This window comes from Georgfuchsia toluolica, assembly GCF_907163265.1.
Taxonomy (GTDB): Bacteria; Pseudomonadota; Gammaproteobacteria; order Burkholderiales; family Rhodocyclaceae; genus Georgfuchsia; species Georgfuchsia toluolica.
This window is the reverse complement of the sequence record NZ_CAJQUM010000001.1, coordinates 3,036,701-3,267,386: the sequence shown is the minus strand read 5'-3', so window position 1 is coordinate 3,267,386 and position 230,686 is coordinate 3,036,701. Positions and strand designations below refer to the sequence as shown.

Here is a 230,686-nt window from a genome sequence, read left to right as displayed (position 1 = left end):
GACGTGCCGGAAACCAGCGCGCTCGATTATGTCGAACCGTTCGAGGCTTTTCTGGCTGAAACGAATGGCGGCGTGTTCGACGCGCAGATCGCCTCGGGTGGCGGCCGCATGACCATCACCATGGACCGCTACGAAGCCAACTGGAACATGGTCGCCAGGGGATGGCGCACGCACGTTCTGGGCGAGGGCGACCAGTTCGCCAGCGCAGTGGCTGCAGTCAAGGAATTGCGCGTCAAATTCCCCGGCACCATCGACCAGGATCTGCCGCCCTTCGTGATTGTCAGGGACGGCAAGCCGGTCGGGACGATCGAGGATGGCGATTCCGTCGTCTTCTACAACTTCCGCGGCGACCGCGCCATTGAAATCACGCGCGCATTCGAAGAAGCGAACTTCGACAAATTCGACCGCGTTCGGGTGCCGCAAGTGATCTACGCCGGCATGTTGCAATACGACGGCGACCTCAAGCTGCCGCGGCGCTTTCTGGTCGCGCCGCCGGCGATCCAGGATACCTCGGGCGAGTGGTTTTCCAGAGCCGGCATCACGCAGTTTGCCTGCTCCGAAACACAGAAATTCGGTCACGTGACCTACTTCTGGAACGGCAACCGTTCCGGCAAGCTGGCAGGTGAAACCTATCAGGAAGTGCCGAGCGACGTCGTTCCGTTCGAACAGCGCCCCTGGATGAAGGCCGCCGAAATTGCCGATGCCATGATCGAGGCATTAAAGAGCGGCAAGTACAGGACGCTGCGCTGCAACTTCGCCAACGGCGACATGGTCGGCCACACCGGCAACTTCCGCGCTGCCACGATGGCCATCGAAGCGGTTGATCTGTCGCTGGCGCGAATCCTGCCGGTGATCGACGCATTGGGCGGCGTGGCGCTGATCACGGCCGACCACGGCAACGCCGACGAGATGTATGAACTGGACAAGAAAACCAAACTGCCGGCACAGAACCAGGATGGTTCGTTCAAGGCCAAGACGGCGCATACGCTGAACCCGGTGCCGCTGATCCTTTACGACAATGCCACGGGCGGCAAGCTCGGCCTGAAGCAAACCGACAAGGCCGGTTTGTCCAACATCGCGGCGACAACGGCAAATCTTCTCGGCCTTGAGAAACATGCCAAATGGGATGAAAGCCTGCTCGTGATCAAGTAAGCCCGGCGTGCTGGCGGAGCGCTGTTGTAATAAACCTGGGAAAAGCAGTTAGCCACAGAGCACACAGAGATCACAGAGGAAAGTCAATGCCTTGCATAAGCGGGTGACCTCACCCGGAGGGTGAGCGCGGCGATCGTCTAAAACCCTCAGGTTCTCTGTGTCCTCTGTGACATCTGTGGCTTGAATTGAGGTTTTTAGGATAAACGCTAAACGCCAGAGGGCAGCTTGGAGGCCATCATTTTCCTGCGGTCGATCTTGCGTCCATCGACGATGAACGTTCCGTCGCCGACGGCGTGAACCGTGCGCTGCTCCTTGCGCGCGCTATCGATGTATGCGGCAACCGCTTGCAACACAACGATGTTGTGCTTTGTGACGATGTCGATGACCTTGCACTCGATATTGGCGAGACATTCCTTGATCAAGGACGGCCTCACCAGCCTGGCCGGCAGCGGCGTGAGCTTGAATCTGGCAAACTTGTCCGTGTCGGCCCCCGAGCACGTCCCGATGCCCACCACCTTGTCCAGCAGGTCGACGGTGGGAATGGCAATGACGCACTCCCGATGCTTTCGCAACGCCGCGAAGGAGTAATTCCATTCCCCCGTGGTGATGGCAAATACCGGAGTGAAATCCATCACCATGGTCCAGGAGATGGTCATGATGTTGCCTCTTTTCCCATCATGGGTTGTGACGAGGACCACAGGCCCTGATTCCATCAGGGTAAAAGCCTTGCCCAGTTTCAATCGACGCATGAGAGCACCTCCGCTAGTCGTGCCAAGCTTGCACATTCGACGTTAAGGCGAGCAACGCTCAGGGTGAGCGCTCCTGTGCAGTTTTATGCACAAAACCGGCAGAATGAGTGGTTAGCGCTCTGCGTAACTGCTCAATGGAAAGTGCGGGACTGACCCTATGAATCATGGCATGGCAATTCGCGCAAACCGGGCGAAGATCATTGATTGGGTCGACGACGTAGGATTCCCCAACTTTAGAAAGCGGCAATACGTGATGAACGTGGATAAACGCTTTGCCAATTTCACCGTAGGTTTTTTCAAAATCAAAATTGCAGACAGTGCATTTCGAATCGTAATGGTCTATGCACTTCTTTCTCGCCTTTTGATTCCGCTCGTAGTAGTTAACAGCAATTTTCTTCGTAGCACCCTCGACGTACTTTTCGGGTTCCGATACTTCCTCAATTGCTGGGAACTCAAGTTCCAAGTAGCCGGTTGCAATTCTGTATATGCCGTAGCCAATTCGAAGAAATTTCCCTTCCTTCTTTGATGGATCGTAGCCCTCGGCTTGAGGACAATAGTCTTCAATCTTTCTCTGAATCGTCTGCCGGAAAGACCTTTCGTTTTGGTAGTTGTCCGGGATAACTCCAGAACAATGTGTAACCAATATGTAGTCCTGAATATCTTTCGCCTTGGCCTCGCCATCTAGGCTTAGTAAGGCCTTCTCGATATCAACAACATTTATTGTGTAGATCATTTAATGAGTACTAGCAGTCATTCAAACACAGAAACGTCCGAGTTATTACCAATAATACGGACACGGTAGAAATGCCCCTAGGGTATTGAATGACGATAAGATTATCCCATTTCAGTCTTCTGATCAATCAACAACCATACGGACCGGACCAGCCGGGTTAGCCTTCTGATCTTTAGCTTGCGCTGAAAACGCCCATTAATCCAGCCGCGGCTTGATGCCGCGGATATCCCGGAGAGAAACCACCGCCAGCAGTTTTTCCTGTTCATCCACGATGGGAATGGCGCGGAAGTCGTAGCGGGCGAACATGTCGACGGCATCGCGCAGAGTGCTTTCCGGATTCAGGCTGATGACATGGTCGGTCATGATTTCCCCCAGGGTCTGGTCAGGCTCGGCGGCGATCAGTTCGCGCAGGTCGACAACGCCTTTCAGGGTTTCATGCTCATCGGTGACGTAGGCGTACATGATGACCTCCATGTCCCGGGCCACTTCCCGAAAGTTCGTCATGACTTCCTTGACCTGGGTGCGCTCCAGCATTTTCATGAATTGCTGCGTCGAGAACAGCAAAATATTCTCGTCATGATGGTCGATGATGCGCTGAATCTTGGCGGCAACGTCCTTGTCCAGCATCTGCAGCAACTCGTCAGCTTCTACTGTTGGCAAGGCCGCCAGAACATCCGCGGCTTGCACCGGCCCCATGGCGCTGATCAACTGCGCCGCATCGCGTTTTTCTATGGCGCGAATAAGTTCCCGCTGTACCCTTGGCTCGACTTCCTCCAGGGTATCCGCTGCATGCTCCGGTTCGAGTTCCTTGAATACGGCCAGCCGCTGATCGCCCTCCAATTCCTCCAGAATATCCGCCAGATCGACCGGATGGATATCGCTGATATTTTCCTTGAGTACGCTGAGCTTGACGTGCCCCTTGAAGGTGCCGATATGCTCTGGCAACGGTTGAACATACAGCCAGGAAACGGTTTTGCCTTCCCGCTGTTCGGAAATCCAGTTGGATAGCTTCCTCAGGCCCATTCGGCGCAGTAATCGCTGCCGGCTGAAATCGACTTCACTGACATAGAGCTTGCCGCTTTGAAAGACGAGACTGATGTCGTAGACGACCTCGACTTCGTGATCGTCCATGTCGAGGATCTTCTTGTCCAGGATATGCGAGCGCAGCAGGATGGATCCCTCGGCCGGGGCGCGCTCATATTCGATCGCGTCGGTCACGTCGAATACGATTTCGGTATTTGAAATCAGGGTCAGCTTGTCCCACGGCAGCAGCAGGGCTGGATAGCCGTAGGGGCGATCGACGACGAAATGGCTGACCTCGGGCAGCTTTCCCGTTTCGACGATCAGCATGTCATCCAGCCGGCCCACCCGCTCGGATTTCAGGTAGACCTTGCGGCCGATGATTTCGCTGAGGAAGAATTTGTGCTCCAGTACGACGGCCATGGCGCTATTCCTCAGCTCAGGATCAGGACGAATTTGTACACGATCAGGCTCACCAGAAGCAGCAGGTAAATCCGCAGCGCCATCAGCGAAATCCGGACGCCGCGCGACATCTCGATATGCGGCTTGCTGTAGCGATGGTTGATTTCCCGGATCTTTCTGACCAGGCGGTAAATGCTCGATGTCATTTTCTATCCTCGGCTCACTGGAACATGGTGGGGAACATGACGCTGACACCATACAGCGTAGACAAAATCACGATGGCGATGACGATAAAGCCGCCGATCAGGTTTTCGGTCAGGCTGTTGCAATACTCGCCCATGTGCTTCTTGTCGTTCAGCAACAGGATCAGGAACACCAATGCGGCGGGCAGCAAGGTAACGGCCACCACTTGAACGAACAGCGTGATCAGCACCAGCGGCGCCTTCGGAATCAGCACCACCAGTCCCGCGGTAATCAGGGTGAAGAAATAGCTGGCATAGAACCACGGCGCCTGCTTGATCTTCTGGTTCAAGGAATGCGCCCAGCCAAAAATCTCGCCGAAGGCCCAGGAACTCGCCAGCGAAATGCAGATGGCGCCGAGCAGGCCGGCATCGAACAGGCCGATGGCCATGAATTCGCCGACATAATGATTGGTCAGTTTCAATTGTTCGGCCGCTTGGGAGGCGCTGTCGATGTCAATGCCCTTCAAGACAGTGCCGGTAACGACAATAATGAAAATGGCGACTACCACGGTCAATACTGAACCTAACAAGGTATCGAACCTGCCCCAGGGGATATCCTTCTCCAGCATGCCTTTATCGACGACGGCGCTTTGCTGGAAGAAAAGCATCCAGGGTGCGATGGTGGTACCGATATTGGCCATCAGGAAGAAAAACAACTCGCCGTTGAAGCCGCCCGGGAAATTCGGGATCAGGCCATCCTTGAGGATGTCCGAAACCGAGGGGTGAACCATGAAGGCACCCGGGATGTAGATGAGGTTCAGGGCGCAGAACAGCAGCGCAATCTTTTCCCAGGTCCAGTAGCGGCCGTTCAGGACGATCATGCCCATCAAGCCGACGACACCCGCCACCGTCAGCCAGGGCGGCACGCCAAAGATGTTCAAGGCCGAGGTCATGCCGATAAATTCGGTGACCAGCGTCAGCCAGTCGACGATCATCAGGTCGATCAGGGAAAACCAGCCCCAGAAGGCGCCAAAGCCGTCGAAAATCGCCTCGGCGTGGCCGCGCTTGGTGACTGCGCCGAGGCGCACCGTCATTTCCTGGACGTAATAGGCGACGGGGATCAGGATCAGCAGGAACCAGATCAGGTTGTAGCCGTACTTTGCGCCAGTAGCGGCGTAGGTGGTAATCCCGCCGGCATCGTTGTCGGCGACCATCACGACCAATCCCGGACCGGCAATGACCAGATAAAGCTGAATGGCTTTCCATGACTTGCGGAACCGGTAATAGAGCTTGGAAAATAAGTTCATCGAGATACCAATGCCAGAGGGGTGTTATGAATATTTTGCATAATCAATATTCCAGATGCAGGCGTCTGCCGATGATGCGAACCGGGCCACGGTCGGCATTGTAGGCCGGGTTGGCGATGAAAAAGCCGGGGCCGCCGTTGTTGCGTGATGCTCTGCCCGGCGTTGAGGCCAAACCCCACCCTGGACCGATCCTTGCGCACCTTGCCGACAGCGGGCCTGCGCTCCGCAACAGGTTTATCGACTTCATGTCGGATGAGGGTTGGTTTTTTTCAAGCTTGAGGATTTCCATTCTGAGTCTCTTTCGTTACGGAAATGCGACTTCCGTAACGTGCAGTTCACAGCGAACCGGCAATACGTTGATTGAAATGCCGTACCGATGCCGGAGCGGACTCAGGCATCAAGCCGAACATCGGGCCGCAGCAATGCGGCGGCGAGTCGGTAAAGCACGACGGGCTACCAACAACCGTGAGGAGGTGCTCAGAGCAACCCGCATCGATGCGGGTCAAGAAGATTTGCTGCTGGCGCACCGTCCCGCTGAATCAGCGAGACGGCGGCGGGAGTCAAGGACAATGCCGGCGAGTTTCGCTGATTTAGCTGACGCGGTTCAAGCTACTAGGGCAACTGTCCAAGATGCTTCCCTGGGAAAATAAGACGGGCGGATTCTCAGACTTTTCTTTTTCAGAGTCAAGCGCGGCGCGGCCCAAGGGGCGAGGGGAATGCGGCGCCTAGTCGCGGGAAACCGAAAGTCCGGCAAAGGACTGGGCGACAGGCATCAGTTCGATCACATTGATGTTGATATGTTGCGGTCGGGTCGCTATCCAATAAATGGTCTCGGCGATGTCTTCCTCAGTTAACGGCTGCACACCCTCGTATACCCTGGCGGCCTTTTCGCGGTTGCCGTGGAAGCGCACATCGGAGAATTCGGTGCCGCCGCAAAGTCCGGGCTCGACGTCAGTCACACGGATGGCGGTGCCAGCCAGGTCCGCGCGCAGATTCAAACTGAACTGACGGACAAAAGCCTTGGTCGCGCCATATACATTGGAACCGGGGTAAGGCCAGCGGCCCGCCGTCGAACCGAGATTGAATATATGCCCGCGATTGCGTTCGACAAAGCCCGGCAACAACGCTCGCGTGACCTGCGCCAGCCCGAGACAGTTGGTCTCGATCATGGTCTGCCAGTCATCCAGTTGCGCGCAGTGCGCGGGTTCCTGCCCCAGCGCGAGACCCGCATTATTGATGAGCACATCAACGGCGGCGAACTCGGCCGGCAGCAGATCCGCTATTGCCGCCACGGCCGCGCGGTCGCGTACGTCAAGTTCGAGCGGCAAAAGTGCATCGCCGAGTTCACTGCCAAGCGCCATCAGGCGATCTTTGCGGCGCGCGGTGGCGACGACCCGATGTCCGCCTTTGACGAAGCTGCGGGCAATCGCGGTGCCGAACCCGGCCGATGCCCCAGTGAGAAATACGATCATCCCGGTTTCCTTCCCGCTAGAAGCATTCGTCATCATCGATGGCAGCGCAAAAAGACAGAATCCATTGTGATCCGGCTTTATTCGGCTTTCGGGCGCATTGCCGACTTGGGCCGGAAGGCCTTGACCACCGTTTCATCGGTTTCGATGTATGGTCCGCCGATGAGGTCGATGCAATAGGGTACGGCGGCGAAGATGCCGGGTACGAGCTGCTTGCCGCCGGCATCCTTGACGCCTTCCAGCGTTTCCTTGATCGATTTGGGTTGCCCCGGCAGATTGAGGATCAGCGCCTTGCCGCGAATCACCGCCGTCTGTCGTGAGAGGATGGCAGTCGGAACGAAGTGCAGCGAGATTTGCCGCATCTGTTCGCCGAAGCCCGGCATCACCTTGTGCCCTACCGCCAGCGTCGCTTCGGGCGTCACGTCGCGCAATGCGGGGCCGGTGCCGCCGGTGGTGAGCACCAGATGGCAACCGACGCTATCGCAGAGCTCGATCAGCGTTTTTTCAATCACCGCCTGCTCGTCGGGGATCAGCCGCGTTTCGATGCGCCACGGCGAGAGCAGCGCGGCAACCAGCCATTCCTCCAGGGCCGGAATGCCCTTGTCCTCATAGACGCCGCCCGAGGCGCGATCGGAGATGGAGACCAGGCCGATTATCAGTTCATCGTTCATAAAAATCCTTTAGCCATGACCAGAGGAAATCCCTGTGGGACAGAGTTCACGCAGCACACAGAGAAAATCTGTCACGGGTTTTCCTCTGTGAACTCTGTGTCCTCTGTGGCTTGACTTTGAAGTTCCCTAAGTAACCTGAAAAGCTCGCGATAGGCACGCGGCGGCTTGCCGAGTTGCTGTTCCTTCAACGCATTGCGGCGCAACTGGCGCAGATGCTGGAGATCGGCGCCCGGATGCTGGCGCGCGATGTCGCCGAGCACTTCTTCGCTTTCCATCAACTGCGCGCGCAGGCGTTCGAGTCTGTGCTGTTCGGCCTTGGCGGCGGCGGAAATCCCTTTGACCTCATCGAGCGCGGCCTTGATGGGCCCAACGTCGACATCGCGCATCAGCTTGCCGATGTATTGCCGTTGCCGTTTCTTGGCGCCGTTCTGGGTGATGCGCTGCGCATCGCGCAAGGCAGCGCGCAGAGCGTCCGGCATCTCGATCCGGTTCAGCCGCTCCGGGGACAGCGCCGCCAGTTCAACGCCCATGTCCTGCAGGGCGTCCATGTCGCGCTTCTTTTGCGATTTGCTCGGGCGATCGAACTCGGGGTCGTCTTCTTCGGGAATCGGTTGGGTGTCCACGAGTAGAATTATATCTTTGTGCTTACGCGTACCCTTAAATGGCCGGCAACGATTTCAGCTATACCCCCGAAAGCTTGCGCGAACTGGCGCGCGACGTATTGCAGTATGCCGCGAATTCCGGCGCGACCGGCTGCGAAGTCGATGTGTCGGAAGGCTTCGGCCAGTCCGTCACGGTACGCAGGCAAGCCGTCGACACCATCGAGTACAACCGCGACAAGGGCGTTGGGGTCACGGTCTATGTCGGCCAGCGGCTCGGCCATGCCAGCACCTCTGATTTTTCCGCTGCCGCCTTGCGTGCCGCCGTCGATGCGGCGCTTTCCATCGCCCGCTTTACCGCGGCAGACCCGTGCGCGGGTTTGCCGGATGAAGCCTTGCTGGCAAAGAAGATTCCCGACCTCGATCTGTATCACCCCTGGCAATTGCCGGTGGAAGAGGCCATCGACATCGCGCGCCGCTGCGAGCAGGCCGCCTTCGATGTCAGCCCGCTGGTGAAGAATTCCGAAGGAGCGACAGTCTCGGTGCAGCACTCGCACTTCATTTCCGCCAACAGCCTCGGCTTCATGGGCGGTTATCCCTCTTCGCGGCACTACATCGCCTGCGCCGTCATCGCCGGCAAGGGCAACGACATGCAGCGCGACGACTGGTATTCCACACAGCGGCGCGCCGCCGATCTGGCGGCGCCGGAAGCGATCGGCGACTATGCCGCGCGCCGCGCGCTGGCGCGGCTCAAGGCGCGCAAAATCAAGACGCGCCAGGTGCCGGTGTTGTTCGAGGCGCCGCTGGCGCCGACCCTGATCGGCAATTTTGTCTATGCGGTGAGCGGGGGCTCACTGTATCGCAAGTCTTCATTCCTGCTGGACAGCCTGGGCCGGCAGATATTTCCCGATTTCATGCAGATCGACGAACGGCCACTGTTAAAAGGTGCGCTGGGCTCCACCCCTTTCGATGACGATGGCGTGGCAACGCACGACCGCAGCGTGGTAAAAGACGGTGTGCTGCAAGGCTATTTTCTCTCGACCTACACGGCGCGCAAGCTGGGCATGGCCACCACCGGCAACGCCGGCGGCAGCCACAACCTGATCGTCAAATCGGGGCCGCACGATTTCAGGGGCTTGCTCAAACAGATGGGCACGGGGCTGCTGGTCACCGAACTGCTCGGCCAGGGCGTGAATTACGTGACCGGCGACTACTCGCGCGGTGCCGCCGGCTACTGGGTGGAAAACGGCGAGATCGCCTACCCGGTGCATGAGATCACCATCGCCGGCAACTTGAAAGACATGCTGCGCGGCATCACAGCGGTCGGCAACGACGTACTGGCGCGCGGCGCGAAGCAGGTCGGCTCGATATTGATCGAGCGCATGACGGTAGCGGGAAGTTAGTATGGTGCTTTGTAAATTCTTATACCAACTGTCAAATATTCGTCATCCCCGCGAAGGCGGGGATCCATGGGTTTTGCGCGTTAATACCTCTGGATTCCCGCCTTCGCGGGAATGACGGGTTCTTTCCATGTGGTGGTTCTATCAATTCGCAAGCAGCAAACTAGGCATATGAAGAATCCTAACCCCGTCAACCGCATCCTGTTCGCCAGCATGATTGGCAGCGCGATCGAGTTCTTCGATTTCTATACCTATGCCAATGCCGCGGTGCTGGTTTTCCCGATGCTGTTTTTTCCCGCGTCGGATCCGGCCGCGGCGATGATGCAATCCCTGGCGACCTTCGCCATTGCCTTCTTCGCACGTCCCGTCGGTTCGGCCCTGTTCGGTCATTTCGGCGATCGCATCGGCCGCAAGGCAACGCTGGTCGCGGCATTGCTGACCATGGGCATCTCCACCGTCGTCATCGGCCTGTTGCCGACTTATGCCGCCATTGGCACCGCCGCTCCGCTGTTATTGGCATTGTGCCGCTTTGGCCAGGGCCTCGGCCTGGGCGGCGAATGGGGCGGCGCGGTGCTGCTCGCGGTCGAAAATGCGCCGCCGGGAAAGCGGGCCTGGTTCGGCATGTTTCCGCAACTGGGCGCCCCGATCGGCTTCCTGCTTTCGGGCGGCATTTTCCTGCTGTTGAGCGAGTTCCTTTCCAACGATCAGTTCCTGAGTTTTGGCTGGCGCATTCCCTTTCTGGCCAGCGCAGTACTGGTGATCGTGGGACTTTATGTGCGCCTGAAACTCACCGAAACTCCGGCGTTCCAGAAAACGCTGGAAAACAACCAGCGCGTCAAGGTGCCGATCCTGTCGGTATTTCGCCATCATTTCGGGATACTGGTCATGGGAACGCTGATGGCGACATCCACTTTCGTCGTGTTCTACCTGATGACGGTTTTCTCGCAGAGCTGGGCGACCACGGCGCTGAAGATTCCGCGAACGGACTTTTTGTTGATGCAATTGTTTTCCGTGCTGTTCTTCGGCCTGACGATTCCGCTCTCGGCCAAATTGGCGGACAAGTACGGCGGCCGGCCCCTGCTGATCGTGGTTTCCGCTGCGATTGCCCTGTTCGGCTTTCTGCTCGCCCCCATGTTCGGTTCCGGGAACATGGGGCTCGTCACCGTGTTCCTGTCGCTTGGCATGGGCCTGATGGGAATGACCTATGGTCCGCTCGGCACCGTTCTTTCCGAACTGTTTCCCACCGAGCTGCGCTATACGGGGACATCGCTGACATTCAATTTCGCCGGCATATTGGGGGCATCGCTCGCACCCTATATCGCCATGTGGCTGGCCCGGAATTATGACCTTGGCTTTGTCGGCTACTACCTGTCCGCTGCCGCGCTACTGTCCCTCATGGCGTTGTTGCTGGTTGGCAAGGAAAGGAACGGCCAACTGGCCCTGGCGAATAGCTAGAACCTGGGGCAGAGCGGCAGAGAAGCTTGAGGCCGCATGGTAAACTTGTCGTTTCCTTTCCCCAACCGCTTCCCGCCATGTTTTGGTTTCGGCATAACCCGCTGCGCGGGCAAGCCTTCACCGAAACATTCTTTCCGGAGAAACAATGTTCGCCAAGAAAACTTCCCTTGTCATTACCGATGCGGAAATCTGGTCCGCGATCCAGGCCGAGAACCGTCGCCAGGAAGATCACATCGAGTTGATCGCCTCGGAGAACTACGTGTCCTGTGCCGTGCTTGAGGCCCAGGGTTCGCAGCTCACCAACAAATATGCCGAGGGCTACCCGGGCAAGCGCTACTACGGCGGTTGTGAACATGTCGATGTGGTCGAACAACTGGCCATCGACCGGTTGAAGAAACTGTTCGGCGCCGATTGCGCGAACGTGCAGGCGAATTCCGGCTCGCAGGCCAACCAGGCCGTGCTGATGGCCTTCGCCAAGCCGGGCGACACCATCATGGGCATGAGCCTCGCCGAAGGCGGCCACCTCACCCACGGCATGGCGCTCAACATGTCGGGCAAATGGTTCAACGTGGTTGCCTACGGCCTCAACGCCAAGGAAGAAATCGACTACGACAAAATGGAAGCGCTGGCGCGCGAGCACAAGCCGAAGATCATCATCGCCGGCGCCTCGGCCTATGCGTTGCGCATCGATTTCCCGCGCTTCGCCAAAATTGCCAAGGAAGTCGGCGCGATTTTCTGGGTGGACATGGCCCACTACGCCGGTTTGATCGCGGCGGGCTTCTACCCCAACCCGGTGCCGCACGCCGACGTGGTCACATCGACGACGCACAAGACGCTGCGCGGTCCGCGCGGCGGCATCATCCTGATGAAGGCCGCGCACGAGAAGGCCATCAATTCGGCCATCTTCCCCGGCCTGCAGGGCGGCCCGCTGATGCACGTGATCGCGGCCAAGGCGGTCGCCTTCAAGGAAGCATTGGCGCCGGAATTCAAGGCCTATCAGGAACAGGTGGTCGAGAATGCCATCGTGATGGCCAAGGCACTGATCAATCGTGGTTTGCGTATAGTTTCGGGCCGTACCGAGTCGCATGTGTTTCTGGTCGACCTGCGCGCCAAGAAGATCACCGGCAAGGAAGCCGAAGCCGCACTGGGCAAGGCGCACATCACGGTCAACAAGAACGCGATCCCGAACGATCCGGAAAAACCCTTCGTCACTTCCGGTATCCGCATCGGCTCACCGGCCATGACTACGCGCGGCTTCACCGAGATCGAGGCGGAACAGGTGGCCAACCTGATTGCCGACGTGCTCGATGCGCCAAACGACGAGCACGTGCTTGCCTCGGTGCGGGAAAAGGTCGCTGTGCTCTGCAAGAAGTTCCCGGTGTATGGCTAACGCCATACCCCGTCCGGTCCATGAGGGCACCCCCTCCCAACCTCCCCCGCCACGCGGGGGAGGGGACTAGTCAGTCTCTTCGAGGCATTGAAGGAAGCGCGCTGTGAAATGCCCCTATTGCGCTGACCCGAACACCCAGGTCGTCGATACGCGCGAAAACGACGATGGCGATACCGTGCGCCGCCGCCGCCGTTGCCCTGCCTGCGACAAGCGCTTTACTACCTATGAGCGCGTTGAGTTGCAACTGCCGCATCTGGTCAAGAAGAATGGCAGCCGCACCGAATACGATCGTGAGAAACTGCACGCCAGCATGATGCTGGCCCTGCGCAAGCGTCCCGTGACAACCGAGAGCGTCGAAGCCGCCATCGATCATATTGAGGAAAAACTGGTGACGCTGGGCGAACGCGAGGTCGCCACAGATCGGGTCGGCGAACTGGTGATGCGCGAGCTGAAGAGACTCGACAAGATCGCCTATATCCGCTTTGCCTCGGTGTATCGCAACTTCGAGGACGTGAATGAATTCTCCGACGCGATCCGCGAAGTGAAGAAGCCGCGCACCGCAAAACCCAAAACCTGACCTGCCACAGAGTTCACAGAGGACACAGAAACGATATGCTGTCAGTGGTTTTCCTCTGTGATCTCTGTGTCCTCTGTGGCTGATATGTTTTTAACTGCCGATCACGAACACATGGCCCTTGCGCTGCGATTGGCGCAACGCGGCCTCTACACCGCCACGCCGAATCCGCGCGTCGGCTGCGTCATCGTGCGCGACGGCAAGGTGGTCGGCGAAGGCTGGCATGAGCGTGCCGGCGAAGCGCATGCCGAAGTGAATGCCTTGCGCATGGCAGGCAATCTGGCGCAGGGAGCCACCGCCTATGTCACGCTCGAACCCTGCAGCCACCACGGCCGCACGCCACCCTGCGCCGATGCCCTGATCGCTGCGGGCATTGTTCGCGTCGTGGCCGCCATGCAGGATCCAAATCCGCTGGTGGCCGGACAGGGTATCGAGAAATTGCGCGCGGCCGGCATCGCCACCGCTGCCGGTCTCATGGAGGCCGAGGCGCGCGAACTCAACATCGGTTTTGTTTCGCGCATGACGCGCGGCCGGCCCTGGGTCCGGGTCAAGATCGCGGCCAGCATCGACGGCAAGACCGCCCTCAACAATGGCATATCGCAATGGATCACCGGCCCCGATGCGCGGTGCGATGCGCATGTCTGGCGCGCCCGGTCCTGCGCCATGCTCACCGGCATCGGTACGGTACGTGAAGACAATCCACGTCTCACCGTACGCGACATCGAAACGACGAGACAGCCCTTGCGTATCGTCGTCGATAGCAGGCTGGAAACCCCATTGAGTGCCCGGATTCTTGAGGGTGGCAATGCTTTGATCGCCACGGCAAGCGAAGACAAGGCCAGGATTGCAGCACTGGGAAAACTCGGCGTTCAGGTCGTGGTGCTACCGAATGCGCAGGGCAAGGTCGACCTGTCTGCCCTGTTGACCGAACTCGGCAGGCGCGACATCAATGAAGTCATGGTCGAAGCCGGTCCCAGGCTCAATGGCTCTCTGCTGCGCGAGGGTTGCGTCGACGAACTGTTGATCTATCAGGCGCCGGTGCTGCTCGGCGACAACGCGCGCGGCATGGTCAACCTGCCGGAACTCACCGATTTGTCGGGAAAGTGCGAACTGACAATCATCGAACGGCGCGCGATCGGCCCGGACCTGCGCCTGATCGCGCGTCTCAAGCAAGCGTAGCGTTTCTAAAGCAGCGACGCCATGTCGATAATGAAGCGATAGCGCACATCGCTCTTGAGGATGCGCTCGTAGGCCGCGTTGACCTGGTCGATCGGGATGGTTTCGATGTCGGATACGATGCCGTGCTCGGCGCAGAAGTACAGCATCTCCTGCGTTTCGCGGATGCCGCCAATGAGCGAAGCGGCCACGTTCCTGCGCTTGCGCAGCAGGCCGAGGGCGTTGAATGACACCGGGCCATCGGGAAGGCCGAGCAATACCAGCGTGCCGTCGCGCTTGAGCAGGCTGATGTAGGCATCGTAACCGACCCTGGCCGAGACGGTGTTGAGGATCAGGTCGAAGTGTCCGGACAGGCGCGCCAGGCTTGCCCCATCCTCGGTATTGGCAAAGTCGCTGGCGCCAAGGCGTTTGGTGTCCGCCTTCTTGCTGTCCGAGGTGCTGAGTATCGTGACTTCCGCGCCCATGGCCGCCGCCAGCTTGACCGCCATGTGGCCGAGCCCGCCCAGGCCGATGACGCCCACCTTGCTGCCCCTGCCGGCTTTCCAGTGCCGCAGCGGCGAGTAGGTGGTGATGCCGGCGCAGAGCAGGGGCGCGGCCGCGGCCGGATCGAGTTGAGATGGAATCTTCAGCACGTAATTCTCATCGACTGTTATGCGCGTCGAGTAGCCGCCATAGGTCTGCATGTTGCCGCCTTTCTCGACACCGCCGTAGGTACCGATCATGTCGTTGCAGAACTGCTCCTGATTGGAGCGGCACTCGGGACAGGTGCGGCAGGAATCGACCAGGCAACCGACGCCGACCATATCGCCCACCTTGTGCCGGGTGACGGCGCCGCCAACCCGCGCCACCTTGCCGACGATCTCGTGGCCCGGAACCACTGGGTATTTCGGGCCGAAAAACTGCCCGCGTGCATAGTGGATGTCGGAATGGCAGATGCCGCAGTAAAGAATGTCGAACAGGACGTCATGCGGGCCCGGTTCGCGCCGATTGATCTCGAATGGGGCGAGAGGCGATGTGGCGCCATAGGCGGCGTAGGCTTTGGCAGGCAACATGATGCGTCTCCTCCGAAAGGACAGGACAAGGGTCAGCGGCGGCGATCAATCTCCGGGACTTGCCTCCGCAGGCGCCATCATTGTTTACTGGGTACGCCTCAGGGACGCTGTTTGCACACCGTACAGTCCGGATCGCGCGGCACCTTGATCGAGCGCCATTCCATTGCCAGGCCGTCGAGCAACAACAGCCGTCCCGCCAGCGATTTGCCGCAGCCGGCAACCAGCTTCAGCGCTTCGGCCGCCTGCATCGCGCCGACGATACCCGTAATCGGGGCGAAGACGCCGGTGACGGCGCAGCGTTCCAGATTGACATTGTCGCCTTCGGGGAACAGGCAGTGATAGCAAGGCGCATCGGGCAGGCGCGGGTCGAAGACGGCGACCTGTCCATCGAAGCGAATGGCGGCGCCGGAGACCAGCGGCTTGTTCGCGGCAACACAGGCGCGGTTCACCGCATGGCGGGTGGCGAAGTTGTCGCTGCAATCGAGTACGACGTCAGCCAGTGCGACTTCGGCAAAAAGGCGGTCGCCTTCCAGCCGTTCCTGCAGCGCAATCACACGACATTCCGGATTGATGGCGTTGAGCGTACGTTGCCCCGATGCAGCCTTGGCCATGCCGATCGCCTCGGTGCGATGCAGAATCTGGCGTTGCAGGTTGGTGAGATCGACCGTGTCGCCGTCCGCCAGCACCAGCGTACCGATGCCGGCCGGGGCGAGGTAGAGGGCAGCCGGGGAACCGAGCCCGCCGGCGCCGATAATCAGCGCGCGTGCCGCGAGCAGCTTCTCCTGGCCTTCAATGCCGATCTGCGGCAGCAGGATATGGCGGCTGTAGCGCAGGAGCTGGTCATCAATCATGGGAATACAACGCCGTCTGTCGCGTCACTTCTTCTGCATGATCTGCCAGGCTTTCAGCAGGTTCAACGCCTGGCTCATCTGGTAGTCATCCTTCGACGCAAACTCGATCGGCTTGTACGCATTTTCTTCATCGAGATTGCCCTTCGCCGGTTTGGCCTTCTTCGTCTGGTGCCTGCCGTCTTCCTTGTCGCTGGATTGATCCTTGTCATTGACCAGATGGCGCTCAAGATCCGCTTCACGCAACCATTCGTGCGCTCCGCCGTTGGGCGTCGCCTCGACGATCACGTCCGGCGTAATGCCCTTGGCCTGGATCGAACGGCCGCTCGGCGTGAAATAGCGCGCCGTGGTGAGTTTGATGGCGGTGTTGGCGGAGAGCGGCAGCACCGTCTGCACCGAACCCTTGCCGAAGCTCTGGGTCCCGAGTATCAGCGCGCGCTTGTGATCCTGCAGCGCACCGGCAACAATTTCCGAGGCCGAGGCCGAACCGCCATTGATCAGCACGATGATAGGCACATCGCGCACGCCACCCGGCAGTTGCTTGAGGGGATCGCCCCTGCGGCCGCGCAGGTAGTCATCCGCGCTCGCCGTGTATTTGCGTTTGGCGTCATCGGTGCGGCCGTCGGTTGAGACCACCAGGCTGTCAGCCGGCAGAAAGGCGGCGGATACGCCGATGGCGGAATTCAGCAGGCCGCCCGGATCGTTGCGCAGATCCAGCATCAGGCCGCGTAGCGGCTCACCCTTGTTTTCCTTGTCCTTGTACAGCTTGTCAAGCGCCTTGACCAGATCACTTGTGGTTTCTTCCTGGAACTGGGTGATGCGCACATAGCCGAAGCCTGGTTCGATCAGCTTCGACTTGATGCTTTGCACCTTGATGACCTCGCGCGTCAGTGTCGCAACGATGGGCTTGTTTTCGCCCTTGCGGAGGATGGTGAGCGTGATGTCGGTCTTGGGTTTGCCGCGCATTTTTTTCACGGCCTCGGAAAGCGTCATGCCTTTCACCGGGGCCTCGTCGAGCTTGACGATCAGATCGCCGGCCTTGATTCCGGCGCGCCAGGCCGGGGTATCCTCGATTGGCGAGACCACCTTGACGAAACCGTCCTCCATGCCGACTTCGAGACCAAGACCGCCGAACTCGCCCTGCGTCGAAACCTGCAACTCCTTGAACGAATCGGCATCAAGGTAGGCCGAGTGCGGGTCGAGGTTGGACAGCATGCCGCTGATGGCATGGTTGATCAGCGTCTTGTCGTCAACCGGCTCGACATAGCCCTGTTTGATGGCATTGAAGACATCGGCGAAGCTGCGCAGCTCTTCAACCGGTAGCGCGGCGGACGCGCTTTCCTTGCCGGCGTTGGCCGAGAAATTCAGGCTGATGAGAATGCCGGCGATGATGCCGATGCCGATAAATCCGATTTTTTGCAGCTTGCCGCGCATGGAGAGCCTCTGAAACGGGAGTGGGGAGAGTAAATTACTTCAGGCTTATCCAGCGTAAAGGGTCGAAGGGTTGGCCCTGATGCCTGAGTTCGAAGTATAAACCCGATTCCTCGCCGCCACCGCTGGCGCCGACCGTTGCGATGGCCTCTCCGGCCTTGACGTCCTGACCGGCTTCACGCAGCAGCGACTGGTTGTTGCCATAAACGGAAAGAAAGTCGTCGCCATGGTCGACGATCATCAGGTTACCGAAACCACGCAACCAATCGGCATAAACAACGGTACCGTCGGCAACGGCATGGACATCGCTGCCTTCGCTGGCGCGGATGAAAATTCCCTTCCAGGTGGTGGCACGGTCGCCGCGCTGCGAACCGAAGCGGTCGGCAATGGCGCCACGCACCGGCAGATGCAATCTGCCGCGCAACGCGGCGAAAGCGCCGCTGACATTGGACAAATCGGGGCCGCGTTCGATCTTGCCGCGCCGGGGTGCCGGCCCCGGCACGGCTCGTTTTGCCTTGGGACGGATGGCGAGCCGCGCCAAGCCGTCGATCAGCCTGGTCAGGCGCTTCTCGTTGCCCTTGAGGGTGTCGATCTGTTTCTTCTGGGCCTTGATGCGATTGGCAATTTTCGCCAACAGGATCTGGCGCTCCTTTTGCTGGCCCAGCAGCGCGGTGCGTTCCGTCTGCTGTTGTTTTTCAATGGCGGCGAGTTCCTCATTCTTTTCTTGCGCAGCAGCGGCAAGGCGGTTTTTTTCCTTCAGGGCAGCGCGCATTTCATCCAGCAGATTCGCCTTTTCACGTGACAGCAAGGTGAGGAAATAGCGCTCACGGGCCGACTGGTTGGGGTCGCCACCCGCCAACAGCACATGCAGCGCATCGTCATTGCCATGCACAAACTGCTGGTAGAGCAAACGGGAGAGGTGTTGCTGCTGGCGCTCGATCTGTACCGCCAGTTGTTGCGACTGCCGCTCCAGATCGCTTAACTGGGCCAGAACCGCGGCGCGGTTGTCGCCCAATCCGCGCAGTCTGCGATTGGCGACCGAAATCGAGGATTCGATGTCGCGCAGTTTGTCGGCGGCGTCGGCCTTCGACGCCTCGTTCCTGGTGAGATCGCTTTGCAAGGCGCCGAGACGCGATTGCAGGGTTTTGAGTTCCTTGCGCTTGGCATCGATCGGCGCTGCCATGGCAGCAGCCAGCAGGCTCAGTACAAAAACAAGGCAAAATCTTTTCGCCACAGAGGTCACAGAGGACACAGAGGAGACAGGCTGGCATTCTATAATACCGGCCCAATCTGCTCGGGATCCGGCTAAGGCCTCCGGGCGAAACATGAAAGACCGAATTGAAATGATCGAATTTATCCGGCATCAATGGTACTGGGTTGTTGCGGCCCTGGTCAGCGGCGGCATGCTGCTGTGGCCGCTGCTGCGCGGCAACAAGATGAGCCTGACACCCGCCGCGGCCACGCTGTTGATGAACCGCGAGGATGCTCTGGTGCTCGATGTGCGTGAAACATCCGAATGGAATAACGGCCATATCGCCAATGCGCGCCATCTCGCGCTTACCCAGTTCGACAAGCGTCTGGTCGAGATCGAGAAGTTCAAGCAGACGCCGGTGATCGTTTGCTGTGCCATGGGCAGCCGCGGACAGACCGCGGCAGCAAAGCTCGAAAAGGCCGGCTTTGAAAAGGTATTCAACCTGGCGGGCGGCATCGCGGCATGGTCCGAAGCCGGCCTGCCCTTGACCAGAAAGTCGTAATCATCGTGGCGAAAATCCTGATGTATGCCACCGCCGTGTGTCCGTTCTGCATCCGTGCCGAACAACTGCTACGGCACAAGGGCGCGACCGATATCGAAAAGGTCCGCGTCGATCTCGATCCCGCGCGGCGCCAGGAAATGATGGAAAAAACCGGCCAGCGCACGGTGCCACAGATTTTCATCGGCGCCACCCATGTCGGCGGTTGCGACGAACTGTACGCGCTCGACCACGCCGGCAAGCTCGATTCTCTGTTGTCACAAATGTCGTAATATTCTTCTCCATTTACCCAAACGGTCTTTTCCCATGAGCGATCAAGAACAACAGCCCGCCTTCAGCATCGAAAAGCTTTACGTCAAGGATTTGTCACTGGAGGTGCCCAACGCACCCGCCGTGTTCCTCGAACAGGCCGGGCCGAACATCAGCATTGAACTGCACAGTGCGGCAAATACCGTCAGCGAGGGACTCTACAACGTGGTGCTGACCGTCACCGTGACGGCCAAGCACGAGGACAAGACTTACTTCCTCGTTGAAGCCGGCCAGGGCGGCATTTTCGGGATCCGCAACGTGCCGCAGGAAAGCATCGATCCGATTCTTGGTGTGACCTGCCCGACGATCCTGTTCCCCTACCTGCGCGAAGTCGTTTCCGAGACCATCAACCGCGCCGGTTTCCCTCCCGTGCTGCTGGCCCCGGTCAATTTCGAGGCGCTGTACCAGCAACACGCCGCGCAAGCGGCGCAGCCAGCGCCGGCCCAAGTCCAGTAAAACATGCGAACGCTGGCCGTCCTTTCGCTGGGGTTTGCGCTTTCGGTACCGGCCTTTGCCTTGGACTACCGCTCCGTCAGCGACAATGCGGTGCTCTACGACGCGCCGTCAAGCAAGGGCGTCAAGCATTTCATCATTGCCCGCGGCAGCCCGGTTGAAGTCGTACTGGCTCAGGAAAACTGGATCAAGGTGCGCGACAACGGCGGCAACATGGCCTGGATCGAAGCGCAGCTGCTGTCATCTGCACGTACCCTGCTGGTGCGGGTCGACAAGGCCGACATCCGCGCCGAGGCCAATGACAAAAGCACTATCGTGTTTTCCGCCGAGAAGAATGTCGTGCTCGACCTGGTCGAGGCCGGTCCGCCGGGCTGGGCCAAGGTGAAACATCGCGACGGCCAGAGCGGCTTCGTCAAAGCATCCCAAGTCTGGGGGTTGTGAATTGAAAACAAAGATTCAAGGTCCAAGATTCAAGGGGCAAGGTGGTAACTTGCATCTTGAATCTTGCATCTTGCATCATGAACATTGGACCTTGAACCTCGGGTGGTTTTCGGTTTGAAGATCACGGTGATCGGTGCCGGAGCGTGGGGCACGGCACTGGCGATCAACTTCGCCCAGCGCCATGCGATGACGCTGATCGCGGATGATGCCGCGCACGCCGCTGCAATCAATCAGACACACGAAAACGCACGTTATCTGCCCGGCCACCAGTTGCCGCAAGCAATCGTCGCCGTGGCGGCCATCGCCGATGCGGCAGACGCCGATCTGTTCCTGATCGCCACTCCGGTGGCTGGCCTGCGTTCCTCCCTGCTTTCTCTCCAACGGTTGGCGCCACGGGTGCCGCTACTCTGGGTCTGCAAGGGACTGGAAGCCGGCACTGCCCTGTTGCCGCATCAGGTGGCAGCGGAAGTACATCCCGGCGCTGCCAGCGGCGTGTTGACCGGGCCCAGTTTCGCCGAGGAAGTGGCGCGTGGCCTGCCCACTGCCGTAGTTCTCGCATCGCATGACGCTGCGTTTGCCATGAACATGGCAAACGCGCTGCATGGCAGCAGCATGCGCATTTACGCCAACGACGATCTGATCGGCGCGGAGGTGGGCGGCGCGGTGAAAAATGTGCTCGCCATCGCCACCGGCATCAGCGACGGCCTCGGCCTCGGCTTGAACGCCCGCGCCGCGCTGGTGACCCGCGGTCTGGCCGAAATCACCCGCTTCGGCGTCGCGCTCGGCGCGCGCAGCGAAACCTTCATGGGCCTGACCGGCGTCGGCGATCTCATCCTGACCTGCACCGGTGACCTGTCGCGCAACCGCCGCGTCGGATTCGCACTGGCATCCGGCACGCCGCTGGAGCAGGTCACGCGCGAACTCGGTCATGTCGCGGAAGGCGTGCCGGCGGCGCGCGAGGTGGCGCTGCGCGCCGAGCAGCTCGGCATCGACATGCCCATCACCAGAACCGTGATTGCCGTGCTCGATGGCAGACTCGCGCCAAGCGACGCGGTTGGGCAGTTGATGGCGCGCGAAGCAAAAATTGAATAATTCACCACGGTGACACGGCGAGCATGACCAAAGGAAATCCCCGTGGGCCGGCGAAAACCAAGAAAACCCGAATAAAAGAAAGGCAAAAAGCAGCTAGTTAGCCCTCCGTAATTAATGCTTTTGTCTTTCGCCGTGCTCGCCGTGTCGCCACGGTTAAACGCCTTTTTCAAATCCCACCTGCCGCCATGCCTCATACACCGTCACCGCGACGGCGTTGGAAAGGTTCAGGCTGCGGCAGTTCGGCATCATCGGCAGGCGCAGGTTGTTTCCGGCGCCGATGTCTTCCAGCGTTTGTGCTGGCAGGCCGCGAGATTCGGGGCCGAACACGAACACATCGCCCGCTGAAAATTTTGTCGCAAAGACATTTGCATGGCCCTTGGTGGTCAAGGCAAACATGCGCCGGCCTTGCAGCGCTTTACGGCAACTCGACCAATCGCGGTGAACCCGCACTTGTGTGAACTCCGCGTAATCGAGGCCGGCGCGGCGTACCGCCCTGTCGCTGATGTCGAACCCGAGCGGCTCAACAAGATGCAAAATGCATCCTGCGTTGGCAGCCAGACGGACGACATTGCCTGTATTGGGGGGGATTTCAGGCTGATATAGAACGATATGGAACATATACTTAGTTGCTAGAATGGGTTTTCGTGCAGGAATTGGATGGTTGGCCCGGCGCCGCAGCACCAAATTGGAGATTGTAGATGGCAAGTCCCCCGGAGCGAATCCGTCTTGGCGATTTACTGCTTCAGCAGGGCCTGTTGACTGAGGAACAAATCAAGCTGGCGCTGGCGGAACAAAAACGCAATGGCCGCAAGCTGGGCCGCATTTTTGTCGACAGCGGTTATGTGACGGAGGAAATGATCGGCAAGGCTCTGGCACGCCAGTTGAAGTGCGACTACGTCAATCTGCGCACATTCAACCCGGATGTCAATCTGATCAAGCTGCTGCCCGAGGTTCCGGCGCGACGTTTCCGTGCACTGGTGCTCGGCGAAAGAAACGGCATATTGCGGATTGGTTTTGCCGATCCAACCGACATCGTCGCCTACGATGAGGTTTCCCGTATCGTCAGACGCGAGATCGAACAGGCCGTGATCGTCGAAAGCCAGTTGATGCCGCTGCTGGACCGCATTTACCGGCGCACCGAAGAGATTTCCGGATTGGCCAAGGAGTTAACCCAGGAGATGGGCAACGTCCCGGTCGAGTTCGGCACCGTGGTGGGGCTTGCGCCGGGGGCCGAAGATGCACCGGTGGTCAAACTGCTGCAGACAATATTCGAAGAAGCGCAGAAAACCCGGGCTTCCGACATCCATGTCGAACCGCAGGAAAAATCTCTGCTGATCCGCTTTCGCATCGACGGCGTGCTGCATATCCAGACCGAGGCCGACAGCAAGATCGCCACCGCCCTGGTGCTGCGCCTGAAACTGATGTCCAACCTCGATATTTCGGAGAAGCGCCTGCCGCAGGACGGGCGCTTCAACATCAAGCTGCGCGGGCAGGCGGTCGACGTTCGTATCTCGACCATGCCGAACCAGTATGGCGAGTCGGTAGTCATGCGCTTGCTGGCGCAAAATACCGGACTGCTGGAACTGGATCGGCTGAGCATGCCGCCCCATGTGCTGGAGCGCTTTCGCCGTGCCATCAGCCGGCCGTCGGGCATCGTGCTGGTCACCGGTCCGACCGGCTCCGGCAAGACCACCACGCTGTATGCGGCGTTGAACGAACTCAACTCGCCGGAAATGAAAATCATCACCGTCGAAGATCCGGTCGAATATCGCCTGCCGGGCATCAATCAGGTGCAGGTGCATGAGAAGATTGACCTGAGTTTCTCGCGCGTGTTGCGTTCCGCGCTGCGCCAGGATCCGGACATCATCCTCGTCGGCGAAATGCGGGATGAGGACACTGCCGAAATCGGCATGCGCGCCGCCATGACCGGCCATATGGTTCTATCCACACTGCATACCAACGATGCCTTGTCGACGCCGATCCGGCTGCTCGACATGGGGGTTCCATCTTACATGGTGGCACTGTCCATCCACATGGTATTGGCGCAGCGCCTGGTGCGCGTGATCTGTCAGAACTGCTCGGCGCCGCATGAGCTGGAGCCGCATGAACGCGAATGGCTGCGCTACGAAGTCGGCGACCAGGTTGACAGTAAAGACTATAAACATGGCACAGGTTGCGCCCATTGTTCCAACACCGGCTATCAGGGCCGTCAGGCCGTCTATGAATTTCTGGAAATGACCAACGCCCTGGTCGCGGCTGCCAACCAGGGCGATCCGCATGAGTTCATCCGCCTCGGTCGCGAACAGATGGCCGGCAATACCTTGCGCCGCGATGCCGTGCGTCTGGTGCTGGAAGGCAGGACCACGGTCAGCGAAGCCATGCGCATCAGCAACCAGCTTGAAGAATAAACGTGCCGGCATTCTCGTATAGCGGCCGCAATAGCGCCGGCGAACTGGTTAACGGTTCGCTGGAGGGCGCCACGTCGAGCGCCGTGGCCGATCTGCTGTTTTCCAGCGGCATTACGCCGCTGGAGATCAAGCCTGCACTGGCGGGCGCAAAGGAAACGGCGGAAGCGGGCGCCAGCGGCGGCTTCGATTTGTTCGGCGACCGTATCCGGCACGTCGATGTGCTGCTGTTTACGCGCCAGATCCATACCCTGCTGAAGGCTGGCATTCCCATCATGCGGGCCTTGGCCGGTCTGCAGGAGTCCGCCGTCAATCAGGCGATGAAAAAAGTGCTGGGCCAGATCCGCACCAGCCTCGACAGCGGCCGCGAACTCTCCCTCTCGATGGCGCGCCACCCCACGGTATTTTCCGGGTTCTATCTTTCCATGGTGCGCGTCGGCGAAATGACGGGGCGGCTGGAGGAAGTATTCCTGCGCCTGTTCGACCACCTGGAGTTCGAGCGCCTCATGCGCGAGCAGGTCAAGTCGGCGTTGCGCTACCCGAGCTTCGTCGTGGCGGCGATGGCGGTCGCCCTGTTCGTCGTGAATATATTTGTCATACCAGCCTTCGCCAAGGTGTTCGCCGGCTTCGGCGCCGAGTTGCCGTTGCTGACGCGCATCCTCATCGGCTTCTCGAATTTCACGGTGCATTGGTGGTACATCCTCATTGGCGCCATTGCCGTGGCGGGCGCCGCATTCCGCGGCTGGGTAGCGACGACCGCCGGCCACTACGAGTGGGACAGGATAAAACTCCGCATTCCGATCGCCGGAAAGATCATCCACAAGGCCACGCTTGCCCGCTTTGCCCGCAGCTTCGCGCTTGCCTCGCGTTCCGGCGTGCCGATCATCCAGGCCATGACCACCGTCGCCAACACCATGGACAACGCCTACATCGCGGACAAGGTGGAGCGCATGCGCGACAGCATCGAGCGCGGCGAATCCCTGCTGCGGGCGTCGATCGGCGCCGGCGTGTTTACGCCCGTGGTATTGCAGATGATCGCGGTCGGCGAGGAATCCGGGGCACTGGACGAGATGATGGAAGAGATCGGCGGCATGTACCAGAACGAGGTCGAATATGAGCTCAAGACTCTCGCTCAGCAGATCGAGCCGATCCTGATCGTCATGCTTGGAGTCATGGTGCTGATCCTGGCGCTGGGCATCTTCCTGCCGATCTGGGATCTCGGCAGAGTCGCGATGCATAAATGACGTGGCCGACCGCCGCCTTGCCATCACCTCGCGCTTCGAGCTGGCCGTCATCGCAGTCGTGGCGGGAATATTCCTGCTTGCCATGCTCGTTACGGAAGCGCAGTCGGAGCGCCTGGCGATGACGCTCGCCATTCGCAACATGCGTACCGGCTTGCAACTGGCCATGGCGGAAAAATTGATGCGCGGCGAGGACAAGTCGATGGGGACGCTGGCGGAAACCAATCCGCTGGAATTGATTGGCCGACCGAACGGCGGCAGCGGCGCAAAGGGCGACTGGCAATTCGATGCCCGGCGCCATGAACTGGTCTATCGGCCGCTAATCCCCATGGCATTTGAAGGCAGAAGCGAGCTGCGCTGGCATATCGTCGGCATTTCCGGTCCCGGCGGCGGGGTGACGGGGCTCAGGCTGGCCGAGGTCGCGCCCGCCGTGGCAGGGCAGACAAAGTAAAGCGGGTTCGGGAAAATATGCTATTTTCGATAACAGGCAAGAGAGGAAGGGGATCATGAATTCCATGCGTAACGAATCTCAACGGGGTTTTACCCTGATCGAGTTGATCATTGTCATCACCATCATCGGCATCCTCGCTGCCGTGGCCTTGCCACGCATGATCGACGCCCAGCACGATGCACGCACGGCGAAGGTCATGGCGATATATGGTTCCCTGCGTTCGGCCGCGATGCTGGCCCGCTCCCGCTGCGAGCTGGATCTGGCCAACCCCGGCGCCGCCACCACCGCGAACAACTGTTCCGCCAATCCGCCGTTCGTGAATATGGACGGACACGCGGTCCGGATTTCCAATCGTTACCCCACGGCAACCTTCGACGGCATCGATATCGCCGCGGACATGAACCTCAATTCCGACGGACTGACTGCCAGCAATACCACCGGCAACAACAATGGGGCGGTGGTCAATGGTCGCACCTACGACATCGCCGGCGGCACGGCCCCGAACTGCCGCGTCACCTATCTGGAGGCAGCGCTGGCGGGTACCGCAATTTTGTCGCCTTCCATCAAATCCGATACCAGTGGGTGCTGAGTGGAGTTAGTGACATGCGGTACATGCAATAAGTGTTAAATTGTGTCAATTGACTCTATCCTAAACGCTGATGGTTATTGTCAATTAGTAATATAATATTCAAGAGGTATTTTTTAATTAAAGTAAATTAAATCGGAAGAGGGAGACAATATGCGCAACAACCAACAAGGCTTTACCCTGATCGAACTGGTCGTGGTGATTGTGATTCTGGGAATTCTTGCGGCGGTGGCAATACCGAAGTTTATCGATCTGAGCAGTGAAGCTCAAACTGCGGCAACAGCGGGTGTCGCGGGATCAATTGGCTCTGCTATGGCGATCAATTACGCTGCGCGCAAGGCAGCTAGCACGAAGGGCCAAGCGGTAACGAACTGCACTGATGGGAGTGCCCTGCTGCAAGGGGGCTTGCCAACTGGCTATACAATTACCGCCGCTGCCATTGCGGCTGATGCCACGGTCAGTTGCACACTGACTGACGCGAAATCCGGTACTGCGACCTTTACCGGTATTGGAATTCTGTAGCCCTTTTGTCTTACTTCTTTACAAAACGGTTCAGGTTCGAATAGTTCTTTTCTCTGACCCCTCGACGTTAGCAATAAACGTAGCCTGTGTAGCGCGCAATAACCAAAGGGCATTACGCCGTATCGAGGTAGTAAACAAGGGAGGCTTCGGTCTCCCTTGTTTCATCAGCCGCTTGTGCTTTTTGATACAAAGCGTCGACATGCTCGAAAGAAACCGGGTAGCTTGTTCGCATACCCTCGTATCGCCGCAATAACTGTAACGTGAAGTCCTGTCTGTCGAAAGCGTCATAAGGGAACAATTGGCAGCGATAGCCTCGGGTTTTTGGGGGATTGTTCCCTCTGTTTTTAACGACAATAAGCCATTGATAATGGGGTAAATCGGCTGATGTGGGCTCGACACCGCGAAAATAAAAATGATGATTGGACTTCGATCATCTTCCCTCGGGGACGGATCGAGGTGGCCCGGGTTCGCCGTTCCGCCGGAGGCAAGCCGCGCTTACTGGATTGGGATGCCTTTGTCGTGGAGGCAGGCGAGCTTGAAGCGCTGAAGCGACTGCGCAGCGCCAAACGCCTGGGCGATGGGCGCAGCACGACATTGTTGCGGCATGGCCAGTACCAGTTCCTGCAAGTCGAATCGCCCGGTGTTGCCCGGGAAGAACTGCGCGGAGCGGTACGCTGGCGCATCAAGGAGCAGGTTGATGTTCCCATAGAGACGGCGGTCGTCGATGTGCTCGAAATACCGGCCCCCGCCGCCGTCGGCGCAGGACGGGCGCAGCAGATTTTCGTCGTCGTCGCCGGCAATGCGCAATTGGCGCCGCGGATCCATCTGTTCCAGGATGCGAAGCTTCCCCTCTCCACCATCGACATTCCGGAACTAGCGCAACGCAACGTGGCGGCGCTGTTCGAAGAAGAGAATCGTGGCCTCGCCCTGTTGGCCTTCAATGACGACGGGGGATTGCTCACCTTCACTTACCGGGGCGAGTTGTTGTCGTCGCGATTCATCGACATCAAGCGCGGCGAACTGGCCGAGGCACGGAAAAGCGAGGACGGACTTTTCGACAGGGTATTGCTGGAAGTGCAGCGTTCACTCGACAACTTTGAACGCGCCCACAGCTATACCACCCTGAGCCGTGTGCTGATTGCGCCGCTGCCGGGCAGCAATGGTTTCGTCGACTACCTGAAGGAAAATCTGTATCAGAAACTGGATGTGCTGGATTTGACGCAGGCGGTCGATCTCAGCGCAATACCCGTATTGGCCGATCCTGTGCGTCAGGCTGAGGCCCTGCTGGCAATCGGCGCCGCGCTGCGCAACGAGGCGCCGGTCCAATGACGCAGCAGATCAATCTTTACGATCCGCAGTTGCGCCGGCAGCGCGAGTTGCTGACCGCAACCAATCTTGCACTGACATCGATGATACTGCTGCTGATTGTGATGGTCGCAGGCGCGTGGGTGCGAACCGGGGCGGGAAAGCTGGAAGCCGAAGCCGCACTGCTCGCGCCTCAGGCTAAAGCCCTGCAGAATCAGATACCCGTCCTGGGCCGGCAGTTGTCCACGCGCAAGCCGGATGCAAGACTCGAACAGCAACTCGCCGGGATGAAAGCACAGGAATCGATCCGTGTTGCGATCCTTGCCCTGCTGCAGAAGGGGCTGGGGCCGGGCGCGGTCAGCTTTGCCGAATACCTGCGCGGGTTTGCGCGACAAACACCAAGCGGGCTGTGGCTCACCGGCTTTGCCGTGGCGGGTGACGGCACGGGAATGGAAATTCGGGGCAGGACGACCAATCCCGCATTGATACCGGAATACATCCGGCGGCTCAATGCAGAAAAAGCTTTTCAGGGCCGGGCCTTCGCTGCCTTGCAGCTCAGCGTACCGGCACCGGCGACAGGCAACAATGCGGCGGCGGTCGCCGGAACCGTCCCTGCCACCAATCTGCCGCTGGCACCTTCGTATCATGAGTTCACCTTGACTCCCGTGCTCGGGGACGGTGCAGCCGAAACTTCCGACGCAAACCGCTCCCCAATGACCGCTGGAGCGCAGCCATGATGGAACAGTGGAAAACCCTGTCCGCTCGCTTCGCGGCACTGCAATTGCGCGAAAAATATCTGATAGGCGCGGCGGCCCTGGTGGTGATTTTGCTCGGCGGATATAACGTCTGGATTGATCCGGCCCTGATACGCAAGGCGGCTGCCGAAAAGCAGATCGCCCAATACCGGGCAGATATGACGACTCTCGGTGCGCAGGTGGCTGCAATGCAGGCGCAATTGAAGGATCCCGATGCGGCCAGCCGCGCCGCCATTGCCGAAAGCCGGCAGCATCTCGCCGAGCTTGACCGCCAATTGAGCGGTCTTGGCAAGGAGCTTGTCCCCTCCGAGAAGATGGCGCTCCTGCTGCAGGCACTGCTGAGCCGCCATCGTGGACTGGAACTGGTGAGCTTGCACACCTTGCCGCCGCTGCCGATCATTCCGGCTCAAGCCGACAAGGCAAGCGTAAAGCCGGGCGACCCCGCCAAGGCCGCGGCTTCGGAACCCGGCAATATCTATAAGCATGGCATCGAGATCAAGCTCGCCGGCGGCTATCAGGATCTGCTGAATTATCTGGGCGAGATGGAGAGTTCGCCGCAGCGCCTGCTGCTGGGCCGGATGAATCTTGAAGTCACAAGATATCCACGCGTCGAGCTGACCGTTACCGTCTATACCCTGAGTCTGGATCGTACATGGCTGGTTATCTGAAATACTTGCGGGGTATATTTTTGGGACTGCTGCTCGGGGCAATGGTTGCGCCAGCGCTGGCGCAAATGTCCGACCCGACCCGGCCGGCTTTGAATGAGGGTGCGCCTGGAACAGCGAGTGCAAATGCGTTCGCGCCAGCTGCCGGTTTGCAAACCATCATCCGGCGCAAGGGCGGCGAGCCGGCGGCGATCATCAATGGCGAATATGTCGAACTGGGAGGGCGCGTAGGCGAGTCCAGATTGACCGCGATAGGAGAAGCCTCCGTGGTGCTGAGCGGGCCGGGCGGAAAAGAGACCTTGGCACTGACCCCGGGCATAGAAAAGAAGCAGATCAAACCGACGATGGTTAAACATTCCGGTAAAGCGATCAAAAAATCGCGAGCCGCGACGAGGAAAGAATAATGGACCAACGGCATGGCTACTTGTGGATAGCTTCGCTCCTGTTGTCGCTGGCGGCCTGCACGCCACCGGCGGTCAAGACCGATGTACACGACCGCATTGCCGATGAAATGCGCAGGGCAGGCAAGGAGCGCAAGTCCACCGCAACCGCCGAGTCCGCCGAACAGTCGCTGATGCCGCCGCTGGCGGTGGAAATGCCCAGGAGCGGCGCGGAGGCCGAAGCGCGTTTCGATCTGTCGCTGGTCAATGCGCCGGCGACGCAGGTATTCATGGCGCTGGTGACGGGCACCCGTTACAACATGTTGATAACGCCCGAGGTCAGCGGCCAGATCACGGTAAACCTGAAAGATGTGACGGTGAAGGAAGCGCTCGATGCCATCCGCGAGCTGTACGGCTATGAATACCGCATGCAGGGCAATCGCATCACGATACTGCCCAACACCATCCAGACGCGCATCTTCCAGGTCAATTATCTCGACTCGCGCCGCCAGGGCGCAAGCGACCTGCATGTCACCTCCAGTTCGATTTCGACCGGGGGGACAGGGACGGGAAGTACCACCACGACGGGCGCATCGACTGTAATACCGTCCGGCACCGGCAACAATCAATATAACCAGGCGACGCTGACCAGCCAGGTGCGAACCAGCACCGATAACGATTTCTGGAAGGATTTGACGACGGCACTGAACGCCATTGTCGGCTCGGCCGATGGGCGCAGCATCGTGATCAATCCGAACTCCGGCATGATCGTGTTGAGAGCCATGCCGAGGGAAATCCGCGCCGTCGAGAATTACCTGAAGGCAACCCAGATAGTGGTCGAGCGGCAGGTCATGATCGAAGCGAAGATCCTCGATGTGCAGTTGAATGACGATTATCAGTCCGGCGTGAACTGGGCGGCTTTCCGGTCCAATAAAATCGTTGGGATCGGATCGCCCGGAGTTCGGCTGGGGACAAGTGGTGCGCTTATAGGTCCCGACGTTACTGCAACTATAGGAAGTGGCGGTTCTCTGAGTACTACAGCCACGGGAAGTCAGGGTTTCTTCGGCCTGGCCTTTCAGACCGGCAACTTTTCGGCCCTGCTGAATTTTCTCGAGACCCAGGGCAGCGTGTCGGTGTTGTCGAGCCCACGCATCGCGACGCTGAACAACCAGAAAGCGGTGCTGAAAGTGGGCACCGACGAGCTGTTCGTTACCAATGTGACGTCGACCACGACCACGACCACGACCGGTACCACCAACGCGCCGAGCCTGACCTTGACACCCTACTTTTCCGGCATATCGCTCGATGTGACGCCGCAGATCGACGAAAACGACAACATCATTCTTCATGTGCATCCGGCCGTCAGTACGGTGGCGGACAACACCAAAGTCGTCGATCTGGGTTCGCTCGGCTCATTCAAGCTGCCTCTGGCCAAGAGCAGCGTGAATGAAACGGACAGCATCGTCCGCGTCCAGGATGGGCAGATTGTCGCGATTGGCGGCCTGATGACGCAGGACCAGACCAATGACCGCTCGCAGATTCCGGGGCTGGGCAGCGCGCCGGTGATTGGTGCGGCATTCGGTCAGCGCTCCAACGCCCTGCACAAACGCGAGCTGATCATCTTGTTGAAGCCGACGCTGGTCCGCGACGATCGCGTTTGGGCGCGCGACATCGAACAGAGCGCGGAACGGATGCGGAGCCTCAGTCCGAGCCAGCTGCACATGGACGAGTAAGCGAGCGAATGTACCTGGCGCATTTCGGTCTTCGCGAACTTCCCTTCGGCATCACTCCGGATACCCAGTACATCTATTCCGCGACCGCGCATCAGGAAGCGCTCAACACCCTGATGCTTGCAGTCGAGGGCGGCGAGGGCTTCGTCAAGATCACGGGCGAGGTCGGCACCGGCAAGACGCTGCTCTGCCGCAAGTTCCTCTCCATGCTGGTGGAGCCCTATTTCGCCTCCTATATTCCCAATCCGCAGTTCGACCCGCGCGCGCTGCTGGGTTCCGTGGCCGAGGAGTTGGGCGCTCCGGCGGAAGGAGAGGCGAGCCACATCATCAAGAGCATCAACCGACGGCTGCTGGCGCTGGCGGATGAGGGCAGGACGGTGGTGTTGTGCATCGATGAAGCGCAGACCATGCCCCAGTTGACGCTGGAAACCATCCGCCTGCTCTCCAATCTCGAAACCGAAAAGCGCAAGCTGATTCAAATCGTATTGTTTGGCCAGCCCGAACTGGATATGAAGCTGGCTGAGCCGTCGGTGCGGCAGTTGCGCCAGCGCATTGCCTTCCACTATCGGATGCCGCCGCTCCAGCGGCGCGAACTCAACGAATATGTTTCGCACCGGTTGCGGATTGCCGGCTACCACGGCGATCCCCTGTTTTCCCCGCTGGCGCGCAGTTCGCTCTACCGCTTTTCCGGCGGCACGCCGCGGCTGGTCAACATTCTCGCCCACAAATCCATGCTGTCGGCATTTGGCGAAGGCCGGCCCTCGGTCGGCTTGCGTCAGGTATTAGCGGCTGCCCGCGATACCGAGGGCGCCCGTTTCATGCCGTGGATTCGCCCATGAGCCTGGTCAACAAAATGTTGCAGGATCTGGACCAGCGCCACGCTTCGGAACTGGAGAAGCAAGGCATCTCGCGTCATGTCCGAACGCTACCCGCGGCGCCGCCAGCGGTTTCCTGGAAAGGGATCGTGCTGGCCTGCCTCGGCGCGCTTGCCGGTGCATTCATCGTCTGGCTGCTGCTGACATGGAAGCAAGAGAGCAAGCCCATCGTTCCTTCACCGCAGGCGACAGCGCCAGCCGTAGCGCTCGCGCCGTCCCCGGTGTCCGTACCGTTACCGAGCTTTCCGCCGGATGAATCTGCTCCGCCGGCAGCCAAGGTCGCGCCGGCGCCGCACAAGGAAGTTCGGTCGCCCGCTGCGCGCAGTGACAGGCAGGAGCCCGCGCTAAAGCTCGACCGCTCGCTCGATGCGAACGCGGCCGAAAGACACCGTGCCTCATCCGCAACAACGGCGGTTGATCGTGGTAATGCGAGTGAAGTTCCCTTCGGCAATTCGATCATCGAAAAACAACCGCGCACAGCGGCTATCTCCGATGCATCCGATGCGGAATATCGCAAAGGCATGAACTTGCTCAGGCGCGGCACGCTGGCCGACGCGGCCGTTGCGCTGCGTGCCGCGCTGCGCATCGACGCACATCATGTCGCGGCACGTCAGGCGCTGCTGAGCCTGCTGGTCGATCAAAAACAGTGGAATGAAGCTGAAACGATTGGACTCGACGGCCTGGCGCTCGATCAGAAACAAATCGGCTGGGCCATGCTGGCAGCGCGCCTGCAAGTGGAGCGCGGGGACAATCCCGCCGCGCTTAAAACGCTGGATCAATATGCTCCGTACGCCGAGCGTAATGCCGATTACATGGGCTTCCATGCCCTGCTGCTGCAGAAAGCGAAACGCCTGCCCGAAGCGGTGGAACGCTACCGCGCCGCGCTGGCGCTCAAACCCGGCGAAGGCCGCTGGTGGTACGGTCTGGGCCTGGCGCTCGAAGCCGGCCAGCATCCGACCGAGGCGAAAGACGCCTATACGCAGGCCCGCAACGCCGGCAACCTGCCCGCCGATCTGGCGGCGCAGGTGGAATGGAAACTGAAGGGCCAATGAACCTGGGTCGTATATAAGAAGGCACACCGCAACTGTGGCATATTCGGTTACGCTGACACTGTCGCAAGGTTATCGCTATCGGAATCCAAGACTAGTAGCAGTACCGGGAGTTGCCGACCTGAAATTAAAAGCACCCATGAATCTCAACTTGTCAAATGCAAGCAGAAAAAGCCGTGCTCCGTCCCTGATTTTCTTTGGCTTGGCACTGCTCGCCGTTTTCGGAGTAATCAACCCGGCCGAGGCCACTTCCGTCACCGCGGTTAACGGGCTGTCCTGCGCCGGTGATCGCAATACCACGAATTGCACAGCCGGCGAATTTACCGTCGGCATTTCTATAACGAACCAGCCCGGCTCCCCCACCAGTTGCGTTGCCGGAGACTACGTCACCCTGATCGGTGCAGTCAGTTTGGCCGGCACCAATGCCGATCGCTACAACGTGGGATTTTTTACCGGCGAGAATGGCAACGATCCCAAGCTTGCCGGCACCGGCCAGACTTGTTCTGTGGCGACCTTTCCGACCAGCCCCTTGCCCTGGTTCGCGAAAAATGTGGATGCCTGCGGCGATTACACGGCGGCTGGCGTTGATAATCCCGTCATCAACAATATCAAGGTGTTGTGCGCCGGCGATGCGACTGGCCACTTGAAGGTTCCCTACGTGCTGGTGTATTCCCAGAGTGCATATACTTGCACCGGACCTGCCGACGTCACAAATTCCTCGCCTTCAAAGTGCAACGCCGGTACGGCAGTGGTCGACACTGCCACGTTCGTCAAAGGCTCGGTCACGGTCACCAAGCAGACGATTCCCGCCGGCGACGCCCAGAGCTTCGCGTTTACGGCCAGCGGCACTAGCGCCGTGATGACTGGAGATAACAGTTTCAGTCTCATGCACAACGGTAGCAAACAAGTGCGGATGGGTATCACGGACACTAACGCAACCCTGACCATTACCGAAGCGGCCACCACCTTCTGGGAGCCTACCGCCACCATCGCCTGCACCAAACCCGACGGCTCCTCCGCGGCCAGTTTTGTAACTGCCAATGGGGCTACCCGCACCATCACCGCCACGCTGAGCAACACCAATCCCAATGCAAAATGCACCATCACCAACACCAAACGCAGCAAAATCACGATGGTCAGCAACATCGGCGGCCGGGTCAATCCCACCGACCAATTCACCGTTACGGCCACGGGGGGCGGCACCCTGACCGATTCGGCAGGAGACTCGATTTCAGCACCAGTCGCCGTGGCCACTGCCGGCGCGAGCACCAGCGCATCGATGACCCTCTGGAGCCAACCAGCTCAAACCCTTACCCTCACCGAGACCGCCGCCAGCGGATCGCTCGCCAACTACAGTGTCATTTATTCCTGCATCAACGCCACGTCGGGGTCGGCAACGACGATGCCGAGCGGTAGCGGCAGCAGCTTCACGCTGACCCCCGTCGCGGGTGACAACATCACCTGCACCTATCAAAACAATGCGCAGACCGCGTCAAGCTTCAACGCTTTCGAAACCGGCACCACAGCGGGAGCCGTTACGGGCCATATCTACACCAAGCTGGCGGGTACTGCCTTCATCCTTGATTTGGTGGCGATCAACAGCGGTGCGCAAGCAACCAGCTTCAGCAATAACGTCAAGGTCGAATTACTGGCAAACACGGGCACTGCCGGAAGCGGCTATGGCGCGGACAATTGCCCCACCGCCAATTCGATTATCCAAACCATCAATTCAACCGCCATTTCAGGCGGGCGATCCAGCGTCAGTCTGTCGGCGGTTGCCAATGCCTATCGCGATGTACGGGTACGGATCAGTTACCCCACTTCGTCACCGTCCGTTGTGGTGTGCTCCACCGATAGTTTCGCCATTCGTCCGTCGGCAGTTACCCTGGTTACCAGTGCCAGCGCGGCTGCGCCCTCCGCCACGGCAGCGCCGGTCATTAAGGCTGGCAATCCGTTTACCCTGTATGCAATCACGAGTACCGGCACGAATTACGCTGGTATCTTGTCGCTCGACAATACAAAGCTCACCGCAAGCGGCAGCGTAGTAGGGGCGCTCTTGCCGGCCTCGCTGACGGCCAACCCTGCGCCAACGCCCAGCAACAATGCCAGTTATACCGAGGTGGGCTACCTCTATCTTGCAGCCAGCGCGTATCGGGACAGCTCCTACACTTCTGTCGATCAATCCGGCGATTGCATTTCGAGCAGTACCGACGATTCGCTCGCCAGTGGCCAGTATGGATGCGTCATCGGTAACAATGCCGCGGTTTCTCTCGGCCGCTTTATCCCGGATCACTTTACCATTACCTTGCCGTCTATTACGGCAGCATGTTCGACAGGCGCAGCCTTTTCCTACTTCGGTCAGGATGGGTTCAAGACAACTTTCACACTTACGGCACAAAATGCAGGCAACGCCACGACGGCCAATTACGCGGGCGATGGCAGCAGCACCAGTTGGGCCAAGTTGCCGCTGACGACGTGGGGGCGGCGCCGGCATCAGCGTCCAGCCCAGGTTTCGGCTTTGCGGCGAGCACCTGGGTTCCTGCGCAACCCGCGGGGTCCAGCCTTGCGGCAAGCGCGACCGCGCCGACGGCGAGCAATTCCAATACCTGGAGCGCGGGCGCCACAACGGTGACAGCGATGCATCAAATTGTGCGCCCCACGGCACCCGCAGCGCCAACGACGGTGACCGTGACGACCTTGCCGGTCGATTCGGATGGCGTGACGGCCGCCTCGGCTGCCGTGCTCAGTTCTCCATTGTTGCGCTACGGCCGCCTGTGGCTGGGTAATGCCTATGGCTCGGACCAATTCGATCTGGTGATTCCGTTTGAAGTCCAGTACTGGAATGGGAGTACGTTCGTCAAGAATACTTTTGATAATGGTTGCACCACGATCGCCAGCAGCAACATCGCCTCGGGCAACAAACAAGGCGGACTTGGCGCCTATACCGGCCCCATTACTGGCGGCTCTACAAGCAGCGGGGCAGGCAGCATTACCCTGACCAAACCTGCCAGCGCAGCCGCGGGCAGCGTTGATCTGGTGGTCAATCTGGGATCGAGCGGCAGTCCCAGCAACTGTGCCGGGTTGTCCGGCGGGACTTCCGCCGCCCTAAGCTATTTGAGCGGCAAATGGTGTGGGGCGAACTATGATCGCGATCCAACCGCTCGCGCAACCTTCGGCATCTACGGCAGCAGCCTCAAGAAAGGCCCGATCTATATTCGCGAAAGTTATTGATCGTGAATTCGTTGCCTATCAATTCGCATTATATGAAAAACAGATTGCCACGCGGCTTCACGCTGATTGAACTGATCGTCACAATGATCATTGTCGGCATTCTTGCCGTGACAATCCTGCCGAAATTTGCCGACAGATCGATATTTCAGGATCGCGGATTTCAGGACGAAACCAGATCCTTGCTGCGCTACGCGCAAAAGTCGGCGGTGGCGCAGCGGCACAATGTTTGCGTTACCTTGGCGGCTGGCGGCGTGACGCTGAAAATCGACAGTGCGGGAAGTTGCGATGGAACCCTGGACTTGCCAGCGAACCCAAATGGTGGAAGCGGACTTACGGCATCCGTCGGCAGCTTCAAATTTCAGCCGCTGGGCGATACCGACCAATCAGCCGACATCACAGTCACCATTGCCGGTACGGCCATCGCCGTGGACCACAAGACCGGCTATGTGTACTAAGACGTCCCGCATCCGGCAGCGCCAATCCGGTCTTACGCTGATCGAATTGATCATGTTCATCGTCATCGTTGGCGTCGGCGTGGCGGGGATTCTCACCATAATGGACGTCGCCGTGAAATCCAGTGCCGATCCGATGGTGCGCAAGCAGGCATTGGCCATGGCTGACGCCATCATGGATGAAGTGCTGGCCAAGGATTTTTCCAATCCGACCGGAGGCTTTACCGAAACGAGCGCGACCTGCGACAACCGCAGCCAATATGACGACGTGAGCGATTACGATTACTTCAAGACTTCCTCATCAAACAGGATTAGCGGCACGAGCACCTTGGGCTCTACCCCCATACCGGGTCTGGCTGCCTATTCTGCGAGCGTCGATATTGACGCGGCAACTTCAAGACTGGGGCTGGTCGGCGGCACGCAAGTCAAGACGATCACCGTCACGGTCACTGGAAACGGGCAGACCATTCAATTGATCGGTTATCGGACCAACTACTGACCATGGTTTCGCGCATCCATACTTCTCGCGGTTTTACCCTGATCGAAGCGATCATGGTCATCGCAATAACCGGCATTCTTGCCGGAATGGTGGCCGTCTTTATCAAGGCGCCGGTGGATAGCTATATGGACATGTCGCGTCGCGCTGAGTTGACCGATGTTGCCGATACCGCAGTACGGCGCATGGCCCGCGACATTCGTCTGGCACTGCCCAACAGCGTGCGCAACCCCAGTGCGGCGGGTGCGGATCAGTGTGTCGAGTTTATGCCGACCAGGACCGGAGGGCGCTACCGGGCAGCCCAGACCGCGGCGCTCACGGGAGATATTCTGGATTTTTCGACGACGGACGCCAGCTTCGACATGCTGAGCGTAAACAACAGTCTTCCCGTTTCGGAGCAAATCACGGCGAACGATATCATCGTGGTCTATAACGACGGTAGCAGCGGCGGCAATGCCTACGCCGGGGGCAATGCCATACGGGTTTCCTCCGTGGCGGCGGGCGATACTACTGGCACGACAAAAATCAACTTTGTAGCAACCGGTACCACCCTCTTTGCCCGCAAGACCTTGCCCAGCGCATCGCCGGCCAACCGCTTTCAGGTAGTACCTTCGAATGAACAAGTGGTGTCTTACGCCTGCAGCGGCAATTCCCTCTTGCGCTATTCGAGAGACATCAGCACGCGAACTACGGCGTGGGCTCAACCCGCCACCTGTGCCGACATGACCGGCGGCGCCACGGCTGCCACTCTTGCCACGAATGTCACTTCCTGCAGCATCAGGTATGAACCGCCAGGAACCGGCACCGGAGCGGGGCGCTATGGCATCGTGTCAATATCTCTTGGCATGACCCAAGCGGGAGAATCGGTGAATCTTTATCATCAGGCCAAAGTGGATAACACGCCATGAGAAGCCTCCGTGGTTTCGCCCTCCCGTCAGCGATTTTCCTTCTGGTCATTCTTGCCCTCCTTGGCGCCTTCATGGTGTCGTTATCGACCAGCCAGAGCATGACGTCCGCGCAGGATGTTCAGGGCGCGAAAGCGTACCGCGCGGCACGGGCGGGGATCGAAAGGGCATTGTTCAGCCTGCAGCCCCCCGCCACCACCTGTGGGGCGGTGCCAGCTTCGTTAACGATCGATGGTTTCAGCGTTGTGATCGGTTGTACTGCCGCGACCCACGATGAGGATGGAGTCTCTAAGTATATTTTCAGGGTTACCGCAACGGCTACAGCCGGTGGCAGCATCGGCAATATCGCGTACGTCGAGAGATCGGTGAATACGCTCGTCGAATTTTGAATCTAACCTCATCATAGGGATGTTTCTGCGAAATTTCCCCTATGGGATAGTGATGTATAGGTTCGCTATCAGGGCTACAGGCGGGCAGTGCGTCTTGCAAAATCAGGGCTCATGTTTCAGCGTCCGCGCCAATACCCAGTTGGTGACGCGCGTCGCGCCATGCAGTTTCAGTATCCTGGCGAATTCGTCGAGTGTGGCGCCCGAGGTCATCACGTCATCGACGACCACCACCGATTTGTCGCTCAGATCCATCCTGCATTCGAAGGCGTGACGGATGTTGGCGCGCCGCTCCTTCCACGGCAGGCCCGCCTGCGCCGCCGTATCGGCAACGCGCGCCGTTGCCTGCAAGTCGAGCGCAATGCCGTTTGCGCGCGCCAGCGGCCGGGCGATTTCCACGGCCTGGTTGAAGCCGCGCTCGCGCAGGCGTTGCTGCGACAGCGGCAGGGGAATCATGACATCGGCGTCAATGGCCGGTTCATTCCGCATCAGTCTAGCGAAAAGCCCGGCCAGCGCGAGCTGGTGGCCATACTTGAAAGCCTGCACGAGTTGGTCGACGGGGAATGCATAGACCAGGCTGGCATGCGTGGCATCGAAATGCGGCGGGTGGCGCAGGCAACCCCCGCAGACGGCGCCGGCCGGCGCCGGCAGGGCGCAGAGCGGACAATGTCCGGCGGGCAGGCGCGGCAGGTCGGCCAGGCACGCAGTGCAGAGCAGATCGCCCGCGTCGGGCTTTCCACACAACTGGCAGTCCTGCGGCAACAGCCGATTCAGTAAACGCTGCCACATCTGCCGTTGTTGACCCTCAATGGACAATCGCTCCACCATCCCCGATAATTGCGCTCCCGCTGGATTTTAGCCCGCATTAACCCCATGACCGTGACCCCTATTACCTCCGCACAGCCTCGTCCCGCCACACCGGCACAGTGGACCACCGAAGCCATCGAGGCGCTGTTCGCCCTGCCCTTCGCCGACCTGATGTTCCGCGCCCAGGAAGTGCATCGCGCCCATCACGACGCCAATGCCGTGCAGCTCTCGACCCTGCTCTCGGTCAAGACCGGCGGCTGTTCCGAGGATTGCGGCTACTGCTCGCAGTCGGCGCGGCGCGAAAAGGAAACCGGCCAGGAACGCGGCAAGCTGCTGGAACTGGAAGAAGTCAGGATTGCAGCACGCGCGGCCAAGGAAAAAGGCGCCAGCCGCTTCTGCATGGGCGCCGCCTGGCGCGGGCCGAAGGAAGGCGACCTCGACCGCGTCATCGAGATGGTGCGCGTGGTCAAGGATCTCGGCATGGAAGCCTGCCTGACGCTCGGCCTGCTCGGCCCCGGTCAGGCGGAGAAGCTCGCCGCCGCCGGGCTCGATTATTACAACCACAACATCGATACCGGCGCCGAGTTCTATGACCGGATCATCACCACCCACTCGCAGCAATCGCGTGTCGACACGCTCACCAGCGTGCGCCAGGCCGGCATGAAGATCTGCTGCGGCGGCATCATCGGCATGGGCGAGACGCGGCGCATCCGCGCTTCGCTGATTGCCCAGCTCGCCAACATGAACCCGCCGCCCGAGTCGGTGCCGATCAACAATCTGGTACCGATCCCCGGCACGCCTCTGCAAGACGTGCAGCCGCTCGACCCCTTCGAGTTCGTGCGCACCATCGCCGCCGCGCGCATCACCATGCCGGCCAGCCTGGTGCGGCTCTCGGCCGGACGCGAACAGATGAGCGACGAGTTGCAGGCGCTGTGTTTTCTCGCCGGCGCCAACTCGATTTTTTACGGCGACCGGCTGCTCACCACCGACAACCCGGACGCCGATCACGACACAGCACTGTTTCAGCGCCTGGGCATCCAGCCCCTGTAATCGATTCAAGATCAAAAATCTTGAGCCACAGAGATCACAGAGGGGACAGAGAAAAACGTCAGACTGTTGTTGCCTTTCCCTGTGTCCTCTGTGGCTAATTGCTTTTCATAAATGCGCAGCGACTTCTCGAAAGCCGCCGCTTCCTATGACGAAGCGGCGGTACTGGCCGCTGAAGTCGGGCGCCGCATGGCGGAACGCCTCGATTATGTAAAGATTGCGCCGCTATGCATGGCCGACATCGGCTGTGCCACCGGCGACGGCATTCGCGAACTGCAGCGCCGCTATCCGAAAGCCCTGCCGCTCGCCATCGACTTTGCGCGGCCGATGCTGCAACAGGTGCAGGCCCGCAATTCCCTGCTGCAACGCCTGCGCGGGGCGGTTCCGCGCTTGCTCAATGCCGACGTGCAGGCACTGCCGCTCAGAAACGAGAGCCTGAGCCTGGTCTGGTCCAACCTCATGCTGCACTGGCTCGACGATCCGCAGCCCGCCTTGCGCGAGTTGCAGCGCAGCCTCGAAACCGGCGGCCTGCTCATGTTCTCGATGCTCGGACTGGATACGCTCAAGGAAATCCGCGCCGCATGTATCGCCTGCGGCATCGAGCCGCCGCTGCGCCGTTTTTATGACATGCACGACATTGGCGACATGCTGGTCGCGGCGGGGTTTGCCGATCCCGTGATGGACATGGAAATGATCACCCTCGCCTATCGCAGCCCGCGCGTCCTGCTGCGCGACCAGCGTCATCTTGGCGTTCGCGATGCCCTGTTCGGCTCATTGGGCAAACCCGTTGGCTGGCGCGACTGGCGGCGCGTGCTCGCGGCATGGCAGGAACATAAGATCGAAACCGGCTTGCCCGCGACTTTCGAGATCATCTATGGCCATGCATGGAAGCCCGAATCGCGCAGCAAGCCACGCACGCTTTCCGACGGCAGGACCGTTATCAGCTTCGTCAAGAAGCCATCAGCATAACGGCGGCGAATAATCCTGATAAAAAGCATTCGCCGTTCTCAGGTTCATTTGTAAGCGCTTGCAAGTTGCAAGAACATTGTGCATTACTATTGGACATAATCCCACTCGGACTTTATGGGGCGAATAATGCAGGCAGCAACGGCGATAGTTGTGCGAGACGAACATCGCAGGCGCCGATCCAGATCATGCTCTATACGTATTCAATGAACCTTTGTTATCCGTATCGAATGGCGGTACTGGCGGCGACAATGCTGATGTTGGCAGCTTGCGCGGCCGGGCCCGACTACGAGCGCCCGGCCTTTCCGCTGCCTGCGGCTTACAAGGAGGACGGATTGTGGAAATCGGCGCAGCCGCGGGATGCCGATGCCGGACAGCCGTGGTGGACGCGCTACGGCGATACCGATCTCGACGCGCTGGTCGAGCGGGCCAATGCCGCCAGCCAGGACATCCGCATCGCCGAGGCGCAGTACCGCCAGGCGCGAGCGGCGGTGCAATTGGCGCGGGCCGGCTACACGCCGACGCTCGGCGCCGCCGTCTCGGCGAGCCACACGCGGGCACCGACCGCGACAGGCAGTGTGACGACGGGCAGCGAATCCCTGCTGCTGGACGCGAGCTGGGAACCCGACATCTGGGGCCGCGTACGGCGCTCGGTCGAAGCCGGCGCAGCCGCGGCACAGGCCGGCGCGGCCGACATGGCGGCGGTGCGCCTCTCCATCCAGTCCGAGCTGGTGCAGGACTACCTGCAGTTGCGCATCACCGACGCGCAAAAGGATCTGCTCCTGCAGACGACCGAGGAATACCGCAAGGCACTGGCCCTGACGCGCAGTCAGTATGCCGCCGGCGTGGTCACGCGCACTGATGTTGCGCTGGCCGAGACGCTGCTGCAGTCGACCAGCGCGCAGGCGATCGACCTCGGCGTGCAGCGCAGCCAGCTTGAACATGCCATTGCCATTCTGAGCGGACGTGCGCCGGCCGAACTGGCCATCGCGGCGCGGCCCGCCGGCGCCCTGGGCCTGACGCTGCCTGAGGTGCCGGCCGGCCTGCCGGCGCAGTTGCTGGAGCGGCGGCCCGACATTGCCGCGGCCGAGCGCCGCGCCGCCGCCGCCAACGCCGGTATCGGCGTGGCGCGCTCCGCCTATTTCCCGAGCCTGACGCTGAACGGCAGCACCGGCGCCGGCGCCACCAGCTATTCGCAATGGATAAACGCGCCCAGCCGCGTCTGGTCGCTGGGCGCCGTGCTGGCGGAAACGATTTTCGACGGCGGCGCCCGTAGCGCGCAGAACGATGTCGCCGTCGCCGCCTACGATGCCGCTGCGGCGCAGTACAAGCGTACGGTGCTGGCCGGCTTGCAGGAAGTCGAAGACAACCTGGCCGCGCTGCGCGTGCTCGGCGAAGAGCGCGCCGTGCAGGACGCAGCGGTGGCTTCCGCCAGCCAGGCCGCACGTACCAGCTTGGCCCAGTATCGCGCCGGCACGACCAGCTACCTGGCGGTGGTCACCGCGCAGACCCTGCTGCTTGCCAACCAGCGTAGCTCTCTGCAGTTGCTGGGACGCCAACTCACCGCCAGCGCGGTTCTGGTGAAGGCGCTCGGCGGCGGCTGGAGCGCAGCCCAACTCGATGGCGCCGCCACCGCCAATGCCCTTCCCGCAAACACCGCACTATCGCCCGTCAATTCGGCGGCGGGCAACTGAAGAAGATAGTCAATATGGATAACAGATCCTCCCCGCTTTCCAAACAACACTGGCTGCGCCGCGGCGCATTTTTGCTGGCAATCGCGGTAGTCGCCTGGTTCGCATGGCGCAATTACATCGAGGCAGTGCCGGCCGCGCCCAAAGTGGCGCCCGCCGTTTCCGCCACGCTGGTCCGGGTGGCGCGCGAGGACGTGCCGAATTTCCTGATCGGCGTCGGTACCGTGCAAGCGCTGGCCACGGTCACGGTAAGGACGCGGGTGGACGGCCAGCTTGATCGCGTCGACTATGTCGAAGGCCAGGACGTGAAGGTCGGCCAGATGCTGGCCCAACTCGATACGCGCTCGCTGCGCGCCCAGTTGGAGCAGGTGCAGGCGCAGAAGGCGAAGGAGGAGGCGCAACTGGCCAACGCGCGGCTGGACCTTGGCCGTTACCAGCAGTTGATCAAGGAAGATGCGACCTCGCAGCAGACGCTGGATACCCAGCGTGCGCTGGTCGCCCAGTTGCAGGCCGCCGTGCAGACCGACGAGGCGCAGATCCATTACGCCCAGGTCAAGCTTGGCTATGCAACCATCACAGCGCCGCTCGCCGGCCGCGTCGGCGCGCGTCTGGTCGACCCCGGCAACATCGTGCACGCCAGCGATGCCAACGGCCTGGTCGTGATCAACCAGATCGATCCGATTAGCGTGGTCTTCACGCTGCCCGGCGATACGGTGCAGGCGATCAACGGCGCCCGTCAGGGCGCGCACAAGCTCCCGGTGCTGGCCTACGCCCGCGAGGGCGATACGCTGCTGGCGCGCGGCGAACTGGTGCTGGTGAACAACCAGATCGATGTCGCCAGCGGCACTGTGCTGCTCAAGGCGCGCTTTGCCAACCCGAAGCACATGCTGTGGCCGGGCCAGTACGTCAATGTGCGGCTGCAACTGGGCGAGCACAAGCAGGCACTGACCGTGCCGGCGCCGGTGGTGCAGCGGAGCCAGGCCGGCATCTATGCCTACGTCATTCACGGTGACGGCAAGGCCGAGATGCGGCCCATCGAAGTGCTGCAAATCCAGGACGACAAGGCCGTCGTCGCCAAGGGACTGCAGGCGGGTGAGACCGTGGTGCTGGAAGGTCAATACAAGATCAAGCCCGGCGGCAGCGTCGTCGCCGGCCCCGGCGCCGCAGCGGCAGCGACTGGTGCGCGTCGATGAACATCTCCGCTGTTTTCATCAAGCGCCCTATCGGCACTTCGCTGCTGTCATTGGCCATCCTGCTGGTCGGCATCGCCGTGTGGCCTTTGCTGCCGGTATCGGCTCTGCCGCAGGTCGACTTCCCCACCATCCAGGTCTCGGCCCGCCTGCCCGGGGCCAATCCGGAGACCATGGCCGCCAACGTGGCCCAGCCCCTGGAACGGCAGTTCTCGCTCATCTCCGGTCTGTCGCAGATGACTTCGACCAGCGCGCTGGGCTCGACGTCGATCACGCTACAGTTCGACCTCAACCGCAATATCGATGCCGCCGCACTCGATGTGCAGTCGGCCATCAATGCCGCCAGTGGCCAACTGCCCGTCAACCTGCCGAGTCCGCCGACTTTTCGCAAGACCAATCCGGCCGATCAGGCCATCCTGGTGCTGGCGGTACAGTCTGACACCCTGCCGCTGACGCAGGTAAATGAATATGCCGATACCATCCTGGCGCAGCAGATTTCGCAAATCACCGGCGTCAGCGATGTCGGCATCGGCGGCGCGCAAAAGCCCTCGGTGCGCATACAGGTGGATCCAGCCAGGCTTTCCGCCATGGGCATGAGCCTGGAGGAAGTGCGCGGGGTGATCGCGACCACCACGGTCAGCCAGCCCACCGGCAGCATCAACGGCAAACAGCAGAGCTTCGCCGTCTACACCAACGACCAGGTGCTGAAGGCCGAGCCCTGGAACGACATGGTGCTGGCCTACCGCAACGGTGCGCCGGTGAGGGTGCGCGATATAGGCGTCGCCGTCGAAGGGCCGGAGAACATCCTCACCGCCGGCTGGGCCTATGCCGGCGCCGCGGCAGCGCCGGACAGCAGCGTCCACAACGGCCGCGGCATGATCCTGTTCGTGCGCAAGCAGCCGGGCGCCAACGTGATCGAAACCGTCGACCGCATCAAGGCCGCGCTGCCACGGCTGCGCGCGGCAATTCCGCCGACCGTCACGGTTAACATCCTGGTGGACCGGACACAGAACATCCGCGCCTCGGTGCATGACGTCGAGATGACGCTGATCATCACCATCATTGCCGTGATCCTGGTCATCTTCGTCTTCCTGCTCAGTGTGCCGGCTACCGTGATTCCCGGCCTGACAGTGCCGCTGGCGCTGATGGGCACAGCGGCGGCGATGTACCTGCTGAACTACAGCCTGGACAACCTGTCGCTGATGGCGCTGACCATCGCCGTGGGTTTCGTCGTCGACGACGCCATCGTCATGCTGGAGAACATCTATCGCCACGTCGAGGCCGGCATGAAGCCGCTCGAAGCCGCCTACAAGGGCGCGGCAGAAATCGGCTTCACCATCATCTCGATCTCGGTCTCGCTGGTGGCCGTCTTTATTCCTCTGCTGCTGATGGGCGGCATCGTCGGCCGCCTGTTTCGCGAGTTCGCCGTCACCGTGACCATGACCATCGTCGTCTCGGTGGCGGTGTCGTTGACGCTGACGCCGATGCTGTGCTCGCGCTATCTCACCGACGCCCACAGCAAACCGCACGGACGCCTGTACCGGCTGTTCGAGCAGGGCTTCGCGGCAATGGCGGCCAGCTACAAGCACGGGCTGGATTTTGTCCTCAAGCACGAGTTCGCCACCCTCTGCGTCTTCCTCGCCACCTTGGTCCTGAGCGTGGCGATGTTCGCCTTCAGCCCCAAGGGCTTCTTCCCGCAGCAGGACACCGGCACCATCTACGGCTTCGCCGAGACCTCCCAGGACGCCTCCTTCCTCGCCATGCGCGAGCGCATGAAGCGGCTGGCCGAGGTCGTGCGCCAGGACCCGGATGTCACTGGCTTCGGCATGTTCGCCGGCAGCAACACCGCCAACACCGGCGTCTTCTTCATCGCCTTGAAGCCCAAGAACGAGGGCCGCACTGCCACCGCCGACGAGGTGATCGCGCGCCTGCGCCCGCAATTGTCAGGCGTGCAGGGCATCAACCTGTTCATGCAGGCGCCGCAGGACATCAACGTCGGCGGCCGCTTGTCCCGTACCCAATACCAATACACGGTGACCGACACCGACCTCGACGAACTCAACATCTGGGCGCCGCGCCTGCTCGACCGTCTGCGCCGCGTGCCGCAGTTGACCGATGTGGCCTCCGACCAGCAGAACGCAGCCGCCGCGGCGACGCTGACCATCGACCGCGCCCGTGCATCGAGCTTCGGCATTTCGCCGGCACTGATCGACGCGACGCTGTACGACGCCATCGGCCAGCGCCAGGTAGCGCAGTACTACACACAGACCAACAGCTATCGCGTAATTCTGGAAGTGTCGCCAAAGCTGCAGGAAGACCCGGCGCTGTTCGACAAGCTCTACGTCACCTCGCCGCTGACCGGCCAGCAGGTGCCGCTGTCGGCCTTCGTCAAGGTCGACACCAGCAAGACCGCCTACCTGCTCATCAGCCACCAGGGCCAGTTCCCGGCGGTGACCATCTCGTTCAATGTCGCGCCTGGCGTGGCGCTCGGTGACGCGGTGAAGGCGATCGAGAAGGCAAAGGCCGAGATGGGCGTGCCGGCGACGTTGTCGGGAAGCTTCCAGGGCACGGCCAAGGCTTTCGGTGATTCCCTGGCGACCCAGCCCTACCTGATCGCCGCCGCCCTGGTAGCGGTCTATATCGTGCTCGGCCTGCTCTACGAGAGCTATATCCATCCCCTGACGATTCTCTCGACCCTGCCCTCGGCCGGGGTCGGGGCCCTGCTGGTGCTGCGCCTGGGCGGCTACGACCTGAGCGTAATCGCGCTGATCGGTATCATCCTGTTGATCGGCATCGTCAAGAAAAACGGCATCATGATGATCGACTTTGCTCTCAGCGCCGAGCGGGAGCATGGCCTGGAGGCCCACCAAGCTATTTACCAGGCCTGTCTGTTGCGCTTCCGGCCGATCATGATGACCACCATGTGCGCACTTCTGGCCGGCCTGCCGCTGATGCTGGGCCACGGCGCCGGCTCCGAACTGCGCCGGCCGCTGGGCTATGCGATGGTGGGCGGACTCCTGGTATCCCAGGCGATGACCCTGTTCACCACGCCCGTCGTCTATCTCTACCTCGACCGCGCCCACAACTGGTATGTCCGCCGCAAGCAGGCACGCCGCACATCCAGCCCGGTCGTACCGACGGGCGGGGAATGAGGCCAATGCGGCAGTGCGGCTGATCATATTCACACCCTGTCATTATTGTTTTGGCATGGCAGAGAGGGCGGGATTGTGTCGTTCTCGCCCTGGGGCGATGCGCCATCGCGCAACAAGCTCCGTCTCCAACCGATCACACCTATACTTGTCGACGAATTGCTGGTTGATGGCAAAGCAGTTACATGCGGAGATCTAAACCCATCGGATAGAGTTAAACAATGTTTTCCTCCAGAAACAGAGACGAGCTCACTAAATATTTCGCTGGTTTGGCTGATGACTACCTGCTGGAGACCTTTGAGTCCGGGACTCTGACGCCTCTTGCTTTTGAAATTGCCGAAGCAGAACTTTCACGGCGAGGAATACCTCATCCATCTTCATTGCCGGTGGAAGAGGAAATCAAGTCTGATGACGGAGACCCCGTCCATTTAGAAACCATCGCCCGCTCATTCAAAAGCCAGCGCTTGGAAATATTACGCGCCCGGCTGGAAGCGGAAGGAATACCTGCCTTCGTGATGGACGGAAATATGAACCAAGCTTTTTCGGTGGCATCCCCAGCTTTGGGCGGAGCCAGGCTTCAGGTTCCCAGACAATACGTAACTCAAGCCAAGGAAATTATTGCAGCGATAGATTCTGGTGCTCTTGCAGCCAATGCACGCGATGCCGATGATTGAAGGTCGGCTTTTACGATGATGCCAATCTTTCCAAGTTGGACGACTCACGGCCAATAAGCAGAAGAATGGGATCCCCATTCCATATGGTAATTGTCACAATGCCGATAGTGGCAAGGGCTGATCGACTTATTCAAATTACAATATTTCAAGATTCGCTACTGAGGATGTTCTACAATTTATGTCAGTAGCGTATGCTTTTAACCAATCGGGGGTGCCAAGTGGATAGCTACGCAATTATCGTGCAGTACACGGCGGAGTATCGATGTGATCTGATCAAAAACCCGTCTAACCGACTTGCAGTTGTAAACCCGCTCGTTGAGGAGTTGGGGGGCAAAGTTAAGAGCGCCTGGTTATCCCATGGCCCGTGGGACGTACTGCTGATTATCGAGTTTCCCAGCTATACCGCAGCATCGGCCATTACTTCGGCATTCCAGGCCGGCGGAGTTACAAGCCAGGTAGACCTGGTTTGACGGCGCGAATTTAAAAGTACCCAGCAGTGCGAACTTAATTTTACTCAGGTGCGTTAACTGTCCGTCATTGGACGGCATGTGGATAAGTGTATCGTAGTTTTGTGTTGGGCACCTCCATGCAGTTGCGCGGGGGAAGCCGCGCAGGGCGTAGCCCGAAGCGGATTTCCCCGCGTGGCCAACCGTCAGAAGGGATCATGCTTGCCCTCTGTTTTGGCACGTTTGCTCTGCTCACGTTCCTTGATTCTTGACTTGGCGGTAGCGGCACTGTGGCGAAATCGATAAGACTCGTTACCGGTTTCCACGATATGGCAGTGATGCGTCAGCCGATCCAGCAGCGCAGTGGTCATCTTGGCGTCGCCAAAGACATTGCCCCATTCACCGAAGGTCAGGTTGGTCGTGATCATCACGCTGGTGTGCTCATAGAGCTTCGACAGCAAATGAAACAACAACGCACCTCCCGCTTGACTGAAAGGCAGGTAGCCCAACTCATCCAGAATCACCAGGTCAACGCGCATCAGCGAGAACGCCAGTTTTCCTGACTTTCCAGCCGCCTTCTCCTGCTCCAGCATATTCACCAAATCGACCGTCGAGTAGAAGCGCACGCGCTTGCCGTGCTGCGTAATGCCGGAGATCCCCAACGCCGTCGACAGATGTGTCTTGCCGGTGCCGGTGCCGCCGATGAACACCACATTGTGCGCAGCCTCAGTAAAGGACAGGCTGGCCAACTTCTTGATCAGTACCTCATCGACCTTCGAGTGCGCGAAGTCGAAACCGGCCAGGTCTCGATGCACCGGAAACTTGGCCGCGTGCATTTGGTGGCTGATCGAGCGCATCACCCGGTTGGTATGTTCCGCTTCCAGCAGATGCTCGACCAGCCACTGCGCGGATTGAAAGCTGGCGCCGTTACCCTGCGAAACCAGATCTTCCCAAGCGCCCACCATACTGTATAGGCGCAACCCCTTGAGTTCGGCGGTGATGTCACGCGTCATGGACCACCTCCTCACGCAGGCTGTCGTAGCGTTCCGTGTCCACAATCGGCACCTCGCACACCGCCAGCATCGTCTCCACGGGTGTCGGCACGGGCGTGTTCTTGAGTCGGTTCAACACATTCTCGACATGCTCTGAACTCGGGTTGGCCGATTCCAGCACCAACTCCACGGCAACCAAGACCGCTTCCAGCCCGGATTGGGGTACGGCAGCGAGCACCTTCGCCATGACACGATCACCGCCGTCACGCTTGAGCAGGAGTCGGCGCAGCTGTTGCAGTGGCGCAGGCATGTCCGCGAACGGCGCGCCATTTCTCAGGGCACCGGGCTTTCTCTCGATTAGCGGGATGTAATGCTGCCAGTCGTAGCAGGTCTGGTTCCGATCGAAACAGCGCAAGTGGCTTGCCACGACAGCATCGTGCGCAACGAAATCGATTCGATCGGGATAGATCCGGATGCTCACGATTTGCCCGACGAGTTCGCAAGGTGCCGAATAACGGTTGCGGTCGTAGCTGACGAGACAAACGCTGGAAACCTTGCCCAGGGTTTCGACGTAACCATCGAACGGCGTGACCATCGGCATCAGGCTGGGTTGCTCATGTTCCAGCATTTCGGCCAGCGTGAGATCGCCGTACTCGGTGTGACGCAGTTCCTGCCAAAGTGCACGGCATTTCGCCAGCAACCACAGGTTGAGTTCGGCAAACGATCCGAACCGCTCCTTGGCCGCATCCTGCCAAATGCGCTGCCGACTGTCCTGCACGTTCTTCTCGACGATGCCCTTCTCCCAGCCACTGGCAACGTTGCAGAAATCCGGATCGAACAGATAGTGCGAGGCCATCGCCGCGAAGCGCGTGTTAACCGTCCTGAGCTTTCGTTGCTTGACCTTGTCCACCGCGGTCTTCATGTTGTCGTAAATGCCACGCCTTGGAATACCGCCCAGCGCGGCAAATGATCGCGTATGCGCATCGAACAGCATTTCGTGGTTTTGCGTCGGGTACGCCTGGAGAACGAAGGCCCGGCTGGCGCAGAGCTTGAGATGGGCCGCCAGAATCTTGCGCCAGACGCCGCCAATGACCAGGCGCTCTTCGCTCCAGTCAAACTGGAAGGCTTCACCCAACTCGAAATGCAGCGGCACGTAGGCCTTGGCCAGTGCCTGTCCGCCGTCCTCGCGCCAGTGTCGGACAAACGCGGTGACCAGGCTATAGTCGCCACTAAATCCGGCAGCTTGCAATTCCCCGAACAGTTTCAGTGCCGTGCGCCGGTCTCGCTTGGGGCGGCGTGCATCCGTTTCCAGCGCCTTGGTCAACCATTCCACATGCGGTGCAATCTTGGTGTCCTCGGCGGGCCGACGATGGTATTGCGGCTCCGTCCCTTCCGCCGTATCCAGCCAGCGCCTCACCGTCTTACGCGTCAGACCGGTGCGCCTCTCTATTTCCGATAACGATAGTCCATCCCGGTAATACAAACGTCGAATTATTCCCAGTTGCTTCATGGTGATCATCTCCTTTTTCCCTGCTCAAAATTTGAGCAGGTGAGGTTAATCACCTGGGTAATTTTCAGTTCCCGCTAGGCCTCATTTCTGGGTACTGTTCGTTTCGCGTAGACAATCATTTCCTAGAACCAGATGTACCTAACCGAATAAAATGTGGTGGCTGCCGCTGACCGTTTTGGACAATGATTTTTCCTTCATGCGGAATCTGAGAACGGCAGCCCACCGGAAATTTCGGACGGACTGAGGCGGAAAAATTGTTCAACCTCAAAATTATCCAGCCACGACGGAATCGTCTCGATTCCCAGATACCCCAGTCGCCAACCTAGCATGGCACTCTCACCCGATCAGTCGAGGGAAATTATGGCGTCAAAAATTCACCGTAAATCAGAAAAGATGGATTTTCAATAGTTTCCAATGGTTAGAACCATTACGAGTAGGTTCTCAATAAATCGTGGCAGGGCTTGCTGGCTTTGAAGTGCACCTTGAGATCACCCTTCGACAAAACATTTATCAAAATGGGCATGACAGTTGAGTCCTCATAGAAGCTGCCGTTCCTGATTTCCATTCCATGTCAGTAGTGACACAATACGCCCATGAATTTCCCAACGCTGGCCAGCGCTATTACTCAGGCCACTGATCACGCCCGCACTACCGGCGCCCTGCTGCCGCTTGCCACTGAACAGATCTCTTTGACAGAGGGTGGCATCGAATTCTGCGTGCATTGGTTGTCGTCGCTGGCGCTCAAGGATGCCGCCAAACTGTTCAATACGGTAGACAAGCCAGCGAACTCCAATCCCTTCCTGCCCTATGAACAGGATTTGTATGTCGCCGATCTGTCCCCGACTCATGTCGCACTGTTGAACAAGTTTCCCCTGTTCGAGAAACATATCCTGATGGTGACCCGAATCTTCGAGGAACAGCTATCAATGCTGACCGTCGCCGACTTCGACGCGGTGGCACGCACCCTGGCTAGGCTGGACGGACTTGTGTTCTACAACGGCGGTGTAACCGGGGGTGCCAGCCAACCGCATAAACATCTGCAGTGGGTGCCCCCCGGTACTTTTGCGCTGGAGGCAATATTGCCTGATGCGGGGAACTACGGCAGGCCAAAGCGGCTGCCTAACTTTGATTTCCGCCACGCATTTGTCGCACTTGACCAGAAGCAGGGAACTAATTCGGCGCAGGCTGCAACTTATATGCATGATGTTTTCTACCGAGCTTGCACCGAATGCGGAATCGCAGCGGTGGAAGGAAAACTGCCACCCTACAATCTGCTCACCGGGCGCCACTGGATGCTGGTGGTGCCGCGCAGCCGCGAACATTGGGAAGAAGGCGCAGAAAAAATTTCAATGAACGCGATGAGTTTTGCTGGTTCTATCTTGGTTCGCCGCACCGAGCAAATCGAGCTGGTTCGCAAGGCGGGGCCTATGGCATTGCTTAAGGCGGTGACTTATCCCGCTTGATTCCAACGCAATTGGTAGAAAGAGCCTTGAACATCTGTTTCAGGGCAAATCTGATCCCCAATTTAACATCATGCAGCAATCGGCTGCCATTAGCAGACTTTCAGAGTCGCTATACAATTCGGGTCACGGCACGATGCGGGATAGGAACACTGCAATGAGCGCAGGTACAAGACTTCCAGGAACGCCCGAGCCGATTCATTTTTGGAATGGATTTGGCGGGCTAAGAATAGCGGGTGACTCTTGGGGCAATCCAGGCGGGCCTCTGGTACTGCTTCTTCACGGTGGCGGCAGACCCGTCATGCGTGGAGAGTACCCGGCAAGCTGCTTGGCGCCGCAGGATATTTCGTCGTTGCCTTGATGCGCGGGGTCACGGCGATTCGGACTGGGCGCCCGACGGAAATTATGGTCAGGATGCCATGGTTCAGGATCTCAAGTGCGTTGTTGCCGCACTTGGCAACCGCCGCCCGGTCCTGGTCGGCGCTTCCCTCGGAGGCGGAACTAGCTTGGTTGCCATTGGTGAGGATCATGTCGACGCCACCGCGCTGGTTCTGGTCGATGTCGCCCCCCACATCGAGAAAGAAGGGGTCGATAATATTGTGGGGTTCATGAGGCAGAAGCCAGAGGGTTTTATTTCACTGGAAGAGGTGGCGGATGCTATCGCTAGATATCAGCCTCACCGCAAACGCACGAGGAATCTGGACGGTCTGTCCAAGAACGTTCGTCTCGGCACAGATGGCAGGTATAGATGGCACTGGGATCCATTTATTTTGGCCGATGGGGTTGAACTTGAGCAACGTCAGATGCGGCTGGAGGCCTATTCGGCAAGGTTAACATTGCCTACCTTGTTGGTTCGTGGCGCCCTTTCCGATTTGCTCAGTGAAAGTGGCGCACAGGCTTTCCTGAAGCTGTATCCTGACAGCGAGTATGTGAACGTTGCTGACGCAGCGCACATGGTGGCCGTAGACCGAAATGATATCTTTGGCAGTGCAGTCATTGAATTCCTGTCCCGGGTAGTGCCCGTAGGCAGCAAGCCGGTTCAAAAACCCCATGAACGCCGTCCTCACCATGTAGGGCCCGCGGGAGATATCAGCGATATTCCATGATCCAGCATCTCTGGAAATTGATGGTCATCAACGAACTTCTTGAATAGCTCCGAGGTTTGTAGACATTTCCGAATATCCGTTTCGGGGGATACCGCTAGGTCTGTTTTGGTTAAGGTTTGTTCGATGTTTGCCCTGCACGTACTGGCAGTGGATGAAGCACCTACCATTACGAATGTGCCAGCAACCCCAATTCAGGCGGGAAAACCATCACGATTGATGATCGTGCTCAAATGGTTCGCTCTCGCGCTTCGCCGGTGACCAGACGAGTGGCAGCTAAATCAGGCATTCCTATATCACCAACAGATCGAGTTGCCTGCGGCTGTTGCCGATAACCTGATCGAGTACGTGGGCACGCTTGAGATACCAATGCGCGGCGAGTTCGGCGGTCATGCCAATACCGCCATGTACCTGGATGTTGGCGGCCGCGTTCTCGATCCCCGCGCGCGCCGCGAGAAACGCAGTGGCGGCGATTTCACGGCGCGCTTCGACAATTCCACGGTCACGCAGGCACAGGCTCGAATAGAAGAGCTGGGTGCAGGCTTCCTCGCAACGCACGGCCATGTCAGCACAGATGTGCTTTATCGCCTGGAATGAACCGATCAATTGACCGAATTGCTGTCGTTCTTTTGCGTAGGCCACTGACATGTCGCGGGTTGCTTCGGCGCCGCCCACCTGCATCGCCGAGGCCAGTATCGTCAGGCGGACGGCAACAGGGTCCAATGCGCCCTCGACATACGCGATCGCAGTATGTTGTTTGAGCGTAGCAGTAGCCAGCGACAGATGACGTTCAAGGCACGGTACTTTGGAGAGTAACAGCGAATCTGTCTCGAACAGCACCGCGCCGTTTTGATCGACGAGCACCGCATAGCATGCTGAATCCGTGCCAAACAATTGAATCGCACCATCTAGCCGTGATGCCGCCGACATCGATACTTCAGCGGGAATAGCAATAGCGACGCGCTCCTTGCCGCTGAGGATGCTGTCCCTCAGTTCGGACTGGCCTGCCAGCGCGGCAACACGCGCGCCGATCACGCTGCCGAGAAGTGCAAGCGGCCCGACTTGACGACCAACTTCGCGGAACATCAGAATCTCTTCAACCACCGAACATCCAAGGCCGCCATGCTGTTCTTCAAGGCCGAGCCCGATCCATCCGAGGTCGACGACCTTCTGCCATTCCTCGGGAGTTAACTGTGCAGCACCTTCGGTCAGATCGCGGTAACGCGATACCGGCAATTGTTCAGCCATGAAACTGGCGACGGCATCGATAATTTGAACTTCGTCAGAATTCGGTTGCAGGTTCATATCGGATTCCTAAACTTTCATTACTTGGGCAAACCAAGGATTCTCTCGCCAATGATGTTGCGTTGTACTTGCGCAGTACCGCCGGCAATCGAGGACGCATAACTGCGCAGATAGGGCTGGCTCCATCCCTGCCCAAGTTCCGACATGATGGTCTGCGCTGGTCCCAGTATGTCCATCGCCAACTTAAACACACGCTGTTGCACTTGGGAGAAGTGCAGACGGACGATCGAGCTCTCGGGTCCCGGCTTGCCCGTGCTTTCGTTACGCGAGATGGCGGCTAGTATGATAGATCGCAAAGCTGAGCTTTCGGCGCGTACCTGTCCGAGACGGCGCCGGATCTCGTCGTCGTCGATGGCCTTCCCGCTTCCAAGCGGGGATGAATGCATACGTGCGTGCTCAGTCAGCTCGACAATCTTTTTTTCGAGTTCTATGCAATCCGCCATGAACGCGGTGCCGCGCTCGAAGGACAGGGTTGCCATGGTGACGCGCCAACCATCGTTGATCTTGCCAACCACATTGGACAAAGGAATGCGGACATCGTCATAGAATATCTCGCAAAAGTGATGCCCGCCTGACATGATTTCAATCGGACGAACGGTTATCCCGGGAGTCGACATGTCGCAAATAACCCAACTGATGCCCTTGTGCTTGGGTACATCCGGGTTAGTACGCACCAGCAGCATCTGGTACTGAGCATGGCTGCCAAAACTCGTCCAGATTTTTTGCCCGTTAACAACAAGGTGGTCACCATCAATGACGGCACGAGTACGCAAACTCGCCAAGTCTGAGCCGGCAGATGGTTCGGAAAACCCCTGACACCACGTTACTTCGCCACGCAAAATCTTCGGCAAATGAAACGCCTTTTGATCTTCATTGGCTTCCAGAATTAAAGTTGGCCCGGCGAGGTTGATACCGACAAAAACATTGCCAGCCCAAGGCGCGCCGGCCTTTGCATATTCTTCATACCAGATCAGTTGCTGCATGGTCGCAAGGCCGCGACCACCAAACTCGCTGGGCCACGCGATACCTGCCCAACCGGCATCGTACATCTTGCGTTGCCATGCGACATCAAAAGCACGCGACACATCCCCTTCGTAGGGACGAGGTTCTTTGGGAACATTTTCATGAAGCCAGGCAGCGACTTGCTCACGGAATAGTTTCTCCGTTTGAGTGAAATCCAAATCCATACAAAGTGTCCTTATTCGTGAACAAACCCCGGCTTGCGCTTTTCAACAAAGGCTTTCATGCCTTCCTTCTGGTCCATGGTGGCAAATGCCGAATGAAACGTCCTGCGTTCAAACAAAATGCCCTCGGACAAACTGCTCTCAAAGGCACGATTGACGCATTCCTTCACCATCATGGCCACTGGCAGTGAGAAAGACGCTATTTTATTGGCCGTAGCAAGCGCATCCTCCATGAGTTTTTCCACATGAACTACCCGCACCACCAAACCGGCTGCTTCCGCTTCCTTTGCATCCATGCGCCTACCCGTCAGACAAAGTTCCATCGCCTTGGCCTTCCCTATTGCACGCGGCAGTCGTTGCGTCCCACCTGCGCCAGGAAGAATGCCGAGGGTAATCTCCGGCTGGGAGAAAATGGCATTGTCAGCAGCAATGATGAAGTCGCACATCATGGCCAGTTCGCAGCCGCCGCCGAATGCGAAACCGGCTACAGCCGCTATTACAGGCTTTCGAAACGTTCTCAAGCGCTCCCAATTCCTTGTAATGAAATTGGTTTTATAAGCTTCCATGAAGCTCAAATTCTGCATATCCGGAATGTCGGCTCCCGCCGCAAAGGCACGCTCGGATCCCGCGATAATGACGCATCCGATGCCGTCATCGACATCAAAGGAATCAAGTACGGCAGTTAATTCATCCATTAACCCGCCGCAAAGCGCATTGAACTTGGTCGGCCGGTTCAAAGTGATAAGTCCAACCCGCCCTCTGGTCTCGACGTTTAAATGCTCGTATGCCATATAGATCGACTCCTAAAAAAATTGCCGCGCCTTGGTGTGAGTCAAGGCAACGTGAAACAGGTTGGGAGCTCCAGCTATCCTTCGAAGCCTTTGCGCAGACAGCACCATAAAACCTTATCTGAATTGCAGACGGATCTGAATGTTTGGATCAACCACTACAACGCCGAGCGAACTCATCAAGGTAAGATGTGCTGCGGACGGACTCCTTTGCAAACCTTGATCGAGGGGAAGGAGGTCTGGAAGCAAAAAGTTCAACACTTGAATTGATCTGACAACCGCCGCACCTCAAAACGGGTAACTATCAGATCAAGTCGAAACTTTTACATTTTATGTACTCGCGGGCTAATTACGTTTTGAAATAGTTGATGCGCAAGAAGCCTAACCATAAGACATACTTACGCCGTTAACGCGGCAGAACCCATTCGTGCGGGCTTCTTCGCTCCCGCTTTCGCCTTGAAACGCGTCTCTTTGCGGGACACAAGGCCTTGCAGCATGATCTTGCTGAAAGCATCCACGATTTCTTCCGGCGAGTTTCGTCCGCCGGGGACGTACCACCGATGAGTCCAGTTAACGGCGCCGAATATGGCATAAGCGGTGAGCTTGACCGGTACGTCATCGCGAAACACGCCGCTCTTCATTCCCTCCCGAATTATCGATTCCACAGCTATCTCGATCCGGTGGGTCTGTTTAGCCATTTCCTTAGCCCAAGACGAAGTCGCATCCGCCACCCTCTGCATCTTCTGTTGGATATAGACGTAAGCGTGTGGATAGTTCTTGTCGTAGCTCAATATCAGCAGACGGATGATGCTTTCGAGCTTTTCCTGCGGGCTAACATCTGCACGAACAAGTTTCTCGACCTCTGAAACGTTCTGGCCCATTAGGTTCTGAACTGCCTCACGGAGCAGTTCTTCCTTGCTGCCGACGTAGTAATAGACAGTCGCTCGATCCATTCCGGCAGCTTGCGCGATGTCGTTCAGTGTAGTCGCCCGGTAGCCGTGGTCCTTGAATAAGGTTGCGGCAACCCGTATGAGTTCGTTGCGTTTTGCGGCGTAACCAACGCCACCTTCCGCGAGGGCCACTGCGCGGCGTTGAGAAATATCGCTTTTTTTGACCATATTTTTTCTCGCCCCTAATGGGAGAGGAGAACATTCCATTAGGCTCTAAGTTTAGTAACTAAAAAAAGTAGTTTAACAGGAATTTATCTTCGAGAAGAAAATTTTCAACACGTTAGTTGAACGCGTTTGCCTTGCGTGGCCTTGACGTGCGCTGCCTTCAACCGACACTTGTCTTGTGTATTGACATCAATGTCAGACACAACCGTACGAGTACCCCGCTGCGACATTTCCTCGGCGCTAGCCTGAGCCAATTCACTGCTGGCGCCCCTGCTTAAAACATATCCGTAAATAACGCAAAATGTCGCTTTCATTGAAACGGAAGACGACATAGCGAGAGTGCAATCATGAGAAGTGACCGATGACTTTTAGCAACGCGTGGAGCCACTGGTTCCCGTGTCATCGGAGCGGGCGTCCGACAAAGAATACGTGCGCAAGCCCGGAGGCGGCCGGAAACCCAAGCCGGCACGAACGGTGTTCGAGGCGATTCTGTATGTGCTGCGCACGGGCTGTCAGTGGAAAGCGTTGCCACGGGAGCGGTTCGGCAGCGCGAGTGCGATTCACACTCGCTTTTTGCAATGGGAGAAGGCGGGTTTCTTCGCCGCGGTGTGGCAAGCCGGGTTGGCCGAATGCGACGCGATGGAAGGGATTGCCTGGCGGTGGCAAAGCATAGATGGAGCAATGATGAAGGCCCCTTTGGCACAAGAGCAGGTTGGCGCAAATCCCACGGATCGAGGGAAAAAATGGAAGCAAGCGACATTTGCTGGTCGACGGGCGTGGGGTCTCGTTGTCGCTCGTCGTGACTGGAGCGAACCGGCATGGCGTATCCCAACTCGAATCGGTGCTGGAGGCCATCATGGTGAAACGCGCGCACCCGTCCCAGCGTCGGTCGAAGTACCTGTGTGCCGATGCAGGGTATCGGGGCAAGCCAGCAAAAGTGTGATCGTGGAACACGGCTACATCCCGCATGTGAAGGGCCGCAAGCAAGAGGCTGGGGAACTTGCGCGCCATCCAAACAAGCGAGCACGACGATGCATCGTTGAGGTGGCGCACAGTTGGTTCAATCGTTTCCGCAAACTCCTGGTCCGATATGAGAAGCTGGAGCGCAGCTTCATGGCACTCAAGCAAACTCTCTTCTCCGCTTGGGGGTGCTCTATTTCGGCCGCCACCGACAATCAACTCATTCGTTAAAAAAATCAACCAATGTGTTGAAATATGTGTTCTAATGCTGGCGCTCGCATTACCGACAGAGTCGAGGAATACAGATTGTCAATAACTGAAGCCGTAAAACGGAGGTCGTGAAATGGAATACCTAAAAAAGTTTAGCTCTCTGCAGGAAAGGATCGAGGCGAGGAACCGGATTACCAAGGAGACTGGTCATTACTGGGGTCTCCGGGAACTGGCGCTTAATAAAAAGGATCCCATAAAATTCAACCGTTTCAATTCGCGGATAGTCGCTGCCGTGACCACCGCGCGCGAAACGGCGAAGTACGTATCAGCCTCGCCATCTGCCGTGTCGATGGGCGAGTTGGTCTTTGGCCTGATGACTACCGAGGGAGATTGCATGTCTGCCTCTTTGGGACTGGTCGGCCATTCCGCCGGCTTCCCAATCATCATCGAGAAGTTTGCGAAGCTGAAGTATGACGAGAAGGTGGGCATCAATGACGGCGACGTCTGGGACGTCAACGACCCCCTCTATGGTGCCGTTCATGCGGCTGACTGCGTTACCTTCCTGCCAATCGTCTATAAGGGAGAGCATATCGGCTGGGCCGCCGGCGTCAATCATATTGGCGAAGTGGGCGCCATGATCCCGGGGTCCGTACCGACCATCGCCCCTAACATCTTTGTCGAGGGACATGAATACTCCATTACCAAGAGCGGGGAGAATCTGACGTACTACCCGTGGTGGGAAGAAGAATGGCGCCGTCGCACCCGCTCTGGTGACATGGCGGTGTTCGACGCCAAGATGCGCCTGGCGGGTGTCGTCATGCTCCGCAATCGAATTCTCGAGATTTGTGAAGAGTTTGGTGCCGATTACGTGAAAGAGGCCTTCTACGAAATCATGGAACGTGAAAGAGCGACGATGCAGAAGATCCTCACGGAGAGGACCATGCCCGGACGCTACAGTTTCCCGTTCCTGCAACCGATCAGGTACAAAGGAAAACTGGGCGACCTTATGCCGGAGGCGAACAAGGATTGGCTGACGCATTGGCCGCTTGAGTTCACGCTCTCCGAAGGGCGGATCAAGTACGATCTGAGCGGATCGAGCGCTGAAGACTGGCACCATTACAACATGTATGAGGGCGCGCTGAAGTTCGGATTGAACCTGGGCTGGTTCTTCCTATTTCTGGTTGGCGAAAACGTACACACCGCCAACATGTATCTCTTCGACATCATTCGCCCGGAAGGAAGCGTTACCAATCCGGCCAACCCGTTCGTCGGCACGCCTTGCGGGGCAGTCTCGGGCTGTCGAGTGGGCGAGGGTAGCATGTTCCGCATCATCGCCAAGTCGATGTGGGCGAAGGGCTTCCTCGAAGAGACGATGGTTTTCGAAGCGAGCGATTACAACATCTACGGTATGTCGGGGGTCTTCGAAAACGGCAAGCCTTGGGCAATGAGCAACTTCAGCCTGGCCGGTGGTCAGGCGACCGGTGCACGCGCCTACATGGACGGCGGTGTCTGCGACGCGGCCGGAAACAATCCGGAAAGTGACTTTGGCGAAGCCGAGATGTGGGAAACGCTTGAACCTCCGCTGCTGATGATCATGAGGGGCATGACCAAGGATTATGTCGCGCACGGAAGGTATAGGGGCAGCATTGGCTATACCCTGGGATTCGTAGTCAACCAGCCGGGGAAGAGCTTCCAGTTCAACGATTCCTGCGCTATGGCGGAGGTTAGCCAGCACTGTCTTGGCGCCAACGGAGGCTACCCTGGTCTGGCCCACGCGTCGCTCTATTTCAAGAAGACCAACATGGTCGAATTGATGAAGAAGGGCCAATATCCTGCGTCGCTCGAAGAGCTTAATCAGTGGTTCGATGAAGGCAAGCTAACAGCGGAGACGGTGATCAAGTATCAGGGTGAGACGCCGCCGATCATGCTGGAGCATGGCGACATCGTTGTCATCATCGCCCACGGCGTCGAAGGTTGGGGCGAGCCCTTGGATCGAGACACTCACCGCATTGTGGCCGACCTGAACAACAACTTCATCAGTTCCACAACCGCCGAGAAGATCTACGGTACGGTTGTCAAGCGCGAAGCGGGGGGAGCGTGGAAAGCCGATGCCAAGGCAACGGCTGAGATTCGCGGCGCAATGCGCACCGAGAGGGAACAGTTCGCAATTCCGGTCAGCGAATGGTGGCAGGAAGAAAGACGGCATGTTGTGAATAAGAAGTTTGACCCGCTGGTGGCGGAAATGTACGACGACTGCATTACCAATCCACAATGGGGAAAGATGTTCAGAGATTTCTGGGGGGTCGACGAGGCCTATTCGGCTCTGCCCAACAAATAAGACGGGTGCAGGTTTTTGAACATGGCCGCAGGCCTGTGTATTCGGTTGTGGCCCAATTTAAGGAGAGTTTTGTGGCTAATGAGATAGAAGATAAATCGGCTGGCAGCAAGGAAAACATCAAGGCACTGGTCGAAGGCACGATCGACTGGGAAGACGCCAAGAAAATGATGCGCATGTCGCCAAAGGACGAAGACAGGTTCGTCAAGTACCTCGAGGTGCTTCAGGAGAGGGTTTCGTGGAAAGAGAAAATCCTCTGCCGTATGTCCGAACACCTCTATGTGGTGCGTAAGGATGATGGTAGCAGGGTGGTGAAGTGCGATTGCGGACATGAACTTGGCGACTACCGGGTCAATTGGAAGCTCAGTACCAAGATTCGTGTCAGGAGAGGCCTAGAGGAGATTTCCCAAGCCTACAGCCTGAAGGAGGTGGTGCCGAATCCGGATCTGATCGATGCCAGGGAATACTATTGTCCGGGCTGCTATGCGCGGCTTGCAGTCGAAGTCGTGCCGACCGGCTACCCGATAATCTTTGAGATGCTGCCTGATATCGATCAAGCCCACGCTAAAGCGGGGAAGCCGCTTGCTGATCAGTCGCCTGACTGGTTTCAGGACAAGACGAATGAACTCATCTCTCAATGGACAAAGAAGGTAAAGGTGTAATGATGACGAAAGAATATTTAGTCGCTCTCGACGCCGGAGGCACGATGACGGACACCTTCCTGGTGGACGACAAAGGCGAGTTCATCATCGGAAAGTTCCTTACCAATACCGGGGACGAGGCTTCAAGTTACTATGGCTCCGTAGGAGATGCCGCTTCGTACTGGAATCTGACATCAAACGAAGTACATAAGAACGCGGAATCGGTCATCTATGCCGGGACCAGCATGCTGAACATTGTCGTCTCTCGGATCGGTCAGCGAGTGGGAATGCTCATGACAAAGGGGTTCGAGGACATGGCGATCATGGAGCGAAGCCTGACCTACTTGCATTTGGACTTCCAGGAACGCATGAAGCCCGGTCTGCACGAGCACCCGCCTGCCTTGATCGACAGGAAGGATGTCCGGGGGGTGTGCGAGCGAATCACGGGAGGCACTGCCTTTGCGGGTTGTCACCTTGAACCAGGCACCGTCGTCATTCCGCTGAATGAAGACGAGGTACGGGAAGCGGTTGATGATCTTCTGGACCGGGGAGTTGCGGTAATAGGAATCCTGTTCCAGTGCTCGTACGCAAACCCCGTTCATGAGCGCAGAGCAGCCGAAATCGCCCGGGAAAGGGTGAAACTCAAGAACAAGAACGTCAACGTCGTGACTTCGTATGAAGTCTGCCCGCGGCAAGGGGAGAACAACCGGTTCAAGAGCCTCCTGATCCACTGTTTTGCAGCAGATGAAGTGAAGGAGCGGTTGCTGCGGGTGGAGGCGCGGGCAAAGGGAGGCGCGTATCGCTATCCGCTTCAAACCCTGCTCGCGTATGGCGCTACAGCCAACGTGCAGTATCAGCGACTGTACGAGGCAATGATGTCCGGACCTATCGGCGGGATGATAGGTTGTCAGTACCTCATGTCTAAAACCCTCGGTGTGGATAATGTTTGTGCCGCTGACCTCGGTGGTACCAGCTTTGACGTCGGGCTGGTGGTGAAAGGCTATCTGAGTACTGAGCGGCAAGCCGATTTCTCGGGTCACCGCGTGGGGATGCCGGTGGTAAGTCTGGATTCCATTTCGGGCGGAACCGGTCTGGAAATTGTGGTCGACGAGTTTCAGCGAATCGCCTTGGGGCCGAAGAGTGCTGGCAGCCGAGTCGGCACCTGCTACAACTATCCCACGATAACAGTTGGTGACGTGGACCTGGTGTTGGGTTATCTCAACCCGGAGTATTTCCTTGGCGGTCAAGTGAAACTCGATAAGGATGCCGCTCTGCGAGAGCTGGAGAAGCATCTGGCCAAGCCGCTTGGTATGAATGTATATGATGCATGCGACAAGGTTCTCGACCTGCTCCATAGCCGAATGGCTGATAAAGCGAGAGACACGATCGTATCAAAAGGCTACTTCCCGCCGGACTACACTCTTCTTGTCTACGGAGGCAGCGGTCCCATGCACATGTGGGGCGTCGTTGATAGGGTCAACATAGGCGCAGCGGCCACAGTTCCCTTTGCGGGTGCTTTCTCTGCCTTTGGCGTTGCGTGTGCCGACTATTTCCATCGCTATGGCCATAGCGTCAACGTCAGCTTGGCCGCGGGCATGTCTGATCAACAGAAACTCGCTCAGGCCAGGACAATGAACGATCGTTGGAAGGCACTTGCGGAACAAGCCTATAAAGAGCTGGGGGACGAAGGCTACCCGAGAGACAAGATACGCCTGGAGTATGCAGTTGGCGCAAGATATATCGGACAACTCGACAGCTGGGAGACGGCAGTTCCCGTTGGCAAGATCGACTCTATCGCCGACCTGAACAAGGTGATCGATTCCTTTGAAACCGTGTATACCGCGATCTATCCTGTGGGTGCGCGTTTCCCCGAAGCGGGCTATGGCATCACCGAGGTCATCATCAACGCGTTTGTCGATAAGGTGAAACCCAAGATTGTCCGCCATGAGCTTAGTCCAGAAAAGCCGACGATAGATGCTCACAAAGGGGTGCGAGAGGTCTATCACAAGGGTCAGTGGATGAAGTTCGAGATATGGGAGATGAACCTGCTGAAGGCAGGGAACCGGATCGATGGTCCGGCCATTCTGGAGCACCCGATGACAACTCTAGTGCTTCCGCCCACACACTATGTGGCTATTGATGAGCATTTGGTATATTGGTACCGGAAGAAGTAGTAGTACAGAGGGACACCCGCAGCATCTCGGTAACGGAGATCCAAGGCCACTTGGCCGAGGTTTGGCACTGAGGTGTCGCGGGAATTCATCAGCGCGGTCATCAACGATTTTATGGCCGAACTTGGCCTCTGGGTCAACTGTACTGGTGGGGGCCAGATTCGAGGGGGGTATATGGCTAATTGCTCTGGGAAACGCCCCTGGCCGCGCGAGGCCCTGGGAACATGGCTACACAAGCTTTCAAACGCATTCGTCGAATAAATGATCCGGCATACTTTCTCAGCAAACGCAAGGAACGAGCTTGTCGAGTCCCACTTGCGTCGCCAGACTGAGCAATAGCAGGGTTTTTATTCATTAGCTGCACACCGCTTTCGAGCACGGCTCGGTAAAGTGATAGGAGTACCGAATGTTACAAGGGTTCCGAGTATTGGATCTTGGAGATGAAAAGGGGGTCTATTGCACCCAATTGCTAGCTCTTCTTGGTGCAGATGTCATCAAGATTGAGCCGGTAGGTGGAGAAAAAGGAAGGTATCGAGGTCCTTTCTACAAAGACGAGCTCGATGTTGAAGGGAGCTTGTATTTTCAATGGTTTAACACCAACAAGCGCTCGATCACTTTGAATCTCGAGACAAAGGATGGTCAATCCATATTCAAGGAGCTGGTAAAGACTGCAGATGTCGTGCTTGAGACGTTCCCGGTAGGGTACCTGAAGAGTCTGGGTCTGGGCTCAGAAGAACTTCGCAAGATTAATGAAGGTCTGATCGTTGCATCCATCACACCGTTTGGGCAAACCGGCCCAAATAAAAATTATAAATCATCAGATATTATTACAATGGCAACCTGCGGCATGATGCAGGTGACCGGCTCACCGAACGGCCCACCAGTTAGGCTGGGTAATGAATATTCGCATTATGCGCCCTCGCAATTCGCCTCCGTGGCAATCACGGCGGCGCTCTACTATCGCGATGCGGTCTCCGGCAAAGGGCAGGACATCGATATCTCGATGCAGGAGGCGATGATCGTCTATGCCCTTGAGCAACATCCTCTGATGACCTACCAGTTTACCGGCGAAAATCCCCGCAGAACCGGCTTTGAGTCCACCTTTGTTACGCCTACGGGGCTCTATCCTGCCAAGGACGGGTGGGTCATGTTGACCATGTCCTCGGCTGCGGAATGGGACACTTTTGCCAAATGGATCTACGAGGAGACCGGCAACGAGCGAATTCTCGACGAGAAGTACCGAGGTGCTCCACAAAGTCGTATCCCTTACGTAGATGAAATTGCAGCCATGGTCAAAGTTTTCACCGGTAAGCAGTCCCGGGACGACCTGTTCCGCATCAGCCAGGAGCGTAATGTCGTCATCGATCCGGTGCGCACGGTCGCCGACGTAGTCAATGATCCACATCTGGTGCAAGGCGGGTTCTGGAACGACATCGATCACCCGGTGGTGGGTACGCTGAAGTATGCCCGCAGTCCCTATGATTCACCGGATATAGAACTGCGGTCAAATCCTGCGCCACTTCTGGGACAGGATAACGAGCATATCTATTGCGAAGAACTCGGCATACCGAAGGAAAAACTGGGCTTCTTGCGAAGTAACGGTATTATTTAAAACGTCGATGGAGGCAAAGAACATGACACCAGGCGCTTTACAGGGAGTACGAGTTCTCGAATTGGGACCCTATGTAGCCCTCCCTTTGACTGGACGCATACTCTCAGCCCTCGGGGCCGAGGTAATCAAGGTAGAAACAAACAGCTTTATGGATGTTATGAACTACATACCACATTATGAAGCGGGGGTGGGACGTCCGGAATATGAAATTTTAAAGCGTAGAGTTAGCCTTAATGTTAACCACCCAGAAGCCAAGGCCGTTATGGAAAAGCTTGTGCGAGCAAGCGATGTTTTCATAACAAACTTCAGGCAGGGCGTCCTCAAGCGTTGGGGTATAGACTTCCCCGCCCTGAAAGAAATCAACCCCGATCTAAATATCGTCTGGCAAACTGGGGCAGGGGAAGGTAAGCCGTATAACGGGTTCAAGTTCTATGGCATGCCCTCACAGCACGTGGGCGTGTCATCGATGACCGGGTTTGAGGACGAGGTACTCTCTGCGACCAATACGTCTTACTCCGATTACCATTGCGGACTCTATAATGTATTGGTGGTGATCAGTTCGCTGTTGGCACAACGCCGGACGAAAAAACCGACTTTTGCTGAAACGTCGATCTTCAAATCTGCCGCCTGCACACTAGGACCTGCGGTACTGGATTACCAGGCAAATCACCATATCCCGGTTCGTCGGGGCAATCGTGACCGGTTTTTCGCGCCGCATAACGCTTATCAGTGTAGTGGCGAGGATAGCTATTGCACCATTGCCGTGCGTAACGATGAAGAGTGGCAGAGCCTTTGTGCCGCCATCGGTCAGCCGGCATTGGCGGACGATCCCCGATTTGCCACGACGGCTGCACGCTTCGACAACGCCGACCCGCTGGACGAACTGATTTCAGCCTGGACTAGCCAGCGTACCCGGCAAGAAGCCATGGATACGCTGCAAAAGGTTGGAGTACCTGCCGGCATCGTGGCGAAAGGTGAGGATTTCGCGAGGGATGCGCACCTGAAGGAGCGCAATCTATTTCGTGAGGCCATATATTTCCGCCCGGACCAGACCAAGCCTGGAAAAGAATGGCAGCCCGGCTCGCGAAAGAGTATTGCACTTTCCGTACCGATAGGATTGTCGGAAACGCCATGTAGGTATGACGAACGTATGAGCCGGCTCGGTGAAGATAACGATTACGTCTATGGGCAGATTCTAGGAATAACTCCGCAGGAAATTAAGAGGCTGGCCGATGCTGGAGTGCTAAGTTAGTGCGTGGCGACGTGTCTGCCGACGACGTTGAACTTAATCGGTTTTACTCTTGTTTGGGGTACGTCGAACAAGGGGTACGCCGTTGTTCGGCAACAGACGACTACTCCTTGCCAGTAGTGCCGGCGCTATGGGCGTTTGTCTCGGTTTGCCGGCTGGGTTAACTGAAGCCGTGATCGGATGCCATTTCGGCATCAGACCAGCTTATTTTTTGGAGAAATACGATGACAAGAGATGTGGTGGTACTGAGTGCGGCGCGTTCCGCCGTAGGTTCGTTTGGTGGTTCGCTCTCCGGCATTGAGCCGTGCGAACTGGGCGGCATGGTAATGAAGGATGTCATTGCCCGTTCCGGTGTCGACCCCAAGCAGATCAGCTATGTGACGGTCGGCAACTGCATTCCGACCGAATCGCGTTTTGCCTATGTGCCGCGGGTTGCCTCGCTGCAGGCCGGTTTGTCGACCGACTCGATCGCGATGCAGGTGAATCGCCTGTGTTCCTCCGGTTTGCAGGCCATCGTGTGCACCGCGCAATCGATCATGCTCGGCGATGACGATTTCGGTATCGGCGGTGGCGTCGAAGTCATGTCACGCGGCGCTTATCTGAGCACCGCCATGCGCAGCGGCGCGCGTATGGGCGATACAACCCTAATCGACGCCATGGTCGCTGTGCTGACCGATCCGTTCGAAAAATATCACATGGGCATCACAGCCGAGATGCTGGCGCAAAAGTGGGACCTCTCGCGCGAAGCGCAGGATGCGTTCGCGGTCGAATCGCATCGCCGCGCTGCCGCTGCGCAGGCTGATGGACGTTTCAAGAGCCAGATCGTCCCCATCACGCTGAAAAGCCGCAAGGGCGACACCATTTTCGACACGGATGAAAACATCCGCGCGGCGACCACGATGGAGTCGCTGGCGAAGATGAAGCCGGCTTTCAAGAAAGATGGCGTCGTGACCGCCGGCAATGCGTCGAGCATCAACGATGCTGCTTCCTTCTTCGTGTTGGCGGGCGCCGACGCCGCTGCCAAATCCGGCTACAAGCCGATTGCGCGCATCGTCTCCTATGCCGTCGCCGGTGTCCCGCCTGATGTCATGGGCGAAGGCCCGATACCAGCCACCAAGCTGGCCCTGAAGCGCGCCGGCATGACGCTGGATCAGATGGACGTAATCGAGTCCAACGAAGCCTTTGCGTCGCAAGCGCTCTCCGTCGCGAAGGGGCTCGGGCTTGATCCGATCAAGACCAACCCGAACGGCGGTGCGATTGCCATTGGCCACCCCGTCGGCGCCAGCGGTGCGGTGATTTCCACCAAGGCACTGTATGAACTGCAACGAACCAATGGCCGTTATGCGTTGGTGACCATGTGCATCGGTGGCGGGCAGGGGATCGCGGTCATCTTTGAACGCATCTAAAGCCAGTATTCGTCACTTAAGCAGCCGAATTGCCTGATGGATGACTACTAGTAGTGTAAGTAGTGTAGTGCTGCATTCTTGATGGAACATATAGAAAAACACTCGTCATCTCCGCGAAAGCAGGAATCCAGCGGCGTCCCGCGAAAAAGACACTGGGTCCCCGCTTTCGCGGGGACGACAAAACCTTGGTCCATAAGTCTCTCTTTGCGTGTAACACCACACTAGTGCAGTGCCGAGGAAAATATTGCCAGATGCACTGGTCGAAGATCGGCTATGCCGAGAACAGTAGTCCCGTGATGAAGGATTTCTTGCCAGCAGCGGAATAATGTCAAAAAAGAGGGAGTGTTTGTGTCTTTCAAATCTTCCGCAATGATTTCTTATCAGCAGGAAGCGGGCTGATCGGCCTACGATGCTATGGGGATTTGAAGATAGAACTTCGCTGACAACAAGTTTCATTGCCGTGTTCGTTGCCGATAAGATCGGGGGCCTTCCCCAGTCCATGTACTGAAGGCCCGATAGAAGGCTGCGGCGTCTGAAAACCCCAGACCTGTGGCAATTTGCTGCAAAGGTATATCGCTCTTGGTCAGCCATTCGATGGCCAGTTCTCGCCGCAGGCCGTCCCGGATGGTACGGAAACTGGTCCCTTCCTCTTCTAGGTGGCGGTGTAGTGTCCGCGGCGAGACGAACATGGCCCGCGCCAGATCTGGCAAGGTTCTGTTCTTGGGCAGGGCTGCCCTAAGCGCCCCCCTCACTTGCAGTGTCAAAGACCGATCGCCTTGGTAGATCGTGGTAATACTGGCCGGAGCTTCCTTCAGATAGGCTGTCAGCGCGGCTTCATCTCGGCGCAGGGGCAGAGCTAGGTACTCCCGGGCGAAACGGGCTACCAACTGCTGGGCATCAAAATCACAATATGGCGAAAAGATTCGCGCGTAGTCGTCGGCATGGGCTGGGCGCGGATAGGGAAACGCAACGGAATCAATGGCCAGTGGCCTGGCAATGAGCCAGGCACAGAGGCCATGCAAGAGTCGTAGCAGCCATTCAAAGGCAAAGACCCGGCCGCCTTCGCTCACGGGTAGCGGCCGGGTCTGCCGTATTACCAGCAGGGCACTGTTGTCTTCGGTACGGATTTCGATTTGCAAATCATCGAGGAGCACGCCAAGGAAGCGGGCTGCCCGTTGCAGGGCTTCGTTCAGGTCGGTAGCGGATATCACTGCGCGGCACAGAAACTCGAAACTGCCGGGGCGCAGGCTATGGGAAAACAGGGCGAAGCCTTCGTCCTGCAGGCTTTCACTAATGCGCCGGTAGAGGGCTGCGTAACGGGGCAGCGCAATGCGGACTGTCGGGTCTCTCAATAGAGACTTGGCAATTCCTACATCCTGCAATATCTTGTCCGGGCTCCGCCTGGTTCGTGCAAGGCCTGACAGCATGCCTGTTACAAAGCCGATACCGACCGTAGCGCGGGACCGGAGACGAGGAGGCGTATTCATGGGAAATTGGCAATTTTGGCAATTATTGCATAGTAATCGTCAGCTTGCGCTATGGCACTTGATCTGCTGTCTCTCTAATATGTCAAAACATATATTCCACAGAACCAACCCATGACCGATCAGTCCGTCGCCGCCAAGCAATCCCCCTGCAAGCCGCTACACAAGGTTCGTTTCGTGACGGCTGCATCGCTTTTCGATGGCCACGATGCCTCCATTAATATCATGCGCCGGATCCTCCAGGGCACTGGAGTCGAGGTGATCCATCTGGGTCATAACCGCTCCGTGGAAGAGATCGTGAACGCGGCTTTGCAGGAGGATGTACAAGGTATTGCCATATCCTCTTATCAGGGCGGCCACGTCGAGTACTTCAAGTACATGATTGATCTGTTGCGGCAGCGTGGCGGGGAAAATATTCAGGTCTTTGGCGGGGGCGGCGGAGTGATCGTGCCGGCCGAGATTCGGGAACTGCATGACTATGGTGTGGCCCACATCTACTCGGTCGAGGATGGCCAGAAGATGGGCCTGCAGGGCATGATCAACAACATGGTTGAGCACTGCGACCTGGACCTCGTTTCCTTAGCGCCCCTGGACTTCGACGGCATGATTGCGGGCGACCGCCGAGCCCTGGCTCGGGTCATTACCGCACTGGAAGACGGAGCCTGGCCCCAGGCGCGGCGAGAGGAACTGCTTCAAAGAGCTCATGGACTAAAGGTTGCCACCCTCGGCATCACAGGCACCGGTGGTGCGGGCAAGTCCAGCCTCACCGACGAATTAATCCGACACTTCCGTCTCGATCAGGAGGACAGTCTGAAGATCGCGGTGATTTCTATCGATCCCTCTCGGAAGCGCACTGGTGGCGCCCTTCTGGGAGATCGCATTCGCATGAATGCCATCGAACATCCAAATATTTTCATGCGTTCCCTGGCCACTCGGGACACAGGAAAAGAGGTATCCCGCGCCTTGCCCGAGGTTATTGCGGCCTGCAAATTGGCAGGCTTCGATCTGGTGCTGGTGGAGACTTCCGGCATCGGCCAAGGGGATGCGACCATCGTGCCCCTTGTGGGCAGTTCGCTTTATGTAATGACCCCGGAATTTGGTGCGGCAAGTCAGCTGGAAAAAATCGATATGCTGGACTTTGCCGATTTTGTCGCCATCAACAAGTTCGACCGGCGCGGCGCGGCGGATGCCCTGCGGGACGTATGCAAACAGGTGCAGCGCAACAGGGAATTGTTCGATCGTTCGCCGGAGGAAATGCCTGTCTTCGGCACTCAGGCCAGCCGGTTCAATGACGATGGCGTTACGGCTTTGTATCAGGCCATTGTCCCTGCGCTGGTGGCGCAGGGCCTCAAGCTTGCACCGGGCAAGCTGCCTGCCGTGGCGGTGCGCCACTCTTCCCAGAGCAGGGCCATTGTGCCGGCGGAACGTAGCCGCTATCTGGCGGAGATTGCCGATACCCTGCGCGGCTACCACCGGCAAGTGAGTGAACAGTCCCGCATTGCTCGCGAGCGCCAGTCCTTGCGTATTGCCAAGGGACTTTTTGAACATTGCGACAAGCCGACGACGTACTTTGACGAACTAATTCGTCAGAAGGATGGGGAACTGAACGCCCACAGCCGCAAGCTGCTGGAGCTATGGCCAGCGTTGTTGCAGTCCTATGCCGGCGATGAATATGTGGTGAGAATCCGCGACCAGGAAATCCGTACCGGCCTGGTTTATGAGTCCCTCTCTGGTACCAGGATTCGCAAGGTGGTGTTGCCCCGTTACGAGGACGAGGGGGAGACCCTCAAGTTCCTGATGCGGGAGAACGTACCCGGCTCTTTTCCTTACACCGCCGGCGTGTTTGCTTTCAAGCGTGAAGGCGAAGATCCCACCCGCATGTTTGCCGGCGAGGGCGATGCCTTCCGCACCAACCGTCGCTTCAAGAAGGTCTCCGAGGGCATGCCGGCCCATCGTCTGTCCACGGCCTTTGATTCCGTCACGCTCTACGGCTGCGATCCGGACCGGCGCCCGGATATCTACGGCAAGATCGGCAACTCCGGGGTTTCGATCGCCACCCTGGACGACATGAAGGTGCTCTACTCGGGCTTCGACCTCTGCGCCCCCAGTACCTCCGTGTCCATGACCATCAACGGCCCGGCCCCCATGGTCCTGGCCATGTTCTTCAACACGGCCTTGGATCAGCAGATCGAGAAGTTTTATGCCGACAATGGCCGTGAGCCCTCTGAGGATGAAGCCGAGAAAATCATGGCCTGGGTACTGTCCAACGTGCGCGGCACAGTACAAGCGGATATCCTCAAGGAGGATCAAGGACAGAACACCTGTATCTTCTCCACCGAATTTGCCCTTAAGATGATGGGCGACATTCAGGAGTTCTTTGTGCACCATCAGGTGCGCAACTTCTATTCGGTCTCTATCTCCGGCTACCACATCGCCGAGGCGGGGGCGAATCCCATTTCACAACTGGCTTTCACCCTCGCCAATGGCTTTACCTATGTGGAAAGCTACCTGGCCCGGGGCCTGCATATCGACGACTTTGCCCCTAATCTCAGTTTCTTTTTCAGCAATGGCATGGATCCAGAATATTCGGTCATCGGCCGTGTTGCCCGTCGCATCTGGGCCGTGGCCATGAAGCACAAATACGGCGCAAACGAGCGCAGCCAGAAATTGAAATATCACATTCAGACTTCGGGGCGTTCACTCCATGCCCAAGAGATGGACTTCAACGATATCCGCACCACGCTACAGGCTCTGATTGCCATTTACGACAACTGCAACAGCCTGCACACCAATGCCTATGACGAGGCAGTTACCACGCCAACGGAGGAGTCGGTGCGGCGGGCCATAGCGATCCAGTTAATCATCAATCGTGAGTGGGGCGCCTCAAAAAACGAGAATCCCAACCAAGGCGCCTTCATCATCGAGGAGTTAACCGATCTGGTGGAAGAGGCCGTGCTCAAGGAGTTCGAGGCCATCGCTGCTCGGGGCGGGGTACTGGGGGCCATGGAGACCGGTTACCAGCGCGGCAAGATCCAGGAGGAATCCATGCGCTACGAGCACATGAAGCACGATGGTAGCTACCCCATCATTGGCGTGAACACTTTCCTAGACCCTCATGGCAAGGTGGTCCCCGACCAGATCGAACTAGCCCGCTCTACCGAAGAGGAAAAGCTGTCCCAGCTTTCCCGTCTGGCGGAGTTTCAGGCCCGCAATGCCGAAGTATCGCCAAGCTGGCTGGAAAAACTCAAAGTTGCCGTGATCGCTAACGGCAATGTTTTTGCCGTGCTGATGAATGCTGTTCGCTATTGCTCCTTGGGGCAGATTTCCACCACGCTCTATGAGGTGGGAGGCCAGTACCGGCGCAACGCTTGAGGGCAGACCCTGGTAGGAATGCTCGAAGCTGATCTGTACTTATCGATATTATTACAACTGGGAGTTCTGTTTTCGTGAGCACCTATATTGCGCCATTGAAAGATATCCGCTTTGTTATTAAGGAACTGGCTGACTTGGAGGGCTTGACACGTATGCCCGGCGGCGAGGAAATCACACCAGAAGTGGTTGACGCCATTTTGGAACAGGCTGCCCGCTTCGCCAGTTGCGTGCTGGCACCCCTGAATCGCAGCGGCGATCTCGAAGGTGCCCACTGGCATGATCGTCAGGTGACGTCGCCCCGGGGTTTCAAGGAAGCCTATCGCTGGTTCGTTGACAACGGCTGGTCCGCATTGTCCTGCCGTCCCGAACATGGCGGCCAAGGCCTGCCGAGGCTCGTGGCGGCGGCGGTATCGGAGATGTGGAAATCTGCGAACCACGCCTTTTCCCTCTGTCCCATGCTCACCATGGGTGCCATCGAGGCTCTTGAGCTCTGCGGCAACCCGGAGCAGAAGGCACTGTATCTACCGAAGATGGTCAGTGGTGAATGGACCGGTACCATGAACATCACCGAGCCCCAGGCTGGCTCCGACCTAGCTGCCATCCGTACTCGGGCCGAACCCCAAGGTGACGGCAGCTACCGCATCTTCGGCCAGAAGATTTTTATCACCTGGGGCGACCACGATATGACGGACAACATTGTCCATCTGGTTCTGGCCCGCACGTCTAATGCGCCAGAGGGTGTCAAGGGCATCTCCCTCTTCGTCGTCCCCAAATTTCTGGTCAATGCTGACGGCAGCCTGGGAGAGCGGAACGATGCATGGTGCGTCTCGGTGGAAAAAAAACTGGGCATCCATGCCAGTCCCACATGTGTGATGGCCTTCGGTGACAACGGCGGCGCCATTGGCACTCTGGTAGGTCAGGAAAATGAGGGCCTGAAGTACATGTTCATCATGATGAACGCCGCCCGCTTCGCAGTGGGGCTGGAAGGCTTGGCGGTGGCCGAGGCTGCCTACCAGAAGGCTCTGAGCTATGCCCGGGAGCGGATACAAAGTCGCGCCATTGAAGGCTCCACCGAGCCGATAGCAATCGTCCATCATCCGGATGTGCGACGCATGCTGATGACCATGAAGTCCAAGGTGGAGGCTATGCGGGCCCTAGCCTACCGTGTGGCCGGTATCCAAGACCTGGCCCAGCGCCATGCTGATCAGGAAGAGAGGTTCCGGAACCAGGCCTTGGTGGATCTACTGACACCCGTGGTTAAGGGCTGGCTGACGGAGACCGGCAACGAAGTGGCCTCCTTGGGAGTACAGATCCATGGCGGTATGGGCTTCATTGAGGAAGCAGGAGCCGCCCAGTATTTCCGAGATGCCCGCATCACTACGATTTACGAGGGCACGACCGGCATCCAGGCCAATGATCTGATCGGCCGCAAGATTGCTCGGGATGACGGTGTCACAATGAAGGTACTGCTGGAACAGATGAAGCAGACCTGGTCGGAAACGGCACGCCAAACCGACCCAGAATTTGCGGTTATCGCTGACGCATTGGCCGAGGGCATTGTGGCTGTCGAAGAGGCAGTGAATTACATCGTCGCTGGCTACCTTGATGACCTCCGTTCCGTTGCGGCGGGGGCAGTGCCTTTCCTGAATTTGATGGGCATTGTTTGCGGCGGGTGGTCCATGGCATTGGCAGCGCTGGCAGCAAAGGCCCACATTGATGGTGGTAACAGGGATGATTTCTATCCTGCCAAGATTACCACTGCCTGTTTCTTCGCCACGCACATACTGCCGCAAGCCCCGGCTCTGGCCAGGGTAGTTCTCCAAGGGGGGAGTAGTACACTGGCATTGCCGGAATCCATGTTTTGAAGATAGTCATAGTCGCTGCCGGCATTGGCGAGCGCATTCTTGACCGCTACGACGGCAAGTTCGGGTGCGGTATCACTGCTGTCCAACATAGCAAAAACCGGTTGGGGGGTGCTCTGAATTGATGGGGGTTCTGAGGGGGAATGGCGAATTTTCGAGTTGGTGCCTCCATGTGCTGCCCGAGATCAAGCAAAGGCCAGATCGGCCTGAGAGTTGCCTTGGGGATCGGGTGGTGTGGCGAACGGTTCGTTGAGCCAAGCCATCAGATCGTGGTGGGTAAAGAGATTCATGCGCAGGAGGGCAACTAGGTTAGCCAAGCTCCAGCCGAATCGGGAGGACATTTGCAAGTAGCGCAGCAGCAACATCGAGATCAAAGTATTGCGGTCGACGGTGGAGGACAACTATAGTTTATAAGGTCTATATTGTCGCTACGTTAATAGTGGCCCGCTCAGGGCATTTGGATTTGGACTCCCAAGTAATGAAGCGAGACAGTCTTGAAGGCGGTCAGCAGAATGCAAGCTGAAGTCCCGGCCAAGGACTCGAGAACAATAATTCACCAGGGAAGAGACATGCATATCACCCACTTTCTGAAATCGCCGGGATGCCGACGCCTGGCAAATTTCCTGTTGCTCGCGATGGTCTGGAGCCTGGCGCCGATGGTGCTCGCCCAAGACAATCCGGCTCCCGCCGCCACGTTGGGCGTTGGCGAGATGTTCATGCAGGCGCACATCGTCGTCAAGGCGGTGATGATTTTCCTCGCCCTGCTCTCGCTGCTGACCTGGACCGCGTTAGTCGAAAAGCTGCTGATGTTCGGTCGTGCCAGAAACGCCAACGCGAGGTTTCTTGAAGAATTCCGGCGTGGCGCGCAAGGGCACGACCTGCCCGGCGGCAACGATGCAAGCGCAATGGGCCGCATGTGGCTGGCCGCGCGCGACGAGATCGACCAATTCCGCAAGACGCACAACACGATGCCGTCGCCGCACCAGGCCGACCGTCTGCTGCAGCGCCTGGCGCTTTCGGCCGGCATCGTGCAGGAACGCGAGTTGTCGCGCCTCAGTTCGATGATGGGCGTGCTGGCGACGATCGGTTCCACCTCACCCTTTATCGGCCTGTTCGGCACGGTGTGGGGCATCTTGAATAGCTTCGCCCACATCGCGGTCAGCAAGTCGACCAACCTCGCCGTCGTCGCGCCGGGCATCGCCGAAGCCTTGCTCGCCACCGCCATCGGCCTCTTTGCCGCGATCCCGGCGGTGATGATCTACAACAAGTTCGTGCGCGACATCAACGGCTTCGTCGGCGCGCTCGACAACTTCTCGGCGGAAATGATCGCCGTTGTTTCGCGCAAGTTCGACGCCGCGGGCTGATTATGGCGATCCAGTTGGGTTCCGGCGCGCAGGTCAAGCGCCACAGCTATCAACAGAACGCGGAGATGAACGTCACACCATTCGTGGACGTGATGCTGGTGCTGCTGATCATTTTCATGGTGGCCGCGCCGCTGGCGACGGTGGATGTGCCGGTCGACCTGCCGCCCAATGCCGCCGCGCCGAAGCCGCCGCCCACCGAGCCCGTGTACATCAGCGTGCAGAAGGACGGCACGGTATTCATCCAGAATGACCATACCACGATTGCCGGCCTGCCGGCGTTAATCAAGTCCTACACCAAGGGTGATACCGAAACGCGCCTGTTCCTGCGTGGCGATATGCATGCCGAGTATGGCCGTCTGATGGCCGTGATGAATGTGTTGCAGAGAGGCGGCTACACCAAGATCGGTCTGGTTGCCGAGGAAGAAAGCGCGCAGTGAAGTGGCTGGAACGCTCCGGCTCCTTTGTCGTTTCGCTGCTGGTTCATACGGCGCTGCTGCTGTGGCTGCTCTCCGCCAACCTCGCCGGCGAACCGCCGCAACCGCAGCCCTCTGTGCCAATTGCCGTCGAACTGGTCAAGCTGCCGCCACGGCCACTACCACCCAAGGAAGAGCCCAGGGAGCCGGTCAAGGCGAAGGCACGGAAGCAGGAGCAACAGCCAGAGCGCGCACCGAAACTACCGCCGGTCGAAGCCGGACCGCCGGCGCACGAGATTTCCAGTAACGATGACGAATGGGTTTCGCCGCGGGTCAACAGCAACAAGAGCTTCAGCAATGTTAGCCGCCGTGTTCCTCCCGACTATGCCGAAAAGGTGAAGTCGCAGGTCATCGCCAACACCGAGTATCCCGAGGATGCAGTTTACAAGAAGCAACGCGGCGACAAGGGACCTCCGGTTCGTCAGCAGTGCCGCGTGGCCTACGAGATCATTATCGATCGCAACGGCAACAAGCTGTCGTACAAATTCGATCCCTGCGGCAGCGACAAGCTCGATGCTGCCGCCAACGCGGCATTGAGCAAGTCCGGCCCCTTCCCACCGCCGCCCGACACGGGCGCGGAAAGCTACGTGATTTACGGGGTGCAGATATTTCGTTTGAAATAAGTCGTCGGAGGCAGCAATGAAACAGTCGCAGCGCAGGATTAAGGTTGGCTTCGTGTTGCTTTCGCTATTGCTCGCTGCCTGCGCTTCGAAGCCGCCGCGGCTAATGTTGCCGGTCGAGAGCGAGATGCCGGAACCGATCCGCTTCAAGGCCAGCTTCGATTGCACGCAATCCGCCTCCACCCTGCAGGATGTCGTCTGCGCCGACAACGCGCTCGCCACGCTCGACCGCGACATGGCAGATGCCTACCGCACCAATCTGCGCTCGCTCGATCTGGTTGGCCGCATGCAGCTCATTGCCAACCAGCGCCACTGGCTGCTCGGACGCGCGCCGCAGTGCAAACTCTCCGCCACGCGCCTCGGCACCGCCAAGCCGGATCCTAAACAAGTGGCCTGCCTCTCCAGCTACTACCGCAACCGCATCGCCGAACTCAAGACCTGGCCGCAACCGCAGGCGTGCGAAGTGGCCAGCCGCATCGGCGCCGACAAGTTTCATCCGCTTTCCGCCTATGTCGAGTTCCGCCTCGTCGATGGCCGCGATGCCACGTTGTGCGCCGGTTTTTCCAAGCAATTCAATGATGCCATCGGCGCCCACGGTGACGTCAACTTCGCGCGTATGAACGGCTTTGCCGAGATAGCAGGTACTCACGGCACGGCCAGTGCCACTAGCGATGGTCGCAGCTACAGCGTCGGCCTCTACGATGCCGGCCCCTATGCGAGCTATCAGCGGCGCGCCATCGGCTTCGACATCGACGGCCAAACCGCGATCCATGATCGCTCCATCGGCGAGTGGGTCGCCCAGTTGCCCAACGCGGGAGGACGCTTTGGCGATACCTCATCGCAAACCCGCGACTACGCCGCCATCGATGTGTTCCGCTTTCAGCAGCGCAGCTTTGCCCTCGTCACCGAAGCCTGGGGCTATTATTCCGCCGCCGCGCTGGGCGAATCCGATTACGCCGGGGTCTATGACCTCTCCAGTGGCAGCGCGCAGCCGCTGTGCCTGTATTCGACCTATCTCGTACCGCCCATCGCGCGTGCCTTCGACACGCTGCCTGCTTACAAGGCGCTCAACCAGACGCTGCTGCAGATGAGCGGCGAACCGCCGATGCTGGAAATGGACGAGCGCAGCGACGAGAGCCTGCTGCAACGCGAGACGGAATGGAATCTGCTCAACATGCCATTGGTCGCGGTCGGTGAAATCGAGCGCTTCGGCCGTGAGGCCGCGTTGCGTCAGCGCCATGATGCCGCGCTCGACGCGATCTGGTCGTGGTCCGAACGTAACGTGCCGAGCAAGTTGCTCTACCGCCGCCTGCTGCCGATGGTGCAGCCCGCCTATGACGAACTCGTCGCCAGCTTCCAGCACACGCAGGGGCTCAAGCCTGAAGAAGCGCAGATCGCTGCCAACCTGATGATCATGGATCTGATCGATCGCGCGGCGGAGAACCTGTCCGATTTCAACAGTGCGAAAGCAGCGCCGCTGCTACCTTTCGCCCAGTACAACCCGCGCTATGCCCCTGCCCCGGTGCCGGGCGATCTGGAGCGCGGCCGCAAACTCGCCACGCTGCACAGCGCCGCGCTCAATCGCGCCCCGGCCGCGACCATCGCCGACTTCATCAAATACGAAGCGGCCATGCCGACGCGCGGCATCGGCCCTGCCGGCGATACGGCACTCATGGCGGCGGTGCGCGTGCCGGAAACAGTGAAGCAATTGCTCGACGCCGGCTTCGACGTCAACGCCGGCAACGACTGGAAAAAAACTGCGTTGATGGCCGCCGCGCAAGCCAACCAGCTCGCCAGCACGCTGCTGCTGCTTGATGCCGGGGCCAACGTAAATGCCGCCACCATCGCCTGGCATGCAGATGATGCCGGCGCCGTGGACAACGACGAAGGGGCTGTCGCGGGCCGTACAGCGCTGATGTACGCCGCTGCCAACGGCAGCGCGGAACTCGTGCAATTGTTGGTGTCGCGTGGCGCGAATGTCAATGCGCGCGATGCGAGAAACGATACGGCGTGCAGTTACTTGAAGCAAAACACCATTGTGTCAGAGACTGAGCAAAGGGCGCTCAAGACATCGCTTTGTCGCTAACCCGGATATTTCATGAGATGAGGTCGGCGGTTCCACCGACCTCATCTCATGAAATATCCACGCTAAACACCACCGCATTCTGCGGCGGATTGAGGTACAACCCAATGACGTCTGCAGCCTTGGCTTCAAAATCGGAGTCGTTGGAGGCCAGATAGCCTTCGAGTCGATGCGGCTTGATACCGTGCTTGGCTCAAATGCGCACCATTGTCATGTGAGAGATATTCCCACCCAGTTCAGCTGCCAGCTTGCGAAACGAACAGTGTGTCGATCTATCCGCCGGCTTGTGCTTAGTGGTATCTACCTGCACAACAGGCCGGATATAAAAACTGCAGCCTATCTGTTCCAACACACAAAAATCGTCCTTGGCAAGCGGGTGACATCCATATAAAGCTTCATTTTGGTCGTCCCTTTCTATCAAGCGCTTGTTACAGCACTTCCACTTTGGCACATTGATGCTGTCTCAGAAGGGGGCGACCATCCCATTACATTCACCGACGGTAATTTTCTTCATTTCTTGCTTTTGATTTTCACTGTGTCTCTGTGGTGAATGGGTTTTGTTTCAAAACAAGTCTTGATATTCCGTCGCTCGCGTAGCGATGTTCATAGTGTCGAACAGATCGGTGATCACGGCCAGCATGTCGGCACCGGCCTCGATCACGCTGCCCGCGGTACCGAGTGTAATGCCGCCAATGGCGGCAAGGGGAAGACCGAAACGCTTTGCCTCCGTCAACAGCGAGAGTGGCGCATTCACCGCATCGGGCCGCGTGTGCGAAGCGAACACCGCACCAAAGGCGAGATAATCCGCGCCTGCCGCTGCCGCCGCTTCGGCACGGGAAAGCTCGTTGTAACAGGAAACGCCGAGAATCTTGTCCGGCCCCAATGAACTGCGCGTCGCGACAGGATCGCCATCATCGCGGCCGAGATGGACGCCGTCGGCACCGATCTCCAGCGCCAGGGCGAGATCATCGTTGACGATCAGCCTGGCGCCGGCGGCGCGGCAAATGCGCAGCAGTTCGGCGGCTTGCGCCCGGCGTAGCGGCGGTGCAGCGGTCTTGTTGCGATATTGCACCAGCTTGACGCCGCCCTGCAGCGCCGCGCCCACCATGGCGGAAAGCCGCGGCAACAAATAGTCGTCGGGCGTTACGGCATACAAGCCGCGCAATTGATCGCGTACCTCAGCCGACATAAAAATTCCATGAGCGAAGCGGCCAAACCGACCAAGGCGCGTTCTCAACCTTGGGCCTTGAACATTGAGCCTTGAACCTGCTATTCATCGTCTTCTCTTGCCCAGAAAAAACGGTCGGGGATGTGCTGCCCCATGCCGGGACCCCCTATGCAAACTCAATTAACAGGTCCTGTGCGCCGACCGCGTCGCCTGGGACGACGTGGACTGCGAGTACCACGGCATCACATTCCGCCTTGAGCATGGTTTCCATCTTCATGGCCTCGATTGAAATAAGTGGATCACCCTTGGATACCTTGTGGCCAGGCTGAACCGCTAGTGTTACTACCGTGCCGGGCATCGGTGTACCTATCTGGCGTGGATTCCCTGCCTCGGCCCGCGCACGTGACTTGATCGGGGCGATGCCAGCTTTCGATACGCGCACTAGGCGCGGTTGGCCGTTGACCTCAAAAAATACCTTGACCTGTCCCTCCTCGTCAGGCCCAGCTGTGCCTTGGAGCGAGATGATCAACGTTTTGCCGCGGTCGATAGAGACATTGATCTCTTCGCGATCCTCGAGTCCATAGAAGAAGGCTGGTGTCGGCAACAGAGAGACATCGCTGAAATGGCTGCGATATTTCGCATAATCCTTAAAGACCTTCGGATACATCAAGTAGGATGCAAGGTCGGTATCCTTGATTTGGCGCCCGATTGCAGCTTCGGCCTCGGCGCGCTTAGCTTCCAGATCTACCGCCGGCAAATAATCCCCGGCTCGCCCCGGTAGCGCCTTGCCACCCTTGAGGACTTTGCGTTCAAGATCCTTCGGAAATCCGTCAAGCGGAAAACCGAGTTCGCCTTTGAAAAGTGAGACGACCGAATCCGGAAACGCGATGTCGCGCTGTGGGTCGAGTACGTCATCAGAAGTAAGATTGTTGGCCACCATGAACAGCGCCATATCACCTACAACCTTTGAAGTTGGCGTCACCTTGACGATGTCGCCGAATAGCAAATTCACTTTGGCGTAGGCCTGCGATATCTCCGCCCAGCGCTGCGCCAGGCCCATCGCCCGCGCCTGCTCACGCAGGTTAGTGTATTGACCTCCAGGCATCTCGTGACGATAAACGTCGGCAGTACCAGAACGAATATCGGCCTCAAATGGCTCATAGAAACGGCGCACACCTTCCCAGTATTGGGATAGAGCTTGCAGCGCGCCGGCATCCAGTCTTGAGTCCCGTACGGATCCCGTTAGTGCCGCCACGATGGCACCCAGATTTGGCTGGGACGTAAGACCGCTCATGGAATCCATCGCCGCGTCTACTGCGTCAACGCCGGCTTCGATTGCCGCCAGCACGCTCGCCGCCGCAGCGCCGCTGGTGTCGTGGGTGTGAAAGTGGATGGGTAAGCCGACCTCCTCCCTGAGCGCTTTCACCAGCGCTGCTACTGCCTGCGGCCGGCAGACACCTGCCATGTCCTTGATGCCGAGGATATGCGCCCCTGCCTTCTCAAGTTGCTTCGCTATGTCGACGTAATATTTTAGGTTGTATTTCGGCCGCTTTGCGTCGAAAAGGTCGCCGGTGTAGCAGATTGCTGCTTCACATAGAGCACCACTGTCGATCACTGCGTCCATGGCCACCTGCATGTTCTTCACCCAGTTCAGCGAGTCGAAGACGCGGAAGACGTCTATACCTTCCTTAGCCGCTTGGGCGACAAAGTGGCGTACCACGTTGTCGGCGTAGTTGGTGTAGCCGACTGCATTCGAGGCGCGCAGCAGCATTTGGAACAGGATATTCGGTACCGCCTGGCGCAGGCGGGCGAGGCGCTCCCATGGATCCTCCTTGAGAAATCGCATGGCGACGTCGAAGGTAGCACCGCCCCAGCACTCGAGCGAGAACAACTCTGGCAGAGCCCGCGCATAGTATGGGGCAATCGCGACCATGTCAGCGCTACGCATCCTGGTAGCAAATAGTGACTGGTGGGCATCGCGCATTGTGGTGTCTGTGAATAGCACCCGCGACTGATCCTTCATCCAGGCCGCAAATCGCTGCGGACCGAGTTCCCGCAATCGATCACGCGTTCCCGGCGGCACCGACGTAGCGAGATCGCAGGATGGCATTATTGGCTTACTCAGTGGCATGATGGGATTGAGCCGCCCCTTCATTTCCGGATTGCCGTTAACCACTACTTCGCCGAGATAGCGAAGTAATCGGCTCGCGCGATCGCGTCGCTTTTGAAATCTATACAGATCGGGAGTGGTGTCGATGAAGCGTGTGGTGCACTCACCTGACTTGAAGAGTGGATGGGCAATGACATTCTCAAGGAACTGCAGGTTGGTGGCTACACCGCGAATTCGAAATTCACGCAGTGCCCGATCCATACGCGCGATGGTCTCATCCGGCGTATGTCCCCAGGACGTTACTTTCACCAGCAAGGAGTCGTAATGTGGAGTGATGATTGCACCAGCGTATGCGGTGCCGCCGTCGAGACGAATGCCGAAACCGGCCGCACTGCGGTAGACACTAAGCCGCCCGTAGTCCGGGGTGAAGTTATTCTCGGGGTCCTCCGTGGTCACACGACATTGCAGGGCATGGCCATTAAGCCGAATATCTTTTTGGCATGGTACGAAGGAATTTACTTCACCGATGCGCGCTCCTTCGCTGATCCGGATTTGTGCCTTGACGATGTCGACTCCTGTGACTTGCTCGGTAACTGTGTGCTCGACCTGGATGCGCGGGTTGACCTCCATGAAGTAATAGTTATCGCTGTCAACATCGATCAGAAATTCGACGGTTCCTGCATGGGTGTAACCCACCGCGTGACCCAGTCGCAGTGCCGCTTCGCATAACTCTAAGCGGTGTGCCGTAGTTAGGTAGGGCGCAGGTGCTCGTTCAACCACTTTCTGGTTGCGCCGTTGCACAGAGCAGTCACGCTCGAACAGATGCACCAGATTGCCATGGGTGTCACCCATGATCTGGACCTCAATATGGCGTGCCCGGCGGACCAGTTTCTCGAGGTATACCTCATCGTTGCCGAATGCTGCCAACGCCTCGCGCCGCGCCAATTCCAGCATGGGCGCAAGATCGGCCTCGGCTTCAACGACGCGCATGCCGCGCCCGCCGCCGCCCCAGCTGGCCTTGAGCATGAGTGGGTAGCCAACCTCCGCAGCGAGGCGCTTTGCTTCTTCAATTTCATATGGTAGCGCGCCTGTCGCCGGCATTACTGGCACACCAGCATGCTGGGCTAATGCTCGTGCCGATACCTTGTTACCAAGATTCCTCAACACCTCCGGGTTTGGTCCGATGAAGGTCAACCCAGCCTGTGCACAAGCATAGGCAAAGTCTGGGTTTTCCGAAAGGAAACCGTAGCCGGGGTGTATCGCATCGACGCTGGCTTCCTTTGCGACGCGGATGATGTCTGCGCCGTCCAAATATGCGGCGACCGGCTTTTTACCTACGCCGACCAGATACGACTCGTCGGCCTTATAGCGATGCAGCGCAAAGCGGTCTTCATTAGAGTATATGGCTACGGTGCGGATGCCCATCTCTGATGCACCGCGTAGCACGCGGATGGCAATTTCGCTGCGGTTAGCGACTAGCAGGCTGCGTATTGGTTTCATGGATTAGATATCATGTATTGAACTGCCACACCTCAAGCGACGAGGGTTACGCTTGGGGTTTTTCAACCTAAATCGTTCGCGACCTCGGCCCTTGCGCGACAACGCGCCCTCGCAGTATCTTTCATCATCGGGGCGCCGCAGCTACTGCTGCATGAAAGTTAGGAAACGCCGAATAAGTCCCACTCGCTGTGAACAATTTTCTTGTCATGATGTCTGAGGTTGCATATTGAACACGAGGATGGGCATGATGAAACAAATGACGATGACGACGACGGGATTCGAGAAGCATGCGCGGCCGACGAAGAAGGCCGAGTTTCTGGCGCGGATGGAAACGTTGGTGCCGTGGGCCGAGTTCTGTGCCGTGATTGAGCCGCACTACCCGAAAGCGGGCAACGGCTGGCCGCCGGCGGGATTGGAACGGAGGCTGCGCATGTATTGCATTGCCCACTGGTTCAACCTGGCCGACGAAGCCTGTACAGAAGCACTTTACGACACGCCGCTGTTTCGGGATTTCTGCGGCTTCGACCTGGGAGACGAACGTATCGCTGACGCCAGCACCCTGGGGAACTTCCGCCATCTGCTCGAAGCCCATAACTTGGGTGCGACGATCTCCGCCAAGGTTGGCGAATTGCTGATGCGGCAAGGCGTGCGCCTTTCTGGCGGTACGATAGTTGATGCCACCCTGATTGCTGCACCGCCCTCGGTCAAGAACCGTGACAAGGCCCGCGACCCGGAAATGCATCATCAGACCAAGAAGGGCAACCAATGGCATTTCGGGATGAAACTCCACATCGGTGCCGACAGCAAGACTGGCCTGAGCCATAGCGCCAGTGTCACCGCCGCCAATGTCCATGACAGTCACGAAGTTCCCAACTTGCTGCACAGGGACGAAACCCGTTTCTACGGTGACTGTGCTTACCGGGGCAAGACGCAACGCGAGCGGCTCAGAGAGATTGCGCCCAAGGCAAAGGACTTCACCAACCGGCGCACCTATCGGAATGCGCCGCTGGAACCCGACAGGGAAACCAACCGACGTCCCACGGAGATTTCCTTCGGTCATAAATTCGCTGTCCGTTCCAAGGTCGAACATCTGTTCCTGGCCTTGAAACGACTGTGGGACTTTGCCAAGATTCGCTATCGTGGTTTGGCCAAGAACGCCAATCGTGCCTTTGCCATGCTGCTGGCGATGATCAATCTCGTCAAGTGGGGACGACCAATGACGGGAGCGGTACGTCCGGCATGAGCAGGATACGGGGGATTCTCCCGCTTCCGACACTTCGGAGTATTCAATATCCGATGAAAATGCGATTCGTCTCATCATTCCGTTTCAGTTCATACTCAATGTCCCACTACGTGGGGACTTGTTCGGTGTTTCCTTAGTTCCGCAGATCGCGTCGCAAACCTGTGACAACCGGATAGGCAGATTCGTTTACCCTAGGCTCACGCTGATACGGATTACAGTGTCGGATCGATGACGGCCTTGATGACAGTATCCGACCCGAGCGCCTGCAGCGCTTTAGGAGCATCCTCAACGCTAAAGCGGTGCGTGATCAGTTGCGCGAGCGGATAGCGGTCCTGCAGCCGGGTCGCGAGATGCACGGCCCCATAGTAGTGCTTGGGCTTCGGGAATGTTGCACCGGCAATTTGCATGTTCTTGATCGTCAGGTCGCGCGGAGATATCGGTTGGGTGCCGATTTCGCCCCACAATCCCAGGACAATGTAGCGACCGTGGTGTCCGGTCAGGTTTACGCCTTCGGGAAACGCGGGCAGCGCACCGGCCGCCTCGACCACGACAGACGGGCCTTGCGGACCGACCCGATCCCAAACCTGCGCGACCCGATCTTCGCTCGTCGTCCCTGTCATCGAAATCGTCGCCGTTGCGCCGAGCGACCGTGCGGCGTCCAGACGGCGCTGCACACGGTCGATGACGATAATCTCGTGCGCACCCGAAATTGCCGCCACCACCGTGGCGGCAAGTCCAACTGGCCCGGCGCCCTGGATCACAACAGTATCACCGCGACCGACCGGGCCGCACTGATCGAATCCGCGCAACACCGTTGGCAATGCGCAACCGAGAGCTGCTACAGCCTCGGGATTGGCATGTGATGGCAGGCGATAAAAAGCCATTCCGGGGGGGAGTGTGGCAAAGTCTGAATAGCTGGCCCAGTTTGGTCGGTCGGCGTGCTCGAAGAACTGGGAGTTCTCGCACGGCGTTTCGTCGAGCACGGTGCACGAGTAACAACGATGGCAGAGCGCGATCGGCGACCAGGAGATCAGGTCGCCAACCTTGACCGGAACGCTCGCGTAATCAGTCGTAACGCCCGCTCCGAGCTTTTCTATCCGCCCGATACCTTCGTGGCCAAGGATAATAGGGAACGGCATCCTGCCCACGCCACCTGAGGCGATGTGCGCGTCGCTGCCGCAAACACCGCCGAGAACGATCTGTACCAAGACTCCGCCGGGCTGCGGGTCTGCGACCGGAACCTGCCAAGTTTCGAGCCGATTCGGCTCGATCAAAACAGTAGCCCTTCCTTTAGTCATATGAGGCACTCCCCCTTGCTATGCGAAACGAATTTCTTTTTTCTAACGGAACCACGATATCGCCCCCTTTGTCTGGTCACAATTTGGCAGATCGGGCCAGAAGCTTGCCAGTACCTACAGAGGTTTCCCCGTTCACAGATGGAAGTGCCGAACGGCCGTGATAACCATTAGGATGGGTCTGCAGAATCCTCCGTAGGACATCAATATTGGCTAATTCTGCAGCAACCGCATACGGATCAACGCGGTTACCGGCCTTCTGCAGGCGTCGCGCCAAATGCGCACGGAGACCGAGTTCATCCCACAGTAACTCATGCCAAGCCGTTTCAGTAAGAGCAATGATCTCAGCCTCGACGGTGGCGCCCGACTGATCCCGGTCCCCTGCGCCAGCCGGCAGCCGTTCCTCCAAGAGCCGTACCAAGTCAGCAACTCCCTTACCACTCGTGGCGACAGTGCTTACCAGTGTAGGCGCAACACGCTGAAGATGTTCGCCCATGCTCACCATCGACTCGAGGTCGGCCATAAGCTTGTCGGCACCGTCGCGATCTGCCTTATTGACGACGAAGACGTCGGCAATTTCCATCAGGCCCGCCTTGGCTGCCTGCACGCTGTCCCCCTGACCGGGTGCGCAGACGACCACCGTCTGTTGCGCCGTCCGGATGATGTCAATCTCGTCCTGGCCGACACCGACGGTCTCGATCAAGATGAAATCAAAGCCCGAAGCATCGAGGATACGAACAGCATCGCGTGTCGATTGAGACAGCCCCCCCAATGCGCCCCGACTCGCTATGGAACGCATGTAGATCCCGGCCTCGACAAGAGCCGGCATGCGGATTCGGTCGCCCAAGACCGCGCCCCCGGTAAACGGGCTCGACGGATCGACCGCCACCACCGCTACTTTGCGTCCACGGCCGGCGAATGCAGTAGCCAAGCATCCGGTGAGCGTGCTCTTACCGGCGCCCGGCGAGCCGGTAATTCCGACAACCGCCGCGCGCCCCGTGAGGGGGAACACGGCTCGCATAGCGTCGCGCCAGCCGGCGCGGCGGTCTTCGACAAAGGAGATGAGTCGCGCGACGGCGAACTGCTCCCGGCGAAGGGCGCCTTCGAGTAGCGGCTGCCACTGATTGGAATCGCCCATTGGACGGACTCGTTCAGCCTGCCGCCTTCTTCAGGCTGCCGCCCATACGGAAATAAGGTGCGACTGCCTGATCCCTGTCATGCAAGGCTTTGCTGAGGCCCTTGTTCCGCCGTTCCTTCAGGAAATTGAACTCGCCTTTCTCCAAAGACATGTTCGTGCACCAGCCATGCCCGACCCAGCCAACCATCGTGCCGATGCCTTTCCCCCGCGCTTCCATCATCATCTGGATATTGGCCTTACCCATCATGATCCCGTCCAGGGGCATTAGCGCAATAGCCTGACAGTAATCAGCAACCCACTGTTCCAGCTCTTCGCGGGGAACAACCTTGGCCACGAAACCCGCCTGCTCGGCCTCCGCGGCGGTAAGCGCGCGCATCGTCAGCATGACCTCCTTCATCTTCTTGATGCCGAGGTTTTCCAGCCACAGATACATGTTCTGCGGTCCGCAGCCCAGATAGCGGAATGCCGGGTGGCCAAACTGGGCATCAGGGCTAGCAATAACGATGTCACTGGCCAGCGCCAGCTGCATATGCGCCCCGTAGCAGTAACCATGTACCTGGCATACGGTGGCTTTCAGACATTCCGTTGCCACGCGCTCGAAGGCACCGAACACAATGTTCCGGTCGGGCAACATGCGCTGCCTTTGCGTAGGGCGTTGCCTGCCGTCAACCGATTTGCCATCCTTGTAGCCGATGTAGTGACCCAGCTCCGAGGCATTCGCCCCCGTGCCAAAACACGGTCCGTTGCCCTTGAAGACAATGATCTTCACATCGTTGTCGGCTTCCGCGCGCTTGATCAAGTCCCCGACCAGTTCCAAACCGGCAACCGGCAGGCCGTTGAGCGCTTCGGGCGCGTTGAAAGTAATGGTAGCGGTGTGTTTTTCCTTATCGGTAGCGTAAAGCACCTGTTTCCCAAGCTCAACTTCGTCAGTTAACATTGCCTCATCATTCCACTGCCCCGCCAGTAGCTCTGCTTCGCGTTTCTTCGGCATCTCAATTCTCTCCAATCCCAGTTGTGTCCTATCACCGTCCCGTTTAAGTGCACTAAGGCTTTGTCACCCTGCCACCTGCCATCAGTGCTGCTGGCTGCAAAACGGTCCGATATCCGTCGGCTCTATGAACGCCGTTATTTATGATACCACAGTATCAACAAACGTGTTTATTTAATGAACATCTATGTTGACGTGGCAATCAAAAGGCTTTAACAAACGCTGCTTATGGCGTGGCTCGCTCACTCTTACCAATAGAGGATTCACGCACGATTTTCATTAGAGCTTCCATGCGTTCCTCGCTGGGCGGAACCAGCTTAGTTAACGGATAACTTCGGCCTAGCTGACAATACTTGGGCTCGCCAAAACCATGGTATGGCAATAGCACATATTGCTTCAGGCTGGTTATCTCTCTCAGAAATTCCACTATTCCCTTGATATTGTCTTCCGAGTCTGTGAATCCCGGAACTATCACAGTGCGGGCAATAATTGGGGTTGATGGAAAACGACAAGAAATTTTCTTGATGTTTTCCAAGATGAGTTTATTGGTGACTCCAGTAAAAGCCTTATGTTTCTTCGGATCAATGTGCTTAATGTCATACATGATCAAGTCGGCATAAGCACAGACTTTTTCCACGTCGTCCCATTTGGCATAGCCGCTGGTTTCCACGGCCGTGTTAATACCGCGCTCACGACAGGTTCTTAGCAACTCACTGACGAATTTGCTTTGGAATAGCGGCTCTCCGCCACTGACAGTTATCCCCCCGCCTGACCTCGAGTAGAACACCCCATCCTCTTCCACCATTCGTACAACGTTATCTACCGTGTGTTGTTCGCCAAACATCCTTATCGCGCGAGGGGGACAAACACGAACGCATTCACCGCAATTAGTGCATGCCTGCATGTCGATCTTCACTTTCCCATCGGCTTGCATTGTGATTGCGTTGGTCGGACATACTTCCAGACACCGTCCGCATCCGATGCATCTTTCTATGCTATATGCAATCTCGGGACGAACATTCTGTGATTCTGGATTGGAGCAGCATTGGCACCGCAAAGGGCATCCCTTCATGAATACCAAGTCGCGAAGTCCCGGACCATCATGAACCGAAAATCTTTGTATGTTGAAAATCAACCCTTGTTTAGCTGTTCTTTTGGTCATGGAGATATGCAGAATCGCCTAACATGCGTAGTGATGTTCAGTTCTACCAATGATTTCATTCTGAAGACCAGGAGAAAGATCAACGAAGTACGCGCTGTATCCGGAAACCCTTACCAAGAGATCACGATATTTCTCCGGGTTTTTCTGTGCCTCGATGAGAGTCTCGGTATTGATTACGTTAAACTGGATATGCCAGAGTTTAAGGTCGCACCAAGTCCTTATGAATGCCGCCAGGGTTCTTGTTCCTTCTTCTCCAGCAACGGCTTGCGGACTCAGCCTGACGTTCAACAATTTCGCTCCTTGCCCCTCACCCAGCGTGTTTCTGGCGGCGGCGGCGGACAGCAACACCGCTGTCGGTCCATTAACATCGCATCCTTGTGACGGCCCCATGCCATTGGACACCGGGTCCTTCGCCTTTCTTCCGTCCGGTGTTGCGCCAAGTGCGGACCCAAGCGAAACATTGGAGGACACCGGGACAAAAACCACGTCATGCCTAAGCCCAAAAGTGTCTGTATACCCATTGATGATCGAAAGCAGGAGGCCCTCGACATCATGGGCAATCGAATCAGCGTAGGAATCGTTGTTGCCGTATTTTGGGGCATTCAGACACATTTGCCTGAGCGCCTCCTTGCCCTCGAAGTTGGTATCAATCGCCGCCACCAACTCATCAATCGCCACAGTCTTATCGTCATAGACGAGTTTCTTGATAGCTATCAACGAATCCACCGCAGTTCCAAAGCCCACAAAATTTAATTTGCCGCCAGCTCTGATCCCGCCTTTTACCCTGTTGGAATGGATATCGACGCACTGGTCCATGAGCAGGTCATTCAGAGACGAGATGAGTGGCGATGCCATTGGACGCTGCTGCTGCTTCACGGTTTCCAATATCGATTGCTTTGTCAACAGTAGTTTGATGAGGTGCTGGGCCTGCATGCGAAAGGCATGCATCACATCGTTAAAGTTGGCAAATTCGCTTGCGATACCCGTCCTGACTCCAAGTCGTTCTTCCTGCTGTTCACGAGCCAGTTTGATCTTGCCATCCTTCAAAGCCATCACGACGGCCGTCGGAAGATTCGTCAGCGCCTCCAGTCCCGAGAAAATATCCAGATTTGGTAGCCTGGCTTCGACGCAACCTGACCCGGCGTAATCCAGGGCTTCCTCGCGTGTCACCCCAGATTTGGCGATGATATTCGGGACGATCTCTTCATCATTTTCGAACTTGGGAAAACCTGTCCCTTGTTTCACGCACTCGCAGGCCTTCATTAGGAACGCTTGGGGCGTCCGGCTATGGATTCTTACCATAAGGTCAGGCGTGTCGAGCGGCCAGTCGATCTTCGATTGCAGAACCAGGTAAGACAGTTCATTGGTAGCGTCGCGGCCATCTCGCGTCTGACCACCGACGGTGGTCTGCTCAAAATGAGGATACCCCTCAAAGCTGCCTACCGTGCCACCGATGCGCAACCGCTTGTACTGGGCCATGTTTAGCCACACGCACTGGAGCAATTCCATTGCGCTTTCCTTGGTAATTCTGCCGGCTTTTATATCGGCTTCGTAGTAGGGATAGAGATATTGGTCTATTCTGCCGTTGCCTATTCCAGCACCCTCTTGCTCAAAACAAATGCCACAACGGGTGAACCACAAGCTCTGTAGCGCCTCGCGGAATGTCCTGGCCGGATTTCCTGGTACCCATGCGCATACTTGGGCTATTTCCAGCAGTTCGCTTTTCCTCTGTGGGTTATTTTCCTTCCTGGCCATATTGGTTGCCAGTTCGGCATAACGCTTGCCAAAGGTAATCATAGCGTCGCAACAGATGACCACCGCCTGCAAAAAAGCCCTTTTATCGAAGGTGTTCTTGGGGTCAAAGGGATCCATCGCGGCGAGTCTTTCTTCCGCTTCCCTCTTGATGCCGTTATATCCCTTCTTGATCACCTTGGTGTAATCCGGGATCCAGTCCGCCATCGCCTTGATAGTCGACATATCATCGATCACACCGCGCGTGGAAGTGCTGTTCGGCATGAAGAAAGTATGCGCCACGTTCTCGGGTAATAGGTTGGAATAGGCTTCCCATAGTGTTTTGCCATTCCAGTACGGCAGAATTTCCTCTTCAATGACTCTAACGTCCTCATCTGTGACGCTGAACGCCCCCGCATTTCGGCTAGGAAGTTCCCTTATGCTTTTGAACCAACTTGCTTGAATCTCCGGATATAGAAGACCATACCGGCGTCCTGGGCTGCCGCCGGCACAATGACCAACGATCAACTCATCGGCCCCAATGGCAATATCGATTTTGCCGGTTATGTTCGCCAGAGCCTTCGCAGCCCTGACATCGATCATCATGCCCTCTGTCTGCTTAAATGATTCTGTAAACAGGCGCGCCCTATCAACGGAGACCCGTGGAGGCACATCGAGAAAGCCGTGCAGCATTCTCTCAAGTCTGGATTCGGCAATTTTTGGCTCGTCATTAACGATGGCCTTCCGCGCTATTCTTTGTTCTTGCGCTGTTGTATATGCCTTCTCAGGAATTTTCATCTTTTGCCGCTGAGCTGAAATTACGTTTTCTTGGCTTAACATGGTTGGGGCTCCTATTAAAAATCTTACTAATGTGTAGACTTATTAAGGCACTCGAAGGTTCCATTTAGGTAAGAGGGCCATTCAAATATCCGGTGATCTTATACAACACCGTACAACTTCATCACCGAGGCGAGTATGTCCTTAGGCACGGGTGTGAAAGCGCCGAGCTTGCTGCGGCCAACGCCAATTGCCTTCAGGTCGACGAGCATCTCCACCATTTTGATCGACAGCGCGGCGCCATCAAGCACGGGAATGCCGCCCAACTCGCGCAAGCAATACTTGCCCATGACCGCGTTGAGGCAACCGCAGGCATTGACGAACATGCAGACGCCTTTGCGCTTCGCTTCCTCCGCCACGCCCATGGCGGGATCCATGATCACCTTGGGATCGCTAAAGCCGCCCTGCAATTCGTCGAGCGTGACCTCGAAGCTGTTGCACTCGATGAAGCGCTCGCTCAAGCCGTAGCGCTTCACCAGTTCGATCTGACGCCGCAGCAGTGGCTGACCGTGGGCGAGCAGCGAGAAGTTAGGCGATAGCAGGCAGGCCATGTGCATGCTAGTCTCGAGCAAATTGGAAACAGGAATGTCGACAACCTCACGCAGCGAGATGCCAGCGGGGTCGCGCGCGCAACCGACGCAGAAGGCATCGTAGCCTTCGCGCTCTGCCCTGATCGCGTTTTGCACGATCTGACCGTCATGGAAGAATTCCTCGAAGCGATACTTGTCGTCGCTGTGGCTGAACAACTCGACGCCATGGACATCTACTTGAGTCCCCGGCCGTGCGACCTGATTCAGGTAGGTCTTCAGCGTCTGCTCGTACTCGTCCCACGCCGGATCAATGCCCAGACTAGCTCCCGACTGATACCAAATTTTCATTTTTTTCTTTCTCCCACTCTAGTTCAAGTTTCACCCTTGCGGATGTTCGCATTGCTGGTTGCTCCCACTATCGGCTGGAAATGAGTCGTTAAACCACCATCGATCGAAAACATGGCTCCCGAGACGTAGGACGACTCGTCGCTTGCCAGATAGAGGCAGGCATAGGCAATATCGTCGGCTGTCCCCAAGCGGCGCAGCGGGACAAGATCGATGCAGGCTTGGCGGATGCCCACAGGATCGGGTTCCATGAACTTTTCCATCAAGCGCGTCATGTGGAGCCCGGGGGCGATGCAGTTGACGCGGATGTTGTCCGGTCCGAAGTCGATCGCCATCTCCTTGGTTAGCGGGATCAGTGCCCCCTTGGCGGCAACGTAAGCTGCATTGTTAGGATTAGGCAAAATACCCACGCAGGAGGTGAAGTTAATAATGGAGCCGCCACCATTCTTTCTGATCTCAGGAATGGCATATTTTGAGCACAGGAACACGCTCTTCAGATCGACGGCGATTTCATGATCCCAATCTTCCTCGGACATGTCCTCGACTGTGCCTACCTCAAAAACCCCGGCGTTATTGACCAGAATATCCAGCTTTTGGTATTTCTCAATCGTAGCCGCAACCGCATTTTTGACCTGCGCCGACTTGCTGACATCGGCAATAACAAAAAAGCTGTCGCCGCCAGCTTTCCTGATGATATCAACGGTCTCTGCTGACTGAGATGGGTCCATGTCAACGATGACCACCTTTGCTCCTTCTCTGGCAAACATAGTCGATATGGCACGCCCAATGCCCTGAGCACCCCCGGTCACTATTGCAACCTTTCCCTTTAACCTCATTTTCTTCCTCCTGACAAATTCCCCATCAGTGCCCTGATGGGGTGATTCGAACTCTAACTCTGTTATTACTCGCCTCTTGGTTACGTCTTACGCCCCTTTTCTTGCTGGCGTAATCTCACTAACCCATTGGCGGATAACTTCACTAGTCTTGTCGACAAATTCCACCTTCGTTGGAAGCGGATCATTCAGCCATTTCCGATAGAAGGTATCGAGGTCGGGAAGAAATTCGAAATCAGCGGGCATGCCTGGCGGCAGCGACTCCACCTCTAATAGCGCAGCGCACTCCGGACAGTAATACTCTCTAATCTCGCAATAATCGGGGTCCGGTACCTGTACGCCTGGGTACACTTGTTCCAAGGTCTCTGCGGTATCTCTGACGTAAACCAGAGAATGCAATTTCCAATTAACCCTGAAATCTCCGAACCCATGTCCGCACCGACATTTGACTACGTAATCCGTTCCGTCTTGCACTATGAATAGACATGGCGTTAAAGGAAGCAGGATTCGCTCTTTAAAAGCCACTCTCTCTTCATAAACCTCCATCGATTTTTGAAACCTATCCGTATCTTTCGGATCCTTGATGATTTCTTGAACTCTCTCAAATGGCAATTGGCCATCGATCAGCAGTTTCAACTCGCGTTTGTCATAGCTAGTAGACATCTCAATGCCTCCTTATTAATAGTTAAAGTCTTCGGTTAAGCCCCAGAACTCCCTGACCTCTCGGGCATATGCTGGCGACAGTCCCATCGATTCGGAAAACATGCGTCTTACTGGCTCAATCATGTCTTTCCTCTCCACTCTTTCCCTCGATTTCTTCCACCAGGCCTTGAATGGAACTCCCTGTTTCTTTCTGGCAGCAAGTATTTCTGCTCTGCGCTGCTTCGTGGCAGCATCGTCAACCACCCATTCACGCGCCTTTTTGTCAAAGGTCGCCACAACACCCCATATGTCACGGGCAGTATCTGCAGTAGTACAGTCAATATCCAGGTCAGCTTTGACAAGAGCTGGATCTCTTTCCAGGGGATCCCCAAAGCCTGGTCCCCCGCCGTGGTCTCCCTCGATGATGCTGTAGCGGCTGAGAGTTTCCGGAACCAGTATCGGCGCCTCTATGGCTCGATGATTGCCTTCTCCCAGTTTCGCCATGCCAGGCTTCCTCGGGTCTTCACGGGTGAGAATCACATCTTTGCGTTCATCGATGCGTTTCTTGATAGCGTCTCCATCGCCCACCATTGTCTTAAGAACCGGCGGCGGATATGCTCCATACATAGTATTGTTGTGGGGAACGCGATTGGTGATACCACAGTCGGTAAGCGTCCATTCGCCTTGTTCTCCGGGCCAGATCATATAAAGAGAATCTAGATGCAGCCCCCCTCTGTATTTCCCTTTGCCGGAACCATCGACAGCGAATTTTCGGGCAAGCCAAACGAACGAGGTAACGGTTTCCAGTCCTTCGCAGTTACCCATGTCAGCGGCAGCATAGTTCGCTCCCCACGCTGTACTCTCGCCATCGGCAACTCCCCTGGCGCCCATACCTCCTGGTACCAGCTCAACGTTTACAACCGTTGTATATATGCCAGAGAGGTTTTTGCCACCTATTTCAATCCCGGGCATGTGACTCGTACCCGCCAATACCTCTTCCACATATCCCCTCGAAAAGAAATAACGACTGAAGGCTTCGCAACCCATTGACATATATGTCCAAAGAACCGCCCAACTACTGCCATAGGGAGCAATCGGGTTGACCGGATACGGATTCATGAAGGAACCCGGGGGAGGCTCCTTAATCGTCAAGTCGCCGAACGAACCGGTATTGTGATATTCAAAGCCCACTACATTACAGAAAACGCAGGCCAGAAACGCATGTACGCCAGGCAGTCCAACGTTCACACCTAACGGAATCCACTTGCTTGTTCCCTCAAAGTTTATATTTACCTTGGCATCTTCATCTATATTCATCTCGAGAGCGGAGAGCAGGATGAAATTACGGGCCTGGTCTTTCGTAATCGTACTTTTGCCTTCGGCACTGATGTCCTTGCAACTCCTCCTCCGCATCCTGCCAGGAACCGCCTGTGTCTTAATTCTTGCGGTGGCGTATCTTCGACTGTCTTCTACGAATTCCTTGATGACCTCCTTGTAATACTCAATGCCATGCCTTTCAATTAGCTCAAGGAGTCCTCGGCGAGCTATGTGGCAACCTGCAACCCGCGCTCTTGTGTCCAGTAGCCAGAAGAACCCCATCCGGGTGAGCTGATTGACTCTGATTTCATATTCTTTCTTCAGAGTGTCATGTTCACCAATTTTCTCACCCGTGATGATGAGGCCGTCTGTAAATATGTCTCTAGACGCCATATTCAGGGAGCCGGGAGACAGTGCCCCCACATCCAAAGTATGCGCACTTCCAAACGTCCATCCCACCAATTCCTTTTCCCAGAATATGGGTACGATGTCGTAGATATCATTAGCGTGCACGCCGGCGATGGGACTGTTGCATTCGAAGATGTCACCGGGATGGATCCCCGGATCGATCTCGTAGTCATGCTCAGTCATCCACTTGATAAGAAGCGTTGGCAGCGGGAAATGCCCTATGACGCCCGTTGAGCAACAAATTACCTCGCCGGTAGGAGACAATATTCCCCAGCACGCATCCCTAGATTCGGCGATTGCCGCTGACGCCGATACGTTGGCTGCTGTTATGGCAGCATCTTCACAAATCCTTTCCAAGGTCGCCCATGTTGATTCGTATTTCACGGGGCCTTCTTCCTTCAATCGTAATTTCTTTAGTCCAAACCGATGCCCAGTATCCTCATACTGCTTGGCAACTTCCTGAACCATATCCTTTAAGCTTTTCACCTTCATGGATTCCTCCGCCACGTCAATTTCCTTTCTAACGATGCTCGTCGATGTCATTGCTTGGCTAACTGTATGTGAGCCAAATGACCATGTGTTGGTCCATTTCCGCCTTCATGCCCGGAGGCACGAAAAGCGTATATGCCGGTCCCTCAAGGACGGCAATGCCTGTAACCCTGTTGCCTGGCCTCATTTCGTCAAGGTCATAAATTTTGGTTGGCATCCACTCGCCGTTACAGAACGTTGGCCGTGTCTTCTTGCGTGCCTTCTCCGGCGGTTCTGCGCCTTCCAATGCATACTTCTTGATAATCGGCTTTATGCTCTCAGCTGTAGCGACTAGCCCGACCCGAGTTATCTGATAGGGCGATCCTTCCGCAACTCCAACCTGCGTATAGGTTCCCTTATAAACCCTCTCAAATTCGACGATCAGCTTGCTCACATCCTCTGGTGAATTCAACCAGCCTGTTGGCGAGGTCACTTCCAGGTCCATGGTTTGACCGAAGTACTTCATCAACACATAAGGAGCAAACGTAAGCTTATCTTCAGTCAGCCCCTCGCCCGCAAACTCCTCGATGGCTTCTTGTTTATGAGCAGTCCAGCTAGCATTCAGCGCCTTTGCCAATTCCATCCGAGCTTCTTCGCTAGAACCACTCGGCAACATCAGGTCGATGCTCGCCGCATACCGGTGGGCATGGTCCATCGCTGCGCACCCAAAAGCGGAAAAGCCCCCCGCCCACGGCACGGTGCATACACCCTTCCATTGCGTCAGGTCGCCGGCATACCGGGCCAGGTGCAATCCGCCGGCGCCACCAAAGCCGATAAGCACAAAGTTCTTCGGATCATGACCTGATACAGTGCTTGCGACGTGTTGTCGCATACTTATATCCATCAGATCGACGATTCCTTCCGCTGCGTGATATATGTCCAGCCCGAGCTTGTCGGCCACTTTTTCCTTGAACATCCTCCGGGCCAGTTCGACATTAAGCTTCACCTTGCCGCCAAGATAATTGTCTGGATTGAGTCTGCCCAGGAGGATGCTGCAATCGGCGATGGTTGGAGTCAGGTTCCCGTGCTCATATGCCACGGGGCCTGGAGTTCCACTGGCACTATCGGGGCCCAACTTTATCCGGTTGGTATTTTCATCTATCCTGATGTAGGTTCCTGCACCCGCACCGATCGATTGAACATCCAACATCGGAACGGTCAAGTACATCCGCTGAAACTCCGGCTCGCGATTCAAGGATATCCGTCCGTTCAGTACCATCCCCACGTCAAAGCTGGTACCTCCCACATCACTACATACCAAATTCTTCTCGCCTATCTGTTCACCCAGAAACTTCGTGCCGATAATCGCCCCCACGGGGCCAGACGTAGTGGCTTCAACAATTCGTGGCCACCTGATATCAGCCACAGTTCCGTAAGCCAGCACCATTTGCAGGTTATATTTGTAGCCATCGTCCTTCAGGACTTTTTCAATGTCCAGCAGTTGTTTTTTGCCGCTTTCCGATGCATAGGCCTGTACAACAAGGGTATTCATCCGGGATACTTCCTTGCTGTAGGGGCTTACCTCATAGGAAGTGAGAACAGGCATTTCTTTTCCTGCTTTCTCCAACATTTCCTTTGCTATCTCGGCCACCCTCTTCTCATGGGCGGGGTTGGCAAAGGATCCCAGGAAGCATATGGCCAAACATTCAACGCCTTCAGCCAGCAATTCTTCCACTGCGGCCCGGGCTTCATGTTCATAAAGGGGGATTACCTCGTTGCCGCGTAAATCCATTCGGCAGGTAACTCCGCGGATTTGCCGATACGGCACATAGGGCTCCTTACGCCGACGATAGACAGCGTGGAATACTTCCGTTTTTCCATAGCCACAGACAATCTCTTTTGCCCGTGTTTGCATCAAAGTTTGTTCGAAACCCTTATTTACAATCAACCCGACCTTTTTTCCTTGTCGAATGATCATGGCATTGAGCATCGCGGTGCCGGTGTACACGGCTCTGGCGACATTAGGAAGGACCTTTTTGCCATCTTTCTTCAGATCGATATCCCAGTAGGTGAATGCATCATCGAGGGACTCCTTGTACCCTATCGACTCCTGGTGTGGAGTGGTGGCAGCTTTCCCCACGACGAATTCACCAGCCGGATTGACGACAAATACATCTGTCATCGTACCTCCTGCATCGCAGGAAACTATGTAGTTTGTTTCATTTGCTCGTTCCAACTCTCTCTCCTTGATAAATGTTGCCTTGATAAATGGATCTGATTTAGCCTTGGGGCAGCCGTCACTTGGCTGGGCCGAGCGCCCCGTGGAGTATGAAATTGGCTATTTCTTCATGCACCTTCGCGGCTGGAAGTCGTCCATCGGTACGGTACCAGCGCAGATGCCAGCTGATGGTGCCAAGCACGTTTAAGGCGATCATCTTCACTTCCCGCGTGCGCACGTAACCGGCGGCGCGCATTTCTTCCAGGGCACGGACGTAGATGTCGAGGATCTTGGTCTGGATGATCTTGTTCTGCCTGCTGCCCTTCTGTGACACCTCACCCTGGTCGATGAAGAACATTCTCGTCTCCTTCTGGTGCGATCCCGACGCAGTGAGATGGGTTTTAATCAGTAGTCGAAAGCGTTCGACCGGATCGAGGTCGCTTTCCCAGACGGCATTCAGCCGTTCGGGCAGTTCGTTGACTGAATATTCAAGAATAGACAGCCAAAGTCCCTCTTTGCTCCCGAAGTAATGGTAGATGTTGGAAACACTCACCCCCACGGTGCTGGCGATTTCTCGAATCGACGTGCCTGAGTAACCATAGTGCGAAAACAGATCCACTGCGGCGCGGATAAGCTCTTCGCGGCGCGTCAATTCCATGCCTTCCTCTTGATTACCGTCGGGCCTGTCCGACTCTTTGCTCACACGAAGTGCTTTCATTGGACTCTCAATTTTGTACTGAATCTACGGGGAATGATCGAACGTTCGTACTATTAAAACACCCATTACCTTCGATGTCAACAGCGCCGTTGATATTTCCACTTGGCGAGAAACTCCTTGCAAAGCCCTAATAGTCGATAGTTTTAGTAGAAATATGGCAAACTATTCTTGCTGCGCCATTTCGTCACCAGTTCGTACTGTGAGCTTGTAGTCTATCGATCATTCGTTCTATACTATAGTAGAATAGTTATTATGGGAGGGCACCATTGGAAAGCTAATAGCAAGCTTTCTGCGTCACCCTCTATTAATGCAGGAGCAGGGAATAATGACAGTTTGCAATAACCTGAACGTTGGGGAAAAGTCCACGGGACCACTCGATGGCATTCGCGTCCTCGACATGGCCACCATGATCGTCGGTCCGGTCGCAACCCAGTGGCTGGGCGACATGGGCGCCGATGTCATCAAAGTAGAACCGCCCGATGGCGATCTGACTCGCAACATAGGCCCGCGCCATTCGCCTGACATGGGCGCGTTCTTCCTCGGCAGCAACCGTAACAAGCGCAGCATCGCTCTCAACCTGAAAAAGCGCGAGGCCAGACCGGTTTTCGAGCGACTGGTACGCAGCAGCGATGTGATCCTATATTCGATCCGCACCGAAGCCGCCGAGCGCCTTGGCCTGACCTACAAGAAGCTCTCCGCTTTGAACCCGAAGATAATTCTGTGCCATGTGAAGGGCTTTGCCGACGAGGGATCCTATGGTGGCATGGCGGCCTACGACGACGTGGTGCAGGCCGTTTCGGGCCTGGCCATGTTGCAGTCGGTGGTAACCGGTGAGCCAAGGTATGTGCCATCGATCATTGCCGACAAGGTCACTGGCCTACAGGCAGCCTATGCCATATCGCTGGCGATCTTCCACCGACTGCGAACCGGTCAGGGACAGGAAATAAGCATTCCCATGTTCGAAACCATGGCGGCTTTCAACATGACAGAGCATCTGTGGGGAGAGATTTTCGTGCCGCCGCTTGCGGGCACAGGCTACCCACCGATCACTACCAAGGCGCGTCGGCCATTCAAGACCAGCGACGGCGGCTACCTCTGCGTACTGCCCTACACAGAGCAGCATTGGGCGCGTTTCTGCGAAGTGGTTGGCGATCCGGTACTCACCGCCGATCCCCGCTATGCGACGCATGCCGCACGCCAGTCAGACCAGTTGGGCTTTTGGAACGAAGTCGCCAACCAGGTTAAACGCAAGAGCACTGCCGAATGGGTTGAAGCGCTGACCGCAGCCGACGTGCCTTTCGGTTTGGCCAACAGCCTTGATGATTTATTGACCGATCCCCACCTGGAAAGCGTTGGCTTCTGGCAGACCTTTCAGCATCCAACCGAGGGGGCGCTGCGCATGATGGCCAATCCCACTACTATGTCGGCCTCGCCAGCGTCGATTCGCCACCTGCCTCCGCGGTTGGGAGAACATTCCGCAGAAATATTACGTGAACTCGAATTCGGAGCCGATGACATTGCAGCGCTAACTGCGCAAGGCGTTTTCGGGCCTGACCCGGCGATCCGGGAACATCATTAGTGTTCAGTGTCGGACTATTTTTTTGTGTACTTAACTGAGAAAGGCAAAGGCTATGTGGCGTCCCGATTTTGAAAGAGACCAAAGAACGATTGGTTACCTGTTGGCGGACAGGGCCAACAGGCATCCGGACAAGGTGTTCTGCTACACCACCGGCGAGGAGATCACCTACGCGCAGCTGGCAGAAAGAGTGAACCGGGTAGCCAACTCATTTCTTGATCTCGGCGTCAGGAAGGGCGACAACGTCAGCGTGATGATGTCCAATTGCCCGGAGTATATCTATACGTGGTTCGCCCTGGCGAAGATCGGGGCGGTGGAAGCAGTTATGAATACTGCGTTCAAGGGAGAAACGCTCGGGTACTTTCTCAATTATGGCGGCGCCAAGGTCGCGGTGATCGACGAGGATCTCGTGGAACGGTTCTTCAATATCCAGGGCTCATTGAATGACCTGGAGAAACTGATTGTCAGAAAAGTGCCTACCGAAGGGAAGGTGCCGAATACCAGATTCGAGACGATCCCCTACGCAGCCATGTTCGAGGGCGCGCCGTCTGAGCCGAAGTGTGAGCCGCCGCGTTTCACGGACCCTGTGTCGATCATGTATACCTCTGGAACGACGGGACCGTCCAAAGGAGTGGTCTACTGCCATAACTTCTGCTACACAGTTACGGCGCGTTACATCCAGATCCTGCGCCTGACTCCAGAGGACAAACTTTACAACTGCTTGCCACTGTTCCATATGAACGCGCAGTTCCTGAGCGTATTGCCGACATTGGTTCTAGGGGCGACCTGTGTGTTGGTTGACAGGTTCAGCGCGAGCCGGTTCTGGGAAGACATACGGCAGTACGACGCGACGGTTTTCAACTTCCTTGGCCCCATGATCAACGTGTTGTGGAATCAACCTGAGAGAGATGATGATGCTCTTGTTCCGGTGCGGGTCGCCTTGGGGGTGCCCGTACCCGCTCACCTCGAACGTCCGTTCGAGAAGCGATTTGGACTCAAGCTCATTCAGTGCTTGGGCGCCACCGAGACTGGCATTGTAACGGCTACACCTTGGGATCAGGATACTCCTATCGGCAGTTGTGGCAAGCCCCTCCCTGGCTGCGACGTGCGCGTAGTCGATGAGAATGACAATGACGTGCCCCCGGGGGTCAGGGGGGAGTTGGTTTACCGTCCACAAGACCCGTTCGCCATGATGTCAGAATACTATAAGAAGCCGGAGGCGACCGTGGAAGCCACCCGGAATCTCTGGTATCACTACGGCGACTACGGCCGAAGAGATGAGAATGGGTTCTTCTACTTTGTCGACCGCAAGAAAGATTGCATGCGGCGGCGGGGCGAGAATATCTCGGCCTCAGAGGTTGAAGCAGTAGTAAATAGGTATCCGGGCGTGATGGAGTCTGCGGCGTCGGGCGTCTGGGCAGACATGGGAGAGGAAGAAATCAAGATTTCTATCCGCCTTATGGAAGGCGCAACGGTAGACCCGCTCGATTTGCTTCGCTTCTGCGAAGAGGGCCTGCCTTGGTTTGCGGTGCCCAGATACGTCGAGTTCCGCGATGACTTTCCGCGTACCCCGAACGGCAAGGTGGCAAAGTTCCAGATCAAGGAAGAAGGGGTACATCCGAAGCTGTGGGATCGAGAAGCGGCAGGCTACCAGATAAAGCGGCGATAGCCCCATTCAACGCAGACAGCATTGCGGTTTCCCTGAATTTGTGATTTCGATCGACTTCACCGCCCAACCCTCCTTGATCAGCCGCCATTCAATTTCAAGGTTGGATTTCACCTTTCAACCTTGAGCTCTTCCACGGCTGGTTCGATAACGTACCTGGCGATATCGGTAGTCTTGCAGCAATAGCTTTCATCGCTGCTCGGCAGGGCGATGAGACCATCCCGCACGCCAAGAAGGTCTTCTCGATCTTTGAGCCGCACACGGAATGGATCTGCAAATGCAAAGCCGGTGTTCCGGTGGAACTGTGGGTCAATGTTTGCATCCTGGAGGACCGGTATCAATTCATATTGCACCATCAGGTATGAGAGCAGCTTGTCCGAGGGACTCCTGTTTGAGCGCAGGGCTTTCCATTCGTCATTTGCCACCATGGACCAGAAGGAAGGCATGAAAGCCTTTACTGAAAAGCGCAAGCCAGGGTTTGTTCACTAATAAGGACGATAGTATGGATCTGGATTTCACTCCGACCCTCATCGAACGTCATACACGCTATGTGATGTTGGTAAAAGTTGCCGGCAAGGATACCGAAACGGTCACCAATTCGCTGATAAAAAACGCCCGCTGAACGATTCAGCCAATCTGTTGCATCCACCGGTTGAATCCAAGATCCAATAAAGCCGCGATGGACGAGATCGAACAAGGATCGAGAAGTACCTATCGTGGTTCGTCAGAACAAGTATCTCAACAACATCAACCGAGGCGTCATGCTGCGCTATCCATTCCCACGGCACGATCGCAAGCAATACCACGCGACACCGACCTTGTCGATGTCCTTAATCGCTTCACCGTGGCTAATTAGGTAATTCAAATGTGCTAGGCTTTCGCCGGTAGCCATTCCGAGAAGCTCTGGTTCGGAACCGATGGGCCTGGCAAACAGTTCTCCGAATACGTCTATAGCACGTTTGGGGTCGGACAGAGCCCCGCGCAGTCGACCAATCGCAGCACGCGCGTCGTCTCTAAGTTGTGCCAATCTTGTGTGCAGACCGAGAAAGGGCTCGTTGTGCGCGGGGAGGACTAGGACGTCGTCCGGAACTTCGCGTTGAAGCTTGTCGAGGGAAAACAGCCAGTCGCTCAATGGGTCGGCGTCTGGTTCAGTAGGAAAGACCGCAACATTCGAGGAGATTTTCGGCAGCACCTGATCGCCGGAGATGAGAACATTCAGGGATGGGCAATAAAGGCAGGCCTGTTCCGGTGAATGCCCGTAGCCCACCACGACGCGCCATTCGCGGCCATCGATTTGCAGGGATTCGCCATCAAATAATCGGCGGTAGCTGTCGGGGAGCGCATAAATAAACTTGCCGAAGCCGCCGAAGCGAGCGCGGTAATTCTCGATTGCGTCGTCATTCCAGCCGGCCCTGTGGTAAAAGTCGACCCCGTCCTTGGGTGCTTCTCGGCCAGAATCCGCGGCCAGGACGCGACAAGTCAAATACTCGAGCCGGGTCATGTAGAGGCGGCAGTCATGCCGCCGCGTTAGCCAGCCAATCATGCCTACGTGGTCGCGATGCATATGGGTGGCGAACACGCGCGTTATGCGCCTTCCTTCGAGCGCGCCGTCGCTGCCGCAAAGACGGCGCCATGCAGCAGCCGTTTCACTGCTCTGCAAGCCCGCGTCGATCGCTGCCCAGCCGTCTCCGTCTCGCAGAATCCAGAGATTTACGTGATTCAGCGAGAACGGCAACGGCATGCGCACCCAAAGGATGCCTGGCACGATTTCGCGTGCGCATCCGACCTGCGGCACCTCGCCACACGGATAGCTGAGAACTTTGTTCGCAATCGATCGGTCGCAAGAGTTATTGTCGTTCAATTGACGGTTCCTGGAGGCTGGGGCGGTCTCGGAATCGGCATCGACAAAAGACTGGACTAATTGCAGGGGGCCGCGCTCCGATGTCAGCCGAGGCAGACACCATGATACGTGAAAAACGAACGCGTTGAAATATTCCGTAAGGGGGTGGTGGCACATTCGTGCAGAAAGTAACCTTCGCGCACGCCGGCTTGCTTTCCATCTTGGCGGCAAGGATCCAACGTGCAGCGGTATGTCGCCGAAAATCTGAAATAAGCCAAGTCCGGGATAAGCGAACCGACCTTGTGGTAACTTAACTAAAGGGCTACCGATATTTCCAAGCCAAAAGATTCCAAGGCATTCTTAATATCTCTTATCTTGTCCTGCGAAGGCGGCTCAATCTCTTTTAGTCGGTAATCCATGCCCAGTGCCTCGTACTTTTGAAGCGCAAACTTGTGATAGGGCAGGAGATCGAACCTGCGAACGCCGAGGTTGGATACGAACTCGCCTAGCCGCATGACGTTGTCCATCGAATCGTTGCAACCCGGGATGACGGGAAACCTGATTATCAACTGTATTCCCGCTTGAGCCATTCGTCTGGCATTCTCCAGAATCAACTTGTTGGACACCCCGGTGAGTTCCTTGTGCCTGCGCGCATCCATATGTTTGAGATCGAAAAGAACAAGGTCGACGTAGCGGAGAATTCCTTGCAGCACTTCCCACTTGCAGTAGCCACAAGTATCGAGCGTGGTATGGAAACCAGCTTGTCGGCAGCTTCTCAAGAGTTCCGTTGCGAATTCCGCCTGTTGCGTCGGCTCGCCGCCGGATAGCGTGATACCTCCACCAGAGTTACGATAAAATAAAGTATCCTTTTTAAGCAGCTTAAGTACCTCCTCAGGCGTCATGTGTTTCCCTGATATAACATGGCTGTTTGGAAAGTCCATTACTTGGGGATATTTTTGTTGCGATTCAGGATTACTACACCATTGACACCTGAGCGGACAGCCTTTCAGAAAAACGGTTGTTCGTACTCCCGGGCCATCTTTTGTAGAAAAACGCTGGATATCGAACACTTGACCGGTGATGGTTCTTAACTGCGTCTCTGGTCCAGAGCCCGAAGGCAGATTATGAATGTGATCTGAGTGTTGTGTCATCAGGGGAACCACGCTTAATTCATTGTAGGGTAATGACTTGCTCACGAAAGTGCTCGCTGGCAAGCGGCATGGAAAGGACACCCGACATCAGGCCGCTTGCTCCTGATGTCGAGCGTGAGCAAACGCGTCCCTTCCTATTGCATCATTCCCAGCCGAAGCTGCTCCGCGCAATGATCTCGTTTTGCACCGGCACGTCAAGCAGGGTGAAATAGGCACTAAAGCCGGCTACCCGCACAACCAGATCCCGGTAATTTTCCGGATGCGCCTGCGCATCCCTCAGCGTTTCACTGCTGACACAGTTGACCTGCATGTGGGAACCACCCAAGTCCATGTAGGTCTTGAGCAGGGATAGCAGGTGCCGGGCATTTTCTGTTCCTTCCAACATGGCAGGAAGGAACTTAAGGTTGAGATGGTTTGATCCCCATTTCACACAGTCCAGCACCTTCGCCGCCGACTTCACGACGGCGGTCGGGCCTTCGCATTCGGTGCCGGGCATCGGCGAGACGGAGGCGTCGGTCAGCGGAATGGTCGCCTTGCGGCCCGTCGGCAAAGCCCCGGTAAAACGGCCGCGGCCAAAGTGATTGGTGGCGGAATAGGCTTCCGGCCGCAGGACGAAATCCGGCGTCGGCGGGACCATCTCGTTCTGGTGCAGCTGGTACAGAACTTCGTACCAGTCGCGCGCCATGCCGTCGGCATAATCGTCGTCGTTGCCGACTTTCGGCGCCGCCAGCAGCAGCTTGCGGATGCGCTCGCCGTCCTTGCCTTCGAAATCGTCCTTCAGCGCCTGCAGCATCTGGCCCATCGTGATCTTCTTGTCGTCGAAGACCACTTTCTTAACAGCGGACATTGAGTTGGCCAGATCGACCGTGCCGATGAACACCGTTCCGCAGGTGTTGTATTGGGCGCCACCCTCGTACAGATGCCTGCCTTTCTCGATGCAGCCCTCGGTCAGCGCTGACTGGACAATGTTCGGGAAATACTTGGACTTGATGTACTGACCCGCGCTATGGTACGCATTGGTCAGGGGCACAAAATGGGCAGCCTGCTTGCGGACGGCTTCGGCGAACTCCTCGTAGGACTTGAAGCTCTCGGCCTTGCCGGTCTGCGGACCGACCAACTTGCCGCTCAAAGGATCCACACCGTTGTTGAGAGCGAGTTCAACCAGCTTCGCCGAATTGAAGATGCTGCGTACCTGTAGGTAACCGCGGCCATTGATCACCATGTCCTGGCAACCCCACATGCTCGTGTCGCGGGCATGGGCGAGCGGTATGCCGGGATGGCTAGTGAGGGCGCGCTCGAGGAACACACGGGCGTTGTGGAATTGCGGGTTGCCGCCGCCGCTGCGGATCAGCTCGACGCACTTCATCAGGAACTCTTCCGATAGCTTGTCGTGATAGAGCACCGTGACACTGAGCGGCGTCGACTTGACGACCTTCTGCGCTTCCAGGCAAAGGAAGTCGATAATGTTGGTGGCATCGTCGCCGTTGGCATCATAGCCGCCCAGGCTCAAGATCTGGTGCGTCGTACCCTGCGTCGTCTTGTACAGGTCATCGGGCTCAAAGTTCTGGATTGCCGCGATCTTGACGAAGATGATCTCGATTAGCTCGAGTGCTTCTTCCTCGGTAATCCGCCCTTCCTTCTTGTCCTGGGCGTAAAACGGATACATGTACTGCGGGAAGCGGCCCGGGGAGCCGCAGATGACGCCTTCGAACCAGGGCATCAGATGCATGAACCAGAACGACTGTGCCGCTTCGAAGAAGGTCCGCGCCGGCTTGGCCGGCACATGGGCGCAGGTCTCGGCGATCTTTTCCAACTCCTTCTTACGCACGCCTTCCGACTCCTCGGCGGCCATTTTGGCGGCCAGGCGGGAATATCTCTCGGCAAACTTGATAATCGCCGTGAGAGCGATTTCACTGGCCTGCAGGAACTCCCTCTTGCGGTAGGATTCCAGCTCCCACGGCCCCAGCTTGGCCATCTCGGCGCGGATTTCGGCGATGACGCCTTCGAGGCCGATATTCAGCACCTTGCCGAAGTCGAGGATGCCCAGGCCGGAGAGCAGGGACGGCGGGCTGTGATCAACCAGGCCGATCTTCTGCAGCGTGATCGGATCGGCATCAGGATACATTTGCCTAATGGTCTGCAGGGATTTGGACCAGAGGCAACGCTTGTCAAAGTAAGCGATCGCCTCCTTCAATACTTCCTTGTCCTTGTCGCTGACCACGATCTCGCCCAGGCTGGTGGCGAAGGCCTTTTCCTTCAGCATCCACTTGCACGCCAACTCGGGAAACGGCGAGGCTCCCACCGGGTACTTGGTAATCGTTCCGACGATGGGCGACTCGTCGATGAATATCGTCATGGCGACCAGGCTTCTCTCCAGCACTCTCGCCATTTTGATGGTTTCCGGCGCACCCTCGAATTCCTTGTAGGTATCGATCAAGGGGCGCAATCGTTCGCAGGAAACCCGGATCGGCTCCGAACGCAGCTGTTTCATCATCCGCTGGACGCGTTTGGTCGGCTTCGAGTCTGTCGAATCCGCTTGCAGTAGCCTGGCTGACTTCGCGCGTAATGGATCGAGTTTGACGACTCGTTTTGCTACCTTGGAATCTGCCGCATTATCTATCGTCTTCATCGCATTACTCCTCTCAAGTGGGTTGGGACATCGAATAATTGCTATTTAACATGCCTATGAAATGCCATAGACTCTATCCACGACGCTGAAAGGAGAAACAAACTCCGTTTCCATTCCATGCGCCTTGTTTTCAGTATGCTTATCATACTGTATGATATGCATACTGTTTTGTCAACCTGGAATTTCAAATTGAAATTGGATTCATCCGACTTTCGTATGGGGCAGGGTAACTGGATGTAACGCCTGCCGCTCATGACACCTCCGTGGTTGCCTCAAGTGTAAGGCCCCGAGGTGTCTAGCAAAGCCGGGGCGATTCACGGATAAAATTCCACCCTAATGAGAAACGGAGGCCCATAGGTATGACCAAAGCAAAGGCGGTCAAGACGGCGAAAATGCGGCAGAATGCATCCAGCGACAATAGACACACGTCGGCTGCCGATCTGGGAGCAAGCCAGCGTCGAGATATGAAGCTAGGATTTCTAATTCAAGATGTATCGCGGACGCGCCGCAAAGCATTCGATCAACTGATGAAGCCGTTGGGGGTTACACGCGCCCAGTGGTGGGTATTGGCAAATCTGGCCCGACAAGACGGCATGACGCAGGTAGAGCTTGCCGATATCCTGGAAGTAGGGAAGGCAAGCCTTGGCTCAATAGTTGAACGACTCGAAAGCAGAGGGTGGGTGGAACGCCAAGGCGACCCGATCGATAAACGCATCAAGAGAATCTATCTGACGCAAAAGGGACAGCGGCTGCTAGAAAAAATGACTATCGCCGAACGAGAATTGAATGATTTGAATATTCACAGGCTCACAGAGACCGACCGCAACGAACTTGTGCGATTACTCTCGTTGATTAGTTTGACTTCGCGTGTAATGGATCGAGTTTGACGACTCGTTTGGCAACTTTGGAATCCAGTCCATCGTTGATCGTCTTCATCGCATTACCATTCACCATTGTGCTTCGTTTGCTACCTTTGCCTACATGCATCACGCCGGCTGCCCAACTTTTCCCCGTAGCAGCGACTTGACAGACATTGTATATTGCAAAATAGATACTCTTTTGCCAGTTTGTAAAGGCCTTTAGCTATTTTGTCACGATTTCTAAATGGCTCTAGTAGTTAAGTCCTAGACCGCCAAGAAGCCTTGTGGCACAAGGGGTTTATCGAGTCCAATCGAGTTACGATATGGCTCTAAAACAATTTGCTAGGAGCGGATTTTTCGGTTTCAATCCACAGCTAGCAATAGAGCCTTCATTTCTCAATCTGAATCAGATTTCAAGTCCCAACACTCTCTGAGCATTGCCGCGGTAGATCTTTTCCAAGACCTCAGGCTTATACCCTTGAGCCTCCCATGCTTTGAATAACATCTCATAACCGAGCTGAGGATACTCCGAGCCAAACATGATTTTGTCCTGTATCCGACTGTTGATTTCCCTTTTGAATGCTTCGGAAAAATATTTTGGGCTCGTTCCATGCTGCTCGTTATAAACATTGGGATGATGAATTAAAACGGCAGCCATTTCCTGGTCGAATGGCCAAGGGTGGTGGGCACAAATGATCTTGAGGTCAGGGAATTTCAAGGCGACGTCGTCGACGTAAGGAATGGGATTCTCTGTCCAAAGGGGAACCTTCCCCTTGATTGCCAGAATACCAACCCAGATCTTGACCGGAACCCCAGCTGAAGAGCACAGGTCATAATACGGGTACCATGCTTTATCATTTGCCGGGACGCCCGTTAATGAGCCACCAACCGCGATCCCGTAGGATCCCAAGTCCTTTATGCAGCGCTCCAGTTCCTGCAGCCCTCGATGCCCCCAGTCTGGGTCTATACCGACCCAGAACCCAAAGTAAGCATCGCTGTACTTGCGCTGCAAATCTCCGATGTAATCATTCCTAGCTTTAATTTCACCCAGATCGTTCCAGCCAAGGACCTTCCAGCCTCCGCCTAAGATGGTGCCCTTTATCTCATAATCCCTGAGTTCCTGAACCATTTCTTCTTCGGACTTGTTGAGTCCTATGGGTGGTGACTTGAAGTGCTTAGTCAACTCCGCATATAACTGTTCGTCCTTGATCAATGGCCATTTAGACTGCCTGTTCATCAAGTTGATTTGTAGGTCAATAACTTTCATCGCTGGTACCCCGTAAAAAATATGTAAAGCTTCCGCCTGGCTTCGCGGTACGGCGCTGCGCAGGCGTCGAACACTTTCCGCTCATCGATCTTCTTGCCGCGGCTACCCCTCTACCTGGCTCAAAGCAACGACAGAATTCTATGACGCCTGTTCCTGCAAGAACCTCTTTACCACCTTGCCTACCTCACTCTTCGGTATCTCACGGACAAAGCTGACTGCCCTTACAGCTTTGTAGTGGGCAATCTTGCTGCGGCAAAACTCTATAAGTTCGAGTGCCAATTTGTCCTTATCCTGAGTCTCGTCTTTCAAAACCACAAAGGCCTTGGGCATTTCGCCCAGACGCTCGTCGGGAACCCCCACTACCGCTACATCGAGCACAGCTGGGTGTTCCCTGAGTGTTTCTTCAATTTCCCCTGGCAGCACCTGAAAGCCCCCGCACTTGATCATGTCCCTGGATCGGCCGATTACGAATAGACAATTGTCTGAATCAAGGTAGCCCAGATCAGAAGTAGTGACCAAGCCGTCCTCACTAATTACCTTTTCTTTCACGGAATCCTTGCCAGCGTATCCTTCCATGGTTCCCTTGGTCTTGATCCAAATTTGTCCGGTCTTGCCGACAGGCAAATCCTTGCCTTCCGGGTCACGGATAAATACCTCGACGTTTTCGTATACGCGGCCCACTGCGCCTGGTTTCCAGCGTTTTTCCGTGATATCCCGTACGGTCCAGCCTGCGATATGTCCCGCTTCAGTCGAACCGTAGTTCTGTATAACCGGAATATTGAAACGCAGTTCAAACCGCCTTTTAAGACTGGGATTCAGTTCCTGCCCTGTGCTCAGCAAGGATTTGACTGAACTGAGATCCACCTCTTCAGGATAGTTGACCAACATCTGTATCATGGTTGGCATCAGCGCCAGCGTATCAGGGCGGTGTTTGGCAACCAACTGTACAAAAGTTTCCGCTTCAAATTTGCGCATCAAGACGACGCTGCGTCCCACGTTGTAAGCGATCAGTAGGGACATCAGCCCGCCCATGTGAAACAAGGGCATCGCTATGAAGTTTGGTGGTGTATTGGATCTGGCAATTGGAAACGGGCCGGGCCTGCCTTTGGATATGGCAGCAAGATTGGACAGCGTAGCGTACTGCGAGTTATGGCCGAGAATCGCTGCACGCGCTTCGCCTGAGGTGCCTCCCGTGAATGGCATTAAGGCAATATCCTGCTCATCAGGAGTGAACGAGGGACATGCTGACGAAAACCCGGCAAACAACTTGTCGTCGTAACACAGCACCTCCAAGTTCATGCCCAGTTTCTTTACTCGCTCCAAATGATCTTTGTCGGTTATCACAGCATCAGCTTTAGTTTGTTCCAAGCCGTGCCTTAACTCTTTATCCTTATACAGGTTGTTGATCGGGACTACGATTGCCCCTACTTTCCATGCGCCGAAAAGGGCGGCAATGAACCGCGGTGAACTCGGCAGGAATATCGCTAAGCGTTTCCCTTTCTCAAGGCCAACACTCTTTAGGTAATTTCCGACTCTACTAGACATTTGGTCAATGCCTAAGAATGTCAGGGCTTCATCCTTGAAGTAAAGGCCAATTCTGCCCGGTTCTTCTTGTGCCCGTCGCTCCAAATCGTGGGCGAGATTCATTTCGAGATACCTCCTGGTTTGCCGCCGCCGCGGCACTGTCTAAAAAGTTTGTCGCTTTCGACCTTAATCGGTGCTGATGATGTCATGCTTTTATTCCGAGAACTCTCGCAGCGTTTTCCTGATAGATCCTCTGCAGTACGGTGGGCTTGAAATTTTCCGCCTCCCAGTCTTGCAGCAAGCACTCGTAGCTGAAAAGCGGATAGTCTGGCCGAGTTGCCGAGTTCATGAACGGTCATTGCCTATTAATTAGGTACACAACATCATTATAAGCGAAGAGTCAACGTGTGTGTTGATCCTTTGCACGCTGGCGTTGATCTGCCTTTTGTAGGCTTTATTACATTTCCACTTCATTAATGAAAGGCGGATTCAACTCTGGAGTGCAACGGAGTTATGACGCGAGTGTAGCTGCATCATGAAGACCTCGTGAGTGGTTTTGAAGTCAAGGCATTTTCTGGGTCGGTGATTGAGGCGATCCACGGCATGGGCAATATCCTCAGGAGTGATGGAATTGAAGCGCGTCTACTTTGGGAAGAACTGGCGGATCAGGCCGTTCATATTCTCGTTGGCGCCACGCTCCCATGAAGCGTAAGGATGCGCGAAGAAGAAGTCGGCGTTGAGCTTCCTGGCGATCCGCTCCTTCAGTATCTCGGCTTTCAGCCGCTCCTCGGCATACATCTTCTTGAGCCGGGCATTCTCAAGCTCCAACTCCTTCATTCGAGCCATCATGGAGGTGTCTATACCGCCGTACTTGGCGCGCTAAATGTTCGGTAGCTGAATATCGCAGCTGGGTGATATCCACGCCTAGCATATTTCTTCCCTTGATCCAGCTTTGCGTAAAACCAGCAATATGCCATACAGATTCATTGGTACTGAGGGGTTTCAGCGGCCTGTTAAACTGATCAATATTCAAGCAATTGCCGGCTTGGGAAGTGAGCAAATGGCTCCACTTACTTCGTGACTTGAAGTTCGGCTCTTTGGGCGAACGTCGCGAAGACACATCGCCTGGGTAATGAGGCGTTATACGTGTCCGCCCTGACCCCGCTCGGATCGTTCGTACATATTCATGATGCTGGAGAATAGGTGGTCGAATCCGGCCTCACGATCCTTGTCGAATCTGGGGTCGCCATTTTGCTCGAAAGCATTGGCGATCTCCTTCCAGTCCTCGCTGGTGAGATATGCGCGACATTCTGGCCAGATGCACTTTTCTTCTATTTTTATATGCTCCCATTGGAGTCTGGAATAACGATCAACTGCCTGCGTCAGTTGATTCAGATGATCTGCATCTCGTGCGGTCTGGTATCCGTTGAACGCTGTCTCGAGCGCCTCAAGCAGAGCGCCCAATTCATGATGCTGAGCTTCCAGACGCGACACCAGCTCTTCGGATTTCGGAGCACGTGCACGCAGTCGCGCAAACAGATATCCCTCTTCCTTTGGGTGATGCAGTACCCGGCGAAAGGCAAGAAAGTAATGGATCATGGCGCGAAGCAAGCGGATGTCGGCGGGCTTCCCAGTCTCACGCGCCTGCCGCAAGATATGCTTGAGGCCGTGGACGACGGCCGCCATCGATTGGTGCTCTCCGCGGATGATGTTGATGGCCTTATTCATCTCCGTTGACTGCGCGCTATTTTCCACCAGCGCGACCAACACCGGGATGGTTGTATGCGCTAGCACCTTTTGGGTCTGGGTGCCAACCAGCAGTTCCTTCAGGCCTCGCCGACCATGGGAGGCCATAAAGATCAGATCGCAACCGCGCTCCTCGGCAGTGTCGATGATGGCCTCGTAGGGACGATCGCTCGTCTTTGCAATCGATTCAAAGGCTACACTCTCATCACGCGCCTCGCTCTCCGCCCTGGCCAGGACGGCTCTCGCAGTACCGTCTGCCTGATCAGCAAAATCTCGCGGCGACATGACTCGCACCAGGGCGCCATTGCCGGTAGCGCCGTAGTCGGGGCGCGCGTGGAGGAAGGTAATGCGCGCGCCCAAGGCTTTTGCGAATGCGACCGCCTTGGATGCGATGTCAATTGCCAGTTCCGAATCATCAATCGGTACCAGGATGTGTTGATACAATGTCTTCTCCTTGATAGTAAACGTATAGCATCACCAGTCTGAAAGAACTGGCCCACTGCAATGTGCAATGGCTATATTATGCTTGTGAGCGCTTTGCATCCTCACCATCAGGCGATTCCTGTGCTAGCGCTCTGGCCCACTCGACCTGCGCATCGATCGGCATTGCGCTCTTTGTCGTGGCCGAGCGTAGCAGGAATGTTGCGAGACTCGGCACCACGATCAGGGCACCGATCATGTTCCAGAGGAACATGAACGCGAGCAGTATCCCCATGTTGGCCTGGAACTTGATCGGTGACCAGGCCCAGGTAATCACGGCAGCAGCAAGCGTCACGCCAATCAGCGCCACTACCTTGCCGGTAAACACCAGGGCAGCGCGGTAGGCTTCGGGTACCGCCAACCCCTGACGCTGTTGTACCAGTTGCACAGTCAGCAGATACAGCGCATAGTCGACGCCAATCCCCACGCCCAGCGCCGTCACCGGCAGGGTCGCCACCTTGACGCCGATTCCCAGCAGCACCATCAGCGCCTCGCACAGGATCGAGGTCACCATCAGCGGAACAACCGCCACCACCACCGCACGCCAGCTTCTGAAGGTGATGAAGCACAGCAATATCACCGCCCCATACACATAGAGCAGCATCGTGCGATTGGCGTGGGTAACCGCGATGTTGGTCGCTGCTTCGATGCCTGCATTGCCCGCCGCCAGGAGAAACTTCCGCTCTGCCGTGTCGTGCTTTTTGGCAAAAGCTTCGACGGTTTGCACCACGCGCGTCAGGGTTTCCGCCTTGTGGTCAGCCAGAAAGGCGATGATTGGGGCAACCGAGCGCTGGTTATTGAACATCTCGGGATTCGAGTCATAGACATAATTGATCGCATCGTAGTTGACGTATGGGTCGCGATTTAGCGTGATCCATTTTTCCGATCCTTCAAATCCCGCCGAGGTGTACTGCCGCGACAGGCTGGCCGCCGAAACCGTCGTCTGCACGCCGGGGAGATCACGCAGTTCCTCCTCAAGACGATCCATCTCCAGCAGCGTCTCATAGTTGAGCAGCATATCATCCGGTCCCGTGACGATGACGGCGAACTGGTCGCTCGACAGCCGATAGTGGCTCGTGATGTAGGCATTGTCCTTGTTGTATTTGGAGTCCGGCCGCAGTTCCGGCGCCCCCGCGTCGAGATCGCCGATCTTCAGCTGTGAGGCAATCACCAGACCGGCCGCGGCCAGCGCGGCGGTGATTACCAACACCGCAGTCGCCCAGCGCGGCTGGGTGAAGCGTCCCAGCCAGAGCTCCAGCGGATGTTGTCCTGCTTCACTGCTTTTCATACTGCGCAGGGCTGCCTTTGAGCTGACGCCAGTATAGGACAACAGAATCGGCAGCAGGATCAGGTTGGTGAAAATCAGTACCGCCACCCCGATGCTGGCCGAAAGCGCCAGACTGCGGATGACTGGAATGTCGATGAGCGACAGCACGGCAAAGCCGACGGCATCGGCCAGCAGTGCCGTCAGACCCGCCAGGAAGAGCCGGCGGAAGGTGTAGCGGGCAGCCACATAGCGGTGGGTGCCACGTCCGATGTCCTGCATGATCCCGTTCATCTTCTGCGCGCCATGCGACACACCGATGGCGAAGATCAGGAATGGCACCAGCACCGAATAGGGATCCAGCACGAACTTGAACAGCTGCATAAAGCCCAATTGCCAGGTGACGGCAACCAGTGAACAGAGGATCACCAATAGCGTGCTTCTGATGCAGCGCGTGTACAGCAGGATGATAGCCATGGCAATCGCCGCGGCAAATATGAAATAGGTGAATACCTCGATCATCCCGTGAATCAGGTCGCCGACCAGCTGCGCAAAGCCGATCACGTGGATGCGCACCCCCTCTTTCTCATACTTGCTGCGGATCTGCGATAACTGATCGCTGAAGGCGCGGTAATCGAGCGCCTTTCCCGTCGCGTTATCGGTTTCGAGCAGGGGCACGAAAATCATGCTGGATTTCTGGTCGTTGGCCACCAGTGAACCCACGATGCCCGAACGGTTGACGTTGAAACGCACCGCCTTGATGCTTTCCGCAGACCCGTTATAGGTGTCTGGTATCATCGCACCGCCCTTGTAGCCTTCTTCGGTGATTTCGGTCCAGCGCACCACCGGCATCCATATCGACTTCATGAAGGAACGATCCACGCCTGGGATCAGAAACACTTCGTCATTGACCTTGCGTAGCACCTCCAGGTAGGCCGGATCGTAGATGTCGCCCTTGGTGTTCTCCACAACGATCCGCACGGAATTGCCCAGACCTTTGAGCGAGGCCGCGTTAGCGCGATAGTTCTGCACGAACGGGCTTGACTGCGGCATCATTTTCTCGAAGCTGGCATTGATCTCCAGCCGCGAAGCAAAGTAGCCCAGCAGAAGGGTCAGCAGCAGGCAGGCCATGACTAGCAGAAAGCGGTTGTTGAAAATCATGCGCTCAAGCAGCACGCCCGAAGTCTTGTCGAAGTCTTCGCGGGACGCAACAACCGGCATCCCGTCCAATTCGTTAGTCGTTGCTACCATAGCCTGTGGAAACCTTTTAGAAGTTTGTCGTGCGTCGATCTATTGGACTTTGCCGATAAGTGTTTCGGTGCGTACACCGTCCAAACCGGTGACTACCGCGGCGCCCTGATTGGTCAGCACCACACCTGTATAGCGCATCGGCTTGTCCGGATGTACCACGCTGAACGAGCGCATTTGCGCATTAGACAGCAGTATCTGGCCCGCACTATTGACCAGTACGACCCCTCCCGCCGCAGCGCGGCTCACTGCCCCGGCCGTAACGGTGGCCTCGGTCGCCATCTTGAGTCCCTCCCAGCTGGCGCCGCCATTGCCGCTGCGATAGACGACGCCGCGCAGGCCGAGGGCCAGCAGCGTATCGGCATTGCCGACGATGCCGAAGAAGCTGCCCACATAGCCGGTCGCGGTCTTGTCGAAGCGCTGTTGCCCGCGATCCAATTTGAACACCATGCCGCGCTCGGAGCCGATGTAGAGGTTTTCACCTATCTCACGGATGCAGTTCAGGTTGAGCGGTTGCAGATGATCGTTGTCGATCCGATGCAGCCATGGCTCCCAGGTCTTGCCGCCATCCACCGTTGCGGCAATCATGCCGTAGGAGCCGACGACGAAGCCCTTTTTGGCATCCTCGAACCAGACACCCAGCCAAGGCAGGGCCGGCCCTGCCTTGTAGTTGCGTTTGAGCTGCCCGATCACTTCCGTTATCTGCGGAATGGCCGCCTGGGCGGCGTAGTACTTTTTGAAGGTTTCGGCCGCGATCCGCCCATCTAATTGCTTAACCCAGTTCTTGCCGCCATCGCTGCTATGCAGTATCACGCCGTCGTGTCCCACCGCCCAGCCATCCAGCGCGGTGGGGAAATGCACCGCGAGCAAATCGCTTTGCACCGGTACCGCGGACTGGCTCCAGCTCTTGCCCTGGTCTTCCGAGCGGGCAATCATCCCGCGCGAGCCGACCGCAATCAGTTGTGCACCAGCATAGGTGATGGCCATCAGTGGCCGGGTATTGACTGCTGTGCGCATTACCGCGGGGGAATCCAGCGGATCCTGGAACTTCGTTTCCGCCAGCGTCGGCGCAGACCCGATCAATGCGCCGACGAACGCGCAATGGCAGATCTTGCGGGCCAGATTCGAACGCGAGGATAGATGTATATGCATGATGCCTAGCATGATGGGTGCGGGTTCTTTCTACCAAGTTGGTGCGGTCGGGGCCGGGCATCACAATCAGCGAAGCCAATCACACCAGCCGCTAGACTGGCTATCGCCCACAAGGCCCCCATTACTACAGGAAGCTACCGGGCAGCCTGCACGCTGGCAGACTGCCCGGTATTACTACGGAACAAACGCGGTGTCTCAGCGAACGCTTGCAGCCGCTACCCCCGCCGGCGTGAGGGGAATGTTCATTCCTTCCATAGTGTCATAGCTGCGCATCATTCCGACCGGCTCTCCCGTCATGTTGGTCGTGAAGTAGTTGCCCTTGATGAGGTCGTAGGTAATCCAGCCGAAGTCGTTGACGCCACCGATGTCATACGTCGGGACAGGAGTGTCTAGTATCACGCGATAGATCTTGCCGGCATTGTCGTATGTCTCTTGCGCAACGAGACACCAGCAATCCTCGTCGATGTAAAAGGTGCGCCGGGAATAGACGTGTCGGGCATTGGCCTTGCGTGTCGCATCCACCACCCAGACCCGGTGCTTTTCATACCGCATTGCTTCCGGCTTGACGAATTTCGGCCCAAGGTAGTCCTCTTTCTTGGTCATGGTGTTTGTCATGGCGAACATGTTGTAGGGCACCAGCATTTCCTTCTTGCCCACCAGCTTGAAGTCGAATCGGTCCAGGCGTCCGACAAAGCCGAAGATTTCGTCCCAGAGAATCGCACCACCATAAGCGGCGATCGGCACGTCGTAGGCGAACTCCGGCGCCGCCCGGACGCGGCGCTGGCCCGGCGTGTAAAACCACACCCGCTGCCCGTTATTCTCGGCGGTCGCCAGGTAGAAGTTCAGGAAGACGATGCCCGCGGCGGACGGCGGCGCTGTTTGCAATGCGTGGAAGCCGAGGATGCTATCGTAGGCTTCGCCACGCAGCTTGCCTTTGACATCGTACCAGGGTGCGACGAAAGTCTGGTGGGGCACCGACATGGAGCTCACGCCGCCCGCGGTATCGACCAGATAAGCATTCGCTATCTCGTCGTTGACCGCAGGTTTGTTGTGCATCTTGTGGTTCCACATCACTTCATAGCCGTTCTTCGGAATCGGGAAGAAAACCCCTGGAAAGGGCAGATTCTTTTTATCGGCACCCGCCACGGCGTCACCCTCGATCTCCCCGGCCAGTTTGGCGGTGGTGGCGTTCTTCAGGGTATTCTGGATGATCCAGGGTTGATAACGCACGCTGCGGTGGGTCTGATATACGTCAATCCGGTAACCCGGGTACCTGGTCAGCAGCGCCTTGTTCCCCGCCGTGAGCACGGCATCATACTGCGCCATGTTCTGGGCGGTGACCGAGTACAGCGGCTTCTCGTCCTTGTACGGATCGAGATAGTTTTTCATCTTCTCGCGGTCATAGTTCGGCAGCTTCGCCAGGCCGCCCGTATAGGCCGGGATAGAGCCATCCTTGTTGCCCGCCTTCTCGGCGCCAAATTCGGTCAGCGTCGTGCCGAGTTGCTTTGCTTCTTCTGCCGTGACGGCAGCGAATGACGGGTGCGCGAGCAACGTCGTCAGTCCCGCGGCCATGAGCGTACCTAACACTAGTTTGAACTTCATTATTTTTGTCTCCATTGTCTATTAGAATTTTAGAATGATGTCTTGAACTGTAACTGCAACCAGTCGCGATCATTGAGCATTACGGGGCCGGCACCGCCGGTATAGGCTTGCATTCCCGCCCCCAGGCCGTTGTCGCCTGTGCCCTTGGGACGCCAGTGGTAGTGGCTGTATGTCAGCGACACTGAATGGACTGACAAGTAGTTTGCCTTGATGCCTAGCGACGTTATAACTTCCCCTTCGGGAAAGAAGGTACCCGTAGAATGGGCGCCCACGCCTTTGATGCCCGCCTGCAAGTTAAACGGCATCGACAAGTCCACACCGGGGAACACTTGCAACCATTGCGGGCTGAATAACATCGCGAACGCTGTTGTATTTTTCGTCGAGCAACCGTCTTTCCAGCTTCCTCCTGCCGGACAGCCAGCATAGCCTACGCCTTTATAAAATTGGGCATTGTGTGTTACCTGGTTCAGGTGCGTAAAGCTGATTTCCGCCAGCAGAATCCCGGCATCCCAGAGCGGCGTCTTGCCTAACTGAATGAAGGTGTTGGCGATCACATTGGTGAGATCGCCCGTGGCACCAACATTCGTTGGGACTCCTACCACGTTGCTGTTCAGTGCTGTGCCTATCCGCTTGCTGATTTCCAGGCCGGTGCTGATCAGGCCGAAGGACTTCTCCAAGCTGAAGCCGACTAGTTTGGCCTTCTGCGCAAATGTGTTTTGGATATGTCCCGTCGACGGACTGACTGACAATAGCCATGGGTCCGTATCGTCGAATTGGCGATAGTAAAAGCCCATGTCCGCGTTCGCCCACTCAGGCGACCAACCGACCTTGATGCCATAGTTCCCGTTGTTGTCCTTCGGCTTGATCAGATTATCGTTGATCGGGGAAATGAACGCCAACGGTCCCGTCCCCGGTGGCCCGCTGAACAGCATATCGACAAAGCCAAAATAGGTACCCCCTTCAGGGTAGCGGTTCGGTTTGAATTCGAGAAAATATTGCCCCGTCAATGATAGCTCCGGCGTCAATTGCGTGGACAACAGAATCTGCCTGCGGGGCAGGAACAATTCCTTGACTTCCGAACCCGGCTGCGCAAAGCTTTTTACGAAATCGATGGGATGCTGCGAATAGGCGATGTTGGTAAAGGGGAAAAAGAACGAGTTGCCCCAGTACTGAGACAAGCTGCCCACTTTGAGCTGCACCGGGGTTTGGCTTTCGCCGACCTTGGTATTGAGGAATCCAAAATAATCCAAAAACTCGGAGCCCTTAATGTAGAAGCGCTTCGTGTAGGTGGAGAACCTTCCCGAGGGATAGGCATTCATCGCCGCAAGCGCCGGGTTTATCTTCGCTTCGTCACTGTAGGCGAAGTCCTGCCAGATCGAGCCCGTTACGCGGAAGCCCATATCCTTCTTATAGACCCCCTGTACTTCGATAAAATCCGAAATCCGGTTGGTGATCATGTCACCTTTCTTCGGGAACTTGTAGTCCCCCTGGCTGCTACCTAGCATGTTGCCAGCCTTCGAATCCACATCCTTCGTCCGCCAACCCACCGAGTACTGGATGTTGTTGTCAAAATTGACCGCCCAGTCCGGATCCGTGTCGAATTTGTATGCCTGCGCGGTCCCGGCCCACCAACAGGCAGAAACCACCGTAGCCATAGTCATTACTGCCCTGTAACTGCGTCCCCCAGCTAACATTTTCATACCCTCTCTCCTTCGGTTGTCATAGCATTATTGCTATTGTTACGTTTTGGTTAACTGATCCCTCACACTCGTATTTCAGTTCCATTGCGCAAGTCACACCGCAACTCGGAGCCTCGGCCGCCTGTAGCCTCTGTCTGTCCAACGGCACAGGTCGCCGATATCGGCAGCCTTGTCAGCAACAATCGTGCGCCCTATCTATGCATTCCCGCAGCGCTTACCCGATCCATTCTGTGCCCCGGCCAAATTATTATGCATATTCAGGGCGAGGCATACTTCCTCCTTAACTTGCAGAATGCCTTATATTCTTCTTTATGTCAACGCATTCGTTTAATATTTCAACTAGTATGTTTATTTTACAACATTCTTGCTCTGGCTGGCCTGTAGTCCAGTCTTAGTATCGCGAAAGCATTATCTGAGTTGGGCCACGCTGTGGATAACGCAGTCATCATGCTGCGATGCTAGAGCCGGCCCCAGGAATTCGGACAGGGAGATAAGTGATAGCTTTGCTCAACCCACGGCCCGGCAGGGCCATGAAATGGAGCAGGAGCATGGCAAGAAGGAAACGGCCGAATCACTCCGCCACGTTTAAGGCACAAGTGGCGATAGCGGCGTTGAAGGGCGACAAGACGCTGGCGGAATTGGCGCAGTAATTCGATGTCCATCCCAATCAGATCACGGACTGGGAGAGCCAATTGTTGGAACGCTCGGCCCAAGTGTTCGGCGACAGCACGGCGCAGGCTGGAGATATTCAACACCGACCAGGGCAGCCAATTCACCAGTAACGAATTCACCGGGCTGCTCAAGGGACAGGGCATTCAGATCAGCATGGATGGCAAGGGCTGCCGGCGTGACAACGTCTTTGTCGAACGATTGTGGAGGAGCGTCAAGTACGAAGAGGTCTACCTCAAGGCTTATGACTCGGTATCGATCGCCAAGACCAGCCTGGGCACCTACCTGAATTTCTACAACACCCACCGGCCGCATCAGTCGCTTGACGGCAACACACCCGATACGATCTACTTCACCGGTCTGCCGCAGGAAAGCATCGCAGCATGATGACCGCGATATCCACCGCGCATCCCGCCTACGGTCTAAAAGGACCTTCGGCGGGCCGCACCGTGGATAACGCTACACCGCAAGGCTCCACTTATCTCCGTGGAAATCCTGTCCAATCAAACGGGGCCGGCTCTCTGAGCTTCCAGATTCAGTTCAGGGCTGTAGCTAGGCAGATAGAAGAATCAATCTTGTCTTTGCGCTCGTCCACCCCTTGATGGCGTTTGCTGTTAGTCGTAGTAATAGAAGCCACGCCCATTTTTCCGCCCAAGATATCCCGCAGCAACCATTTCCTTCAAAAGTGGCGCAGGTCGATACTTTTGGTCATCAAAACCTCGACAGAACGATTCCATGACAGAAAGAAAGGTATCTAGGCCAATCAGGTCGGCCAAAGCTAATGGCCCGATCGGATGATTGCAACCCATTTTCATACCAATATCAATGTCCTCAGCACTAGCCAAACCTTCCTGCAACGCAAAGATTGCCTCATTAATCATTGGGCAAAGAACACGATTGACCGCGAAACCCGGACTATTTTTTGCAGTGATCGCGACTTTCCCAATAACTTTTGCAAAGCTTTGTATGCGCGTCAAAGTAGAAGGTGACGTTTGCATTCCAACAATCAACTCCACAAGCGCCATCATTGGTACAGGATTGAAGAAATGAATACCAATAAATCGTTCAGGGTTTGATATCGTCGCCGCCAGCTCAGTGACAGAGAGCGATGAAGTATTTGTTGCAATTATTACCTCCTTGGAAACTTTCGCATCGATCTGCTTAAGGATTCGCTTCTTAAGATCGAGGTTCTCTGTAGCGGCTTCAATTACCAAACAACAGTCGTTGATTGCAGCGTAGTCCGTAGTGCAGAATATCCGCGCAAGAATTTCATTCTTCTGCGCGAGCAACAACTTGTCTTTCTTAACTAATCGATCAAGGCTTGCGGAGATAGTATTTAGGCCGCGTCCGGCCGCTTCATCAGATACGTCCAACATGGTGACTTCGATACCAACCATCGCGCAGACCTGTGCTATTCCGTTGCCCATCGTACCGGCGCCGATTACTGCAATTTTCTTAAATTCATTATCAACCATGCCCTGCTCCATTAAACACCCAACAGCTAAAGCTGGTGGGTTTGAATTGCGGACTTAAAGTCCGGATATGCTTCACCTAAACGACGCGTCTTACTCGGATTCCATTTTGAAATCGTCATTCTGCTTTGGCTCAAAATGATCTTCCAAATACTTTTTTGGTCATTTCTTTCATCATTCGGGTTAATGTGGCACAGAAATACCCACTCGCCCAAAATGCCGACCCTAGTACTTCTTCCTTCAGTGCGGAAAAATTCTCAAACAGCTTGCTCGACATGTCCCCCTTGACCGCCTCATGACCTCGCTTGGCGCCATATTTCGGCGGTCGACTCGCCAGAATATGCACGTGATCTGCATTTCGTCACCCATGCAAAGTGATGCTCAATAGGAAACACCGTGAGGCTCGGGTATCTGTACCGTCGCATGACATCATTCCTCCCTAAGCAGGTGGAGCCGGAACCAAACAGGTTAAGGTAATCGGTAGAGGACGAGCGATGGCGAACCTGCTTCGTTCCGCAGTTTCAGACCATCCCTGCTATGACATACCCAAAATGACAATTTCTTCGGCAATTCTGTCAAGACTTCATCGATAAGAGGCTATTCAGTTTGCCACTTGCCCTCCTCGATAAGTTTGTCAGCGATATTCTTGGTAAGCTGCAACTTATTGATTTTTCCCGTGGGGTTCAGTGGCATTTCCGGAATCAGCTCTATCCTTTCCGGAATCTTGTATCGCGAAACCTTATGTTGGTTGAGATAGTCTGCAACCTCCTCTTGGGTGAGTGCCTGTCCTTTCTTGGTAACAATGTAAGCGCATACCCGTTCACCCAGCCTGGCATCGGGCATGCCTACCACCGCGACTCGATCAATCTTTGGGTGAAAATGCAGCAGGTTTTCAGTTTCCAGGGGGTATATCTTGGTGCCACCCCGGTTAATCATTTCCTTCTTTCTCCCGGAGAGATGCAAATATCCTTGATCGTCAAGATATCCTGCATCACCGGTAAAAAACCAGCCCTCCTCATTTCTGGTCTGTGCAGTAAGTTCAGGATTCTTGAAATATCCAATGAACAGGGAAGGCCCACGGAAACAAATTTCACCAACCTCACCTAAGGGAACTTCCTTTTCCCTGGTCTCGTCGACTAATTTAATTTCCGTTCCAATCATCGTCCGCCCAACGGTCGAAAACATCTTTTCGTCCGTATCCCACAGAGTAGAACCCATGGTATGAATTAGATTTTCACCTTGGCCGTAAGCGTTAACAACATGACAGCCAATTTCATCCCTAAGCTGTTTGACCAATTTGGTGGGTACCTGAGAACCCCCGGTAAAACACATGCGAAGGGATTTCAAATTATCAGCAACATAATTTGCGTGATTTAGCGTACCAATTAGATGTGCCGGAGTCCCCTGCATGTAGGTGATTTTCTCTTTTTCGATAAGCCGCAGAGATTCCGCCGGATCATACTTTGGTACAAATACTATTGTGCCGCCGGACAAAACGGAAAAATAGGTGATGATGTGCCCGAATGTATGAGTCATAGGGCTAAAGGACAGGAACACATCCGTGTCGCGAAAGCCCAAGACCTTGGCAGTACGCCCACTATGGGCAACTATGGTGTTATGTGTGTGGAGAAACCCCTTTGGATTACCCTCTGTTCCACTCGTGAAATTGAGGAGCAGCGTGTCATCAGCGTCAATCTGTTCTTCCTTTGCAGATGTCTCATCGGAGGATCCGGTCTCACACATTTCTTCAATTGAGTAGAAGTCATTTCCGCTTATACGTCCGCCCACTGTCAGCACTGAGCGTAGGTGGGAAAGTTTGGGTCTGATCTCCTGAATCATCTCCATATAATTGAAGCCACTATATTCTGGCGATATGACGACAGCGGATGCTTCGCAGAAACGCAATTGAGATTCAACCTCGTAGCTCCGGAACGGCATGTGAATTGGCTGGATTATGGCGCCAATCCTTGCTAGGGCTATTTGAAGGTAGGTAAACTCAATACAGTTAGGCAACTGAACGGACACCACCATCCCACGGTCAATGCCAATTCGCCGCAATCCCGCCGCAAGCCTATCGGTTGCTCTTTTAAATTCTTTATACGTCACGACCCTGTCATCTTGGATCAGGGCCTTTTTATCAGGGAAGTTGCGGACGGCTTCTTCAAAACTGTCATTCAGTGTTTTGCCAGGCCAGTAACCTTTTTGCCGAAAGTTACTGATTAGCTCAGGTGAATTGAATGTTTTATAATCTATCATCATATTATTTACACAATCTCGGCGGCCAGTAACGGACGCGGTGTTAAGGTACATGATTCTCGGAACGCGTCCGGACGAAAAGAGTCGTTAGCGTGATGCCATGGTATGCGATTGAAACCAGCTTAGATGCTTGTCGGGTGGGCAAGCAGCGTGATTTCTTGCCATACTCCAAACTTGACAATGGCTCATTATTAGGCAGCGTGACAATAACTTACGATGTCATCCAATTTTGAGCTGGTACCAAATACTCTTGCGATACCGGCCTCCTTCAAGAAAGGCTCATCTTGAGGTTGGATGAATCCGCCCAAGATCACCTTGATATTGGCCGCTCCATTTTTACGCAAACCGTTTACCACTCGCGGTGCCAAAACCATATGTGCATCGGCAAGAGAGCTCAGACCCACGATATCTACATCCTCTTGAATAGCGGCCGACACTATCTGCTCAACCGACTGGTGTCTTCCAGTGTAGATAACCTCGATCCCGGCATCCCTGAGAGCCATAGCTACGAGCACAATACCGCGATCATGGCCATCCAAGCCCGCCTTAGCGAGCAAAATCCTTTTCCGTTTACCTTTTTCCACGTTCACAGACTCCAAGTTAAAGGAAGCTGGGTTCCTTATATTCACCCCAGACCTCCCTCAAAACATCACAAATTTCTCCATACGTCGCATAAGCCTTAACCGCATCCAGCATCACAGGCATCATGTTATTATTTGCCGTTGCCTCCGCAATGGCCATTGCTTTAACAGCAGCGAGTGCCTTGGTTACTTTTTCGTTGTCTCGGTTGCGCTTCAATTCGTTAACAGCCGCAACCCGATGTCCTTCCAGTTTAGGGTCGGCACGATAAACGGTGGTTGGAGGCTGGTCCTCATCGTTGTTCTGGAAACGGTTTACCCCTACACGAGTGATATCACCTCGTTCAAACCGTTTGTGCAGGGCCATTGCGTCTTCAGCCATGACCCTGCGGAAATAACCGCTTTCTATGCCAGCGAGCACACCGCCCTGCCGTTCAATCCGTTCCAGCTCCTTGTTGATTCTTTCTTCCAACTCGAGCGTCAGTGACTCAACGAAGTATGAACCACCCAATGGGTCCACAGTATCCGCTGCGCCTGATTCATAGAAGGCTACTTGCTGAGTTCTAAGCGCGGTAATTATCGCCGCATTTGTCGGAATCCCATACTGTTCATCATAAGCACGGAGATCGCAAATCTGGACTCCAGCCAAGATCCCCACTAGAGCAGTGATCGCCCCGCGGGCAATGTTGTTTAAATACTGCTCCCTGTACATGTCTGTTCCACAAGCACCTCCCAGGAATTTCGCAGCCATAGAGGAAGGCTTTTTGGCATTAAACCGTTCCTTTAATACTCGCGCATAGATCTTTCTCATCGCACGATATTTAGCGATTTCCTCGAAGAAATCGTGATGGCCTATACCACCAAGGAACATGATGCCAGGAGCGAGGGTATCGATATCCAGTCCGCGATCCGTAGAATATTGATAATAGGCGAAAGCATTAGCAAGCGCGAAAGCAATATGATGAACAGGATGTGCGCCGACTTGTGCTGGGTGATTAAAGCTCACCGTCATTGGCATGTAGTTCGGAAGATGCTCACCGCAATAGGCTACGGTGTCAATGGCTAACCGCATCCCGGGGGCTGGCGGAAAGACATAATTGCCGCGGGACGTGTATTCCTTGAGAATGTCATTTTGGCAAGACCCAGATAATTCGCTAAAGGGTATGCCCCTCTTTTCGGCTAGTGCAAGATGACAAGCCACCGCCGTAATGGCCATCGCATTATTAACTTGTGAAACTACTGTTTTTCGGATGTCTATGCCGTCAAATGCGACCTCCCAATCTCGCAAAGAACACATGGAAATACCCACCCGGCCTACTTCACCTTCTGCCATCGAATGGCCTGGATCGTAGCCAAGTTGAGATGGTAGATCATAAGCGACATAGACTCGGCTCTGTCCAGCTGCTAGTTGCGTTTTCCAGAGCGTATTGGTTTCTTCGGGAGTAGGGCGCCCGGAATATTGCGACGAATTCCAGACGCCATCACGATACCCAACAGGGCTTATTGAGCGGGTAAAAGGATAACTGCCGGGGAAACCCAAATCCTTGAGGTAATCAAAACCTTTCTCGGCGAGATCAAGTGGGGTGTAAATACGTCCAACCGGAATCCCGGATTCCGTCGCAAACTGTTTTGCTTCCTTTGCGAATTCCTGCCGGTTTCCTGATTCCCATTTGTCCATCGCGGACCTAATGTCTTGCAGACATTTTTTATCAAACATGGGTTTGCAACCTTTCATCTAATATTGTTTGTTTACAGCAAAGACAAAAACGTCCGCCTAAGAACCACGACCGCACAAGAACCACTCACAGTATTTTTCATGGCGGATTGCCTAACCCATTCCGCTTCCACCATCGCCCATAACGCACAACTAGCTTTCAAGCGAAAAACCTTCCTTTGTTGATAGGATGCACCACCTCATTCGATAAGTCAACACGTACGTTAAATATATCAACACTGTTGTTTAATTTTAGCTACAATATTTAAAGTTTGCTTTATTCAACGGTTGATTAGCGAAGAACGGCGGAGGGAAGTGAAAATGGCATGGACTAACTGGGAAAGATTTGCTGGTGAAGAGTTTTCGGACATCATCTATGAAAAGAAGTGGCATAAGGTTCTGCTGGGTGGGATTGCCCGAATCACAATCAACAGGCCTCATAAATTGAATGCCTTCACGGACAAAACCATGGAAGAAATGTTCCATGCCTTTTACGACGCCAGTCATGACAAATCGCTTGGAGCTGTGATATTGACTGGCGCGGGGGATAAGGCTTTTTGCGTCGGCGGAGACATGGTTTGGGAACAAAAAGGGCTTAGGGAACAGTTTTACTGGCGGTTCCCTCCAAATCAGCTAATTTTGATGTGCCGCAAGCCGGTGATTGCGATGGTGAGGGGCTACTGCATCGGCGCTGGCAACCACTTGGCTTACATGTCTGACCTAACGATAGCCGCTGAAAACGCTATTTTTGGCCAGAATGGACCCAGGGTCGGCAGCCCTGCGGACGGATACATTCCAGCCTATTTGACCAGGGTCGTAGGGGCGAAAAAGGCAAGAGAAATCTGGTTGCTATGCCGGAAATACAAAGCGCAGGACGCCTTGGAAATGGGCTTGGTCAATGCCGTTGTTCCATTGGATAAGCTGGAAGAAGAGGTAGATAAGTGGTGTGAAGAATTATTAAGCTTAAGCCCCGGTTGCGTAGAAATTCTTAAAGCGTCCTTTGACGCAGACATGGATCACATGACTGGCGCATATGGCAAGCAAAGCAGGTTGCTCTATCCGGACTGGTTCGATATGGCGGAGTGCCAAGAAGGTTCGGCGGCCTTCCTCGAAAAACGGAAACCAAACTTTTGGGGAAAACGCCTGGAAGCCGATGACAAGGAATAAGTAAGACGGCCCGCATTGATCGGTGGGGCTGATGTGTCGCCTTTTGCTTGTTGTTACGTCAGCTCATCGATGCAACAGCAGACGCCGAGGGCCGACCTCGAAGGCAATTGTTTGATTAACTTGGGTGGGTGACGTCATGAAACTTGAAGGAAAGAGAATCATCGTAACTGGAGGTGCTCAAGGCATTGGTGAGTCGGTGGTGCGCGCTTATGTTGCCGAGGGGGCTACTGTGGCTTCTATGGATGTCAATGACTCCCTTGGCCAGAAAGTAGCAGCGGAGGCGAATCAGCACGGGCCTGGAAGTGCCAAGTTTTACCACTGCGATGTGGCTAAACGCCAAGATGTCGAGTCGGCCTTTGCTGCAGCGATTGACAAAATGGGCGGGCTTAATGTGATGGTGAACGTTGCGGGTGTGTGGCGAGGCATGCCGGCAGCAGATGTTACGGATGAGCTTTTTGATTTGCTTTATCGCGTGAATGTACTGGGGACGATTTTGACAAACCAGACGGCCTTCAATGCGATGCGTGCTGCCGGTACCGGGAATATCATCAACTTTGGATCAGAGGCAGGGTTCACAGGTGAATTGCAGAACGCGACCTACGGTTCGACAAAGGCAGCAGTTCATACGTGGACGCGCACTGTCGCCCGTGAATGGGGGCCTAGCGGGATCCGAGTAAACGCAGTGCTTCCATACGTGGTGACACCGATGTATGCGGCATATCGTAAGGCGATGACGCCGGAAGCCCTGGCGGCTCATGACGAAGAGACTGCGAAGGCCATTCCGCTCGGTGGTAAGTTCGGGGACTGCGCCCGCGACTTGGCGCCCGTCATGGTGTTCTTGGCCAGCGATGCGTCACACTTTATTACCGGTCAGCTCCTCCCAGTCGATGGCGGTCTTGTTTCGGTCCGATAGTCTGGAAGACCTGGCGCGCACCGGCGGACATTGTCGATCAATTCATTTAGAGCTGTATTTATCGACTAGATAGAGGAGTAACCAAGATGGGAAGAGTATCCGGCAAAGTGGCACTCGTTACGGGCGCAGGACGCGGTCAAGGTGAGGCTATAGCCTATTTGTTGGCCAAAGAGGGCGCAAAAGTCATCGCAACCGATATCAATTTTGACAACGTCAAGAAGGTCGTCGCCAAGATCAATACGGAGTTCAAGGAAAGTGCTATTGCCCTTCATCACGAAGTTGCTTCAAAAGATGAGTGGGTGAAGGTAGTCGAAGAAGGCGTAAAGAAGTTCGGTCCAATTACGATCCTTGTTAATAATGCCGGAATATTGGCACCTTGTACCTACGATCTATTAACGTATGAGCATTGGCAAAAGGTCATGGACGTCAATGCGTGGAGCCAGTTTGTCGGAATTCAGACAGTTGTCCCGTACATGAAACAAGCCGGGGGCGGATCGATTATAGATTCAGCATCTCTCTCGGCAATCAATGCCTGCGGACGATTCTCTGCATACACTGCGAGCAAAGGCGCTGTCGATGCTTTCTCCAGAGCGGCAGCCATTGAATTGGCGCCATTCAATATACGGGTGAATTGCATCGTGCAAGGGGTAATCCACACGCCTATGCTAGACGAAGTATGGCCAACCAAGGAATCCACGGCCGAAGCCCTGGCTGCACAGCCATTAGGCAGATTTGGCAAAGCCATCGACATAGGCTACCTTGTTGTGTATCTCGCCAGTGACGAGTCATGCTTCACAACGGGCAGTTCCCAGGTCATTGACGGTGGACTCTCGGTTCAAGGTGGGGTTAGGCCTGTACTCGAACGGTAACGCGACAGCACCAAACTTCGCGCTTGCTCCCCGGGGCAAGCGCGAAGGTCGAATCGCCACTAGCGACCAGACAATTACCTGCCTTCGAACTTGGGGGGACGCTTTTCCACAAATGCCGCAAGTGCTCCCTTGAAATCCTGTGTATGTGTACAAGCCAAGAAACTGTCGCGTTCGGCGTCTAGCTGCGTGGCAAGATCGCAGTCCAGCGAATTCCTGATCAGTTTCTTGATGCGTCCGAACGCCTCGGTTGGCCCGTTGGCAAGCCGCTGGACCAGTTTTTCGGTTTCCATCTGCAGGTCTGCGGCCGGAACAACACGATTGACAATGCCAAGCTGTAATGCCTGCTTTGCATCGAGCGTTTCGCCTAGCAGCGCAATTCCTAGCGCTTGTCGCAAGCCGATCTGTCGTGGCAGATTCCATGAGCCCGAGCAATCGCAAGCGGTACCCACGTTGGCGTAGGCAAGAGTGAATCGGGTACCTTCGGCCGCTATCGCCAGGTCGCAAGCCAGCGCAAGGCTAAAGCCTGCGCCAGCCACCGCACCATGGAGACTAGCCACTACCGGCGCACGCACACTGGCAAGCAACTTGATCGCCGCGTGCATATGCTCGATCAATTCATTTGCCACAGCAGTCGGATCGCTGCGCATCTGCACCAGATCACCGCCAGCCATGAACGCCCGCCCTTCGCCTTTGATCACTACGGCACGTACTTCCGCGTCCGCAGCAATTGCCTGGCAGGCCGTCAAGAAAGCCTTCGCCGTAGCGATATCCAGGGCATTCAGGGCCTTGGGCCGATTGAATTGAATGCGGGCTATCGCTCCGTTTTTCTCATAGATCAAAGGCAATTGGGGTTCCATCGCTTGCGTTCCTTATGTTGTTTCAACTGTTAAAAACGGGAGGCTCACGCCGACTCGGACGCGTGCATCGCACAATCATGGGCAGATCCGGTAATACAACGCATACTCGAGACTGGCTGGATCCTCGATCACGGCGTGTGATGATAGTGCGTCAGGTGCCCGCAACCGGGGTGATAATAATGGATTGATGTGCGCGTCCGAATGCTCCTTGTTGGTCCGCGAGAATGCCGCTCACCAGGGCCATCCCCAAGCCGGCCGTCTCAATGTCTGCATCTAGCAGCAGCCATTCGCCTACGGGCTCGCGGAAGACATGCATCGTCAAGTCGAAGTTCGGATAAATCCATTTGCTTCGGTCTAGCGGGCCGCAGAGCGAACTGCCGAAATCGCAAAGGCACATCGCGTGCGCTAGTGGCGAGGCTGGCTGCCCTGGAAACAGATCCGCGCCCATGCGCATCCACACGGCTATGCCACCGGGACGCTCGCTTCCAGGCACTGATCGCAGTTCAAAACTACGCGGAAGGTGTGAACGCGGCACCGCCTGCGACTGCTCTGGGCCGGGATAGCTTCGCAGTGGCACAGGCGTCGGACTCTTGCTGATGCGAATGCGTACCACTGTCATGTCTGCGACTTCGCGTTTCTCATGAATCAGCGTGGCCCGCAGGATTTGCAGCCTTTTCCCTTCGTGAAGAATCGCGGTGCGCCATTGCATTGGCACCATAGGTACCGGCCGCGTCAAGTTTAGGACGAAGCGCGTGCTCAACATTGGGGCTAGCGTTGGTACGTCCTCAATCAGGGCACAAAGCAAAGGGCTGAGTGCGTGACCACTTTGCATACCGGCGGCCCAGCCGCCAGCTGTCGCCTTGTGTGGCACAACCCAGTCACCATCTTTTGTGTAGAGCGCGTAACGGGAGCCGCCACGGTCGCGTTGGCTCTCATGCTCCGCCATCCGCGTCCTCCATCTTTACTGTGCGTATGAGGCAACAGGCGTCTGTAGCTAACAAGGTGGAGACTTTAACGCCGCTATCATGCGACACGCTCGCCGCCACCTCGTACTGGTCCGATCCGAATGTGCCGGCCTATTTCAGCCTGCCGCCTTCTTCAGGCTGCCGCCCATACGGAAATAAGGTGCGACTGCCTGATCCCTGTCATGCAAGGCTTTGCTGAGGCCCTTGTTCCGCCGTTCCTTCAGGAAATTGAACTCGCCTTTCTCCAAAGACATGTTCGTGCACCAGCCATGCCCGACCCAGCCAACCATCGTGCCGATGCCTTTCCCCCGCGCTTCCATCATCATCTGGATATTGGCCTTACCCATCATGATCCCGTCCAGGGGCATTAGCGCAATAGCCTGACAGTAATCAGCAACCCACTGTTCCAGCTCTTCGCGGGGAACAACCTTGGCCACGAAACCCGCCTGCTCGGCCTCCGCGGCGGTAAGCGCGCGCATCGTCAGCATGACCTCCTTCATCTTCTTGATGCCGAGGTTTTCCAGCCACAGATACATGTTCTGCGGTCCGCAGCCCAGATAGCGGAATGCCGGGTGGCCAAACTGGGCATCAGGGCTAGCAATAACGATGTCACTGGCCAGCGCCAGCTGCATATGCGCCCCGTAGCAGTAACCATGTACCTGGCATACGGTGGCTTTCAGACATTCCGTTGCCACGCGCTCGAAGGCACCGAACACAATGTTCCGGTCGGGCAACATGCGCTGCCTTTGCGTAGGGCGTTGCCTGCCGTCAACCGATTTGCCATCCTTGTAGCCGATGTAGTGACCCAGCTCCGAGGCATTCGCCCCCGTGCCAAAACACGGTCCGTTGCCCTTGAAGACAATGATCTTCACATCGTTGTCGGCTTCCGCGCGCTTGATCAAGTCCCCGACCAGTTCCAAACCGGCAACCGGCAGGCCGTTGAGCGCTTCGGGCGCGTTGAAAGTAATGGTAGCGGTGTGTTTTTCCTTATCGGTAGCGTAAAGCACCTGTTTCCCAAGCTCAACTTCGTCAGTTAACATTGCCTCATCATTCCACTGCCCCGCCAGTAGCTCTGCTTCGCGTTTCTTCGGCATCTCAATTCTCTCCAATCCCAGTTGTGTCCTATCACCGTCCCGTTTAAGTGCACTAAGGCTTTGTCACCCTGCCACCTGCCATCAGTGCTGCTGGCTGCAAAACGGTCCGATATCCGTCGGCTCTATGAACGCCGTTATTTATGATACCACAGCGTCAACTAATGTGTTGAATAATTGAACGGCCGCGTTGACGTGGCGGCCGATTGGCGTCAACCAATCTAACCAGTCTTTAACATCCCTCTGGCATAATAGACAGATTTCGGAATTTGCACAATTGCAAGTCATTGATTGATAACGGCTCACGTGTTTTGAATCGTTTTGCTGTGCCAAAGCGTTCACGGGCCTTAAGACGGAGGTCCGCCGCCCATCCGGCTATGGCCTTGTGGCCGCGTATGCCGCACAGAATGGCACCTGCGGCGATGGCGAGTACGACCGCAAGCCGTTAACGCCACCCTTGGGCACGACGCGGATCAGGGGTGTCGTTACAGAAGTCGGGCAGCGTCCACATCTGTTCGGCAATGAGAATGACCTTGGATTCTACGGTAAGTTGAAGGTGCGCCCGGTCGGGCTGCGTCAAGTGTTTCTGTGGATGATGACAGAGCGGACAAACAAAAACCCGCTTGGTGGGCGTCGACTTCTGAACTATGGCCGTCCCGGGTGCGGCGATAGTCTTGGGTCAATCCCAGTTCAATCCAGTTCGCGGCGCGATAGACCTCTCCAGGAAGCGCAGTGGATTGACAAAGGTCTCGAGCAGCAGCAACGGATGACCAAAACTGGCCTACCAATCCGCGCCAATCCGCCGTTCGGCCAATGACAGTACCCGCGAACCCACATTCGGCCGGTACCAGTCGGGCAGAATCAGGAAACGACTGTTGTTGGCGATCAGATTGAGCCGTCCGTACTGCGAGCGAATGTCCCACCCGATCCAGCGATCACGCACCCCGCATTTCAGCGCAGCTGCCGAGAGGCTCAGTTGCGCGTCCCAAAGCTCGCTCCAGGTCGCGACGTACCACACCGTTCGCCAATCTTCGGAGCGCACCCAGATTGTGGTGACGCGCTATCTGCGCTTGATAACGACCTTCTTCGCTGCGCTCGACCTGGCGCACTCGAAGTTCCCTGACGTCTTCGCTGGTGAATTCCGCCAATTACATCTGACGATGTATATAGAAAATCTTTGGCAATGTTCAGCTTTATTTGTTAACCCGTTGCTTTGGCATATGATGATTCTCAGGAGGACGAATTCACCCTCCTGAAATGCCAACCATTCGACCACGTCTGTCCCATATTGGCACAATTCTCCATGAATGAACTCGACAAATACTTCATGCAGTGACACTGAACCAACATGCAGAAAACCCCATCGATTGCTTACAACTTGTCGGGTTGGATGGATACCTCACCCGAGGTGCGCCCTGCCGTAAATGATAACTGGCAATCGCGGCGCGAATTGGCCGCAGCGCTACGGCGCTTGAACACCGCTGTGCTTACACGGGATGTGCCGACCGAATTGCTGCAATCCGTCACGGCAACGATGCAGGCGGAGGCTGCACGTATCGAAGCAAATGAAGTAGTGCCGGGCACCAAGGCACAGGCTGAGCGCAATTCCACTCAACATGGTCAGCTTCCGGACATATTCTACGAGATTAATCCCGCATCCGGACAGAGCAATGCCATCGCGCCACCCATGCACATCTGGCAGACCGATGGGCGCGTGCATGCGTGTGTCACACCCAGTTGGAGTTATGAGGGCCCATTCGAACATCTGCATGGCGGCATAATCGCCCTGCTGTTCGATCAGGTGCTCGGAGCCGGCCAGCGCATCACCGGTGTCGCAGGGCGTACCGGGACGCTGGAGATTCGCTTTCACCATCCAACGCTGCTCAACAAGACATTGCATCTGGTTGCAAAAGTAGATCGGGTTGTGGGCAGAAAGAAATTCATGGTTGGCGAACTATGGGCCGATGATGTGCGCACCGCTAGTTGCAAAGGGGTGTTCATCTCGGAAAGGAACTGGCCGGACGCCATCGCATAATCCATGTGGTTTGCACTTTCTTGTCAAAAAGTACCCCAATTTTGGATTGGATGGATATTTGTGCTTTTTTCGATATCCTGATTATTCCGATAATCAGGTATCTCGATGTTGTGCACTTAGCAATGGTCACATAGTGTGAATTCGCTGACGTGGAAAAATGCCGATCGGCGTAACTTCCGAGGCTATGGCCGGTGACCTGCGCTTAGCCGCCGTTTGACTTGCTCAACGCCACCGGCTGCAATGGCCGATAACCAGCCAATCCCCCACTTGACTTCCCGCCCCACCAGAGCGTCCATCGTGCTGTCTCCACAACAGTCCAAGGACGCATATGCACCAGAAACTCCGTACTACCAAGCAGCAGCCTTCATCGCAGCTCATTGCCAATCTGACTGGCTTTTCCACGCTGGAACTGCGCGCACTCTGGCGCTCTCAATTCGGATGCGATCCCTTCACCAACCGCCCTGACCTTCTGATCGTCTGGCTCGCCTATCGGCTCCAAGTCCAGGAATTCGGCGGTCTGTCCCGCATCACCCGTGCACGGTTGGCTGACATCGCCAGCGACGTCGATGCCGGCAAACAACCGGCGTTCGCCGCCGTGCCCCGCATCAAGCCCGGTACCCGGCTCATTCGCGGTTGGAAGGGTGATATCCATGAAGTGACCGTCGTCGATGGCGGTTTTCTCTATCGGCAGGTCACCTACGACAGCCTCTCTGAAATCGCCCGGCTGATCACCGGTACCCGCTGGTCCGGACCCCGGTTTTTCGGGCTAAATCGGTCCAGTGCAGCTACTGCCGGAGACGAGCAATGACCGAACGTAAAGTCGTCGAACGTACCCTGCGCTGTGCCATCTACACCCGCAAATCCTCTGAGGAAGGGCTGGAACAAAGCTTCAACTCGATTGATGCACAGCGGGAGGCCTGTGAAGCCTATGTCGTCAGCCAGCGCCATGAGGGGTGGAAGGTACTACCCGCCCGCTACGATGATGGTGGATTCTCGGGGGGAACACTGGACCGGCCCTCTATCCAACGGCTGATGGCGGATATCCAGTCAGGACTGGTCGATCTGATCGTGGTCTACAAGATTGACCGGCTGACCCGGGCACTCTCCGACTTTGCCAAGATGGTCGAGGTCTTCGATGCCTATAACGCCTCCTTCGTCGCCGTCACCCAGCACTTCAATACCACCACTTCCATGGGCAGGCTGACCCTGAACGTCCTGCTGTCGTTCGCCCAGTTTGAACGGGAGGTCACGGGAGAGCGGATACGCGACAAGATCGCCGCCTCCAAGAAGAAGGGCATGTGGATGGGGGGGGGCGGTACCGCTGGGCTACAAGGTGATCGACCGCAAGTTGATCGTCCATCCCGAGGATGCCGAACAGGTGCGCATGGTGTTCTCTCGCTACCTAGCCTTGGGCGACGTGCGTTCGCTCAAGCTGGAACTGGACAGAAAAGGCATTCTCACCCGGACGGTGGTGAGCGCCGGCGGGCGCATGTCAGGTGGCGTGAAATTCTCTAGAGGGGCGCTGTACCGAATCCTCGGCAATCGGATTTACCTGGGGGAGATTGTGCACAAGGGCACCATCTATGCTGGCGAGCACGAAGCCATCCTGGACCGGGAAGTCTGGGAATCGGTCCAGGAACGGCTGCGTTCCAACAACGATGGTCGCAAGCGCGGAATCAAGGCCAAGGAGTCCAGTCTATTAGCCGGATGGGTATTTGATGGGGATGGGCGTCGACTGATTCCGACCCATACCACCAAGAAAGGAAAGCGCTATCGGTACTACATCGCCTGGCCAGCTATCGATGAAACAGGCAATCAGCCAAAAGTGACGGTACCGGCCCACGATCTGGAGTCCACCATCCTAGGGGCGCTCACCCATTGGTTACGAGATGTCCCCACACTATTGGCCGATCTCCATTTGAAACGACGGTCGGCAGCAGTGCAGGAAGCCATCCTTGCCAATGCCAGATCATTGGCCAAGTCAATGGAAGAAGCCGAGCCTAAGGCGTTGCGGGGAATGTTGATGCCGATCATGGAGAAAATCATCGTCGGTAGCGACCAGATCACCGTTGAGCTACGACGCACAGGCATCAACGAAGTACTGAATATCGGGACAACTTCAGCCAATGTCGGAACAGCGAAGACTGATAAAGCCGTGGTGTTGAAGATTCAGGCGAGTATGCAACGTGGTGGCCTGGAGATGCGGCTAGTAGTGAACGAGGAGTGGGGCAAGGTCGAAACCGTTTCACATGACTGGGCACTGATCAAGGCAGTGGCACGCGCGCATATCTGGATGGAGAAACTGGTCAGTGGTGAGATCGCCTCGATCATGGTCCTTGCCAAACAGGAGAACATGACTGATGTCTATGTGCGGCGCATTCTGCGATGCGCGACGCTGGCGCCAGACATCGTTGAAGCCATATTGGAAGGTAGGCAACCAGCGGATATAACGTTGACACGGTTGACAACGAATCAACCGATGTTGTGGGCGGAGCAACGCACCAAATTCGGGATGGGAATTGCCCCGTGAATATGCCGATGAAGCCAACTCCCTAAATGGGGTCGGGAGACACTCGGGGGATGGAGGGCACAAGTGCCCAGAGATTTCGGTCTCCGCAGTTGGCTATATTTCGCGGTGGCGCGCCACAGGCGCGGCTTCGTGGTCATTCAACGAGAGAGATTCTAATAATGCAGACTCGTTGGCGGAGAGGGTGGGATTCGAACCCACGGATGCCTTGCGACATCGCCTGATTTCGAGTCAGGTACATTCGACCACTCTGCCACCTCTCCGGGGCGCGGATTTTACCATCCAGTATGGCCGTTTGGCGCCGTTCCGAGCCGTGGCACAATGCACCCCGTCTTCGTTACGACGGTAGCCGCATGGGCCGCTCGGTGAACCACGCTGTCGCCCGCCTGTTGGTTGTGCTCGCTTCCGCTTTGCTGGTCGCGTGCGGGCGCATTGAGCCTCCCGAAAAAAGCGGCGAACTGGTGATCGGCATTATTGCGGGGCCGACCACCTATCAGGATGATGCCGCTGGTATCAGCGGCTTCGAGCACGATCTGCTGGAGGGCTTTGCCGCGGCGCTGAAACTCAGGACCCGCTATGTCGCTGTCAAGGATCCGGACGCCCTGTTCAAGAAGCTGCGGGCAGGCAGAATCCACCTTGCCGCGGGCGTCCCGATCGACGGCAATCAGGAACTGGTTTTCTCCGCGCCGATACGTGAATCCAGGCAGGTACTGGTCGGCAATGCCGACGACCTGTCGGTCGATAGCGATCCCATCGATCTGACCGGGCGCAGCATTGAAACCCTGCTCGATTCGCCGCAGGCCGAGACGCTGCAAAAACTGGCCGGCACGCCGCCACGCTTTACCATCGTCGAAATCGCCGTTGGCTCGGAGCGGGAACTGCTGCAACGCGTGGCCAATGCGAAAAGCCATCTGGCAGCGACCGACATGCTGAATTATTCCCTGGCGTTGAACTACTATCCCGACCTCGCCATCGTGCAGGAACTGCCCGACCAGATTCGCTGCGGCTGGGCATTCCTGCCCGAGTATGCGTCGTTGGCGCAAAAGGCCGACGCGTTCATCGCCGCCGCGCGCCAGAATGGTTCACTGGCCCGGCTACAGGATCGCTACTTCGGCCACATCCAGCGCATCAAGGCCGATGGCGTCGCAAGATTCATTAACGATATCCGTACCGTACTGCCGCGCTATCGGCAACAGTTCCAGACAGCCCAGGCAGAGAGCGGCATCGATTGGCGCCTGATCGCCGCAATGGCCTATCAGGAATCGAAGTGGGATCCGCTTGCCACCTCATTCACCAATGTGCGCGGCATGATGATGCTGACGGAAGATACGGCGGATCGCATGGGCGTGAGCAACCGGCTTGATGCGGGGCAGAGCATTCGCGCCGGCGCGCGCTACCTCGCCGTGCTGATGGAGCAACTGCCCGGAGAGATTATGGAGCCCGATCGCACCTGGCTGGCGCTCGCCGCTTACAACCTCGGCATGGGACATCTCAATGGCGCGCGCACTTTTGCCCGGCAGATGAAACGCGACTCAGGCTCATGGTACGACATGAAGAAAGTGCTGCCGCTGATGTCGCAACCCGGGTATTACTCGCGCCTGAAAAGCGGCCCGGCGCGCGGGGGCGAAGCCGTCGTCATGGTGGAGAACATTCGCAACTACTACGACATTCTGAGCCGGCTCGAACCGCCCTGGCAGCCGACGCCAAAGCTGTCGCTCAGCCTGCGCTGATTACTCTGCGCTGAGTTTTTCCAGTCCGCCCATGTAGCTGCGTAATGCCGACGGAATGGTCACGCTGCCATCGGCGTTCTGGAAGTTTTCCAATATGGCCACCAGGGTGCGGCCGACGGCGAGGCCGGAACCGTTCAACGTATGCACCAGCTCCGTCTTGTTCTTCTCGTTGCGGAAGCGCGCCTGCATGCGCCGCGCCTGGAAGGCTTCGAAGTTGGAGCAGGAAGAAATCTCGCGATAGGCGTTCTGCGCCGGCAGCCAGACTTCGAGGTCGTAGGTCTTGGCAGCGGAGAAACCCATGTCGCCGGTGCACAAGGCCACCTTGCGATAGGGCAGTTCGAGCTTTTGCAGGATAGCTTCGGCATGGCCGGTGAGCTGTTCCAGCACCTGCCACGACTGGTCGGGATGGACGATCTGCACCAGTTCCACCTTGTCGAACTGGTGCTGGCGGATCATGCCGCGCGTATCGCGGCCGTAGGAACCGGCCTCGGAGCGGAAACAGGGCGTGTGGCAGACGAACCTGAGCGGCAATTTGTCCAGCGCGAGGATTTCGTCGCGCACGATGTTAGTCACCGGCACTTCGGCGGTGGGGATCAAATAGAACTTGCCGCCGTCGCTGCGCGGCACCTGAAACAGGTCTTCCTCGAACTTGGGCAACTGGCCGGTACCGCGCATGCTTTCCGCATTGACCAGATACGGCACATAAACTTCGGTGTAGCCATGCTCGCCCGTATGCACGTCGAGCATGAACTGCGCAAGCGCCCGATGCAGGCGCGCAATGCCGCCCTGCAACAAGGCGAAGCGGCTGCCGGCTATTTTCGTTGCGGTCTCGAAATCCAGTCCCAAGGACGCACCAACATCGACATGGTCCTTGACCTCGAAGTCGAATGTGCGCGGCGCACCCCAGCGCAACACTTCGACATTGCCGTGTTCGTCCTTGCCCATCGGCACGCTGTCGTGCGGCAGGTTGGGAATCATGGCGAGAAAGTCGTTATAGCGCAGTTGCAGGACGGCAAGCTTGTCTTCGTTGGCTTTCAACTCATCGCCGATGCCGGCGACTTCGGCGAGCACTGCCGAAGCATCCTCGCCCTTGCCCTTGAGCATGCCGATCTGCTTCGACAGGGTATTGCGTTTCGATTGCAAGTCCTGCGTGTACGTTTGCACCTGCTTGCGCTCGGTTTCAAGCGCTTCAAATCTGGTGCTGTCGAATTGCACCCCGCGCGTGGCGAGACGTTCGGCAACGTGGGCAAGATTGCTGCGAAGGAGCTGGATGTCGAGCATGTTTAAAAACCTATTTAGCCACAGAGGACACAGAGATCACAGAGAAAAGCGTTTGATGCCATCTACGAGTCTGGACTCACCGAAGTTGATGAGCAACCCGCGTTTCAAGCCCGAGACCCTGAGATAAGAAAGTAATTGTGCTGTTGCCACGTCTGGCAAGACACGCAGCGATTTTAATTCGACGACTACCTCATCCGCCACCAATAAATCCAAACGCTGCCCAGTAATCAGTTTGTCTTTGTAGCGAACTTCAATTTCCACCTGCCGCTGGAAGCCCAATCCTCGTAGCGCAAACTCATGACACAGGGCCTCCTCATAAATAGCCTCCAGCAATCCTGGCCCAAAAACACGATGCACCTCAATCGCGGCTCCAATAATCCTTTCTGTCAGATCGTCCGCCATGATTTGCTTTTCTCTGTGTCCTCTGTGACCTCTGTGGCTATTTGCCTTTGATTTTCGCTTTGCGATCCAGCTCGCGCAGATGCGCCAGCTTCTCGGCGATTTTCTGTTCCAGTCCGCGCGGCGTCGGCTTGTACCAGTTTGGTTTGGTCATGCCTTCGGGCAGGTAATTTTCGCCCGCGGCATACGCTTCCGGTTCGTCATGCGCATAGCGGTATTCGCTGCCGAAACCGAGTTCCTTCATCAACCTGGTTGGCGCGTTACGCAGATGTTCCGGCACCGGCCGCGATTTGTCCTTGCTGATGAACGAGCGCGCGGCATTATAAGCGAGGTAGGTGGCGTTCGATTTCGACGCGATGGCCATGTAGATCACCGCCTCGGCCAGCGCCAGTTCGCCTTCGGGCGAACCGAGGCGCTCGTAGGTTTCCACCGCATCGAGCGCGATGCGCAGCGCGCGCGGATCGGCGAGGCCGATATCTTCTGATGCCATGCGGATAATGCGCCGCCCCATGTAGAGCGGGTCGGCGCCGCCGTCGAGCATGCGCACCAGCCAGTAGAGCGCGGCATCCGGATCGGAGCCGCGCACCGACTTGTGCAGCGCCGAGATCTGATCGTAAAAGGCATCGCCGCCCTTGTCGAAGCGGCGCAGATCGCTCGCCAGCGTGGCTTCGAGAAAGCTGTTGTCGATCGTCGCCACGCTGGCGGCATGCGCGGCGGTGCGCAGTTGTTCGAGCACGTTGAGCAGGCGCCGCGCATCGCCATCGGCATAGCCGAGCACGCGCCCGCGCGCATCGTCGGCGAACGCAAGCCCGGGAAATGCCTGTTGCCGGGCGCGTTCGAAGAGTTGACCGAGTTCCGCTTCGGAGAGGCTCTTCAACACATAAACAGCGGCGCGCGACAACAGCGCCGAGTTCACCTCGAAGGACGGGTTCTCCGTTGTTGCCCCGATGAAGGTCAGGGTGCCGTTCTCGACATAGGGCAGAAAGGCATCCTGCTGTGCCTTGTTGAAGCGATGCACTTCGTCGACGAACAGGATCGTGCGCCGGCCATGCTGCTGAAATATCATCTCGGCCTGCTGCACGGCTTCGCGGATGTCCTTGACGCCGGAGAACACCGCCGAGATGGCGACGAAATCGGCATCGAAGCTGTGCGCCATCAATCGTGCCAGCGTGGTCTTGCCGACACCGGGCGGTCCCCACAGGATCATCGAGTGCGGCGTCTTCGATTCGAAGGCCAGGCGCAAGGGTTTGCCCGGGCCGAGCAGATGCTGCTGGCCGACGACTTCGTCGAGCGTCTGCGGCCGCAGCAATTCGGCCAGCGGCGCATGCGCCGGGGTTGCGGCAGCGAAGAGATCAGCCATTTTGTAAAAAACCATTAGTCACAGAGGACACAGAGTGCACAGAGAAATTCAAAACCCCGTTGCGTCGGTGCCCTGGTTTCCTCTGTGATCTCTGTGAACTCTGTGGCTGCATTTAACTTGAATCACTCGCCTGCCACGTCAGCGCCCTTGGGTGGCACGAAGCGAAAGGTAGTGGCCGGCAGATCGGGGTTGCTGGTAAAGCGCGTGAAGCGCAACAGCGTGATCTGGCCGAAGTTATCCTGAATTTCCATGGTGCGCGGTTGATTGCCAACGAGACCGATGCGAACGAGCTCGAAGCTCGCATCCTGCGCCTTGGGAGTGGCCTCGACATACTCGATACCGTCGCTGGCACCCGCATCCTTGAGCACGAAGTTTTTGTCGAGAGACTCGCCGGCGAGCAAGGCAGCGGGAGTCGTACCCAGCGCCTGGCCGATTTTCTTGACCGTGACCTGATTCAGATCCTGATCGTAGCTCCAGAGTTTTTCGCCATCGCCGACCAGCAACTGGGCATAGGGTTTTTCATAGGCCCAGCGGAATTTTCCCGGCCGCAGGAAGGCAAAGCTGCCCGAGGATTGCTGCGGCTTGCGTCCCGCGCGCGCAATGACGGTCTGGGTGAATTCGCCGCGCGCGGCATGCGCTTCAGTCAGATAGGCATGGAGTTGCTCCAGGCCGGATGCAAAAAGCAAAGGAGAAAAACCTTCGCAACAAAGGACACAGAGAACACAGAGAAAAGCGCGCATGGCTAATTATCGCCGAACTCACCGCGCGAAACGCTCAAATGGGCGTTATTCGCTGCGATCCGGCACCAGTACTTCGCGGTTGCCGGCGCCGTTCATGGGCGACACCATACCCGCCTGCTCCATTTGTTCGATCAGGCGCGCGGCGCGGTTGTAGCCGATGCGCAGGTGGCGCTGTACCAGGGAAATCGAGGGACGCCGCGTCTTGAGCACGATCTCGACGGCCTGGTCGTACATCGGATCGGCTTCACCGCCGCCAACATTCTCGCCACCTAGCGGATTGCTGGATTCTTCCGTCGGCGCCGTGAGGATGTCTTCGATATATTCGGGTGCCCCCGCCTTGCGCAGATAATCGACCACGCGATGCACTTCATCATCAGCGACGAAGGCGCCATGTACCCGCGTCGGCAGGCCGGTGCCGGGGGCGAGATAGAGCATGTCGCCCTGCCCCAGCAGCGCTTCGGCGCCCATCTGGTCGAGGATGGTGCGCGAGTCGATCTTGCTGCTGACCTGGAACGAGATGCGCGTCGGAATATTGGCCTTGATGAGGCCGGTGATCACGTCGACGCTCGGCCGCTGCGTGGCGAGGATCAGGTGGATGCCGGCGGCGCGCGCCTTCTGCGCGAGGCGGGCGATGAGTTCTTCGACCTTCTTGCCCACCACCATCATCAGGTCGGCGAGTTCGTCGATGACAACGACAATATGCGGCAGCGCGGCGAGCGGTTCCGGCGATTGCGGCGTGAGCGAAAACGGATTGCTGACATGTTCGCCGGCCTTTTCCGCATCGCGGATCTTGCCGTTGAAGCCGGACAGGTTGCGTACGCCCAGCGCCGACATCAGCTTGTAGCGCTTGTCCATCTCGCCGACGCACCACTGCAGCGCATTGGCCGCCTTGCTCATGTCGGTAACCACGGGCGCGAGCAGGTGCGGGATGCCTTCATAGATCGAGAGTTCGAGCATCTTCGGATCGACCAGGATCAGGCGCACCTCGCACGGTTCGGATTTGTAGAGCAATGACAAAATCATTGCATTGAGGCCGACCGACTTGCCCGACCCGGTAGTTCCCGCCACCAGCAGGTGCGGCATCCTGGCCAGGTCGACCACAATGGGTTGACCGGAGATGTCCTTGCCCAGTGCGACCGCCAGCGGTGAACTCATGCCGTGATAGGCCTTGGAACCGATGATCTCGGACAGGCGCACCGTCTGCCGCTTCGGATTCGGCAATTCGAGCGCCATGCAGGCCTTGCCCGGCACGGTCTCGACGACGCGAATGCTCACCAGCGACAGGGAACGGGCGAGATCCTTGGCGAGGTTCAATATCTGGTTACCCTTGACCCCGACGGCGGGCTCGATTTCATAGCGCGTCACCACCGGGCCGGGATGGGCCGAGATCACCTTGACCTCGACGCCGAAGTCAGCGAGTTTGCGCTCGATCAGGCGTGAGGTGAATTCCAGTGTCTCGTTGCCGGGCAGATCGTCGTCGTCGTGGTTGGCTTCGTCGAGCAGATGCAATGGCGGCAAGACACTGCCAAGCGCATCGAAGAACAGCGGCGCCTGGCGCTCTTTCTCGATGCGCGCGGCGGCCTTGGGTGCAACCGGCACTTCCAGTTCGGCGACCTCTATCTTGATGGGCGGAGGCGGATTTTCTTCGTATTTCTTGCGCTCGGTTTCAATCACGGCCTCGCGCTTCCCCGCCACCGCGCGGCCATAGCGGCGATCCAGCCATGTTTGCCACAGATTGCGCATCGCGGCCAAGGTGATTTCGAGCAAGGCGCCGGTGAGTTCGGCGATGCGCAGCCAGGACAGGCCTGTAAACACGGAGAGACCGGCTGCGAACAAGACCATCAACACCAGCGTGCCGCCGGTAAAACCGAGATATGTCGCTGCCAATTGGCCGATCTCGTGACCGATCAAGCCGCCCGGCGCCAAAGGCAATGGCGTTGAAATACTCCAGAAACGCAAGGTCTCGATGCCGGCACTGGCGACCAAGACGACGACGAAGCCGCTTAACGCAATCAGAAAAGGCCGTTTATCGCTATTGAACAGCCCCTCAAGACGGCGATAGCCCCAAGCCACGGCAAAGAACAGGAACAGCACCCACCACCAGGCCGAAATTCCAAAGGAATAAAGCAGCACGTCGGCCAGCCAGGCACCGAAGCGGCCGCCGGGATTGGCCACCCGCTCCAGCGGCGCGGCATGCGACCAGCCTGGATCGGCGCGGTTGAACCCCCACAGAATCAGAGACAAATAAGCCCCTAGCGCAGCCAGAAGCAACCAGCGCGCTTCATTCACCAGCGCGACGATTTTCTCCGGTAGCGGCGGATTGGCGGGGCTTGCGGAAACGGGTGGCGTAGTCACTTTAATATGGCTCAATTGAAACGTTTATACGGGCCATACTGATTGTTTTAGTCGCGCCGCGGCAAAAGCGGGCACATTAGAAACTGATTCCCATCTGTGTCCGGCCATCATGGCGCCAAGGAATCGAGTTTATCGTGAAGAACAATGCCGTCCTCCGCTTCCTCGATCAGGCCCTGTTGTTGCAGATCTTTCATGACGCGACTGACCATTTCGCGCGAAGCGCCGATCATTTTGGCGATGTCCTGCTTGGTAAGGGGGCGATGAATGATATTGCGGCCCTCGCTCTCTACCGCTGAATCGAGCAGCAGCCGCGCAACCCGGCCGTAAACATCGAGCAAGGCCAGGCTCTCGATCTTGCGGTCGGCGATGCGCAAGCGGTTGGCCAACCCACGCATGATGGCAAGCGACACTTCAAAATTATCGAGCAGCACCTGCTGGAAATCCTGCTTGGAAATCACGACCAGATCACTGGACTGAGTGGCGACAACAGTTGCCGAGCGCGGGTGATCGTCGATGGCGCACATTTCACCGAACATTTCGCCGCGACCAAGCATGGTGAGAATGACTTCGCGGCCTTCGCTATCCGATACCTGCACTTTGAGCTCGCCATTCAGAATGAAGTAGATCGCATTGGTATTTTCGCCTTCGCGCAGCACCACGCCGCCACGCGAAGCATGACTCAGGGAAGCAACGCGCGCCAGCGCTTCCAGGCGCGCCAAGGGCACGGATCCAAAAATAGGAAGTGACTGCATCACCGCAATCGATACGCCAACCATAGATTTTCCCTATCAGTATGATGATGCTCCAGCATCAACCCTGTCAGTATAATTGGCTTCTGACCCCTTAGACATGCATTAATACCCCATGAGCACAGCCACCCGCCATTCCCGCCTGTTAATTCTCGGTTCCGGCCCCGCCGGCTATACCGCTGCCGTTTATGCCGCACGCGCCAACCTGAATCCGGTACTGATCACTGGCGTGGCACAGGGCGGACAACTGATGACCACCACCGATGTCGACAACTGGCCGGCGGACGCGGATGGCGTGCAGGGACCGGAACTGATGGCGCGCTTCGAAAAGCACGCGAAGCGCTTCAACACTGAAATGATCTTCGACCATATCCACACCGCTGATTTGAAGGAGAAACCCATCCGCCTGGTGGGCGATACCGGCGAATACACCTGCGATGCGCTGATCATCGCCACCGGCGCCTCGGCGCAGTACCTCGGTCTGCCATCCGAGCAGACATTTTCGGGCAAGGGCGTTTCGGCCTGCGCCACCTGCGACGGTTTCTTCTACAAGAACCAGGGTGTCGCCGTCATCGGTGGTGGCGACACCGCCGTCGAGGAAGCGCTTTACCTCGCCAACATCGCCAGCCATGTGACAGTCGTGCACCGGCGCGACAAATTTCGCGCCGAAAAGATCATGCAGGACAAACTGTTCGAAAAAGAAAAAGCCGGCAAGGTCACGATCAAGTGGAACCACACCCTCGACGAGGTGCTCGGCGACAAGAGCGGCGTCACCGGCATGCGCATCAAACAAGTGGAAACCGGCGCGACCGAAGACATCGACCTGATGGGCGTGTTCATCGCCATCGGCCACAAGCCCAATACCGACATCTTCGCCGGCCAACTGGAAATGGAAAACGGTTATATCGTCACCCAGTGCGGCCGCAAGGGCAACGCTACGGCGACATCCATCCCGGGCGTATTCGCCGCCGGCGACGTGCAGGATCCCTTCTACAAGCAGGCGGTCACCAGCGCCGGTTCCGGCTGCGAGGCGGCGCTCGATGCCGAGCGTTATCTCGACACACTGGGCGGCTAGCGAGGCAGAATTGAAGCGGCCGAAATCGAAACAGCGGCCGCCGCCGAGAGAGGACGAACTGGCGCTGTTCCGCGCGGCGGTAACTGATGTCGTTCCCCTCGAAAACACGCGGGTACACCACGAACCCGAGCCGCCACCGGCAATTCCGCGCCAGCGAGAACTCGACGAGGCTGCCGCCCTGCACGAATCGCTGCATGGCGAAGCGCTGGTCGACCTGTATCTCGAAGGCGGTGACGAGGCGGCCTGGGTGCGTACGGGAATTCCGCACAGCGTGTTGCGCGACCTGCGCCGAGGCCGCTGGGCCATCAGGGCGTATCTCGACTTGCATGGCCATACGCGCGACGAGGCCAGGATAGCCTTCAATCAGTTCATCGCCGAATGCCGGACACTGGGCAAGCGTTGCGTGCGCATCGTGCACGGCAAGGGACTCGGTTCACCGGGACGGGAGCCGGTACTGAAAAGACTGGTGTTGGGCTGGCTGACGCAGAAAACGGAAGTGCTTGCTTTCTGCCAGGCCCGCACCGTTGATGGCGGCGCGGGTGCTGTGGTGGTTCTGCTTCAGGCCGCGAAGAAATAAACTGGGGAAAACGAACTGCTCTGAATGGAAGCTGCGATTAAACCGCCGCTTCGCCAGTCTCACCAGTCCGGATACGAACGACCTGCTCCACGGCCGTCACGAAAATCTTGCCGTCGCCTATCTTGCCGGTATGCGCTGCCTTGATAATGGCTTCGATCGCCAGTTCGACGGTTTTTTCATCCACAACAACGTCGATTTTCAGCTTGGGCAAAAAGTCGACCACGTATTCGGCGCCACGATACAACTCGGTGTGTCCCTTCTGCCGGCCAAAGCCCTTGACTTCGGTCACGGTCAATCCGGTGACGCCGAGTTCGGACAGCGCTTCGCGCACTTCGTCGAGTTTGAACGGCTTGATGATGGCTTCGATTTTTTTCATGTTGAAGTTTCTCCGGCAACCTGAGTTCAGTATTCGTCCTGATAGCGGGATGTTATCGGATAACGCCAATCCTTGCCGAAGCCGCGCCGCGTAATGCGGATGCCGGGCGGCGCCTGGCGCCGCTTGTATTCGTTGCGCTTCAACATGCCGACGACGCGGCGCACATCGCCCGGCGGGTACCCCTTTTCGATGATCTCGCGCGGCGACAAATCGTCTTCCATATAGGCCTGGATGATGCCGTCGAGGATTTCGTAGGGCGGCAGCGAATCCTGGTCGGTCTGACCGGGCTTCAACTCCGCCGACGGAGCGCGTACGATGATGTTGCGCGGGATAACGTATGACAAAGAATTACGATAATTCGACAGACGGTAGACAAAGGTCTTGAACACGTCCTTGATCACGGCGAAGCCGCCTGCCATGTCGCCATACAGCGTGGCGTAGCCGACCGCCATTTCGCTCTTGTTGCCGGTAGTCAGCACAATGGCGCCGGTCTTGTTGGAAAGCGCCATCAGCAGCATGCCGCGGATGCGCGCCTGCAGGTTTTCCTCGGTGGTATCGGCCGGCATGCCCTTGAATTGCGGCGCCAGCATTTCGGCAAAGACTTCCATCGCCGCTGCGATGGGTATCTCGTCATAACGCACGCCAAGCAGTTGCGCCATTTCGCGCGAGTCGTCGAGGCTCATCTGCGCCGTGTAGGGCGAGGGCATCATCACCGCGCGCACATTGTCGGCTCCCAGCGCATCGACGGCAACGCACAAGGTAAGCGCCGAATCGATGCCGCCCGAAAGACCGATGATGGCGCCGGGAAAACCGTTCTTGCCGAGATAATCGCGCACGCCGAGTTTGAGCGCGGCATAGACCTGTGCTTCAATCGGGCCCGGCGTCATCTGGAGGCCGGACTCGATGGCGCCATTGCGATATTGAACAATGTCGACAGCCTCCTCAAAAGCCGCCAGTTGATGCGTGAGTTCGCCTTTCGCGTTCAGCACAAACGAAGCGCCGTCGAAGACGAGTTCGTCCTGTCCGCCGACCAGGTTCACATAAACCGCAGGAACCCCCGCCGCCGCGATGCGGTCGCGCAGCACATCGTAACGCTCGCCCTGCTTGTTCATGTGGAAGGGGGACGCGTTGAGTACCAGCAACAGGTCGGCGCCCGCTTCGTGCGCGGCCTCGGCGCTGCCGCTCTCCCATACATCGGCGCAGATGTTGATGCCGCACCGCACACCTTCGATTTCGACCACGCAGGGCGTTCCCTCGCTCTCGAAATAGCGTTCCTCGTCGAAGACTTCGTAATTCGGCAAACGGTGTTTGCGATAAGTCTGCTCCACCTTGCCATTTCGCAGCAGCGAAGCGCTGTTGTAGCGCTCACCGTATCCAGATTCCTCCGGATGTCCGACGATAAGGGGTATTGGCGCGGCCTGCGCCAGCTGATCCAATTCACGCTGGCAGGCGCGAAAGAAATCCGGGCGCAACAAAAGATCCTCGGGCGGGTAGCCGCACAGGGCTAGTTCCGGGGTCACCAGCACATGAGCGCCCTGCGACTTGGCACGTTGGGCGGCGGCAAGAATGCGGCTCGCATTCGCGGCAAGATCGCCAACGGTGCAATTGATCTGGGCGATTGCGATCTTCAAAGCAGGCATATTTGGACTATAGCGCAACCGTGATACGACACCGGCTGCTTAGGGCCCGGCCTGCCCTTTGCCGACATATAACCCGGCCCTCCGTTTGGAGAACCGCAGAATACCGGTGGTGATTGGGGCTGAACAAGCACCGGAAACCATCTCTACAACTGAACAACTGCAATTATATGATTTCCTGTTGACGCAGCGAATAGGTGATGCCAATTTCTTTGGTGAAGCAAGCAACAATGGCATTTCGATAAAAATACACCGTCCAGCTTGTTGACCGCAATTGGACATTCGACAGCGTGCCGTTCAAGGCACAATTTACGCAGCGCTCATTGACCAGCGTGCACATGGCTCCATGTCACGCACCGTGCTGACCTGTACATCGGCATAGGCCCCGGGGAGAATCCAAACTGCGTGGGTTTTCCTGTAGCAATGTCCATCATCAATGTATGACTTTAGTTATACATGCCCCGTGACAGACCGCACCAGCAGGCGCCATCAGAGCCCAAAAAAGTTGAGCCGCCGATAAAGTTATCCACCGTAACTATTCTGTATTGAAAAAACCGCTTTAAATCAGAAGCTAGCCCATGCCAATGCATGCAAACCCGCGCCAGATCAAGGACATCGAGGGAAAACAATTGTCTGCTTAAAAAATAGGCAATCCCAATAAAGTGCTTTGCAGTCACGCATTGCGAAGTTAAACCACAAAGATACCCACAGAATTTGTGAATAAATCAAGATTCACGCCATCAGTACATCCCATTGCCTGGCAGTCGCGGCTTCGCGGTTGGATTCCGCACTTGCTGGCTACTATGTGGCTATGCAGGACAGTAAATAAAAACGGCTTCCATCGCTGGAAGCCGCATGAATACTGGTGGTGATGGGGGGACTTGAAACCCCGGCCTTTAATAGAATATCAACCACTTACGGCCTCACTGTGGCAAGGTTGTGTCAAAAGCTGTGTCAATTTGTTGCCGCCAGTGGTATTTACATTGTCCATGTAGCGCGCGTATCGCTTGAGAGTCATGGCGATGCTTTTATGGCCCATCTGCTTTGCTACCCATGCGATGTCCTCACCGGCGGTCAGGCAAAGGCTGGCGAAGGTGTGGCGGGTCTGGTAGGGGTTGCGGGACCGAATACCGGCTTTGCGGATTGCAGGTTGCCATGCTGTGCGGCGGATCTGTGCGTCGGTTTCCCACGACTTGCCAGTGTTGGGATTGAGGAATACACGGCCATTGGCTAGGGCACTGAAGGGCTTTTGCGCTTCAAGAGCTTCCAAGGCACCCGGCAGCAGCTTTACATCCCTCTCGCCTGCTTCTGTTTTGGGGATTTTGGTTTGCTTCAGGACGACTGCCCGGCGAACCCGGATGACTTTTCTATTCCAGTCGATATCGCCCCATTCAAGACCAATGAGTTCTGATGTTCTCAACCCAGTCCAGACAGCAAACTGGAAAAGGTTACGAACCTGCGAGGAGCAGACATTGAGCAGCGTTTGAATTTCTGACGGGGAAAGTGGATCCGGTTCATCGTAACGATGCGGCAAGTTCTTGATGCGTGCCGATGGATTGCGTTCAATAACACCATCCATGAATGCATCGTCCAGGACCCCGCGCAATGGAATAAGGACGTTGTTAATTCGCTTGCCGGAAATGGCTAGACCGCCGATCCATGCCTTGATATCCGCGACGCCTAGTTCACAAACGAGCTTTTCGCCAAACACTGGCTTAAGGTAATAACGGACGGCGCTTTCGTAACTTTTAACAGTACTGTGGGCACAGCGACCACGCGCAGCCTTTAGGAATTCATCTAGCGCCTGTCCAACGGTTTGCATGGAACGATTGGAAAGACTACGGGCAAGCGGACTATTGGGAAAATGCTCTGCGTAATTGAAGGTTCCTTGCCCAATGGCAAATAGGACCGCTTCACGCTTCCGGGCGGCGTACTGGAGATTCGCTTTAGTTGGCTCCAACTTCAAAGTTTCACGGCAACGACGGCCACGATACGAGAAGGCTATCTCGATGCCAGAACCGCTGCGAACAGTTAAGCCTTTCCTTCGATCCATTGCTTTATCGCCGGTAGGTGAAAGAAGATTCGACCGTCCGGAGCCTTACGGAAATGGACACCACTGAGCCAAACGCCTTTTTTGATCTTGGCGCGAATGGCGTCATCGCTGTAACCAACCAGCTCAATGACTTTATTGATGAGTACCCAGTCGAACATAGTGGGTACAGAATAAAACGGCGCTAGGGGCGTGTCAATAGCCCCGTAGTGGGTTGTTGCATTACCACCACTAGCGAAGTTTGAGGACTTCCTTTGACTTTACGCCGGCAACCTCACCTTTGACGGCCTTCCAAAAGTTGCTGACCGCTTTCATGGCTTTATACGCAATTGCCTTTCTCGCCCATATGCCCTCTTCCGGCATTACATCCTCAGACTTGAGATCGAGGATTTTTTCGTACTTTCTGACTGTGCTTTGGCTGTGCATGAAATACATGACGCGCCAGCCGAATTTACGACCAATCATCAAATAGCCAATAGCGCTTGCAAGTGAATCTGTATTGCCCTGAAAACCCTTGATTGTCTTATCTATCAACTCAACCAGTTGCTTATCCGATAGCTGGTTCATGATCTTCCGTCCGGTTTGGGTATAGGGGTATTTTAGCACCCTAGTAGGCTATTTCATGCCTGTCACTGCTGGTCGGCATGGCGTACGGGGTAATGAGGCCACCCCGCACCCCATACCTAAAGCGTGTTTCTCTGGAGCGCCGTCAAGGGCTTTCGCGGCATAAACGGGGCATGAAACAGATGCGCCCCATTTATTCCACGGTCCCTTGACAGATAACTCTTTATCGTCTCACCTATTGTTCATTGATTTCTGGAATCTCAAAAATCATTGGAACGCTTGATCTAAATGCTTTTCCAGCGGCAATCGCCTGTCTAAATTTCAATTTAGGCAAACTGCCAACAATGTCTTGGCCGAAATAATTCGCCAAAAAATCACTACTCGTCTTATCAAATTCCTGAAACGCAACAATCGTATTGCATTGAGTCAAAATCGTCTTCGACACATTAGCGGTTCTTTGTGCGATGACCATAAGCCCAATGTTGTACTTTCTTCCTTGTAAAGCGATTTGAGCAATGCTGTTGAGAAGTGGTTGAGATATTTTGTCGGAAACTCCCGAGAAATTCCACTCAGGCACTATGGTATGTGCTTCTTCTAAGACCAAGCAAACGCGTTTGCCGAAATTTTGCTCCGTTTTAGCTATATGAAATAGGACTCTGAAAAACGTCTTTGTGTACGTCAATACACCGGATGTATTTTCTACATGCGGGAGTTCGAAAATTGACAACTGCCCATCGCCTTCAAGAAACTCCTTTATTCCTTTATGAACAGCAGCAGATACTTCGCGTTTTTTATTGCGAGTTTGATCATTGTCTTTGTTGTAGTTATCCGCGATCGTCTTTTCTATAAAGTCGATATCCTTAAACAATTGCTCCGCTGTCTCATTAGGGATGACTTGGCTTGGATTGAGGTCATTAAACTTACCCAGATATTCGCCAGTAAAATCGATACAAATAACTTTCGTATCGTCGTCCTTCAGAAACTCTCTAATGAGATTTCTTGAAAATACTGATTTACCGGTCCCCGTAACACCAATAATAGCCATGTGATGCGACATTGCTGTTGCTTTGTTGAGGGCCACCGGATAATTCGTGTTTGGTATAACACCAATCACAACTTCTCCATCATTTATTGCCGGTTCGTCAATATTGGACGCGAGGAACACGGGAGAATTGACCTCCGGAACCCAACCAAATTGTTCAAATTGCAATTTTTCAGTATTCCACGTCCCAAGCTGTATTGCCTCACCGACAATTAAGCCAGTCTGATTTTTCTGTTCGAGAGTCTCAATCTTTGTCACACCTTCGACGATCTGATACAAAACTTCCTTTCCATTAACTGAAACCTGAAGAAGCTGACCTTCTGAAATTTCGATTCGTGAATTGAATACAAAGCGGATGTAGCTAATCCTACTGTTATCCGTGATGATCCCGACGAACCTATTAAGGAAGTCGTTTTTCGGAATGTTTTCAAGTTTGTAAACAACGTCAAGAGTGTGGCGGCCCAACATGGCACAATTACTAAAGATATTTTCAATTTGACTATTGGAAAGTACCTTGACCCATTGCTCTTGATTTAATAGGTAGACGTCCAGTAACAATCCTTTTCGAATTCGCCCATCAGTTGAGTACTGAAACTCAACGAAGTCAAACAAACTCGCAGGACAGGAACGATCAGGTGCATCAAAAAGCTTTACTAGAAAAGTGTTCTTTGATTGCACACCAAATATCTTGCCCAGCGCGTTTTGTTCGTTTCCAACATCTCTTGACGCAAAAAACTCCTCAATCGTTTTTGCGAGAGTCGGCAGGCTCAGTACAATAAAAACGACCCAAAACATTAGGAGCGCATTGAACCCTGTTGTTCCGGCTCCAAACTGCTTGTACGCACCCCATAAAAAGAACGCTGAAAATAGAGACTCTGGCTTGCCAATTTCTCTATTTAATCTCGAGATAAATTTAACTCCAGATGATTCTTCTGAAAGAGCTTTCTGCCTTATCCACAAAAGCAAATAACTCGATAATAGAAGATACAAAGTCACACAAGAAAATATCCAAAAAATAGAATCTCGGTTTTTTTCTTCTACAAGCAAAAGTGAGATTGCCGCAGTTACCGCATTTACAAATATGTTCGAGTCTTTAGAGAAAAAGGGTTGATCGATTAACGACAGTAAGATCAACAGCAGTAGCCCCGACGTAAACCAGAAGTCCTTAGTAATAAACTCAAGGCTTCCTGTAACAAAGTATCCAACGACGACCAGCGCGGCCGCAGACAAAGCAATTAAAGCCAACCGGTAAACTTTGTTCATGCAACCACCTATGAATGTGTTAGTACATGAGCATCTTGCCACCATTCATTGACCGACACAATCTCACTGATTCGTAATCCCAACCCTAAAAGGGCGGCGGCGTACCCCCATGAAGCTCTGGAATAAACGAAAACCACAGTCCCGAGCCATCGGGAAAATGAAACATATGTTTCATTATGCCGACGACTTTGCGATTCCTTACTTCGGCATGAATAAACTTACTCCAATCCAATCCCAGAAACCTCTTAACTTCGACCAAGGCATCACTTAGATCGCGTGCGCTCAGAACATAGCGACGCACATCGTCAAGCGTTTGACGTGACGCCCAGTACCTTTTTTTATTGAATCTCCCGGTTTCCTCAAACATCTTTGATACGTACTTGCTGATGTACCTAGCAACGCGGTCGGAACGTTCCAGTCCTTCCCTGACTTTGATGTACTTGGCATCAACGTTACCCATCCCACGACCACCACAGATATGCCACCAAAGTGGACGGATAACATTGAGGTTAATTCGGCCGCACCAAGCAACATGAAGGTGGAAATTGCCCTTTTCATGCCTTTCCAGTATTCCCACATACGGGAAGGGTCCTAGAACCCTCTCAATGCCTCGTTTGAGCCTATCCCAAGCCTTTGCCCAATCCTCGGCGGTCCAATACTCATCCGGTTCTGATTCACGGCGTGTGAAGGTCGCTAGGTGGCTTGCAGCCATGTTCTTAACCAAATATCTGACCTTTCTTTTTGCCCTTGCGGTTGCCTTTAGGACGTTTTCCGGATCAACTTCTTCCGGAACCTCGCGCTTTCCTCTTTTTCCGCCGAACTCTATAGCGCGACTAATCCTTGCGAGGTCCATGAAACGAACGGTTGCCTCATAGCCGCCGGGCTGAAAAGACTGGATTTTAAGAACTGCTGACAGTTCACCATCAGGAGGTGGAGCCCAATGAGAGCTAATTTGCCACCCTTCTAGCAACTTACCGGCTACCTCACATGGCTTATATGTGGGTTCATCCGTTAAGTGTTCTTTAATCAAGTCTAGGGGAGCGCGCTGCGCGCTCCCGGCGCCGCGCTGCGCGCGTGCGGCGGGGAGCGGCGCTTCGCACTCCGCCGTTCCATGAAAATAGTCACGTAATACGGGTGGAATCCACGGAGCCGAGTAGTCCACATAGGGACTTTTTTTGTAAATGATCGGCTGGACGAATTTTTCGCCAGTTTCGCCGCTCATGACTGCCACCAAAAAGTTGTGGCAAAAATGTGGCAAAACCGTGTGCCAAACGAGCCAAATCGAGACCACTGGAGACCAACCCAGATGGATGGCACAAAAGAAAAAACCCCATATGAATCATGGGGTTTTAGTAGTCCAGAGTGGTCTAGACTTACATCGAATTTGGTGGTGATGGGGGGACTTGAACCCTCGACCTATGGATTATGAATCCATCGCTCTAACCAGCTGAGCTACATCACCAAAAGGGGGGCGAATTATCCTTGTCCGGGCTTTACCTTGTCAAGGAATACCCCGTGGGCGACAATCCGTAGATGAAAGTTGATGTGCTGATTGTCGGTGGTGGCCTGGCGGGACTCTCGCTCGCCGTCGCCCTGCGAAAAACCCGCCTCTCTGTGGCTTTGCTGGAAGGACGCGCGCCCGTCAGGCCGGCTGGATGGGATTCGCGCATTTATGCGGTGAGTCCGGCCAATGCAGCATTTCTCGCCTCGATCGGCGTATGGCCGCACATCGACCCTGCTCGCCTGACTGCAGTCGATGCGATGGAAATTCATGGTGATGCGGGCGGACGTATCGATTTTTCCGCCTATGATGCCGGCGCCGACGCCCTGGCCTGGATCGTCGAATCATCTGTCATGCAGTGTGAGTTGTGGGAAAGCGCCAAGCGTCAGGCCAATCTCGCCTTGTTGTGTCCGGTCCAGCCGGAGGCTTTGGCATTTGATGGCAATGCAGCCCGCCTTACGCTCTCTGACGGCCAGAATATCGAAGCGCAGTTGGTGGTTGCGGCCGATGGCGCCGGTTCATGGACGCGCGCCACAGCCGGCATCGAGGTGAATTCCCATTCCTATGGCCAGCTTGGCGTGGTGGCCAACTTCCGCTGCGAAAAGCCGCATCGCGGCACCGCCTTTCAATGGTTCCGCAACGACGGCGTGCTGGCCTGGCTGCCGCTGCCGGACAACATGATTTCGATGGTGTGGTCGACGCCGGAGGCCAATGCCGTCGAGTTGCTGGCGCTCGATGACAATGCGGTCTGCGCGAGAGTGGCCGAGGCCGGCCAGCACCGCCTGGGTGCGCTGTCGCTGCTGACACCCGCCATTGGTTTCCCTTTGCGACTGATGCGGGCGCCTTCCTCCATCGCTGCGCGCCTGGCCTTGATCGGCGATGCCGCGCATACGATTCATCCGCTTTCTGGACATGGCATTAACCTCGGCTTTCAGGATGCGCGAGTGCTGGCGAAACTCCTGACAGACAAACCCGATTACATCGATTGTGGCGACCATGCCCTGCTGCGCCGTTATGAACGCACTCGCAAGGAAGAGGTCATCGCCTTGCAAGCCACCACGCACGGTTTGCACAAATTGTTTACCCCCGCCTGGCGTCCGCTTTCGGTATTGCGCAATGCCGGATTGAGCGCGACCAATTCTTTGCCCTTGATCAAGGACGTTCTGGTACGTTACGCCATTGCCTCCTGATCCACCCCATCCACCCTTGGAGTCCCCATGAAAATCAAAGCACTCGCCCTGCTGTTCGTTTCCCTCGTCCTTCCGGCATACGTGCAGGCCGACGATAATGCCATCCGCGCGCTGTTCGAAGGCAAGCTTGGCAGCAAGATCGAACAGATCAACAAGTCACCCATCGCCGGGTTGTATGAGGTCGTCGTCGACGGTCAGTTCATGTATGTGGACGAAAAAGCCAATTACTTCATTGCCGGCAGCCTGGTCGACGCCAGGACGATGAAAAACGTTACCGCCGACAAGAAAGTCGCACTGGCGGAAAAGAAGCTCGGCCAGTTGCCCTACGATCAGGCCGTCAAGCTGATACGCGGCAATGGCAAGAATGTGATGGTGACCTTTGAAGATCCGAACTGCGGCTACTGCAAGAAACTCGCGAAAGAACTCAAGCAGGTCAATGACGTTACCATCTACACCTTCATGATCCCGATCCTCTCGGAAGATTCCGCGAGCAAGTCAAAGGCCATCTGGTGTGCCGCTGATCGCGCCAAGACCTGGAGCGACTGGATGACCAATGGCGTGCTTCCGGTGGCGGCCACTGGCCGCAAATGCGATGCCGGTCCGGTGCTGGACAAGAACCTGAAGCTGAGCCAGAGCCTTGGCATACGTGGCACGCCGTTTATATTTTTCCCCGCCAGCAAACAGCAGGTTGGCGGCTTTATTCCAGCCGCTGAAATCGAAAAGGCACTGACCAAAAGCGACGGTTGAAACGGCTACTTGCTAACGCCATTTGATTGAGCAGCCCATGCTCGCAACCTGTTCTCGAGGCCCGTTGCCTGTTTGGGCAATCTGGCGCATGGCAATGAGAAGTTCGGGCTGGCGCTTGGATGAATCGCCCATGCGGGCATCGTCGAGCCGGCCGCGATACTGAAGCTCCCCGCGTTTGTTGAGGCCGAAAAAGTCGGGGGTACACACAGCGCCGAAAGCGCGTCCGACCGCCTGGTCTTCGTCGACCAGGTAGGGGAACGCAAAACCGTGCTGCATGGCGAAGCGCTTCATATTGGCCGGTGAATCGGCCGGCACCAGGCGGTAATCGTTGGACATAACCGCAACCACGTTGATGCCTTCGCTCATCAGCGTCCGCGTGTCGGCCGACAGCCGTTCGGCGATAGCCTGCACGTAGGGGCAGTGGTTGCAAATGAACATGACCAATAGCCCTTTCTCCCCCAGATGCTGCGACATGGTGAATGGCGTGCCGTCAGGATCCTTCAAGGTGAAGTCGGGGGCCTTCCAGCCGAAATCGCAGATCGGGGTATCGAGCAGCATGGATCATCTCCTTCGTGTGGGCCAGTACCGCAAAGCTGACGTTAACCAATCGTACAGGTTTTGCCAATGCCCGGCCGGCAGTCAACCTGAACAGTCACCCTCGGCCAAGAGCGATCATCGGATTGTCCATTTCAAGTTGTTGCAAAACATTCACACCGCCCTTGTGTTTTGCATAAACAAGATGCATTATTTGTGTGCAAGATCATGTAATTTATTGGTTAATGAGTCTAAGATTTAGATAATTGAAAAGCGGTGTATTTATCAAGGCTCAGGAAATGATTACCCACATCATCTTTCGTACCGTCACTCGTCTGCTGGCAATGTATTTGGTCACCGCAATGGTGACAGGTCCAGCCTTCGCGGACGAACCTGCAACTTCCTCCTGGTACGACAAAGCTGTCCAGCGACTGGAAGCGACCTGGAAGGACGGACGGACCGAACTCTATGTGCCGCTTCATGTCTATCACGTCCGATCTTCCTATACGCGGGAAAAAATCAATAGTTTCAATGAAACGCCTTGGGGATTGGGGATCGGCAAGGGAGCCTATGACCAGGATGGTGACTGGCATGGTGTATATGTCATGGAATTCAAGGACTCCCACTCCATGCCGGAATACCTGGGCGGGTATGGCTATAAGACCTTCTGGCCGCTTCACGATGAATTAAAGTTCGGTCTTGGCTACGCGGCTTTTATAACTGCTCGTGCAGACATCGGCCACTACACGCCCATCCCCGGGGTTCTCCCAATGGCATCACTGGAATACCAAAGGTATTCACTTGATACCATCTACTTACCCGGTGGTCATGGTCGCGGCAACATTTTCATTTTCTGGGGCAAGGTCCGCTTTTAAGAAAACGGGTCAATACTGGTGCTGCTCGCAAGCAAACTGACCCGCTAAATTCGTGCGCACTAATAATGCGCGAGGATCGTGTAAGTACGATCTGCGTCGAATTCCGATTCGACCAGAACATAGCTGTCGACATCCCAATCGATAAGTGGCTGTTGTTCCGGCAACGCCGCTTCGCCCGCATGCCGGGCAAGCGTGATATGCGGTTGAAATTCACGCGCATCAAGCGGCAGGTCGAGACGTTGCAAGGCGCAACCGAGCGTTGCTTGCAGTTGCATGATCCCAGCGGGAATCATGCGTGGCCGCAGTACGGCGATACCGTGTGGCCAGAGTTCGGGATAGCCGAGTTGAAGACGAAATGGCTCAAAGTTAACACGGAGTTGCTGCTGAAGTTCAGGCAGCCGTTCGCGCTCAACGTCGCCGATGAAATGCAACGTCAGGTGCAGTTTCTCGGTACGCACCGGCGCGGCCTTGGGGGGCCAGCGCCAGGTGTTTCGGTGTTGCCTTATGGCCGCGCGCATTTCCGGCCCTGGCCATAGGGCGAGGAACATACGGGCCTTGTCGTGAGACATCATCAGACTACCAGTTCTCCTTTATTATGAAGAACCACGAAACAGTGATCAAAATAGTAAACCTAAAAACGGCAGAAACAATCCACCGAGGATATAACCACAAGGAAACCCCTGTGGGACAGAGAAAAGCCTTCAAAGCCACACTGCTCAATCTTCAACGCGCACAATTGTTTTTTGTTAAGCGCGCGTCGTCACTCTCAAATCAGGGTCTTTTCATTACAAGCAGTTACAACAGAATTCAATCAATTTATAAATCACGCCCCTTTGGGGGGCACCATACGAACAATCGACGGCCCATTTTTTTGGATCCAGTGACGGAGAACGAATGAAACTGAAACTGCTGTGGTTGGCTTTAGTGTTTGCATTGGCGACAACAGCGCAGGCTGCGTCGCTTGTCTCGGGAATGCCACCTCCTCCCCCGGAGCTGAAGCCAGCACAGCAACAGACGCAGGCAGCGCATCTGGTGGCTGGACTGTTAACCCGCTATCACTACAAAGCGATGCCGCTCGACAATGCCATGTCGGAAAAAATATTCGACCATTATCTGAAGGCCCTTGATTCCGAGAAGATATTTTTCGTTCAGTCCGACATTGACCAACTGACCGGCTTTAGAACTCAACTCGATGATGCCATCCTCAAGGAGGATCTTGCGGCTCCCTTTGTGATTTTCAATCTCTACGCGCAGCGAGTATCCGCGCGTTTTGCTTATGCCAGATCCTTGCTCAGCGAGGGGTTTGATTTTCAGCAGAAGGAAAGTTATCAATACGAGCGCGAAAAGGAAACCTGGCCGAAATCCGAGATTGAGATGCGCGAGGTATGGCGAAAGCGGGTCAAGAACGACTGGCTACGCCTCAAGCTCGCCGGGAAAGACGACAAGAGCATCGCCGAAACCTTGAATAAGCGTTATAACAATTCCCAGAAGCGCATCAGCCAGGTAACGAGCAATGATGCCTTTCAGACATTCATGAATGCCTACACCATGGCCATTGAACCTCATACCAACTACATGGGGCCTCGGACGGCGGAGGAATTCGATATAGCGATGAAACTTTCTTTGGTCGGGATAGGCGCTGTGTTGGCAGAAAAGGACGACTACACCACCATTCGGGAACTCGTCCCCGGCGGTCCCGCCGCCCTGTCGGGCCAACTAAAAATCGGGGACCGCATTCTCGGCGTTGCTCAAGGTGAACATGGCGTCATGATGGATATCGTGGGCTGGCGTCTGGACGATACTGTTGCCTTGATTCGCGGTGCGGCCGATTCAACCGTCCTGCTTGATGTGCTCCCTGCGGGCGCGGGTCCGGATGACAAACATCAATTGGTTTCACTCATTCGGAAAAAAATCACTCTGGAAGAGCAGTCTGCCAAAAAGTCCGTCCTCTCGGTGAAGGAGGGGAATATCTCCCGCCGCATCGGCGTGATATCGCTGCCCGGCTTCTATGAAGATGTCGAAGCCCGACAACAAGGCGACGTGCATTTCAAAAGCGCATCCCGCGATGTTGCACGCCTATTGGGCGAATTAAAAAAGGAAAAGGTCGACGCCGTACTGGTCGATTTGCGCAATAACGGTGGTGGCTCATTGTCAGAAGCGATTGAACTCACCGGCTTGTTTATCGGCAGGGGGCCTGTGGTGCAAACGCGCAATGCGCAGGGTAACGTTGCCGTCGAAGGCGACAACAACGTGAGTGTTGCCTGGAAGGGTCCCCTTGGCGTCCTGATCAACCGTAGTTCGGCATCGGCTTCCGAGATTTTTGCTGCCGCGATTCAAGACTATGGCCGCGGTTTGGTTATCGGTGAACCGAGTTTTGGGAAAGGCACTGTGCAAACCATGATCGATCTCGATCAAATTGCCAAAAACGACAAGCCGGTATTCGGCGAACTGAAATTGACCATTGCCCAGTTCTTCCGTGTCAACGGCGGCACAACGCAGCTCCGGGGTGTAGCGCCGGACATCGGCTTCCCCGCTGTGACTGACGTGGAAGACTTTGGCGAATCCAGTTTTGACAATGCGCTCCCCTGGATGCAGGTCAAGGCTGCCAGTTATTCACCGGCCGGCAACTTGAAATCTTTGCAGCCCATCTTGCTGGCCCGCCACGAAGCCCGAGCGAAGAGCGACAAGGACTTTTTGTGCCTGCAGGAAGACATTGCCAGGTTCAGGCTTCAAAGCGGGAAGCACCTGGTTTCACTGAACGAGGCGGAACGGCGCAAGGAACGGGAGGACCAAGAGGCACGCCAGGCGTCATGCGCGGCAGGGAGCGAGGCTGGCATGAATGCGCAAGGCAAAGTTGTGGGCAGAAAACCCGCGCCCGGGAATAACAAGCCGTTTCGTGACGATGGTCTGCAAGCCGATGAACGCAACCTGGCCACTGAATTGGCGGCTGAAAATGCAAACAAAAATGCCAAGGATGTTTTGCTGAATGAAGCCGTTCATATCCTTGGTGACGAAGTAGGCCTGCTAAAACCAGGCTCCAGGTTCGCGGCCAGTATCAGTCCAGGTGCTCCACTGCACCCCGATTGAGCACGGAGGCAAGGTGCCGCATTGGCGATGGGCGATGCGGCCTCAAGAAAACACGCTTGTCGCAATGACCGCCAACTACCGCTACTTTTTGCACAACAGTACCGCATCTCCTTGTTAGAATGATAAGTCCAGTCTTGAGTGTAAATAACCGGAAAAATGTTCCCCCATCAGGATCGCCAGGTCACCCGGGAATCCCTGCTGAATGCAGCGGCGGAAGCCTTCATGGAAAAAGGCTACCGGGCCAACATCGACGATATTGCCCTGCGCGCAGGAGTCGTCAAGCAGACGCTTTACAATCATTTTCCGAGCAAGGACATTCTCTTCGCCGAGGTTATCCGGACGGCGATCCGCTCCATCCTGGTTACCCTGGAAACGGAAGAAGGGGACCTTCGAAGCAATCTAATCCGCTTTGCCACCACATATCGGGAAAAAGTCCTGGGGCCGGGCGGTTTGTCCATGTTCCGCACCATCGTGGCGGAAGCACCGCGTCTCCCGGAACTTGCCGGCAACTTCTTCGCCGAAGGCCCGCGGGAAACCATCCGGGTTCTCTCGCGCTTCCTGGCGAAAGCGATGGAGCGCTCACAGTTGCGCCGCGATGATCCGGAGTTCGCCGCCGAGATGCTAACCGGCATGCTGTCCAATTACGACCGGCTGCGTGGCCTGATAAACATGGAAACCGGGATGCTATCTGACACCAAAAAAACCGAACGCGTCGTCGATTGTTTCTTGCGGGCCTACCTCCCCCAATGAGGATCATTATGAAACTCCACCGAATTGCCCTGCTGCTATTAATCCCTGCCTTCCTCTCGGCCTGCGGCGGGGACAAGAAGAGTCCGGGCATGGCTGCGCCTGGCGCGATGCCGCCACCCGAGGTCGATGTGATCACTGTCGCCTCTTCGTCGGCAACGCTGACGCAGGAACTGCCGGGCCGACTTCAGGCGGTGCGTACCGCGCAGGTGAGGGCTCGCGTGGAAGGGGTGGTCGAGAAACGCCAGTTCGAGGAAGGCAGCGATATCGCCGCCGGCAAGAGCCTGTACCTGATCGAACCGCGCACCTACAAGGCGGACGCGGATTCGGCCGAGGCCGATGTTGCCGTGGCCAGACTAACCGTCGAGCGCTACAAGCCCCTGCTCGGAATCAAGGCAGTCAGCCAGCAGGAATACGATCAGGCTGTCGCCAAGGTCAAGCAGGCCGAAGCAGCGCTGGCCAAGGCGAAACTCGACCTCGAAAACGCGAAGGTACTGGCACCCATTTCCGGCCGCATCGGCCGCACCATGGTTACCGAGGGTGCGCTGGTCGGCAGGGGCGAGGCGACGCTCCTGGCAACCATCGAGCAACTTGACCCGATTTACGTTAATTTCACCCAAAGCAATGCCGATGTGCTGCGCCTGCAGCAGGCCATCAAGGCGGGCAAGCTGAAACGGTCCGGGCAAATGCGGGTAAATCTGGTGCTGGAAGATGGCAGTCTCTACCCGCAGCCCGGCAAGTTGATATTCTCCGATCTCGCCGTTGATCCGAACACGGGATCGATCCAGTTACGCGCCTTGTTCCCCAATCCGAAGCGCGAACTGCTGCCCGGCACCTTCGTCCGCATCCGCGTGCCGCAAGCCGAAATGGACAAGGCCATCAAGTTGCCGCAGCGGGCGGTCCAGATATCGCCGCAGGGCCAGTCGGTCATGATTGTCAATGCCGAGGGCAAGGCCACGCCGTTGCCGGTCAAAACCGGGGCCATGTCCGGCGCCGACTGGATTATCGAGGAGGGACTCAAGGGTGGCGAGCAGGTGATCGTGAATGGCCTGCAGAAAGCCCGCCCCGGCAACCCGGTGAAGCCGGTGCCATGGAATCCTGTCGCAACGCTGCTTCCTGCCGCCGCGCTGCCAGCGCCAGCCGGCGCGAAAAAGTAGGCGCAAGTATGCCCCCCCACGTTCGCAAACCACGCTCACTGCCCCCCACAGGGGGGCGCATGCCCCCTCGGGGCGGCCCGTCGGAGGCATAACATGCTCGCCAAGTTTTTCATCGACCGGCCGATTTTTGCCTGGGTGATCGCCATCATCATTGTGCTGGCCGGCAGCCTGGCGCTGAAGAAGCTGCCGGTATCCGCCTATCCGCAAGTGGCGGCGCCTTCGATCGCATTCAACATCACCTATCCCGGCGCTTCGGCCCAGGTGGTCGAGGACACGGTGACTACCCTGATCGAACAGGAGATGAACGGCATCGAGCACCTGCTCTACATGGAAGCGGCGTCGGAACTCGGCGTCGGCACCCTGACGCTGACTTTCGAACCCGGCACCAACCTCGACAACGCCTCGGTCGAAGCGCAGAACCGCTACAAGCGCGTCGAGGCGCGCCTGCCTGAGGACGTGCGCCGGCTCGGCGTGCCGGTGACCAAGCCGCAGCGCAACTACCTGATGTTCGTCACGCTGTTCTCGCCCGACAAGAGTCTTGACAGCGTTGCGCTCGGCAGCTTCGCCGCCGCCAACGTACTCGACCAGGTCCGCCGCGTACCCGGGGTCGGCGAGGCGATCCTGTTCGGCACCGAGTATTCCATGCGCATCTGGCTGAAGCCGCAGCAGTTGAATGCCTACAACCTGGCGCCGGCCGATGTCGCCCGCGCCCTGCGCGCCCAGAACGTGCAGCTCGCCACCGGCGAAATGGGCCAGGCACCCGCCAGCGCCGGCCAGCAGTTCAACGCCGTGATCGTCACGCGCGGCCGGCTGGCTACGCCAGAGGAATTTGGCAATGTCATCGTACGGGCGCGGCCCGACGGTTCCACGGTGCGCGTCAAGGATGTCGCGCGCGTCGAACTCGGCGCCCAGGACTACAACATCTTTGCCCGCATGGATGGCCAGCCGACAGCGGCCATTGCGGTGCGCGTCGCTCCCGATGGCAACGCCATGGAAGTCGCAAAGGCCGTTCAGGCCAGGATGACGGAACTGTCGCACTACTTTCCGAAGGGAATTACCTGGGCCGTGCCCTACGACACCTCGCGTTTCGTCGAGATTTCGATCACCGAGGTACTCTACACGCTGGCCGAGGCGATGATCCTGGTGTTCCTGGTGATGTACCTGTTCCTTGAAAACTTCCGCGCCACCCTGATCCCGGCCGTTGTCGTGCCAGTGGCCCTGATGGGCGCGCTCGGCGGCCTCTATGTGCTCGGCTACTCGATCAACGTGCTGACCATGTTCGCCATGGTACTGGCAATCGGCATCGTCGTCGACGATGCCATTGTCGTTGTGGAAAACGTCGAGCGCATCATGACCGAGGAAGGACTGCCGCCGCGGGAGGCAACGCGCAAGGCGATGGGGCAGATTTTTTCCGCCATCATCGGCATTACCCTGGTGCTGATGGCGGTGTTCGTGCCGATGGCCTTCTTTGGTGGTTCCGTCGGCGCCATCTACCGCCAGTTCGCGGTCACCCTGGTGCTGACCATGACCTTCTCGGCCCTGATGGCGCTGACGCTGACGCCGGCCATGTGCGCCACCATCCTCAAGCACGCGCCGGGGAAGGAACTGCTGCCCACGCGCGGCTTCTTCGGCATCTTCAACCGCGCCTTTCGTCGTACCAGCACCGGCTATCATTCCGCCGTCGAACGGATACTCCGGCGCACCGGCCGCTGGTTGTTCATCTATGCTGCCATCATTATCGGTGTCGTCTGGCTGTTCGCCCACCTGCCCGGCAGCTTCCTGCCCGAGGAAGACCAGGGCTACTTCATCAACATGATCCAGTTGCCGCCGGGCGCCACCCAGGAGCGCACGCTCGAAGTGGTCAAACAGGTCGAGGACTTTTACCTCAAGCAGACCGACGTAGTCGACCACGTGATCGGCGTCGTCGGCTTTTCCTTCTTTGGCCGCGGCCAGAATTCCGCGGTGACCTTTGTTCGCCTTAAAGACTGGGACGACCGCAAGGATGAGAAGAGTGGCGCCAACGCGGTAATACAGCGCGCCAACATGGCGCTGTTCCGCATCAAACAGGCCTTCATCCTGGCCGTCAACGTGCCGCCGATTCCGGAACTCGGCGCCGTCGGCGGTTTCGACTTCCGTCTCCAGGACAGGGCCGGGCTTGGTCGCGACAAGCTTATGGAGGGACGCAATATGGCGCTCGGTCTGGCCGCGCAAAATCCAGCCCTGGCCGGCGTACGGCCCGAAGGTCAGGAACCGGCGCCGCAACTCATGCTGGATATCGACCAGGCCAAGGCACAGGCGCTGTCGATCGACATGGCCAACCTTAACGACACCCTGCAATCGGCGCTCGGCGTCTCCTATATCAACGACTTCGTGCGCCAGGGCCGCATCTTGCGCGTGCAGATGCAGGCCGAGAAGGACCTGCGTGCCGATCCGACAGAAATCCTGCGGCTGCCGCTGAAGAACACGCGCGGCGAGATGGTCCCGCTGTCCGAAATTGCCCACCCGCGCTGGGTGGTCGGATTGCCCAAGCTTGACCGCTACAACGGCAACCCGGCCTTCAAGCTTTCCGGCGGACCGGCGCCCGGCTACAGTACCGGCGAAGCCATGGCGGCGATGGAGAGCATCGCCGCAAAACTGCCGCCGGGCATGGGTTTCGACTGGTCGGGCACCTCGTTCGAAGAGCGGCTTTCAGGTAGCCAGGCGCCTTTCCTCTTTGGACTCTCAATGCTGGTCGTCTTCCTCGCGCTGGCCGCGCTCTACGAGAGCTGGTCGATTCCCTTCGCGGTGATCCTGGTGGTGCCGCTCGGCCTGCTCGGCGCACTGCTGGCGGTGACGCTGCGCGGATTGCCCAACGACGTGTTTTTCAAGGTCGGCCTGATTGCCATCATCGGCCTCTCCAGCAAGAATGCCATCCTGATCATCGAATTCGCGCGCCGGCTGCATGAGGACGGCATGGATCTTGTCGCGGCGACGCTGGAAGCCTGCCGCCTGCGCTTCCGGCCGATCCTGATGACCTCGCTTGCCTTCATCCTCGGCGTGCTGCCGCTGGCGATTTCTACCGGCGCCGGCGCCCAGAGCCGTCACGCCATCGGCACCGGCGTCATGGGCGGCATGATCGGCGCCACGGTGCTGGCAGTCTTCCTCGTGCCCGTGTTCTTCGTCGTCGTGCGCAGGATTTTCCCCGGCAAGCCGCATCAGGAGCATGCTGATGAATAAGCAGATCGCAATCGCGCTGGCGGCTGTCCTCACCGGCTGTTCTATGTTGCCGGACTACCAGCGGCCGGCGCCGCCGGTGGCGCAAAACTGGCCGGCATCCGCCGCCGGCACGCGCCAGGCGACGGCAACCGAATGGCGCACTTTCTTCCCCGACGCGCGCCTGCAAACGCTGATCGCGGCAGCGCTTGAGCACAACACCGACATGCGCATCGCCGTCGCTCGCGTCGATGAGGCAAGGGCCCAGTTTGGCATCGCCCGCGCCGACCGCATCCCCAATATCAACCTGGCGGCGAGCCGCAATGCCGCGCTGACACCGGGCGACCTGTCGCCGACGGGCAGGCCGCTCAACAGCCAACGTTATGACGTCGACCTATTGATGCCGGCCTTCGAGCTCGACTTCTGGGGCCGCGTCAAGAGTCTCAGCGACGCCGCCCTGGCGTCTTATCTCGCGACCGAGGAAGCCCGGCGCGCGTTCCGCCTGTCCTTGATTTCCGATGTCGCCAATGCCTACCTGGCGCTGCTCGAATTTGACGAGCGTGTCGGCATCGCCCGCGTCACGTTGCGCAGCCGTGAGGAGACACGCACTCTGATCGGTAAGCGCCGCGAAGTGGGACTGGCTTCGGACCTCGATTTTCTCCAGGCCGACGGCGCCTACGAAACCGCTCGTGCCGATCTCGCCAACCTGCTGCGCAGCCGCGCGGCCGCCGACAACGCGCTGGTCCTTTTGACTGGAAAAATGCCATCGGAATTGCCGCATGGTCGGTCGCTGGCTGAGCAGGGTATTGTCGCAGATCTTGCCGCGGGCCTGCCCGCCGAGGTTCTGCTGGCGCGGCCGGACGTGCTCGCCGCCGAACAGAAACTGATCGCCGCCCATGCCAATATCGCAGCGGCACGGGCCGCCTTCCTGCCGCGGATCACCCTGACCGCGACACTGGGCACCGCCAGCCAGGCGTTGTCCGGTCTCTTTGCCGCCGGCAGCCGTGCCTGGAGTTTCCAGCCGGTGCTCGGCCTGCCGCTGTTCGACGCCGGCCGCACGGCGGCGAACGTTGACCTCGCCGAAGCCCGCCAGGTGATCGCGGTGGCCGAGTACGAGAAGACGATCCAGCAGGCTTTCCGCGAAGTGGCCGACCTGCTTGCCGCGCGTGAGCAACTGGCCGTGCAAGCCGATGCGCTCGACACCGCCGCCAAGACCCAGGCCCAACGCCTGAAGCTGGCCGATGCCCGTTATCAGAATGGCATATCAAGCTACCTCGAAGTTCTTGACGCCCAGCGCGAGCTATTCACTGCGCAACAGAATGCAGTGCAGACGCGAAGGCAGTTGCTAACCGCGGCAGCGCAGTTATACCAAGCCCTGGGCGGTGGACGGAATAACTTGCACTGACCCCTGTTCCCGATTACTGATCGTAAGTAATAAAGTCTGTCGGAGCCAGTAAACGCCAAAGGGAAACTTGCCGGCCAGATTGGGCCGCGATTATTGAGCCCATTGCGTCACCGAAGGCTCTTGTTGTTATCTACTGGTGCTAGTGAAGGTGATGCTGAGGTGCTGAAAACAGCTTGGGAGCTACTTAAGAGAATAACTGCTTGTAGCTCGATAGCAGGCTTGTATGGCGGATTCAACCGATGGATGCAACACACTAGACACTGCGGAAGCAGAAGGAGTGTTGCATCTACCGGTTGAATCCGCCGCCCAAAGCAAACTTATGCCAGATATGAGTGATAAGCCCGCTTTCTGAACATACAGCCGCCCCTCGAAAAAGTTCATCGTTCGCCGGCAGCCGACCCCAAATAGTCATCCAACCTTCAACTCATGGCGGTGGCTCATCTGTTATCTCTTCGCTGACTGAGGTAATGGCTGCTATCAGTGGCTAAAGAAGAACTGCAAAGCTAGACGCGGATCAGGATCCGCTTCAGGGCACGGTGATTGCAGACGAGGTCGGCCAGAGTGTATTCATCCAGCACCCCGTAGAGCGCATCGAAGGCGCTGACGAGGATGTCTTTTAGACGACAAGTCGGAGTGATGCAACAGGCGCCTTTTTCCTCGCCGAGACACTCGACGATCGGCGCGCTGCCTTCGGCCTGCCTGATGACCTGCCCCAGGCGGATTTCCTCCGGCGGCCGGGCCAGGCGGATGCCACCGCCCTTGCCCCGTATCGATTTGACAACACCGGCACGCGCCAACTGGTGCACCACTTTCATCAGATGGTTCTCTGAAATCCCGTAAGCAGCAGCAATGACCGGGATGGTCGCAAGTTTCGATTCATCCAGGGCAAGGTAGATCAGCACCCGCAGGGAATAGTCGGAAAAAGTGGTCAGGCGCATGATCCCTTTAAGAAACAAAAAATGTATTGCTTTAGTCGTTGCGCGGTGATAATCTGAAGCTGTATTAATTATACAGCTTTAATTTAACTATGGCCAATAGCGAATCCGCGCCTGATCCTGATGAGATCCGCAATGCGTTGCTACAAGTCGTCGATCCCGAGGCAGGCATGAACATCGTCGATCTCGGGTTGATCTATCGCATCGAGGTCGCTGCCGACATGGTGACGGTCGAGATGACCATGACCTCTCCCGCATGCCCAATGGGAGACATGATCACCGCCGAAGTCGAGCAGGTTTTGCGGGAGTTACTGCCCGACTCCGTTCGATGCGATGTTCGCCTCGTCTGGTCGCCAGCCTGGGATCCTTCATTGATGAGCGAACAAGCCCGGCAGCATTTCGGCTGGTGATTCGCCGGCACTCCTTCCTATCCCCACCCCCAACCAGGAGCAATAGCATGAGCAGTCCAGAAGCCATCAAGACCATCGTCGACGTTCGCGAAATCGCCCCGCGTGAGCGCCATCCACTGATTTTCGGCACTTTCGATCAACTGTCGCCCGGCGAGGCGCTGATGCTGATCAACGACCACGATCCAAAGCCGCTGTTCTACCAGTTCCAGGCGGAGTCCGCTGGCAAGTTCACCTGGGACTACCTGGAAAACGGCCCGGAAGTCTGGCGCGTTCGCATCGGACGGTCACAGGCCGCCGCCGGCAATAGCAGCGGGCACTGAACGCTCGTCATGAAGCCTGCCGCCCGTCTGCCGATGCTCTTCCTCGGCATGCTCGCGCTGCTTATCGGCGTACTGGCCGGTCTTGCCCGCCTGGCGGTCGCCGTGCCAAACATTGCGGCGGTGCAGGCGGGCAACCATGGGGCGCTGATGGTCGCAGCCTTCCTCGGTACGGTGATCAGTCTGGAGCGGGCCGTTGCGCTCGCACGAGTCTGGCCCTATCTGGCACCCATTTGCGCTGGTTTGGGCGGCCTGGCTTTGCTGGCCTGGGCGCCCCTTTATGTGGCTCAGGCGCTGTTTATAACCGCAGGAACGATCCTGACCGCCGCAAGTATCCTGATCCTGCGTCAGCAGCCGGCGGCATACACTGCTACGCTGGCGCTCGGCGCCTTGTCATGGCTGCTCGGTAGCATCACCTGGGCCATCACCGCGGCGATCGTCTTTGCCGTACCTTGGTGGATGGCTTTCCTGGTGCTCACCATCGCCGGCGAACGCCTGGAACTCTCCCGTTTCCTGCCCACGTCGATAAACGCCAAACGCCTATTCGCTTTCATCGCCGCGGTGATGCTCGCCGGGCTCGGCATGACGTTCTGGTGGGAAGGTATCGGGCTGCCGCTCTTTGCTGCCGGACTAATCGCCTTGTCGCTATGGTTGCTGCGCTATGACATCGCACGCCACACGGTCAGGCAGTCCGGGCTGACCCGTTACATTGCCGCCTGTCTGCTCGCAGGCTACGCCTGGCTCGCCTTCGGTGGTCTGCTCGGTCTGGCCGGCGGCTTTTCCCCCGGCAACCCGCTGCGCGATGCGGCGCTCCATGCCATTTTCCTGGGTTTCGTGTTTTCGATGATTTTCGGCCATGCCCCAATCATTTTTCCGGCGGTCGCTAAAATCAGAATTCCCTATCACCCGGCCTTTTATCTGCAGCTCGCGCTGCTTCACGCCTCGCTGCTGGCGCGGATCATCGCTGACCTCGGCGACCTGGCGGAATTGCGACAGCGTGCGGCGATCGCCAATGGCATCGCCCTGCTGATTTTCCTGATCACGATGCTTGCCAGCGCGCTGCGCGGGAGAAGCGAAGATGCCAGGCGGGCGAACTGGCAGGCACTGCCGGAGGATCAATGAAACGTTGTCAAAGCCTGGCCTGGCTTTCCCGGCAACACTATGCAGCGCTGGTGCTGGCGAAGCATGCGCAGCGCGCCAGCACGGACAGCACGGAGGCCACGCGCCAATTGATGGCTCATGCTGTCGAAATTTTTGAGCGTGAACTGGAGCCTCACTTTCATGTCGAGGAAGAGACGCTGCTTCCCTTATTGACGGCTGCGGGAGAAACCGATCGAGTCAGGCGCACTCTGGACGAACACGAAGAATTGCGCTGCCTGATCAGCCGGCTCAGGACAGGAGATGCGGCAAGCCTGCGCCGCTTCGGCGACATATTGGAAGCGCACGTCAGATTCGAAGAACGCGAGCTGTTTGCGGTTGCCGAGTCGATCCTGGCACCCGAGGCACTCGCCATTTTAGAAATGCATGACCTAACCACTGGAGCCTGAACCATGAAAACCCACCTTCACCTGTCCCCCGACGCCATTTACCCTTTCGATGCCCGCGGCATCGCCAAGCGCTTTCGGCACGCCGCGATCTTCGGTGCCCTCGACGCCTTGCGCGGAGGCGAGACGATGCGTTTCGTCAATGACCACGATCCACTTCCATTGCTCGATCAGTTGCAGCAGCACTATGGCGAGAAAGTCGTCATCCGTTATCAGCAGCGGGAGCCGGGGCCGATCGTGATCGACTTTGTCAAACAGTGAGCATTCTCCTCAGGCAGGAAGAAAATAACCATGAAATACCCTGATTTTTTTGATGCGGTACCGCGTCTGAAACTGCGCGACCCGCTGGCGGAATTTCTTGGCGCCTGCAACGAGGGCGTCATCGAGTATGGCTATATCGATGCCGTCAAGCTGGCCGGCCACTCCTGTCCGACGGTGGCCTCCGCCTACTGGATGACGCGCCAGGCGCTTGGCGCGCTCTATGGCGCGGAACTGCCCGAACGTGGCGCAATCCGCGTTGAATTCAGGGAAGACCGACTGAGCGGGGTCACCGGGGTCATCGCGAACGTCGTCTCGATGCTCACCGGCGCCACCCACGACACCGGATTCAAGGGTCTTGCGGGCCGCTTCGACCGGCGCCAACTCCTGTTCTTCAACGCCGATGTGCCACTCGAAATTCGTTTTATGCGCACGGATACGGGCGACAAAATCGATGTGGCTGCCAACCCGCAGGCAGTGGCCGGCGATCCCGACACGGCGCCGCTGATGCGGCGCTGCCTGAGCGAAGATGCCAGCGCGGAAGACCGGCGCCGCTTTGCCACCGCATGGCAGGATCGGGTGCGTTGCATCCTGCTAGAGCGTGGCGACGATCCGGCAGTTTTTATTGTGTGCCGTGCAAGTTGACCCGGCGGGATTCACCCTCGCTTGCACAAGCCCCGGCTCAGCGGGCAATCGATGTACTTGGATCACCGTTTGGCACAAGATGAATGAGCTTAAGCGCTAGCGTCTGAATGCAATTTTTGCAGCGCTGCAAGTTGTTCGCGCAGCGTCCTGTCATCGTGATGACGTTGCGTCGCATCTCGAGCCATGGCAACTGCCCCGATCGTCTTGCCTTCTCCATCATTAACAACGGCAAAGCTCATCTCGACGTATATCGTATCTCCAGCACTCGTCAGGGAGCGGGTAACAATAGCTCGCCCGCCATGCTGTGTGGCGCCACGTGCCATGGCGCGATCAAACCCCGTCCAGTGCGCTGCCCGTAGCCGCTCCGGAATAATCAGATCCAGTTTCTGGCCGGTTATCTCGCCCCTCGGATAACCAAAGAGCGCTTCTGCAGCCGCATTCCAGCCACGAATGATTCCTTCCGTATCCGCATAGATGATGGCATCTGCCATTTGCTCGACGATCAAACGATAGATATCAGGCTGTGTGCTTACGCTCATTTCAATTTCACAGCGGCGGGCGCTTTTGGTTGAGCCACAACTGTACCGATGGCCGTTGCCACTGCTGCCTTGCATAAGCAGCCAACCTTTCCGGTACTGGATCACCATTTAACACGAGGCGATTGAGCATAAGCGCAAGATCGACATCAGCGATGCACCACTGACCAAACAGGTTTGTGGAGTCGAGAGAAAGCAGCGACTCTGCAACAAAAAACAGCTTCTCTGCCGATGCCTGCGCTTTCGCAGAGAGTCGGGGCCTGGTTGAATGGTAGAAAATCACTTCAGTCGGACGCTCTTCCCTGATTGGCAGAAGATCGCTGCGAAGCCAGGCCTGAAGTTGCCGCGCCCTCGCGCGATGGCGTGGCTCCAAAGGGTACAAGGGATGGTCCGGAAATATCTGGTCGAGATACTCGGCGATCGCTGACGATTCGGAAAGGGAGAAGCCATTATGAACTATAGCGGGCACCCGCCGGGTCAACGAAATGGTGGCGAAATCCGGCTTTTCATTTGCATTGGCATCGAGATCTATTGTTGCCATCTCGAAGGACCGCCCCTTTTCATGCAAGGCCACGAAGGCCGACATCGCATATGGACTTGCGAATCGGGTATCAACGTAAAGAAGAATATTCGCAGTCAACAAAGAAACTCCCTGAAGAACCAGCGAGGTTTCCCTCCCCGCTTTCCGGCGACACCGACCATCCCTTTCTCGGCGGAAATTTGATCAATTGTCAGATTAGCCGGCTAAAGCGCCACAACGATCAGCAGCAACAATGCCCATGCAATCAGTCCAGCCCCCATCACGGTTTGCGTAATCGCTGCGGCGTTGATTTCCTCGTGCATGTGGCAAAGAGCATAGACTCCCTGGTAAACCAGAATGCACGTAGCCATCAGGGCCACGAGCGCGACGCTGACATTGAAGGCGAGGCTCGGCACCAGCAATGCCAGGGACGACAGCCACAGCGGCGTTGGCGAGATGCCAGCCAGCAGGTAGGCGTCGCGCTTCGAGACATGCACCCTGTAAACAGCCGCGACTTGTCCGACGATCCATCCCATGCCGAGAACGGTAAACACTTCGGCGAGATAAAAGACCATGGCAATCGTTGCCCACGGCTTGCTGCCAAACCCGGCGGCGAATGTGTCACCGTAATGTGTCCCTGCGTAATAGAGCAATAGCGGCGGCAGCGCAGAAAGCGGCAGGATGTGGAACGAGAACAAGCGCACCAGCGACGGCCGAGTCTTTTCCAGATCGAGCCAGCTCTCTCTGGGTGTCAGGATCATTTTGGGAATTGTCAGGATGTTCATGTTGGGCCTCCTTGTATATAAGAGAGAGCGGCTAACGGTTACAATACATCACAAGGTGATTGTGTCACACTATGATATAGATAAGGATAGATGATGAAGAAATCATCGTCAAGAAAATCAGTTGTCCCTGGTTCTGGGCAGGGAACTACCTTGGGAAAGGCAGATTTTGAAAAGCTGTCGCATTTTCGCTATCGCCTGCGTTGTTTCCTGCGCCTGAGCGAGGATTTGTGCCAGAAGCACGGATTGACGCAATTGCAATATTTACTGTTATTACATGTAAAGGGATTCCCAGGACGTGATTGGGCCACCATCGGTGAGCTGGCCGAAAAATTGCAGGCCAAACACAACGGTACTGTTGCTCTCGTCGATCGCTGCGAAAAGGCGGGGTTGGTCAAGCGCATTGCCCGCAAGGAAGATCGTCGCCAGGTTGCAGTGCATCTCCAGCCAAAAGGTGCGCAGTTGCTTGAATCTCTCGCCGCGCTGCATCAACCCGAGCTTCAACTGCTGCGGGAAGAATTCAATTTGCCGGCTTGGGGCGGACCGGCTGCTGTGGAGGTAGAACCATGAGCCAGCAGCGTCCCGGCTTATCGACTTTGTGCATTCATGCTGGCTCTGGTGGCGATGTGCATGGCTCGCCGCAGCTGCCGATCTACAATTCGACAACTTTCCGTTTTGCTGCCACGGCCGACTTGCTCGACGTGATAGAAGGCCGCAAGGCCGGCAGCCTCTACACGCGCTACGGTCTCAATCCGACCATACAGGCGCTCGAAGAAAAACTGGCGGCGCTCGAAGGCGCTGCCGCCGCCTCGGTGTTCGCCTCGGGGATGGCGGCCGCCTCCGCGTTGTTTCTAACGCATGGCCGGCAGGGAATCGTATGCATCGGCGATGCCTATGGTGGCACGCTGGAATTGCTGACGAGCCAGCTTCCAGCACTAGGCATCGACACCCGCTTTCTGCTCGGCCACGAACTCGGTCGTCTCGATGATTTGCTGGCAATGGGTCCGCGGCTGGTGTTCCTGGAAACGCCAACCAATCCAACGCTGGAGATTTTGGACATCGCGGCAATTGCCGCGGCGGCGCATCGTCACCGCGCGCTGCTGGCGATCGACAATACTTTCGCAACGCCGGTCAATCAGAACCCTCTGATGCTCGGCGCGGACATTGTCATGCACAGCGCGACCAAATATCTGGGCGGCCACAGCGACCTTGTTGCAGGGGCGCTGATGGGCAGCCGAGAACTGCTTGCTCCCGTCGCCGTCTGGCGCAAGAATCTCGGCCAGACGCCTGCGCCGGAAACCGCAGCACTGTTGTCGCGCAGCCTATGCACGCTGGTCGTGCGCGTGGAACGGCAGAATGCCACGGCGCAGAAACTGGCCGAGGCCATGGCGCGTCATCCATCGGTGGCCAGAGTGTATTACCCCGGCCTGCCGGAATTCCCCGGCCATGCGTTGGCGCAAAGGCAGATGCAAGGGTTCGGCGGCATGCTGACCATCGAAACACATGGCGGCGGAGAAGCAGCGCGGCGTGTCGCCGATCGCCTGGAATTATTTTCTCTGGCGCCGAGTCTGGGCGGGGTGGAAAGTCTGATCACGCAACCGTGCACGACTAGCCATCACGACCTGACGCCGGAGGAGCGCGCCCGTCGCAACATCTCTGATGCCATGCTGCGGCTTTCGGTAGGACTGGAAGATGCCGAGGATCTGATCGCCGACCTTAATTGGGCATTGCGGTTGTAGCAAGACATAAGATCAATCATCATGCAACCACGCCTCTCGCTTGATAAAAACTAAACTCAAGTTTCTGCAGCTTGAAGACATTCATCCTTCTGCAGTTGAAGCCCTCAAACAGGATGGTTACCACCAGACGGAAACACATACCCATGCGCCCATTGGCGCCGAGTTGATCAAGGCGATCGGCAACGCGCATTTCGTTGGCTTGCGTTCTCGCACCCGTCTGACAGAAGAAGTTCAGAGTCAGGCAGCGAAACTGACCGCCATTGGCTGCTTTTGCATCGGCACCAACCAGGTCGATCTGCCGGCCGCGAATGGCAGTTCTGCCGAGGCAGCTTCCGATGCGCACATTCGGTCAACAACAGACGTTCGAGGTTGTCATTCAATTGTGCTAATGGCATGATGAGAACCTTCGGGTGATTCAAGTCTGAAGTCCACTGATGTTTTAATGCGGATTTCGCCGCGTCAAGTTTGACGCTATTGGGAATTCAGCCTCTAGCTTGATCAAGAACTGGCCGTATTTTCGCCTAAGCGCATGTCCAAGTTGATATCTCTTTTACTTCCCCACGTCGGCAAATTGGTGTGGATGGCGCTGCTGCTGGCCATAGCCGTTTGTCTGGCCTGGGTTGTGTTCGATGAATACCAATCGTCCCGGCGCCAGGCTCGCTATCTAGCCGAATCGGCCCGGAGTCTGACGTTTCATGTCGAACCCGGGTCGAGTTCGTCGATCCGCTTCCCGAAAAACGGGCCCATTGATGAACGGCTTGGTTACAGCCGCCTTCCGGCGTTTCTGGAACGTCTATCCGCGAGGAAATACTCCATAGTAGATCAGGCGCACCTTTCGCCCCATATGATGAAGCTGTCGGATGTCGGCCTGTTCCCGATTTACCACGAGAAAGACCAAGCCGGCCTCGACCTGCTCGACTGCAACGGCCGCCCGTTCTATTCGATACGCTATCCCCAGCGCTTGTATCGCAATTTCGAATCCATTCCGCCGCTGCTGGTGAATTCGCTAGTATTCATCGAGGACCATGAACTGCTTGATGCGACACACCCTACACGCAATCCAGCCATCGATTGGAAGCGCTTTACCAAGGCCGTGTTAAATCAGGTGCGGCACGTGGTGGATCCTGACAATGAGACTCCCGGCGGCAGTACGCTTGCCACCCAGATCGAGAAGTATCGGCACTCTCCGGAGGGCCGTACCGCCTCAGGCATAGATAAATTGCGCCAGATGGCTTCGGCGTCGCTGCGCGCCTACCTTGACGGCGAGAACACTCTGCCAGCGCGACGCCAGATCGTCCTACGCTATCTCAATACAGTTCCGCTTGCGGCCAGGTCCGGCCATGGCGAGATCAACGGTCTGGGCGACGGCTTGTGGGCCTGGTACGGGCGCGATTTCGCGGAGGCGAATGCGCTGCTGCAGGCTCCGAATCCCACGCCAGGCGACCGCACGGATGTGATTAAGCGACGTGCAGAGGTTTTCAAGCAAGCACTTTCCCTGATCGTCGCACAGCGCCGCCCGAGTTACTACCTTGGCGAGGGGCAGCGCGATCTTTACGCATTGACTGACAGCTACCTCCGGCTGCTCGGCGCAGCCGGCGTTATCCCATCCACGCTGCGCGATGCGGCATTGGGAGTGAAACTCACACTGCACAAGGCCAGTGAACGACAGCGGCCGGTGTCGTTCGTGAGTCGCAAAGCCGCAAACGCGTGGCGAACCCATCTAGCGGACTTACTGGGGATGCCGCGGCTGTACGACCTCGATCGGCTTGATGTCATGGCCGGCACTACCCTCAATAGCGAGCTCCAGCGCACGGTCACTGAGATACTGCGCAAGCTCGGCGATCCAGCGGCCGCCAAAGCGCAGGGACTGTACGGCTTTCGAATGCTGCGTCCGGGCGACGACCCGAGCAAGATTGCCTTCAGCTTCACCTTGTTAGAGCGTGGCGAGCATGCCAACCTGGTGCGCGTTCAGGCCGACAATCTCGACCAACCCTTCGACATCAACGAAGGCTCCAAGCTTAACCTTGGCTCGACCGCCAAGCTGCGCACCCTGATCACCTATCTGGAAATCGTTGCCGGGCTACACCACAAATATGCCGACAAAAGCAAAAAGGAACTTGCCGCCGTCCCGGTCGATCCCAAAAACGCTCTGGCCCGCTGGGCGCTCGATTACCTCGGCACGGCCAAGGATCGGAGACTGCCGGCGATGCTGGAGGGGGCCATGGAACGGCGCTATTCGGCCAATCCGGGGGAGGCTTTCTTCACCGGCAGCGGCATGCAAAGCTTCGAGAACTTCGATCCCGAGGAAAACCACCGGAAATATTCGGTCCGGCAGGCTTTCCAGAAATCGGTAAATCTGGTGTTTGTCCGGCTGATGCGCGACATAGTCCGGCATTACATCTACCAGGCACCCGGCTCGACCGCACAACTTTTGAAAGATGCTGACGATCCGCGTCGCCGCGAATACCTGTCCCGCTTTGCCGACAATGAAGGACGGGCATTCATATACCGTTTCTACAAAAAGTACCAGGGCAGGACGGCACCGCAGATGCAGGAGATCCTGCTGCAGAGCGTCCATCCGGTACCGCGGCGGTTGGCCACGGTGTTCCGCTCGATTGAGCCGCAAGCGACGCTGGATCAGTTCAGCGCCTTCCTGCGCCAGCAACTGGCGGGAGCCAATCTCCCGGAATCCGAGTTGCGGAATCTGTACGAAAAATTTGGGCCAAAACAATTCTCGCTCGCCGACCGTGGCTACATCGCCGGGGTGCATCCCCTGGAGCTATGGCTGGTCGGCTTCCTGCGCCACAATCCGGGCGCGACACGTATGCAAATCATCCAGGCGAGTGGAAACGAGCGCCAGGCGGTCTATGCGTGGCTGTTCAATACGCGCCACAAGAATGCGCAGGACAATCGCATTCAGAGTCTGCTGGAACTGGAAGCCTTTCTCGAAATCGCCCGCGACTGGCGGCGCCTGGGCTACCCGTTCGAAGCCTTGACTCCTTCCTACGCGAGTGCCATCGGCGCATCCGGGGACCGGCCGGCGGCGCTTGCCGAACTGGTCGGAATCATCCTGAACAAAGGCGTGCGACTGCCGATCGAGAAAATTGAGACGCTGCGCTTTGCGGCGGCGACGCCGTATGAGACCCGCCTCAAATACCAGGCAGCCAAAGCGGAGCGGCTGCTAGCCGAGGAGATCACCAAGGTGGTCCACCGCGCCCTGGTCGATGTGGTCGACGGAGGCACAGCGGCGCGAATTGCCGGGAGGCTGGTGATGAAGGACGGCACGCTGCTTGAGGTCGGCGGCAAAACTGGCACCGGCGACCATCGCTATGAAGTCTACGGACGCGGGGGGCGGACCATCGCCGAGCGGGTGATCAACCGCTCGGCTACTTTCGTTTTTTTCATTGGCGATCGTTATTTCGGGACGATTACCGCTTACGCCCATGAGCCTTACGCGGCACGCTACAAGTTCACCAGCGCGATGTCGGTACAACTGCTCAAATCCCTGGCGCCGGTGCTCACGCCGCTTTTCGAAAGAGATGCGGTGGAGAAACTCACGGCATGTCGGCCGGACTATGTCGCAAAGATTACCTCCGTTCGTAGCGTTCAGAAATGACGCTGTGCCGAAATAGCGAGACGGCTTGCCCGTAATTTTCTTGCCAAACATTTGTGCTGCGCGTCCAAGATTGTTGGGGATATCAGCGCTCGCGTTTTGTTGAATACCGTCATGGCAGAAGCATCGACGCTCGCAATATCGGAGAGGTTGGTCGGCACAATCATGATGTTGTGGTCTTGGCGAGGTTGCCGAGTGCGGCGATATAGAGCTCTGCAACCTTGAGGTTTTCTGCCTGCAACCCGCCTTCTTCGCCGAGCGCAATGGCGACCGTTTCTACCGCTGCCGCAGTCGTAGTTCTTAATATGGAAGTCCCACAATTTGAGAAACGCGGCATGCCATTTTGGACCAACGTCCATTCCGACAAATGGCCAAGGTTCCCCTTCAATTGCGCTGGTGGCTAACGTACCGAGACGCCGCCGGTCAGCAGGCGCCGACCATAGCTTAGTCACCCTTGACGCGATTGCGGCCATCCTCCTTGGCGTGGTAGAGGGCGGCATCAGCCCGCGCGAAGAAAAGTTCTGGTATTCGATCATTCATTCCGAGAACGGCGACGCCCATGCTGACGGTAAAGCGTACGATCCTTCTGTCGTTTGCCTCGACCTCCAACGTCTCAATCTTTCTCCGCAGCCGTTCAGCCACCTCGAGGCCTTGTTCGCGTCTCAGCTCAGGCAACAGAATCGCAAATTCCTCACCTCCTATCCGGCCGAAGATGTCAATTTCGCGCAGTTCGCTCGTGCATGCCCGCGTCAGAGACTTTATGACCTCGTCTCCTATGGCATGCCCGTAGGTGTCGTTAATCCGTTTGAAAAGGTCGATGTCGAGCATGATAAGGGCCAACGGGTGGAGCATACGATGCGCCCGGTGCATTTCCTGGACCATCAATTCCAGGAAGCGCCGACGGTTGTATACGCCGGTCATCGAGTCGGTCGTGGCCATTCGGCGTAGATCTTCCTCAAGCTGTTTGCGCTCGGTAATGTCCCTTATGATGCCAATGAAGAAAAGCCGACCTCCTTCGTCAGCCCAGGTTGCCACGGTAAGCTCTATGGGAAATTCGCGGCCATCCCTGCGCAACGCATGGAACTCCTTGGTCTGGCCACCGAAGGGAGCGCCACCTTTCCTGCCTATGCCCGCCACACCGGCGTCGTGCAGAGGTCGGTAACGGGCCGGAATGATTGCGTGGAGCTTGCTGCCAATCATGGTTTCAGCCGGCCTGCCGAACATGCGCTCAGCACGTTGGTTGAACGAGAGGATGGTGCTGTTTTCGTCGATGGTGATAATGGCATCAGCCGCAACCCTGGCGAGCGAGTGGAATCGCCCTTCGCTATTGCCAGGCCGCGTTGCGGTTTTCATCAACTTAATGATGCCAAGCAGTAAAAACAGCATGCCGGACATATACATGGCCTGTATCGCCGGGATTAGCCAAGTGTAGGGGCCGGCGACACCTGATGTTTCGGCGGACATGCCCTTCAGGATGTCGTGCAACGCGATCAGCCCGATGCCAATGAGTATGAGTTCGCCGCCACTTTGCATGCCGCGGGAGGAGCGCCGCAGGCTGCCCATGATGAATGCGACGCCGACCAATTCGAAAATCCAAACTAGATTGTTTATGATTTCACTCCATTGGCGGACTTATTTCTATAGCTCCAATCTGGAGAAATTCTACTTCTGATTGGCGTAACAATTCCTTTCGAGGCTACGCATGATTACATGCAGGCAGACCGACGAGTTCGCGGCGAGTCTCGCTCCCCTCATCTTGCCATCCTTCGCCATAGCCTCAAGCAGTTGCCTTGCTAGAGCCTCATTTGGCATTGACCCCACTTGCTTACTCTTGCCCGCCATGCCAGTTGTGACGTTCAGAATCCTGCCAGCAACCCAGTAGGTTCCCCGGTACGTCTTCGAGCCAATCTCACATGTAATGGGGTGGCGTTTGATATGGATGTCCATAAAGCAAGATCCCACCCGTGAGCTATTCTGTTGCTACTTCTTTGCCCCAGGCTTCCTACCCGGTGCCGCCGCTGGAATGGTTCCTGCCAATCGACAGAGCTTTCCCTCTACTGATTTGCCGTCTTTGAACCGGGTAACGCTGCATGATGATATTTCGCCCCGCGCGGAAAGCTTCAACAATGAGATGCAAACCTCGGAAAGTGGCATACCCGTTCCGGCGGCAATGTCGCGGTCAAGTTGCTGACCATTTTTCTTCAGGTATTGGAGGATCGGATCTGTTTGCATTCTGAATACCTATTGAATTGCGATTGGCCAAAGGGCGGGTATAACCTGCCCGGATTGACGAAAGCAGGTTACATGGTTATCAAACTCACAACCATCAAACTGGAGTTTCTTTAAGGATTCTCTGCTTGGCCTGTGCTTCAGCCTTGTTGATTTGCGTCACGCCTCTGCCAAACGCATCTCTTTGCGCAATACCCGTCTTGGTGGCTTCAATGCTCTTGAGGCAACGCCATTTTCTTCCTGCCTTTGTTGCAATCTGGCGCATCTCTTCCACAGGATGGTGTCTGCCGCAGTGGTAGCAGTAGGCGGTTTGGAGCGTGGAGGCAGTTTGGGGCATAGCTTGAAACCTATCGATTATTTTCGGGTGGGGAATGGTAGAGCGACCCCGGAAATTCCCCTGTTTTTGAGTCTTTACACAATCTCGGCCAATTAGAGACTCAAGTTGACGATCAACTACGTGACGATCAACTACGCTGAATTCAATTTGGATGTCTACCGGGATCCACCCGTGCGAAATCAGTGGCGCAATACTGGATGATCGAGAATGGCCTCATAGGAATCAATGAAATCTTCAAATTCCTCCTGATCGTGCTCTTGCGCCAGGAACTGGCCGAATTCATTGCGCATGCGGTCAGCGGTCGCGCCACGCAACAAACCCATCCGACCATTGCGCTTATCCAGAATCTCCAGGGCATCATGCCCCGGATAATCGATCACGTATAGCAGCGGGTTGTTAAACAGGACATTCATTGCGGTATCTCGTTGTCGGCTGATCTGGTATGTGCGGCCGATATGCCCGGATTCAAGTCCTAGCGTCGATACCTGACCGCCGGACTGCCCCCAATACCGACCATCGGACTCTCATTATTGAGATCGCCTACGATCCCCAAAATCTTGATTCCGGCCCTCAAAATGCAAAAGCACAACCGCAATGGCCGGCTAAGTGCAAGAAAAACTACGAATTTTGGCTGGCTCCCTGGCTGGGCTCGAACCAGGGACTACGGATTAACGATCAATCACAGTCTACCAGCTCGTTTCGCGTTCCGCCGACGACGTGATCTTGTGGATCGAGAGGTCGGCACCGTCATATTCCTGCTCGGGATCCAGGCGTATGCCGACGATGGCCTTGAGCAAGCCATAGACTGTGAAGCCACCGATCAGGGCGACCGCAATGCCCAGCAGCGTACCAGTCAACTGCGCGCCGAAGCTGACGCCGCCCAGCCCACCGAACTGCTTGAGGCCGAAGATGCCGGCCGCGATGCCGCCCCAGGCGCCGCACAGGCCATGCAACGGCCATACGCCCAGCACGTCATCGATCTTCCAGCGGTTTTGCGTCAGGGTGAACATGTAGACAAACATCGCGCCGGCGAAGGCGCCGACCGCCAGCGATCCGAGCGGATGCATTACGTCGGAACCGGCGCAGACCGCCACCAGTCCGGCGAGCGGGCCGTTATGTACGAAGCCGGGGTCGTTGCGGCCGACAAACAATGCCGCCAAGGTACCGCCCACCATCGCCATCAGCGAGTTCATCGCAACGAGGCCGGAAATCTTGTCGATGGTCTGTGCGCTCATCACATTGAAGCCGAACCAGCCGACGACAAGAGTCCATGAACCCAGGGCGAGAAAAGGAATGGAAGATGGTGGATGCGCACCGGCGATGCCACCATCCTTGTGATAGCGGCCGCGCCGCGCACCGAGCAATATCACCGCGGTCAGGCCGATCCAGCCACCAACCGCATGCACAACTACTGAACCGGCGTAGTCGTGGAAGTTTTCGCCGAAGCTGGCCTTGATCCAGTTCTGTACGCCAAAGGCATTATTCCAGGCGACGCCCTCGAAGAAGGGATAGATGAACCCGACCAGGAGGAAGGTCGCCGCCAGTTGGGGATAGAAGCGGGCGCGCTCGGCAATGCCACCCGAAACGATGGCCGGCACCGCGGCGGCAAAGGTGAGCAGGAAAAAGAACTTGGTCATCTCATAGCCGCTCTTCTGTACCAGCACGTCGGCACCGACCAGAAAATGGGTGCCGTAGGCGATGCCGTAACCGATGAAGAAATAGGCCAGCGTTGACATGCAAAAGTCGCAAAGGATTTTGACCAAGGCATTGACCTGGTTCTTTTTGCGCACCGTGCCAAGTTCCAGAAAGGCGAAACCGGCATGCATGGCGAGAATCATGACCGCGCCCATCAGAATGAACAGAACGTCGGTCGAGGTTTTCAGATTTTCCAATTGGGGGGCCCTCCAGGTAACAGCCGCACCAAAAAGCAACTATTGTTCCTGAAATCTATTTAATTAAAATCATCAGGATAGATTTCGCGGACAAATAATTTTGCACTTGCATGGTGCCTGCAATGGGTTTTACGCATTATGTAAGTGCATAAAACAGGGCGGCATTGCGGGCTTACTGACTTGGTGCATAGCCCTTGGGCAGCAATACCCACATTCGTCCTCTCTGTTTCATCCTGCCTGCTTTCGCACCGGCTTCCGCGCCACTGCCCCAATAAAAGTCGGCTCGCACCGGGCCGCGAATCGCACCGCCGGTATCCTGCGCCAGCACCAGTCGCTGTAGCAGTTCATCCGAATTCGGCTGAGTAGTGGACAGCCAGACCGGACTTCCCAGCGGCGTGGTGCGCGCATCGACGGCGATGCTGCGCTCCGGCGTCAACGGCATTGCCAGCGCACCGGGCGGACCGCTGCCCTCGACCGGCAGCTCGCGAAAGAACACCATGCTCGGATTGACGTTGAGCAGTTCCTGCAAGCGCTTGGGATTCGCCGCCGCCCAAGCCTTGATGCCCTGCATCGAGGTCTGCTCGATTTTCATTTCGCCCTGTTCGGCCAGCCACTTGCCCACGGAACGATAGGGATGGCCGTTCTGGTCGGCGTAGCTGATGCGCACCCGCTGTCCGTCCGGCAAATCGACCTGGCCCGAGCCCTGTATTTGCAGGAAGAAAAAGTCGATCGGGTCGCTGGTCCACATGATGGCATCATCGGCCCGGCGGACTTCCTGTTGCGTCCAATCAGCACGTGAGTAATAGGGCACCAGTTTTCTGCCTTCGAGGCGGCCGCGCAGCCGCAGGTTCCTCAGCTCGGGATAGACCTCGGACAAATCCACCGTGATCAGGTCGTTCGGCACGCCGAACACCGGATAGCGGTAGATATTGTCCGGTTTGCGGCTGCCCTTGATCACCGGTTCGTAATAGCCGGTAATCAAGCCATCGCGGCTGCCATCCGGATTGACCAGTTGCCAGGGCTGCAACTGCGCCTCGAACCAGGCGCGCAGATCATTGCCGCCCCCGCCGCGCGCCGAAGCGCACACACCGCTCCATAGCGCCCGCCGCTCAAGGACTTTGCAGGATGCAAGAAAGGCATCGAATGCCGCGGTGAGATCGTCGCTGCCCCAGCCGGGCAGGTCGGACCAACTGGCGGGTTGCAGCGGTTTTTCGACGGGTTTGGGCGGCACCGGCACTTCGACCGGCGGACAGACACAGGGAGCAGGCGGCGGAGAGGGTGGCACGGCAGCACAGCCGGCAAGCAACAGCGCCATCAGCGCGGGCAAATAAATTTTTTTCTGCATGTCTGCTAAAGTCGAGTGAAAACAAGTGTCCAGATTACCTCATGAATGAATCACATTTAAAACAACTTGCCGATTTGCTGGCGCGCGGCAGCGAGTTGCTGGCCCGCGTCGAGGGCTTGCTGCCAGCCGCGGCGGCACCCGCCGACTGGCGTGCCAAGGCCTTTCGCTGGCGCAAGCTGCGCGGGAATGGATGCCTATTTGCGGTTAAAACCCTGCATTGCATCCGGCTGCAGGACCTGCATGGCGTGGACGCACAGAAGGCCGCCATCGAGCAGAACACGCGGCAGTTCGTCGCCGGCAAGAGTGCGAACAACGTGCTGCTCACCGGCGCGCGCGGCACCGGCAAGTCATCTTTGATCAAGGCCGTACTCAACAAATTCGCTGGCAAGGGGCTGCGCCTGATCGAGGTCGACAAGGACGATCTCGTCGACCTGCCCGAGATCGTCGACCTGGTGCGCGAGCGGTCCGAGCGCTTCATCATCTTTTGCGACGATCTTTCCTTCGAGGCCGGCGAGCCCGGCTTCAAGCATTTGAAGAGCGTGCTCGACGGTTCGGTCGCCGGCATGCCCGACAACCTGCTGGTGTATGCGACATCGAACCGCCGCCATCTGATGCCCGAGTTCATGCACGAGAACCTCGACGCAAAACATGACATCGAGGGCGAACTGCATCCGGCCGAAAGCACCGAAGAAAAAGTCTCGCTGTCGGAACGCTTCGGCCTCTGGCTTTCGTTCTATCCCTTCGATCAGGAGCATTATCTTGTCATTTGCAATCACTGGCTGATGGAACTCGGCTTGACGCAAGCGCAGTGTACCGCCGCGCGCGGCGAGGCCTTGCGCTTCGCCTTGCAGCGCGGCTCGCGTAGCGGCCGCGTGGCCTGGCAGTTCGCGCGCGATTACGCCGGCCGTTTGCAGACCGGACACAAATGACCGTCACCCATGTCGCCGCTGCCGTGCTGCTGCGCGAGGACGGCAGTTATCTGTTGGGCCAGCGCGCCGCCGATACTTTCTACCCGGGCTTTTGGGAATTCCCCGGCGGCAAGGTGGAGCCCGGCGAAGCGCCGCGCGACGCCCTGATTCGCGAGTTGCGCGAGGAACTTGGCATCGAAGTGGTGCAGTGTTTTCCGTGGATCGTGCGCGAACATGAATACGAACACGCCCACGTCAGGCTGCATTTTTTCCGCGTCACCAAATGGCAGGGCGAATTGCAAGACCACGTCCATGCGGCACTGTCATGGCAAACGATAGGCGCGAAAAGCGTCGCACCGATGCTGCCGGCCAACGGACCGGTGCTGAAAGCGCTGACGCTGCCCGATTTCTATGCCATCACGCAGGCTGCCAGGATCGGCGCCGATGCGCAACTCGCCGCATTGGAGCAGGCACTGAAGCATGGATTGCGGCTGGTGCAGATTCGCGAACGGGATATGCCGGAACCGCAGCGCACCGCCTTTGCTTCCGAGGCCGTGCGTCTGATTCAAGGCTTCGGCGCGCGCGCGCTCATCAACGGCGACGCCGATATGGCGCTGGAACTCGGCGCCGACGGCATTCATCTGTCCGCCCGGGAACTGATGGCGCTGACACAAAGGCCGGAATTCAAGCTGGTCGGCGCTTCCTGCCATACGCGCGGCGAACTGGATCAGGCCATTGCGCTTGGTCTGGATTTCGCCGTGGTCGGATCAGTCAACGCGACACCGACGCACGGGATGCAGGAAGGTATCGGTTGGGAAGCATTCAATATAATCATCGCCGACTGCCCCATCCCGGTTTTTGCCATCGGCGGACTGCAACGCGACAACATGCTTGCAGCATGGCGGCACGGCGCGCACGGGATCGCCGCGATTCGTTCCGCCTGGGCGGTTGATTCGTTCTAGTATCTATAGGAATTTGATGGATCGGGTGAAAACAAGAGCTTTCACCACCAAGACACCAAGTTCACGAAGGTGCACCAAGAACGTCAAATTCGATATTATTTTTCCTTGGGGATGCTTGGTGTCCTTGGTGCCTTGGTGGTGAGAGATTTTTGCTATTCATCAGTATTGCTTTGACTGACTACTAGCGCGAATCCGCTTGGCTCTGTAGCCTACGCTCGACTTCAGCGACGTCTGCGTCGCTTACTGCAACGCATTTGCGGCGCGAGGTCTGACCCGATACCAGCGTAAGCCGCGACTTTGGAATACCGAGCCGGGCGGCGAGAAACGCGATCAAGGCGTCATTGGCCTTGCCATCGACCGGCGGCGCCGACAGGCGCAGCTTGAGCGCATCGCCGTGCAGGCCGACGACCTCGGTCTTCTTCGCGCCGGGCTGGATATGCAGCGTAAGCAGCACGCCATCTCCGCTGGCACGCAGCCAGGTCATTGCGGCACCTCCCCCCCAGCCCCCGAAGGGCTCGCTTTGCACAGTTCGCCCGCTTCGGCAGCGCCGAACAATGCTCGGCGAATTCCTGCCTTCGCCCCAGGGAAGGGGGAACGCAAGCGTTCCCCTTCGCGGGAAATTGGGCTCATCCCCTGCCCCCCGCCCCAAGGGTGGGGCAATCAGTCACCTCCCCCTCCCGGAGGGGAGGCCGGGGGGGGGTGCATTGCTTTCCGCGCTTGCGCGGGCGACCCGGCGGACGACGCTCATGGCATCAACAGCCACATGCGCAGCGAGGCAAGCCCGATATCGATCAGCTTGATGACAAAAAACAACGCAATGGGTGACAGATCGATGCCGCCGATCAGGGGGATGACGCGCTGGAACGGCTGCAGCATCGGCCCCGCAACGGCGTTGATTACCGGCGCGACTGGCGCATGTGGATTAATCCATGACAGCAACGCGCTGATGATGACGATTGCGATGGCAAGGGTGCATGCAACGCTTGCGGTTTCAATGAGGGCGATCAGCGCGACGATGCCAATGTGACCCATGCCGCCCTTGAAGAAGCCGCTGATGCCGTAGATCACGCCCAGGTAAATCGCCTGCATCAGCCAGGCCAGCACGAGGCTCGGCAGATCATGTCCCCAGGCAGTGGGAATCACGCGCCGCGCCGGCCGCACCATCCAGTCGGTGATCGTGATGACAAACTGGCCAATGGGATTGCGAAACGGCGCACGTGCCCATTGCATGGCAAAGCGGGCAAGCAGCGCGAAGGTGAAAAAGCCGGCAACGCTTTGCAAGATGAAGTTGAGTATTTGCATGACGATGAACCCTACAAGAAACAGTTAACCACGGCGGCACGGCGGACACGGCGAAAAGCAAGGGTAAAGGCATTGACCAAGGACACTGAGAAAGGCAAGGACAAACTCCGTTTCATGGTTTTGTTTCTCTCCGTGGTTATCGCTTTTGACTTTCGCCTGCCCGCCGTATCGCCGTGGTTCGAATTGATTTTATGAATCTGCCCCCAGTTGGTCGCCAAGCTCAACGCCGCGTGTTTGCGCAGCTTTTGTGGCTCGAGCAATGGCGGCGGCCACGCCATCAGCATCAAGCGATTTGAGCGCCGCCTCAGTGGTGCCGCCCTTCGATGTCACTCGCTCGCGCAATATGGCGGGCGATTCGTTGCCGTGCTCAGCGAGCCGTGCCGCGCCGAGAAAGGTTTGCACCGCGAGCTTGCGCGCGGCTGCCCTATCGAACCCGGCGTCCTCGGCAGCCTTCTGCAATGCTTCCATGAAATAGAACACATAGCCCGGCCCGCTGCCGGAGATGGCGGTAACGGCATCCATCTGCGCTTCGTCGTCGACCCACAGCGTCGGTCCGGCGGCATTGAGGATTTTCTCCGCGCTGGCGCGCTCCTGATGATTTACGCCCGGTCCGGCATAAAGACCGGTGATGCCGGCACCGATCAGGGCCGGCGTATTGGGCATGGTGCGCACGATCCTGGCGTAACCACCGAGCCAGCGGCCGATGTCGCTGGAACGGATACCCGCCGCGATGCTGATTACCAGTTGCGTGCCGAGCCGGCCCTTGAGCGGAGCGATGGCTTCGCGCAATTGCTGCGGCTTGACGGCGAGCATCCAGATGTCGCAGTTCATCGCGCCCTCGTCGATAGCAGGCGTACAGCGCACGCCATAAATGTCGGCAAGCTTCGCGCGCATCTCTGCCACCGGCTCCACTACCTGGATGTCCGTCGCGGAATAGCCCTGATGACGCAGGCCGCCGATCAGGGCATTGGCCATGTTGCCGCCGCCGAGAAAACTAATCTTCATATCTATCTTTCTCCAAATATCGCCGTGCCAACGCGCACGATGGTCGCACCTTCAAGAATAGCCGCTTCAAGATCGTGCGACATGCCCATTGACAGCGTATCCAACGCCAGGCCCTGCGCATTCAACCGATCCTGCAATTGTCGCAGCAAGGCAAAGCGCGAACGCAACAGCGCAATATCTTCGGTCGGTTCGGGAATGGCCATCAGGCCGCGCAAGGTCAGATTCGGCAGGCGCGCCACCGCCTGCGCCAGCGCTGCGGCCTCTTCCGGCGCACAGCCGCTCTTGCTCGCTTCGCCGCTGACATTGACCTCGATGCAGACCTGTAATGGCGCCAGCGCGGCAGGCCGTTGCGCCGACAGCCGCTCTGCCAGCTTTGCCCGATCGAGCGAATGCAGCCAGTCGAATCGTTCCGCCACGGTGCGCGTCTTGTTGCTTTGCAAGGGGCCGATGAAATGCCATTCGAGACGCGGCTCGACGACAAGATCGCGCAGTTGCGCGATCTTGTCCGTCGCTTCCTGCACATAGCTCTCGCCAAAGGCGCGCTGCCCGCAGGCTACCGCTGCGCGCACTTGCACGGCGGGCCAGGTCTTGCTTACCGCCAGCAGCGTAACGCTTGCCGGCGCACGCCCTGCCGCCGCGCAGGCTGCAGCAATGCGCTGTCTCACGACTTGCAAGTTGGCGGCAATTGTTGTCATATAGCGGGGTCGCGAGTATACACTGCGCCTTTCCGCACCCGACCAAACCCAAAGGAAATCTCGGCATGGATATTACCGAACTGCTGGCCTTCTCCGTCAAGAACAAGGCCTCCGACCTGCATTTGTCTTCCGGTCTGCCACCGATGATCCGCGTCCATGGCGACGTGCGCCGCATCAATCTGCCGCCGCTGGAACACAAGGACGTGCATGCCATGGTGTACGACATCATGAACGACGGCCAGCGCAAGGTGTATGAGGAAAACCTCGAAATCGACTTCTCCTTCGCCGTGCCCAATCTGGCGCGCTTCCGCGTCAATGCCTTCGTCCAGCATCGCGGCGCCGCCGCCGTGTTTCGTACCATTCCGGACAAGGTGCTGACGCTGGAGCAATTGAACTGCCCGAAGATTTTCGGCGAGATCGCGCGCACGCCGCGCGGCATCGTGCTGGTCACCGGCCCGACCGGTTCTGGCAAGTCCACCACGCTGGCGGCGATGGTCGATGACATCAACGAGAACGACTTCGGCCACATTCTGACCGTCGAGGACCCGATCGAATTCGTGCACCAATCGAAGAAATGTCTGATTAACCAGCGCGAAGTCGGCCCGCACACCTTGTCCTTCGCCAACGCCCTGCGCTCGGCGCTGCGCGAAGACCCGGACGTGATCCTGGTGGGCGAAATGCGCGACCTGGAAACTATCCGCCTCGCCCTGACCGCCGCCGAGACCGGCCATCTGGTCTTTGGCACCTTGCACACCAGCTCGGCGGCCAAGACCATCGACCGAGTCGTGGACGTCTTCCCGGCAGCGGAGAAGGAAATGGTGCGTTCCATGCTGTCCGAATCCCTGCGCGCGGTCATTTCGCAGACCCTGTTGAAAACCAAGGACGGCTCGGGCCGCGTCGCCGCGCACGAGATCATGATTGGCACGCCGGCCATTCGCAATCTGATCCGCGAGAACAAGGTCGCCCAGATGTATTCCTCGATCCAGACCGGCCAGCAATTCGGTATGCAGACGCTGGACCAGAACCTGCAGGAACTGGTAAAACGTAATGTCGTTTCCTCGGCGGAAGCCAGAACCAAGGCGGCGAACAAGGATAATTTTGCAGGCTGAAAAACATGAACCACAGCGATACGGCGAGCATGGCGAAATTCAGAAGCGATAAGGCTTTCGTTTTCCACCGGGTGCGCCGTGTCGCCGTGGTAAACACGCCTTTTTGAATTGATCGACGGGGGTTCAAATGGAACGCGACGAAGCATTAAAGTTCATATACCAGCTTCTGGCCATGATGGTGCAGAAGAAGGGTTCCGATCTTTTCATTACTGCGGGTTTCCCTCCCGCGATCAAGATCGACGGCAAGATGATGCCGGTCACACAGCAGACGCTGACGCCGCAGCACACGCTCGAACTGGCGCGTTCGATCATGAACGACAAGCAGGCTGCCGAGTTCGAGGCAAGCAAGGAATGCAATTTCGCCATTTCGCCGGCCGGCATCGGCCGCTTCCGCGTCAATGCCTTCGTACAGCAGGGCCGCATCGGCATGGTATTGCGCACCATCAATGTCCAGATCCCGAATTTCGACGACCTCCACCTGCCCGAGGTGCTCAAGGATGTGGCAATGACCAAACGCGGCCTGGTCCTCTTTGTCGGCGGCACCGGGTCAGGCAAGTCGACCTCGCTGGCGGCGATGATCGGCCACCGCAACCAGAACAGCTACGGCCACATCATCACCATCGAAGATCCGGTTGAATACGTGCATGAGCACCGCAACTGCATCGTCACGCAACGCGAAGTCGGTGTCGATACCGATTCGTGGGAAGTCGCGCTGAAAAATACGCTGCGCCAGGCGCCGGACGTGATCCTGATCGGCGAGATCCGCGACCGGGGTGTCATGGAGCATGCCATCGCCTTCGCCGAGACCGGCCACCTCTGCATGGGCACGTTGCACGCCAACAACTCGAACCAGGCACTTGACCGCATCATCAATTTCTTCCCCGAAGAGCGTCGCCCGCAACTGCTGATGGACCTCTCGCTCAATCTCAAGGCGATAGTGTCGCAGCGCCTGATTCCGTTGAAGGACGCCAAGGGCCGCGCGGCGGCGATTGAAATCATGCTCAACTCGCCGCTGATCGCCGACCTGATCTTCAAGGGCGAGGTACACGAAATCAAGGAAGTCATGAAGAAGTCGCGCGAACTGGGCATGCAAACCTTCGATCAGGCCTTGTTCGACCTCTACGAAGCCGGCAGGATCAGCTATGAGGACGCCCTGCGCTTTGCCGATTCAATGAATGAAGTGCGGTTGACGATCAAGCTGCAGGGCAAGGAATCGAAGGATAGGGACGTCAACGCCGGCATCCAGCATCTCGACATTGTTTGAGGCAGGGACAAGGGACAAGTTGCAAGATTCAAGTTGCAAGTGTGATGTTTTTCCCTTGTCCCTTGAATCTTGAACCTTGTATCTTCAAAAACCTGTTTGCAACCCCGGCCACGCGACTTGTAAAGCCGTCTTGAATTCGGCCTGAATGCGTGCCAGCGCTTCCTGACTGTCGCCTTCGAAGCGCATCACGACGACCGGCGTGGTATTGGAGGCGCGTGCCAAGCCGAAGCCATCGGCATATTCGGCGCGCACGCCGTCGATGGTGATGAGTTCGCGCGCGTTGGGGAACCTGCCTTCGCGCTGGAGTTTTTCAATCAGCGCATGCGGCTCGCCTTCCTTCATCTTGATGTTCAGTTCGGGCGTCGAGATGGCGTTGGGCAGGTGCTGCAGCGGCCAGTTGGCATCCGGCCAGCGCGAGATGATTTCCAGCAGCCGGGCGCCGGTATAGAGCGCATCGTCGAAGCCATACCAGCGTTCCTTGAAGAAAATATGTCCGCTCATCTCGCCGGCCAACAGCGCGCCGGTTTCCTTGAGCTTGGTCTTGATCAATGCATGGCCGGTATTCCACATCAGTGGCCGGCCGCCCTGATGCCGCACCGATTGCGCAACCCAGCGCGAGCACTTCACGTCGTAAATAATCTGCGCGCCGGGATTGCGCGCCAGCACGTCGGCGGCGAACAACATCAACTGGCGATCGGGGAAGATGATCTCGCCATCCCTGGTGACGACGCCGAGGCGGTCGCCGTCGCCATCGAAGGCGAGTCCCAGCTCGGCATCGGTGTCGCGCAGAGCCTGCTGCACATCGCACAGGTTTTCCGGCTTGGAGGGATCGGGATGATGGTTGGGAAAAGTGCCATCGATCTTGCAGAACAATTCAATGACCTCGCAGCCCAGGCGGCGGAACAATTCGGGCGCGAGTTCGCCGGCAACGCCGTTGCCGCAATCGACGACGATTTTCATCGGCCGCGACAGTTTTACGTCACCGACGATGCGATTCAAATAATCGGCCTCGACCTTGGCAGTGCTGCGCTGACCCTTGCCCGTATCGAGTTCATCGTTTTCGATGCGCCGCCGCAGCCCGCTGATCAGATCGCCATACAGCGTCTGCCCACCGAGCACCATCTTGAGGCCGTTGTAGTTGGGCGGGTTGTGGCTGCCGGTAACCGAAACGCAACTGCCGACACCGAGATGTTCGGCGGCGAAATAAGTGACCGGCGTCGGTACGCGGCCGATGTCGATGACATCGATTCCGGCGCTGGTGATGCCGGTGGCGAGCGCAGCGGCGAGTTCCGGCCCGGAGAGGCGCCCGTCGCGGCCGATCACGATCACAGCGAGTCCGCGCGCCCGCGCATCGCTGCCGAGCGCCTGACCAATCCGCCTCACGCCGTCGGCGGTCAGCGTTTCGTTGACAATACCACGAATGTCATAGGCCTTAAAGATTTCCCGGGGTGGGGCTTTCATCGCAACTCCTTGTTGAATTCGGTATTAACCTAAAAACCTCATTTGAATCACGGCGACACGGCGGGCACAACGGAAAAGCAAAAGCTTGCCAATGGACTTCGTTTCACCCGGTGGGTGAGGCGCAGCGTGTCCGTCATGCCTTGTGTTTTCGTCGTGTCGCCGTGTCCGCCGTGGTGAACTGCTTTTCCCAAGATTAATGTAGTGTTTTCGGCGCTTCACTGAACGAGTCGGGCGGCGCGGGCGAGGCGTGATGCACAACCAGTCGCCAGCCGGTCGGGCCGCGCGCATAGACATTGGTGGCAACGACGGGCGTCTGCTGCGCCGGATCGTCATTGACGTTGACATATTGGACCAGGCTGTGAATGGCGGTGAAGGGACTGACGACGAAACTGAGCGGCGTCACCTGCACGCGCAGACGCGTGCCGCCGCCAAACACGCGCCGCCAGGCTTCGCGCACCATGGCGTAACCGGCAAGGCGCGGGCCGCCGGGAAGGATGCAGACGATTTCCTCGTCCTCGGACCAGACCTGCATCAGCGCATCCAGGTCGGCGCGTTCGATGGCCTCGTAGAAGGCGGCTTCGACATCCTGCGGTGTAGCGAAAAATGCCTTGCTCAAAGTGTCCTCGACTGACTCAAAACATAATCGGGTGCCATGCCTTCCATGCACTTGAAATGTCCAAGCGGGCATTGGCGCTGGAAACAGGGGCTGCATTCGACATTCAGCGTCACTATCTTCGCACGAGTCGACAGCGGCGGCGTATAGACCGGGCTGGAAGAGCCATACAGCGCCAGCAGCGGCCGCTCCAGAGCAGCGGCGACATGCATCAGCCCCGAGTCGTTGCTGACGACCAGCCGCGCGGCGGCAATCAGGTCGATGGCCTGTTCGAGCGAGGTGCGTCCGCACAGGTTGACAGCACAGGCGCCCGCACGTTCGACGATGCTGTCGCCAATGACTTGGTCAGCGGCCGAGCCGAGGATCCATACCGGATCGGCCTGGCTGCCCAGCCGTTGCGCCAATGCAGCGAAATGCGGCGCCGGCCAGCGCTTGGCCGGGCCGTATTCGGCGCCGGGACAGAAGATAACCGGAGAGGCATCCAGCGGCAGACCAAGTGCATGGCGCGCCGCTTGCTGCTGTTCCCTGCTCGATGCGAGATGCGGCGCTGGCAGCGGCGGCACTCTGGTGGAGCCGGCCGGATCGGCGAGTCGTGCATAGCGTTGCGCAAGCTGGGGCAATTCCGCCTCATCGAGTTTGTGGCGACGGTTGAGCAAACCGAAACGGGCTTCGCCCTGATACCCAATGCGTTCGGGGATGCCGGCAAAGAAGGGCACCAGCGCCGACTTCCACGAATTCGGCAGCACATAGGCGGCGGCGTAATGCGCGGCGGCAAGCTGCCGACCCAGCGCGCGGCGCGCGAAAAAAGCAAAGTCGCCATGCCGGAACGGACTCTCGATGACGCGCCGGATTTGCGGCATGCGCTGTAACAGCGGCGCACTCCATGCCGGGGCAAGCACATCGATCATGGCCCCGCGCTCGTGCAGTCTGACGAATAGCGGTTGCGCCAGTATCGTGTCGCCGATCCAGGAAGGGGCGACGACCAGGATGCGTGAGGAGTGAGGAGTGGGAAGTGAGGAGTGAACCGTCATGGTTTTAGGCGTGCGCTCCGAAACGATTTGCGTAGCGCGAATGGCGAGTTGGTGTCAAAAGGTTGAAGGAGCTGCATTAGCTCCTCACTCCTCCCTCCTAACTCCTCACTGCTTCTTCAATGATGGCCGTGAGGACGTTCGCCGGTGAAGGTATAGCGCGTGCCGCAGTAAGGGCAGGCCGCGCTACCGCTCTTCAGCACATCGAGGAAGACACGTGGGTGCCGCGCCCAGAGCGGTGCGCCGGGCAACGGGCAATGCAGCGGCAAATCATGTGCAGTCACATCGACTGCGCGGGAGGTATCAGAAGCTTGATTCGTTTGGGTCATGTGTGCTCCTTTTTGAAAATAGTTACAAGGTTCAAGGGGCAAGGTACAAGAAAAAACATTGGCCTTGAGACTTGAACCTTGCAACTTGAACCCACCTTAGACTTTCGTCAGCCAGTCGACGTGGGCCGGCACCTTGCCATTGACGACATCGAAGAAAAGACTTTGCAGTTTGGCCGTCATCGGGCCGCGGCTGCCGCTGCCGATGACACGGTTATCGAGTTCGCGAATCGGCGTCACTTCGGCGGCGGTGCCGGTAAAGAAGGCTTCGTCGGCAATGTAGATATCGTCGCGCGTCAGGCGCTGGCTGCGCACTTCATAACCGAGTTCGCTGGCCAATGCGAGGATCGAGGCACGCGTGATGCCCGACAGCGCCGAGGCGATTTCCGGCTCATAGATCACACCGTTCTTGACGATGAACACATTCTCGCCCGCGCCCTCGGCGACGAAGCCATCGACGTCGAGCAGCAGTGCCTCGTCATAGCCATCCTGCGTTGCTTCCATGTTGGCGAGGATCGAGTTGGCATAGGTCGCAGCGAACTTGGCGCGCGCCATGGTGACATTGACGTGATGGCGGGCGTAGGACGAAGTCTTGACGCGGATGCCCTTCTCCATGCCCTCCTGTCCCAGATAGGAACCCCATTCCCAGGCGGCGATGGCGACATGCACACCGGCGCCAAAGGGGTTGATGCCCATTTTTCCCGAACCGTAGAAGGCGACCGGACGGATATAGCAGGATTCGAGCTTGTTGGCGCGCACCACCTCCTTTTGCGCCTCCATGAGCTGTTCCTTGCTGTAGGGCAGCTTCATCATGTAGATGTGAGCGGAGTTGAAAAACCGCTCGGTATGCTCCTTGAGGCGAAAGATCGCGGTACCGAAAATCGTTTTGTAGGCACGCACACCTTCAAAAATCGACAGCCCGTAATGCAGCGAGTGCGTCAACACATGGATATTGGCTTCGCGCCAAGACACCAGCTTGCCGTCGTACCAGATCAAGCCGTCGCGATCGGCCATGGACATGTTGTTCTCCAGCGTAAATTCAGGGAATTCGCTATTTTAGCGGAATTGCCTATTGCACCGAAGCGGCAAGTTAAAATCACCCCACCATGAATGACAATATCTGGAAACCCAATGTGACTGTCGCCGCGCTGGTCGAACGCGGCGGCCGCTACCTGCTGGTGGAAGAGGAAACGAATGACGGCATCCGTCTCAACCAACCGGCCGGCCATCTCGATGAAAACGAATCCCTGGTCGCCGCCTGCGCGCGCGAAACGCTGGAAGAATCGGCCTGGCAATTCGTGCCGACCGCCCTTGTGGGGGTATATCAATGGAGGCGTCCCCAAGGCGACGTCACCTACCTTCGCTTCGCCTTTGCCGGGACGCTGGGCATGTTTGATGCACAACGCAAGCTCGATAGTGGCATCCTGCGCACCGTCTGGATGACGCCGGAGGAAATTCGCGCCACGCAGGATAGGCATCGCAGCCCGCTGATCTGGCAGTGCGTAGAGGATCACATGCGCGGGCGGCGCTTTCCGCTCGATCTGGTTCGACATTACGACAACTGATATGGATCGCAGCCCCGCCCCATCCATACTTCTCGACACCGAGGCAGAACTGCTTCTGCAGCCGGAAGCCGGGCGCAATACCGTGATCGTCGGCATGTCCGGCGGCGTCGATTCGTCCGTCGCGGCGCTGTTGCTGAAACGCGCCGGGTGGAAGGTCATCGGCCTGTTCATGAAGAACTGGGAGGACGATGACGACGACGAATACTGCTCATCGCGCCAGGATCTCATCGATGCGATGGCCGCCGCCGACATCATCGGCATCGACATGGAAGTGGTGAATTTCTCGGCCGAATACAAGGAACGCGTGTTCGCCGATTTCCTGCGCGAATATCAGGCCGGACGCACCCCGAACCCGGATGTGCTGTGCAACTCCGAGATCAAGTTTAAGGCCTTTCTCGATCACGCGCTGCAACTCGGCGCCGATCGCATCGCCACCGGCCATTATGCGCAAGTGTGTGAAGCCAATGGAAAACCCGGCGAGTTCCAGTTGCTGAAGGCCGAGGACGGCGGCAAGGACCAGAGTTATTTCCTCTATCGCCTCTCCCAGGCGCCGCTGGCGAAGACGTTGTTTCCGCTCGGCCGACTCTACAAGCGCGAAGTGCGCCGCATCGCTCGGGCTGCGGGGCTGGCCAATCACGACAAGAAGGATTCGACCGGCATCTGCTTCATCGGCGAACGGCCGTTCCGAGAATTCCTGCAACGCTACCTGCCGGTAAGTCACGGCGAAATTCGCGCGCTCGACTCTGGCCGCGTGCTGGGCAAACATCTGGGCCTGATGTACTACACCCTGGGCCAGCGCGAGGGCTTGAACATCGGCGGCGTGTGCGGCGAGCCCGAACTGCCCTGGTATGTGACAGACAAGGACATGGAAAAAAACATTCTCTACGTCGTACAGGGCCATGAACACCCGACCTTGCTCCGCGACAAGCTGCAAGCCGCAGACCTGACCTGGATATCGGGGCGGCCGCCGCACACGCACTGGGTCTATACCGCAAAAACGCGCTATCGCCAGCCCGATGCCCCCTGCGAAGTGGAAGCAGTCGATGCGAAAAGTTGCGAAGTGCGCTTCGCCGCGCCGCAATGGGCGATCACGCCCGGGCAATCGGTCGTGATCTACGAATCGAAGGTTTGCCTCGGCGGCGGAATAATTGTCTAAAGCCTGGACTGGTCTAGTGCAACACCCGCGGCATCGACAGCACGAACTCGGCGATCGGCACTTCGAACTGAACACCGTCATCGGCCGTCATCTGGTAGCTGCCACGCATCGAACCGACCGGCGTCGCCAGCACGCAGCCGCTGGTGTATTCGAAGGACTGGCCCGGCTGCAACAGCGGCTGATGGCCCACTACGCCGAGGCCGCGCACTTCCTGTATCTGATTATCGGCATCGGCGATGATCCAGTGCCGCGAAATCAGTTGCGCGGCGATGTTGCCGGTGTTGGAAATCGTGATGGTGTACGAGAAGGCATAGCGATCCTGCTCCGGATCAGACTGCTCGGGCAGGTATTGTGTCGCGACGGTGGCGCGGATTTCGTATTTTTTCGATTCAGCCATAGGTCGTCATTGCACACTAAAATGCCGACATTCGCAATGCGCCCCTAAAAGAAGACGCCATGTACCGAATCGCACCGAGCATTCTTTCCGCCAACTTCGCCAAACTGGGCGATGAAGTCGGCAACGTCATCGCTTCCGGCGCCGATTGGATTCACTTCGACGTGATGGACAACCATTATGTCCCCAACCTGACTATCGGTCCGCTGGTGTGCACGGCAATCCGGCCGCTGACCAAGGCGACGATCGACGTACATCTAATGGTGCGTCCAGTAGACCAACTGGCGCAGGATTTCGCCAGGGCCGGGGCGAATGTCATCACCTTTCACCCTGAAGCTTCCGATCATGTCGACCGTACCCTGAGTCTGATCCGCGAAGAAGGCTGCCTGGCCGGGCTGGTGTTCAACCCGGCGACGCCGCTCGACTATATGGATTTCGTCATGGACCGGCTCGACAACGTAATGCTGATGAGCGTGAACCCCGGCTTCGGTGGCCAGCAATTCATTCCGGCCACGCTCGACAAGCTGCGCGCCGCGAAAGCGCGGCTCGATGCCTACGAACAGAAGAGCGGGCGCAGGATCATGCTCGAAATCGACGGTGGGGTGAAGGTCGACAACATTGCCGAGATCGCCCGCGCCGGAGCCGATACTTTCGTCGCCGGCTCCGCCGTATTCGGCGCCGGCAAGGAAAGCGACCCGCATCGCTACGACTCGGTCATCGCGGCTTTGCGTGCAGAACTGAAAAAAGCATAAAATTCTTCGCCGCAAAGAACGCAGAGGGAATCAGAATCTCTTGCCTTGGTTTTCCTGCGTATTCTGCATCCTCTGTGATAAAAAAGATTTTGAACTTTCCCATCTCCATCCGCTCGGTCACCTTCGACCTCGATGGCACACTGCTCGACACCGTACCCGATTTGCATGCAGCCGCGCGCGCGACGCTGACCGAACTCGGCCTGCCGGAGTGCGGCGAAGACGATATCCGGCGCTGGGTCGGTCGCGGCATCCTGCATCTGGTGAGTTGCTTCGTCGCCTGTAAGGATGACGATGCCCTGTACGAGCGGGCCACGCAGATATTCCGCAGACATTACGCCTACTTCAATGGCCGCGCCGCCAAGCCCTACCCCGGCGTGCTCTCGGGTCTGGAAAGATTCCACGCCCTCGGCAAGAAAACCGGTCTCAGGATGGCCGTCATCACCAACAAGTCGGCCACTTTCACCGAGCCGCTGCTGCTGTCAAGCGGGCTGGCGCCCTATTTCGAGTTCGCCGTATCCGGCGATTCGCTGACCGAGAAAAAGCCGCATCCGCTGCCCTTGCTGCACGCCTGCGAACGGCTGGGCAGCAGCCCGGCGTTCAATCTGCATATCGGCGATTCGCGCCACGACGTGGGCTGCGCGCGCGCCGCGGGCTGTCCGGTGTTTCTTTTGCCCTATGGTTACAACGAAGGCGGGGACGTGCGAAAACTCGATTGCGATGCTATAGTCGAGTCGCTTGACCATGCGGCCGACCTGATTGCCGCCCAATGACGAGACCATCAACGTGCTCCACAACCGACTGCTGACGAGAAGCAAGCCCCAAGGGGCGGAGGCCTGGCCCTGGCGCCGCTGGCGTACGCAATAGCGCCCGCGCGCCGCTGCTGCATGGGTCCGCGCGCTTCGTCCTGGCAGTATTTTCTTGTTGTGGAGTCATCATGACCGAATCCGATTTCAACCGGCTGGCCGCGCAAGGCTTCAACCGGATCCCCGTCAGCGTCGAGACCTTCGCCGATCTCGACACCCCGCTCTCGATCTATCTCAAGCTCGCCAATGCGCCCGATTCCTATCTGCTCGAATCGGTGCAGGGCGGCGAACGCTTCGGCCGCTATTCCTTCATCGGGCTGGCCGCCTCGACCCGCATCGTGGCGCGCGGACGCAGCGTGCAGGTTGTCACCGGCGGCCATGTCGTCGAACAGAACGACGACATCAACCCGCTGGATTTCGTCACCGCCTACATGGCGCGCTTCAAGGTGCCGGACCTGCCCGAACTGCCGCGCCTCTACGGCGGCCTGGTCGGCGCCTTCGGCTACGACACGGTGCGCTATGTCGAACCGAAACTGGCCCACACCCACAAACCCGATGTCATCGGCACACCTGACGTGCTGCTGCTGCTGTCCGAGGAAATCGCCGTCGTCGACAATCTCTCCGGCAAGCTGACCCTGGTGGTCTATGCCGACGCCGGTGTGGCCGGCGCCTACGGCCAGGCACTCCTGCGCCTCGCCGCGCTGGTTGCCGCACTGCGCCTGCCAGTAACGATACCACCCGATATCGTCGCGCCCAGCGCCGAAGCCGATTCCGAATTTGGCGCAGATGCCTTCAAGGCTGCCGTGGTGCGCGCCAAGCGCTACATCATCGACGGCGACCTGATGCAGGTGGTGCTGTCGCAGCGCATGAGCCGGCCCTTCGCCGCTTCGCCGCTGGCGCTGTACCGCACACTGCGCGCGCTGAATCCCTCACCCTACATGTTCTTCTTCAACTTCGGCGATTTCCATGTGGTCGGCGCCTCACCCGAAATCCTGGTGCGCCTCGAAGACGGCAAGGTCACGCTGCGGCCGATCGCCGGCACGCGCAGACGCGGCGCCACGGTAGAAGAGGATTTGACGCTGGAACGCGAACTGCTCGCCGACGAGAAGGAACGCGCCGAACACCTGCAACTGCTCGACCTCGGCCGCAACGATGTTGGCCGCGTCGCCACGACCGGCAGCGTGCGCGTCACCGAACAATACGCCATCGAACGCTATTCGCATGTGATGCACATCGTCTCGAATGTCGAGGGCGAATTACGTGATGGAGAGAATGCACTCTCTGTACTGAAGGCTTCATTTCCGGCCGGCACGGTCTCCGGCGCACCGAAGGTGCGGGCGATGGAAATCATCGATGAACTGGAACCCACCAAGCGCGGCATCTACGCGGGGTCGGTTGGCTATCTCGGCTTCAACGGCGACATGGACATGGCCATCGCCATCCGCACCGCCGTGCTCAAGGATGGCCGGCTCTACGTGCAGGCGGGCGCCGGCATCGTCGCCGATTCGAATCCCGCTGCCGAATGGGAGGAAACCCGCAGCAAGGCACGCGCCATTCTGCGCGCCGCTGATATCGCCGAAGCCGGCCTCGATACCCGAATCGGATAGACACCGTGTTCCCGACAGGTACAAACCCACCACGGCGATGAACCTTATCGATCCCCGTACCCTCCTGCTGGTCGCCAACCTGTTCGGCATGCTCTGCGCCCTCGTGCTTTGGGTCCAGGCGAAGAGCTTTCCTGCTGACATCGAGGGTCTGGCTGATTGGGCCAAGGCGGTCATACTTATCGGGTGCGCATCGGGACTCACTTCCATGCGCGGCATTTTTTCCGATGCCATCGCCATCGTCACCGCCAGCGGCATGCTCCTGCTCGGTCAATTGCTGCTGATTATCGGACTGCAGCGCTTTTCCGGACGAAAGACGACATGGCGCCCTCCTCTTGACTGGATTGGTGCGGTACTGCTTTTGATGCTATGGCTTACTTACGGGTCGCACAGCTACCAGGGCCGTCTCTTCATCATGTCGCTGGCACATATCGGTTTCTCGGCTGTCGGCGCCTATTTTGCTTGGCATGCAGCGCCAAAGGGTTTCGGCAGTCGTTTTCTGTGCATGTTCTTCCTGCTCGGGGTTGTCGTTGCCACCTGGCGCATTGCAACCCTGCCCATCACGGCCATCGAGACCGATGACATTTTTGATCACAATCCCGTTCAGCAAATTTATCTTGGTATGTTTTCGCTCGGCGCACTGGGTTTGTCAATTGGCTTCATCCTTCTGGCCAATGAGCGCTTGCGGCTGGAACTGGAATTCATGGCAACTCGTGACCCGCTGACCGGGGCGCTCAATCGCCGCGCCTTTTTCAGCCGCGCCGAAATCGAATGGGCGCGGGGCATGCGGGCGCACCGGCCGCTGGCCGCCATTTCGTCGGATATCGATTTTTTCAAAAAGGTCAACGACAAACACGGTCACCACATCGGCGACCTCGTCATAAAGGACTACACCCATCGCGCCACCAGGATGCTGCGCCTGCCGGATATCCTCGCGCGTTTTGGCGGCGAGGAATTCGTGATCCTGTTGCCCGATACGGGAATGGCCGAAGCAAAACAGGTCGCGGAACGTATTCGGTACGAAATCGAAAATCAACGCGACAAGAACTTGCCGCCCTACACGGTGAGTTTTGGGGTGTCGATTGCGCAGGGCGATGCCGGACAGATGGCCAGCGTGGAGGCATTGCTCGCCAAGGCTGACGCGGCGCTTTACCGGGCCAAGCAGCGCGGCCGGAACCGTGTCGAAACGTAGCAATGATGAGGCTTTCGGCCGGATCCTGCCAGAAATAAGAGAGAGATACATATGCTGTTAATGATAGATAATTACGACTCCTTCACCTACAACCTGGTCCAGTATTTCGGCGAACTCGGCGAGGACGTGCGCGTGTTTCGCAACGACGCCATCACCCCCGGTGAAATCGCCGCGTTGAAGCCCGACCATATTGTGATCTCGCCCGGTCCCTGCTCACCCAATGAAGCCGGCATTTCCGTGGCAACCATCAAGCGCTTTGCCGGCAAGGTGCCGCTGCTCGGCGTCTGCCTCGGCCACCAGAGCATCGGCGCGGCCTTCGGCGGCGAGATCGTGCATGCCATCAAACCCATGCACGGCAAAACCTCGCTGGTGCATCACCTCGACCAGGGCGTTTTCGCCGGATTGCCGAACCCGTTCACCGCCACGCGCTACCATTCGCTGGCGATCCGCCGCGACACCCTGCCGGATTGTCTGGAAGTCACGGCGTGGACCGATGACGGTGAAATCATGGGCGTGCGCCACAAAACATTTGAGGTAGAAGGCGTCCAGTTCCATCCCGAATCAATACTCACCGAGCATGGCCACGATCTGCTGAAGAATTTTCTGGCGGGCAGGAGGCGGACATGATCACTCCACAGGAAGCGCTACAACGCACGATTGAACACCGCGAGATTTTTCACGAGGAAATGCTGCATTTGATGCGGCTGATCATGAAAGGCGAAGTCTCCCCCGTGATGACGGCAGCCATCCTGGCCAGCCTGCGCACGAAAAAGGAAACCGTCGGCGAGATCGCCGCCGCCGCCACGGTGATGCGCGAACTGGTGGTGCCGGTCGAGGTGGCGGGCGATGGAAATTTTGTCGACATCGTCGGCACCGGCGGCGATGGCAGCCATACCTTCAACATCTCGACGGCCTCGATGTTCGTCGTGGCCGCCGCCGGCGCAAAAGTCGCCAAGCACGGCGGCCGCAGCGTGTCGTCGAAGTCCGGCGCCGCCGACGTGCTCGAAGCGCTTGGGGCCAGGATTGACCTGAAACCGGAAGAGGTTGCCGACTGCATCGCCGTTACCGGCATCGGTTTCATGTTCGCCCCCAACCATCACAGCGCGATGAAGAATGTTGCCCCGATACGCATGGAAATGGGCGTGCGTACCCTGTTCAATATCCTCGGTCCGCTCACCAACCCGGCCGGCGCACCAAACACGCTGATGGGGGTGTTTCATCCCGACCTGGTCGGCATTCAGGTGCATGTGATGCAGCGCCTCGGCGCCGACCATGTGCTGGTCGTGCATGGCAGGGACGGCATGGACGAAATTTCGCTCGGCGCGCCGACGCTCGTGGGCGAACTGAAGGATGGCAAGATTTCAGAATACGAGATTCATCCCGAAACCTTCGGTTTTGCGTTGACCGCCACAGACAAACTACGCGTCGCCGATGCCGCCGAGTCGAAAACCATGCTGCTCGCCGCGCTCGACAACCGGCCCGGCCCGGCGCGCGATATCGTCACGCTCAACGCCGGCGCGGCGCTGTATGCGGCGAATGCGGCGGACTCGATAGCCGCTGGCGTCATGCTGGCGCACGAGGCCATCGCCAGCGGCAAGGCCCGGGCCAAGGTCGATGCCTTTGTTCACTTCACTCGACATAACGCCTGATGTCCGACATCCTCCAAAAAATCCTTGCCACCAAGGTTGAGGAAATGGCTGCAGCGAAAGCGGCAAAACCGCTTGCCGCCGTACGTGCCGAGGCTGAAGCACAGGCGCCGGCGCGCGATTTCGTCGGCGCGCTGCGCAGCAAAATCGCTGCCGGTAAAGCCGCTGTCATCGCCGAGATCAAGAAAGCCAGTCCGTCGAAAGGGGTGCTGCGCGAAGAATTTCGCCCGGCGGAGATTGCGGCCAGCTATGAACGCGGTGGCGCGGCCTGTCTCTCGGTACTCACCGATCGCGATTACTTCCAGGGTTCGCCCGACTACCTGCGCGCCGCGCGCCGCGCCTGCACGCTGCCCGTGTTGCGCAAGGATTTCCTGATCGAGCCGTATCAGGTCTATGAAGCACGAGCCATGGGCGCCGACTGCATCCTGCTCATCGTCTCCGCGCTTTCAATCGAACAGATGCAGGAGATGGAAGCCATCGCCGCTCGGCTCGGCATGGCAGTGCTGGTCGAATCGCACGACGGCGACGAAGTGGATTTGGCATTGCAACTCAAAACGCCGCTGATCGGCATCAACAACCGCAACCTGCGCACCTTCGCCGTGTCGCTCGACATCACCCTGGACCAGCTCGACCGCATTCCCGGCGAGCGCATCGTGGTCACCGAATCCGGCATCCTCGCAGCGGCCGATGTCGCACGCATGCGCAGCCATAATGTCAATGCTTTCCTCGTCGGCGAGGCTTTCATGCGCGCGGCCGATCCGGGCGCCGAACTGAAGCGGCTGTTTTCATAGTCCCAAACGGCATTTTGCAAAAGTGCATGTCTACAGCTTCCCGCCGATTGAAAACCAGAAGGCGCGCCTCCTGATTCTCGGCAGCATGCCCGGCGCGGCATCACTGCGCGCCGGGCAGTATTACGCTCATCCGCATAATGCCTTCTGGCCGATCATGGGCGCGCTGGTCGGCGCCGATCCGGCCCTGTCCTATCGCGCCCGCGCCGTGGCACTCAAAGCGGCGGGCATTGCCTTGTGGGATGTGCTCGCCAGTTGCGAGCGGGAAGGCAGTCTGGATGCGGACATCCATCACGACTCGGTCGTGGTAAATGATTTTCCCGGCTTCTTCGCCGTCCACCCACATCTCACCGCTGTATTCTTCAACGGTGGCATGGCGCAGACCTGTTTCCATCGTCATGTCATGCCGCTCCTCGGCGACATGCCGCTGCGCTTTGCGCGCCTGCCCTCGACCAGCCCGGCGAATGCGTCGTGGTCACGCGAGCGCAAACTCGAGGCTTGGCGCAAGGCATTGGCGGAACGTGGCATCATCACGGCAAACCGAAAGGCCCTGCCATGAAACTCGCGACATGGAACGTCAATTCGCTCAAGGTGCGCCTGCCGCATGTGCTCGACTGGCTTGCCGCCGAGCAGCCGGATGTCTTGTGCCTGCAGGAAACCAAGCAGGAAGACAAGGCCTTCCCCTATGCCGAATTGGAAGCCGCAGGTTACAGTGCCATCCACAACGGGCAGAAAACCTACAACGGTGTCGGCCTATTGAGCAAACGTATGGCGACAGATGTGCAGCGCGACATCCCCGGCTTCGACGACCCGCAGAAGCGCATCATCGCCGCAACCTGTGATGGCGTGCGCGTCGTCTGCGCCTATATTCCAAACGGGAGCGAAGTCGGCGCGGAGAAATACGCCTACAAGCTGCGCTGGCTGCAGGCGCTGCACGACTGGCTGGGCGAAGAACTGCGGCGCCATCCGCAGCTCGCCCTGCTCGGCGATTACAACATCGCCCCGGACGATCGCGATGTGCACGATCCCGTGGTGTGGAGAGACAAGATCCTCTGCTCCGAACCAGAGCGCGAGGCGTTCCGCAAACTCGTCTCGCTCGGCCTGAGCGACGCGTTCCGTCTCTTCGACCAGCCGGAAAGAAGCTTTTCCTGGTGGGATTACCGCATGCTGGGCTTTCGCCGCAACCAAGGCCTGCGCATCGACCACATCCTGCTATCAAAGCCGCTGGCCGGCCAATGCACGGCATGCCGCATCGATAAGGCGCCACGTAAACTGGAACGGCCTTCCGATCACGCGCCGGTCGTCGCGGAGTTGACGCCCTGACAGTTGACACATCAAGGCATCGTGAACCAAATACGTGATCTATCGGCTAGCGGTATTTTGCGGTTGATATCTGAAACGCATGCTGCGACTTGTCAATTGTCGCGCTAAACGACCCGATGACAAATATAAGCCAAATGTTGGCTTATCGACCATGGTGACGCAATTCAGGACAATATCTCAATGCCAAAAAAGAGGGGCCTTCCGACCCCTCCAATATTCCACTAGGGAAGGACATGAAAGTCTGTTTATGGACTCTTTTTCGTGAAATCTACGCGCCTATTCTCGGCCCAGCATTTTTCTTCATGACAAGTGGCGCGCGGTTTTTCCTCGCCATAACTGATGGCCTCCAGCTGGGAGTCGGGGATTCCCATGATTAAGAGAGCACGTTTAACGGCTTCCGCCCGTTTTTGCCCCAGCGCAATGTTGTATTCGGTACTGCCGCGCTCATCCGCATTGCCTTCCAGCCTGAAGGCGACTTTGGGCGCAGATTTGATCATTTCAAAATTCTGTTTGAGCAGGCTCTCGTATTCGGGTTTGATCGTATATTTATCGTAGTCAAAGTAGATGCTCTTGCTTGCCAGTACCTTGATAATGCGATCGATCCTTTGCGCCTCGGTCTCCATCACTGGTTTCATTTCCGGCGCGGCAGCAGGCTTTACCGATGGCTGGGCAGCTGGTGGTTGAGCCACCTCAGCTGGCTTCATGGGCGTAGATGAACAAGCCCCAAGCAGAATGGTCAAACACAGCACGACGAGTTTTCTTTTCATTTATAGATACCCCAGTTATTAATAATGCCGTCAATATAATTGATATAAATGTACAATGCAAGCCAATGGGGTTTTATAGTCAAATTTTGAGTTGGTGATTTAACAAATACGCTATTGGAGTCGGGTATTGGCCAAACTAGAGGCGCAAAAGCTTCCGTTGCAGGTTTTGAAGAAATTCCGTCTGATTTATGGGTCGGTTCGTCAGCAATTCCGGCAGATTGAGGAGAGTTGCGGCATCTCAGGGTCGCAGCTATGGATACTGCAAGAAATAGCCAAAACGCCAGGAGTTGGTGTAACCGAACTGGCAGAGCGTCTGTCCATCCATCAATCGACTTGTAGCCAGTTGATCGAAAAGCTCGCGACCCGTCGGCTGATTCTCAAGAAGCGCAGCAAGGAAGATCAGCGCCGCGTGGGATTAGTCCCGACTGCATCCGCCTTGGAGACGCTAACGCATGCTCCCGGCCCCGCTGAAGGTATCCTGCCTGAAGCCCTGTCCGCATTGTCCGATGATGCACTTAACGCATTAGACGCATCTTTGACCGAGGTCATCAGCCAACTGCGCGTGCGCGACGAAAAATTTTCTGGAAAGCCACTGTCTGACCTGTGATGAGCAAAAAGCTTCCCCGTCCGGTGTTATCGCAAGTAATTTTATTTGCTGGTTTTGGAATGCTGCTGACTTCCTGTGCCACCACGAACAATGTGGGAAGCCGAGCCACTGAAATAACAACAGAGTCGCAGCCAACTGCCCTCCCAGTACTACCTGTCAGCACCGTCAAAGCGCCTTTGAAGCCGCCCATTCCCGTCAAACCCAATCGAATACCCTCAGCAGACAAGAGTAATACCCGACTCCCTGACCCGGCAGCCACGGTTTTCTTTTTGCCGGGGTCATTTGTCATTCCAAAAGATTCCTTCGCCGTAATTAACGCCTTCGCAGAAAAACTTAATGAAGATTCCCGCTCGACTGTGTTGTTGATAGGTCATGCGGATGATCTGGCAGGTGATGAATATTGCATTGCACTTTCTTCCAAGCGAATCTCCGTTGTGGAGAGTGAATTAATCAAGCGTGGCATTCAGCAGAGGCAAATACGAAAGCGCCCATTGGGTAGCGCATCGTCGATATCCAAGGATTGCGCTTCAAAACTCTGCCGTCAGGCCAATCGCTCTGTGGAGCTACAGCTTTCGTCGGGCTAAAGAATCGATGGCGATCTTCCGTGGCCGCTTAAGCAGCCTTCGCTGGCGCACTCGCATTACGCTCTGGTCGGCAGCATTGCTCGCCGGCCTGGCGGTGGTGGCCTTTGCCAAACTTGCCGATATTGCGCTGACTGTTTTCTTCACCCTCACCAGTTCTCGTCCCTGGTTGCCTTTCTTGCTCACGCCTGCCATTGGCATGGTCGTGGTCTGGCTGACCCGTCGCTTCGTTCCGGGCGCACAAGGGAGTGGTATCCCGCAGGTGATCGCGGCAACCCGGCTTGCCGCACTGGGCCAACCCGTGAGTTCACTTGTATCCCTGCGCATTGCCTTTGGAAAAATCTGCCTGGGCGCCTTGGCCCTGGTGGGCGGGTTCTCGGCAGGTCGGGAAGGCCCGTCAGTGCAAGTGGCAGCGTCGATCATGCATGCAGCGCACCGATTCCTGCCGCACACCAGGGCTTTGCGCGTTCAGGATTTGGTGCTTGCCGGTGGTGCGGCAGGGATTGCGGCAGCATTCAACACGCCCTTGGCGGGTATTGTTTTCGCGGTTGAAGAACTCGGACGCAGATTGGAAGCCCGTACCAGCGGGGTTCTGGTCAGCACGATTATCCTGGCCGGTCTGGCGTCCATGGCCCTTCTTGGCAACTACAATTATTTTGGCCATCTCAAGGTCGAGAGCCTGGATCGGGCCATCATCATTCCCGTCATTCTTGGCGGTGCCGTTTGCGGGCTACTGGGCGGAGCCTTCAGTTGGCTTTTGTTATTACCGCAGAAGAGCAAGGGATTTGTCCTATGGCGCTGGAGAGATAGGCACCCGGTATGGTTTGCAGGCGTTTGTGGTATTGCCGTGGCGCTTATCGGTTGGATCGGCGGCGGCATTTCCTTCGGCAGCGGTTATTCAATTACCTCTCACGTGGTATCCGGGCAACAAGTTCTTCCGTGGCATGCAGCCATTACCCGTTTCCTTGCCACTGCAATCAGCTATTACTCGGGAATCCCCGGCGGGATCTTTGCCCCTTCCCTTGCTGTTGGTGCGGCGCTGGCTTCCAACATGGCGCATGTGTTGGGAACCACTGCCGATACGGCTCCTTTGATTGCGCTATGCATGGCCGGGTTTCTGGCTGCTGTCACGCAGTCTCCGATCACGTCGGCAATCATTGTCATGGAGATGGTTGACGGACATGAGATGGTTATCAGCCTGATGGCAATAACGCTGATTTCCAAAGCCGTAAGTTCTCGAATCACTCCTGAGCTATATCAGCAATTGGCATTGGGGTTTCGTAGTGAGCAAAAAAACCGGGGCTGAGTGTCCCTGCTCGGATCTGTTTCCAGCTGCAATCGCTCACTGATTTTCGGGGCTTAAATACCTTTTCATGACTGAAGAGTTCGCGGTTCGCCTCATCCCCTGATCAATTCCTTGACATGCGGCCACTGGCGGCGACTGACCACAATCGGCTCATCGACGCCCGTCAGCAGCACGTTCCACGAGGGTTCGCCCTCGGCATCGGCGCCGCGTTCGCAGCCGGCGATGGCCTGCTTCGCCACCAGGCAGTTGCGGTGCACGCGCAGGAAACGCGCGCCGAATTCGGCTTCAAGCTGTGCCAGCGAGTCGTCCAGGAGGAATTCGCCGTTGCGGGTGCGTGCCGCAACGTATTTCATATCGGCCTTGAAAAAAAGAACGTCGTCGACGGGGATCAGCAGCACGCGACCATGTTCGCTGGAGCGCAGGTGCTGACGACCCTCCGGCGCCAGCAGCTGCAGCGCCGCGGCGGAGGGCGCACGCGAGGCAGTCAAGGATGCCTTGCGCAAGGCCGCCGCCAGGCGTTCGGCGCGCACCGGCTTGACCAGGTAGTCGACAGCGGAAAGCTCAAACGCCTTCACCGCATAATGATCGTAGGCAGTCGTGAATATGATCGCCGGCGGCTGCACGAGGCGCGACAGATGCAATGCCAGTTGCGTACCATCCATGCGCGGCATACGGATATCGAGCAGTGCGACATCGGCGGCGGCATGTTCCGCAAGATCCAGCGCTTCCATGCCGTTGGCGGCCTCGGCGACGATTTCCGTCGGCACTTGCGTGGCAATGTCGGCCAGCAGGTCGCGCAGGCGCGCACGCGCGGGTGCCTCGTCGTCAACCAGCATCACCCGCAATGTCTCCGGCGCGTTCATGCCATTCGCTTCTGGTAGGGCAGCACGATGCGCACCGTATAGCGGCCGTCGCGTACCTCGGCATCGAGGTGGGCGGCATCGGCGTAGAACAGCGCCAACCGCTCGCGGATATTGGCCAATGCCATCTGGTTACCCATCGCGCGGGTGACCGGGCTTTCGTTCGGATTTGACATGACGATGACAAGGGTGCTGCCGCTGTGCAGCAGTTTGATCTCGACCACCCCCGGATCGGACGCGGGCTCGATACCATGATAGACCGCATTCTCCAGCAGCGGCTGCAGCATCAGCGGCGGCAGCAGCGCATCGGGCGGGCACTGTTCGATGTCCCAGTTCACGCGCACGCGCTCACCCAAGCGCAGCCGCTCCAGCTCGATATACTGTCGGCATAGAGCGATCTCGGCCGAGAGCGGCACCAGCTCGCGCGGATCCTGCATCAGGGCGCGAAACAGCTCGGCCAGTTCTTCCAGCGCCTTTTCGGCGCGGCGCGGATCGTTGCGGATGATGCCGAGTATGCCGTTCAGACTGTTGAACAGGAAATGCGGCCGGATGCGTGCCGTCAGCGCCATCAATCTGGCTTCGACGATGGCCGGCGAACGCGATTGCCGCGCAAGATGCCACCACGTCGCGATCAGGGAAGCAACGGCGGCCGCAGCCGAAAACCAGCGCATCAAGGCATCTACACTGAACACAGTGACCAGCGCCAAGAGCGCATTCAAGGTCAACAGCAACAGCAGCCCCACCGGCCCGGAGGGTGAAGGGTTTTGCCGTATACTGGAATCCTTCTCAACCATATACCCGATCTCGTTGAATCGACGCTGGATTTCGATTTCATTATGACAGAACAACAGGCAGGTACTGATAATAGCAAGGCATGGTCGGGGCGTTTTTCGGAACCGGTCTCCGATCTGGTCAAGCGCTACACGGCGTCGATACATTTTGATCAGCGCCTGGCCCTGCAGGATATTCGCGGCTCGCTGGCGCATGCGCGCATGCTGGCGCGACAGAACATCATCGGCAGCGAGGATCTCGCCGCCATCGAACGCGGCATGGCGCAGATCGAGGCCGAGATTGTAAAAGGCCGTTTCGCCTGGAACCTCGATGACGAAGACGTCCATCTGAATATTGAAAAACGGCTCACGGCGCTGGTCGGCGATGCCGGCAAGCGCCTGCACACGGGGCGTTCGCGCAACGATCAGGTGGCGACCGACATCCGGCTCTGGTTGCGCGACGAGATCGACGCCATCGACGACCTGCTGCGCCGTTATCTCCTTGCCCTGCTCGATCTGGCCGAGCGGCATGCGGCGACGCCGATGCCGGGCTTCACCCATCTGCAGGTCGCGCAGCCGGTCACCTTCGGCCACCATCTGCTGGCCTATGTCGAGATGACGAAGCGCGACCGTGAACGCATGGCCGACTGCCGCCGCCGGGTAAACCGTCTGCCCTTGGGCGGCGCCGCGCTGGCCGGCACCACGTTTTCCATCGACCGCGCCTTCGTCGCGCAGCAACTCGGCTTCGATGCCGTCTGCGAGAACTCGCTCGACGCCGTCTCCGATCGCGACTTCGCCATCGAATTCAGCGCCGCGGCAGCGCTGGTGATGGTGCATCTGTCGCGCCTTTCCGAGGAGTTGATCCTGTGGATGAGTCCGCGCGTCGGCTTCATCGACATCGCCGACCGCTTCTGCACCGGCTCCTCGATCATGCCGCAGAAAAAAAACCCCGATGTGCCGGAACTGGCGCGCGGCAAGAGCGGTCGCGTCTTCGGCCACCTGATGGGGCTGCTGACCTTGATGAAGGGCCAGCCGCTCGCCTATAACAAGGACAATCAGGAAGACAAGGAACCGCTGTTCGATACGGTCGATACGCTGTCCGACACCTTGCGCATCTTCGCCGACATGGCGGCCGGCATCACGGTGAAGCCGGAAGCGATGAATGCCGCGTTGAAGCAGGGCTTCGCCACGGCGACCGACCTCGCCGACTATCTGGTCAAGCGCGGCGTTCCGTTCCGCGATGCCCATGAAGCCGTGGCGCGCGCAGTGCGTGCCGCAGAAACCAAAGGCTGCGATCTCGCCGATCTCGCCTTGAATGAATTGCAGGCTTTCTCGCCGCTGATCGGCGCAGACGTATTCGAGGTGCTGTCGATCGAGGGCTCGCTCGCCGCACGCGACCATATTGGCGGCACAGCCCCGGTGCAGGTGCGGGCAGCCATCGCGCGCACGCGCGCCGCATTGAATGAATAAGCGATATCGCGCCATACGGCGCAGCTTCTGCCTCTTCCCTAACCCTTCCACCGCCAAGTGAGAGGGGCTTACAGAGAGAGCGCCTTGCGCTGAGTTCGGATGGAGCGGATCGGTAAATACGAAATTAGGAACAAACTCGGCGAGGGCGCAACCTCGACGGTCTATCTCGCCCACGACCCATTTGCCGGACGCGATGTCGCGATCAAGGTGATTTTTCCCGAAGTGTTGAAAGATCGCGAAAAGGGCAAACTCTATCGCCACCTGCTGCTCAATGAGGCGTCGCTTGCCGGCAAGCTGATGCATCCGCACATCGTGCAAATCTTCGACGCGGTAATCGACGGCGGCCAGAGCTATATTGTGATGGAATATGCGCCCGGCGGTACGCTGGAGCAGTTTTGCTCGCCGCAGAACCTGCTGCCTTTCAACCGCATGGTGGAGATGATTTTCAAATGCACGCGCGCCCTCGAATATGCCAATCGTCTTGGCATCACCCACCGCGACATCAAGCCGGCCAATATCCTGCTCGCCCAGGCCGGCAATACCGGCGATATCAAGATCTCGGATTTCGGCGCCGCCATAATGACCGGCGGCGACCAGATGACCACACAGGTATCAGGCGTCGGCTCCCCCGCCTACATGTCGCCGCAGCAGGTACGCGATCTGCCACTCAATCACCAGACCGATATCTATTCGCTCGGGGTCGTGATGTACCAGTTGCTCACCGGACGACTGCCATTTTCGGCAACGAATAATTACAGCATGATTTACCAGATCACCAGCCTCGATCCGCCGCCGCCGTCGACCTTCCGCACTGATATACCGCCTCACCTTGATGCCATCGTGGCGCGCGCCATGCAAAAGGATCTCGACGCGCGCTATGCGACGTGGGAAGAGTTCTCGCATGATCTGGCGCAATCCTTTCGCAACAAACAACTTTCGGCGCAAGCGCAGGAAGTGCCTGACAGCCAGAAGTTCGAGACACTGCGCAGCCTGCCCTTTTTCGCCGATTTCAGCGACGTGCAAATCTGGGAAGTGGTGCGTTTCTCCACCTGGGATGATGCTGCCGCCGGCACCGTGGTAATGAAGGACGGCGAACCCGGCGAGTTTTTCTGCTTCCTCATCGAAGGTGAGTTGTGCGTCACCAAGCGCGGCCACACACTGAACATGCTTGCGCCCGGCGACTGCTTCGGTGAAATGGCCATCATCAATCGCAACAGCCGCGTGCGCGGTGCCGACGTCGTGGCGCAAACGCAATCGTATCTGGTGACAATACGCGCCGATGCGCTAAGACACGCCTCGGAGGCCTGTCGCATGCATTTCTATCAATCTTTTCTCGAAGTCATCAGCACACGGCTGCACCAGGCCAATGCACGGCTGGCGGCAATTTAGTTGTCCCTAGACAGGAGGCACCGGTCGCTTCTTGCCTTGCTTATCTACGGCCACATAGGTCAATTGCGCCTCTGTCACCTTGACGACTATCGGATTCTTCGGGTTGCGCTCCGCGTAGACGTCGACCTGAATCGTAATCGAAGTCGTGCCGACCCTGATTACCTCCGCATAGAAACTGACCAGATCGCCCACTGCGATTGGCTGCCTGAACTGAAGCGCGTTGGCCGCGACGGTGACTATTCGGCCACGAGCGCGGCGAAGTGCCGGTATCGCCCCCGCCATGCCGAGATGCGACATCACCCAGCCGCCGAAAACATCTCCTGCCGGATTCAAATCGGCGGGCATTGGCACCAAGCGCAAAACGGGTTGCTGAGCGGGAAGTTGCGGAGGATTGTTCATATTCATACCTCGGTAGAAAGTCAATGAAAGTGTAGTCGATTCGGCCAAGAGCGGAGTCCGGTCAGCTGATACACTCGAGCCATGCGCCGCGCTCGATCCAACATCGCACTGCCAGGGCCGCTTCCCAGGGAAAGACATGACTGGCAGACCGTCCGCCAGTTGTTGCCCTATCTGTGGGCATGGAAAGGCCGCGTCATCTTCGCCCTCGCCTGCCTGATCGGAGCCAAGCTCACCAACGTCGCCGTGCCGCTGGTGTTCAAGGATCTGATCGACGCTCTTTCTGTGCCACCGAAACAGGCGCTGCTGCTGGTGCCGCTGGGCCTGCTCGCCGCCTATGGCGTGTTGCGTTTTTCCACTTCGATTTTCACCGAGCTGCGCGAAATCGTCTTCGCTCGTGTCACGCAGCGCGCTGTGCGGGCAATCGCGCTGAAGGTATTCGAGCATCTGCATGAGTTGAGCCTGCGCTTCCATCTCGAGCGCCAGACCGGCGGTCTGACGCGCGATATTGAGCGCGGTACGCACGCCATCAGCTCGCTGATCAACTATTCGATCTATTCGATCCTGCCCACCCTCATCGAAGTGGCGCTGGTGATGGGAATTCTGATTTCGCGTTATCCGGGACGCTTCGCCATGATCGCCGCATCGACCCTGACGGTGTATGTGCTTTTCACGATCTCGGTGTCGAACTGGCGCACCGCGCTGCGGCGCGAAGTCAATGAACTCGACTCGGCTGCCAACGTCCGCGCCATCGACAGCCTGATCAACTATGAAACCGTGAAGTACTTCAACAACGAGAACTGGGAAAAGAATCGTTATGACCAACAACTGGTGAAATGGGAAAGCGCGCAGGTGAAAAGCCAGATTTCACTTTCCTACCTCAACCTCGGCCAGGCCGCAATCATCGCCAGCGCCGTCTCGCTGATGATGTGGCAGGCGGCGGAGGGCGTCGCCGGCGGCAGCATGACTGTGGGCGACATCGTGCTGGTGAATGCCTTCCTGATCCAGCTCTACATGCCGCTGAATTTTCTTGGCGTGCTCTATCGCGAAATTCGCCAGTCACTGACCGATATCGAGCGCCTGTTCCGCCTGCTCGACGAACACCGCGAAATTCAGGATGCGCCGGACGCCAGGCCGCTTGAGCGCGGCCCTTGTACGGTACGCTTCGAGCATGTCGGCTTCCACTACGAGAGCCGGCGCCAGATACTGAGCGATGTCGACTTCGAGATTCCGGCTGGCAACACCCTCGCCGTGGTTGGCCACAGCGGCTCGGGCAAGAGTACGTTGGCGCGGTTGCTGTTCCGCTTCTATGACGTACAGCAGGGCTGCATTCGTATCAACGGCCATCCGCTGAAACAACTTACCCAAGCGTCGCTGCGTGCGGCGATTGGCATCGTGCCGCAGGACACGGTGCTGTTCAACGACACGATTTTCTACAACATCCAGTACGGCAGGCCAACGGCAACCCGTGGGGAAGTGATCGCCGCTGCCCACTCGGCGCATTTGCATGGCTTCATCGAGCGGCTGCCCGACGGTTATGACACACGTGTCGGCGAACGCGGACTAAAGCTTTCCGGCGGCGAAAAACAGCGCGTAGCGATTGCGCGCGCCCTGCTGAAAAACCCACCGATCCTGATTTTCGACGAGGCGACATCGGCGCTCGATTCAAAAACGGAAAAAGCGATTCAGGCCGAACTGGAGGCAGCTGCTGTCGGCCGCACCACACTGGTCATCGCACACCGCCTGTCCACCGTCATGAATGCCGACCGGATTCTTGTCCTCGACGGCGGACACGTTGTTGAACAGGGCCGGCACCGGGATCTGCTGGAACGCAATGGCGCATATGCCCAGATGTGGGCGCTACAGCAACAGGAGGCCGAGGTCGAATCCATCACCGCCTGACACAAAACTACGATAAAACATCTTTATTAATAATACCTTACTTGTTATTTATACTAATTAGTTATTTTGAAGTAACTATAAAGTATTTCATTGAATTAAGCCCGTCGCTTATTCTTTCGTTCACCGTGTCTAGCGGATTTTCGTGATCGACTTTGCCCAACTGCCTTCGGGTTTGTTGATAGCGCCAGCACTTTAGCCCAGGAAATTGCATGTATCAGTACGATGAATATGACCGGAAAATTGTTCGCGAACGCGTCGCACAGTTTCGCGACCAGACTCGGCGCTATCTTGCCGGAGAATTGACCAAAGACGAGTTCCGTTATCTGCGCGTGCAGAACGGGCTCTATATCCAACGGTACGCGCCGATGCTGCGCATTGCCGTGCCCTACGGGCTGCTTTGCAGCAAACAGTTGCGCCGTCTGGCGCATGTCGCGCGTAAATATGACCGCGGCTACGGCCACTTCACCACGCGGCAGAATCTGCAACTGAACTGGCCGGAACTACCGCGCGTGCCGGATATTCTCGAAGAATTGGCTGAAGTCGAGATGCACGGGATACAGACTAGCGGCAATTGCATTCGCAACATCACCACCGATGCGTTCGCCGGCATCGCCCCCGACGAGATCGCCGACCCGCGCCCCCTGTGCGAAATTCTGCGTCAGTGGAGCACCTTCCATCCCGAGTTCGCCTATCTGCCGCGTAAGTTCAAGATCGCGGTGAGCGGCACCGTGGAGGACCGCGCCGTCACCTATCTGCACGACATCGGCCTGCATGTGCTCAAGAACGACCAGGGCGAGATCGGCTTTCGCGTGATTGTCGGCGGTGGCATGGGCCGCACTCCAGTGATCGGCAAGGTAATCCGCGAATTCCTGCCCTGGCAGCATATCCTCAGCTATTGCGAAGCGATCCTGCGTGTCTATAACCGCTACGGCCGGCGCGACAATCCATTCAAAGCGCGCATCAAGATACTGGTGAACGCCACCGGGCCCGAAAAGTTCGCGCAACAGGTTGAGGAGGAGTGGGTTCATCTCAAGGATGGCCCATCCACGATTACGCAAGCCGAATACGCCCGGGTTGCCGCCCATTTCAAGTCGCCCGACTATCGCACGCTGCCACCAATTAACGCCGGCTACGAAGCCAGCAGGCGCAACAGCATTCCTTTCGCCAAATGGGTCGAGCGCAATGTACGCGCGCACCGCGTGCCGGGTTATGCTGCCGTCACGCTGTCGCTGAAGAAACCTGGAGTGGCGCCGGGCGACTGCACGTCGGACCAGATGGATTTCATCGCCGACCTCGCCGAGCGCTACAGTTTCGGCGAACTGCGCGTCACGCACGAGCAGAATCTGGTGCTTTCCGACGTTGCCCTGTCCGATCTGTTCGAGCTATGGCAAAAGGCGCGTGGCGCAGGCCTCGCCACGCCGAACATCGGGCTGATCACCGACATCATCTGCTGCCCCGGCGGCGATTTCTGCGATCTCGCCAACGCCAAGTCGATTCCGATCGCCAATGCCATCCAGGAACGCTTCGAAGACCTCGACTACCAGCATGACATCGGTGACATCGAGATCAATATTTCGGGCTGCATGAATTCCTGCGGCCATCATCATGTCGGCCACATCGGCATCCTTGGCGTCGACAAGCACGACTCGGAGTGGTACCAGATTTCGATCGGCGGCCGGCAAGGTTTGGCAGCCGCGCTGGGTAAGGTGATCGGGCCATCTTTCGCCGCGGCTGAAGTGCCGGACGTGATTGAAAAGTTGATTGCGGTGTACGTTGCCCAGCGTCGCGATGAAGAACTGTTTATCGATGTGGTCGAGCGCCTCGGCATCGAGCCGTTCCAGACAGCCGTCTATGGCGAGCGTACGCGCGGCCTGCGCGGTGAGAGGAAGGTCGCCAATGGCTGAGATAATCAAGGATCGCACTATCGTTGCTGACGATTGGTGCCTGATGCGTTTGGGCGAAGGCCAAGCCACCGCGGACATTGCCTTGCCCACGGGCAAACTGATCGTGCCCTTGGCCGTGTGGCAAGCGCGCCGCCAGGAATTGTCCAAACGCGATGCATTAGGCATCTGGCTCGCCAACGACGAAGGGCCGGAACTGATCGCCAACGATCTGTCGCACTTTACACTCATTGCTATCGATTTCCCGAAGTTTTCCAACGGGCGCGGCTATTCCAGCGCAGCGCTGTTGCGCAGCCGCTACGGCTACCGCGGCGAATTGCGCGCCATCGGCGATGTGTTGCGTGACCAGATGTTCTACCTGACGCGGGTCGGCTTCAATGCCTTTGCCGTGCGTTCCGACCGCTCGATCCGGGATGCGCTCAATGCGCTCAATGACTTTAGCGTGACCTATCAGAATTCGACCGACGAGACGCAACCGCTGTTTCGGCGTGTTCAGCGCATTGCCACAAACTGAGGGCCAAAATGAATATTGACCTTGACGACATAGAACTGCTGGCGACCGTAGATCGTCAGGCCGAGGCAGTCACCACGCTGCTGACTACGATCGCGTCCGACTATGCGCCGGCCACGCTCGCCGCCGGCATGGGCGTCGAAGGCATGGTGCTCACCGACATCATCATGCGCAACAAGCTGCCGATCGAGATATTCTCGCTCGATACCGGTCGCCTGCCGGCTGAAACCTACGATCTGATGCAGCGCCTGAAGCGCCACTACGGCCTGACGCTGAAAATATTTTTTCCGCGCCACGACCTGGTCGAATCGTACGTGCGCGAGCACGGCATTAACGCCTTCTACGAGTCGGTGGAACTGCGCAAGGCCTGCTGCCATGCGCGCAAGGTCGAACCGCTGAAGCGTGCCTTGGCTGGCAAGAAAGCCTGGATCACCGGCATGCGCGCCGAACAATCGGAGACGCGTACGGAATTACCGGTGCAGTTCTACGATGCGGCCAATGGCCTTGAAAAGTTCAATCCGCTCGTGGGCTGGACCGAAGCCGAGGTATGGACCTACGTCAAGACGCGCGACGTCCCCTACAGCCGGCTACATGACAAAGGTTACCCGAGCATCGGTTGCGCGCCCTGTACCCGCGCGGTCGCGCCGGGTGAGCATGTGCGCTCCGGCCGTTGGTGGTGGGAAGACCCGTCCGGCAAGGAATGCGGCATCCATGTGATTCCAGTAGCGGTTAACGCGGCGTGAGGTTGCAATTCCCGACGCGCGCATTATTTGCGCTAGGCATGGCATGCCCGATTGCGCTGATCGGCGCCGGTGTCGTACTTACGGTGTTTTATAACGTTGCCGCCTGCCCGCTCTGCATTCTGCAGCGGATGCTTTATCTCGCTATTGCGCTGGTATCGACTTTCGGGCTGGTGTTTGTGCCGTACCATGCCGTCCGCATCGTTGTGGCGTTATCAGCCGCGATCCTCGCCGCAAGTGGCGCGGCAATCGCGGGCTACCAAATCTATTTACAGCACCATCCCTTTGCCGCCACCTGCGGCGACGGCGCGGCTTGGTGGGAGCGCATGGTCGAGCAGGCCGGGCAATCGCTGCCGATACTGTTCAAGGCCGAGGGATTATGCTCTGACGATACGTGGTCCCTGTTCGGACTGTCCATACCGGAATTGTCGTTGCTGGCCTTTTGCGGACTGTTCGTCCTCGGCATGCTGGCGCTGTTTTCCCGTCCGAGACCGTAAACGATCAAGGCCGGACAGTTAGCCCGGCCTTGATCGTAGTGTCGAAAACGCCTATTCGGCGCTGACTGCTTCGCCTTCAGGCCTGTCCATCAATTCCACATACGCCATGGGCGCATTGTCACCGACGCGGAACCCCATTTTCAGGATACGCAGGTAGCCGCCATTGCGCGAGGTGTAGCGCGGTCCCAGTTCGTCGAATAGTTTGACCACGATTTCGCGGTCGCGCAGGCGATCGAAGGCGAGGCGGCGGTTGGCCAGATTCGGCGTCTTGCCGAGCGTGATCAGCGGTTCGACCACGCGGCGCAGTTCCTTGGCCTTGGGCAGCGTGGTCTTGATGACCTCGTGGCGCAGCAGGGAGTTCGCCATGTTGCGCAGCATCGCTAGGCGATGCGACGAAGTGCGGTTGAGTTTTCTTAATCCGTTACCGTGACGCATGATGTTACCTCTCGTTTGTCGGATCGCCGCGCGCTGCAAACGATCCGTTAATCGTTATTTAAGAGCGGGAGTTATCCCAATTTTCTCAGCTCCGCAGGGGGCCTGTTTTAGCTCCGACTAACCTAAAGATTAGTCTTCGCTGAAATTGGCTGCAGTTCTTATCCTAATTTCTCCAGTCCGGCGGGAGGCCAGTTTTCCAGCTTCATTCCCAGACTGAGGCCGCGCGAGGCAAGGACTTCCTTGATCTCGTTGAGCGACTTGCGACCCAGATTCGGAGTCTTCAACAACTCGGTTTCCGTGCGCTGGATCAGGTCGCCGATGTAATAGATGTTCTCGGCCTTGAGGCAGTTGGCCGAACGCACGGTAAGTTCAAGGTCGTCGACTGGACGCAGCAGTTCCGGCGCCACCGGCATCTGCTTCTGCTCCACCGGCGCAACGCTGGTGTCTTCAAGGTCGGCAAACACCGAGAGTTGATCCATTAGCACACGGGCGGAATAGCGAATCGCTTCTTCCGGATCAATGGCGCCGTTGGTTTCCAGATCGATGATCAGCTTGTCGAGGTCGGTGCGCTGTTCAACACGGGCCGATTCAACCTGATAACTGACGCGACGTACCGGACTGAACGATGCATCCATCAGGATGCGGCCGATGGTCTTGCCTTCTTCATCTTTGCTGGCGCGCACGTTGGCCGGCACATAACCGCGACCGGTTTCAACCTTGATCTGCATTTCCAGCTTGCCGCCGGGAGCGACATGCGCAATGACATGGTCGGGGTTGATGATTTCGACATCGTGCGTAGCCTCGATGTCGGCAGCGGTAACGACACCTTCACCGCTCTTGGATAGCGTCAGCGTGGCTTCCGCCCGGTTATGCATCTTGAGAACGACGCCCTTGAGGTTGAGCAGGATGTCAACTACATCTTCGCGCACGCCATCGACCGTCGAGTATTCGTGCAGGACACCGGCGATCGACACCTCGGTCGGCGCGGTACCCGGCATCGACGACAGCAGGATGCGGCGCAGGGAATTGCCGAGAGTGTGGCCATAGCCGCGCTCGAATGGTTCCATAACGACGCGCGCGTGAACCGGCGACAGGGTCTGGACATCGATGATGCGCGGTTTCAGAAGTGCATTGCTTTGCATCTGCATTCCTTCAAAAAGAAAAGCACCCTGCGGCCCGGATCAGCCGGGCGCAGGGCTTGGGGTTAGCGCGAATACAGTTCGACCACGAGGCCTTCGTTGATCGAAGGTGGCAGGTCTTCACGAGCCGGGTAGGCCTTGAAGACGCCCTTGCCAGCCTTGGCATCGACTTCGATCCACTGCGGGAAGTTGCGCGATTCGGCAGCTTCGAGCGCACCTTTGGTGCGCAGCTGGGTCTTGGCATTTTCGGTTAGCTGCACCACATCGCCCGGTCTTACACTGTAAGATGGAATATTGGTGCGTTTGCCATTGACCAGAACGCCGTTATGACGAACGATCTGGCGTGCCTCGGCACGCGAGGCGCCGAAACCCATACGATAGGCGACGGCATCCAGACGGCATTCGAGCAGCTTGAGCAGGTTCTCGCCAGTCTGGCCTTTCTGGCTTTCGGCCTGGGCAAAAGTCTTGCGGAACTGGCGCTCGAGGACGCCATAGATGCGGCGGATCTTCTGTTTCTCACGCAACTGCTGGCCATAGCCGGAGAGGCGCTGGCCGGATTTCTGGCCATGCTGGCCGGGTGCATAGGCGCGCCGTTCGACGGCGCACTTGTCGGTGAAGCACTTTTCTCCCTTGAGGAAGAGCTTCTCGCCTTCGCGACGGCACTGGCGGCACTTGGCATCAAGATTACGGGCCACTATTTACTCCTTGTACCTTAGATGCGACGGCGCTTGGGTGGCCGGCAACCGTTGTGAGGAATCGGGGTGATGTCGGTGATGCTGGTGATCTTCATGCCGAGTGCGTTGAGCGCACGGACTGCGGACTCGCGGCCGGGGCCGGGGCCTTTGATGCGTACTTCGAGATTCTTGACGCCGCATTCCTGGGCGGCCTTGCCGGCTGCCTCGGCCGCCACCTGCGCCGCGAACGGGGTGCTCTTGCGCGAACCCTTGAAGCCGGCGCCGCCGGACGTGGCCCACGACAACGCGTTACCCTGGCGGTCGGTGATGGTGATGATGGTGTTGTTGAACGAGGCATGCACGTGGGCGATGCCCTCGGCCACGTTCTTCTTGACCTTTTTGCGAACTTTAGTAGTAGCGGTCTTCGCCATATCGATTCCTAGTTATTTCTTCGCCGCGGCGATTGCCTTGCGCGGTCCCTTGCGCGTGCGGGCGTTGGTACGGGTGCGCTGCCCACGCACCGGCAGGCCGCGACGGTGGCGCACGCCACGATAGCAGCCGAGATCCATGAGGCGCTTGATGCTCATGGTGACTTCACGACGAAGATCGCCTTCGACGGTAACCTTGCCCACCTCTTCGCGCAGCTTATCCAGCTGGCTGTCGGTGAGATCCTTGACCTTGACCGAGCGTTTGACGCCAACCGCGTCGCAAATTTTCTGCGCGCGCGCGCGGCCGATGCCGTAGATCGCGGTCAGCGCAATCTCGGTGTGCTGGTGGTTCGGTATATTGACGCCTGCAATACGGGCCATGTTCTTACCTTGTACTTATTTGTCGCCGAAATTCGGAGAACTGGAAATTATATCCGACGCGGGATGCTTGATCAACCCTGCCGTTGTTTGTGACGCGGATCAGTACAGATGACCCGAACCACACCCTTACGGCGGATGATTTTGCAATTGCGGCAGATGCACTTGACCGAAGCTAATACTTTCATGATGAATCTCCGGAAATAACTACTTGGCGCGAAACACGATACGGCCCTTGGTCAGGTCGTAAGGCGTCAGTTGCACGGTAACCTTGTCTCCCGGCAGGATGCGGATGTAATGCATGCGCATCTTTCCCGAGATGTGTCCCAATACTACATGCCCGTTTTCGAGCTTGACGCGAAACGTCGCGTTGGGGAGGTTTTCCACCACCTCTCCCAGCATCTCGATAACGTCTTCCTTCGCCATAAAAATTCAAGCTCAACGAATCGGCAAACCCGATCCCTTGAAATTCGCCTTCTTCAGCAGGCTCTCATACTGATGCGACATGACGTAGGCTTGCACCTGCGACATAAAATCCATGGTAACCACGACAATGATCAACAGGCTCGTGCCGCCGAAGTAGAACGGCACATTGAACTTGAGAACCAGAAATTCAGGAATCAGGCAAACAATGGTGACGTACGCGGCGCCGACCAAGGTCAGGCGCATCAATATTTTATCAATGTAACGCGAGGTCTGTTCGCCAGGGCGAATGCCCGGCACAAAAGCGCCGCTCTTTTTCAGGTTGTCCGCGGTCTCTTTCGAGTTGAAAACCAACGCTGTATAAAAGAAACAGAAGAACACGATGGCCGTCGCGTAAAGCATGACGTAAATCGGCTGGCCGGGTGACAGTTTGGCCGCGAAATCCTTGAGCCAATAGACCTTGTCGGACGATCCAAACCACTGAGCGACGGTAGCAGGGAAAAGAATGATCGAGGAGGCAAAAATCGGCGGGATCACGCCCGACATATTGAGCTTGAGCGGCAAGTGGGAACTCTGCCCGCCGTAGACCTTGTTGCCGACCTGTCGCTTGGCGTAGTTAACCAGAATCTTGCGCTGACCGCGTTCGACAAACACCACAAACGCAGTGACCAAGGCCACCAGCAGGCAGATAATCAAGGCCACGACGGGATGCATGGCGCCAGTATTTACCAGCGAAAGCAGGCCACCCAGTGCACTCGGTAGGCCCGCCGCAATGCCGGCGAAAATGATGATGGAAATGCCGTTGCCGAGACCTCTTTCGGTAATCTGTTCACCAAGCCACATCAGGAAGAGCGTGCCCGTCACCAATGTCGCTACGGTAGTAAGACGGAACACCATGCCCGGATCGAGCACCAAACCCGGCTGGGATTCAAGCATTATCGCGATACCTGACGCCTGGAACAGGGCCAGACCGACGGTGCCGTAACGGGTGTATTGCGTGATCTTGCGCCTGCCGGCTTCGCCCTCTTTTTTGAGCGCCTCGAGGGAAGGCACGGCGATCGACATCAGCTGCATGATGATCGACGACGAGATGTAGGGCATGATGCCCAGCGCAAAGATCGTGAAACGCGACAACGCACCGCCGGAGAAAAGATTGAAGATGCCGAGAATGCCGCCCTTATTCGACTGGAATAATTCGGCCAGACGCATCGGATCGATGCCAGGTACCGGAATGTGCGCACCGATACGAAACACGACCAGTGCGCCCAGCAGAAACCACAGCCGGCGCCAGAGATCGCCGAACTTGCCTGTTGGTTTTGCGGTAGTGGACATAATTCCCGGTCTTCTGTGATCGATTACTCGGCAGCCACCGAGCCACCGGCTGCTTCGATTGCCGCCTTGGCGCCCTTGGTCGCACCGACACCCTTCAGCGTTACCTTGCGCGTCAGCTCGCCGGAAAGAATTACCTTGACCGACAACGCCCCGCCCGGCACCACGCCAGCCTGTTTCAGCGCCAGCAGGTCGATTTCATCCACCGGCAGCTTGGCCAGTTCGGAAAGACGCACCTCGACGTTACGCGCCGCCGTCAGCGAGACAAAGCCGCGCTTCGGCAAGCGGCGCTGCAACGGCATCTGGCCGCCTTCAAAACCAACCTTATGAAAGCCGCCGGCACGAGACTTTTGTCCCTTGTGGCCACGCCCTGCCGTCTTGCCAAGGCCACTACCAATACCGCGACCAACGCGGCGTTTGGTGTGCCTGGCACCGGTACCCGGTTTGAGATTGTTCAATTCCATGATTCTTAACCCTCGACCTTCACCAGATAGGCGACCTTGTTGATCATGCCGCGTACCGCCGGCGTATCTTCCAGTTCAACGGTATGGCGGATGCGACGCAGACCGAGGCCGCGCACGGTGGCGCGATGATCCTGCTTGGTGCCGATGACACCCTTGACCAGCGTCACCCTGATTTTTTTGTCGGCCATGACTTACTCCAGAATTTCCTGAACGGTCTTGCCACGCTTGGCCGCAATTTCGGCTGGCGTGCTGGTCGCGAGCAGACCCTTGATGGTGGCGCGCACGACGTTATAGGGATTGGTTGGGCCGATGGCTTTCGCCACGACATCGGTCACGCCCATGACTTCGAATACCGCACGCATGGCGCCGCCGGCGATCACGCCGGTACCAGGCGCAGCGGGCTGCATCAGCACCCGGGTCGAACCATGCTTGCCGGTGATCGTATGGTGCAGCGTGCCGTCCTTGAGGCTGACCTTGTTCATCTTACGGCGAGCTTCATCCATCGCCTTTTGCACGGCAACCGGAACCTCGCGCGACTTGCCCTTGCCCATGCCAACGGCACCATCACCATCGCCCACCACGGTCAGCGCGGCGAAGCCGAGAATCCGGCCACCCTTCACTACCTTGGTGACGCGATTGATGGAGACCATCTTCTCGCGCAAGCCGTCATCGGGTTTGTCCTGTGCCTGTTGCTGCTTTCTGCCTTGCGGTTTAGCCATCTTGGTCTCCGCCTAAAACTTGAGGCCGCTCTCGCGGGCCGCTTCGGCCAGCGCTTTGACGCGGCCGTGAAAATGGAAGCCCGAGCGATCGAAAGCTACATCGTCGATGCCCTTGGCCTTGGCGCGCTCGGCAATCAATTTACCGACCACCTTGGCCGCCTCAACGTTGCCGCCGTTTGGTACCTGCTTCTTCACGTCTGCTTCAGCCGTCGAGGCCGCCGCCAGCACCTGGGTACCGCAGCTGGAAAAAATCTGTGCGTAGATGTGGCTGTTGGTGCGATGCACCGCAAGACGCACACGCTTCTGCTCGGCGATCCTGGCGCGGGTTTTACGCGCCCTGCGCAAACGAGTCTGGTTCTTGTCCATGATTTCGCGCCCTTACTTCTTCTTGGTTTCCTTGATCACCACCGTTTCGTCTGAATAGCGCACGCCCTTGCCCTTGTAGGGTTCCGGCGCGCGATAGGCGCGAACTTCAGCGGCTACCTGACCGACCTGTTGACGGTCGATCCCCTTGATCACGATTTCAGTCTGCGTTGGGGTT

217 protein-coding genes, 2 tRNA genes and 8 pseudogenes (2 of these 227 cut by a window edge) are annotated in these 230,686 nt (G+C 57.3%); 113 read left to right on the top strand and 114 right to left on the bottom strand.

Annotated elements, in window-relative coordinates; all coding sequences use genetic code 11:
* Positions 1-1,152 carry the 3' portion of a 2,3-bisphosphoglycerate-independent phosphoglycerate mutase gene (gpmI, locus tag K5E80_RS15455; RefSeq protein ID WP_220636997.1) on the top strand. Its footprint begins 489 nt before the window's first position, so only the last 1,152 of its 1,641 coding nucleotides appear in the window; its start codon lies off the left edge, out of view; it ends in the stop codon at positions 1,150-1,152.
* 206 nt (positions 1,153-1,358) lie between these two features.
* Here gpmI and K5E80_RS15450 read toward each other — a convergent pair whose 3' ends face one another.
* From K5E80_RS15450 to yjgA, 10 genes are all read right to left on the bottom strand, one after another.
* Positions 1,359-1,865 carry a flavin reductase family protein gene (locus K5E80_RS15450; RefSeq protein ID WP_281420349.1) on the bottom strand — a complete coding sequence of 169 codons (507 nt, stop codon included), beginning with the start codon at positions 1,863-1,865 and terminating at the stop codon, positions 1,359-1,361.
* Between the two features lie 94 nt (positions 1,866-1,959).
* A complete protein-coding gene (locus K5E80_RS15445; RefSeq protein WP_220636995.1) occupies positions 1,960-2,634 on the bottom strand; it encodes an HNH endonuclease in 675 nt (224 codons plus the stop codon).
* Positions 2,635-2,829: 195 nt separating this feature from the next.
* Positions 2,830-4,077, bottom strand: a complete 1,248-nt coding sequence (locus K5E80_RS15440) for a magnesium transporter MgtE N-terminal domain-containing protein (protein ID WP_220636994.1) — start codon at positions 4,075-4,077, stop codon at positions 2,830-2,832.
* A gap of 11 nt (positions 4,078-4,088) precedes the next feature.
* Positions 4,089-4,262, bottom strand: a complete 174-nt coding sequence (locus tag K5E80_RS15435; protein ID WP_220636993.1) for a hypothetical protein — start codon at positions 4,260-4,262, stop codon at positions 4,089-4,091.
* Positions 4,263-4,276: 14 nt separating this feature from the next.
* Positions 4,277-5,545, bottom strand: a complete 1,269-nt coding sequence (locus K5E80_RS15430; RefSeq protein ID WP_220636992.1) for an NRAMP family divalent metal transporter — start codon at positions 5,543-5,545, stop codon at positions 4,277-4,279.
* Positions 5,546-5,588: 43 nt separating this feature from the next.
* Positions 5,589-5,834 carry a hypothetical protein gene (locus K5E80_RS15425; RefSeq protein ID WP_220636991.1) on the bottom strand — a complete coding sequence of 82 codons (246 nt, stop codon included), beginning with the start codon at positions 5,832-5,834 and terminating at the stop codon, positions 5,589-5,591.
* A 46-nt stretch (positions 5,835-5,880) separates the two neighbouring features.
* Positions 5,881-6,051 (bottom strand): hypothetical protein, encoded by a 171-nt coding sequence (locus K5E80_RS15420; protein WP_220636990.1) that lies wholly within the window; start codon positions 6,049-6,051, stop codon positions 5,881-5,883.
* 219 nt (positions 6,052-6,270) lie between these two features.
* A complete protein-coding gene (locus tag K5E80_RS15415) occupies positions 6,271-7,017 on the bottom strand; it encodes an SDR family NAD(P)-dependent oxidoreductase (protein ID WP_220636989.1) in 747 nt (248 codons plus the stop codon).
* Between the two features lie 77 nt (positions 7,018-7,094).
* A complete protein-coding gene (gene mog / locus K5E80_RS15410; protein ID WP_220636988.1) occupies positions 7,095-7,685 on the bottom strand; it encodes a molybdopterin adenylyltransferase in 591 nt (196 codons plus the stop codon).
* Between the two features lie 71 nt (positions 7,686-7,756).
* Positions 7,757-8,308, bottom strand: a complete 552-nt coding sequence (gene yjgA / locus K5E80_RS15405) for a ribosome biogenesis factor YjgA (protein WP_246591006.1) — start codon at positions 8,306-8,308, stop codon at positions 7,757-7,759.
* A gap of 38 nt (positions 8,309-8,346) precedes the next feature.
* On the opposite strand from yjgA, the gene pmbA reads away from it, so the two are divergent.
* The 5 genes from pmbA to ribD all read left to right on the top strand — a co-directional run bounded on the left by pmbA (position 8,347) and on the right by ribD (position 14,282).
* A complete protein-coding gene (gene pmbA / locus K5E80_RS15400; RefSeq protein WP_220636987.1) occupies positions 8,347-9,687 on the top strand; it encodes a metalloprotease PmbA in 1,341 nt (446 codons plus the stop codon).
* Positions 9,688-9,855: 168 nt separating this feature from the next.
* Entirely contained in the window at positions 9,856-11,139 is a 1,284-nt protein-coding gene (locus K5E80_RS15395) for an MFS transporter (protein ID WP_220636986.1), read from the top strand.
* A 145-nt stretch (positions 11,140-11,284) separates the two neighbouring features.
* Positions 11,285-12,529, top strand: coding sequence for a serine hydroxymethyltransferase (gene glyA, locus K5E80_RS15390; protein ID WP_220636985.1), 1,245 nt, complete (start codon positions 11,285-11,287; stop codon positions 12,527-12,529).
* Between the two features lie 103 nt (positions 12,530-12,632).
* A complete protein-coding gene (gene nrdR, locus K5E80_RS15385; RefSeq protein ID WP_220636984.1) occupies positions 12,633-13,106 on the top strand; it encodes a transcriptional regulator NrdR in 474 nt (157 codons plus the stop codon).
* Positions 13,107-13,190: 84 nt separating this feature from the next.
* A complete protein-coding gene (gene ribD, locus K5E80_RS15380) occupies positions 13,191-14,282 on the top strand; it encodes a bifunctional diaminohydroxyphosphoribosylaminopyrimidine deaminase/5-amino-6-(5-phosphoribosylamino)uracil reductase RibD (RefSeq protein ID WP_220637361.1) in 1,092 nt (363 codons plus the stop codon).
* Between the two features lie 5 nt (positions 14,283-14,287).
* Here the strand turns inward: ribD and K5E80_RS15375 are convergent, their stop codons facing one another.
* The 4 genes from K5E80_RS15375 to K5E80_RS15360 all read right to left on the bottom strand — a co-directional run bounded on the left by K5E80_RS15375 (position 14,288) and on the right by K5E80_RS15360 (position 18,793).
* Positions 14,288-15,331, bottom strand: coding sequence for an NAD(P)-dependent alcohol dehydrogenase (locus K5E80_RS15375; protein ID WP_220636983.1), 1,044 nt, complete (start codon positions 15,329-15,331; stop codon positions 14,288-14,290).
* A gap of 98 nt (positions 15,332-15,429) precedes the next feature.
* A complete protein-coding gene (locus K5E80_RS15370) occupies positions 15,430-16,182 on the bottom strand; it encodes a HesA/MoeB/ThiF family protein (protein ID WP_220636982.1) in 753 nt (250 codons plus the stop codon).
* Between the two features lie 24 nt (positions 16,183-16,206).
* Entirely contained in the window at positions 16,207-17,613 is a 1,407-nt protein-coding gene (locus K5E80_RS15365; protein ID WP_220636981.1) for a S41 family peptidase, read from the bottom strand.
* A 34-nt stretch (positions 17,614-17,647) separates the two neighbouring features.
* Positions 17,648-18,793 carry a murein hydrolase activator EnvC family protein gene (locus tag K5E80_RS15360; RefSeq protein ID WP_220636980.1) on the bottom strand — a complete coding sequence of 382 codons (1,146 nt, stop codon included), beginning with the start codon at positions 18,791-18,793 and terminating at the stop codon, positions 17,648-17,650.
* 142 nt (positions 18,794-18,935) lie between these two features.
* Here K5E80_RS15360 and K5E80_RS15355 point away from each other — a divergent pair, with 142 nt between their 5' ends.
* From K5E80_RS15355 to K5E80_RS15335, 5 genes are all read left to right on the top strand, one after another.
* A complete protein-coding gene (locus tag K5E80_RS15355; RefSeq protein WP_246591005.1) occupies positions 18,936-19,364 on the top strand; it encodes a rhodanese-like domain-containing protein in 429 nt (142 codons plus the stop codon).
* Between the two features lie 5 nt (positions 19,365-19,369).
* Entirely contained in the window at positions 19,370-19,633 is a 264-nt protein-coding gene (gene grxC, locus K5E80_RS15350) for a glutaredoxin 3 (RefSeq protein WP_220636979.1), read from the top strand.
* Positions 19,634-19,667: 34 nt separating this feature from the next.
* On the top strand, positions 19,668-20,126 hold the full coding sequence (gene secB / locus K5E80_RS15345; RefSeq protein ID WP_220636978.1) for a protein-export chaperone SecB: 459 nt from the start codon (positions 19,668-19,670) through the stop codon (positions 20,124-20,126).
* Positions 20,127-20,129: 3 nt separating this feature from the next.
* Entirely contained in the window at positions 20,130-20,564 is a 435-nt protein-coding gene (locus K5E80_RS15340; protein WP_220636977.1) for an SH3 domain-containing protein, read from the top strand.
* Positions 20,565-20,678: 114 nt separating this feature from the next.
* On the top strand, positions 20,679-21,656 hold the full coding sequence (locus tag K5E80_RS15335; RefSeq protein ID WP_220637359.1) for an NAD(P)H-dependent glycerol-3-phosphate dehydrogenase: 978 nt from the start codon (positions 20,679-20,681) through the stop codon (positions 21,654-21,656).
* 153 nt (positions 21,657-21,809) lie between these two features.
* Here K5E80_RS15335 and K5E80_RS15330 read toward each other — a convergent pair whose 3' ends face one another.
* The gene (locus K5E80_RS15330; protein ID WP_220637358.1) at positions 21,810-22,274 is read right to left on the bottom strand and encodes a tRNA (cytidine(34)-2'-O)-methyltransferase; all 465 of its coding nucleotides are present in this window, start codon (positions 22,272-22,274) and stop codon (positions 21,810-21,812) included.
* Between the two features lie 80 nt (positions 22,275-22,354).
* Here K5E80_RS15330 and K5E80_RS15325 point away from each other — a divergent pair, with 80 nt between their 5' ends.
* From K5E80_RS15325 to K5E80_RS15240, 18 genes and pseudogenes are all read left to right on the top strand, one after another.
* Positions 22,355-24,064 (top strand): GspE/PulE family protein, encoded by a 1,710-nt coding sequence (locus K5E80_RS15325; RefSeq protein WP_220636976.1) that lies wholly within the window; start codon positions 22,355-22,357, stop codon positions 24,062-24,064.
* 2 nt (positions 24,065-24,066) lie between these two features.
* A complete protein-coding gene (locus K5E80_RS15320) occupies positions 24,067-25,305 on the top strand; it encodes a type II secretion system F family protein (protein ID WP_220636975.1) in 1,239 nt (412 codons plus the stop codon).
* Between the two features lies 1 nt (position 25,306).
* Positions 25,307-25,753 carry a hypothetical protein gene (locus K5E80_RS15315; RefSeq protein ID WP_220636974.1) on the top strand — a complete coding sequence of 149 codons (447 nt, stop codon included), beginning with the start codon at positions 25,307-25,309 and terminating at the stop codon, positions 25,751-25,753.
* A gap of 55 nt (positions 25,754-25,808) precedes the next feature.
* On the top strand, positions 25,809-26,342 hold the full coding sequence (locus K5E80_RS16990; protein ID WP_281420311.1) for a prepilin-type N-terminal cleavage/methylation domain-containing protein: 534 nt from the start codon (positions 25,809-25,811) through the stop codon (positions 26,340-26,342).
* Between the two features lie 150 nt (positions 26,343-26,492).
* Positions 26,493-26,861 (top strand): pilin, encoded by a 369-nt coding sequence (locus K5E80_RS16985; RefSeq protein WP_220636973.1) that lies wholly within the window; start codon positions 26,493-26,495, stop codon positions 26,859-26,861.
* A gap of 384 nt (positions 26,862-27,245) precedes the next feature.
* A complete protein-coding gene (locus K5E80_RS15300) occupies positions 27,246-28,190 on the top strand; it encodes a type IV pilus biogenesis protein PilM (RefSeq protein WP_220636972.1) in 945 nt (314 codons plus the stop codon).
* Positions 28,187-28,903 (top strand): PilN domain-containing protein, encoded by a 717-nt coding sequence (locus K5E80_RS15295; protein ID WP_220636971.1) that lies wholly within the window; start codon positions 28,187-28,189, stop codon positions 28,901-28,903. Before K5E80_RS15300 ends, K5E80_RS15295 begins: the two co-directional genes overlap by 4 nt.
* Positions 28,900-29,589, top strand: a complete 690-nt coding sequence (gspM, locus tag K5E80_RS15290; protein ID WP_220636970.1) for a type II secretion system protein GspM — start codon at positions 28,900-28,902, stop codon at positions 29,587-29,589. The genes K5E80_RS15295 and gspM overlap by 4 nt, the downstream gene beginning before the upstream one ends.
* 65 nt (positions 29,590-29,654) lie before the next feature.
* Positions 29,655-29,990, top strand: a complete 336-nt coding sequence (locus K5E80_RS15285; RefSeq protein WP_220636969.1) for a hypothetical protein — start codon at positions 29,655-29,657, stop codon at positions 29,988-29,990.
* On the top strand, positions 29,990-31,699 hold the full coding sequence (gene mshL, locus K5E80_RS15280; protein WP_220636968.1) for a pilus (MSHA type) biogenesis protein MshL: 1,710 nt from the start codon (positions 29,990-29,992) through the stop codon (positions 31,697-31,699). The genes K5E80_RS15285 and mshL overlap by 1 nt, the downstream gene beginning before the upstream one ends.
* Positions 31,700-31,707: 8 nt before the next feature.
* Positions 31,708-32,535, top strand: a complete 828-nt coding sequence (locus K5E80_RS15275) for an ExeA family protein (protein WP_220636967.1) — start codon at positions 31,708-31,710, stop codon at positions 32,533-32,535.
* Positions 32,532-33,623 carry a tetratricopeptide repeat protein gene (locus K5E80_RS15270; RefSeq protein ID WP_220636966.1) on the top strand — a complete coding sequence of 364 codons (1,092 nt, stop codon included), beginning with the start codon at positions 32,532-32,534 and terminating at the stop codon, positions 33,621-33,623. Before K5E80_RS15275 ends, K5E80_RS15270 begins: the two co-directional genes overlap by 4 nt.
* A gap of 136 nt (positions 33,624-33,759) precedes the next feature.
* Positions 33,760-36,048 (top strand): annotated as a pseudogene (locus K5E80_RS15265) (DUF6701 domain-containing protein); the annotation flags it as partial.
* Positions 35,946-36,851, top strand: a complete 906-nt coding sequence (locus K5E80_RS15260) for a DUF6701 domain-containing protein (RefSeq protein ID WP_425514547.1) — start codon at positions 35,946-35,948, stop codon at positions 36,849-36,851. The pseudogene K5E80_RS15265 and the gene K5E80_RS15260, both read left to right, overlap by 103 nt.
* 32 nt (positions 36,852-36,883) lie before the next feature.
* Positions 36,884-37,306: a pilus assembly FimT family protein gene (locus tag K5E80_RS15255; RefSeq protein WP_220636963.1), complete on the top strand. Its 423-nt coding sequence runs from the start codon at positions 36,884-36,886 to the stop codon at positions 37,304-37,306.
* Positions 37,296-37,802: a type II secretion system protein gene (locus tag K5E80_RS15250; RefSeq protein ID WP_281420310.1), complete on the top strand. Its 507-nt coding sequence runs from the start codon at positions 37,296-37,298 to the stop codon at positions 37,800-37,802. Before K5E80_RS15255 ends, K5E80_RS15250 begins: the two co-directional genes overlap by 11 nt.
* Positions 37,803-37,804: 2 nt before the next feature.
* Positions 37,805-38,707 carry a PulJ/GspJ family protein gene (locus K5E80_RS15245; protein ID WP_220636961.1) on the top strand — a complete coding sequence of 301 codons (903 nt, stop codon included), beginning with the start codon at positions 37,805-37,807 and terminating at the stop codon, positions 38,705-38,707.
* Positions 38,704-39,093: a hypothetical protein gene (locus K5E80_RS15240; RefSeq protein WP_220636960.1), complete on the top strand. Its 390-nt coding sequence runs from the start codon at positions 38,704-38,706 to the stop codon at positions 39,091-39,093. Before K5E80_RS15245 ends, K5E80_RS15240 begins: the two co-directional genes overlap by 4 nt.
* Before the next feature lie 102 nt (positions 39,094-39,195).
* Here the strand turns inward: K5E80_RS15240 and K5E80_RS15235 are convergent, their stop codons facing one another.
* A complete protein-coding gene (locus tag K5E80_RS15235; RefSeq protein WP_220636959.1) occupies positions 39,196-39,879 on the bottom strand; it encodes a ComF family protein in 684 nt (227 codons plus the stop codon).
* Positions 39,880-39,963: 84 nt separating this feature from the next.
* Between K5E80_RS15235 and bioB the strand changes: the two genes are divergently transcribed.
* The 7 genes from bioB (at position 39,964) to K5E80_RS17255 (ending at position 49,084) form a co-directional block, all read left to right on the top strand.
* On the top strand, positions 39,964-40,947 hold the full coding sequence (bioB, locus tag K5E80_RS15230) for a biotin synthase BioB (protein ID WP_220636958.1): 984 nt from the start codon (positions 39,964-39,966) through the stop codon (positions 40,945-40,947).
* 111 nt (positions 40,948-41,058) lie between these two features.
* Positions 41,059-41,913, top strand: a complete 855-nt coding sequence (locus K5E80_RS15225; protein WP_220636957.1) for a methyltransferase domain-containing protein — start codon at positions 41,059-41,061, stop codon at positions 41,911-41,913.
* Between the two features lie 185 nt (positions 41,914-42,098).
* Entirely contained in the window at positions 42,099-43,604 is a 1,506-nt protein-coding gene (locus tag K5E80_RS15220) for an efflux transporter outer membrane subunit (protein ID WP_246591004.1), read from the top strand.
* 14 nt (positions 43,605-43,618) lie between these two features.
* The gene (locus tag K5E80_RS15215; protein WP_220636956.1) at positions 43,619-44,794 is read left to right on the top strand and encodes an efflux RND transporter periplasmic adaptor subunit; all 1,176 of its coding nucleotides are present in this window, start codon (positions 43,619-43,621) and stop codon (positions 44,792-44,794) included.
* Positions 44,791-47,943: an efflux RND transporter permease subunit gene (locus K5E80_RS15210; protein WP_220636955.1), complete on the top strand. Its 3,153-nt coding sequence runs from the start codon at positions 44,791-44,793 to the stop codon at positions 47,941-47,943. The genes K5E80_RS15215 and K5E80_RS15210 overlap by 4 nt, the downstream gene beginning before the upstream one ends.
* A 218-nt stretch (positions 47,944-48,161) precedes the next feature.
* On the top strand, positions 48,162-48,614 hold the full coding sequence (locus tag K5E80_RS15205; RefSeq protein ID WP_220636954.1) for a putative signal transducing protein: 453 nt from the start codon (positions 48,162-48,164) through the stop codon (positions 48,612-48,614).
* 191 nt (positions 48,615-48,805) lie between these two features.
* Complete coding sequence (locus K5E80_RS17255) at positions 48,806-49,084, top strand: GYD domain-containing protein (RefSeq protein ID WP_425514546.1); 279 nt, start codon at positions 48,806-48,808, stop codon at positions 49,082-49,084.
* Positions 49,085-49,266: 182 nt separating this feature from the next.
* Here K5E80_RS17255 and istB read toward each other — a convergent pair whose 3' ends face one another.
* The gene (gene istB, locus K5E80_RS15195; protein WP_220636952.1) at positions 49,267-50,073 is read right to left on the bottom strand and encodes an IS21-like element helper ATPase IstB; all 807 of its coding nucleotides are present in this window, start codon (positions 50,071-50,073) and stop codon (positions 49,267-49,269) included.
* Positions 50,063-51,562, bottom strand: a complete 1,500-nt coding sequence (gene istA, locus K5E80_RS15190) for an IS21 family transposase (protein WP_220637356.1) — start codon at positions 51,560-51,562, stop codon at positions 50,063-50,065. The genes istB and istA overlap by 11 nt, the downstream gene beginning before the upstream one ends.
* Positions 51,563-52,155: 593 nt before the next feature.
* On the opposite strand from istA, the gene K5E80_RS15185 reads away from it, so the two are divergent.
* Entirely contained in the window at positions 52,156-53,025 is an 870-nt protein-coding gene (locus K5E80_RS15185; RefSeq protein WP_220636951.1) for an ATP adenylyltransferase family protein, read from the top strand.
* A gap of 233 nt (positions 53,026-53,258) precedes the next feature.
* Entirely contained in the window at positions 53,259-54,128 is an 870-nt protein-coding gene (locus K5E80_RS15180; protein ID WP_343213253.1) for an alpha/beta fold hydrolase, read from the top strand.
* A gap of 288 nt (positions 54,129-54,416) precedes the next feature.
* Here the strand turns inward: K5E80_RS15180 and K5E80_RS15175 are convergent, their stop codons facing one another.
* From K5E80_RS15175 to K5E80_RS15165, 3 genes are read right to left on the bottom strand one after another with little or no spacing between them, the layout of a single operon-like run.
* Positions 54,417-55,430 (bottom strand): acyl-CoA dehydrogenase family protein, encoded by a 1,014-nt coding sequence (locus K5E80_RS15175; RefSeq protein WP_220636949.1) that lies wholly within the window; start codon positions 55,428-55,430, stop codon positions 54,417-54,419.
* 20 nt (positions 55,431-55,450) lie between these two features.
* Complete coding sequence (locus K5E80_RS15170) at positions 55,451-56,617, bottom strand: acyl-CoA dehydrogenase family protein (RefSeq protein WP_220636948.1); 1,167 nt, start codon at positions 56,615-56,617, stop codon at positions 55,451-55,453.
* Between the two features lie 11 nt (positions 56,618-56,628).
* Positions 56,629-57,405 carry an enoyl-CoA hydratase gene (locus K5E80_RS15165; protein WP_220636947.1) on the bottom strand — a complete coding sequence of 259 codons (777 nt, stop codon included), beginning with the start codon at positions 57,403-57,405 and terminating at the stop codon, positions 56,629-56,631.
* A gap of 114 nt (positions 57,406-57,519) precedes the next feature.
* Here K5E80_RS15165 and K5E80_RS16850 point away from each other — a divergent pair.
* A pseudogene (locus tag K5E80_RS16850) lies at positions 57,520-57,672 on the top strand (IS481 family transposase); the annotation flags it as partial.
* Between the two features lie 128 nt (positions 57,673-57,800).
* On the opposite strand, the gene K5E80_RS15160 reads toward K5E80_RS16850, so the two are convergent.
* A complete protein-coding gene (locus tag K5E80_RS15160; RefSeq protein ID WP_220636946.1) occupies positions 57,801-58,520 on the bottom strand; it encodes a TetR/AcrR family transcriptional regulator in 720 nt (239 codons plus the stop codon).
* A gap of 375 nt (positions 58,521-58,895) precedes the next feature.
* Between K5E80_RS15160 and K5E80_RS15155 the strand changes: the two genes are divergently transcribed.
* The 4 genes from K5E80_RS15155 (at position 58,896) to K5E80_RS15140 (ending at position 64,837) form a co-directional block, all read left to right on the top strand.
* The gene (locus tag K5E80_RS15155; RefSeq protein WP_425514545.1) at positions 58,896-59,708 is read left to right on the top strand and encodes a transposase; all 813 of its coding nucleotides are present in this window, start codon (positions 58,896-58,898) and stop codon (positions 59,706-59,708) included.
* A 112-nt stretch (positions 59,709-59,820) separates the two neighbouring features.
* The gene (locus tag K5E80_RS15150) at positions 59,821-62,025 is read left to right on the top strand and encodes a hydantoinase B/oxoprolinase family protein (RefSeq protein WP_220636944.1); all 2,205 of its coding nucleotides are present in this window, start codon (positions 59,821-59,823) and stop codon (positions 62,023-62,025) included.
* Between the two features lie 71 nt (positions 62,026-62,096).
* The gene (locus K5E80_RS15145; protein WP_220636943.1) at positions 62,097-62,684 is read left to right on the top strand and encodes an acetone carboxylase subunit gamma; all 588 of its coding nucleotides are present in this window, start codon (positions 62,097-62,099) and stop codon (positions 62,682-62,684) included.
* The gene (locus tag K5E80_RS15140; RefSeq protein WP_220636942.1) at positions 62,660-64,837 is read left to right on the top strand and encodes a hydantoinase/oxoprolinase family protein; all 2,178 of its coding nucleotides are present in this window, start codon (positions 62,660-62,662) and stop codon (positions 64,835-64,837) included. Before K5E80_RS15145 ends, K5E80_RS15140 begins: the two co-directional genes overlap by 25 nt.
* Before the next feature lie 182 nt (positions 64,838-65,019).
* Here K5E80_RS15140 and K5E80_RS17250 read toward each other — a convergent pair.
* Positions 65,020-65,157, bottom strand: a pseudogene (locus K5E80_RS17250) (transposase); the annotation flags it as partial.
* 83 nt (positions 65,158-65,240) lie between these two features.
* Here K5E80_RS17250 and K5E80_RS15130 point away from each other — a divergent pair.
* The 3 genes from K5E80_RS15130 (at position 65,241) to K5E80_RS15120 (ending at position 69,101) form a co-directional block, all read left to right on the top strand.
* A complete protein-coding gene (locus K5E80_RS15130; protein ID WP_220636941.1) occupies positions 65,241-66,446 on the top strand; it encodes a CaiB/BaiF CoA transferase family protein in 1,206 nt (401 codons plus the stop codon).
* Positions 66,447-66,468: 22 nt separating this feature from the next.
* The gene (locus tag K5E80_RS15125; RefSeq protein WP_220636940.1) at positions 66,469-67,698 is read left to right on the top strand and encodes a CaiB/BaiF CoA transferase family protein; all 1,230 of its coding nucleotides are present in this window, start codon (positions 66,469-66,471) and stop codon (positions 67,696-67,698) included.
* A 221-nt stretch (positions 67,699-67,919) separates the two neighbouring features.
* A complete protein-coding gene (locus K5E80_RS15120) occupies positions 67,920-69,101 on the top strand; it encodes an acetyl-CoA C-acyltransferase family protein (RefSeq protein WP_220636939.1) in 1,182 nt (393 codons plus the stop codon).
* A gap of 452 nt (positions 69,102-69,553) precedes the next feature.
* Here K5E80_RS15120 and K5E80_RS15115 read toward each other — a convergent pair whose 3' ends face one another.
* A complete protein-coding gene (locus K5E80_RS15115) occupies positions 69,554-70,528 on the bottom strand; it encodes an AraC family transcriptional regulator (RefSeq protein ID WP_220636938.1) in 975 nt (324 codons plus the stop codon).
* Between the two features lie 171 nt (positions 70,529-70,699).
* On the opposite strand from K5E80_RS15115, the gene icmF reads away from it, so the two are divergent.
* Together icmF and K5E80_RS15105 are read left to right on the top strand one after the other, a co-directional pair.
* Positions 70,700-73,957, top strand: coding sequence for a fused isobutyryl-CoA mutase/GTPase IcmF (icmF, locus tag K5E80_RS15110; protein ID WP_220636937.1), 3,258 nt, complete (start codon positions 70,700-70,702; stop codon positions 73,955-73,957).
* A gap of 74 nt (positions 73,958-74,031) precedes the next feature.
* Positions 74,032-75,822: an acyl-CoA dehydrogenase gene (locus K5E80_RS15105; RefSeq protein WP_220636936.1), complete on the top strand. Its 1,791-nt coding sequence runs from the start codon at positions 74,032-74,034 to the stop codon at positions 75,820-75,822.
* A gap of 182 nt (positions 75,823-76,004) precedes the next feature.
* Here the strand turns inward: K5E80_RS15105 and K5E80_RS15100 are convergent, their stop codons facing one another.
* Positions 76,005-76,220, bottom strand: coding sequence for a hypothetical protein (locus tag K5E80_RS15100; protein ID WP_220636935.1), 216 nt, complete (start codon positions 76,218-76,220; stop codon positions 76,005-76,007).
* 168 nt (positions 76,221-76,388) lie between these two features.
* Here K5E80_RS15100 and K5E80_RS15095 point away from each other — a divergent pair, with 168 nt between their 5' ends.
* The 4 genes from K5E80_RS15095 to K5E80_RS15080 are packed head-to-tail and all read left to right on the top strand — an operon-like array spanning position 76,389 to position 80,362.
* Complete coding sequence (locus K5E80_RS15095; protein WP_220636934.1) at positions 76,389-77,183, top strand: MotA/TolQ/ExbB proton channel family protein; 795 nt, start codon at positions 76,389-76,391, stop codon at positions 77,181-77,183.
* A gap of 2 nt (positions 77,184-77,185) precedes the next feature.
* Positions 77,186-77,620, top strand: a complete 435-nt coding sequence (gene exbD, locus K5E80_RS15090) for a TonB system transport protein ExbD (protein ID WP_220636933.1) — start codon at positions 77,186-77,188, stop codon at positions 77,618-77,620.
* Positions 77,617-78,279, top strand: a complete 663-nt coding sequence (locus K5E80_RS15085; RefSeq protein WP_220636932.1) for a TonB C-terminal domain-containing protein — start codon at positions 77,617-77,619, stop codon at positions 78,277-78,279. The genes exbD and K5E80_RS15085 overlap by 4 nt, the downstream gene beginning before the upstream one ends.
* A gap of 16 nt (positions 78,280-78,295) precedes the next feature.
* Positions 78,296-80,362 (top strand): ankyrin repeat domain-containing protein, encoded by a 2,067-nt coding sequence (locus K5E80_RS15080; protein WP_220636931.1) that lies wholly within the window; start codon positions 78,296-78,298, stop codon positions 80,360-80,362.
* A 55-nt stretch (positions 80,363-80,417) separates the two neighbouring features.
* Here the strand turns inward: K5E80_RS15080 and K5E80_RS17245 are convergent.
* The 3 genes and pseudogenes from K5E80_RS17245 to K5E80_RS15070 form a co-directional block, all read right to left on the bottom strand.
* A pseudogene (locus K5E80_RS17245) lies at positions 80,418-80,549 on the bottom strand (IS630 family transposase); the annotation flags it as partial.
* A gap of 372 nt (positions 80,550-80,921) precedes the next feature.
* Positions 80,922-81,548 (bottom strand): thiamine phosphate synthase, encoded by a 627-nt coding sequence (gene thiE / locus K5E80_RS15075; RefSeq protein ID WP_220636930.1) that lies wholly within the window; start codon positions 81,546-81,548, stop codon positions 80,922-80,924.
* Between the two features lie 145 nt (positions 81,549-81,693).
* Positions 81,694-85,137 (bottom strand): pyruvate carboxylase, encoded by a 3,444-nt coding sequence (locus K5E80_RS15070; RefSeq protein ID WP_220636929.1) that lies wholly within the window; start codon positions 85,135-85,137, stop codon positions 81,694-81,696.
* 247 nt (positions 85,138-85,384) lie between these two features.
* On the opposite strand from K5E80_RS15070, the gene K5E80_RS15065 reads away from it, so the two are divergent.
* The gene (locus K5E80_RS15065) at positions 85,385-86,380 is read left to right on the top strand and encodes an IS5 family transposase (RefSeq protein WP_220637355.1); all 996 of its coding nucleotides are present in this window, start codon (positions 85,385-85,387) and stop codon (positions 86,378-86,380) included.
* A gap of 212 nt (positions 86,381-86,592) precedes the next feature.
* Here K5E80_RS15065 and K5E80_RS15060 read toward each other — a convergent pair whose 3' ends face one another.
* The 11 genes from K5E80_RS15060 to K5E80_RS15010 form a co-directional block, all read right to left on the bottom strand.
* The gene (locus K5E80_RS15060; RefSeq protein WP_220636928.1) at positions 86,593-87,678 is read right to left on the bottom strand and encodes a zinc-binding dehydrogenase; all 1,086 of its coding nucleotides are present in this window, start codon (positions 87,676-87,678) and stop codon (positions 86,593-86,595) included.
* A gap of 76 nt (positions 87,679-87,754) precedes the next feature.
* On the bottom strand, positions 87,755-88,813 hold the full coding sequence (gene meaB, locus K5E80_RS15055) for a methylmalonyl Co-A mutase-associated GTPase MeaB (protein ID WP_220636927.1): 1,059 nt from the start codon (positions 88,811-88,813) through the stop codon (positions 87,755-87,757).
* Positions 88,814-88,826: 13 nt separating this feature from the next.
* A complete protein-coding gene (locus K5E80_RS15050; protein WP_220636896.1) occupies positions 88,827-89,804 on the bottom strand; it encodes an enoyl-CoA hydratase/isomerase family protein in 978 nt (325 codons plus the stop codon).
* A gap of 223 nt (positions 89,805-90,027) precedes the next feature.
* Positions 90,028-90,963, bottom strand: coding sequence for a glycyl-radical enzyme activating protein (locus K5E80_RS15045; protein ID WP_220636926.1), 936 nt, complete (start codon positions 90,961-90,963; stop codon positions 90,028-90,030).
* Positions 90,964-90,981: 18 nt separating this feature from the next.
* The gene (locus K5E80_RS15040) at positions 90,982-93,534 is read right to left on the bottom strand and encodes a glycyl radical protein (RefSeq protein WP_220636925.1); all 2,553 of its coding nucleotides are present in this window, start codon (positions 93,532-93,534) and stop codon (positions 90,982-90,984) included.
* Between the two features lie 98 nt (positions 93,535-93,632).
* Complete coding sequence (locus K5E80_RS15035; RefSeq protein WP_220636924.1) at positions 93,633-94,409, bottom strand: aspartate/glutamate racemase family protein; 777 nt, start codon at positions 94,407-94,409, stop codon at positions 93,633-93,635.
* A 23-nt stretch (positions 94,410-94,432) separates the two neighbouring features.
* Entirely contained in the window at positions 94,433-95,242 is an 810-nt protein-coding gene (locus K5E80_RS15030) for an SDR family NAD(P)-dependent oxidoreductase (RefSeq protein WP_220636923.1), read from the bottom strand.
* Between the two features lie 87 nt (positions 95,243-95,329).
* The gene (locus K5E80_RS15025) at positions 95,330-95,902 is read right to left on the bottom strand and encodes an acetone carboxylase subunit gamma (protein ID WP_220636922.1); all 573 of its coding nucleotides are present in this window, start codon (positions 95,900-95,902) and stop codon (positions 95,330-95,332) included.
* Positions 95,903-95,917: 15 nt separating this feature from the next.
* A complete protein-coding gene (locus K5E80_RS15020; protein WP_220636921.1) occupies positions 95,918-98,149 on the bottom strand; it encodes a hydantoinase B/oxoprolinase family protein in 2,232 nt (743 codons plus the stop codon).
* Positions 98,150-98,156: 7 nt separating this feature from the next.
* Positions 98,157-100,310: a hydantoinase/oxoprolinase family protein gene (locus K5E80_RS15015; protein WP_281420308.1), complete on the bottom strand. Its 2,154-nt coding sequence runs from the start codon at positions 100,308-100,310 to the stop codon at positions 98,157-98,159.
* 61 nt (positions 100,311-100,371) lie between these two features.
* A complete protein-coding gene (locus K5E80_RS15010; protein WP_220636919.1) occupies positions 100,372-101,010 on the bottom strand; it encodes a TetR/AcrR family transcriptional regulator in 639 nt (212 codons plus the stop codon).
* A 325-nt stretch (positions 101,011-101,335) separates the two neighbouring features.
* Here K5E80_RS15010 and K5E80_RS15005 point away from each other — a divergent pair, with 325 nt between their 5' ends.
* The 4 genes and pseudogenes from K5E80_RS15005 to K5E80_RS14990 all read left to right on the top strand — a co-directional run.
* Positions 101,336-102,589 carry a CaiB/BaiF CoA transferase family protein gene (locus K5E80_RS15005; protein WP_220636918.1) on the top strand — a complete coding sequence of 418 codons (1,254 nt, stop codon included), beginning with the start codon at positions 101,336-101,338 and terminating at the stop codon, positions 102,587-102,589.
* A 52-nt stretch (positions 102,590-102,641) separates the two neighbouring features.
* The gene (locus K5E80_RS15000; RefSeq protein ID WP_220636917.1) at positions 102,642-104,255 is read left to right on the top strand and encodes an AMP-binding protein; all 1,614 of its coding nucleotides are present in this window, start codon (positions 102,642-102,644) and stop codon (positions 104,253-104,255) included.
* Positions 104,256-104,464: 209 nt separating this feature from the next.
* Positions 104,465-104,614 (top strand): annotated as a pseudogene (locus K5E80_RS14995) (ISNCY family transposase); the annotation flags it as partial.
* Positions 104,613-104,741 (top strand): annotated as a pseudogene (locus K5E80_RS14990) (enoyl-CoA hydratase); the annotation flags it as partial. The pseudogenes K5E80_RS14995 and K5E80_RS14990, both read left to right, overlap by 2 nt.
* 280 nt (positions 104,742-105,021) lie before the next feature.
* Here the strand turns inward: K5E80_RS14990 and K5E80_RS14985 are convergent.
* The 3 genes from K5E80_RS14985 to K5E80_RS14975 form a co-directional block, all read right to left on the bottom strand.
* Complete coding sequence (locus tag K5E80_RS14985; RefSeq protein ID WP_220636916.1) at positions 105,022-106,113, bottom strand: MBL fold metallo-hydrolase; 1,092 nt, start codon at positions 106,111-106,113, stop codon at positions 105,022-105,024.
* 293 nt (positions 106,114-106,406) lie between these two features.
* Positions 106,407-107,288 (bottom strand): glycyl-radical enzyme activating protein, encoded by an 882-nt coding sequence (locus K5E80_RS14980; protein WP_220636915.1) that lies wholly within the window; start codon positions 107,286-107,288, stop codon positions 106,407-106,409.
* Positions 107,289-107,385: 97 nt separating this feature from the next.
* Positions 107,386-109,872 carry a pyruvate formate lyase family protein gene (locus tag K5E80_RS14975; RefSeq protein WP_220636914.1) on the bottom strand — a complete coding sequence of 829 codons (2,487 nt, stop codon included), beginning with the start codon at positions 109,870-109,872 and terminating at the stop codon, positions 107,386-107,388.
* A 359-nt stretch (positions 109,873-110,231) separates the two neighbouring features.
* On the opposite strand from K5E80_RS14975, the gene K5E80_RS14970 reads away from it, so the two are divergent.
* Complete coding sequence (locus K5E80_RS14970; protein WP_220636913.1) at positions 110,232-110,759, top strand: MarR family winged helix-turn-helix transcriptional regulator; 528 nt, start codon at positions 110,232-110,234, stop codon at positions 110,757-110,759.
* A gap of 379 nt (positions 110,760-111,138) precedes the next feature.
* On the opposite strand, the gene K5E80_RS14965 is transcribed toward K5E80_RS14970, so the two are convergent.
* The 8 genes and pseudogenes from K5E80_RS14965 to K5E80_RS14930 form a co-directional block, all read right to left on the bottom strand.
* Positions 111,139-111,999 (bottom strand): amidohydrolase family protein, encoded by an 861-nt coding sequence (locus tag K5E80_RS14965; RefSeq protein ID WP_220636912.1) that lies wholly within the window; start codon positions 111,997-111,999, stop codon positions 111,139-111,141.
* A gap of 138 nt (positions 112,000-112,137) precedes the next feature.
* Positions 112,138-113,646, bottom strand: a complete 1,509-nt coding sequence (locus K5E80_RS14960) for a class I adenylate-forming enzyme family protein (protein WP_220636911.1) — start codon at positions 113,644-113,646, stop codon at positions 112,138-112,140.
* Between the two features lie 615 nt (positions 113,647-114,261).
* Positions 114,262-114,402 (bottom strand): annotated as a pseudogene (locus K5E80_RS14955) (IS3 family transposase); the annotation flags it as partial.
* Positions 114,403-114,663: 261 nt separating this feature from the next.
* Positions 114,664-115,713 carry a universal stress protein gene (locus tag K5E80_RS14950; protein WP_220636910.1) on the bottom strand — a complete coding sequence of 350 codons (1,050 nt, stop codon included), beginning with the start codon at positions 115,711-115,713 and terminating at the stop codon, positions 114,664-114,666.
* 76 nt (positions 115,714-115,789) lie between these two features.
* The gene (locus tag K5E80_RS14945) at positions 115,790-118,234 is read right to left on the bottom strand and encodes an efflux RND transporter permease subunit (protein WP_220636909.1); all 2,445 of its coding nucleotides are present in this window, start codon (positions 118,232-118,234) and stop codon (positions 115,790-115,792) included.
* A gap of 69 nt (positions 118,235-118,303) precedes the next feature.
* A complete protein-coding gene (locus K5E80_RS14940; protein ID WP_220636908.1) occupies positions 118,304-119,413 on the bottom strand; it encodes a WD40/YVTN/BNR-like repeat-containing protein in 1,110 nt (369 codons plus the stop codon).
* 195 nt (positions 119,414-119,608) lie between these two features.
* Entirely contained in the window at positions 119,609-121,015 is a 1,407-nt protein-coding gene (locus tag K5E80_RS14935) for a DUF1329 domain-containing protein (protein WP_220636907.1), read from the bottom strand.
* A gap of 29 nt (positions 121,016-121,044) precedes the next feature.
* Positions 121,045-122,715, bottom strand: a complete 1,671-nt coding sequence (locus K5E80_RS14930; protein WP_220636906.1) for a DUF1302 domain-containing protein — start codon at positions 122,713-122,715, stop codon at positions 121,045-121,047.
* 741 nt (positions 122,716-123,456) lie between these two features.
* Between K5E80_RS14930 and K5E80_RS16840 the strand changes: the two are divergent.
* Positions 123,457-123,771 (top strand): annotated as a pseudogene (locus K5E80_RS16840) (transposase); the annotation flags it as partial.
* A 227-nt stretch (positions 123,772-123,998) separates the two neighbouring features.
* Here K5E80_RS16840 and K5E80_RS14920 read toward each other — a convergent pair.
* The 5 genes from K5E80_RS14920 to K5E80_RS14900 form a co-directional block, all read right to left on the bottom strand.
* On the bottom strand, positions 123,999-124,859 hold the full coding sequence (locus tag K5E80_RS14920) for a 3-hydroxybutyryl-CoA dehydrogenase (RefSeq protein ID WP_220636905.1): 861 nt from the start codon (positions 124,857-124,859) through the stop codon (positions 123,999-124,001).
* 130 nt (positions 124,860-124,989) lie between these two features.
* Positions 124,990-125,202: a transposase gene (locus K5E80_RS17240; protein WP_425514544.1), complete on the bottom strand. Its 213-nt coding sequence runs from the start codon at positions 125,200-125,202 to the stop codon at positions 124,990-124,992.
* Between the two features lie 251 nt (positions 125,203-125,453).
* Complete coding sequence (locus K5E80_RS14910) at positions 125,454-127,115, bottom strand: class I adenylate-forming enzyme family protein (protein WP_220636904.1); 1,662 nt, start codon at positions 127,113-127,115, stop codon at positions 125,454-125,456.
* Positions 127,116-127,303: 188 nt separating this feature from the next.
* On the bottom strand, positions 127,304-127,696 hold the full coding sequence (locus tag K5E80_RS14905) for a cobalamin B12-binding domain-containing protein (RefSeq protein ID WP_220636903.1): 393 nt from the start codon (positions 127,694-127,696) through the stop codon (positions 127,304-127,306).
* Positions 127,697-127,712: 16 nt separating this feature from the next.
* On the bottom strand, positions 127,713-129,407 hold the full coding sequence (locus K5E80_RS14900) for a methylmalonyl-CoA mutase family protein (protein ID WP_220636902.1): 1,695 nt from the start codon (positions 129,405-129,407) through the stop codon (positions 127,713-127,715).
* A gap of 318 nt (positions 129,408-129,725) precedes the next feature.
* On the opposite strand from K5E80_RS14900, the gene K5E80_RS14895 reads away from it, so the two are divergent.
* The 3 genes from K5E80_RS14895 (at position 129,726) to K5E80_RS14885 (ending at position 132,353) form a co-directional block, all read left to right on the top strand.
* A complete protein-coding gene (locus tag K5E80_RS14895; protein ID WP_220636901.1) occupies positions 129,726-130,571 on the top strand; it encodes an enoyl-CoA hydratase-related protein in 846 nt (281 codons plus the stop codon).
* A gap of 136 nt (positions 130,572-130,707) precedes the next feature.
* Positions 130,708-131,484, top strand: coding sequence for an SDR family NAD(P)-dependent oxidoreductase (locus K5E80_RS14890; RefSeq protein ID WP_220636900.1), 777 nt, complete (start codon positions 130,708-130,710; stop codon positions 131,482-131,484).
* An 86-nt stretch (positions 131,485-131,570) separates the two neighbouring features.
* Positions 131,571-132,353, top strand: a complete 783-nt coding sequence (locus tag K5E80_RS14885) for an SDR family NAD(P)-dependent oxidoreductase (protein WP_220636899.1) — start codon at positions 131,571-131,573, stop codon at positions 132,351-132,353.
* Between the two features lie 74 nt (positions 132,354-132,427).
* Here the strand turns inward: K5E80_RS14885 and K5E80_RS14880 are convergent, their stop codons facing one another.
* From K5E80_RS14880 to K5E80_RS14865, 4 genes are all read right to left on the bottom strand, one after another.
* The gene (locus K5E80_RS14880) at positions 132,428-133,210 is read right to left on the bottom strand and encodes an enoyl-CoA hydratase/isomerase family protein (RefSeq protein ID WP_220636898.1); all 783 of its coding nucleotides are present in this window, start codon (positions 133,208-133,210) and stop codon (positions 132,428-132,430) included.
* Positions 133,211-133,361: 151 nt separating this feature from the next.
* On the bottom strand, positions 133,362-133,919 hold the full coding sequence (locus K5E80_RS14875; protein ID WP_343213252.1) for a thioesterase family protein: 558 nt from the start codon (positions 133,917-133,919) through the stop codon (positions 133,362-133,364).
* A 372-nt stretch (positions 133,920-134,291) separates the two neighbouring features.
* The gene (locus K5E80_RS14870) at positions 134,292-135,269 is read right to left on the bottom strand and encodes an enoyl-CoA hydratase/isomerase family protein (protein ID WP_220636896.1); all 978 of its coding nucleotides are present in this window, start codon (positions 135,267-135,269) and stop codon (positions 134,292-134,294) included.
* A gap of 778 nt (positions 135,270-136,047) precedes the next feature.
* The gene (locus tag K5E80_RS14865; protein WP_220636895.1) at positions 136,048-136,284 is read right to left on the bottom strand and encodes a Druantia anti-phage system protein DruA; all 237 of its coding nucleotides are present in this window, start codon (positions 136,282-136,284) and stop codon (positions 136,048-136,050) included.
* A 330-nt stretch (positions 136,285-136,614) separates the two neighbouring features.
* Here K5E80_RS14865 and K5E80_RS14860 point away from each other — a divergent pair, with 330 nt between their 5' ends.
* The 4 genes from K5E80_RS14860 (at position 136,615) to K5E80_RS14850 (ending at position 139,831) form a co-directional block, all read left to right on the top strand.
* A complete protein-coding gene (locus K5E80_RS14860; RefSeq protein ID WP_220636894.1) occupies positions 136,615-137,301 on the top strand; it encodes a PaaI family thioesterase in 687 nt (228 codons plus the stop codon).
* Between the two features lie 328 nt (positions 137,302-137,629).
* Positions 137,630-138,109 (top strand): DUF2924 domain-containing protein, encoded by a 480-nt coding sequence (locus K5E80_RS14855; protein ID WP_220636893.1) that lies wholly within the window; start codon positions 137,630-137,632, stop codon positions 138,107-138,109.
* Positions 138,106-138,816, top strand: a complete 711-nt coding sequence (locus K5E80_RS16835; RefSeq protein WP_246591003.1) for a recombinase family protein — start codon at positions 138,106-138,108, stop codon at positions 138,814-138,816. The genes K5E80_RS14855 and K5E80_RS16835 overlap by 4 nt, the downstream gene beginning before the upstream one ends.
* Positions 138,719-139,831, top strand: a complete 1,113-nt coding sequence (locus K5E80_RS14850; RefSeq protein ID WP_246591110.1) for a recombinase family protein — start codon at positions 138,719-138,721, stop codon at positions 139,829-139,831. Before K5E80_RS16835 ends, K5E80_RS14850 begins: the two co-directional genes overlap by 98 nt.
* A 170-nt stretch (positions 139,832-140,001) precedes the next feature.
* Here the strand turns inward: K5E80_RS14850 and K5E80_RS14845 are convergent.
* A tRNA-Ser gene (locus K5E80_RS14845) sits at positions 140,002-140,091 on the bottom strand.
* Positions 140,092-140,115: 24 nt separating this feature from the next.
* On the opposite strand from K5E80_RS14845, the gene mltF reads away from it, so the two are divergent.
* Positions 140,116-141,558 carry a membrane-bound lytic murein transglycosylase MltF gene (mltF, locus tag K5E80_RS14840; RefSeq protein WP_220636891.1) on the top strand — a complete coding sequence of 481 codons (1,443 nt, stop codon included), beginning with the start codon at positions 140,116-140,118 and terminating at the stop codon, positions 141,556-141,558.
* Here mltF and serS read toward each other — a convergent pair whose 3' ends face one another.
* From serS to K5E80_RS14810, 6 genes are all read right to left on the bottom strand, one after another.
* The gene (gene serS / locus K5E80_RS14835; protein ID WP_220636890.1) at positions 141,559-142,839 is read right to left on the bottom strand and encodes a serine--tRNA ligase; all 1,281 of its coding nucleotides are present in this window, start codon (positions 142,837-142,839) and stop codon (positions 141,559-141,561) included.
* Between the two features lie 36 nt (positions 142,840-142,875).
* Entirely contained in the window at positions 142,876-143,241 is a 366-nt protein-coding gene (locus K5E80_RS14830) for a GxxExxY protein (protein ID WP_220636889.1), read from the bottom strand.
* A gap of 37 nt (positions 143,242-143,278) precedes the next feature.
* A complete protein-coding gene (locus K5E80_RS14825; RefSeq protein ID WP_220636888.1) occupies positions 143,279-144,598 on the bottom strand; it encodes a replication-associated recombination protein A in 1,320 nt (439 codons plus the stop codon).
* Positions 144,599-144,720: 122 nt separating this feature from the next.
* A complete protein-coding gene (gene lolA, locus K5E80_RS14820) occupies positions 144,721-145,338 on the bottom strand; it encodes an outer membrane lipoprotein periplasmic chaperone LolA (protein ID WP_220636887.1) in 618 nt (205 codons plus the stop codon).
* Positions 145,339-145,383: 45 nt separating this feature from the next.
* Positions 145,384-147,699: a DNA translocase FtsK gene (locus tag K5E80_RS14815; RefSeq protein ID WP_425514561.1), complete on the bottom strand. Its 2,316-nt coding sequence runs from the start codon at positions 147,697-147,699 to the stop codon at positions 145,384-145,386.
* A gap of 101 nt (positions 147,700-147,800) precedes the next feature.
* Positions 147,801-148,469, bottom strand: a complete 669-nt coding sequence (locus K5E80_RS14810) for a Crp/Fnr family transcriptional regulator (RefSeq protein WP_246591001.1) — start codon at positions 148,467-148,469, stop codon at positions 147,801-147,803.
* A gap of 88 nt (positions 148,470-148,557) precedes the next feature.
* Here K5E80_RS14810 and trxB point away from each other — a divergent pair, with 88 nt between their 5' ends.
* Together trxB and K5E80_RS14800 are read left to right on the top strand one after the other, a co-directional pair.
* Positions 148,558-149,517, top strand: a complete 960-nt coding sequence (gene trxB / locus K5E80_RS14805) for a thioredoxin-disulfide reductase (RefSeq protein ID WP_220636886.1) — start codon at positions 148,558-148,560, stop codon at positions 149,515-149,517.
* Complete coding sequence (locus K5E80_RS14800; RefSeq protein ID WP_220636885.1) at positions 149,483-150,094, top strand: Smr/MutS family protein; 612 nt, start codon at positions 149,483-149,485, stop codon at positions 150,092-150,094. Before trxB ends, K5E80_RS14800 begins: the two co-directional genes overlap by 35 nt.
* Positions 150,095-150,131: 37 nt before the next feature.
* Here the strand turns inward: K5E80_RS14800 and K5E80_RS14795 are convergent, their stop codons facing one another.
* From K5E80_RS14795 to K5E80_RS14760, 8 genes are all read right to left on the bottom strand, one after another.
* The gene (locus K5E80_RS14795; RefSeq protein WP_220636884.1) at positions 150,132-150,470 is read right to left on the bottom strand and encodes a P-II family nitrogen regulator; all 339 of its coding nucleotides are present in this window, start codon (positions 150,468-150,470) and stop codon (positions 150,132-150,134) included.
* Between the two features lie 26 nt (positions 150,471-150,496).
* Complete coding sequence (locus K5E80_RS14790; RefSeq protein WP_220636883.1) at positions 150,497-152,110, bottom strand: NAD+ synthase; 1,614 nt, start codon at positions 152,108-152,110, stop codon at positions 150,497-150,499.
* Positions 152,111-153,014: 904 nt separating this feature from the next.
* Complete coding sequence (locus K5E80_RS14785; RefSeq protein ID WP_220636882.1) at positions 153,015-154,160, bottom strand: tyrosine-type recombinase/integrase; 1,146 nt, start codon at positions 154,158-154,160, stop codon at positions 153,015-153,017.
* Complete coding sequence (gene xisR, locus K5E80_RS14780; RefSeq protein ID WP_220636881.1) at positions 154,139-154,318, bottom strand: excisionase family protein; 180 nt, start codon at positions 154,316-154,318, stop codon at positions 154,139-154,141. Before xisR ends, K5E80_RS14785 begins: the two co-directional genes overlap by 22 nt.
* Before the next feature lie 70 nt (positions 154,319-154,388).
* Positions 154,389-154,724: a hypothetical protein gene (locus K5E80_RS14775; RefSeq protein ID WP_220636880.1), complete on the bottom strand. Its 336-nt coding sequence runs from the start codon at positions 154,722-154,724 to the stop codon at positions 154,389-154,391.
* A 232-nt stretch (positions 154,725-154,956) separates the two neighbouring features.
* Positions 154,957-157,026 carry an ATP-binding protein gene (locus K5E80_RS14770; protein ID WP_220636879.1) on the bottom strand — a complete coding sequence of 690 codons (2,070 nt, stop codon included), beginning with the start codon at positions 157,024-157,026 and terminating at the stop codon, positions 154,957-154,959.
* 85 nt (positions 157,027-157,111) lie between these two features.
* Positions 157,112-158,248 (bottom strand): rolling circle replication-associated protein, encoded by a 1,137-nt coding sequence (locus tag K5E80_RS14765; RefSeq protein ID WP_220636878.1) that lies wholly within the window; start codon positions 158,246-158,248, stop codon positions 157,112-157,114.
* A 163-nt stretch (positions 158,249-158,411) separates the two neighbouring features.
* Positions 158,412-158,488 (bottom strand) — tRNA-Met (locus K5E80_RS14760).
* A 71-nt stretch (positions 158,489-158,559) separates the two neighbouring features.
* Between K5E80_RS14760 and K5E80_RS14755 the strand changes: the two genes are divergently transcribed.
* Both K5E80_RS14755 and K5E80_RS14750 read left to right on the top strand, forming a co-directional pair.
* A complete protein-coding gene (locus tag K5E80_RS14755) occupies positions 158,560-159,717 on the top strand; it encodes a UbiH/UbiF family hydroxylase (protein ID WP_220636877.1) in 1,158 nt (385 codons plus the stop codon).
* A gap of 27 nt (positions 159,718-159,744) precedes the next feature.
* On the top strand, positions 159,745-160,464 hold the full coding sequence (locus K5E80_RS14750; protein WP_220636876.1) for a DsbC family protein: 720 nt from the start codon (positions 159,745-159,747) through the stop codon (positions 160,462-160,464).
* A gap of 12 nt (positions 160,465-160,476) precedes the next feature.
* On the opposite strand, the gene K5E80_RS14745 is transcribed toward K5E80_RS14750, so the two are convergent.
* Positions 160,477-161,022, bottom strand: a complete 546-nt coding sequence (locus K5E80_RS14745) for a thioredoxin family protein (RefSeq protein ID WP_220636875.1) — start codon at positions 161,020-161,022, stop codon at positions 160,477-160,479.
* A 242-nt stretch (positions 161,023-161,264) separates the two neighbouring features.
* On the opposite strand from K5E80_RS14745, the gene pagP reads away from it, so the two are divergent.
* Complete coding sequence (gene pagP, locus K5E80_RS14740; RefSeq protein ID WP_220636874.1) at positions 161,265-161,873, top strand: lipid IV(A) palmitoyltransferase PagP; 609 nt, start codon at positions 161,265-161,267, stop codon at positions 161,871-161,873.
* Positions 161,874-161,932: 59 nt separating this feature from the next.
* On the opposite strand, the gene thpR is transcribed toward pagP, so the two are convergent.
* Positions 161,933-162,445: an RNA 2',3'-cyclic phosphodiesterase gene (gene thpR, locus K5E80_RS14735; protein WP_220636873.1), complete on the bottom strand. Its 513-nt coding sequence runs from the start codon at positions 162,443-162,445 to the stop codon at positions 161,933-161,935.
* Between the two features lie 322 nt (positions 162,446-162,767).
* On the opposite strand from thpR, the gene K5E80_RS14730 reads away from it, so the two are divergent.
* The 5 genes from K5E80_RS14730 to K5E80_RS14710 all read left to right on the top strand — a co-directional run bounded on the left by K5E80_RS14730 (position 162,768) and on the right by K5E80_RS14710 (position 171,461).
* The gene (locus tag K5E80_RS14730; RefSeq protein ID WP_220636872.1) at positions 162,768-164,960 is read left to right on the top strand and encodes a carboxy terminal-processing peptidase; all 2,193 of its coding nucleotides are present in this window, start codon (positions 162,768-162,770) and stop codon (positions 164,958-164,960) included.
* A gap of 156 nt (positions 164,961-165,116) precedes the next feature.
* Positions 165,117-165,710 carry a TetR/AcrR family transcriptional regulator gene (locus tag K5E80_RS14725; protein WP_281420305.1) on the top strand — a complete coding sequence of 198 codons (594 nt, stop codon included), beginning with the start codon at positions 165,117-165,119 and terminating at the stop codon, positions 165,708-165,710.
* A gap of 8 nt (positions 165,711-165,718) precedes the next feature.
* The gene (locus K5E80_RS14720; protein ID WP_220636871.1) at positions 165,719-166,864 is read left to right on the top strand and encodes an efflux RND transporter periplasmic adaptor subunit; all 1,146 of its coding nucleotides are present in this window, start codon (positions 165,719-165,721) and stop codon (positions 166,862-166,864) included.
* A gap of 93 nt (positions 166,865-166,957) precedes the next feature.
* A complete protein-coding gene (locus K5E80_RS14715) occupies positions 166,958-170,080 on the top strand; it encodes an efflux RND transporter permease subunit (RefSeq protein WP_220636870.1) in 3,123 nt (1,040 codons plus the stop codon).
* Entirely contained in the window at positions 170,073-171,461 is a 1,389-nt protein-coding gene (locus tag K5E80_RS14710; RefSeq protein WP_246591000.1) for an efflux transporter outer membrane subunit, read from the top strand. The genes K5E80_RS14715 and K5E80_RS14710 overlap by 8 nt, the downstream gene beginning before the upstream one ends.
* A gap of 503 nt (positions 171,462-171,964) precedes the next feature.
* On the opposite strand, the gene K5E80_RS14705 is transcribed toward K5E80_RS14710, so the two are convergent.
* Entirely contained in the window at positions 171,965-172,399 is a 435-nt protein-coding gene (locus K5E80_RS14705; protein ID WP_220636868.1) for an RrF2 family transcriptional regulator, read from the bottom strand.
* Positions 172,400-172,488: 89 nt separating this feature from the next.
* Here K5E80_RS14705 and K5E80_RS14700 point away from each other — a divergent pair, with 89 nt between their 5' ends.
* Genes K5E80_RS14700 through K5E80_RS14675 form a run of 6 tightly spaced genes read left to right on the top strand, consistent with a single transcriptional unit; the run spans position 172,489 to position 175,570 of the window.
* The gene (locus K5E80_RS14700) at positions 172,489-172,806 is read left to right on the top strand and encodes a metal-sulfur cluster assembly factor (protein WP_220636867.1); all 318 of its coding nucleotides are present in this window, start codon (positions 172,489-172,491) and stop codon (positions 172,804-172,806) included.
* Positions 172,807-172,853: 47 nt separating this feature from the next.
* Complete coding sequence (locus K5E80_RS14695; protein WP_220636866.1) at positions 172,854-173,126, top strand: DUF2249 domain-containing protein; 273 nt, start codon at positions 172,854-172,856, stop codon at positions 173,124-173,126.
* 9 nt (positions 173,127-173,135) lie between these two features.
* Positions 173,136-174,245, top strand: coding sequence for a hypothetical protein (locus K5E80_RS14690; RefSeq protein WP_220636865.1), 1,110 nt, complete (start codon positions 173,136-173,138; stop codon positions 174,243-174,245).
* The gene (locus K5E80_RS14685; protein ID WP_220636864.1) at positions 174,242-174,670 is read left to right on the top strand and encodes a hemerythrin domain-containing protein; all 429 of its coding nucleotides are present in this window, start codon (positions 174,242-174,244) and stop codon (positions 174,668-174,670) included. Before K5E80_RS14690 ends, K5E80_RS14685 begins: the two co-directional genes overlap by 4 nt.
* Positions 174,671-174,673: 3 nt before the next feature.
* Positions 174,674-174,928 carry a DUF2249 domain-containing protein gene (locus K5E80_RS14680; RefSeq protein WP_220636863.1) on the top strand — a complete coding sequence of 85 codons (255 nt, stop codon included), beginning with the start codon at positions 174,674-174,676 and terminating at the stop codon, positions 174,926-174,928.
* 30 nt (positions 174,929-174,958) lie between these two features.
* Positions 174,959-175,570 (top strand): hypothetical protein, encoded by a 612-nt coding sequence (locus tag K5E80_RS14675; RefSeq protein WP_220636862.1) that lies wholly within the window; start codon positions 174,959-174,961, stop codon positions 175,568-175,570.
* 89 nt (positions 175,571-175,659) lie between these two features.
* Here the strand turns inward: K5E80_RS14675 and K5E80_RS14670 are convergent, their stop codons facing one another.
* From K5E80_RS14670 to K5E80_RS14660, 3 genes are all read right to left on the bottom strand, one after another.
* Positions 175,660-176,109 carry a PAS domain S-box protein gene (locus tag K5E80_RS14670; protein ID WP_220636861.1) on the bottom strand — a complete coding sequence of 150 codons (450 nt, stop codon included), beginning with the start codon at positions 176,107-176,109 and terminating at the stop codon, positions 175,660-175,662.
* A gap of 7 nt (positions 176,110-176,116) precedes the next feature.
* Positions 176,117-176,746, bottom strand: coding sequence for a glutathione transferase (gene yfcF / locus K5E80_RS14665; RefSeq protein WP_220636860.1), 630 nt, complete (start codon positions 176,744-176,746; stop codon positions 176,117-176,119).
* Between the two features lie 104 nt (positions 176,747-176,850).
* Positions 176,851-177,411, bottom strand: a complete 561-nt coding sequence (locus tag K5E80_RS14660) for a Yip1 family protein (RefSeq protein WP_220636859.1) — start codon at positions 177,409-177,411, stop codon at positions 176,851-176,853.
* Between the two features lie 93 nt (positions 177,412-177,504).
* On the opposite strand from K5E80_RS14660, the gene K5E80_RS14655 reads away from it, so the two are divergent.
* The 4 genes from K5E80_RS14655 to K5E80_RS14640 all read left to right on the top strand — a co-directional run bounded on the left by K5E80_RS14655 (position 177,505) and on the right by K5E80_RS14640 (position 182,763).
* The gene (locus tag K5E80_RS14655; protein ID WP_220636858.1) at positions 177,505-177,978 is read left to right on the top strand and encodes a MarR family transcriptional regulator; all 474 of its coding nucleotides are present in this window, start codon (positions 177,505-177,507) and stop codon (positions 177,976-177,978) included.
* On the top strand, positions 177,975-179,147 hold the full coding sequence (locus K5E80_RS14650; RefSeq protein WP_220636857.1) for a trans-sulfuration enzyme family protein: 1,173 nt from the start codon (positions 177,975-177,977) through the stop codon (positions 179,145-179,147). Before K5E80_RS14655 ends, K5E80_RS14650 begins: the two co-directional genes overlap by 4 nt.
* Positions 179,148-179,187: 40 nt before the next feature.
* Entirely contained in the window at positions 179,188-179,544 is a 357-nt protein-coding gene (locus tag K5E80_RS17235; RefSeq protein WP_220636856.1) for a Rossmann-fold NAD(P)-binding domain-containing protein, read from the top strand.
* 132 nt (positions 179,545-179,676) lie between these two features.
* Entirely contained in the window at positions 179,677-182,763 is a 3,087-nt protein-coding gene (locus tag K5E80_RS14640) for a transglycosylase domain-containing protein (protein WP_220636855.1), read from the top strand.
* A 160-nt stretch (positions 182,764-182,923) separates the two neighbouring features.
* On the opposite strand, the gene K5E80_RS14635 is transcribed toward K5E80_RS14640, so the two are convergent.
* From K5E80_RS14635 to mltA, 7 genes are all read right to left on the bottom strand, one after another.
* Entirely contained in the window at positions 182,924-183,097 is a 174-nt protein-coding gene (locus K5E80_RS14635; RefSeq protein WP_220636854.1) for a band-7 C-terminal domain-containing protein, read from the bottom strand.
* Positions 183,098-183,204: 107 nt separating this feature from the next.
* On the bottom strand, positions 183,205-184,323 hold the full coding sequence (locus tag K5E80_RS14630) for a sensor domain-containing diguanylate cyclase (RefSeq protein WP_220636853.1): 1,119 nt from the start codon (positions 184,321-184,323) through the stop codon (positions 183,205-183,207).
* A 417-nt stretch (positions 184,324-184,740) separates the two neighbouring features.
* Positions 184,741-184,992, bottom strand: coding sequence for an ArsR family transcriptional regulator (locus K5E80_RS14625; protein WP_220636852.1), 252 nt, complete (start codon positions 184,990-184,992; stop codon positions 184,741-184,743).
* A 94-nt stretch (positions 184,993-185,086) separates the two neighbouring features.
* Complete coding sequence (locus K5E80_RS14620; RefSeq protein WP_220636851.1) at positions 185,087-185,263, bottom strand: hypothetical protein; 177 nt, start codon at positions 185,261-185,263, stop codon at positions 185,087-185,089.
* 242 nt (positions 185,264-185,505) lie between these two features.
* Positions 185,506-185,739, bottom strand: coding sequence for a DUF3567 family protein (locus K5E80_RS14615; RefSeq protein WP_220636850.1), 234 nt, complete (start codon positions 185,737-185,739; stop codon positions 185,506-185,508).
* A 273-nt stretch (positions 185,740-186,012) separates the two neighbouring features.
* Positions 186,013-187,218, bottom strand: a complete 1,206-nt coding sequence (locus K5E80_RS14610; protein WP_220636849.1) for an ammonium transporter — start codon at positions 187,216-187,218, stop codon at positions 186,013-186,015.
* Between the two features lie 172 nt (positions 187,219-187,390).
* A complete protein-coding gene (mltA, locus tag K5E80_RS14605) occupies positions 187,391-188,563 on the bottom strand; it encodes a murein transglycosylase A (RefSeq protein ID WP_220636848.1) in 1,173 nt (390 codons plus the stop codon).
* Positions 188,564-188,604: 41 nt separating this feature from the next.
* On the opposite strand from mltA, the gene K5E80_RS14600 reads away from it, so the two are divergent.
* Both K5E80_RS14600 and K5E80_RS14595 read left to right on the top strand, forming a co-directional pair.
* Positions 188,605-189,492 carry an ATP-binding protein gene (locus K5E80_RS14600; protein WP_220636847.1) on the top strand — a complete coding sequence of 296 codons (888 nt, stop codon included), beginning with the start codon at positions 188,605-188,607 and terminating at the stop codon, positions 189,490-189,492.
* Positions 189,489-190,433: a Nudix family hydrolase gene (locus K5E80_RS14595; RefSeq protein WP_220636846.1), complete on the top strand. Its 945-nt coding sequence runs from the start codon at positions 189,489-189,491 to the stop codon at positions 190,431-190,433. The genes K5E80_RS14600 and K5E80_RS14595 overlap by 4 nt, the downstream gene beginning before the upstream one ends.
* A gap of 181 nt (positions 190,434-190,614) precedes the next feature.
* On the opposite strand, the gene K5E80_RS14590 is transcribed toward K5E80_RS14595, so the two are convergent.
* Together K5E80_RS14590 and K5E80_RS14585 are read right to left on the bottom strand one after the other, a co-directional pair.
* Entirely contained in the window at positions 190,615-190,917 is a 303-nt protein-coding gene (locus K5E80_RS14590; RefSeq protein WP_220636845.1) for a DUF167 domain-containing protein, read from the bottom strand.
* Positions 190,918-191,177: 260 nt separating this feature from the next.
* On the bottom strand, positions 191,178-191,663 hold the full coding sequence (locus K5E80_RS14585; protein WP_246590998.1) for a YggT family protein: 486 nt from the start codon (positions 191,661-191,663) through the stop codon (positions 191,178-191,180).
* Here K5E80_RS14585 and K5E80_RS14580 point away from each other — a divergent pair.
* Positions 191,658-191,930 (top strand): hypothetical protein, encoded by a 273-nt coding sequence (locus tag K5E80_RS14580; RefSeq protein WP_220637386.1) that lies wholly within the window; start codon positions 191,658-191,660, stop codon positions 191,928-191,930. The genes K5E80_RS14585 and K5E80_RS14580 overlap by 6 nt on opposite strands.
* Here K5E80_RS14580 and proC read toward each other — a convergent pair.
* Positions 191,925-192,740 carry a pyrroline-5-carboxylate reductase gene (gene proC / locus K5E80_RS14575; protein WP_220636843.1) on the bottom strand — a complete coding sequence of 272 codons (816 nt, stop codon included), beginning with the start codon at positions 192,738-192,740 and terminating at the stop codon, positions 191,925-191,927. The two genes, K5E80_RS14580 and proC, sit on opposite strands and share 6 nt — an antisense overlap.
* Before the next feature lie 2 nt (positions 192,741-192,742).
* Positions 192,743-193,435, bottom strand: a complete 693-nt coding sequence (locus tag K5E80_RS14570; protein WP_220636842.1) for a YggS family pyridoxal phosphate-dependent enzyme — start codon at positions 193,433-193,435, stop codon at positions 192,743-192,745.
* 65 nt (positions 193,436-193,500) lie between these two features.
* On the opposite strand from K5E80_RS14570, the gene K5E80_RS14565 reads away from it, so the two are divergent.
* On the top strand, positions 193,501-194,544 hold the full coding sequence (locus tag K5E80_RS14565) for a type IV pilus twitching motility protein PilT (RefSeq protein WP_220636841.1): 1,044 nt from the start codon (positions 193,501-193,503) through the stop codon (positions 194,542-194,544).
* Between the two features lie 127 nt (positions 194,545-194,671).
* On the top strand, positions 194,672-195,808 hold the full coding sequence (locus K5E80_RS14560) for a PilT/PilU family type 4a pilus ATPase (RefSeq protein ID WP_220636840.1): 1,137 nt from the start codon (positions 194,672-194,674) through the stop codon (positions 195,806-195,808).
* Positions 195,809-195,892: 84 nt separating this feature from the next.
* Here K5E80_RS14560 and K5E80_RS14555 read toward each other — a convergent pair whose 3' ends face one another.
* The 5 genes from K5E80_RS14555 to K5E80_RS14535 all read right to left on the bottom strand — a co-directional run bounded on the left by K5E80_RS14555 (position 195,893) and on the right by K5E80_RS14535 (position 200,256).
* Positions 195,893-197,269, bottom strand: coding sequence for a phosphomannomutase/phosphoglucomutase (locus K5E80_RS14555; protein WP_220636839.1), 1,377 nt, complete (start codon positions 197,267-197,269; stop codon positions 195,893-195,895).
* Between the two features lie 193 nt (positions 197,270-197,462).
* On the bottom strand, positions 197,463-197,885 hold the full coding sequence (locus K5E80_RS14550) for a YybH family protein (RefSeq protein ID WP_220636838.1): 423 nt from the start codon (positions 197,883-197,885) through the stop codon (positions 197,463-197,465).
* Positions 197,882-198,913, bottom strand: coding sequence for a lipopolysaccharide heptosyltransferase II (gene waaF, locus K5E80_RS14545; protein ID WP_220636837.1), 1,032 nt, complete (start codon positions 198,911-198,913; stop codon positions 197,882-197,884). Before waaF ends, K5E80_RS14550 begins: the two co-directional genes overlap by 4 nt.
* A gap of 116 nt (positions 198,914-199,029) precedes the next feature.
* A complete protein-coding gene (locus K5E80_RS14540) occupies positions 199,030-199,239 on the bottom strand; it encodes a zinc-finger domain-containing protein (RefSeq protein WP_220636836.1) in 210 nt (69 codons plus the stop codon).
* Between the two features lie 96 nt (positions 199,240-199,335).
* Entirely contained in the window at positions 199,336-200,256 is a 921-nt protein-coding gene (locus tag K5E80_RS14535; RefSeq protein ID WP_220636835.1) for a branched-chain amino acid transaminase, read from the bottom strand.
* Between the two features lie 86 nt (positions 200,257-200,342).
* Between K5E80_RS14535 and K5E80_RS14530 the strand changes: the two genes are divergently transcribed.
* Together K5E80_RS14530 and mnmA are read left to right on the top strand one after the other, a co-directional pair.
* A complete protein-coding gene (locus K5E80_RS14530; RefSeq protein WP_220636834.1) occupies positions 200,343-200,801 on the top strand; it encodes an NUDIX hydrolase in 459 nt (152 codons plus the stop codon).
* A 1-nt stretch (position 200,802) separates the two neighbouring features.
* Positions 200,803-201,957 carry a tRNA 2-thiouridine(34) synthase MnmA gene (mnmA, locus tag K5E80_RS14525; protein ID WP_220636833.1) on the top strand — a complete coding sequence of 385 codons (1,155 nt, stop codon included), beginning with the start codon at positions 200,803-200,805 and terminating at the stop codon, positions 201,955-201,957.
* Between the two features lie 13 nt (positions 201,958-201,970).
* Here the strand turns inward: mnmA and apaG are convergent, their stop codons facing one another.
* On the bottom strand, positions 201,971-202,354 hold the full coding sequence (apaG, locus tag K5E80_RS14520) for a Co2+/Mg2+ efflux protein ApaG (RefSeq protein ID WP_220636832.1): 384 nt from the start codon (positions 202,352-202,354) through the stop codon (positions 201,971-201,973).
* 59 nt (positions 202,355-202,413) lie between these two features.
* Between apaG and rpe the strand changes: the two genes are divergently transcribed.
* The 9 genes from rpe to xth all read left to right on the top strand — a co-directional run bounded on the left by rpe (position 202,414) and on the right by xth (position 210,459).
* Positions 202,414-203,103: a ribulose-phosphate 3-epimerase gene (rpe, locus tag K5E80_RS14515; protein WP_220636831.1), complete on the top strand. Its 690-nt coding sequence runs from the start codon at positions 202,414-202,416 to the stop codon at positions 203,101-203,103.
* A gap of 89 nt (positions 203,104-203,192) precedes the next feature.
* Positions 203,193-203,873 carry a phosphoglycolate phosphatase gene (gph, locus tag K5E80_RS14510; RefSeq protein WP_246590997.1) on the top strand — a complete coding sequence of 227 codons (681 nt, stop codon included), beginning with the start codon at positions 203,193-203,195 and terminating at the stop codon, positions 203,871-203,873.
* 164 nt (positions 203,874-204,037) lie between these two features.
* On the top strand, positions 204,038-205,513 hold the full coding sequence (gene trpE / locus K5E80_RS14505) for an anthranilate synthase component I (protein ID WP_220636829.1): 1,476 nt from the start codon (positions 204,038-204,040) through the stop codon (positions 205,511-205,513).
* 37 nt (positions 205,514-205,550) lie between these two features.
* On the top strand, positions 205,551-206,702 hold the full coding sequence (locus tag K5E80_RS14500) for a GGDEF domain-containing protein (protein WP_220636828.1): 1,152 nt from the start codon (positions 205,551-205,553) through the stop codon (positions 206,700-206,702).
* Positions 206,703-206,753: 51 nt separating this feature from the next.
* Positions 206,754-207,329 carry an anthranilate synthase component II gene (locus K5E80_RS14495; RefSeq protein ID WP_220636827.1) on the top strand — a complete coding sequence of 192 codons (576 nt, stop codon included), beginning with the start codon at positions 206,754-206,756 and terminating at the stop codon, positions 207,327-207,329.
* Positions 207,326-208,351, top strand: a complete 1,026-nt coding sequence (gene trpD / locus K5E80_RS14490; RefSeq protein ID WP_220636826.1) for an anthranilate phosphoribosyltransferase — start codon at positions 207,326-207,328, stop codon at positions 208,349-208,351. The genes K5E80_RS14495 and trpD overlap by 4 nt, the downstream gene beginning before the upstream one ends.
* Positions 208,351-209,139 carry an indole-3-glycerol phosphate synthase TrpC gene (gene trpC / locus K5E80_RS14485; protein WP_220636825.1) on the top strand — a complete coding sequence of 263 codons (789 nt, stop codon included), beginning with the start codon at positions 208,351-208,353 and terminating at the stop codon, positions 209,137-209,139. Before trpD ends, trpC begins: the two co-directional genes overlap by 1 nt.
* Positions 209,140-209,161: 22 nt before the next feature.
* Positions 209,162-209,695, top strand: a complete 534-nt coding sequence (locus tag K5E80_RS14480) for a DNA-deoxyinosine glycosylase (RefSeq protein WP_220636824.1) — start codon at positions 209,162-209,164, stop codon at positions 209,693-209,695.
* Positions 209,692-210,459 (top strand): exodeoxyribonuclease III, encoded by a 768-nt coding sequence (gene xth / locus K5E80_RS14475; protein WP_220636823.1) that lies wholly within the window; start codon positions 209,692-209,694, stop codon positions 210,457-210,459. Before K5E80_RS14480 ends, xth begins: the two co-directional genes overlap by 4 nt.
* A 245-nt stretch (positions 210,460-210,704) precedes the next feature.
* Here the strand turns inward: xth and pal are convergent, their stop codons facing one another.
* Positions 210,705-211,226, bottom strand: a complete 522-nt coding sequence (pal, locus tag K5E80_RS14470) for a peptidoglycan-associated lipoprotein Pal (protein WP_220636822.1) — start codon at positions 211,224-211,226, stop codon at positions 210,705-210,707.
* Between the two features lie 127 nt (positions 211,227-211,353).
* Between pal and K5E80_RS14465 the strand changes: the two genes are divergently transcribed.
* The 3 genes from K5E80_RS14465 (at position 211,354) to K5E80_RS14455 (ending at position 213,720) form a co-directional block, all read left to right on the top strand.
* Positions 211,354-211,833 carry a MarR family winged helix-turn-helix transcriptional regulator gene (locus K5E80_RS14465; RefSeq protein WP_220636821.1) on the top strand — a complete coding sequence of 160 codons (480 nt, stop codon included), beginning with the start codon at positions 211,354-211,356 and terminating at the stop codon, positions 211,831-211,833.
* Positions 211,833-212,417 carry an OmpA family protein gene (locus tag K5E80_RS14460; protein WP_220636820.1) on the top strand — a complete coding sequence of 195 codons (585 nt, stop codon included), beginning with the start codon at positions 211,833-211,835 and terminating at the stop codon, positions 212,415-212,417. The genes K5E80_RS14465 and K5E80_RS14460 overlap by 1 nt, the downstream gene beginning before the upstream one ends.
* Before the next feature lie 76 nt (positions 212,418-212,493).
* Entirely contained in the window at positions 212,494-213,720 is a 1,227-nt protein-coding gene (locus K5E80_RS14455; protein WP_220636819.1) for a chloride channel protein, read from the top strand.
* A gap of 92 nt (positions 213,721-213,812) precedes the next feature.
* On the opposite strand, the gene K5E80_RS14450 is transcribed toward K5E80_RS14455, so the two are convergent.
* A complete protein-coding gene (locus tag K5E80_RS14450) occupies positions 213,813-214,583 on the bottom strand; it encodes a LytR/AlgR family response regulator transcription factor (RefSeq protein ID WP_220636818.1) in 771 nt (256 codons plus the stop codon).
* Positions 214,580-215,374: a sensor histidine kinase gene (locus tag K5E80_RS14445; protein WP_220636817.1), complete on the bottom strand. Its 795-nt coding sequence runs from the start codon at positions 215,372-215,374 to the stop codon at positions 214,580-214,582. Before K5E80_RS14445 ends, K5E80_RS14450 begins: the two co-directional genes overlap by 4 nt.
* Before the next feature lie 42 nt (positions 215,375-215,416).
* Here K5E80_RS14445 and argH point away from each other — a divergent pair, with 42 nt between their 5' ends.
* Together argH and K5E80_RS14435 are read left to right on the top strand one after the other, a co-directional pair.
* A complete protein-coding gene (gene argH / locus K5E80_RS14440; protein WP_220636816.1) occupies positions 215,417-216,820 on the top strand; it encodes an argininosuccinate lyase in 1,404 nt (467 codons plus the stop codon).
* Positions 216,821-216,919: 99 nt separating this feature from the next.
* Positions 216,920-218,209 carry a protein kinase domain-containing protein gene (locus K5E80_RS14435; RefSeq protein WP_220636815.1) on the top strand — a complete coding sequence of 430 codons (1,290 nt, stop codon included), beginning with the start codon at positions 216,920-216,922 and terminating at the stop codon, positions 218,207-218,209.
* Positions 218,210-218,215: 6 nt separating this feature from the next.
* Here the strand turns inward: K5E80_RS14435 and K5E80_RS14430 are convergent, their stop codons facing one another.
* On the bottom strand, positions 218,216-218,608 hold the full coding sequence (locus tag K5E80_RS14430) for an acyl-CoA thioesterase (RefSeq protein WP_220636814.1): 393 nt from the start codon (positions 218,606-218,608) through the stop codon (positions 218,216-218,218).
* A gap of 81 nt (positions 218,609-218,689) precedes the next feature.
* Here K5E80_RS14430 and K5E80_RS14425 point away from each other — a divergent pair, with 81 nt between their 5' ends.
* The 5 genes from K5E80_RS14425 (at position 218,690) to K5E80_RS14405 (ending at position 224,156) form a co-directional block, all read left to right on the top strand.
* Positions 218,690-220,507, top strand: coding sequence for an ABCB family ABC transporter ATP-binding protein/permease (locus K5E80_RS14425; protein ID WP_220636813.1), 1,818 nt, complete (start codon positions 218,690-218,692; stop codon positions 220,505-220,507).
* Positions 220,508-220,716: 209 nt separating this feature from the next.
* Positions 220,717-222,411 carry a nitrite/sulfite reductase gene (locus tag K5E80_RS14420; protein ID WP_220636812.1) on the top strand — a complete coding sequence of 565 codons (1,695 nt, stop codon included), beginning with the start codon at positions 220,717-220,719 and terminating at the stop codon, positions 222,409-222,411.
* On the top strand, positions 222,404-222,922 hold the full coding sequence (locus tag K5E80_RS14415; protein ID WP_220636811.1) for a DUF934 domain-containing protein: 519 nt from the start codon (positions 222,404-222,406) through the stop codon (positions 222,920-222,922). The genes K5E80_RS14420 and K5E80_RS14415 overlap by 8 nt, the downstream gene beginning before the upstream one ends.
* 8 nt (positions 222,923-222,930) lie before the next feature.
* Positions 222,931-223,662 carry a phosphoadenylyl-sulfate reductase gene (locus K5E80_RS14410; protein ID WP_220636810.1) on the top strand — a complete coding sequence of 244 codons (732 nt, stop codon included), beginning with the start codon at positions 222,931-222,933 and terminating at the stop codon, positions 223,660-223,662.
* Complete coding sequence (locus K5E80_RS14405) at positions 223,659-224,156, top strand: disulfide bond formation protein B (RefSeq protein ID WP_281420296.1); 498 nt, start codon at positions 223,659-223,661, stop codon at positions 224,154-224,156. Before K5E80_RS14410 ends, K5E80_RS14405 begins: the two co-directional genes overlap by 4 nt.
* Positions 224,157-224,207: 51 nt before the next feature.
* Here the strand turns inward: K5E80_RS14405 and rplQ are convergent, their stop codons facing one another.
* The 13 genes from rplQ to rplF all read right to left on the bottom strand — a co-directional run.
* Positions 224,208-224,591 carry a 50S ribosomal protein L17 gene (gene rplQ / locus K5E80_RS14400; RefSeq protein WP_220636808.1) on the bottom strand — a complete coding sequence of 128 codons (384 nt, stop codon included), beginning with the start codon at positions 224,589-224,591 and terminating at the stop codon, positions 224,208-224,210.
* Between the two features lie 158 nt (positions 224,592-224,749).
* Complete coding sequence (locus tag K5E80_RS14395) at positions 224,750-225,733, bottom strand: DNA-directed RNA polymerase subunit alpha (RefSeq protein WP_220636807.1); 984 nt, start codon at positions 225,731-225,733, stop codon at positions 224,750-224,752.
* Positions 225,734-225,795: 62 nt separating this feature from the next.
* The gene (rpsD, locus tag K5E80_RS14390; RefSeq protein ID WP_220636806.1) at positions 225,796-226,425 is read right to left on the bottom strand and encodes a 30S ribosomal protein S4; all 630 of its coding nucleotides are present in this window, start codon (positions 226,423-226,425) and stop codon (positions 225,796-225,798) included.
* Between the two features lie 17 nt (positions 226,426-226,442).
* On the bottom strand, positions 226,443-226,835 hold the full coding sequence (gene rpsK / locus K5E80_RS14385; RefSeq protein ID WP_220636805.1) for a 30S ribosomal protein S11: 393 nt from the start codon (positions 226,833-226,835) through the stop codon (positions 226,443-226,445).
* Positions 226,836-226,847: 12 nt separating this feature from the next.
* Positions 226,848-227,213 carry a 30S ribosomal protein S13 gene (gene rpsM / locus K5E80_RS14380; protein WP_220636804.1) on the bottom strand — a complete coding sequence of 122 codons (366 nt, stop codon included), beginning with the start codon at positions 227,211-227,213 and terminating at the stop codon, positions 226,848-226,850.
* A 71-nt stretch (positions 227,214-227,284) separates the two neighbouring features.
* Positions 227,285-227,398, bottom strand: a complete 114-nt coding sequence (gene rpmJ / locus K5E80_RS14375) for a 50S ribosomal protein L36 (protein WP_220636803.1) — start codon at positions 227,396-227,398, stop codon at positions 227,285-227,287.
* 19 nt (positions 227,399-227,417) lie between these two features.
* On the bottom strand, positions 227,418-227,636 hold the full coding sequence (infA, locus tag K5E80_RS14370) for a translation initiation factor IF-1 (protein ID WP_220636802.1): 219 nt from the start codon (positions 227,634-227,636) through the stop codon (positions 227,418-227,420).
* Between the two features lie 12 nt (positions 227,637-227,648).
* Positions 227,649-228,965 carry a preprotein translocase subunit SecY gene (gene secY / locus K5E80_RS14365; RefSeq protein WP_220636801.1) on the bottom strand — a complete coding sequence of 439 codons (1,317 nt, stop codon included), beginning with the start codon at positions 228,963-228,965 and terminating at the stop codon, positions 227,649-227,651.
* A 23-nt stretch (positions 228,966-228,988) separates the two neighbouring features.
* The gene (rplO, locus tag K5E80_RS14360; RefSeq protein WP_220636800.1) at positions 228,989-229,426 is read right to left on the bottom strand and encodes a 50S ribosomal protein L15; all 438 of its coding nucleotides are present in this window, start codon (positions 229,424-229,426) and stop codon (positions 228,989-228,991) included.
* Between the two features lie 5 nt (positions 229,427-229,431).
* A complete protein-coding gene (rpmD, locus tag K5E80_RS14355; RefSeq protein ID WP_220636799.1) occupies positions 229,432-229,614 on the bottom strand; it encodes a 50S ribosomal protein L30 in 183 nt (60 codons plus the stop codon).
* 3 nt (positions 229,615-229,617) lie between these two features.
* Positions 229,618-230,145, bottom strand: coding sequence for a 30S ribosomal protein S5 (gene rpsE / locus K5E80_RS14350; protein ID WP_220636798.1), 528 nt, complete (start codon positions 230,143-230,145; stop codon positions 229,618-229,620).
* 12 nt (positions 230,146-230,157) lie between these two features.
* Positions 230,158-230,511, bottom strand: coding sequence for a 50S ribosomal protein L18 (gene rplR / locus K5E80_RS14345; protein ID WP_220636797.1), 354 nt, complete (start codon positions 230,509-230,511; stop codon positions 230,158-230,160).
* Between the two features lie 12 nt (positions 230,512-230,523).
* Positions 230,524-230,686, bottom strand: the final stretch of a protein-coding gene (rplF, locus tag K5E80_RS14340) for a 50S ribosomal protein L6 (protein WP_220636796.1). Its footprint extends 371 nt past the window's final position; only the last 163 of its 534 coding nucleotides appear in the window; its start codon lies beyond the right edge, outside the window; its stop codon occupies positions 230,524-230,526.

Excerpts from the sequence above, each read along its gene's own strand:
- K5E80_RS14800 (WP_220636885.1), top strand. The coding sequence starts at position 149,483 with ATGCCGAGCGTTATCTCGACACACTGGGCGGCTAGCGAGGCAGAATTG.
- K5E80_RS15240 (WP_220636960.1), top strand. The coding sequence starts at position 38,704 with ATGAGAAGCCTCCGTGGTTTCGCCCTCCCGTCAGCGATTTTCCTTCTG.
- infA (WP_220636802.1), bottom strand. The coding sequence starts at position 227,636 with ATGGCGAAGGAAGACGTTATCGAGATGCTGGGAGAGGTGGTGGAAAAC.
- K5E80_RS14790 (WP_220636883.1), bottom strand. The coding sequence starts at position 152,110 with ATGCCTGCTTTGAAGATCGCAATCGCCCAGATCAATTGCACCGTTGGC.
- K5E80_RS14870 (WP_220636896.1), bottom strand. The coding sequence starts at position 135,269 with ATGCCGAAGAAACGCGAAGCAGAGCTACTGGCGGGGCAGTGGAATGAT.
- K5E80_RS15120 (WP_220636939.1), top strand. The coding sequence starts at position 67,920 with ATGACAAGAGATGTGGTGGTACTGAGTGCGGCGCGTTCCGCCGTAGGT.
- thpR (WP_220636873.1), bottom strand. The coding sequence starts at position 162,445 with ATGATGTCTCACGACAAGGCCCGTATGTTCCTCGCCCTATGGCCAGGG.
- K5E80_RS14975 (WP_220636914.1), bottom strand. The coding sequence starts at position 109,872 with ATGAAGACGATAGATAATGCGGCAGATTCCAAGGTAGCAAAACGAGTC.
- mltA (WP_220636848.1), bottom strand. The coding sequence starts at position 188,563 with ATGCAGAAAAAAATTTATTTGCCCGCGCTGATGGCGCTGTTGCTTGCC.
- K5E80_RS15250 (WP_281420310.1), top strand. The coding sequence starts at position 37,296 with ATGTGTACTAAGACGTCCCGCATCCGGCAGCGCCAATCCGGTCTTACG.
- K5E80_RS15360 (WP_220636980.1), bottom strand. The coding sequence starts at position 18,793 with ATGGCAGCGCCGATCGATGCCAAGCGCAAGGAACTCAAAACCCTGCAA.
- K5E80_RS14885 (WP_220636899.1), top strand. The coding sequence starts at position 131,571 with ATGGGAAGAGTATCCGGCAAAGTGGCACTCGTTACGGGCGCAGGACGC.
- K5E80_RS15160 (WP_220636946.1), bottom strand. The coding sequence starts at position 58,520 with ATGGTCAAAAAAAGCGATATTTCTCAACGCCGCGCAGTGGCCCTCGCG.
- rpe (WP_220636831.1), top strand. The coding sequence starts at position 202,414 with ATGTACCGAATCGCACCGAGCATTCTTTCCGCCAACTTCGCCAAACTG.
- K5E80_RS15295 (WP_220636971.1), top strand. The coding sequence starts at position 28,187 with ATGACGCAGCAGATCAATCTTTACGATCCGCAGTTGCGCCGGCAGCGC.
- K5E80_RS14710 (WP_246591000.1), top strand. The coding sequence starts at position 170,073 with ATGAATAAGCAGATCGCAATCGCGCTGGCGGCTGTCCTCACCGGCTGT.
- K5E80_RS14935 (WP_220636907.1), bottom strand. The coding sequence starts at position 121,015 with ATGAAGTTCAAACTAGTGTTAGGTACGCTCATGGCCGCGGGACTGACG.
- K5E80_RS15130 (WP_220636941.1), top strand. The coding sequence starts at position 65,241 with ATGTTACAAGGGTTCCGAGTATTGGATCTTGGAGATGAAAAGGGGGTC.
- K5E80_RS15205 (WP_220636954.1), top strand. The coding sequence starts at position 48,162 with ATGTTTTCCTCCAGAAACAGAGACGAGCTCACTAAATATTTCGCTGGT.
- K5E80_RS15050 (WP_220636896.1), bottom strand. The coding sequence starts at position 89,804 with ATGCCGAAGAAACGCGAAGCAGAGCTACTGGCGGGGCAGTGGAATGAT.
- trpC (WP_220636825.1), top strand. The coding sequence starts at position 208,351 with ATGTCCGACATCCTCCAAAAAATCCTTGCCACCAAGGTTGAGGAAATG.
- K5E80_RS14640 (WP_220636855.1), top strand. The coding sequence starts at position 179,677 with ATGTCCAAGTTGATATCTCTTTTACTTCCCCACGTCGGCAAATTGGTG.
- K5E80_RS14630 (WP_220636853.1), bottom strand. The coding sequence starts at position 184,323 with ATGGGCAGCCTGCGGCGCTCCTCCCGCGGCATGCAAAGTGGCGGCGAA.
- rplO (WP_220636800.1), bottom strand. The coding sequence starts at position 229,426 with ATGGAATTGAACAATCTCAAACCGGGTACCGGTGCCAGGCACACCAAA.
- K5E80_RS14895 (WP_220636901.1), top strand. The coding sequence starts at position 129,726 with ATGGCATGGACTAACTGGGAAAGATTTGCTGGTGAAGAGTTTTCGGAC.
- K5E80_RS14765 (WP_220636878.1), bottom strand. The coding sequence starts at position 158,248 with ATGAGCGGCGAAACTGGCGAAAAATTCGTCCAGCCGATCATTTACAAA.
- K5E80_RS15095 (WP_220636934.1), top strand. The coding sequence starts at position 76,389 with ATGCATATCACCCACTTTCTGAAATCGCCGGGATGCCGACGCCTGGCA.
- K5E80_RS15245 (WP_220636961.1), top strand. The coding sequence starts at position 37,805 with ATGGTTTCGCGCATCCATACTTCTCGCGGTTTTACCCTGATCGAAGCG.
- K5E80_RS14685 (WP_220636864.1), top strand. The coding sequence starts at position 174,242 with ATGAAACGTTGTCAAAGCCTGGCCTGGCTTTCCCGGCAACACTATGCA.
- K5E80_RS15215 (WP_220636956.1), top strand. The coding sequence starts at position 43,619 with ATGGATAACAGATCCTCCCCGCTTTCCAAACAACACTGGCTGCGCCGC.
- trpE (WP_220636829.1), top strand. The coding sequence starts at position 204,038 with ATGACCGAATCCGATTTCAACCGGCTGGCCGCGCAAGGCTTCAACCGG.
- K5E80_RS15220 (WP_246591004.1), top strand. The coding sequence starts at position 42,099 with ATGCTCTATACGTATTCAATGAACCTTTGTTATCCGTATCGAATGGCG.
- K5E80_RS15065 (WP_220637355.1), top strand. The coding sequence starts at position 85,385 with ATGAAACAAATGACGATGACGACGACGGGATTCGAGAAGCATGCGCGG.
- K5E80_RS15425 (WP_220636991.1), bottom strand. The coding sequence starts at position 5,834 with ATGGAAATCCTCAAGCTTGAAAAAAACCAACCCTCATCCGACATGAAG.
- K5E80_RS15255 (WP_220636963.1), top strand. The coding sequence starts at position 36,884 with ATGAAAAACAGATTGCCACGCGGCTTCACGCTGATTGAACTGATCGTC.
- xth (WP_220636823.1), top strand. The coding sequence starts at position 209,692 with ATGAAACTCGCGACATGGAACGTCAATTCGCTCAAGGTGCGCCTGCCG.
- K5E80_RS14670 (WP_220636861.1), bottom strand. The coding sequence starts at position 176,109 with ATGAGCGTAAGCACACAGCCTGATATCTATCGTTTGATCGTCGAGCAA.
- proC (WP_220636843.1), bottom strand. The coding sequence starts at position 192,740 with ATGAAGATTAGTTTTCTCGGCGGCGGCAACATGGCCAATGCCCTGATC.
- K5E80_RS14420 (WP_220636812.1), top strand. The coding sequence starts at position 220,717 with ATGTATCAGTACGATGAATATGACCGGAAAATTGTTCGCGAACGCGTC.
- K5E80_RS15225 (WP_220636957.1), top strand. The coding sequence starts at position 41,059 with ATGCGCAGCGACTTCTCGAAAGCCGCCGCTTCCTATGACGAAGCGGCG.
- waaF (WP_220636837.1), bottom strand. The coding sequence starts at position 198,913 with ATGACGGTTCACTCCTCACTTCCCACTCCTCACTCCTCACGCATCCTG.
- K5E80_RS14795 (WP_220636884.1), bottom strand. The coding sequence starts at position 150,470 with ATGAAAAAAATCGAAGCCATCATCAAGCCGTTCAAACTCGACGAAGTG.
- K5E80_RS15125 (WP_220636940.1), top strand. The coding sequence starts at position 66,469 with ATGACACCAGGCGCTTTACAGGGAGTACGAGTTCTCGAATTGGGACCC.
- K5E80_RS14900 (WP_220636902.1), bottom strand. The coding sequence starts at position 129,407 with ATGTTTGATAAAAAATGTCTGCAAGACATTAGGTCCGCGATGGACAAA.
- rpsM (WP_220636804.1), bottom strand. The coding sequence starts at position 227,213 with ATGGCCCGTATTGCAGGCGTCAATATACCGAACCACCAGCACACCGAG.
- K5E80_RS15430 (WP_220636992.1), bottom strand. The coding sequence starts at position 5,545 with ATGAACTTATTTTCCAAGCTCTATTACCGGTTCCGCAAGTCATGGAAA.
- K5E80_RS15150 (WP_220636944.1), top strand. The coding sequence starts at position 59,821 with ATGGAATACCTAAAAAAGTTTAGCTCTCTGCAGGAAAGGATCGAGGCG.
- rplR (WP_220636797.1), bottom strand. The coding sequence starts at position 230,511 with ATGGACAAGAACCAGACTCGTTTGCGCAGGGCGCGTAAAACCCGCGCC.
- rpmJ (WP_220636803.1), bottom strand. The coding sequence starts at position 227,398 with ATGAAAGTATTAGCTTCGGTCAAGTGCATCTGCCGCAATTGCAAAATC.
- istB (WP_220636952.1), bottom strand. The coding sequence starts at position 50,073 with ATGACGCGTGACATCACCGCCGAACTCAAGGGGTTGCGCCTATACAGT.
- serS (WP_220636890.1), bottom strand. The coding sequence starts at position 142,839 with ATGCTCGACATCCAGCTCCTTCGCAGCAATCTTGCCCACGTTGCCGAA.
- K5E80_RS15340 (WP_220636977.1), top strand. The coding sequence starts at position 20,130 with ATGCGAACGCTGGCCGTCCTTTCGCTGGGGTTTGCGCTTTCGGTACCG.
- mog (WP_220636988.1), bottom strand. The coding sequence starts at position 7,685 with ATGAACGATGAACTGATAATCGGCCTGGTCTCCATCTCCGATCGCGCC.
- K5E80_RS15370 (WP_220636982.1), bottom strand. The coding sequence starts at position 16,182 with ATGATTGATGACCAGCTCCTGCGCTACAGCCGCCATATCCTGCTGCCG.
- K5E80_RS15175 (WP_220636949.1), bottom strand. The coding sequence starts at position 55,430 with ATGAACCTGCAACCGAATTCTGACGAAGTTCAAATTATCGATGCCGTC.
- K5E80_RS15045 (WP_220636926.1), bottom strand. The coding sequence starts at position 90,963 with ATGACCAAAAGAACAGCTAAACAAGGGTTGATTTTCAACATACAAAGA.
- K5E80_RS14565 (WP_220636841.1), top strand. The coding sequence starts at position 193,501 with ATGGATATTACCGAACTGCTGGCCTTCTCCGTCAAGAACAAGGCCTCC.
- K5E80_RS14940 (WP_220636908.1), bottom strand. The coding sequence starts at position 119,413 with ATGCATATACATCTATCCTCGCGTTCGAATCTGGCCCGCAAGATCTGC.
- thiE (WP_220636930.1), bottom strand. The coding sequence starts at position 81,548 with ATGTCGGCTGAGGTACGCGATCAATTGCGCGGCTTGTATGCCGTAACG.
- K5E80_RS15325 (WP_220636976.1), top strand. The coding sequence starts at position 22,355 with ATGGCAAGTCCCCCGGAGCGAATCCGTCTTGGCGATTTACTGCTTCAG.
- K5E80_RS14785 (WP_220636882.1), bottom strand. The coding sequence starts at position 154,160 with ATGGATCGAAGGAAAGGCTTAACTGTTCGCAGCGGTTCTGGCATCGAG.
- K5E80_RS14860 (WP_220636894.1), top strand. The coding sequence starts at position 136,615 with ATGCAGAAAACCCCATCGATTGCTTACAACTTGTCGGGTTGGATGGAT.
- K5E80_RS15260 (WP_425514547.1), top strand. The coding sequence starts at position 35,946 with ATGTTCGACAGGCGCAGCCTTTTCCTACTTCGGTCAGGATGGGTTCAA.
- K5E80_RS14920 (WP_220636905.1), bottom strand. The coding sequence starts at position 124,859 with ATGGTTGATAATGAATTTAAGAAAATTGCAGTAATCGGCGCCGGTACG.
- K5E80_RS14970 (WP_220636913.1), top strand. The coding sequence starts at position 110,232 with ATGACCAAAGCAAAGGCGGTCAAGACGGCGAAAATGCGGCAGAATGCA.
- K5E80_RS14825 (WP_220636888.1), bottom strand. The coding sequence starts at position 144,598 with ATGGCTGATCTCTTCGCTGCCGCAACCCCGGCGCATGCGCCGCTGGCC.
- K5E80_RS14450 (WP_220636818.1), bottom strand. The coding sequence starts at position 214,583 with ATGAACGCGCCGGAGACATTGCGGGTGATGCTGGTTGACGACGAGGCA.
- icmF (WP_220636937.1), top strand. The coding sequence starts at position 70,700 with ATGACCGATCAGTCCGTCGCCGCCAAGCAATCCCCCTGCAAGCCGCTA.
- K5E80_RS14415 (WP_220636811.1), top strand. The coding sequence starts at position 222,404 with ATGGCTGAGATAATCAAGGATCGCACTATCGTTGCTGACGATTGGTGC.
- K5E80_RS15275 (WP_220636967.1), top strand. The coding sequence starts at position 31,708 with ATGTACCTGGCGCATTTCGGTCTTCGCGAACTTCCCTTCGGCATCACT.
- rpsE (WP_220636798.1), bottom strand. The coding sequence starts at position 230,145 with ATGGCTAAACCGCAAGGCAGAAAGCAGCAACAGGCACAGGACAAACCC.
- K5E80_RS14890 (WP_220636900.1), top strand. The coding sequence starts at position 130,708 with ATGAAACTTGAAGGAAAGAGAATCATCGTAACTGGAGGTGCTCAAGGC.
- K5E80_RS14540 (WP_220636836.1), bottom strand. The coding sequence starts at position 199,239 with ATGACCCAAACGAATCAAGCTTCTGATACCTCCCGCGCAGTCGATGTG.
- K5E80_RS14675 (WP_220636862.1), top strand. The coding sequence starts at position 174,959 with ATGAAATACCCTGATTTTTTTGATGCGGTACCGCGTCTGAAACTGCGC.
- K5E80_RS15020 (WP_220636921.1), bottom strand. The coding sequence starts at position 98,149 with ATGACATCGACGAGCATCGTTAGAAAGGAAATTGACGTGGCGGAGGAA.
- K5E80_RS14460 (WP_220636820.1), top strand. The coding sequence starts at position 211,833 with ATGAGCAAAAAGCTTCCCCGTCCGGTGTTATCGCAAGTAATTTTATTT.
- bioB (WP_220636958.1), top strand. The coding sequence starts at position 39,964 with ATGACCGTGACCCCTATTACCTCCGCACAGCCTCGTCCCGCCACACCG.
- K5E80_RS14690 (WP_220636865.1), top strand. The coding sequence starts at position 173,136 with ATGAAGCCTGCCGCCCGTCTGCCGATGCTCTTCCTCGGCATGCTCGCG.
- apaG (WP_220636832.1), bottom strand. The coding sequence starts at position 202,354 with ATGGCTGAATCGAAAAAATACGAAATCCGCGCCACCGTCGCGACACAA.
- trxB (WP_220636886.1), top strand. The coding sequence starts at position 148,558 with ATGAGCACAGCCACCCGCCATTCCCGCCTGTTAATTCTCGGTTCCGGC.
- K5E80_RS14830 (WP_220636889.1), bottom strand. The coding sequence starts at position 143,241 with ATGGCGGACGATCTGACAGAAAGGATTATTGGAGCCGCGATTGAGGTG.
- K5E80_RS14715 (WP_220636870.1), top strand. The coding sequence starts at position 166,958 with ATGCTCGCCAAGTTTTTCATCGACCGGCCGATTTTTGCCTGGGTGATC.
- rplQ (WP_220636808.1), bottom strand. The coding sequence starts at position 224,591 with ATGCGTCACGGTAACGGATTAAGAAAACTCAACCGCACTTCGTCGCAT.
- K5E80_RS14635 (WP_220636854.1), bottom strand. The coding sequence starts at position 183,097 with ATGCCGCGTTTCTCAAATTGTGGGACTTCCATATTAAGAACTACGACT.
- K5E80_RS14810 (WP_246591001.1), bottom strand. The coding sequence starts at position 148,469 with ATGGTTGGCGTATCGATTGCGGTGATGCAGTCACTTCCTATTTTTGGA.
- K5E80_RS15005 (WP_220636918.1), top strand. The coding sequence starts at position 101,336 with ATGACAGTTTGCAATAACCTGAACGTTGGGGAAAAGTCCACGGGACCA.
- lolA (WP_220636887.1), bottom strand. The coding sequence starts at position 145,338 with ATGCGCGCTTTTCTCTGTGTTCTCTGTGTCCTTTGTTGCGAAGGTTTT.
- K5E80_RS14555 (WP_220636839.1), bottom strand. The coding sequence starts at position 197,269 with ATGAAAGCCCCACCCCGGGAAATCTTTAAGGCCTATGACATTCGTGGT.
- K5E80_RS14445 (WP_220636817.1), bottom strand. The coding sequence starts at position 215,374 with ATGGTTGAGAAGGATTCCAGTATACGGCAAAACCCTTCACCCTCCGGG.
- K5E80_RS14395 (WP_220636807.1), bottom strand. The coding sequence starts at position 225,733 with ATGCAAAGCAATGCACTTCTGAAACCGCGCATCATCGATGTCCAGACC.
- K5E80_RS14945 (WP_220636909.1), bottom strand. The coding sequence starts at position 118,234 with ATGCCGGTTGTTGCGTCCCGCGAAGACTTCGACAAGACTTCGGGCGTG.
- K5E80_RS15080 (WP_220636931.1), top strand. The coding sequence starts at position 78,296 with ATGAAACAGTCGCAGCGCAGGATTAAGGTTGGCTTCGTGTTGCTTTCG.
- K5E80_RS14730 (WP_220636872.1), top strand. The coding sequence starts at position 162,768 with ATGAAACTGAAACTGCTGTGGTTGGCTTTAGTGTTTGCATTGGCGACA.
- K5E80_RS15415 (WP_220636989.1), bottom strand. The coding sequence starts at position 7,017 with ATGATCGTATTTCTCACTGGGGCATCGGCCGGGTTCGGCACCGCGATT.
- rpmD (WP_220636799.1), bottom strand. The coding sequence starts at position 229,614 with ATGGCCGACAAAAAAATCAGGGTGACGCTGGTCAAGGGTGTCATCGGC.
- K5E80_RS15035 (WP_220636924.1), bottom strand. The coding sequence starts at position 94,409 with ATGAAAATTTGGTATCAGTCGGGAGCTAGTCTGGGCATTGATCCGGCG.
- gspM (WP_220636970.1), top strand. The coding sequence starts at position 28,900 with ATGATGGAACAGTGGAAAACCCTGTCCGCTCGCTTCGCGGCACTGCAA.
- K5E80_RS14425 (WP_220636813.1), top strand. The coding sequence starts at position 218,690 with ATGCGCCGCGCTCGATCCAACATCGCACTGCCAGGGCCGCTTCCCAGG.
- istA (WP_220637356.1), bottom strand. The coding sequence starts at position 51,562 with ATGAAGCAACTGGGAATAATTCGACGTTTGTATTACCGGGATGGACTA.
- K5E80_RS14680 (WP_220636863.1), top strand. The coding sequence starts at position 174,674 with ATGAAAACCCACCTTCACCTGTCCCCCGACGCCATTTACCCTTTCGAT.
- K5E80_RS14595 (WP_220636846.1), top strand. The coding sequence starts at position 189,489 with ATGACCGTCACCCATGTCGCCGCTGCCGTGCTGCTGCGCGAGGACGGC.
- K5E80_RS14770 (WP_220636879.1), bottom strand. The coding sequence starts at position 157,026 with ATGAACAAAGTTTACCGGTTGGCTTTAATTGCTTTGTCTGCGGCCGCG.
- pal (WP_220636822.1), bottom strand. The coding sequence starts at position 211,226 with ATGAAAAGAAAACTCGTCGTGCTGTGTTTGACCATTCTGCTTGGGGCT.
- K5E80_RS15375 (WP_220636983.1), bottom strand. The coding sequence starts at position 15,331 with ATGTTGCCTGCCAAAGCCTACGCCGCCTATGGCGCCACATCGCCTCTC.
- rpsK (WP_220636805.1), bottom strand. The coding sequence starts at position 226,835 with ATGGCGAAGACCGCTACTACTAAAGTTCGCAAAAAGGTCAAGAAGAAC.
- K5E80_RS15010 (WP_220636919.1), bottom strand. The coding sequence starts at position 101,010 with ATGAAAGCACTTCGTGTGAGCAAAGAGTCGGACAGGCCCGACGGTAAT.
- K5E80_RS14875 (WP_343213252.1), bottom strand. The coding sequence starts at position 133,919 with ATGCAATGGCGCACCGCGATTCTTCACGAAGGGAAAAGGCTGCAAATC.
- K5E80_RS15395 (WP_220636986.1), top strand. The coding sequence starts at position 9,856 with ATGAAGAATCCTAACCCCGTCAACCGCATCCTGTTCGCCAGCATGATT.
- K5E80_RS15115 (WP_220636938.1), bottom strand. The coding sequence starts at position 70,528 with ATGCTGTCAGGCCTTGCACGAACCAGGCGGAGCCCGGACAAGATATTG.
- K5E80_RS14625 (WP_220636852.1), bottom strand. The coding sequence starts at position 184,992 with ATGCAAACAGATCCGATCCTCCAATACCTGAAGAAAAATGGTCAGCAA.
- K5E80_RS15170 (WP_220636948.1), bottom strand. The coding sequence starts at position 56,617 with ATGGATTTGGATTTCACTCAAACGGAGAAACTATTCCGTGAGCAAGTC.
- exbD (WP_220636933.1), top strand. The coding sequence starts at position 77,186 with ATGGCGATCCAGTTGGGTTCCGGCGCGCAGGTCAAGCGCCACAGCTAT.
- K5E80_RS14880 (WP_220636898.1), bottom strand. The coding sequence starts at position 133,210 with ATGGAACCCCAATTGCCTTTGATCTATGAGAAAAACGGAGCGATAGCC.
- mltF (WP_220636891.1), top strand. The coding sequence starts at position 140,116 with ATGGCCGTTTGGCGCCGTTCCGAGCCGTGGCACAATGCACCCCGTCTT.
- K5E80_RS15270 (WP_220636966.1), top strand. The coding sequence starts at position 32,532 with ATGAGCCTGGTCAACAAAATGTTGCAGGATCTGGACCAGCGCCACGCT.
- K5E80_RS15210 (WP_220636955.1), top strand. The coding sequence starts at position 44,791 with ATGAACATCTCCGCTGTTTTCATCAAGCGCCCTATCGGCACTTCGCTG.
- K5E80_RS14560 (WP_220636840.1), top strand. The coding sequence starts at position 194,672 with ATGGAACGCGACGAAGCATTAAAGTTCATATACCAGCTTCTGGCCATG.
- K5E80_RS14615 (WP_220636850.1), bottom strand. The coding sequence starts at position 185,739 with ATGAATGTCCTGTTTAACAACCCGCTGCTATACGTGATCGATTATCCG.
- K5E80_RS14960 (WP_220636911.1), bottom strand. The coding sequence starts at position 113,646 with ATGAATCTCGCCCACGATTTGGAGCGACGGGCACAAGAAGAACCGGGC.
- K5E80_RS14910 (WP_220636904.1), bottom strand. The coding sequence starts at position 127,115 with ATGATGATAGATTATAAAACATTCAATTCACCTGAGCTAATCAGTAAC.
- K5E80_RS15040 (WP_220636925.1), bottom strand. The coding sequence starts at position 93,534 with ATGTTAAGCCAAGAAAACGTAATTTCAGCTCAGCGGCAAAAGATGAAA.
- K5E80_RS14700 (WP_220636867.1), top strand. The coding sequence starts at position 172,489 with ATGGCCAATAGCGAATCCGCGCCTGATCCTGATGAGATCCGCAATGCG.
- K5E80_RS15030 (WP_220636923.1), bottom strand. The coding sequence starts at position 95,242 with ATGAGGTTAAAGGGAAAGGTTGCAATAGTGACCGGGGGTGCTCAGGGC.
- K5E80_RS15070 (WP_220636929.1), bottom strand. The coding sequence starts at position 85,137 with ATGAAACCAATACGCAGCCTGCTAGTCGCTAACCGCAGCGAAATTGCC.
- K5E80_RS14660 (WP_220636859.1), bottom strand. The coding sequence starts at position 177,411 with ATGAACATCCTGACAATTCCCAAAATGATCCTGACACCCAGAGAGAGC.
- pmbA (WP_220636987.1), top strand. The coding sequence starts at position 8,347 with ATGGCCGGCAACGATTTCAGCTATACCCCCGAAAGCTTGCGCGAACTG.
- K5E80_RS15285 (WP_220636969.1), top strand. The coding sequence starts at position 29,655 with ATGTCCGACCCGACCCGGCCGGCTTTGAATGAGGGTGCGCCTGGAACA.
- K5E80_RS15025 (WP_220636922.1), bottom strand. The coding sequence starts at position 95,902 with ATGTCTACTAGCTATGACAAACGCGAGTTGAAACTGCTGATCGATGGC.
- secB (WP_220636978.1), top strand. The coding sequence starts at position 19,668 with ATGAGCGATCAAGAACAACAGCCCGCCTTCAGCATCGAAAAGCTTTAC.
- K5E80_RS14705 (WP_220636868.1), bottom strand. The coding sequence starts at position 172,399 with ATGCGCCTGACCACTTTTTCCGACTATTCCCTGCGGGTGCTGATCTAC.
- K5E80_RS15435 (WP_220636993.1), bottom strand. The coding sequence starts at position 4,262 with ATGACATCGAGCATTTACCGCCTGGTCAGAAAGATCCGGGAAATCAAC.
- secY (WP_220636801.1), bottom strand. The coding sequence starts at position 228,965 with ATGTCCACTACCGCAAAACCAACAGGCAAGTTCGGCGATCTCTGGCGC.
- K5E80_RS14600 (WP_220636847.1), top strand. The coding sequence starts at position 188,605 with ATGAATGAATCACATTTAAAACAACTTGCCGATTTGCTGGCGCGCGGC.
- K5E80_RS14430 (WP_220636814.1), bottom strand. The coding sequence starts at position 218,608 with ATGAACAATCCTCCGCAACTTCCCGCTCAGCAACCCGTTTTGCGCTTG.
- K5E80_RS14695 (WP_220636866.1), top strand. The coding sequence starts at position 172,854 with ATGAGCAGTCCAGAAGCCATCAAGACCATCGTCGACGTTCGCGAAATC.
- K5E80_RS14855 (WP_220636893.1), top strand. The coding sequence starts at position 137,630 with ATGCACCAGAAACTCCGTACTACCAAGCAGCAGCCTTCATCGCAGCTC.
- K5E80_RS14650 (WP_220636857.1), top strand. The coding sequence starts at position 177,975 with ATGAGCCAGCAGCGTCCCGGCTTATCGACTTTGTGCATTCATGCTGGC.
- K5E80_RS14535 (WP_220636835.1), bottom strand. The coding sequence starts at position 200,256 with ATGTCCATGGCCGATCGCGACGGCTTGATCTGGTACGACGGCAAGCTG.
- K5E80_RS14495 (WP_220636827.1), top strand. The coding sequence starts at position 206,754 with ATGCTGTTAATGATAGATAATTACGACTCCTTCACCTACAACCTGGTC.
- glyA (WP_220636985.1), top strand. The coding sequence starts at position 11,285 with ATGTTCGCCAAGAAAACTTCCCTTGTCATTACCGATGCGGAAATCTGG.
- K5E80_RS14725 (WP_281420305.1), top strand. The coding sequence starts at position 165,117 with ATGTTCCCCCATCAGGATCGCCAGGTCACCCGGGAATCCCTGCTGAAT.
- K5E80_RS15365 (WP_220636981.1), bottom strand. The coding sequence starts at position 17,613 with ATGCGCGGCAAGCTGCAAAAAATCGGATTTATCGGCATCGGCATCATC.
- K5E80_RS15440 (WP_220636994.1), bottom strand. The coding sequence starts at position 4,077 with ATGGCCGTCGTACTGGAGCACAAATTCTTCCTCAGCGAAATCATCGGC.
- mshL (WP_220636968.1), top strand. The coding sequence starts at position 29,990 with ATGGACCAACGGCATGGCTACTTGTGGATAGCTTCGCTCCTGTTGTCG.
- K5E80_RS14775 (WP_220636880.1), bottom strand. The coding sequence starts at position 154,724 with ATGAACCAGCTATCGGATAAGCAACTGGTTGAGTTGATAGATAAGACA.
- K5E80_RS16990 (WP_281420311.1), top strand. The coding sequence starts at position 25,809 with ATGAATTCCATGCGTAACGAATCTCAACGGGGTTTTACCCTGATCGAG.
- trpD (WP_220636826.1), top strand. The coding sequence starts at position 207,326 with ATGATCACTCCACAGGAAGCGCTACAACGCACGATTGAACACCGCGAG.
- K5E80_RS15445 (WP_220636995.1), bottom strand. The coding sequence starts at position 2,634 with ATGATCTACACAATAAATGTTGTTGATATCGAGAAGGCCTTACTAAGC.
- K5E80_RS14530 (WP_220636834.1), top strand. The coding sequence starts at position 200,343 with ATGAATGACAATATCTGGAAACCCAATGTGACTGTCGCCGCGCTGGTC.
- ribD (WP_220637361.1), top strand. The coding sequence starts at position 13,191 with ATGTTTTTAACTGCCGATCACGAACACATGGCCCTTGCGCTGCGATTG.
- K5E80_RS15330 (WP_220637358.1), bottom strand. The coding sequence starts at position 22,274 with ATGTTCCATATCGTTCTATATCAGCCTGAAATCCCCCCCAATACAGGC.
- K5E80_RS15140 (WP_220636942.1), top strand. The coding sequence starts at position 62,660 with ATGGACAAAGAAGGTAAAGGTGTAATGATGACGAAAGAATATTTAGTC.
- K5E80_RS14655 (WP_220636858.1), top strand. The coding sequence starts at position 177,505 with ATGAAGAAATCATCGTCAAGAAAATCAGTTGTCCCTGGTTCTGGGCAG.
- K5E80_RS15060 (WP_220636928.1), bottom strand. The coding sequence starts at position 87,678 with ATGACTAAAGGAAGGGCTACTGTTTTGATCGAGCCGAATCGGCTCGAA.
- K5E80_RS14965 (WP_220636912.1), bottom strand. The coding sequence starts at position 111,999 with ATGAAAGTTATTGACCTACAAATCAACTTGATGAACAGGCAGTCTAAA.
- K5E80_RS14435 (WP_220636815.1), top strand. The coding sequence starts at position 216,920 with ATGGAGCGGATCGGTAAATACGAAATTAGGAACAAACTCGGCGAGGGC.
- argH (WP_220636816.1), top strand. The coding sequence starts at position 215,417 with ATGACAGAACAACAGGCAGGTACTGATAATAGCAAGGCATGGTCGGGG.
- K5E80_RS14585 (WP_246590998.1), bottom strand. The coding sequence starts at position 191,663 with ATGCAATGGGCACGTGCGCCGTTTCGCAATCCCATTGGCCAGTTTGTC.
- K5E80_RS15185 (WP_220636951.1), top strand. The coding sequence starts at position 52,156 with ATGAATTTCCCAACGCTGGCCAGCGCTATTACTCAGGCCACTGATCAC.
- K5E80_RS14590 (WP_220636845.1), bottom strand. The coding sequence starts at position 190,917 with ATGACCTGGCTGCGTGCCAGCGGAGATGGCGTGCTGCTTACGCTGCAT.
- meaB (WP_220636927.1), bottom strand. The coding sequence starts at position 88,813 with ATGGGCGATTCCAATCAGTGGCAGCCGCTACTCGAAGGCGCCCTTCGC.
- K5E80_RS14750 (WP_220636876.1), top strand. The coding sequence starts at position 159,745 with ATGAAAATCAAAGCACTCGCCCTGCTGTTCGTTTCCCTCGTCCTTCCG.
- K5E80_RS15355 (WP_246591005.1), top strand. The coding sequence starts at position 18,936 with ATGAAAGACCGAATTGAAATGATCGAATTTATCCGGCATCAATGGTAC.
- K5E80_RS14410 (WP_220636810.1), top strand. The coding sequence starts at position 222,931 with ATGAATATTGACCTTGACGACATAGAACTGCTGGCGACCGTAGATCGT.
- K5E80_RS14720 (WP_220636871.1), top strand. The coding sequence starts at position 165,719 with ATGAAACTCCACCGAATTGCCCTGCTGCTATTAATCCCTGCCTTCCTC.
- K5E80_RS14570 (WP_220636842.1), bottom strand. The coding sequence starts at position 193,435 with ATGACAACAATTGCCGCCAACTTGCAAGTCGTGAGACAGCGCATTGCT.
- K5E80_RS14500 (WP_220636828.1), top strand. The coding sequence starts at position 205,551 with ATGAACCTTATCGATCCCCGTACCCTCCTGCTGGTCGCCAACCTGTTC.
- K5E80_RS14745 (WP_220636875.1), bottom strand. The coding sequence starts at position 161,022 with ATGCTGCTCGATACCCCGATCTGCGATTTCGGCTGGAAGGCCCCCGAC.
- K5E80_RS15000 (WP_220636917.1), top strand. The coding sequence starts at position 102,642 with ATGTGGCGTCCCGATTTTGAAAGAGACCAAAGAACGATTGGTTACCTG.
- K5E80_RS15300 (WP_220636972.1), top strand. The coding sequence starts at position 27,246 with ATGTGGGCTCGACACCGCGAAAATAAAAATGATGATTGGACTTCGATC.
- K5E80_RS16835 (WP_246591003.1), top strand. The coding sequence starts at position 138,106 with ATGACCGAACGTAAAGTCGTCGAACGTACCCTGCGCTGTGCCATCTAC.
- K5E80_RS15165 (WP_220636947.1), bottom strand. The coding sequence starts at position 57,405 with ATGGCATACGAGCATTTAAACGTCGAGACCAGAGGGCGGGTTGGACTT.
- K5E80_RS16985 (WP_220636973.1), top strand. The coding sequence starts at position 26,493 with ATGCGCAACAACCAACAAGGCTTTACCCTGATCGAACTGGTCGTGGTG.
- mnmA (WP_220636833.1), top strand. The coding sequence starts at position 200,803 with ATGGATCGCAGCCCCGCCCCATCCATACTTCTCGACACCGAGGCAGAA.
- K5E80_RS14755 (WP_220636877.1), top strand. The coding sequence starts at position 158,560 with ATGAAAGTTGATGTGCTGATTGTCGGTGGTGGCCTGGCGGGACTCTCG.
- K5E80_RS17255 (WP_425514546.1), top strand. The coding sequence starts at position 48,806 with ATGCTTTTAACCAATCGGGGGTGCCAAGTGGATAGCTACGCAATTATC.
- K5E80_RS14930 (WP_220636906.1), bottom strand. The coding sequence starts at position 122,715 with ATGAAAATGTTAGCTGGGGGACGCAGTTACAGGGCAGTAATGACTATG.
- xisR (WP_220636881.1), bottom strand. The coding sequence starts at position 154,318 with ATGTTCGACTGGGTACTCATCAATAAAGTCATTGAGCTGGTTGGTTAC.
- K5E80_RS15450 (WP_281420349.1), bottom strand. The coding sequence starts at position 1,865 with ATGGAATCAGGGCCTGTGGTCCTCGTCACAACCCATGATGGGAAAAGA.
- K5E80_RS15235 (WP_220636959.1), bottom strand. The coding sequence starts at position 39,879 with ATGTGGCAGCGTTTACTGAATCGGCTGTTGCCGCAGGACTGCCAGTTG.